The organism is Paenarthrobacter sp. PAE-2 (assembly GCF_026013155.1).
In the GTDB taxonomy this organism is placed as follows: Bacteria; Actinomycetota; Actinomycetes; order Actinomycetales; family Micrococcaceae; genus Arthrobacter; species Arthrobacter ureafaciens.
The window spans coordinates 1-184,516 of the sequence record NZ_JAPDNV010000005.1 but is presented as its reverse complement, the minus strand read 5'-3'; the positions used below and the strand labels follow the sequence as shown (position 1 = coordinate 184,516).

167 protein-coding genes, 4 tRNA genes and 3 pseudogenes are annotated in these 184,516 nt (G+C 63.3%); 85 read left to right on the top strand and 89 right to left on the bottom strand.

The window, feature by feature from the left end; all coding sequences use genetic code 11:
• Position 1: 1 nt before the first annotated feature.
• Positions 2 to 84 (bottom strand) — tRNA-Leu (locus OCL88_RS04895).
• A gap of 137 nt (positions 85 to 221) precedes the next feature.
• Between OCL88_RS04895 and OCL88_RS04890 the strand changes: the two genes are divergently transcribed.
• Positions 222 to 575, top strand: coding sequence for a cupin domain-containing protein (locus tag OCL88_RS04890; protein ID WP_264961794.1), 354 nt, complete (start codon positions 222 to 224; stop codon positions 573 to 575).
• Positions 576 to 663: 88 nt separating this feature from the next.
• On the opposite strand, the gene OCL88_RS04885 is transcribed toward OCL88_RS04890, so the two are convergent.
• Genes OCL88_RS04885 through OCL88_RS04865 form a run of 5 tightly spaced genes read right to left on the bottom strand, consistent with a single transcriptional unit; the run spans position 664 to position 8,715 of the window.
• Positions 664 to 1,902 carry an MFS transporter gene (locus OCL88_RS04885; RefSeq protein ID WP_264961793.1) on the bottom strand — a complete coding sequence of 413 codons (1,239 nt, stop codon included), beginning with the start codon at positions 1,900 to 1,902 and terminating at the stop codon, positions 664 to 666.
• Positions 1,903 to 1,918: 16 nt separating this feature from the next.
• Positions 1,919 to 2,683 (bottom strand): respiratory nitrate reductase subunit gamma, encoded by a 765-nt coding sequence (gene narI, locus OCL88_RS04880; RefSeq protein WP_264961792.1) that lies wholly within the window; start codon positions 2,681 to 2,683, stop codon positions 1,919 to 1,921.
• A gap of 1 nt (position 2,684) precedes the next feature.
• Positions 2,685 to 3,305 carry a nitrate reductase molybdenum cofactor assembly chaperone gene (gene narJ / locus OCL88_RS04875; RefSeq protein ID WP_264961791.1) on the bottom strand — a complete coding sequence of 207 codons (621 nt, stop codon included), beginning with the start codon at positions 3,303 to 3,305 and terminating at the stop codon, positions 2,685 to 2,687.
• Positions 3,302 to 5,005: a nitrate reductase subunit beta gene (narH, locus tag OCL88_RS04870; RefSeq protein ID WP_264961790.1), complete on the bottom strand. Its 1,704-nt coding sequence runs from the start codon at positions 5,003 to 5,005 to the stop codon at positions 3,302 to 3,304. Before narH ends, narJ begins: the two co-directional genes overlap by 4 nt.
• Entirely contained in the window at positions 5,005 to 8,715 is a 3,711-nt protein-coding gene (locus OCL88_RS04865; RefSeq protein WP_264961789.1) for a nitrate reductase subunit alpha, read from the bottom strand. The genes narH and OCL88_RS04865 overlap by 1 nt, the downstream gene beginning before the upstream one ends.
• 133 nt (positions 8,716 to 8,848) lie before the next feature.
• Between OCL88_RS04865 and OCL88_RS04860 the strand changes: the two genes are divergently transcribed.
• On the top strand, positions 8,849 to 9,901 hold the full coding sequence (locus OCL88_RS04860; RefSeq protein ID WP_264961788.1) for a tellurite resistance/C4-dicarboxylate transporter family protein: 1,053 nt from the start codon (positions 8,849 to 8,851) through the stop codon (positions 9,899 to 9,901).
• Positions 9,902 to 9,935: 34 nt separating this feature from the next.
• Here the strand turns inward: OCL88_RS04860 and OCL88_RS04855 are convergent, their stop codons facing one another.
• The 9 genes from OCL88_RS04855 to OCL88_RS04815 form a co-directional block, all read right to left on the bottom strand.
• Entirely contained in the window at positions 9,936 to 10,298 is a 363-nt protein-coding gene (locus tag OCL88_RS04855; protein WP_264961787.1) for an ArsR/SmtB family transcription factor, read from the bottom strand.
• 60 nt (positions 10,299 to 10,358) lie between these two features.
• Positions 10,359 to 11,339 (bottom strand): DMT family transporter, encoded by a 981-nt coding sequence (locus tag OCL88_RS04850; protein WP_264961786.1) that lies wholly within the window; start codon positions 11,337 to 11,339, stop codon positions 10,359 to 10,361.
• A 191-nt stretch (positions 11,340 to 11,530) separates the two neighbouring features.
• Positions 11,531 to 12,943, bottom strand: coding sequence for an amino acid permease (locus tag OCL88_RS04845; protein ID WP_166186226.1), 1,413 nt, complete (start codon positions 12,941 to 12,943; stop codon positions 11,531 to 11,533).
• Positions 12,944 to 13,179: 236 nt separating this feature from the next.
• Positions 13,180 to 14,481: a M18 family aminopeptidase gene (locus tag OCL88_RS04840; protein WP_264961785.1), complete on the bottom strand. Its 1,302-nt coding sequence runs from the start codon at positions 14,479 to 14,481 to the stop codon at positions 13,180 to 13,182.
• 19 nt (positions 14,482 to 14,500) lie between these two features.
• Positions 14,501 to 15,208, bottom strand: coding sequence for a response regulator (locus tag OCL88_RS04835; protein WP_193592432.1), 708 nt, complete (start codon positions 15,206 to 15,208; stop codon positions 14,501 to 14,503).
• A complete protein-coding gene (locus tag OCL88_RS04830) occupies positions 15,208 to 16,488 on the bottom strand; it encodes a sensor histidine kinase (protein ID WP_264961784.1) in 1,281 nt (426 codons plus the stop codon). The genes OCL88_RS04835 and OCL88_RS04830 overlap by 1 nt, the downstream gene beginning before the upstream one ends.
• A gap of 18 nt (positions 16,489 to 16,506) precedes the next feature.
• Entirely contained in the window at positions 16,507 to 17,358 is an 852-nt protein-coding gene (locus tag OCL88_RS04825; RefSeq protein WP_264961783.1) for an ABC transporter permease, read from the bottom strand.
• Complete coding sequence (locus OCL88_RS04820) at positions 17,358 to 18,305, bottom strand: ABC transporter ATP-binding protein (RefSeq protein ID WP_062098882.1); 948 nt, start codon at positions 18,303 to 18,305, stop codon at positions 17,358 to 17,360. Before OCL88_RS04820 ends, OCL88_RS04825 begins: the two co-directional genes overlap by 1 nt.
• Positions 18,306 to 18,460: 155 nt before the next feature.
• Positions 18,461 to 19,966: a bifunctional phosphatase PAP2/diacylglycerol kinase family protein gene (locus OCL88_RS04815; protein ID WP_264961782.1), complete on the bottom strand. Its 1,506-nt coding sequence runs from the start codon at positions 19,964 to 19,966 to the stop codon at positions 18,461 to 18,463.
• Between the two features lie 80 nt (positions 19,967 to 20,046).
• Here OCL88_RS04815 and OCL88_RS04810 point away from each other — a divergent pair, with 80 nt between their 5' ends.
• Positions 20,047 to 20,751 (top strand): phosphatase PAP2 family protein, encoded by a 705-nt coding sequence (locus tag OCL88_RS04810; protein WP_264961781.1) that lies wholly within the window; start codon positions 20,047 to 20,049, stop codon positions 20,749 to 20,751.
• On the opposite strand, the gene OCL88_RS04805 is transcribed toward OCL88_RS04810, so the two are convergent.
• The 7 genes from OCL88_RS04805 to OCL88_RS04775 form a co-directional block, all read right to left on the bottom strand.
• Positions 20,687 to 21,886: an MFS transporter gene (locus OCL88_RS04805; protein WP_264961780.1), complete on the bottom strand. Its 1,200-nt coding sequence runs from the start codon at positions 21,884 to 21,886 to the stop codon at positions 20,687 to 20,689. The genes OCL88_RS04810 and OCL88_RS04805 overlap by 65 nt on opposite strands.
• A complete protein-coding gene (locus OCL88_RS04800) occupies positions 21,883 to 22,638 on the bottom strand; it encodes a DeoR/GlpR family DNA-binding transcription regulator (RefSeq protein WP_264961779.1) in 756 nt (251 codons plus the stop codon). Before OCL88_RS04800 ends, OCL88_RS04805 begins: the two co-directional genes overlap by 4 nt.
• 187 nt (positions 22,639 to 22,825) lie before the next feature.
• Positions 22,826 to 24,508 carry an ABC-F family ATP-binding cassette domain-containing protein gene (locus OCL88_RS04795; protein WP_021473140.1) on the bottom strand — a complete coding sequence of 561 codons (1,683 nt, stop codon included), beginning with the start codon at positions 24,506 to 24,508 and terminating at the stop codon, positions 22,826 to 22,828.
• Positions 24,509 to 24,605: 97 nt separating this feature from the next.
• Complete coding sequence (locus OCL88_RS04790) at positions 24,606 to 25,865, bottom strand: FAD-dependent oxidoreductase (RefSeq protein ID WP_264961778.1); 1,260 nt, start codon at positions 25,863 to 25,865, stop codon at positions 24,606 to 24,608.
• 12 nt (positions 25,866 to 25,877) lie between these two features.
• Entirely contained in the window at positions 25,878 to 27,866 is a 1,989-nt protein-coding gene (locus tag OCL88_RS04785) for a penicillin-binding transpeptidase domain-containing protein (protein WP_166186236.1), read from the bottom strand.
• Between the two features lie 68 nt (positions 27,867 to 27,934).
• Positions 27,935 to 28,591 (bottom strand): response regulator, encoded by a 657-nt coding sequence (locus OCL88_RS04780; RefSeq protein ID WP_021473143.1) that lies wholly within the window; start codon positions 28,589 to 28,591, stop codon positions 27,935 to 27,937.
• The gene (locus OCL88_RS04775) at positions 28,588 to 29,874 is read right to left on the bottom strand and encodes a sensor histidine kinase (protein ID WP_264961777.1); all 1,287 of its coding nucleotides are present in this window, start codon (positions 29,872 to 29,874) and stop codon (positions 28,588 to 28,590) included. The genes OCL88_RS04780 and OCL88_RS04775 overlap by 4 nt, the downstream gene beginning before the upstream one ends.
• Positions 29,875 to 30,068: 194 nt before the next feature.
• On the opposite strand from OCL88_RS04775, the gene OCL88_RS04770 reads away from it, so the two are divergent.
• Together OCL88_RS04770 and OCL88_RS04765 are read left to right on the top strand one after the other, a co-directional pair.
• Positions 30,069 to 31,142 carry an ABC transporter permease gene (locus OCL88_RS04770; protein ID WP_264961776.1) on the top strand — a complete coding sequence of 358 codons (1,074 nt, stop codon included), beginning with the start codon at positions 30,069 to 30,071 and terminating at the stop codon, positions 31,140 to 31,142.
• A gap of 26 nt (positions 31,143 to 31,168) precedes the next feature.
• Positions 31,169 to 31,867, top strand: a complete 699-nt coding sequence (locus OCL88_RS04765) for an ABC transporter ATP-binding protein (protein WP_264961775.1) — start codon at positions 31,169 to 31,171, stop codon at positions 31,865 to 31,867.
• Here the strand turns inward: OCL88_RS04765 and OCL88_RS04760 are convergent.
• Positions 31,864 to 32,265, bottom strand: a complete 402-nt coding sequence (locus OCL88_RS04760) for a winged helix-turn-helix transcriptional regulator (protein WP_264961774.1) — start codon at positions 32,263 to 32,265, stop codon at positions 31,864 to 31,866. The genes OCL88_RS04765 and OCL88_RS04760 overlap by 4 nt on opposite strands.
• An 81-nt stretch (positions 32,266 to 32,346) precedes the next feature.
• Here OCL88_RS04760 and OCL88_RS04755 point away from each other — a divergent pair, with 81 nt between their 5' ends.
• A complete protein-coding gene (locus OCL88_RS04755; protein WP_264961773.1) occupies positions 32,347 to 32,952 on the top strand; it encodes an NAD(P)-dependent oxidoreductase in 606 nt (201 codons plus the stop codon).
• A gap of 3 nt (positions 32,953 to 32,955) precedes the next feature.
• On the opposite strand, the gene OCL88_RS04750 is transcribed toward OCL88_RS04755, so the two are convergent.
• From OCL88_RS04750 to OCL88_RS04730, 5 genes are all read right to left on the bottom strand, one after another.
• Positions 32,956 to 34,401: a phytoene desaturase family protein gene (locus tag OCL88_RS04750; RefSeq protein WP_264961772.1), complete on the bottom strand. Its 1,446-nt coding sequence runs from the start codon at positions 34,399 to 34,401 to the stop codon at positions 32,956 to 32,958.
• Positions 34,394 to 35,884, bottom strand: a complete 1,491-nt coding sequence (locus tag OCL88_RS04745) for a glycosyltransferase family 87 protein (protein WP_264961771.1) — start codon at positions 35,882 to 35,884, stop codon at positions 34,394 to 34,396. The genes OCL88_RS04750 and OCL88_RS04745 overlap by 8 nt, the downstream gene beginning before the upstream one ends.
• Before the next feature lie 214 nt (positions 35,885 to 36,098).
• On the bottom strand, positions 36,099 to 36,239 hold the full coding sequence (locus OCL88_RS04740; protein ID WP_264961770.1) for a hypothetical protein: 141 nt from the start codon (positions 36,237 to 36,239) through the stop codon (positions 36,099 to 36,101).
• 588 nt (positions 36,240 to 36,827) lie between these two features.
• Positions 36,828 to 37,406: a histidine phosphatase family protein gene (locus tag OCL88_RS04735; protein ID WP_021473152.1), complete on the bottom strand. Its 579-nt coding sequence runs from the start codon at positions 37,404 to 37,406 to the stop codon at positions 36,828 to 36,830.
• Positions 37,407 to 38,873, bottom strand: a complete 1,467-nt coding sequence (locus tag OCL88_RS04730; protein ID WP_021473153.1) for a CCA tRNA nucleotidyltransferase — start codon at positions 38,871 to 38,873, stop codon at positions 37,407 to 37,409.
• A gap of 184 nt (positions 38,874 to 39,057) precedes the next feature.
• On the opposite strand from OCL88_RS04730, the gene OCL88_RS04725 reads away from it, so the two are divergent.
• The 5 genes from OCL88_RS04725 to trxA all read left to right on the top strand — a co-directional run bounded on the left by OCL88_RS04725 (position 39,058) and on the right by trxA (position 44,895).
• Complete coding sequence (locus tag OCL88_RS04725) at positions 39,058 to 39,561, top strand: NUDIX hydrolase (RefSeq protein ID WP_021473154.1); 504 nt, start codon at positions 39,058 to 39,060, stop codon at positions 39,559 to 39,561.
• A gap of 27 nt (positions 39,562 to 39,588) precedes the next feature.
• The gene (gene murJ, locus OCL88_RS04720) at positions 39,589 to 41,607 is read left to right on the top strand and encodes a murein biosynthesis integral membrane protein MurJ (protein WP_264961769.1); all 2,019 of its coding nucleotides are present in this window, start codon (positions 39,589 to 39,591) and stop codon (positions 41,605 to 41,607) included.
• A 141-nt stretch (positions 41,608 to 41,748) separates the two neighbouring features.
• Positions 41,749 to 43,341: an ABC transporter substrate-binding protein gene (locus OCL88_RS04715; RefSeq protein WP_264961768.1), complete on the top strand. Its 1,593-nt coding sequence runs from the start codon at positions 41,749 to 41,751 to the stop codon at positions 43,339 to 43,341.
• Between the two features lie 239 nt (positions 43,342 to 43,580).
• Positions 43,581 to 44,537, top strand: coding sequence for a thioredoxin-disulfide reductase (gene trxB, locus OCL88_RS04710; protein ID WP_264961767.1), 957 nt, complete (start codon positions 43,581 to 43,583; stop codon positions 44,535 to 44,537).
• 31 nt (positions 44,538 to 44,568) lie between these two features.
• Complete coding sequence (trxA, locus tag OCL88_RS04705) at positions 44,569 to 44,895, top strand: thioredoxin (RefSeq protein WP_021473158.1); 327 nt, start codon at positions 44,569 to 44,571, stop codon at positions 44,893 to 44,895.
• Between the two features lie 6,176 nt (positions 44,896 to 51,071).
• Here trxA and OCL88_RS04700 read toward each other — a convergent pair.
• The 8 genes from OCL88_RS04700 to rpmH form a co-directional block, all read right to left on the bottom strand.
• The gene (locus tag OCL88_RS04700) at positions 51,072 to 52,316 is read right to left on the bottom strand and encodes a ParB/RepB/Spo0J family partition protein (protein WP_264961766.1); all 1,245 of its coding nucleotides are present in this window, start codon (positions 52,314 to 52,316) and stop codon (positions 51,072 to 51,074) included.
• Positions 52,317 to 52,383: 67 nt separating this feature from the next.
• Positions 52,384 to 53,436: a ParA family protein gene (locus OCL88_RS04695; RefSeq protein WP_308292727.1), complete on the bottom strand. Its 1,053-nt coding sequence runs from the start codon at positions 53,434 to 53,436 to the stop codon at positions 52,384 to 52,386.
• A gap of 87 nt (positions 53,437 to 53,523) precedes the next feature.
• Positions 53,524 to 54,174, bottom strand: a complete 651-nt coding sequence (gene rsmG, locus OCL88_RS04690; protein WP_264961765.1) for a 16S rRNA (guanine(527)-N(7))-methyltransferase RsmG — start codon at positions 54,172 to 54,174, stop codon at positions 53,524 to 53,526.
• 6 nt (positions 54,175 to 54,180) lie between these two features.
• The gene (locus OCL88_RS04685) at positions 54,181 to 54,732 is read right to left on the bottom strand and encodes a protein jag (RefSeq protein ID WP_021473162.1); all 552 of its coding nucleotides are present in this window, start codon (positions 54,730 to 54,732) and stop codon (positions 54,181 to 54,183) included.
• Positions 54,732 to 55,703: a membrane protein insertase YidC gene (gene yidC / locus OCL88_RS04680; protein WP_021473163.1), complete on the bottom strand. Its 972-nt coding sequence runs from the start codon at positions 55,701 to 55,703 to the stop codon at positions 54,732 to 54,734. The genes OCL88_RS04685 and yidC overlap by 1 nt, the downstream gene beginning before the upstream one ends.
• A gap of 16 nt (positions 55,704 to 55,719) precedes the next feature.
• Complete coding sequence (gene yidD, locus OCL88_RS04675) at positions 55,720 to 56,070, bottom strand: membrane protein insertion efficiency factor YidD (RefSeq protein WP_264961797.1); 351 nt, start codon at positions 56,068 to 56,070, stop codon at positions 55,720 to 55,722.
• A gap of 64 nt (positions 56,071 to 56,134) precedes the next feature.
• Positions 56,135 to 56,545, bottom strand: coding sequence for a ribonuclease P protein component (rnpA, locus tag OCL88_RS04670; protein ID WP_166186250.1), 411 nt, complete (start codon positions 56,543 to 56,545; stop codon positions 56,135 to 56,137).
• Positions 56,546 to 56,586: 41 nt separating this feature from the next.
• Positions 56,587 to 56,724: a 50S ribosomal protein L34 gene (gene rpmH / locus OCL88_RS04665; protein ID WP_011776797.1), complete on the bottom strand. Its 138-nt coding sequence runs from the start codon at positions 56,722 to 56,724 to the stop codon at positions 56,587 to 56,589.
• A gap of 465 nt (positions 56,725 to 57,189) precedes the next feature.
• Here rpmH and dnaA point away from each other — a divergent pair, with 465 nt between their 5' ends.
• From dnaA to OCL88_RS04610, 11 genes and pseudogenes are all read left to right on the top strand, one after another.
• Positions 57,190 to 58,611, top strand: coding sequence for a chromosomal replication initiator protein DnaA (gene dnaA / locus OCL88_RS04660; protein ID WP_021473165.1), 1,422 nt, complete (start codon positions 57,190 to 57,192; stop codon positions 58,609 to 58,611).
• A 574-nt stretch (positions 58,612 to 59,185) separates the two neighbouring features.
• Entirely contained in the window at positions 59,186 to 60,310 is a 1,125-nt protein-coding gene (gene dnaN, locus OCL88_RS04655) for a DNA polymerase III subunit beta (RefSeq protein WP_021473166.1), read from the top strand.
• Positions 60,311 to 60,313: 3 nt separating this feature from the next.
• A pseudogene (gene gnd, locus OCL88_RS04650) lies at positions 60,314 to 61,231 on the top strand (phosphogluconate dehydrogenase (NAD(+)-dependent, decarboxylating)); the annotation flags it as partial.
• A 22-nt stretch (positions 61,232 to 61,253) separates the two neighbouring features.
• Positions 61,254 to 62,447 carry a DNA replication/repair protein RecF gene (recF, locus tag OCL88_RS04645; protein ID WP_264961764.1) on the top strand — a complete coding sequence of 398 codons (1,194 nt, stop codon included), beginning with the start codon at positions 61,254 to 61,256 and terminating at the stop codon, positions 62,445 to 62,447.
• Entirely contained in the window at positions 62,434 to 62,988 is a 555-nt protein-coding gene (locus tag OCL88_RS04640; RefSeq protein WP_264961763.1) for a DUF721 domain-containing protein, read from the top strand. The genes recF and OCL88_RS04640 overlap by 14 nt, the downstream gene beginning before the upstream one ends.
• A 338-nt stretch (positions 62,989 to 63,326) precedes the next feature.
• Complete coding sequence (gyrB, locus tag OCL88_RS04635; protein WP_166184568.1) at positions 63,327 to 65,402, top strand: DNA topoisomerase (ATP-hydrolyzing) subunit B; 2,076 nt, start codon at positions 63,327 to 63,329, stop codon at positions 65,400 to 65,402.
• Positions 65,403 to 65,465: 63 nt separating this feature from the next.
• The gene (gene gyrA / locus OCL88_RS04630; protein WP_264961762.1) at positions 65,466 to 68,138 is read left to right on the top strand and encodes a DNA gyrase subunit A; all 2,673 of its coding nucleotides are present in this window, start codon (positions 65,466 to 65,468) and stop codon (positions 68,136 to 68,138) included.
• Positions 68,135 to 68,848 carry a DUF3566 domain-containing protein gene (locus tag OCL88_RS04625; RefSeq protein ID WP_264961761.1) on the top strand — a complete coding sequence of 238 codons (714 nt, stop codon included), beginning with the start codon at positions 68,135 to 68,137 and terminating at the stop codon, positions 68,846 to 68,848. The genes gyrA and OCL88_RS04625 overlap by 4 nt, the downstream gene beginning before the upstream one ends.
• 113 nt (positions 68,849 to 68,961) lie before the next feature.
• Positions 68,962 to 69,035 (top strand) — tRNA-Ile (locus tag OCL88_RS04620).
• A gap of 41 nt (positions 69,036 to 69,076) precedes the next feature.
• Entirely contained in the window at positions 69,077 to 69,196 is a 120-nt protein-coding gene (locus OCL88_RS04615) for a DLW-39 family protein (RefSeq protein WP_217376508.1), read from the top strand.
• 70 nt (positions 69,197 to 69,266) lie between these two features.
• A tRNA-Ala gene (locus OCL88_RS04610) sits at positions 69,267 to 69,342 on the top strand.
• Positions 69,343 to 69,454: 112 nt separating this feature from the next.
• Here the strand turns inward: OCL88_RS04610 and OCL88_RS04605 are convergent.
• Entirely contained in the window at positions 69,455 to 71,449 is a 1,995-nt protein-coding gene (locus tag OCL88_RS04605; RefSeq protein WP_264961760.1) for a beta-N-acetylhexosaminidase family protein, read from the bottom strand.
• Between the two features lie 117 nt (positions 71,450 to 71,566).
• On the opposite strand from OCL88_RS04605, the gene OCL88_RS04600 reads away from it, so the two are divergent.
• Complete coding sequence (locus tag OCL88_RS04600; RefSeq protein ID WP_264961759.1) at positions 71,567 to 72,475, top strand: DMT family transporter; 909 nt, start codon at positions 71,567 to 71,569, stop codon at positions 72,473 to 72,475.
• Positions 72,476 to 72,503: 28 nt separating this feature from the next.
• Here the strand turns inward: OCL88_RS04600 and OCL88_RS04595 are convergent, their stop codons facing one another.
• Both OCL88_RS04595 and OCL88_RS04590 read right to left on the bottom strand, forming a co-directional pair.
• A complete protein-coding gene (locus OCL88_RS04595) occupies positions 72,504 to 73,382 on the bottom strand; it encodes a glycosyltransferase (protein ID WP_062094359.1) in 879 nt (292 codons plus the stop codon).
• A gap of 220 nt (positions 73,383 to 73,602) precedes the next feature.
• Positions 73,603 to 74,556, bottom strand: a complete 954-nt coding sequence (locus tag OCL88_RS04590) for a hypothetical protein (protein WP_264961758.1) — start codon at positions 74,554 to 74,556, stop codon at positions 73,603 to 73,605.
• A 155-nt stretch (positions 74,557 to 74,711) separates the two neighbouring features.
• Here OCL88_RS04590 and OCL88_RS04585 point away from each other — a divergent pair, with 155 nt between their 5' ends.
• Positions 74,712 to 75,254 carry a peptidylprolyl isomerase gene (locus OCL88_RS04585; RefSeq protein WP_062094361.1) on the top strand — a complete coding sequence of 181 codons (543 nt, stop codon included), beginning with the start codon at positions 74,712 to 74,714 and terminating at the stop codon, positions 75,252 to 75,254.
• Between the two features lie 6 nt (positions 75,255 to 75,260).
• The gene (locus tag OCL88_RS04580; protein ID WP_166184581.1) at positions 75,261 to 76,115 is read left to right on the top strand and encodes a rhomboid family intramembrane serine protease; all 855 of its coding nucleotides are present in this window, start codon (positions 75,261 to 75,263) and stop codon (positions 76,113 to 76,115) included.
• 81 nt (positions 76,116 to 76,196) lie between these two features.
• Here OCL88_RS04580 and OCL88_RS04575 read toward each other — a convergent pair whose 3' ends face one another.
• The 7 genes from OCL88_RS04575 to OCL88_RS04545 form a co-directional block, all read right to left on the bottom strand.
• Entirely contained in the window at positions 76,197 to 76,829 is a 633-nt protein-coding gene (locus OCL88_RS04575; RefSeq protein ID WP_264961757.1) for a GyrI-like domain-containing protein, read from the bottom strand.
• A gap of 743 nt (positions 76,830 to 77,572) precedes the next feature.
• Positions 77,573 to 78,175: a DNA-3-methyladenine glycosylase I gene (locus OCL88_RS04570; RefSeq protein ID WP_264961756.1), complete on the bottom strand. Its 603-nt coding sequence runs from the start codon at positions 78,173 to 78,175 to the stop codon at positions 77,573 to 77,575.
• Between the two features lie 73 nt (positions 78,176 to 78,248).
• Positions 78,249 to 78,965 carry an alpha-ketoglutarate-dependent dioxygenase AlkB family protein gene (locus tag OCL88_RS04565; RefSeq protein WP_264961755.1) on the bottom strand — a complete coding sequence of 239 codons (717 nt, stop codon included), beginning with the start codon at positions 78,963 to 78,965 and terminating at the stop codon, positions 78,249 to 78,251.
• A complete protein-coding gene (locus tag OCL88_RS04560) occupies positions 78,962 to 79,585 on the bottom strand; it encodes a methylated-DNA--[protein]-cysteine S-methyltransferase (protein ID WP_264961754.1) in 624 nt (207 codons plus the stop codon). The genes OCL88_RS04565 and OCL88_RS04560 overlap by 4 nt, the downstream gene beginning before the upstream one ends.
• Positions 79,582 to 80,121 (bottom strand): RNA polymerase sigma factor, encoded by a 540-nt coding sequence (locus tag OCL88_RS04555; protein WP_264961753.1) that lies wholly within the window; start codon positions 80,119 to 80,121, stop codon positions 79,582 to 79,584. The genes OCL88_RS04560 and OCL88_RS04555 overlap by 4 nt, the downstream gene beginning before the upstream one ends.
• Complete coding sequence (locus OCL88_RS04550; RefSeq protein WP_264961752.1) at positions 80,121 to 80,630, bottom strand: methylated-DNA--[protein]-cysteine S-methyltransferase; 510 nt, start codon at positions 80,628 to 80,630, stop codon at positions 80,121 to 80,123. The genes OCL88_RS04555 and OCL88_RS04550 overlap by 1 nt, the downstream gene beginning before the upstream one ends.
• A gap of 54 nt (positions 80,631 to 80,684) precedes the next feature.
• Positions 80,685 to 80,939 (bottom strand): cell division protein CrgA, encoded by a 255-nt coding sequence (locus OCL88_RS04545; RefSeq protein WP_021473186.1) that lies wholly within the window; start codon positions 80,937 to 80,939, stop codon positions 80,685 to 80,687.
• 263 nt (positions 80,940 to 81,202) lie between these two features.
• On the opposite strand from OCL88_RS04545, the gene OCL88_RS04540 reads away from it, so the two are divergent.
• From OCL88_RS04540 to OCL88_RS04530, 3 genes are read left to right on the top strand one after another with little or no spacing between them, the layout of a single operon-like run.
• A complete protein-coding gene (locus OCL88_RS04540) occupies positions 81,203 to 81,922 on the top strand; it encodes a class E sortase (protein ID WP_264961796.1) in 720 nt (239 codons plus the stop codon).
• A gap of 3 nt (positions 81,923 to 81,925) precedes the next feature.
• Positions 81,926 to 82,096: a hypothetical protein gene (locus tag OCL88_RS04535; protein ID WP_021473188.1), complete on the top strand. Its 171-nt coding sequence runs from the start codon at positions 81,926 to 81,928 to the stop codon at positions 82,094 to 82,096.
• A complete protein-coding gene (locus OCL88_RS04530) occupies positions 82,093 to 82,734 on the top strand; it encodes an aminodeoxychorismate/anthranilate synthase component II (RefSeq protein ID WP_264961751.1) in 642 nt (213 codons plus the stop codon). The genes OCL88_RS04535 and OCL88_RS04530 overlap by 4 nt, the downstream gene beginning before the upstream one ends.
• Positions 82,735 to 82,836: 102 nt before the next feature.
• Here OCL88_RS04530 and pknB read toward each other — a convergent pair whose 3' ends face one another.
• Genes pknB through OCL88_RS04495 form a run of 7 tightly spaced genes read right to left on the bottom strand, consistent with a single transcriptional unit; the run spans position 82,837 to position 92,445 of the window.
• A complete protein-coding gene (pknB, locus tag OCL88_RS04525; protein ID WP_031216761.1) occupies positions 82,837 to 84,768 on the bottom strand; it encodes a Stk1 family PASTA domain-containing Ser/Thr kinase in 1,932 nt (643 codons plus the stop codon).
• Positions 84,769 to 84,778: 10 nt separating this feature from the next.
• Positions 84,779 to 86,626 (bottom strand): protein kinase domain-containing protein, encoded by a 1,848-nt coding sequence (locus OCL88_RS04520; RefSeq protein ID WP_264961750.1) that lies wholly within the window; start codon positions 86,624 to 86,626, stop codon positions 84,779 to 84,781.
• The gene (locus OCL88_RS04515; RefSeq protein WP_031216762.1) at positions 86,623 to 88,080 is read right to left on the bottom strand and encodes a penicillin-binding transpeptidase domain-containing protein; all 1,458 of its coding nucleotides are present in this window, start codon (positions 88,078 to 88,080) and stop codon (positions 86,623 to 86,625) included. Before OCL88_RS04515 ends, OCL88_RS04520 begins: the two co-directional genes overlap by 4 nt.
• Positions 88,077 to 89,507 carry an FtsW/RodA/SpoVE family cell cycle protein gene (locus tag OCL88_RS04510; RefSeq protein WP_264961749.1) on the bottom strand — a complete coding sequence of 477 codons (1,431 nt, stop codon included), beginning with the start codon at positions 89,505 to 89,507 and terminating at the stop codon, positions 88,077 to 88,079. Before OCL88_RS04510 ends, OCL88_RS04515 begins: the two co-directional genes overlap by 4 nt.
• Positions 89,504 to 91,219: a PP2C family protein-serine/threonine phosphatase gene (locus OCL88_RS04505; RefSeq protein ID WP_264961748.1), complete on the bottom strand. Its 1,716-nt coding sequence runs from the start codon at positions 91,217 to 91,219 to the stop codon at positions 89,504 to 89,506. Before OCL88_RS04505 ends, OCL88_RS04510 begins: the two co-directional genes overlap by 4 nt.
• Before the next feature lie 3 nt (positions 91,220 to 91,222).
• Positions 91,223 to 91,702 (bottom strand): FHA domain-containing protein, encoded by a 480-nt coding sequence (locus tag OCL88_RS04500; protein ID WP_031216763.1) that lies wholly within the window; start codon positions 91,700 to 91,702, stop codon positions 91,223 to 91,225.
• 5 nt (positions 91,703 to 91,707) lie between these two features.
• The gene (locus tag OCL88_RS04495; RefSeq protein ID WP_021473196.1) at positions 91,708 to 92,445 is read right to left on the bottom strand and encodes an FhaA domain-containing protein; all 738 of its coding nucleotides are present in this window, start codon (positions 92,443 to 92,445) and stop codon (positions 91,708 to 91,710) included.
• A 384-nt stretch (positions 92,446 to 92,829) separates the two neighbouring features.
• Between OCL88_RS04495 and OCL88_RS04490 the strand changes: the two genes are divergently transcribed.
• Positions 92,830 to 92,912: transfer RNA gene (locus OCL88_RS04490), tRNA-Leu, on the top strand.
• Between the two features lie 149 nt (positions 92,913 to 93,061).
• Here the strand turns inward: OCL88_RS04490 and OCL88_RS04485 are convergent.
• From OCL88_RS04485 to OCL88_RS04460, 6 genes are all read right to left on the bottom strand, one after another.
• Positions 93,062 to 93,760: a FadR/GntR family transcriptional regulator gene (locus OCL88_RS04485; protein ID WP_021473197.1), complete on the bottom strand. Its 699-nt coding sequence runs from the start codon at positions 93,758 to 93,760 to the stop codon at positions 93,062 to 93,064.
• 10 nt (positions 93,761 to 93,770) lie between these two features.
• Positions 93,771 to 94,898 carry an L-talarate/galactarate dehydratase gene (locus OCL88_RS04480; protein WP_264961747.1) on the bottom strand — a complete coding sequence of 376 codons (1,128 nt, stop codon included), beginning with the start codon at positions 94,896 to 94,898 and terminating at the stop codon, positions 93,771 to 93,773.
• A gap of 23 nt (positions 94,899 to 94,921) precedes the next feature.
• Entirely contained in the window at positions 94,922 to 95,851 is a 930-nt protein-coding gene (locus OCL88_RS04475; RefSeq protein ID WP_021473199.1) for a class C sortase, read from the bottom strand.
• Between the two features lie 98 nt (positions 95,852 to 95,949).
• On the bottom strand, positions 95,950 to 97,431 hold the full coding sequence (locus OCL88_RS04470) for a SpaH/EbpB family LPXTG-anchored major pilin (RefSeq protein ID WP_031216764.1): 1,482 nt from the start codon (positions 97,429 to 97,431) through the stop codon (positions 95,950 to 95,952).
• 92 nt (positions 97,432 to 97,523) lie between these two features.
• Positions 97,524 to 100,130 (bottom strand): GEVED domain-containing protein, encoded by a 2,607-nt coding sequence (locus OCL88_RS04465; protein WP_264961746.1) that lies wholly within the window; start codon positions 100,128 to 100,130, stop codon positions 97,524 to 97,526.
• 271 nt (positions 100,131 to 100,401) lie between these two features.
• A complete protein-coding gene (locus OCL88_RS04460; protein ID WP_031216766.1) occupies positions 100,402 to 101,133 on the bottom strand; it encodes a TetR/AcrR family transcriptional regulator in 732 nt (243 codons plus the stop codon).
• A gap of 109 nt (positions 101,134 to 101,242) precedes the next feature.
• Between OCL88_RS04460 and OCL88_RS04455 the strand changes: the two genes are divergently transcribed.
• On the top strand, positions 101,243 to 102,616 hold the full coding sequence (locus tag OCL88_RS04455) for a flavin monoamine oxidase family protein (RefSeq protein WP_021473203.1): 1,374 nt from the start codon (positions 101,243 to 101,245) through the stop codon (positions 102,614 to 102,616).
• Between the two features lie 16 nt (positions 102,617 to 102,632).
• Here the strand turns inward: OCL88_RS04455 and OCL88_RS04450 are convergent, their stop codons facing one another.
• Complete coding sequence (locus tag OCL88_RS04450) at positions 102,633 to 103,193, bottom strand: hypothetical protein (RefSeq protein WP_166184608.1); 561 nt, start codon at positions 103,191 to 103,193, stop codon at positions 102,633 to 102,635.
• A 137-nt stretch (positions 103,194 to 103,330) separates the two neighbouring features.
• Between OCL88_RS04450 and OCL88_RS04445 the strand changes: the two genes are divergently transcribed.
• On the top strand, positions 103,331 to 103,711 hold the full coding sequence (locus tag OCL88_RS04445; RefSeq protein ID WP_031216767.1) for a VOC family protein: 381 nt from the start codon (positions 103,331 to 103,333) through the stop codon (positions 103,709 to 103,711).
• A gap of 48 nt (positions 103,712 to 103,759) precedes the next feature.
• Here OCL88_RS04445 and OCL88_RS04440 read toward each other — a convergent pair whose 3' ends face one another.
• Positions 103,760 to 104,206: a DUF5997 family protein gene (locus OCL88_RS04440; protein ID WP_021473206.1), complete on the bottom strand. Its 447-nt coding sequence runs from the start codon at positions 104,204 to 104,206 to the stop codon at positions 103,760 to 103,762.
• A 33-nt stretch (positions 104,207 to 104,239) separates the two neighbouring features.
• On the opposite strand from OCL88_RS04440, the gene OCL88_RS04435 reads away from it, so the two are divergent.
• Positions 104,240 to 104,959, top strand: coding sequence for a LysR family transcriptional regulator substrate-binding protein (locus tag OCL88_RS04435; protein WP_166184611.1), 720 nt, complete (start codon positions 104,240 to 104,242; stop codon positions 104,957 to 104,959).
• A gap of 1 nt (position 104,960) precedes the next feature.
• Here the strand turns inward: OCL88_RS04435 and OCL88_RS04430 are convergent, their stop codons facing one another.
• A complete protein-coding gene (locus tag OCL88_RS04430) occupies positions 104,961 to 105,659 on the bottom strand; it encodes a GntR family transcriptional regulator (RefSeq protein ID WP_021473208.1) in 699 nt (232 codons plus the stop codon).
• A gap of 108 nt (positions 105,660 to 105,767) precedes the next feature.
• Between OCL88_RS04430 and OCL88_RS04425 the strand changes: the two genes are divergently transcribed.
• From OCL88_RS04425 to OCL88_RS04410, 4 genes are read left to right on the top strand one after another with little or no spacing between them, the layout of a single operon-like run.
• Positions 105,768 to 106,526 (top strand): LamB/YcsF family protein, encoded by a 759-nt coding sequence (locus tag OCL88_RS04425; RefSeq protein ID WP_082694602.1) that lies wholly within the window; start codon positions 105,768 to 105,770, stop codon positions 106,524 to 106,526.
• Positions 106,527 to 106,561: 35 nt separating this feature from the next.
• Positions 106,562 to 107,899 (top strand): MFS transporter, encoded by a 1,338-nt coding sequence (locus OCL88_RS04420; protein WP_021473210.1) that lies wholly within the window; start codon positions 106,562 to 106,564, stop codon positions 107,897 to 107,899.
• An 18-nt stretch (positions 107,900 to 107,917) separates the two neighbouring features.
• A complete protein-coding gene (locus OCL88_RS04415; RefSeq protein WP_264961745.1) occupies positions 107,918 to 109,567 on the top strand; it encodes a 5-oxoprolinase/urea amidolyase family protein in 1,650 nt (549 codons plus the stop codon).
• 7 nt (positions 109,568 to 109,574) lie between these two features.
• Positions 109,575 to 111,332, top strand: coding sequence for an acetyl/propionyl/methylcrotonyl-CoA carboxylase subunit alpha (locus OCL88_RS04410; RefSeq protein WP_264961744.1), 1,758 nt, complete (start codon positions 109,575 to 109,577; stop codon positions 111,330 to 111,332).
• Positions 111,333 to 111,349: 17 nt separating this feature from the next.
• On the opposite strand, the gene OCL88_RS04405 is transcribed toward OCL88_RS04410, so the two are convergent.
• The 3 genes from OCL88_RS04405 to OCL88_RS04395 all read right to left on the bottom strand — a co-directional run bounded on the left by OCL88_RS04405 (position 111,350) and on the right by OCL88_RS04395 (position 115,387).
• The gene (locus OCL88_RS04405; protein WP_264961743.1) at positions 111,350 to 112,603 is read right to left on the bottom strand and encodes a D-arabinono-1,4-lactone oxidase; all 1,254 of its coding nucleotides are present in this window, start codon (positions 112,601 to 112,603) and stop codon (positions 111,350 to 111,352) included.
• A 174-nt stretch (positions 112,604 to 112,777) separates the two neighbouring features.
• Positions 112,778 to 114,274 (bottom strand): SulP family inorganic anion transporter, encoded by a 1,497-nt coding sequence (locus OCL88_RS04400; RefSeq protein WP_031216769.1) that lies wholly within the window; start codon positions 114,272 to 114,274, stop codon positions 112,778 to 112,780.
• A gap of 6 nt (positions 114,275 to 114,280) precedes the next feature.
• The gene (locus OCL88_RS04395; protein WP_021473215.1) at positions 114,281 to 115,387 is read right to left on the bottom strand and encodes a GTP pyrophosphokinase family protein; all 1,107 of its coding nucleotides are present in this window, start codon (positions 115,385 to 115,387) and stop codon (positions 114,281 to 114,283) included.
• 111 nt (positions 115,388 to 115,498) lie between these two features.
• On the opposite strand from OCL88_RS04395, the gene OCL88_RS04390 reads away from it, so the two are divergent.
• A complete protein-coding gene (locus OCL88_RS04390) occupies positions 115,499 to 116,320 on the top strand; it encodes an alpha/beta hydrolase (RefSeq protein ID WP_021473216.1) in 822 nt (273 codons plus the stop codon).
• 39 nt (positions 116,321 to 116,359) lie between these two features.
• Complete coding sequence (locus tag OCL88_RS04385) at positions 116,360 to 117,289, top strand: carbohydrate kinase family protein (protein WP_021473217.1); 930 nt, start codon at positions 116,360 to 116,362, stop codon at positions 117,287 to 117,289.
• A 3-nt stretch (positions 117,290 to 117,292) separates the two neighbouring features.
• On the opposite strand, the gene OCL88_RS04380 is transcribed toward OCL88_RS04385, so the two are convergent.
• Positions 117,293 to 118,348 (bottom strand): glutathione S-transferase family protein, encoded by a 1,056-nt coding sequence (locus tag OCL88_RS04380; protein WP_021473218.1) that lies wholly within the window; start codon positions 118,346 to 118,348, stop codon positions 117,293 to 117,295.
• Positions 118,349 to 118,426: 78 nt separating this feature from the next.
• Between OCL88_RS04380 and OCL88_RS04375 the strand changes: the two genes are divergently transcribed.
• On the top strand, positions 118,427 to 119,236 hold the full coding sequence (locus OCL88_RS04375; protein WP_179013137.1) for an HAD family hydrolase: 810 nt from the start codon (positions 118,427 to 118,429) through the stop codon (positions 119,234 to 119,236).
• Positions 119,237 to 119,240: 4 nt separating this feature from the next.
• On the opposite strand, the gene OCL88_RS04370 is transcribed toward OCL88_RS04375, so the two are convergent.
• The gene (locus tag OCL88_RS04370; RefSeq protein WP_264961742.1) at positions 119,241 to 120,092 is read right to left on the bottom strand and encodes an SDR family oxidoreductase; all 852 of its coding nucleotides are present in this window, start codon (positions 120,090 to 120,092) and stop codon (positions 119,241 to 119,243) included.
• A 58-nt stretch (positions 120,093 to 120,150) separates the two neighbouring features.
• Here OCL88_RS04370 and OCL88_RS04365 point away from each other — a divergent pair, with 58 nt between their 5' ends.
• Positions 120,151 to 120,930, top strand: coding sequence for a glycerophosphodiester phosphodiesterase (locus OCL88_RS04365; RefSeq protein ID WP_264961741.1), 780 nt, complete (start codon positions 120,151 to 120,153; stop codon positions 120,928 to 120,930).
• 25 nt (positions 120,931 to 120,955) lie between these two features.
• Here the strand turns inward: OCL88_RS04365 and OCL88_RS04360 are convergent, their stop codons facing one another.
• Positions 120,956 to 122,794 (bottom strand): glycoside hydrolase family 2 protein, encoded by a 1,839-nt coding sequence (locus OCL88_RS04360; protein ID WP_264961740.1) that lies wholly within the window; start codon positions 122,792 to 122,794, stop codon positions 120,956 to 120,958.
• Positions 122,795 to 122,945: 151 nt separating this feature from the next.
• Between OCL88_RS04360 and OCL88_RS04355 the strand changes: the two genes are divergently transcribed.
• Both OCL88_RS04355 and OCL88_RS04350 read left to right on the top strand, forming a co-directional pair.
• Positions 122,946 to 123,908: a D-2-hydroxyacid dehydrogenase family protein gene (locus OCL88_RS04355; protein WP_021473223.1), complete on the top strand. Its 963-nt coding sequence runs from the start codon at positions 122,946 to 122,948 to the stop codon at positions 123,906 to 123,908.
• A 219-nt stretch (positions 123,909 to 124,127) separates the two neighbouring features.
• Positions 124,128 to 125,270 (top strand): glycerate kinase, encoded by a 1,143-nt coding sequence (locus OCL88_RS04350; protein ID WP_062094453.1) that lies wholly within the window; start codon positions 124,128 to 124,130, stop codon positions 125,268 to 125,270.
• A gap of 3 nt (positions 125,271 to 125,273) precedes the next feature.
• On the opposite strand, the gene OCL88_RS04345 is transcribed toward OCL88_RS04350, so the two are convergent.
• Complete coding sequence (locus OCL88_RS04345) at positions 125,274 to 125,510, bottom strand: DUF2630 family protein (protein WP_264961738.1); 237 nt, start codon at positions 125,508 to 125,510, stop codon at positions 125,274 to 125,276.
• A 38-nt stretch (positions 125,511 to 125,548) separates the two neighbouring features.
• The gene (locus tag OCL88_RS04340) at positions 125,549 to 126,292 is read right to left on the bottom strand and encodes an MBL fold metallo-hydrolase (protein ID WP_021473226.1); all 744 of its coding nucleotides are present in this window, start codon (positions 126,290 to 126,292) and stop codon (positions 125,549 to 125,551) included.
• A gap of 214 nt (positions 126,293 to 126,506) precedes the next feature.
• Here OCL88_RS04340 and OCL88_RS04335 point away from each other — a divergent pair, with 214 nt between their 5' ends.
• On the top strand, positions 126,507 to 126,641 hold the full coding sequence (locus OCL88_RS04335; RefSeq protein WP_021473227.1) for a hypothetical protein: 135 nt from the start codon (positions 126,507 to 126,509) through the stop codon (positions 126,639 to 126,641).
• 819 nt (positions 126,642 to 127,460) lie between these two features.
• Here OCL88_RS04335 and OCL88_RS04330 read toward each other — a convergent pair.
• Positions 127,461 to 128,012, bottom strand: a complete 552-nt coding sequence (locus tag OCL88_RS04330; RefSeq protein WP_264961737.1) for a dihydrofolate reductase family protein — start codon at positions 128,010 to 128,012, stop codon at positions 127,461 to 127,463.
• A gap of 114 nt (positions 128,013 to 128,126) precedes the next feature.
• Between OCL88_RS04330 and OCL88_RS04325 the strand changes: the two genes are divergently transcribed.
• A complete protein-coding gene (locus tag OCL88_RS04325; protein ID WP_264961736.1) occupies positions 128,127 to 128,315 on the top strand; it encodes an antitoxin MazE family protein in 189 nt (62 codons plus the stop codon).
• Complete coding sequence (locus tag OCL88_RS04320; protein ID WP_166184646.1) at positions 128,312 to 128,632, top strand: type II toxin-antitoxin system PemK/MazF family toxin; 321 nt, start codon at positions 128,312 to 128,314, stop codon at positions 128,630 to 128,632. The genes OCL88_RS04325 and OCL88_RS04320 overlap by 4 nt, the downstream gene beginning before the upstream one ends.
• A 42-nt stretch (positions 128,633 to 128,674) precedes the next feature.
• Here the strand turns inward: OCL88_RS04320 and OCL88_RS04315 are convergent, their stop codons facing one another.
• Positions 128,675 to 129,001 carry a hypothetical protein gene (locus OCL88_RS04315; protein ID WP_264961735.1) on the bottom strand — a complete coding sequence of 109 codons (327 nt, stop codon included), beginning with the start codon at positions 128,999 to 129,001 and terminating at the stop codon, positions 128,675 to 128,677.
• 194 nt (positions 129,002 to 129,195) lie between these two features.
• Positions 129,196 to 129,761 (bottom strand): annotated as a pseudogene (locus tag OCL88_RS04310) (type 1 glutamine amidotransferase domain-containing protein).
• 225 nt (positions 129,762 to 129,986) lie between these two features.
• Between OCL88_RS04310 and OCL88_RS04305 the strand changes: the two are divergent.
• From OCL88_RS04305 to OCL88_RS04295, 3 genes are all read left to right on the top strand, one after another.
• Positions 129,987 to 130,478: a DUF2975 domain-containing protein gene (locus OCL88_RS04305; RefSeq protein WP_021473231.1), complete on the top strand. Its 492-nt coding sequence runs from the start codon at positions 129,987 to 129,989 to the stop codon at positions 130,476 to 130,478.
• Positions 130,478 to 130,699, top strand: coding sequence for a helix-turn-helix domain-containing protein (locus OCL88_RS04300; RefSeq protein ID WP_021473232.1), 222 nt, complete (start codon positions 130,478 to 130,480; stop codon positions 130,697 to 130,699). Before OCL88_RS04305 ends, OCL88_RS04300 begins: the two co-directional genes overlap by 1 nt.
• 335 nt (positions 130,700 to 131,034) lie before the next feature.
• Positions 131,035 to 131,364: a hypothetical protein gene (locus OCL88_RS04295; RefSeq protein WP_139770606.1), complete on the top strand. Its 330-nt coding sequence runs from the start codon at positions 131,035 to 131,037 to the stop codon at positions 131,362 to 131,364.
• Positions 131,365 to 131,432: 68 nt separating this feature from the next.
• Here the strand turns inward: OCL88_RS04295 and OCL88_RS04290 are convergent, their stop codons facing one another.
• A complete protein-coding gene (locus OCL88_RS04290; protein ID WP_264961734.1) occupies positions 131,433 to 132,788 on the bottom strand; it encodes a uracil-xanthine permease family protein in 1,356 nt (451 codons plus the stop codon).
• Between the two features lie 257 nt (positions 132,789 to 133,045).
• Here OCL88_RS04290 and OCL88_RS04285 point away from each other — a divergent pair, with 257 nt between their 5' ends.
• Complete coding sequence (locus OCL88_RS04285) at positions 133,046 to 133,651, top strand: malonic semialdehyde reductase (protein WP_031217109.1); 606 nt, start codon at positions 133,046 to 133,048, stop codon at positions 133,649 to 133,651.
• A 159-nt stretch (positions 133,652 to 133,810) separates the two neighbouring features.
• Here OCL88_RS04285 and pgm read toward each other — a convergent pair whose 3' ends face one another.
• Positions 133,811 to 135,472, bottom strand: a complete 1,662-nt coding sequence (pgm, locus tag OCL88_RS04280) for a phosphoglucomutase (alpha-D-glucose-1,6-bisphosphate-dependent) (RefSeq protein WP_071416670.1) — start codon at positions 135,470 to 135,472, stop codon at positions 133,811 to 133,813.
• A 166-nt stretch (positions 135,473 to 135,638) separates the two neighbouring features.
• Between pgm and OCL88_RS04275 the strand changes: the two genes are divergently transcribed.
• Positions 135,639 to 136,265, top strand: a complete 627-nt coding sequence (locus tag OCL88_RS04275; RefSeq protein WP_021474196.1) for a DUF4190 domain-containing protein — start codon at positions 135,639 to 135,641, stop codon at positions 136,263 to 136,265.
• 96 nt (positions 136,266 to 136,361) lie between these two features.
• Here the strand turns inward: OCL88_RS04275 and OCL88_RS04270 are convergent.
• The 3 genes and pseudogenes from OCL88_RS04270 to OCL88_RS04260 form a co-directional block, all read right to left on the bottom strand.
• Positions 136,362 to 137,860 (bottom strand): annotated as a pseudogene (locus OCL88_RS04270) (peptide MFS transporter).
• 54 nt (positions 137,861 to 137,914) lie between these two features.
• Complete coding sequence (locus OCL88_RS04265) at positions 137,915 to 139,348, bottom strand: amidase (protein WP_021474198.1); 1,434 nt, start codon at positions 139,346 to 139,348, stop codon at positions 137,915 to 137,917.
• On the bottom strand, positions 139,341 to 140,084 hold the full coding sequence (locus OCL88_RS04260; RefSeq protein ID WP_021474199.1) for a peptidase E: 744 nt from the start codon (positions 140,082 to 140,084) through the stop codon (positions 139,341 to 139,343). Before OCL88_RS04260 ends, OCL88_RS04265 begins: the two co-directional genes overlap by 8 nt.
• 194 nt (positions 140,085 to 140,278) lie before the next feature.
• On the opposite strand from OCL88_RS04260, the gene OCL88_RS04255 reads away from it, so the two are divergent.
• The 3 genes from OCL88_RS04255 (at position 140,279) to OCL88_RS04245 (ending at position 141,927) form a co-directional block, all read left to right on the top strand.
• Positions 140,279 to 140,605, top strand: coding sequence for a rhodanese-like domain-containing protein (locus OCL88_RS04255; protein WP_021474200.1), 327 nt, complete (start codon positions 140,279 to 140,281; stop codon positions 140,603 to 140,605).
• Positions 140,606 to 140,631: 26 nt separating this feature from the next.
• On the top strand, positions 140,632 to 141,564 hold the full coding sequence (gene pheA / locus OCL88_RS04250; protein ID WP_021474201.1) for a prephenate dehydratase: 933 nt from the start codon (positions 140,632 to 140,634) through the stop codon (positions 141,562 to 141,564).
• 132 nt (positions 141,565 to 141,696) lie between these two features.
• A complete protein-coding gene (locus tag OCL88_RS04245; protein ID WP_021474202.1) occupies positions 141,697 to 141,927 on the top strand; it encodes a hypothetical protein in 231 nt (76 codons plus the stop codon).
• On the opposite strand, the gene OCL88_RS04240 is transcribed toward OCL88_RS04245, so the two are convergent.
• Positions 141,924 to 142,982 (bottom strand): diacylglycerol/lipid kinase family protein, encoded by a 1,059-nt coding sequence (locus OCL88_RS04240; RefSeq protein WP_021474203.1) that lies wholly within the window; start codon positions 142,980 to 142,982, stop codon positions 141,924 to 141,926. The genes OCL88_RS04245 and OCL88_RS04240 overlap by 4 nt on opposite strands.
• 55 nt (positions 142,983 to 143,037) lie before the next feature.
• Here OCL88_RS04240 and serS point away from each other — a divergent pair, with 55 nt between their 5' ends.
• The 4 genes from serS (at position 143,038) to OCL88_RS04220 (ending at position 146,660) form a co-directional block, all read left to right on the top strand.
• Positions 143,038 to 144,318 carry a serine--tRNA ligase gene (gene serS / locus OCL88_RS04235; protein ID WP_021474204.1) on the top strand — a complete coding sequence of 427 codons (1,281 nt, stop codon included), beginning with the start codon at positions 143,038 to 143,040 and terminating at the stop codon, positions 144,316 to 144,318.
• Positions 144,319 to 144,417: 99 nt separating this feature from the next.
• Positions 144,418 to 145,263, top strand: a complete 846-nt coding sequence (locus tag OCL88_RS04230; RefSeq protein ID WP_021474205.1) for a Cof-type HAD-IIB family hydrolase — start codon at positions 144,418 to 144,420, stop codon at positions 145,261 to 145,263.
• A gap of 48 nt (positions 145,264 to 145,311) precedes the next feature.
• A complete protein-coding gene (locus OCL88_RS04225) occupies positions 145,312 to 146,151 on the top strand; it encodes a helix-turn-helix domain-containing protein (protein ID WP_264961733.1) in 840 nt (279 codons plus the stop codon).
• 113 nt (positions 146,152 to 146,264) lie between these two features.
• Entirely contained in the window at positions 146,265 to 146,660 is a 396-nt protein-coding gene (locus OCL88_RS04220) for a DUF1761 domain-containing protein (RefSeq protein WP_021474207.1), read from the top strand.
• Between the two features lie 22 nt (positions 146,661 to 146,682).
• On the opposite strand, the gene OCL88_RS04215 is transcribed toward OCL88_RS04220, so the two are convergent.
• A complete protein-coding gene (locus tag OCL88_RS04215) occupies positions 146,683 to 147,423 on the bottom strand; it encodes a GAF and ANTAR domain-containing protein (protein ID WP_021474208.1) in 741 nt (246 codons plus the stop codon).
• 165 nt (positions 147,424 to 147,588) lie between these two features.
• On the opposite strand from OCL88_RS04215, the gene OCL88_RS04210 reads away from it, so the two are divergent.
• Entirely contained in the window at positions 147,589 to 148,359 is a 771-nt protein-coding gene (locus tag OCL88_RS04210; protein WP_264961732.1) for a sigma-70 family RNA polymerase sigma factor, read from the top strand.
• Between the two features lie 79 nt (positions 148,360 to 148,438).
• Here the strand turns inward: OCL88_RS04210 and OCL88_RS04205 are convergent, their stop codons facing one another.
• Complete coding sequence (locus tag OCL88_RS04205) at positions 148,439 to 149,389, bottom strand: glycosyltransferase family 9 protein (RefSeq protein ID WP_021474210.1); 951 nt, start codon at positions 149,387 to 149,389, stop codon at positions 148,439 to 148,441.
• Positions 149,390 to 149,477: 88 nt separating this feature from the next.
• Here OCL88_RS04205 and OCL88_RS04200 point away from each other — a divergent pair, with 88 nt between their 5' ends.
• From OCL88_RS04200 to OCL88_RS04170, 7 genes are all read left to right on the top strand, one after another.
• A complete protein-coding gene (locus OCL88_RS04200; RefSeq protein WP_264961731.1) occupies positions 149,478 to 150,077 on the top strand; it encodes a D-glycero-alpha-D-manno-heptose-1,7-bisphosphate 7-phosphatase in 600 nt (199 codons plus the stop codon).
• Positions 150,074 to 151,159: a glycosyltransferase family 9 protein gene (locus tag OCL88_RS04195; protein ID WP_021474212.1), complete on the top strand. Its 1,086-nt coding sequence runs from the start codon at positions 150,074 to 150,076 to the stop codon at positions 151,157 to 151,159. Before OCL88_RS04200 ends, OCL88_RS04195 begins: the two co-directional genes overlap by 4 nt.
• Positions 151,156 to 152,220 (top strand): glycosyltransferase, encoded by a 1,065-nt coding sequence (locus OCL88_RS04190; protein WP_021474213.1) that lies wholly within the window; start codon positions 151,156 to 151,158, stop codon positions 152,218 to 152,220. The genes OCL88_RS04195 and OCL88_RS04190 overlap by 4 nt, the downstream gene beginning before the upstream one ends.
• Positions 152,217 to 153,485, top strand: coding sequence for a glycosyltransferase (locus OCL88_RS04185; RefSeq protein ID WP_021474214.1), 1,269 nt, complete (start codon positions 152,217 to 152,219; stop codon positions 153,483 to 153,485). The genes OCL88_RS04190 and OCL88_RS04185 overlap by 4 nt, the downstream gene beginning before the upstream one ends.
• A 68-nt stretch (positions 153,486 to 153,553) precedes the next feature.
• Positions 153,554 to 154,180: an SIS domain-containing protein gene (locus tag OCL88_RS04180; protein ID WP_043427495.1), complete on the top strand. Its 627-nt coding sequence runs from the start codon at positions 153,554 to 153,556 to the stop codon at positions 154,178 to 154,180.
• Positions 154,177 to 155,613 carry a D-glycero-beta-D-manno-heptose 1-phosphate adenylyltransferase gene (gene rfaE2 / locus OCL88_RS04175; RefSeq protein WP_021474216.1) on the top strand — a complete coding sequence of 479 codons (1,437 nt, stop codon included), beginning with the start codon at positions 154,177 to 154,179 and terminating at the stop codon, positions 155,611 to 155,613. The genes OCL88_RS04180 and rfaE2 (OCL88_RS04175) overlap by 4 nt, the downstream gene beginning before the upstream one ends.
• 33 nt (positions 155,614 to 155,646) lie before the next feature.
• Positions 155,647 to 156,342, top strand: a complete 696-nt coding sequence (locus OCL88_RS04170) for an SDR family oxidoreductase (protein ID WP_166184706.1) — start codon at positions 155,647 to 155,649, stop codon at positions 156,340 to 156,342.
• Here OCL88_RS04170 and OCL88_RS04165 read toward each other — a convergent pair.
• On the bottom strand, positions 156,311 to 157,462 hold the full coding sequence (locus OCL88_RS04165; protein WP_264961730.1) for a glycosyltransferase family 9 protein: 1,152 nt from the start codon (positions 157,460 to 157,462) through the stop codon (positions 156,311 to 156,313). The two genes, OCL88_RS04170 and OCL88_RS04165, sit on opposite strands and share 32 nt — an antisense overlap.
• 167 nt (positions 157,463 to 157,629) lie before the next feature.
• Here OCL88_RS04165 and rfaE2 (OCL88_RS04160) point away from each other — a divergent pair, with 167 nt between their 5' ends.
• Together rfaE2 (OCL88_RS04160) and OCL88_RS04155 are read left to right on the top strand one after the other, a co-directional pair.
• A complete protein-coding gene (gene rfaE2, locus OCL88_RS04160) occupies positions 157,630 to 159,168 on the top strand; it encodes a D-glycero-beta-D-manno-heptose 1-phosphate adenylyltransferase (protein WP_264961729.1) in 1,539 nt (512 codons plus the stop codon).
• Positions 159,169 to 159,182: 14 nt separating this feature from the next.
• Positions 159,183 to 160,217 (top strand): NAD-dependent epimerase/dehydratase family protein, encoded by a 1,035-nt coding sequence (locus tag OCL88_RS04155; protein WP_264961728.1) that lies wholly within the window; start codon positions 159,183 to 159,185, stop codon positions 160,215 to 160,217.
• Between the two features lie 44 nt (positions 160,218 to 160,261).
• Here OCL88_RS04155 and OCL88_RS04150 read toward each other — a convergent pair whose 3' ends face one another.
• Positions 160,262 to 161,341 carry an FUSC family protein gene (locus OCL88_RS04150; RefSeq protein WP_264961727.1) on the bottom strand — a complete coding sequence of 360 codons (1,080 nt, stop codon included), beginning with the start codon at positions 161,339 to 161,341 and terminating at the stop codon, positions 160,262 to 160,264.
• Between the two features lie 176 nt (positions 161,342 to 161,517).
• Between OCL88_RS04150 and OCL88_RS04145 the strand changes: the two genes are divergently transcribed.
• Genes OCL88_RS04145 through OCL88_RS04135 form a run of 3 tightly spaced genes read left to right on the top strand, consistent with a single transcriptional unit; the run spans position 161,518 to position 163,519 of the window.
• Positions 161,518 to 162,519, top strand: a complete 1,002-nt coding sequence (locus OCL88_RS04145; protein WP_264961726.1) for a hypothetical protein — start codon at positions 161,518 to 161,520, stop codon at positions 162,517 to 162,519.
• Positions 162,516 to 162,947 carry a phage holin family protein gene (locus OCL88_RS04140; RefSeq protein ID WP_021474223.1) on the top strand — a complete coding sequence of 144 codons (432 nt, stop codon included), beginning with the start codon at positions 162,516 to 162,518 and terminating at the stop codon, positions 162,945 to 162,947. Before OCL88_RS04145 ends, OCL88_RS04140 begins: the two co-directional genes overlap by 4 nt.
• Positions 162,944 to 163,519, top strand: a complete 576-nt coding sequence (locus tag OCL88_RS04135) for a DUF3618 domain-containing protein (protein WP_062094523.1) — start codon at positions 162,944 to 162,946, stop codon at positions 163,517 to 163,519. The genes OCL88_RS04140 and OCL88_RS04135 overlap by 4 nt, the downstream gene beginning before the upstream one ends.
• An 87-nt stretch (positions 163,520 to 163,606) precedes the next feature.
• Here OCL88_RS04135 and OCL88_RS04130 read toward each other — a convergent pair whose 3' ends face one another.
• From OCL88_RS04130 to OCL88_RS04110, 5 genes are all read right to left on the bottom strand, one after another.
• Positions 163,607 to 164,206 (bottom strand): MarR family transcriptional regulator, encoded by a 600-nt coding sequence (locus tag OCL88_RS04130; protein WP_062094525.1) that lies wholly within the window; start codon positions 164,204 to 164,206, stop codon positions 163,607 to 163,609.
• Positions 164,207 to 164,315: 109 nt separating this feature from the next.
• Entirely contained in the window at positions 164,316 to 164,897 is a 582-nt protein-coding gene (locus tag OCL88_RS04125; protein ID WP_062094533.1) for an RDD family protein, read from the bottom strand.
• Positions 164,894 to 165,664, bottom strand: coding sequence for a hypothetical protein (locus OCL88_RS04120; RefSeq protein ID WP_264961725.1), 771 nt, complete (start codon positions 165,662 to 165,664; stop codon positions 164,894 to 164,896). The genes OCL88_RS04125 and OCL88_RS04120 overlap by 4 nt, the downstream gene beginning before the upstream one ends.
• The gene (locus tag OCL88_RS04115) at positions 165,661 to 166,641 is read right to left on the bottom strand and encodes a hypothetical protein (RefSeq protein WP_062094537.1); all 981 of its coding nucleotides are present in this window, start codon (positions 166,639 to 166,641) and stop codon (positions 165,661 to 165,663) included. The genes OCL88_RS04120 and OCL88_RS04115 overlap by 4 nt, the downstream gene beginning before the upstream one ends.
• Before the next feature lie 246 nt (positions 166,642 to 166,887).
• Positions 166,888 to 167,376, bottom strand: coding sequence for an inorganic diphosphatase (locus OCL88_RS04110; RefSeq protein WP_021474229.1), 489 nt, complete (start codon positions 167,374 to 167,376; stop codon positions 166,888 to 166,890).
• Positions 167,377 to 167,588: 212 nt separating this feature from the next.
• Here OCL88_RS04110 and dacB point away from each other — a divergent pair, with 212 nt between their 5' ends.
• From dacB to hpt, 4 genes are all read left to right on the top strand, one after another.
• Positions 167,589 to 169,034 carry a D-alanyl-D-alanine carboxypeptidase/D-alanyl-D-alanine-endopeptidase gene (gene dacB / locus OCL88_RS04105; RefSeq protein WP_062094541.1) on the top strand — a complete coding sequence of 482 codons (1,446 nt, stop codon included), beginning with the start codon at positions 167,589 to 167,591 and terminating at the stop codon, positions 169,032 to 169,034.
• A 97-nt stretch (positions 169,035 to 169,131) separates the two neighbouring features.
• Positions 169,132 to 170,253, top strand: coding sequence for a zinc-dependent metalloprotease (locus OCL88_RS04100; protein WP_062094544.1), 1,122 nt, complete (start codon positions 169,132 to 169,134; stop codon positions 170,251 to 170,253).
• An 80-nt stretch (positions 170,254 to 170,333) separates the two neighbouring features.
• Positions 170,334 to 171,392: a tRNA lysidine(34) synthetase TilS gene (gene tilS / locus OCL88_RS04095; RefSeq protein ID WP_264961795.1), complete on the top strand. Its 1,059-nt coding sequence runs from the start codon at positions 170,334 to 170,336 to the stop codon at positions 171,390 to 171,392.
• A gap of 29 nt (positions 171,393 to 171,421) precedes the next feature.
• Positions 171,422 to 171,973 (top strand): hypoxanthine phosphoribosyltransferase, encoded by a 552-nt coding sequence (gene hpt, locus OCL88_RS04090; RefSeq protein WP_021474233.1) that lies wholly within the window; start codon positions 171,422 to 171,424, stop codon positions 171,971 to 171,973.
• A 191-nt stretch (positions 171,974 to 172,164) separates the two neighbouring features.
• Here the strand turns inward: hpt and OCL88_RS04085 are convergent, their stop codons facing one another.
• Entirely contained in the window at positions 172,165 to 173,178 is a 1,014-nt protein-coding gene (locus tag OCL88_RS04085) for a type IV toxin-antitoxin system AbiEi family antitoxin domain-containing protein (protein ID WP_264961724.1), read from the bottom strand.
• A gap of 436 nt (positions 173,179 to 173,614) precedes the next feature.
• Between OCL88_RS04085 and ftsH the strand changes: the two genes are divergently transcribed.
• From ftsH to OCL88_RS04030, 11 genes are all read left to right on the top strand, one after another.
• The gene (ftsH, locus tag OCL88_RS04080) at positions 173,615 to 175,684 is read left to right on the top strand and encodes an ATP-dependent zinc metalloprotease FtsH (RefSeq protein WP_021474235.1); all 2,070 of its coding nucleotides are present in this window, start codon (positions 173,615 to 173,617) and stop codon (positions 175,682 to 175,684) included.
• Positions 175,685 to 175,694: 10 nt separating this feature from the next.
• Positions 175,695 to 176,327, top strand: coding sequence for a GTP cyclohydrolase I FolE (folE, locus tag OCL88_RS04075; RefSeq protein WP_264961723.1), 633 nt, complete (start codon positions 175,695 to 175,697; stop codon positions 176,325 to 176,327).
• 7 nt (positions 176,328 to 176,334) lie between these two features.
• On the top strand, positions 176,335 to 177,240 hold the full coding sequence (gene folP / locus OCL88_RS04070) for a dihydropteroate synthase (RefSeq protein WP_264961722.1): 906 nt from the start codon (positions 176,335 to 176,337) through the stop codon (positions 177,238 to 177,240).
• 11 nt (positions 177,241 to 177,251) lie between these two features.
• Positions 177,252 to 177,611 carry a dihydroneopterin aldolase gene (gene folB, locus OCL88_RS04065; protein WP_264961721.1) on the top strand — a complete coding sequence of 120 codons (360 nt, stop codon included), beginning with the start codon at positions 177,252 to 177,254 and terminating at the stop codon, positions 177,609 to 177,611.
• Positions 177,608 to 178,147 (top strand): 2-amino-4-hydroxy-6-hydroxymethyldihydropteridine diphosphokinase, encoded by a 540-nt coding sequence (gene folK, locus OCL88_RS04060; protein ID WP_264961720.1) that lies wholly within the window; start codon positions 177,608 to 177,610, stop codon positions 178,145 to 178,147. Before folB ends, folK begins: the two co-directional genes overlap by 4 nt.
• A gap of 3 nt (positions 178,148 to 178,150) precedes the next feature.
• On the top strand, positions 178,151 to 178,675 hold the full coding sequence (locus OCL88_RS04055) for a DUF3180 domain-containing protein (protein WP_264961719.1): 525 nt from the start codon (positions 178,151 to 178,153) through the stop codon (positions 178,673 to 178,675).
• Positions 178,656 to 179,168: a PH domain-containing protein gene (locus tag OCL88_RS04050; protein WP_264961718.1), complete on the top strand. Its 513-nt coding sequence runs from the start codon at positions 178,656 to 178,658 to the stop codon at positions 179,166 to 179,168. The genes OCL88_RS04055 and OCL88_RS04050 overlap by 20 nt, the downstream gene beginning before the upstream one ends.
• Positions 179,165 to 180,706 (top strand): PH domain-containing protein, encoded by a 1,542-nt coding sequence (locus OCL88_RS04045; protein ID WP_264961717.1) that lies wholly within the window; start codon positions 179,165 to 179,167, stop codon positions 180,704 to 180,706. Before OCL88_RS04050 ends, OCL88_RS04045 begins: the two co-directional genes overlap by 4 nt.
• Positions 180,699 to 181,625 (top strand): Rossmann-like and DUF2520 domain-containing protein, encoded by a 927-nt coding sequence (locus OCL88_RS04040; RefSeq protein ID WP_264961716.1) that lies wholly within the window; start codon positions 180,699 to 180,701, stop codon positions 181,623 to 181,625. The genes OCL88_RS04045 and OCL88_RS04040 overlap by 8 nt, the downstream gene beginning before the upstream one ends.
• 5 nt (positions 181,626 to 181,630) lie before the next feature.
• Positions 181,631 to 182,533 carry a pantoate--beta-alanine ligase gene (panC, locus tag OCL88_RS04035; RefSeq protein ID WP_264961715.1) on the top strand — a complete coding sequence of 301 codons (903 nt, stop codon included), beginning with the start codon at positions 181,631 to 181,633 and terminating at the stop codon, positions 182,531 to 182,533.
• Between the two features lie 102 nt (positions 182,534 to 182,635).
• Entirely contained in the window at positions 182,636 to 184,114 is a 1,479-nt protein-coding gene (locus OCL88_RS04030; RefSeq protein ID WP_264961714.1) for a DHA2 family efflux MFS transporter permease subunit, read from the top strand.
• Positions 184,115 to 184,516: the final 402 nt, after the last annotated feature.

Below are 184,516 nucleotides of genomic sequence, written 5' to 3'. Positions count from 1 at the left end.
GTGCGCGGAGGGGGACTTGAACCCCCACCCCCTTTCGAGGACTAGCACCTCAAGCTAGCGCGTCTGCCATTCCGCCACCCGCGCAGGGTGATTCGGAGAACCAGTTTCCTTTTTCTCCTCAACAGCGTCAAAAACACTAACACGTCATTGGCCATTCTGTTGATTCGGGACTTACTGCAACACCCCTCGGCAGAACAAGGAAACGTGGGTACGGTGACCTCATGCAGAAAATATCGATAGAGGCCCTCGCCCGCCAGCAAATCGAAGCCGCAGTTGCCGCACCCAGCGGACGCGCTGCAGACACAGCATTCGGCGGGCATGAGAAGACCCTCCGTCAAACAGTCATGGCCTTCCGCGCGGGCACGCGGCTCAGCGAACATCAGAACCCCGGCGAGGCTACCGTCTTCGTGCTGAAGGGAAATGTCTGGCTCAGAGCGGGCGAAGACTCGTGGCAGGGGAAAACGGGAGACCTGTTGATCGTGCCGGACGGCCTCCACAGCCTCGAAGCGGAAGAGGACTCAGCGGTGCTCTTCACCGTGGTCAAGACCGACCGTCAGGCGCAGCCGCCGGCGTAAAGCGGAGAACGACGGCGGCACGTCGCCCACCAACGACGGCGGCACCTCGCCCGCGCACAACGGCGGCACCTCACCCGCGCACGCCTGGTTACGGGCGCGGACCGGCGAGTCCGGGCGGAACGACGCGCGGTTTTGTCCGGCCCTGTACAGCCACGATTGTGAACACCAGCGCCACCAGGGCCGTCGCTACCAACAAGAGCAGACCAATGGAGTAACTGCGCGTCGCGGCGTCGTAGGTGGCTCCCATGACCAGCGGCGGGAAGTATCCACCCAAGCCTCCGGCCGCGCTGACCACTCCGCTGATGCTGCCGACTTTGCCCTGCGGCGCCAGCACGCCCACCCAGGCGAAGACGCCACCCGATCCCAGTCCCAGTGCCGCGGCCATGGCCACGAACGTCAGTCCGGCCTGGACTTCGCCCTCGGGGTACAGGTTCACCACCCAACCGAGCACGGCGACACCGCTGAGCGCGGCGATCACCACCGGCTTGGGGCCCACCTTGTCGGCAAGCACCCCGCCCAGCGGCCTCGCAAGAACGGCGGCGAGGGCAAAACCAGCCGTGCGGGCACCGGCCCCGGCCGGATCAAAGCTGTAGACGTCCCGCAGGTAGGTGGGTAGGTAGGTGGCGAAGGAGACGAAGCCACCAAAGACGACGGCGTACAGGAAGCACATCTTCCAGGTGACGGCGGTGCGGGCGGCGTCGGCGAGTTTGGGCAGCAACGGTGCGTTGCTCGCCGTCCACCCGGGGGCTTCCTTCATCAGGAACCAGACCAGGACGGCCGTGACGGCGAGGAGCCCGGCGATCAGCAGGTGCGTGGGAAAGTAGCCGATCCAGGCCACAAGGCGGGGGTTGAGGAAAGCGGCCAGCGCTGTCCCGCCCATGCCCGCACCGAAAACGCCGGTAGCGAAGCCCCGCCGTGCGGGTTCGTACCAGGCGCTGACAAAGGGAATCCCGACGGCGAAGACCGTTCCGGCCACCCCCAGCAGCAGCCCTGCGCCCAACACGACCGCGAAGGAGTCAATGGTGCCGCCGAACGCCACGAGCAGGACGGGCGGGATGGCGGCGAGCAGCACGAGGGTGAACAGGGCGCGGCCGCCATACCTGTCCGTGAGGGCACCGATGACGATCCGTCCCAGTGATCCCACAAAGACGGGCATGGCCACCAGCACGCCTGTGGCCGCCGGGCTCAGCTGCAGTTGTTGTGTGTAGAAGGACCCCAATGTGGCCACGGAGTTCCAAGCCCAGAAACCCACCACCGAGGCCACGGTGGCGAGCACCAGGTTCAGTGTACGGCCGGCGGGAAGGGGCTGGGACTCTGTTCCGGCCACGGTTTTCTCCTTCAACTCAGCGGTTCTTCGTGTCCCGGTCCCGGGTACCGACGGCGGACCATCCGCGCCGTACCGGCACGACGGAGCTGTCTTTGTCCCGTGACCGGTACACGATGTAAGGACGGAAGAGGTAGTGCAGCGGGGCTGTGAAGGCATGCACCAACCGGGTGAACGGCCAGATCACAAAGAGCGCCATACCCACCAGGGTGTGCAGGTGGAACGAGAAGGGGGCCTGGGCCATCGCGGTAATGTCCGGCTGAAAAATGAAGAGGGACCTGAACCAGGGGGCAACGGTTTCGCGGTAGTTGTGCCCGTGTTCACCCTCGGCCACGCTGGCCAGCGTGGTCCACAGTCCGAAGACGATTGCTGCGGTGAGCACCACGTACATGGTTTTGTCGTTCCTGGTGGTGGCCATGAACACCGGGCCGGTCCTGCGGCGGCGGTAGATGAGCAGGACGATCCCGCCCAAGGTTCCAACACCGGCAATGCCACCGACCAGCAGGGCGTTGAAGTGGTAGAACTCCTGGCTCATCCCCACGGCCTGAGTCCAGGCCATCGGAATGACCAGGCCGAAGAAATGCCCCGCGATCACGGCAAGCAGGCCGAAGTGGAACAGCGGGGAGGCTATCCGCAGAATCCTGGACTCGTAGAGCTGGGAGGATCTGGTGGTCCAGCCGAACTGGTCGTATTTGTAGCGCCAGATGAGCCCTCCCACCAGGACCACCACCATGACGTAGGGCAGGACGCCCCAGAGAAGGATGTCCACGGCAGTACTGTCCATTTCATGCCTCCTTCACAGGCAGCAGGCGCGGATCGTAGGGGTCCAGGCCCACGGCCTCGGTGGGCGGACCGTAGCCGGCCATCCGCATGACTGCCTGTTCGTCGGCCGGAGATTTGCCGGGCAGGGTGGCGCAGATGGCTTGCAGGATCCGTGCGTGGGGAAGGTTGTCGCGGAGCAGGCCGAAGCGGAGCATCTCCAGGCTGGCACGGTAGCGGGTGAGCAGGTCCCGGCCGGCTGCCAGGTCCACCACGGCGGCGTATTCCAGGACCATCGGCAGGTAGTCCGGAAGCTCGCCGCGCGTGTCCACCAGGATCTCGCTTTGCCGGTAAGCCTTCTTGAAACTGCCCAGGACCTCACCGCGGCGCCGGGTATCTCCGTCCGTCCAGTAGGACAGGTGGAGCGCATGCCGCCTGCCAAGGTCGAACTCCTGCACGTATGAGGCTTGGACCTCCATCAGAGGTTCGGACTCCAAGTGCGTCAAGACGTCGTCAAAATCCAGTACGGCTCCTGGAAATTCGGCCAGGGCGGCACGCATGAGGGGAAGGCGGCCGATCAGTTCCTCGTCCGGGTAGGACAGGCACCAGGCTGCGGCGAGGTAGATGATCCGTTGGCGCGTCGTCACAGTTCCTCCCCGCCTGCGGCCCGGCTGTCCGATGCGGCGGCAGGATCCGGTTTCGGGGGGAAGAGCCCGGGTGGGGCTCCGGTGCCGTCCCAGTTCAGCAAGTTCACCCGGCCTCGCAGGGTCGGTTCGCCGGGCGCGGTGTCTGAAGTCTGGCGGTCCCGGAGGGCGTTGAAGGTTTCCAGCGCCACCGGGACGGGCCTGCCGCTGGCCTCGCCGAACGGGGAGGAGTCCTGCATGCCGGGGCCGCCGTCGAAATCCAGCGAACAACCCATTTCCTCCAGGTCGTGGGCTTGTTCCACGTGGGCCTTCGGGATGACGTAGCGCTCGTCGTACTTTGCCAGGGCCATGAGCCGGTACATCTCGTACATGCTGTGGCCGTCCATGCCAACGGACTCGGGGATGGACTCGTCGGGGTCGTTGCCCAGGCTGATGCCCCGCATGAAAGAACGCATGGCCGCGAGCTTGCGCAGCACCGCGGTGACCCTGCCGGTGTCGCCCGCGGTGAAGAGTTCGGCAAGGTACTCAACCGGGATGCGCAGTGCGTCGATGGCGCCGAAGAGGTTCCCGTGGTCCTCGCCGTCGTGGCCCTGGTCCCGCAACAGGTCGACTACGGGAGAGAGCGGCGGCACGTACCAGACCATCGGCATGGTCCGGTATTCGGGGTGCAGGGGAAGCGCCACCTTGTACACCTTGGCCAGGGCGTACACCGGAGAGCGCCGGGCGGCGTCAATCCAGTCTTCGGGGATGCCCTGCGCCCGGGCTTCGGCCTGCACATGGGGGTCATCCGGATCCAGCAGCACATCCATTTGGGACTCGTAGAGATCCCGGGGGTCGGTCACCGACGCTGCTGCGGTGACGGCATCGGCGTCGTACAGAAACAAGCCCAAGTACCTCAGCCGGCCAACGCAGGTCTCCGAGCAGACCGTCGGCAAACCGACTTCAACCCTCGGATAGCAAAAAGTGCACTTCTCTGCCTTGCCGGTTTTGTGGTTGAAGTAAACCTTCTTGTACGGACAGCCCGTCACGCACTGCCGCCAGCCGCGGCACCTGTCCTGGTCCACGAGCACGATCCCATCCTCCACCCGCTTGTAGATGGCGCCCGAGGGACAGGATGCCATGCACGACGGGTTCAGGCAGTGCTCGCAGATCCGTGGAAGGTAAAACATGAAGGTCTGTTCATAGGCGAACTTGATCTTGTCCTCGGATTCCCGCCGGACCTTTTCCACGATCGGGTCCAGATGTCCGTTTTCGGCGGACCCGCCCAGGTCATCGTCCCAGTTGGCGGACCAGGTAATGCTGGTGTCTTTGCCGGTAATGAGGGATTTGGGCCGGGCCACCGGGAAATCGTCGCCCAAGGGCGCATCCACGAGGGTCTTGTAATCATAGGTCCAGGGCTCGTAGTAGTCCTTGAGCTCAGGCTGGACCGGGCTGGCAAAAATTCCCAAAAGCTTCTTCACTCGGCCGCCAGCTTTGAGGACCAGCCTTCCGCGCTTGTTCAGCGACCAGCCGCCGCGCCAGCGCTCCTGGTCCTCATACCGGCGTGGGTAGCCCTGACCGGGCCGGGTTTCGACGTTGTTGAACCAGACGTATTCAGTGCCGGCGCGGTTGGTCCACGCCTGCTTGCAGGTCACCGAGCAGGTATGGCAGCCGATACATTTGTCCAGGTTCATGACCATGCCCATTTGAGCCATGACACGCATCAGTACTGCACCTCCTGCGAACGACGGCGGACGGTGGCCACCATGTCCCTCTGGTTTCCGGTGGGGCCAAGATAGTTGAACGCGTAGGCCAGCTGGGCGTAGCCGCCGATCAGGTGCGACGGCTTGACCAGCAGCCGGGTCACGGAGTTGTGGATGCCGCCGCGTCGGCCCGTCGCCTCGGACTTCGGGACATCGATGGTCCGTTCCTGGGCGTGGTGCACATAGACCACGCCCGCCGGCATCCGGTGGCTGACGATGGCCCGGGCAACCAGCACGCCGTTGATGTTCAGGCACTCCACCCAGTCGTTGTCCTTGACGTGAATTGCTTCTGCGTCAGCCGGACTCATCCAGACAGTGGGGCCGCCCCGGGAGAGGGAGAGCATGAGCAGGTTGTCCTGGTATTCGGAGTGGATGGACCATTTGGAGTGCGGGGTCAGGTAGCGGACCACTACCTCCATTGACCCGTCCTGACCGAGCCTGGGTTCGTTGAAGAGCCGGTGCATGTCCAGCGGTGGCCGGTAGATCGGCAGGGCTTCACCGATGTCGATCATCCAGTCATGGTCGAGGAAGAAGTGCATGCGTCCGGTCAGGGTGTGCCAGGGTTTGAGGCGCTCCACGTTGATGGTGAACGGGGCGTAGCGGCGCCCTCCGGTCTCGGAACCGGACCATTCGGGCGAGGTGATCACCGGCACCGGGCCGGCCTGGGTCTGCGCGAAGGTGATGAACTTTTCGTCGGACCCTTCTGCGAGGTCTGCCAGTTTCCGCCCGGTGCGGACTTCGAGGTCCCTGAAGCCCTGGACGGACAGCGCACCGTTGGTGGTGCCGGAGAAGGCGAGGATGGCTTCGGCCATCTTGGCGTCGGTGTCGATCGCGGGCCTGCCGTCCGCTGCACCCCCGAGCATCACTCCGTTGGAGTGGCTGAGCCGGTCCAACGGACCTTTGAGGCGGTAGGTGATGTTCTTGACCGTGAAGCCGAGCCTGTCGGCCAAAGGCCCGACGGCGGCCAACTTGTCGGCGATGGCCGTGTAGTCGCGCTCCACCACCGAGAAAACGGGCATGTTCTGTCCCGGGACAGCGGGGACTTCAGGATCCCGCCAGTCCCGGACGATGCCGCCGGGCTGCGCGAGTTGGCCCGGGGTGTCGTGCTGCAGCGGCACACTGACCAGGTCCCGGCGGACGCCGAGGTGCGTCTTGGCCAGCCGGGAAAACTCACGTGCGAGCAGGTGGAAGGTATCGAAATCGGTCTTCGTCTCCCACGGCGGATCGATCGCGGGGCTGAAAGCATGCACGAACGGGTGCATATCGGTGGAGGACAGATCGTGTTTCTCGTACCAGGTGGCTGCCGGGAACACGACGTCGGACAGCAGCGTGGTGGAGGTCATGCGGAAGTCCGCGGAGACCAGCAGGTCCAGTTTCCCTTCAGGCGCCTGCTCGTGCCATTTCACGTCCTTGGGTTTGAGCCCTTCAGCGTGGTCCTTGCCGAGGACGTTGTTGTGGGTTCCCAGCAGGTTGCGCAGGAAATACTCGTTGCCTTTGGCGGAGGACCCGAACAGGTTCGAACGCCACAGCACGAGGGTCCTGGGCCAGTTTTGGGGGGCGTCCACGTCCTCGATGGCCGGGTTAAGGGCGCGGCTCTTCAGTGCGTCCGCGATGTAGGCAGGTGCGTCCGTGGCGGTTCCGGCGGCGACGGCGGCCTCGGCTTCATCGGCGACGTCCAGGGGATTGCGGTCAAATTGCGGGTAGAACGGCATCCAGCCGAGCCGGGCGGACTGGGCCAGCGCATCGGCGGTGTGCATGCCGTCCAGGTTTCCGGTGGAGAGCGGGGACTTCAGTGCGTCCGCTGAATAGCCGTCCTGGCGCCATTGGTCCGTGTGCATGTACCAATAGCCTGTGCCGACCATGGTCCGCGGCGGCCGGGACCAGTCCAGCGCATTCGCCAAGGACACCCAGCCGGTGGCCGGTCGGGTCTTTTCCTGCCCCACGTAGTGCGCCCAGCCGCCGCCGTTGCGGCCCATGCACCCCGTCAGCATGACCAGGGCCAACACCGCCCGGTAGGTGGCGTCGCCGTGGAACCACTGGCAGATCCCGGCACCCATGATGATCATCGAGCGGCCTTTGGACTGCTCGGCGTTGCGTGCAAACTCCCGCGCAACCCGAATGCAGGCCTGTGCCGGGACGGACGTGATTTCCTCCTGCCACGCCGGGGTGTAGGGCGTGCGCGCGTCGTCGTAGCCTGCTGCCCATTCACCGGGAAGCCCTTCCCGGCCTACGCCGTACTGGGCCAGCATCAAGTCGAACACTGTGGTGACCAGTTGCCCTTCGACCTCCAGGACGGGGACGCCCCGCCTCAGGATGCTTCCTGTGCCGCCGGCGTCCTCGAAACAGGGCAGCAGGACTTCGGCGCTTTCCCCGGAAACTTCACGCAACGACAGAGCGGGCTCGATCCCCTCAAGGTCCAGGTTCCACTTGCCCTCCCCGCTGCCGGAATAGCGGAAACCCATGGAGCCGTTCGGGACCGCGATCCGGCCGGTTTTCTTGTCAAACAAGACTGTGCGGAATGCCGCGTCTTCGGCAGCCGCTTCGGCGGGGACGTCACGGGCGGTGAGGAATTTCGACGACGTCAGCCCGCCGTCGTCGCGCTTTTCCAGCCGGACCAGGAACGGCAAATCCGTGTACTGCTTCACGTAGTCCGCGAAGAAGGGAACCTCCCGGTCAATGAAGAACTCCTTGAGCATGACGTGCCCCATTGCCATGGCCAGCGCCGCGTCCGTTCCGGCCTGGGCAGGAAGCCATTCGTCGGCGAACTTCGTATTGTCCGCGTAATCAGGGCTGACGGTCACCACTTTGGTGCCGCGGTACCGCACCTCGGCCATCCAGTGGGCATCAGGGGTCCTCGTGACGGGAACATTGGAACCCCACATCATCAGGTAGCCCGCGTCCCACCAGTCTCCGGATTCGGGGACATCGGTCTGGTCCCCGAAAACCTGGGGGCTGGCCACCGGCAGGTCGGCATACCAGTCGTAGAAGGATGTCATCACCCCGCCGATCAGCTGGATGAAACGGGTCCCCACTGCGTGCGAGACCATGGACATTGCGGGAATCGGCGAAAACCCTGCGCAGCGATCCGGACCGTAGGTCTTGATGGTGTTCACGTGAGCGGCGGCAGCGATTTCGATCGCCTCCTGCCAGGACACGCGCACAAGCCCGCCCTTGCCCCGGGCCTGCTGGTAGCGGCGGCGTCGTTCCGGGTCCCCCGCTACCTCCGCGAATGCCAGTACGGGGTCCCCCAGACGCGCCTTGGCCTCACGGTACATCTCCACCAGGACTCCCCGGGCATACGGGAAACGCACTCGCGTGGGTGAGTACGTGTACCAGGAAAAGGCCGCGCCGCGCGGGCAACCCCGGGGTTCGTATTCCGGCCTGTCCGGCCCAACGGAAGGGTAATCCGTTTGCTGCGACTCCCAGGTGATGATGCCGTCCTTGACGTACACCTTCCATGAACAGGATCCAGTGCAGTTCACCCCGTGCGTGGAGCGGACCACCTTGTCGTGGCTCCACCGGTCCCGGTAGAAGATGTCGCCCCTGCGTCCGCCTTCACGAAACACCGCCCGGCCGTCGTCGTTCTGGTCCCACTTCGTGAAGAAACGCGCAAGCTTCAACATTGCATCCGAGGCGGGCCCGTCCAACCCCGCCGGGTCTTTGGCACTCATGGCCTCATCCTAGGGTCCGGTCTCGGGCCAAGATATGGGTCTTAAGACCCTCGCCGGGAACGTGCCCGGGTGTTTCAGATGTTTTCCCTGTGACCCATGGTGCCGGTTGTTCCGGCCCGTTTAGGATGGCAGCGTGTATCCCGGTCATGCGACGTTCCCGGCCCGGATTTCCGGTGCTGTCTCCACCCTTGCCCCGGGGTACTTTGCACTCGTCATGGCCAGTGGCATCATCTCGGTCGGCTTCGAGCTTGAGGGCTTCTCTGCGGTATCCGGCGTCTTTCTCGCCATCTGCATAGGCGCCTACGCGGTACTGGTTGTTGTGAACGTCGTCCGCATCATCGGATTTCGCGGTGAAATCGTCGCTGACTTCATGAACCCGGCGCGTGCGTTCGGTTTCTACACTTTCGTCGCGGGCACCAACGTCCTGGGCGTGCGCCTGGCCATGGCCGAGGCGCCCATGGCGACGGCGACCCTCCTGGTTGTTTCGGGGTCTGCGTGGCTCATACTCGGCTACGTCATTCCCTGGACCGCCGTTCTCGGGCGGACGGAACGCCCTGTGATTAAGGACGCCAACGGGACGTGGTTCATCTGGTGCGTCGCAAGCCAGTCCGTGGCCACAGCCTGCGCCACGCTGGAGCCTCTCGCCGGCACATGGAAGACGGGCCTGGCGCTGCTCGCTGTCCTCTCATGGTCCGTTGGGATCGTCCTCTACGCGGCCGTGGGAATCTTCGTTTCCCTGCGCCTCATGGTCTATCGGATTCAGCCTCAGGACCTGGGTCCGGGATACTTCGTGTCGATGGGCGCCATGGCCATTACCGTCCTTGCAGGTGCGCGCATCCTTGAGATGGCCGATGCCCCCGTAACCAGAGCCGTTCACGGACTCGTCGCTGGCGCCTCCGTAGTCTTCTGGGCCTTCGCCACCTGGCTGCTGCCGGTGCTCATTGCCGCAGGATGCTGGCGGCACCTCATCAACCGTGTTCCGCTCTCCTACGAGTCCGGGCTGTGGAGCATCATCTTCCCCCTCGGCATGTACTCTGTGGCCGGGATCTACCTCGGACGCACGGACCAGCTTCCCGTGGTGTTGGCCATCGGTCAGGCCGAGCTGTGGCTCGCCGCTGCTGCGTACGTGGCGACTTTTGCAGGCATGCTCCACCACCTCTGGCGCACACTCGTTGCCAAGCTTTAACGCCAGCGGGGCAGCCGCCGTCGCACGCTCAGGACTACCCCTCCCGCTGCTGTGTTTCGCGTTTGTGCTCTGCCCGGGCAAGCTGGGCCAGTTGTTCCACAAATCCCGGGAAGTGCGCTTCAAGCTCCTCAGTACGCAGGCCTGTCCACCGCGTGGTCCCTTCCTTGCGGGACAACGTAACACCGGCCTCACGCAGGGTCTTGAGGTGGTGACTCATGGTGGGGAGCGGAATCTGGACTTCTTCGGCGAGCCAGGAGCAGGTCCGTTCCGGTCCGTCCCTGAGGAGCTCCACCACGCGGAGCCTTACCGGGTCAGCTACTGCTCGGAGCATGCCTACGACGCTGATACCGTTCAGGTCCGGGTGATGGAGCTGGGTGGCCATGATTTTCTCTTCCATGAAATGGCTTATACACTGCTATTTTCATAATTATGGAAGATTGATCCTAGCATGCTCGGATTAGTGTGCGCGTACCTCCTCTGATTCACCGCCTGCCTCAACACTGGCCGGCATCTGCTGCGCCGGGATGCCGCGTGCAGGCTGCCTGGAGAAGTAGTTGTTCGTGAGCAGCGCTGCAATAACCAGACCAGCCCCGACAAGAGCAGTCACAGTGGGTTGATATCCGCGGATCATCGCAATGGCGAAGGTAACGACGGGGACGAGGTTCATGAACAGAGTTCCATTGAGCGGTCCCAGCAGACCGATGCCTTTGTTCCATGAGAGAACAGCAACCACTGCAGCGAAGATTATGAGGTAGGCAAGGTGTAACCAGCCGCCCAAAATAGCTCCAAGATCAGGTGCAGTGACGTAGCCAACCCCTGTAGCGATGAGGACTGCAACCAGAATGCTGATGCAGCCGAGCACCGTGGTAACCGTGGTGTACCGCAGGGCGGACCACCCTTTGAACCCGATGGCACCCCGGGTGTACGTCACCCAGCAGACGGCTCCCAAGAGGGCGAGCAGTTCACCCAGTCCGAGTTGGCCACTGAACAGACGGCCATAGTCGCCGTCGGTGATGACAAGCGAAACTCCGGCAAACGCCACCAGGATTGATGCGACAGTGTAGCCGGCAGGCAGTTTCCTCGTAGCCATCGCCCCTACAACCGCCCCAATGGCGGGCATCATCGCCATAATGAGGCTGACGTTGGGCGGGCTCGTATATCGCAAAGCCGTAAAAGCCAGCAGGCCAAATCCAGCGAACCCGGCGCTGCCCAGCAGGAACAACCTGCCCAAGCGACCATCGACGCGGAGCGCACGAAGACCCTCGGCCCGCCAGAGCATCAAAACGAGGAGGGCTGCAGCAATGACATACCTGATCAAAGTCATGTGAAAAGCGTTGACGGTCGAAGCAAGATCGTTGGCGATCGGGAACATGCCACCCCAGATCAGAGGCGGGATGAGGCAGAGGATGAGGCCGCGGGTCGCGGTTGATAACTGCATGCCAGGCCGGCGCATGGTGAAACCCCCCAGTTTCGTAGTAGCAAAATTATGTAATTTTACAAACATGAAAATATTCTAACTGGGAGTCCAATGTCAACTACTTTTTCTTGGGCTGTGAGGAGCCAAGCTTTAACGCCAGCGGGGCAGCCGCCGTCGTAATTGACGGCAACTGCCCCGCAGCAAACAGACGCTTACGACGCCGGGCCGGAACCAACCTCGGACGGCTCGGCTTCAGCGGTGGTCTCGGCGCTGGCCGGGCCGGCCTTCCGGTACCTCCACACGCCGATGGCCACAACGACCGCTGCAAGTGCCAGGGACAGGAAGAGGGATTCGCGGGTGGATTCCAGGATGACCATGCCAATGATGAGTGCCACGATGCTCGCAATGGCAATCCACGTGAGGTACGGGAAGAACCACATCTTGAGCTGGAGGTCCTTCGCGGCAGCGCCCATGCGGCGGCGGAGAACCAGCTGGGAGGCGGCAATGACCAACCACACGAACAGTGCGATGGCACCGGAGGTGTTGACGAGGAACAGGAACACCGTGTCCGGGGCGATGTAATTCAGTCCCACAGTGATGAATCCGACCACTGTGGAGGCCAGGACGGCCGCCGCAGGCACACCGCGCTTGGAAATACGCGTCCAGGACTTCGGAGCATCTCCGCGGCGGGACAGCGAGAACAGCATGCGGCTGGCCGTGTAGAGGCCCGAGTTGAGGCAGGAAAGCACCGAAGTAAGGACAACAATGTCCATGATGGTGCCGGCACCCGGGATGCCATAGAGCTCGATCACTGCAACGTACGGGCTCTTGGCAACGGAAGCGCTGTTCCACGGGAGCAAGGTGACCACAATGGCGATGGAGCCGATGTAGAAGATCAGGATGCGCCACACGGTGGACTTCACGGCCTTCTTGACGGCGTCCACCGGATTCTCGGATTCCCCGGCAGCAATGGTTGCGATCTCCGCGCCAAAGAAGGAGAAGACCACCACGAGGATGCCGGCGAGGACCGCGCCCGGACCACTCGGCATGAAGCCGCCCTGGTCCAGGAGGTTGGTCACTCCCGGTGCAGGAACGCCCGGCATGAAACCGAGAATGGCGACGATTCCTGCAAGCAGGAAGATGACGATTGCCGCGACTTTGATGGACGCGAACCAGAACTCGAACTCACCGTAGGACTTCACTGAACCGAGGTTGGTGAGGGTGAGGAGCACCATGAGTATCAGGGCCCAGATCCACTGATCGACGCCGGGCACCCAGCGGTGCATGATGGCGGCACCGGCAGTGGCTTCGATGCCCAGCACGATGATCCAGAACCAGGCGTAGAGCCAGCCGATGCTGAACCCGGCCCATCGGCCAAGCGCTTTGTCGGCATAGGTGGAGAACGAGCCGGTCTCCGGATTGGCTGCAGCCATTTCGCCCAGCATGCGCATCACCAGGATGACTACCAGGCCCGCGGCGAGGTAGGCCACCAGGATTCCCGGTCCCGCCTGTTGGATAGCTGCGCCCGAGCCCACGAAGAGGCCTGCACCGATGACGCCCGCAATGGCGATCATGGACAGGTGCCGGGGCTTTAGCGATTTGGAAAGTTGTTGGTCAGCGTGCATGGAACGTCGCCGTCCTTTGAGTACTTGGAAGGCCCACGGAGATGTGCAGTGGGCCACTTGGCTTTCCCACACTAGCCACCCCATACCGGGGCTGATGCTGTGCAGACAAACATTTTGACGTCAGCCAAACCGGGAGTATGCACAAAATGTATCGCTTAAAGCATCAAATGTTTCTTATTGAGAACTTTTGAAACCGTCCTGAAACGACCCCTTGAGGCTTTGGGCCGTGGCGGGGGTCACATGGCCGTGGCGAAGAACAGTTCCGTCACCCGGGCCAAGGAGTAGGGATCCTCCACGCCACACAGCTCACGCGCGGAGTGCATCGAAAGCAGCGGAACTCCCACATCAACCGTGCGGATGCCGAGGCGCGTGGCCGTCAACGGACCAATGGTGGAACCGCAGGGGATGTCGTTGTTGGAAACAAACTCCTGGTACGGAACACCCGACTCTGCGCACAACCGGGCCCAAAAAGCTGCGCCGGTGGCATCTGTTGCGTAGCGCTGGTTGGCATTGATCTTCAGCAACGGGCCCCGGTTGAGCAGCGGACGGTTGGCGGGGTCATGGCGCTCGGCGTAGTTCGGGTGGACAGCGTGGCCGGCATCGGCAGAAACACAGAACGACGCCGACAACGCCTGCCGCCGCTGGCTCACCGAAGCCCCGAAACCGTCTGAGATCCGGGTGAGGATGTCCTCCAGGATCGGTCCGCAAGCACCGGAGCGGGAGTTGGAGCCGATTTCCTCATGGTCGAAGGCGGCAAGGACTGCGATGGGTCCGTCGGCAGGCGCCGACCCCGCGTGGGCGATGAGCGCCACCAAACCCGCATGGGTCGACGACAGGTTGTCCAAGCGTCCGGAGGCGAAGAACTCACTATTGACCCCTAAAACCGCAGACGCTTGCGTGTCTGCCACGACGACGTCGTACCCGCCGATCTCCGCAGCATCCACCGAGGCGTCCTTCACGCGCGAGGCGAGCAGGCCCAAAAGATCCTCCCCTGCGGGATCCCCCAGCCCGAAAATCGGGTTCATATGCTGCTGTTTGGACAACGTCAGGCCTTCGTTGACTGCCCGGTCCAGATGGATGGCGAGCTGCGGGAACCGCAGGAGGGGGCCAGTGGCCGTCAGGTGCTGGGTACCGTCACGCATTACCAGGCGGCCGGCAAGCTGCAGCTCCCGGTCCAGCCAGGAATTGAGCAGCGGGCCGCCGTAGACCTCCACGCCCGCCTGCAGCCAACCGAACTTGCCCGTTGTGGGCTTCGGCTTGAGCTTGAAGGATGGGGAATCGGTGTGGGCGCCAAGGATGTTGAACCCCGTGGTGGGACCTGCGTTCTCCGGCGTCACCCAGGCAATCAGGGCGCCGTCCCGGATGACGTAATAGCCGCCCGCGCCCCCGGACCACGGCTCCAGCTCATTCAGCCGCGTAAAGCCGGCTGCGTCCAGGCGGCGGGCCGCTTCATCGACGGCATGGAAGCTCGACGGCGACGCCGAAACGTACTCGCCAAGGTCCTTGATGTGCTCTGCTGCGGAGGCGTTCGTAGGCATGCTCCCGAGTCTATCCGGATCAGTAGTCCGGGTTGCTGGGCACCACGAGCCCGGTTTCGTAGGCGTAGACCACCACCTGCACGCGGTCCCGCAACTGCAGCTTGCTCAGGATACGGCGCACGTGGGTCTTCACTGTTGCCTCGGACAAGAAGAATTTGTGGGCAATCTCGGCGTTGGACAGGCCTTCGGCGATGGTGGTGAGGATCTCCGTTTCGCGCGGAGTCAGCTCATCCAGCAGGGGGTCACGGTGAGCCGGCGTGATCCCTGGCGCGTGTCCCCCGCGGACGTAGGTCTCCAGCAGCCGTTGGGTGATCCTCGGTGCCACCACTGCGTCCCCGCTGGCCACCACCCGAACCGCGTGGACCAGCTCAGCGGGAGCCACGTCCTTCAGGAGGAACGCGGACGCCCCGGCCTGCAGGCCGGAGAAAGCATATTCATCTAGGTCGAAGGTGGTAAGAATGATGACCCTCGCATCAGCACCCGCGGCCGATATGCGCCGGGTGGCTTCGATGCCGTCCATGGCGGGCATACGAACGTCCATGAGAACGACGTCCGGCTGCAGCTCCGCCACCAAGCGGACGGCCTCTGCGCCATCCGATGCCTCGCCCACCACCGTCAGGTCATCTTCGCCCTCAAGGATCAGCCGAAAGCCCATCCTCAGAAGTGGTTGGTCATCCACCAACAGGATCTTGATGGTCCCTTGGCCTGTCAGTTCGTAGTCCCGCATTACTCCCCCTTGTCGCCGTTCCAGTTCAGCTCGGCATGTACCGCCCAGCCGCCGTTCTTGCCAGGTCCGGCCCCGATTTTTCCGGCGTAGATTCCGGCCCGCTCCCGCATGCCTGCAATTCCTTGGCCGGTGCCCAGGCTTCCCTTCGCGTTGCCGTCCCTGGTTCCGCGGCCGTCGTCGAGCACGTCGATGGTGACCAGGTCGCCGTCGCGCGCCACCTGCACGTCCACCCGGCTCAACGACCTTCCGTACCTCAGGACGTTGGTCAGCGATTCCTGGACAATCCGATAGACCGTCAGTTCGAACGCGGGGTCGGCCGGGAGCGCGGGTCCCGTATGAGCATAGTGAAGCGGAAGTCCTGCCGTCCGGAATCCATCCAGCAGCTTGGCAAGGTTGTGTCCCGATTCCAGCGGTGTGAGCGGTGCAGGACGACCGGAATCGTCACGAAGGACGCCCAATACCCTACGCATATCAGCCAAGGCGTTCCGCCCCGTCCTGGATAGTTCGCCAAGCACCTCGCCGGCGCGTTCGGGATCCTTCTTCACCACCACTGCCGCACCGTCGGAAAGGCTCACCATGACCGTGAGCGAGTGTGCCACGACGTCGTGCATCTCGCGGGCGATCCTGTTGCGCTCGGTGACCTTGCCCAGCTGGGTCGTGCGAGCCACCCAGGCGGCGATCTCCGCCTCATGCTCCCGGCGCTCCCGGACCGAAATGCCGATTCCCGTGGCCAGGAGGTTGGACAGCATGATGGTCACGGCCGTGGCGATGTTGTTGATGAGGTGGAAGTTCTCCGGAACCTCCCGGAGCGTGTCCATGTTGCTGGGGCTCGTCCACATGAAGAGGTAGAGCAAGCTCAGGGGAAGGCTGGCCGCGCCCAGCACCACGAAGGCCACGGGACGCTTTCTGGCGGATGCTACGGCGTATAGGGCAAACCAAAGACCCGCCGAGACGTTAGATCCCCAAGGGTTGAGGATGGTAGCCGCGACTTCCAGGAGGGCAACGGCGGCCGCCACATGAATCGGGCTCTGCCGCCGGAACCACAGGGCCAGCGCGATGAGCAGAAGAAACGAGGTGACCAGCCATTTTCCCTCTATTACAGAGGAAATGAGGGTGGGCAGCGCCAAGAGTACGTAGCAGGAGACCACCACGGCATCCATGGCCAGCGGGTGCTCGTAGAAGTAGCGCCGCACCCGTCCGCGGCGGCGCTGGGTGATTTCCGCGAAGGACGCGTCAGCCGTACTGGCCGACGCGTCCTTCCTTTGTGGGACTTCGATCATGAAGAGAGCCTAAACGCCCTAGACGTCCCGCTTCTTGAGCAGAACCATGGCAATTGCCACCGGCACAACAACCCAGGCGGCCAGCACCAGCGCGGCCTGCCACGCTTCCAGCGTGTCCGGGACGTGCTCGACGGCGGTCATCGGGTTGATGGTGCTGGTGGGGAGGTACTTGTTGGCTTCCTTGAAGAAATCGCCGGGGATGAGCTGGAATGCGATGGGAGCCACGAACAACAGGCCGACGAGGCTCATGATGCCACCGGCCGAGTTCCGGACGATCGTTCCCAGGGCCATGCCGATCGCAGCCACGGCGGCCACATAGATGCTGGTCACCAGCAGGAGCTTGACGGACTGAGAGCTGCCAAGGTCCAGCTTGAGGTTGTAGTTATCCACGATTGGCAAGGAAACGAGCCCTGCTACGTACGTGGCAACAGCGGTCAGGAGGAACGCGCTCACCACCACCACAATGAGCTTTGCAAGGAACGGGGAGAGGCGCTTGGGCACGGCCGCGAAGGTGGAACGTGCCATGCCGGTGGTGAATTCCGAGCTCATGAGCAGCACGCCCAGGGAGCCAAGAATGAGCTGGGCGAACGAGACTCCGGACGTCGGAATGCTGACGGCCAGGTCTCCGCCCTGGGCTGCCATCGCGGCGGCCGCTTCAGGATCGCGGGCTGCCTGGTCGGCGAACTGCCCCGTTCCCCAAGCAGCCAAGGCCGCGAAACCGACCATGACCACAGCCGTGGAGGCCAGGAGGACGAGGGTCGAAAGGAGAGTGCGGAACTTGATGAATTCGGAGTTCAGAACCCGGTGGAAAGCCGGTCCTGGACCCACCGGGGTGCGTGTGGGTTTGCTGTCCGTGATTGCGGTGCTCACTAGTTCTTCCCTCCGGCCGAAGCGGGAACCGACGTCCCGGTGTTGATGTGCGAGTGGTACTCCACCTCGTCCTTGGTCAGCTCCATGTAGGCCTCCTCGAGGCTCGCTTGGAGAGGCGTGAGTTCGTAGACCATGACCTGGTTGTCCAACGCGGTGCGTGCGATGGCGCGTGGATCAAGTCCACTGACCTCCAGAAGCTCGCGTTCGTGGACTTCCACCGAAACGCCTTGTCCAGCCAATAGCTGCATGAGGTGCTCAGGCTGATCGGTGCGGACGCGGGTGCGGGCCTGGCCCTTGCCCGTGATGATGTCAGCGATGGGTGCGTCGGCGATGATCTTGCCGCGGCCGATCACTATCAGGTGGTCTGCCGTGAGCGCCATTTCGCTCATGAGGTGGCTGGACAGGAAGACCGTGCGGCCCTCGGACGCCAGGTACTTGACCAGGTTCCTGACCCACACGACGCCTTCGGGGTCCAAGCCGTTCACCGGCTCGTCCAGAATGATCGTCTGGGGATCACCCAACAGCGCGGCGGCGATGCCCAAGCGTTGCCCCATGCCGAGCGAGAAGCCCTTGACCTTCTTCTTGGCAACATCGCCCAGGCCGGTCATCTCAATCACTTCACGCACACGGCTCTTGGGGATGCTGTGGGTTGCTGCCATGGCGAGCAGGTGGTTGTAAGCCGTGCGGCTGGTGTGGACCGCCTTGGCATCCAGCAAGGCGCCAATCTCACGCAGGGGAGCCACATGCTTTTCGAATGGCACGCCGTTCACGGTCACGGAGCCGGACGTGGGCGTGTCCAGTCCCATGATCATGCGCATTGTGGTGGACTTGCCGGCACCGTTCGGGCCGAGGAAGCCCGTTACCCGGCCGGCCTGGACCGTAAAACTGACGCCACCTACGGCTGTTTTTTCGCCGTAGACCTTCGTCAGGCCTTTTGCTTCGATCATGGAAGCGTTCCCTCCCTAGACACGTGTCCGTGCAGATGAGTTGTGAATGTACTTAAACGCTAGTCAGGGAAGAGAAGGAAATCGCCTGTCCCAGGGATGATTCAGGGTCCGGTCAGGGTAGTCCTACCGGATGACCCACCCGGATATCCGGCCGGCTATCCGACCGGGGGAAGCGGCGAGTACACGCGCAGTCCGCTTGTCCGGATCGAGAATTCGGCACTCCGGACGTTGGCCTTCGCCTCACCGTCGACTGCCAGGGCCAGGGGCTGGTCCGCGGCCTCAATCGTGATGCTGCCGGCCTCGGACAGGTGTGTCACCTTGGAGGAGGCCACAGTGCCGGTCACCACTGCCCACAGCAACCGGGCACGGGCGAACGGTTCGTCCGCCGAAATCATCCGCAAGTCCAGGATGCCGTCGTCCAGCACCGGGCGGCGAATGGGCGCATGGTCGGCGGGATAGTAGCGTCCACGGCCCATGTACATGATCCACAGCTTGTGCCTGACGCCGTCCACTCTGAGCGTGGTGGGGGAGTTCACCGCGAAGGTCCGCAGCGATGCCACCAGGCTTGCCAGCGGCTTACCGAGTGCCGGCTGCAACCGTTCACGCCGTCTCACCAGGTTGGGGTAGACACCCACGCTGGCCGTATTGAGCATGGCCAGCTCGATGGTTTCCGGCATCTCCGGCAGACCGCGCTGCACCACCACCCAGCCCAGGTCCACGGAGGCGCCCCAGCCCTTGGTGAGCGCTTCCACGGCATCGTCCATGGAGTTGCTGCCCAGGTCGCGGGCAAAATGGTTGAGTGTTCCGCCCGGCAGGACCAGCAGTGGAAGGGAATGTTCGACGGCGGCAGCCGCCGCAGTGCCTACCGTTCCGTCACCGCCCCATACCCCCAGGGCGACGGCTTCGGGTCTTGACGCCACAGTGCGGACAGCTGCCTCGACGTCTTCTCCCTCAGCGATCTCGTGTATATGCGCCTTGGGGAATAGTTTCTTGAGCAGTTCGCCGGTCTCCGGCGTATAGGACCCTCCCATGGCGTTGACGGCGATCACCAACCCGTCGCCGTCGGCGATTGCCGGAACGTCCGCTGGAGTCCGCCGGGGCGTGGGTTCCGGCGGACGGGCCGGCCACCATTTGCGCGTCAATAAGGCGGCTCCGGCGCCGAGGGCCGAGCCGAAGACAACATCCGAGGGCCAATGGGCGCCGGTGTGGACCCTCGAGTAGGCCACACCGGCAGCCACCGGAGCCAAAGCGAGGCCGATTGCCGGTGAAACGATCCCGGCTCCCACCGCGAAGGCCACTGCCGAGGCGGAATGTCCCGACGGCATCGATGAGCTGGTGGGCTGAGGATTCACGAACCTGAAAACAGGAAGGTGATCGGGTGAGGGCCTGGTGCGCGGCAGGGCGGTCTTGAAAACCAGGTTCGTGACGGCGGACGCGACGCCCAAGGCGAGCAAACCGTGCAGCGCGGCACGGCGCGGCCTGCCGGGAACGGTAGCCATGACTCCGGCAATACCGAACCACAGTTTGCCCTTGGTGGCTGCAGCGGACAGGTAACGGAAGAAGTCATCGTGGTTTCCTTGCCGCTGGCGGGATACGGCCCGCACCAGGAAGTGATCGAATTTCGTCACGTTGTGGGGACCTATGCCCGGAAAGCCTCGCATCAACCCACAGTATCGCCCCGCTCCGGAGTTCGGCGGAGGTTCCCCCCGAATGCCCGGGAAGCTCTGGCTACCATGAAGGCATGCCACGCATATTGGAACCCCGCCACCGGCCAAGCTCGCTGCTCGTTGCACCTGCCGCGCTGTTGTTGACGGCATTCCTGGTGCCTGGACTGTTGATCCTCGCCGGGCAGGGCGAACCGGCGTTCAACGGGGTAGACACCCAGTGGCAGGCCTTGATCTTCACGCTTCATTCGCCGTTCTGGGACCAGGTCAATGCCTTCCTGAACTGGCTCGGTTATGTGGGCGTGCTCATTCTGGAAGTCCTCTTGGTGGCGGTGTTGCTCCTCTGGCGCAGGCCGAAGATGGCCCTCTTCTCCGCCCTCGCGGCGTTGATTGCGTTGGGAGTGACCCAGCTCGCCAAAGCAGTCGTTGGGCGCGATCGCCCTGAAGGCGCAAAGGTCCTGACCGATACTGGTTCATACCCTTCAGGGCATGTATCCGCAACGGCCGTCTTTCTCATGACCCTCGTATTGCTCACAGGCAAGCTGTGGTTCAAGCTTCTGGCCATCGCGGGAATCTTCGTCATGATGGCCAGCCGAACCTATCTCTCCGCCCACTGGCTCAGCGATGTCCTTGGTGGTGCATGCGTGGGCGTGGGCGTGACGCTGCTGCTATGGGTCCCCTTCATGAAGATATGCATCCAGGAGAATCTATCTGCGGTTACTTCTCCTGTTTGGCAGGCAAGGGCTTCGCGACGCCAGCCAGCAGAAGGGCAACCAGAATAGGTGCTCCAATGGCCAGGAGCGCATTGTGGATACCTGTGTGGTCGCCCAGGTAACCCAGCAGGGGAGGACCCGCAAGGAAAGCTACGTAGCCGATAGTCGACACGACGGAAACCCTGGCTGCAGCATGTTTGGGGTCGTCGGCGGCAGCGGACATCCCCATGGGGAAGGCCAGGGCGGCTCCGACGCCCCAAAGGGTTGCGCCGGCTCCAGCCAGAACCACATTGTCCGCCAGGACGAACAGGACCAAGCCGACCGCAGCGGCAGCCATGCTTGCCCGGAGAACGGCCACCCGACCGAACTTGTCGATCACCTTGCCGCCGAGGAAACGCATGAGGGTCATGCCGGCAACGAACAGGGCAAAGAGCAGCGCGCCTCCCCCTTCCGACGTTCCCAGGCCATCGACCGCTGCCTTGGCAATCCAGTCGTTGCCCGCGCCTTCCGTCAGGGTCGCCCCCAGGACCACGACGCCGATGAGCAGCGTCCTGCCGTCCCGCCAGGCTGAAGGTCCGCGCTTGCCGTCAGTGCCGCCGTCGGACGCTCCAACAACTGGCGCGTGCGGCAGGAAGTAGCGCGGCGCCGTCAGCGCCAGTACCAATGCGATGCCTGCAATGACCAGCAGATGCTCAGGCAGGCCCACGCCAAGGTGTGAAAGGCCCGCACCGATGAGCGCGCCAACGAACGCGCCGCCGCTGAAGGCGGCATGGAACTGCGGCATGATGGTGCGCCTGAGCCGGTGTTCGACGTCGGCGCCTTCGATGTTTTGGGCGACGTCCCACAGGCCGATGCCAATGCCGAAGAAGAACAGCGAGACGGCCATCACCGGAACAGAGGCCGCCATGAGGGCAGCGGCAATCCCTACCCCGGCTGCCGCGGCCACCACGCCGGCCATCCGGACCGTGTTGGCTGTCCCGATCCGTCCCACAACCCAGCCCGCCGTTGGCAGCGCCAGGAGGGAACCCACCGCGGTGCAGAGCAGGAGGCTGCCCATCTGTCCGGACGTGAGGCTGAGCGCTTCGGTGACGGCCGGAATGCGGGCAGCCCAACTGGCAAAGACCAGCCCGTTCATGCCGAAGACGAAGAACGTGGCTATTGCGGCCGCGTTCACGTTGGGGACGGTTCGGATGCTGGTGGTCATGCAATCACAACTTCCACAGAGAGTTCGTTGAGCAAGGAATGATCTTCGGGGGCCGGTTCCACGTCGGTAACCAGTACGTCGGCTGAGTCCATCGCAGCCACCAAGGCAAGGGCGCTGGCCCTCCATTTGCTGCCGGAGCCTGCCACTATCACCCTCGACGCTGATTCCAGGCCGGCCCGCTTCACCGCCGCATCATCGAGGTCGTGGGCAAGGAGTCCGTCTTTGAGGTTGAACGCGCACGGCGTGATGACGGCCGTATCAAAACGCAGTGACCGCACGTTGGCTTCAGCCATGGGTCCGCGGAAGGAGAGCTCGCCGGGGACCAGCCGTCCTCCGGGCAGGATCAGCTCAGGACGTCCCCCGGCCAAAGCATCCACACTGTGCAGGGACATGGGCATGACAGTCAGTTGGCGCTTTCCGATGCTGCGGGCAATTTCCGTTGCCGTCGAACCGCTGTCCAACCAGACGTGTTCGCGGTCCTGGAGCAGGGCGTCCACGGCTGCCGCGATCCTGATTTTGCCCTGGTGGTCTTCCAACTCCCGCTGGCCGTAGCCGGGGTTATCGCCCTTGAAGAGGAGGCTACGCGCGCCTCCGTGGACGCGCTTAAGCACTCCGTTGGCGGCGAGGATCTCCAAGTCGCGCCGGATCGTTGCACCGGAAGCACCGCATTCGGCCATCAGTTCATCGACTGTCACAGCCTCGCGGGTTCTTAGCAATTCACCGATCAGGCGGTGGCGGTCGGCTGTTCCCATTTCTTCAGGCTATCAGCTCAGTGAGCAAATGATCACCTAGTGTGATCATTTGCTCATCGATGCTCTATCACATCCCGACACGTCCCCACGATCCTTCTCTCACATCCCGCCCCTTAACCGCCGATGCTCTTGCAGTATCTGCAAGAGCATCGGTCAAAAGGGGGTGGGATGTGGGAGAGGAACCGGACTAGCGGGCGCGGTCCACGCGCTTCTCGTCCCAGACCGGTTCCTCGGATTCGTACACCTTGCCATCGGACCCGAACACCAGGAAGCGGTCGAACGACTTCGCGAACCACCGGTCGTGGGTCACGGCCAGGACAGTCCCCTCGAAAGCGTCAATAGCCCGCTCGAGGGCCTCGCCCGAGTGCAGGTCCAAGTTGTCGGTCGGCTCATCGAGGAGCAGCAGGGTAGCCCCGGAGAGTTGCAGCAGCAGGATCTGGAACCGCGCCTGCTGGCCTCCGGAGAGCGACTCATACTTTTGTTCGGACTGGCCGGCCAAGCCGTAGGAATCCAGCGCACCGGCGGCGGCTTCGCGGGGCAGTCCCGAACGGTGTTCGTCGCCACGGTGCAGGATCTCCAGCAGGGTGCGGCCAAGGAGGTCCGGCCGGACATGCGTTTGTGCGAAGAACCCGGGGCGGATGCGGGCACCCAGCTTCACGGTCCCCTCGTGCGGGACTTCGGCGATGACGACGTCGGACACCGGCAGATGCTCGCGCTCCGGGTCGGTGCCGCCGGTGGCAAGCAAACGAAGGAAGTGGCTCTTGCCTGATCCGTTGGAGCCAAGCACGCCTACACGGTCGCCAAACCAGATCTCCGTGGAGAACGGCTTCATAAGGCCGGTCAGCTCCAGGTTCTCCGCAACCACTGCACGCTTGGCGGTTCGCCCACCTTTCAGCCGCATCCGCACATTCTGCTCAATAGGCAACGCTTCCGGTGGCCCGGCCTCAAGGAACTTGGCCAGGCGCGTCTGCGCAGCCTGGTAGCGATTGGCCATATCCGAGCGGAAGGCGGCCTTGTTCTTGTACATGTTGACGAGTTCCTTGAGCTTGACGTGCTCCTCGTCCCACCGCTTGCGCAGTTCCTCGAACCGTGCGTTCCGGTCTGCCCTGGCTTCCACGTAGGAGGCGAAACCACCGCCGTGGATCCACGCGCTGGCACCGTTGATGCCTGGTTCCAGCGTCACAATGCGTCCTGCAGCGTTGTTGAGCAGCTCGCGGTCGTGGCTGATGAAGAGCACAGTCTTCTTGGATTCGTTGAGCTTGGACTCAAGCCAGCGCTTCCCCGGAACGTCCAGGTAGTTGTCCGGTTCGTCAAGCAGCAGGAGTTCATCCGGCCCGGCGAACAACGCCTCCAGCACCAGCCGCTTCTGCTCGCCGCCGGACAGGGTTGAGGCGCGGCGGAACTGGGCTTTGTCGAAGGAGATCCCCAAAGCAGCCATGCAAACTTCGTCCCACACGGTCTCGACGTCGTAACCACCGGCGTCGCCCCAATCCACAATGGCCTGCGCGTACTTCATCTGGGTGGGCTCGTCGTCCCGCTCCATCATCGCCAGTTCGGCTTCCTCCACCGCTTTGGCAGCTGCGGCGAGGTTGGGTTGGGCCGTGGAGACAAGGAGGTCGCGGACGGTGGACTCGTCGCGCACCTGTCCCACGAACTGGCGCATGATGCCCATATTTCCGGAGCGTCCCACCACGCCCTCGTCGGGAGTGAGATCGCCGGAGATGATCTTGAAGAGCGTCGTTTTGCCGGTTCCGTTGGGACCGATCAGGGCCGTTTTGGTGCCATCAGGGACCTTGAAGGTCACGCCGTTCAGGAGCTGGGTGCCGTCGGAGAGGAAGTAGTCGATGCCGGAAACGTCAATATGGGCCACCGCCCAATCTTCCCACGGCACGGGTTAATGCTCGACGGCGGTGCCTGGCTACGCGCCGCACCGCACCGTCGGCGCAGCGAACCCTGCGGACGGCTGGCTACGCGGCGGGCTTCCGTCGAGCAAAGCCGGGTGCGTGTTCGGGCAGCGGACCAAAGGCCAACATCCGCGCAGGGATCTTACGGAAGAGCGGAAACTTGCGGCTCAGGAAGACCAGCACTCTGGGTGGTTTCGGCTGCTTGCCCGCCATGACCTGGTTGAAGATGGCCCGGTGCATGAGTCGCTGGAACGTTTGCACGATCTCTGTGGGCAGCCAGCGCCTCTTCTGGACCGCTGCGAGGGTGTGGTCATCCAAACTGCCATCCAACAGCGCCGGCGCAAGGATCCTGGCGGCAGCCACCGCATCCTGGACTGCCAGGTTGATTCCCACCCCGCCCGCGGGGGACATTGCATGGGCTGCGTCGCCGATCAGGAGGAGACCGGATTTGTGCCAGGCGGCAAGCCGGTTGAGTTTCACGTCCAGCAGGTGAAGATCGTCCATGGACAGGATCTCGCCCACACGGTCGGAGAGGTCCGGGCGCAACCGCGCGATCCGGCTTCGGAAGGCGTCCACTCCTTCGGCCCGCAACTCCGGGTCCGAGCCCTTGGCTGCCAGATAGGCGATCTGGTGGTAATCCCTGCGGGTCAGGCTGAGCAGGACATCCGAGTCGCCAAAGCGCGGGGAAATGGAGGCCATCCGTTCTATTTCGTCAGGGTCGCGGGAGAGCCTGAACCACCACACATCGAAGGGGACCGGGAACTCCTTGGGGGTCAGGCCCGACTTTGCTCGCAGCACCGATCCCCGGCCGTCGCAGGCAACCGTCAGGGGAGCCTGCAGGTCATGGGTCTCCAAAGTTCCACCGGTGATTGGATCCTTGATGCGGTAGCGCACCCCGGTGACCGCCCCGGAGCCATCCGTCAGCAAGTCCGTCGCCTCGGCATTCATGATGAGCGTGAAGCAGGGTTCCTGCCGGGCGGCATCCACCAGGAAGTTCAAAAGGTCCCATTGCGGCACCATGGCCACGTAGTTGTACGGCTCCTTCAGCAGCCCGAAATCCGCCAACACGAACTCCCCGGAGCCGGCTGGGAGCCGGAAGTTGTCCATCCTGCTTTGCGGGAGTTGCCGGAACCCGTCACCCAGCCCCAACTCATCGAGCAAGCGAAGGGTGGAGGCGTGCACCGTGTCACCGCGGAAGTCCCGGAGGAAATCGGCGTGTTTCTCCAACACGGTGACGTGGACTCCGGCCCTTGCAAGGAGCAAACCCAACACGATGCCGGCCGGACCTCCGCCGACCACAGCGCACTGAGTGGGTTTCTCCATGCCAGCCTCCCGTTAGCCTGCCGCAGTCAGGAATGACTTCAGCAAGGGTCCGCTGGTGGTCGCGCCCAAGCCGCCGTCCTCGACAAATACTGCCACCGCAAGATCTCCGTGAACAGCAACAATCCATGCATGGGTTTTCGGCGGAGCCTCGTTGCCGAACTCAGCCGTTCCGGTCTTCGCGCCCACAGGCGCGCCCGGAACCTGGGCCAGGAACCCGGCGTGCCCGGATGTCACCACGGCCCGCATCATGTCCGAGAGCCCAGCGGCTTCTTCCTTGGTGATCGGGTTGGTGGACGCCGGGGACGGCGCTGTGGTTGCCGTAGCGGAAGCCGACGACGGCGACGCGGTGCCGCCTTCCGCTGGCGCAGCACCGGCGTCGGGGTTCCGGGTTTCCGCATCAGCGGCGTCTGCATTCAACACCAACTGGGGCGAGACCGGGGCTCCGTTGCCCACGGATGCGGCCATCACCGCTGCCGCCAAGGGTGAGAACAGGACCTTGCCCTGGCCGATCATGGACGCCGCGTGTTCGGTGCCTTCAGCTTCGCCGGGCACGGACCCAAGGAATGCGTCCGCACCCAGCTTGGGGGCCTCAACCGCCACACCAAGTGCGGTTGCCGCCGACTCCAGCTGGGCTTGGGTGACGGTATCCCGGGCGTTGATGAATGCCGTGTTGCAGGAGTGTGCAAAGGCATCCCGGAGGGCGACCGAGCCCAAGGAACTTTCCGGGTAACCCTCTGCATTCTTGAAGGTGCGGCCGTCCACGGTGACTGTCGGCGGGCAGTCCACCTTGGAATCCGGCGTAGCACCATTGCGGAACATGGCCAGCGAGTCCACGATCTTAAAGGTTGAACCCGGCGCGTACTGGCCTAGGAAAGCCGTGTTGTAACCGTTGCTGCCGGGACCCGACGCTGCCGCGAGCACAGCCCCGGTGGAAGGCCTGAGGGCAACGATCGCGGACGCCGGTTCAATATTGGCGAGGGTTTCTTCAGCCAGCTGTTGGAGTTTCAGGTCCAGCGTGGTCTTGAGGGTGGTGCCGGCTTCAGCCGGGGTCGAGAAGAGCACTTTGGTGTCCGGGGTCCCGCCTTCCGCTGCGGGTTTGGCGGCAGCAACCACTTCCACGCCGTCCTTGCCGCGCAAAAGGGAGTCGTACTTCTGCTGCAGGCCACCGGTCCCGGTGCTGTCGCCTGCCCGCAAAGCACCGTTCGACTTCTCGATCTGTTCGGCACTGGCCTGTCCCACGGAGCCCAGCAGGGCCCGCGCGAAGGTACGCGTCGGTGCCAGCGCCATGGAATCGGCGATGCTCGCGCCGCCGGGGATTGCCTTGATCTTCGCCTCGGTGATGTCTGCCGTGTAGGCCCGGAGCACGATTCCTTCAACGAACGCCTGCGGTCCGGAAGCGGCAACCTGCTTCGCATATTCTTCAACGTCCAAGCCGAGCAAGGCAGCCATGGCGCGGGCCGAGGCATCGGATTGGTCCTCGGAAACCTTGGTTTTGTCGATCCCTACACGGAAAACCGGCCGGTCCTCAACGATCGGCGTGTCACCGGCACCCAGAATCCCGCCGCGTTGGGCCGGAACCGTCTTGGCGGACAACGTCTCTCCGTCTGTCAGTTCAGGCGCCAGGAGCCCGGGGTTCCACTGAACGGCCCACTTGTCCCCGTCCTTCTTAAGGGAGGCCTCCAGGCTGTACTCCCATTGAGCGGACCCGATGTTCCAGCTGTAATTCAAAGGGACGGTTGCGGTGTCTCCGTCGAGCTTCACCTCGCCGGACTGGACCGAAGGTTTCGCACCGAGGCCCTGGAACACCGCCTTAAGTTCGTCATTCGCCGCCGCGGCGTCCTTGCCCTGAACGGCGAGCTGACCGACGTCGAGCGCTTCCAGCGACGAAGCCAGCTGCTTGGCGGCGTTCTCGGCACCCTCACGGCCATCGCCGCAGGCTGTCAAAGAGCCGGCCATCATCAGCGCAGCGAGTCCCAAGACCAGATTCCTAAGTTTCCCCATTTGCGTCATTATGCCGGGTTCCACTGACAGTTTCCCGTCCCGACCACACATCGGACGGTCGCACGTGCCTACTGGCCCCTGATGATCCTTTGCTTGGTTGCGGCGGCGATTGCGGCTGTCCGGTTGTCCACTCCGAGCTTGGCGTAGATGTGCACCAAGTGGGTTTTTACCGTGGCCTCGGAGATGAACAGTTGCTTCGCCAGGGCACGGTTGCTCATACCTGTGGCCAGCAGTTCAAGCAGTTCGACTTCCCTGCCGCTCAGCGCCGGCGAAGGATTCCGGATGCGGCCCATGAGCCGGGCGGCAACCTCCGGGGCCAAGGCGGTTTCGCCCGACGCGGCAGCCAGCACGGCTTGCCGGATCTGTTCGGGTGGCGCGTCCTTCAGCATGTAGCCGCTTGCGCCCGCCTCCACTGCGGCGAGGATGTCCGCATCGGTGTCGTAGGTGGTGAGGATGAGGACAGGCGGCGGCGGACTTCCGCCTTCGCCGGCCCTGATTTTTCCCGTTGCAGTGACGCCGTCCATTCCCGAACCCATTTGCAGGTCCATGAGCACCAGCTGCACGGGTTCGCCCAGGGTGTTCAATCTGGTCAACTCAGCCAGCGCGGCGGCGCCATCAGCCGCTTCGGCCACCACGGCTACCCCGGGGAAGTCGGCCAGCATGGCGCGCAATCCTGCCCTGACAACCGGGTGGTCATCCACCAACAAGACCCTTATGTCCTTCATGCCGGATCCTTCCCTCGAAGTGGCAGCCGGATGGCCACCACCGTCCCTTCTCCCGGCGACGACTCAACGTCCAAGCTGCCGTTGAGTGCGGTTACCCGCTCCCGCAGGCCGGAAAGCCCGACGCCGGTTCCGTCACCGCGCGCCGTACCGGCCGCCGTCGTGGGGTCGAAACCTACGCCATCGTCGAAAACGTCCAGTGTCACCTCCGTGCCCGGATCCGCGTCGAGGAAAGACAAGGTGACGACGGCGGAGCGGGCGTGGGCGTGTGCCCACACGTTTGCGAGGGAAGCCTGGGCGGCCCGGAGCAGGGTGGTCTGATAGGCGTTGGGCAGTTCTGCCGGCGTACCCACCAACTCGAACCGGCACCGAAGATCCGCTCCGCGGGCAGCGGCTTCAGTCTCCGTCTTCATGCAAAGTCGCCGGAGAGTGTCCACCAACCCCGACTCCGCGAGGTCCGGGGAGCGAAGGCCCCGCACGAAGTTGCGGGCTTCGGCCAGGTTGGTGGAAGCCGTCTCTTGAACCGTCCTGAGCCGCTCCCGGGCAACGTCTACATTGCCCTCGGTCAAGGCCTTCTCTGCTGATCGGCCCATGAGGACAATGCTGGAGAAGCCCTGCGCCAAAGTGTCGTGAATTTCGCGCGCCAGCCGTTCCCTCTCACCAACCATGCCGGCCTCGTGCTGGGTCCGGGCGAGTTCGGCGCGGGTCCGCCTAAGTTCTTCCGCCACACGCCGTTGGCTTTCTGCCTCGTGGAACAGGGCCCGATACGCCATCCCGGTGACCACGGCGAAGCCGGCCCCGAACACCGGCCCCAGAACCATGGCCGGCTGCAGCCCGCCGTCGGCAGTCCCCTGGCCGTGGAACCAGAGGGCACCCACCAACAGCGCGGTAGTAGCCGCAATTGACAGCAGCGCGGCGGAACGAGGCAGGAGGTGCAACTGCAGGAAGAACAGCGGGAAGGCAACCCAGGCGAAGTCGCCGCTCACCAGCAGGAGCAGGAGCCACAGAAGCATGACGGCGCCAAGCCACCACCCTGCGTAGGGCGAGGGATCAAAAGCTTCGGCTGAGTTGGCGTGGCGCTTTTCGAGGACCGTCCCGGTCAAGTAGACGACTACAAGCACAGTGGAAAGTGCCAAGCCGGCTGTGAGGGCGAGCTGCGGTACGCCGGGTCCTGCCAGCAGCCGGACCAAGGCGACCAGCAGCAGAACCGCGAAGCCCACGTGAAGGCTCACCCGAAGCACGCGGAGAATCGCCGTAGTCGGGGTATCGCGTTCCTGGAGCTGCACGTCTTCCAGCGTATCTTCGGGCCGTGGCGGGAACGGGGGAATGTGGCGGATTCGCACCCGAATCAACCTTTCGGTTGATTCGCCCTTCAACCCAACGATTCCCGTCGTTCAACCCTGTTCCCGATGGAATGGCGGGCGTGAAACGGAAAAGTTGGGAGTGCCGGGACAGGCCCGGACCAATACGAAGGAATCACATGTTTCTTGCCATCCGCGACATCCGTTTCGCGAAAGGCCGCTTCGCTCTCATGGGCGGCGTGGTGGCCCTCATAACGCTCCTGCTCGTCATGTTGTCCGGGTTGACTGCCGGCCTGGGCAACCAATCCACATCGGCCATTGCCGCGTTGCCTGTGCAACAGATCGTGTTCGGCGCGCCCGCAGGCAGCCAACCCACGTTGTCCTATACGGAATCCGAAGTGTCCAGTGACCAGCTCCAGTCGTGGCGCGGAAGGCCGGGCGTCTCCTCGGTCCACGAACTCGGCATCAGCCAAACCCGCTTCCAGTCGGTCAACGGAAACGGGGAGCCGAGTGGCACTGCCAACGTGGCAGTTTTCGGCGGAGACCTGGTGGATGTGGATGACGGGACAGCGGTTGTCAGCGAGAGTGTGGCCAAGGAACTGAACGTACAGCCGGGGAGCCGCGTTCGCCTCGCCGGCAACACGCTCGTGGTATCAGACGTTGTGGAGGACCAGTGGTACTCACACACTCCGGTCGTCTGGACCACGCTGTCCGACTGGCGCACCATTTCGCACTCCGCACCTGATACGGCAACCGTCCTGGGTGTGAAGTCCGACGCCGGAACCTCCTTGGACATCCAAGGCGCCAACGCGGCGGCCGGGACGGTCAGCAGCGACGTCCAGGGATCTTTGCAGGCCCTGGGTTCCTACAAGAGCGAAAACGGCTCACTCATGCTGATGCAGGCATTTCTTTACGGCATCTCGGCATTGGTGATCATGGCTTTCCTGACCGTGTGGACCGTACAGCGGACCCGGGACATCGCCGTTCTCCGGGCTCTTGGAGGATCAACCGGTTACGTCCTGCGTGATGCGTTGGCCCAGGCCGCAATTGTGCTGTGTGCCGGGGCTGGTGCGGGCGGATTGCTGGGGTTGATCGGCGGTACGGCTGCCGCACAAGCTGCGCCCTTCCTGATTACCCCGTTGACCACTCTGCTTCCCGTGACGGGCATCGTCGTCCTGGGATTGGCCGGAGCGGTCCTGGCCGTTGGACGCGTCACCAAGGTCGATCCATTGCTTGCCCTCGGCGGCAACTAATTCATTCCACGAAAGGTATATGTCCAATGTCAGCCCTTGGCCTTGTCAACGTCTCGCTGGAGTACGCGGACGGTTCTTCCACCCTTAGAGCACTCGACCACGTGGACCTCACTGTTGCCCAGGGGGAGTTCCTCTCCGTGGTTGGACCTTCCGGCTCTGGGAAGTCATCGCTGCTTGCCGTCGCTTCCACGCTCATCGTGCCGACGCATGGCGTCGTCATCATCGACGGCGAAGATGTCACCGCAATCACGCCGGCGCAACGCACCGTGCTGCGGCGTGAAAAGGTTGGCATCGTCTTCCAGCAACCCAACCTCCTGCCGTCGCTGACCGCCGTCGAGCAGTTGCTGATGCGCGAGCATCTGCGGGGAAAGGCCGGCGCAGGAGAACAGCGCAAAGCGCGGGAGCTCCTGGACACGGTTGGCCTCGGTTCAGTCCTGGACAAGCGTCCCCATCAGCTCTCCGGCGGGCAGCGTCAACGGGTCAACATTGCCCGGGCGCTCATGCGGAACCCCTCCGTCCTCCTTGTCGACGAACCCACCGCCGCGCTGGACCACCAGCGGAGTGAGTCGATCGTCCGGTTGCTCAGAAGAATTACGGACGAGTTCGCAACAGCGACCGTGATGGTCACCCACGACACCGAGTTCCTTCCGCTGACCGATGCGGTGGCCGTGATGCGGGACGGGCGCCTCAGCCGCGAACGCATCCCTTCCACGCAGTTGAGTTAGCCTCCTGCCGAGCCCAGCACCGCTTTGTCCTGCTCCTCGTCATAGGCATCGCGTGCTTCGAGGATGGCCGGAACGTGACTCTCGGCCCACTCCCGCAGCATCCTCAGCGGTTCAAGGAGGGAGGCGCCCATCTCGGTGAGTTCGTAATCCACGCGTGGTGGCACTTGGGCGTGGATGGTCCGGGTGATCAGCCCGTCCCTCTCCAAAGTCCGAAGTGTCTGGGTCAGCACCTTGGGCGTCACCACGTTGACTATCTTCCGCAACTCGGAGAAACGGACCGGGCCGTCGCCCAGGACCTGGATGACCAACGAAGCCCACTTGTCCCCGATCCGTTGGAGGATCACCCGGGACGGGCAGTTGGGATCGAAGACGTTTGCCGGCAGTTTGGAGGTATCCACGAGGTAACTAGGTTCCTTTGAAGCTATCAGTATCAGAAAGATACTTTTGGTTCATAACCAGCTTAGCAACCGAGGAGAGCTATGAAAATCGCAGTATATGGCGCAAGCGGAATGGTCGGCAGCGAAATCGTCAAGGAGTCCCTCAGCCGTGGCCATGACGTCACGGCCATCTCGCGCAGTGGCACTGAAGTCCCAGGAGCCACATCCAAGGCCGCCGACCAAGCTGACAGCCAGACATTTTCCACAGTAGCCAAAGACCACGACGTCGTTGTGCTGGCGACGGGCCCCAGCCGCACCGGCGGTGACCACGCCGAGTGGCTCAAGGCCATGTCCACCGCCTACAGCAACGCCGAGGGCACCCGCCTGATGATCGTGGGCGGTGCCGGCACGCTAGAGGTGAACGGAGTCCGCCTGCTCGACTCTCCTGAGTTCCCCGAAGCCTACAAAGCCGAGGCCACTACCGCAGCGAAAGCACTGGAGGTAGTCCGTGAGGCACCGGAAGAGCTCGACTGGACCGTCCTTGCTCCCGCCCCGGTGATCCAGCCGGGAGAACGCACGGGCGAATACAAGGTGGCCAAGGATACACCGGCCGGAGCGTCCATCTCCTCGCAGGATTACGCAGTAGCGATGCTGGACGAGATCGAGTCGCCGCGCCACCGCCGCACCCGGTTCACCGCAGCAAACTAACCGTCAGGACACCAGGCCAAGCCCGGGTACGCGTTTCTTAAATATGTCTTTAAGGGCATATTTTGCTGCGTTGTATCCGGGCATGCCGGTGACGCCCGGCCCCGGGGACGTGGAGGAGGAACACAGGTACACCCCGGGAAGGGGAGTGCGCCACGGGACGGGGGAGACTACGGGCCGCCGAAGGAGTCCCGGCAGGTCCATCTGCCCCGCACTGAAGTCCCCACCCACGTAGTTACGGTTGTAGTCGGCCAGTTCCGCCGCCGTCGTGGTCTTTGATGCCACCACCACATCCCGGAAGCCGGGGGCGTAGCGTTCGATGCGGGAGATGACGGCCTGACCCATGTCCACGGTGGAACCCTTGGGTACGTGGCAGTAGGTCCACAGGATGTGCTTTCCCCGGGGTGCCCGCGATGAATCGAACAGCGAAGGCTGGGACGCCAGGACGTAGGGTTCGCTCGGATGCTTCCCCATGGCCACGAGGTTCTCGGATTCAGCCATTGCGGTCCTGGATCCGCCCACGTGGACCGTCCCTGCCTTCGCCAAGGCAGCATCGCGCCAAGGAACGGGTGCGGAAAGAATGAAGTCCACTTTGCAGGCGGCATTCCCGAAACGGAATGCCTCCAAGGCACGCCGGTACCTGTCCGGCACCTCGGATCCACCCAGGCGAAGCAGCGCAGGCGCCGCCACATCAAGAAGGATGGCCTGGGCCGGACGCACCTGCTCCAGCGACTCCACAGCCTGTCCCGTATGGATGGTTCCGCCGTGCGCCAGCACGTCATCGGCCATGGCCTGTGCGATGGAAGCCGACCCTCCCGTCGGAATGACCCAGCCACCCGCGTGGGCCAACACAGCCAGCATCAGGCCTGCACCGGTAGCGGTCAGGGCGGGCAATGCCGAGACTGCATGCGCCATGACGCCCGTCAGCAGTGCCGGTGCAGCGTCCTCGCGGAAGCGCCGGTTCCAGAGCGGCGATCCCTGATCCAAGGTTGCGAGTCCCAACTGCACAGCTGCCAGGGGATCGCGCGGCACACGCAGCAACTGGTAGGACGTAAAGTCCACTATTCCTTCCACGCGGTTCAGCAGCGGCTCAAGCAGGCGCCGGTAGGCCGCACCGTCGTTGCCGAGTTCCAACGCAGTACGCTCCAGCGATTGGTACGCCACCGCGGCACCTCCTGAATCCAGCGGCGTACCATGCTGCACTTCAGGGACCACAAGCTCAACGCGTTTGGCAAGCTCGAAGTCCTTGAAGAACGGCGATGCAACAGCCATCGGATGCACCGCCGAGCAGACATCATGGAAATGCCCCGGCTCGATCAGCTCGGAGGTCCGTGTGCCACCCCCGATCGTGGCACCCGCTTCGTAGACGTGCACGTCCAAACCGGCCCGGGCCATCACCACAGCAGCGGCAAGACCGTTGGGACCGGAACCTACGACGGCGACATCAACCATCGCTGCCCACCTCCACTGATCGGGGTTCTTTGCGGGACCACGGGAGCACCGATTGCGACGGATGCCGAAGGTTGACCCGCAACCAGTCCTTGGCGCCGTCGAACGGACCACCGTGGGGATCGTCGTCTCCGCGGGTCCGCAGGGGATCCTGCGACGGGTCCAGGACGTCCATGACGACCCGTGCCATCAAGTACGCAGTCACGGCCATGTGCAGGATGACGGCAAGGACGTAAGCGGACATATCGATATTGTGCTGGGCTGCGCCCCCACTGGTTGCCTGCCCGAGGTACATCCAGATGGCCCCCCAGTGCAGGGCTTCTGCTGCCTGCCAGATCAGGAAGTCACGCCAGCGGGGCCTGGCCAGTGCCAAGAGGGGAATAAGCCAGATGACGAACTGCGGGGAGTAGACCTTGTTCGTCAGGATGAAGGCACCCACGATCAGGAAGGCCAGTTGGGCGAGCCTTGGCCGCCGGGTGGCTGTCAACGCCAGCACGCCGATCAGGACACACGCAACAATGAACAGGTTCAACGCCAGGGAATTAATGGTGGCGGCGGTGAGCTGGGTCCATTGCAGCCTCTCCGCCGCCAGGTTGTAGGCGAACCAGGGAGAGCTATAGCCGGCCGGCCGGTCCTGCGTGAATTCAAAGAAGTACTGCCACCCGGACGGGTTCATCGCGGCAATGGGAAGGTTGACCGCAAGCCAGGCGGCCAGCGCCGCACCCGCGGTGGTGAAGAATGTCCGCAGCTTCCCGCTCCGGATGGCGAGCACCAAAACCGCCCCGAGAATCAGGACCGGATAGAGCTTGGTGGCGGTCCCCACGCCGATGCAGATGCCCGCCAGGACGGGTTTGTCCCGAGAGAACAGGAACATGGCCAAGGCAAGTAGTCCGACCGCCCACATATCCCAGTTAATGAACCCGGCCAGGATGATGCCGGGCGCCACGGCCACCATGGCGGCGTCCCAAGGCCGCCGTTTGTTCATGCGCGCTGTCAGCAACACAGTGACGATCCAGATGGCTACGATCAGCGTTGCGTTGGCATCGAAGTACCCCAGGATGCGCTCCGGCCCTGGACCATTGCCCGGAACCACCAGGGCAGTGAGCCCCGCGATGATTCCCATCAGGACCGGATACTCAAACAAGCTTCCTTGGGTAAAGAAGGGAAAAACGCCATCCCCGAGGCCGCGGTTCTTGAACAGTTCAGGGAAGTCGGAGTAGCAGGTGGCGTAGAACTGCGAAGGTGTTTCCCAGCCGTTGACGCGGCAATAGTCTTTGGCCACCACAGCGATCAAGGCGGCGACCACGGTCAGGATGACAAGGACCCGCTCAACGGTGAACGGCCCAGGGGAGACCTCGCCGGGGGCGGAGTGGCGGCCCATGGGTCCACCAACTACTTCGGTGAAGTTGCGGAGCAGGGAATCATTGCGGCTGGGAACCACAAAGCGGGCACGTTTTCGCTGCTGGTGCGGCTTCGTCTCCTGCATGAGTCGAGCTTACAGTCCGGCCGGGCGGGGGCGTCACCGCGGGGACCACGCTTCGATCGGTCGACGCCGGTCCGTCAGTCACTTCCCCGCGCCCGGCAGGCACTTCCTGGACAGGCTTCCTTAAAAGGGGGAAGCCCACGCGTAGCCGCGTGGGCTTCCTTGGGTTCGGCATGAGCGTGCGCCATGGGAGCTCCTTTGCAGTGGCTGAACGGTGTCAGCGGATGAGTCCCAGCTGGTGCAGGACCACGTAAACGTCTTCGCGGTGTTGATCCAGCAACTGGCCGTTGAACAGGGTGCGGTTCTTGGGAGCATCGCTGCTCTCGTGAACTCGCAGGTCTTCGGGGCGTTTTGCCATCAGATTCACCTCCTTTCATTGTTTTGTTCAGTATTTGGGCACGCCAATTAGAGCCTATGAATTCACAAAAGAATCCGGCGTCATTGGGCAGTAAATATCCCAAATGGTTTTAAGGGGAGAGCGGACTAATTCAGGAGCCGGAGGAATTGCATGCAAAGGCCGGCAATCACCCAACAAGAAGCTGGTTCTGAACTATGGGAAAACTGCGTACCCGGCTTCCGGGCTCCGCTCATGGAACAACGCACTGCCGTCCGCCGGGATGCAGGGACAGGATCCAATCTCCGCCGGCGTCAACGCCGGTCCGGTAGATCTTTAGTGCCGGTGATTCCGAAGACGGCGCGCGACAACAGCAGAGGCCGGGGCAGCAATGAAAGTCATCTTCCATCCGCTAGTCAAAGTAATCATTTTCCCAACCTCCTTTTCTGGCCGTTGCCGACCTGCCATGGCCTTCAACCGGACTGACTAACCCGGGAAAGCACGCCGCGTTCCCGGCAAGACGCTCTGGGAACAAGATTCAAGGTACAGCAGCACCGACATAAATGCCAGCAGGAATTGGGAAATTCCCAAAATTATTTGGAAATTCTTTCCTCAGAGGCCCCAGCGGATAATCGCCGGTGTCCGCTTGTCCCACCCAAGAGTGCATACCTTCGCGGTTCCCAACAGGAAATGCCGCCCTTCTTTGGCGTCCATTTCCAGCCAACGGGCGGTCAGGATACGGGAGAAGTGGCCGTGCGCAACCACCAGGACATTGTCCATTCCGGATTCAAGGACCCTGCCGATGATTTTGTCGGCCCGGGCAGCCACCTCGTCCAGTGTTTCCCCGTTGGGCACGCCGTCGGTCCAGATGAGGTAGTCCGGGTTGTCCTTGCGGATGAGGTCGGAGCTGATGCCCTCGTAATCCCCATAATTCCACTCCACGGCCAGGGGCTCGTGAACTGCGTCCGGAAAGCCGGCCAACTCCGCGGTACGCCGGGCGCGGCGCAACGGTGACGTGAGCACCAGGTCGAAGTCGATGCCTTCCAACACCTTGCGCGCCTCGACGGCCTGCTGCTCGCCCTCCACCGTCAGGGGAAGGTCCGTCAACCCGGTGTATTGGCCGCTCTTGGACCATTCAGTCTCGCCATGGCGAAGGATCCAAAGTTGCGGGCGCGGGGAGATCGCGTTCAATTAGGACTCCTCTGTTTCGGTTGAAGGTTCGACGACGGCGGACTCCGGCTGTTCCTGCCACCATGCCAGAAGCTTGGATTCGGCTTCCTCGGGAGCGAGTGGCCCGTGCTCCATGCGTTCCTCAAGAAGGAACTTGTAAGCCCGCCCAACCACGGGTCCGGGCTTGAGTCCCAGGAGCGCCATGATTTGTGCACCGTCAAGATCGGGACGGATGGCAGCCAGGGATTCCTGTTCCAAGAGGGCGGCTATCCGCTGCTCGAGGTCGTCGTACGCGAAGGCCAGACGGTCGGCCTTGCGCTGGTTGCGCGTGGTGACATCGGATCGGGTCAGGCGGTGGAGCCGTTCCAAATGGGGTCCGGCGTCGGTCACGTAGCGGCGGACGGCGGAATCGGTCCATCCGGCGTCGCCGTATCCGTAGAAGCGCATATGGAGTTCAACCAGGCGTGCCACCGCTTTAATGGTGTCGTTGTCGAACCGCAGGGCCTTCATCCGCTTGGCCGTCAGCTTGGCACCTACTACGTCGTGATGGCGGAAGCTCACCGCGCCGCCGGGTTCGAAGCGGCGCGTAGCCGGCTTGCCGACGTCGTGCATCAAGGCCGCAAACCGCAGCACGAAGTCGGGACCGGGCACGGCTCCGTCCCGGTCCGTTTCCAGGGCCGCTGCTTGCTCCAGGACTTGCAGCGAGTGCTGATAGACGTCCTTGTGGCGGTGGTGCTCATCGGATTCAAGCCGCAAGGCGGAAACCTCGGGGAGCACGAACTCGGCCAGTCCCGTGTCTACCAACAAGTCCACGCCAACCCGCGGATGGGCGCCGTTGATGAGCTTGACCAGTTCATCGCGAACCCGTTCTGCGGAAATGATCTTGATCCGTTCAGCCATGTGGGTCATGGCGTGCCGGACGTCATCGTGGACGGATACCCCCAGCTGGGATGCAAAGCGGGCAGCGCGCATCATCCTCAGCGGATCATCCGAGAAGGAGGCCTCCGGCGCGCCGGGGGTGGAGAGTTCGGAGGCGTGCAGGTCGCGTACGCCGCCAAAGGGATCCACGAGTTCCAGGCTCGGGAGCCGCAGGGCCATGGCGTTGATAGTGAAGTCCCGGCGCAGGAGGTCATCGGTCAGCGAGTTGCCGAACGCCACCACGGGCTTGCGGGAGTCGGGATCGTAGGCCTCGGCGCGGTAGGTGGTGACCTCGATCTGGAAGCCGTCCTTCCTCATCCCGATCGTGCCGAACGCCCGTCCGATCTCCCAGAAGTTATCTGCCCACTTCTTGATGACCGAGATGGTCTGGTCCGGCGTTGCATCGGTAGTGAAGTCGAGATCGGGGGAGGTCCGGCCGAGGAACAGGTCACGCACAGGCCCACCGACCAAGGACAGCTCGAATCCGGCATCGACAAAGCGCTGCCCGAGGTCGAGCACCACCGGATCGATGGTGAAGTTAACAGAAGAGCTGTCCAATACGTGCGCCATAGTCCCTTAAGCTTGGCAGATTTTTGGGCCGCATTGGGCCAGACCAGGCGTCAAATGCAACCGCCGTCGTTTCCAGTCCATCTTGCGGCCATGTCCCGGTCATCACTCCCGGGCAAGAGTCGTTAGAGTGGACTTCATGGCCAACCCGATCCCGAGCGCTCCCGGCAGGAGGACGAACGCACCGTTGCCGTCGGCAATCGGAGCGCACGTCGCGCCCGCCCCGCAGCACCCGGTCCAGGCCTCGCTTCCCACCGTTGAGGAAATTTCGGCCGGTGGCGTCGTAGTAGATACGTCCGACGGCGAACTGAGGGTTGCGATTATCGCCCGCCTTAATAGGGGCGGCCGGCTTGAATGGTGCCTGCCGAAGGGACACCCTGAGGGCCGGGAGAACAATGAGGAAGCCGCTGTCCGCGAGATCGCGGAGGAGACCGGCATCGAGGGCAGCATCCTGGCCCCGTTGGGAAGCATCGATTATTGGTTCACCGTGAGTGGCCACCGCGTCCACAAGACCGTCCATCACTTCCTCCTGCGGGCAACGGGCGGGGAACTGACCATTGAGAACGATCCGGACCAGGAAGCGGTGGACGCAGCATGGGTTCCCATCCAGGAACTGGCACGCAAACTGTCGTTCCCCAATGAGCGACGCATTGCCGATCTGGCACGGGAAGTGCTGCCGGAACACCTCTGAGCCCCTCGACGTGGGACGATAAAGGCGATGTCTGAAGCCAAAACCACCCAGTCCGTTCAATCCGGTGAAGCCCGTTCCAGCGCCATCATGGCGGCTGGAACCTTGGTCTCCCGGGTCCTTGGCTTCGCCAAAACCTGGATGCTGGCCGCCGCCCTGGGCCTCGGATCCACGGTCACTGACACGTTCATCAACGCGAACAACCTGCCCAACCTGATCTTCCTCCTGGTAGCCGGCGGTGTCTTCAACGCCGTCCTGGTTCCCCAGATCATCAAGGCCAGCAAGGCCCCCGACCGCGGAGCGGACTACCTCAGCCGGCTCCTGACCCTCGCGGTTCTGCTCCTGCTCGCCCTCACAGCGCTCGTCACATTGGCTGCGCCGCTGGTCATCGAGCTCACCACCCAGGGCTACTCGGAACAACAAAAGGCACTGGCTGTCACTTTTGCGTTCTGGTGCCTGCCGCAGATCTTCTTCTACGGCCTGTACGCACTCCTGACGCAGGTACTGAATGCGCACGGCGCCTTCGGACCTGCCATGTGGGCGCCGATCCTCAACAACCTCGTAGCCATCGCCGGCTTGGGGATGTTCATCTGGCTCCTCGGCGCCAACGCCACCAATCCGCACACCCTGGACAACTGGGGCCCCACGCAGACTTTCCTCGTGGCAGGCTTCTCCACCATCGGCGTCGTGGCCCAAACAGCCATCCTGATGATCCCTGTCCTTCGCTTGAAGCTTGGCCTCAGGCCCCGCTTCGGTTGGCGTGGCGTGGGACTTGGCCAGGCCGCCAAGTTGAGCGTCTGGACGCTGCTGACCGCCGCCGTCGGGCAGTTGGCCTTCCTGTACGTCATGAAGGTGGCCACCATCCCCGGCGCCGAGCGTTTGCGCCTTGCCAATGCGGGGGAGACCACTGCGGCCTCCACGCTTCCTGGTAACGCCATCCTTGAAGTCGCCAGCCAGCTGTACCTGCTGCCGCACTCCATCATCGCGCTGTCACTGGCTACTGTCCTCTTTAACCGCATGACCCGGGCGTCCCAGGACGGGAACAAGGACGAACTGCGTGACGCCCTTTCCCACGGTCTTCGGACCATGGCAGTCGCTACGGTCTTCGGGGCGCTGGCGCTGTTCGCGCTTGCCGGACCGCTGGGCATGTTCTTCTCCGGCGGTGAACCCCAGGACGGCGTCATGCTGGCGCAGACCCTGACTATCCTGGCGCTCAGCACGCCGTTCATGAGCGCGAACTTCATGATGTCGCGCGTCTTCTATGCCAACGAGGACGCCCGCACGCCCCTCTACGTCCAGTTGTTGCTGGCCGTGGTCTACGTGGTGGGGGCCTTCGTCATCCAGTTCCTGCCCGTCGGCCAGATCATCTACGCGATCGCCGTCCTATATACCTTGGGCAACATACTTTCCGTCGTGATCAGCGTCGTCTTCCTCCGGCGCATGCTGGGTCACCTCGACGGTCCGCGCATTGCCAATTCCTACATCCGCATGGGTTACGCGGGATTGGGATCGGCCCTGGCAGGCGCTTTGGCCCTGTGGCTCCTGGGCAGCTACCGTGCCGACGGTTTTGCGTGGAGCAGCCGCCCCGCCGCAGTGGTGACGGTGGTCGTCGTCGGGCCTGTCATGTTGGTTGCCTACCTCTTGCTGTTGAAGGCCTTCCGGGTCACCGAACTGCGCGACCTCATGCGGCCGCTCCTGGGACGCTTCGGCCGCGGCGTGCCCGTCAGTGCTGGTGGACGGGACCAGGAACAAGAAAGCACGACGCCGGCACGCGCCACGGTTTCCGACGATACCGGCCTGATTCCACGCATCTCGGGCGAGTTCGACGCCGCATCCTTCCGCGCCGGGCCGGCTGTGGAACCGCAACAGTCGGCTGAGCAGCACCCTGAAGTGCCGGGGGCCTCCGAGTATCTTCCGGACGAGGACGTGCCCAGCACCGCAAAGGGCGGACGGTTCCGTCCGCAGGTGCCGCTCCCGGGCCGCAGGACCTACCAAGGGGTGGCCGGGCAGAATCCCTACTTCCCGTCCGAGGACCAAGGAAGCAAGTAAACCGGCGCCGTCGACACGGGCGCCGGGTGGCTATCGGCTAGGCTAGAAACGAATATTGGTAGTTGCAAAAGCGGTTCGGCCCGGCTCAGTGGGCGTGCCGCCTGCAGGACCCGCAGCTCCCGGACAGCCTAGGAGGAACACGTGTCCCACCCGATCGACGTCGGATCAGTGCTTGGCGGCCGCTATAAAGTCACAGCCACCGTATTGACCTCGCATGACCAAGATCTGGTGCTCGACGGCGTCGACCAGGTTCTCAACCGTCCCGTGAGCATTCTTGTTGCCGGGCCGGGAAACGCAGAGCAGGTAGCCCAGAGCGCACGGGAAGTGGCTACGGGGGAGCGCCCGGGGCACGTTCAGATCCTGGACCTCGGCGTCAGTGACAACACCACCTATCTGATCACCAACCACAGCACGGCGCCGGATCTCCTGGACCTGGTGGTCGCCACCAACCCGCCGTACGTTGAACCGTTCTTTACCGAGACGCTCGGCAGCGAGATCTTCGGCCAGTCCCGTACCTACGAGCCCGAAACCTATGACGGCCTCTACGAGGACGACGAGCACGAGGCCGAATACATCCAATATGACCGCGATGGCTACCCCATCCACCGGGAGGGTGACGCAGAAGCTCCTGTCGCGCCCGCAGTTCCGCCGAGGCCTGAGGCCAGCCCGGGTTCCGCAAAGGGTTTTGGGGCCAAGATCGCTGCCGCGGCTGCCGGAGCGGGAGCAGCAGGAGCCGCTGCGGCTGCCCTGAAGCAGGCAGGTACCAAGAACCACGACACCGGTACGGCAGCTGGCGCTGCGGGGAACGGAGCCGCGGGTAACGACGCGGAGCCGCCGACCCAGGCGGTTTCTTCGCCGCCTCCTGCGCCTGTGAGCAAGCCACAGTCCGCACCCCAGCCTCCCCGCGAACCGGCTGCTGAACCGAAGGTGTCACTGTGGTCCGAGGAAGACTATGGCGCTGCCGGGGGTACTGCGGGTTCAAACACCACCGACCCCGGATATGACCGTGCGGCAAGTAGCTTCCCCGCTTCCGCCGCCGTGGTGGACGAAGGCTACGATGACGAGGTTTACGAGGACGAAGCGCCCGCCAAGGAGCCGCGGTCGCTGCGCTGGCTGGTAGGTGGGCTCCTGGCTGCCGTGCTCATTGTTGGTCTGGTCCTGGCTGTCACGAATCTGGGCAGTCTCCTGCCGAGCTCCCAGCCTACGGCTGCCCAAACCACCACCGAGCCGCCGGCTACGGGCACCCAGTCCCAGGAACCGACACCGACCGAGAGCTCAGCTCCTTCGGCGCCGCCGGCCGTTGACTCGATCACCCGCCTCGGTACTTTCGACTTCGCAGCGACGTTCGACAAGGATCTGCCCAAGGCCTTCGATGGCAACGCTGCCAGCTACTGGTCTGACATGGAATTTGCCACCCCGGACTGGGGCGGACTCTCGGGGGAGATGCCGCTCGTCATCAAGCTCAAGGAACCGGCAGAGGTTAAGTCGGTTGTCCTTAACCAGCTCGGCGGATCCGGCGGCAGCATCAGCGTCTTCACCAACGACCGTCCCGCGATGGATGGCGCCAAGCTGGTGGGCACCAACAGCTTCACGTCGCCTGAGCTGACCATGCCACTGGCGGCGCCGACACAGACCCAGTACGTCATTGTGGTCATCAAGTCGTTGCCCAAGCTGGCTGCCCCCAAGACCCGCTTCGGCTACGGATTGCGGTTGGCTGAGGTCACCGTCCAGTAGCTCCGCCCAACTAAGTCGCAGTAGGGGCCGTTTTGATTCGTCAGAACGGCCCCTACTGCTACCTACATTGCCGTCACCGCTTCGATTCAGCGCCCCTTCAACCGGTACCCTGAATGATGGTGGCTTTTGGGGTCCCTTCGCGTCCCCTGAAGCAACGGAATATTTGAACAGTTGCCGGGGTTGAGTCAGGTGGCTGCCCCGAAAGCCGCAGCATCGATCAGGAAAGAGGTTCACGCCCCGTGAGCATTGCAGAAAACAACGCATCGCAGGTGCGTGACGTCATCATCGTAGGCTCAGGCCCGGCCGGCTACACAGCTGCCGTATACACCGCTCGCGCCAACATGAAGCCTCTGCTCATTGCCGGTTCCGTCACCGCCGGTGGCGAACTCATGAACACCACTGACGTTGAGAACTACCCTGGGTTCCCCGAGGGCATCATGGGCCCGGATCTCATGGAAAACTTCGAGAAGCAGGCCGCACGTTTCGGTACCGAGATCCTCTTCGAGGACGTCACCGCGCTGGATCTCGACGGCGACATCAAGAAGGTCACGATCGGGACGGGGGAGACCTTCCAGGCCAAAGCCATTATCCTGTCCACCGGTTCTGCCTACCGCGAGCTGGGCTTGGAGAACGAAAAGCGCCTCTCCGGCCACGGTGTCAGCTGGTGTGCAACCTGTGATGGTTTCTTCTTCAAGGACCAGGACATCGCTGTTATTGGTGGTGGCGACTCCGCTATGGAAGAAGCATTGTTCCTGACCAAGTTCGCCAAGTCCGTCACGGTGGTGCACCGTCGCGACACCCTCAAGGCTTCCAAGATCATGGCCGACCGTGCTCTTGCCCACGAGAAGATCAACTTCCTGTGGAACACCGCAGTCGAGGATGTTCTCGGCGGCGAAAAGGTCACCGGGCTAAAGCTGAGGAACGTGGTTAACGGTACTGAGTCCGAACTCGCTGTCACCGGTGTCTTCGTGGCTATCGGCAACGATCCCCGCACCGACCTGGTGAGGGGGAAGGTGGAACTGACTCCTGAGGGCACGATCGCAGTTGAGGGCCGTAGTTCACGCACCAGCATCAAGGGTGTCTTCGCCGCCGGCGACGTCATCGACCCCACGTACCGCCAGGCAATCACCGCATCCGGCTCCGGTTGTGTAGCTGCCTTGGATGTAGAGCATTTCCTGGCCGACCTGAACTCCTAAGCTTCATCGCAACCAAAAGAAGGGAAGAGTTATGAGCAACGCTAAAGACGTTACCGACGCAAGCTTCAGCACCGATGTCCTGGCTTCCGAGAAGCCTGTCATCGTCGACTTCTGGGCAGAGTGGTGCGGTCCCTGCCGCAAGCTCGGCCCGATCCTCGATGAGATCTCTGTCGAGTACGGCGACAAGGTGGACGTCGTGAAACTGAACGTAGACGACAACCCCGCCATTGCCGCCGAGTACGGCATCACTTCCATTCCCGCTGTCTACCTGTTCAGCGGAGGCGAAGTGAAGAGCACCGTCATCGGCGCCAAGCCCAAGCAGTTCTTTGAAAAGGAATTCGCGGACGTGCTGTCCTAGTCTTCCGGGCTCAGAAGGCCGGCGGTTCCGCTCCTACGGGAGTGGAGCCGTCGGCCTTTCTTGTTCTTTTTTGAAAATAAACCCGGTCTGGGTTACTTTGCGTGTTCTATGCCGTGGTCGAGCTTCTCCTGACTGGTCTGGTGTTCGGGTGGATATGAGGCACCCGCATGGCGGCGAAACGCTTAGGGCAGAATGCATCTCAGCCGTGGCGCTGCTGAATCGTGCTGGGTGGTTTCACGTGAAACTGTCCAGTCGGACGTCGTGGGCTTCTTAGTCTCTTGCTGGGCTCATGAGAGAAGCATCGTTCAGAGTTCCTGGGCCAGCCGCGGGTTCGCAAAGGCAGACGACAGGGATAGTCGCGAGTGACGATGTTTCGCAGGAACCCTGCGGAACATTTCGACGACACATATCGCCTCCCGGGGTCCGAGAACCTTCTTATGTGATTCAATGCCAACCGCTCTTCAGGGCCTGCGGACACTCATGACTTGTCGACTTCCGTCAAGATCGACGCCGACGCGTCCTCGTGGCTCAACTCGCACCATGCAAAGCGCTTTGCTTGGCTCGGCTCCAGGGAGATCTCCTGGCTCGATCGTCGGATGCGCCCTGTGCATCTGGCCACTAGCAGAGGTGCTCCGCGCTTGAGTCTTCTAATGTTAGGCGTCTTCCCAGATACGCTCCAGGAATTGCTACGGCATTCCTGCGACCACTTCACCGCCTTACTCGCGGGCATCCCTCAACCAACGAGAAGCGTGTTATCACGATAGGAACTAGTCAGTCAGTACCCAGCCAGCTATGTGTTGCGATATCCGGTTTCACGTGAAACATGCGCCTGTCTGCCGTCAGCGTTGCTTTAAGTCGCAGCATAGACGGCATCCCGTGATGCACTCGAGACCGATTGACTGCTCGTGATTCCATTCCGTTCTCCCGGAAATGGGCATCAACAGCTTGAAAATCCTCCAAAGTGGTAGTCGAAGGCGACTCGTTTCACGTGAAACATTGCGCCAACTACCCGTGTAAGCTCAAGCGCACGCTTCTCAGCCGAGTAATGGGCCCTGATAGCAGCTCGATTTGCCTCCAGCACCGTAAGAGCCTTGAGTCGGCCGCACTTCGTCGGAACGCAGCGAACTGACCTTCACGGGCCGCCGATGACCCTAAACCGGTGCCGAACGCGAGAAGAATCGGACCACGCCTGACTGAAGATACACAAATCAGCGCATGCATCCCCATGGCCGCGCCCGCCATAGCCCCGCTAACCGGAACGACAACGCAAAGACAAATCAAGTCTCTGTTCAAGTACTTCGCAGAACCTCTAGCTGGCCGATTATCTGAGCCCGGCTCGTAAGGTGTCTGGTGCACAAATGCAACGCATAGATAGGCGACCCACCACATGACTACGTGCGCAGCAGGCTACGAGAGCGGAGGTCATCACGTCGTAGCGCTGCGTCAACCAGGTCTCCGGGTTCGTCCAAGCGCCCAAAGAGTTGGCTCCTCCGTACATGGGACCATCAACTGCAGCCTTTTGTGTTGAACTAAACACAACCTACTTCGGCTCTGAGCCTCAACTAGCCATGCCGATGCCACTACTACGAGTTTGCAGCCGGCTCGCAGTGGATCACGACAGCTCTACTGAGCGGCTGGCGTCAGACAAGCGGAAATCGACCAGTCCGAGGGTCCGCGGTCCTCCAAATCGACCACTCCTTCCCACACTCGACCTTGAGGGATGCTCGAGCGGGCGTAAGGGCTGACATGTGCCGTCGGCGATTCATCCCAGGGTCTACCCAGTGTAGGTTCCCAGATCCGCGACTGGACACCTTACCTTGCCCGCACGTGCAAAGAGACCCGCACTTCGTTCAGCCCCGCCGCCTGAACCCGCTGTTTCACGTGAAACATAGGTATGCAGACTGTCGAGAGTAAAGGGATTGCGCCGCTCGGACCCCGGCGTCCCCTTCCGGATCAAACCCTGAAGTGGGGGACCCCGCGCTGCGACGTTCCAGCTAAACTCGAGCCTTAGAGTAGACCGGCGTCTCGACCTTCCTATTCTGGCGTTCTACACCGGAGATGGAGAATCAGGGGGCTGCATCCCTGCCGCCCTAGGCAAGGTGGAGACATCCGCCAGCTCTTACAACGACCAACTGGACGCGAGCCCTTCGTCAACACCTATAAGCCAGCCCATCACGGAGCGGGCACAGGTCAGAGGTGCCTTCACCTATCTCAAGGCAAGGTAAACGACTGGCTCCCCAGCCAAAACAGCGAACAACTCGACAGCCTCGTTCCTGGTGCTGCTGCTTGAATGGCTACATCCCCTGAACTCCCATCGCCAGCTATGCCCGGGCCTGATGGTGGAGTGTCACGTGTGGCGTGGCATGTCGCCCGCGGCTACACACTACGTGGCCATCACCCGGAGCCAACAGCCAGCGTGTTGGAGTCGCGTCGAGATGTGCGCCGGGATCCGCAGCCTGCTCCATTGGTCACTTGAGATCCGAATCGAGTAGCTGTGCCTGCCACCCTTGTTTCACGTGAAACATCGAGGGTGCGCGGAGGGCGGCCACCCTTAGGAGCGGACCGTACCTTCATTGGAGTCCTAGTTCCGGTCTTGAAGAGGTCACGTAACCGCCGGATCGTCGAGGCTGTTTCCTCCAGACCGAGACGTGTAATGACCTGATTGGACAAGCACAGGGGAGGCCGCTATGAGACATCCGATGATTGCGATGGGGGACAACAACTATCCCTGCTCATTCCTGGTACCACGGGTTCGGGCCACCTAGGCTGTTGTGCCCTCGTGCATTCCGCACCCGCTCCTGCTTCACCTCCACCCGTTAGCCGGGGGAAGTCTTCCCGGTCCCGAGGTGAGCTCCACTTGGCTGTGGACGTCGCTGCAGGCATTCAAGTAGACCGGATCGCTCCAAGCCTACCCAGCCCTTGAGGCCCAGGTGACCGCAACCACCGTATGAGTATCCACACATCGGACCCGAGTTATTCACAACGTTATCCACAGGCTTATCCACGAGGTCTTGACGATCCGACACATCCACCTACCCACATGTCAGCACCGCCCTCGGTCCGATATATATCCGCATCGAGCTGGCCTCAGGCTCTCGGACGCGGGGCTCGCCCTCAGGGGCCACAATTTCCTCAGAATGCAGCTGATTTCGCCTTAATAGACGGCGTAATTCGGTGCGATCTAACCTTGCAGCCGTGGGCAAACGTGGACATCGGCGCAGGGGAGTTCGATGAGCCAGTCCCGTCATAGCACCCTAGGGAAGACGTGCCCGCTAACCTTACATGGACTCATGCTTATCCCCACGGTTATCCACAGGCTTATCCACTGCCGTTGGGGATGAGCTGGTTGCTTTCCCCATGCAGTCCCGCGAGGCTCAATGGTAGGAGTCAGTCTCTACTCTTCTTCGACAGATGCTGTTTCACGTGAAACATCGGAAGCCGGGCCGCGGGCTGCGGTACAGGCGGAACTTACCGCCCCGTCCCGAACGCAAGCTAGGCCACGTCTACGGTCGTTTGTAGGTACGCCAAGACGCTCGCATCATCTTTACCTCATCACTGAGACCTACCTCACGACATCAGATCTTTCACGGACCCCGCGTCACGCCATCAGGAATGTCGCCGCCGGCAAGGAAGGGTGGTAGGAGCTCTGGGACCAAGCCACAGAAGTGGGCACAATGCCGCAGCTCCCTGCTGCGGAGAACGTCAGACGGATGCGCAGGAGATACCGCCAGGGTCCACCAGCCCGCCCACCGCCACCGTCTGGGCACACGTAAGACAACCCAGACACACGTAGGGCGTCTGGTCAAACAGGCGGGCAGTCAGTCGTCAGGCAAGCGGGCTTTCCCTAACTCCCAGACTTATCGCCCAGTCATCCGAGTACCTACGCAGCCATCCTCCGGGGGGAGCGTCCGCCCGAGGCTGGGCACGGTCTATGCAATATCGCATCAGACGTAGAGGCACCCAGTATCGCGCAGCATACCCTCACTGTCCCGCGCGTTGAGAGGCGTAAGGAAGCCCGATGATTCTGGGGTGGACTCACCAAAACCCCAAACATCTCTAGCCTCCAGAGAAACTCGAAGCTGCGGTTCCTCATATAGCAATGACAGCTAGTCGCTAGTAGCGCTGCTGAGGATGGTTCAGGATTTGCGCTCTCCAGGCTTTGTCCCTGCCGGCTCAACAGGGAGTCGACATCGCAGCCGCCAATCCTGAGTATTTCGCATCAGCCGCGCCACCCTTGGGTGCATGCCAGCAGGGGCGCCTTATGAAAGGACCAGTCACTCCCGGGGGAGCCGTGTCCTGTGACGAGGCCCAGCTACACCCGCGGGTCGTGCCTTGCGACTCTGAGCGGCCTTTGCAGGTCGGCTCGTACTGCACGGCCTTCTTCCGACCTCGTCGGCCCTTCCACAAAGGAGCACTCCTGCGTTCCAAGGCCTGAGGGCTGGCTCAGTCGGAGCATCGACCCCAAAGGCTACAGCCCGAGGATTTCACCAGCGAACTATGGTGCTTCTTACCGCCGAATCCCTGCCTCGCCCACGGCATCTGGAATCCTCACCCAGTCCTCTGGCGCAGTGAACCGCCTAGCCGCGGCTCCTCAGAAGCGGTCGACCGGCCTCTACTAATGAGCGAACATCCTGCTTCCTTCAAGCCTCTGATCGAAGATCTTAATCTCGAGCTCAAGAATCACTGTCTCCGGCTACGTTTCACGTGAAACATAGGCAGGGCTGCGCTGTACGGGCATTGCGGCCAACCATCACGGAGGGGCTGCAGTATGTTGGAGGCAAGTTGTAGGCGTGGTCATGCACTCATCCACTAAGCTCTGGTACTCCTCGAACGAACGTTTCACGTGAAACGGCGTCGAGGAACCCCTACTGGTACAAGCATCCTGCACTGGCGCGTCGGGCCCTAAAATCAGCGTATCGAGTGGTTCTTGCCTAAGGCCGTCTAACAGGTGTGCGGCCTAGGCCGCAGGGAGGTTGATCCGGAACGTCTGCAGGCGTCTGGGGCACGTTTCTGGGCAGACCCCAGCGATGGCTCGGACGACGTAGCTTGTTAGCTTGCAGCATGACGTACGCCGACTTCCGAGAAGCCCGGCTCCATGCCCTACGTGCACTTCCCTGAACTTGCCCGCCACCGACATCGATGTGATCATCACGGAGGAAAGATCCATGTTTCACGTGGAACGTAAATCTGCAGAGTTGGTACCAAAGGATACTCAGGGCGCTCTCTCAGCAGCTCGGCTCCATCTCGAACCGCCCGTGACAGTAAGGATGAGCACAGCAGGGCGAAAAGACTTCCCAAAGGCGACATGCAGACTGCAGGACAGGTTTGCGCAGTATTGTGAGCGGATGATTGTGCTCCAATGGGCATACCAATGACCTCATCTCGTACGACGGACAAACTTTTCACGCACGACAGGCTGAACCAGGCTGCCACAAAAGGCGGTGACGGACCGCACGTCAGACGCGGCCGAATCAGCGCGAACAACGCAAACCGGCCGACGTAGGCGAGCGGACCATCCAGCCCAGCCAAGAAAGCCGTCCTAGCCAATAAGTAACGTCCTTGGTTCACGTGATCAACCGCCGAGGCGTCTTTGGTTTCACGTGTAACGCACGGGCCCCGGCTAGGTCCCCTTCCGGGATGGACGACTCATCACTGAAGTATTCGAGCACAAACTGCACGAGCCGCCGCAGGAGGGTCGAGAGCCCACACCTCAGGGCACTGGATCAGCCATCCGCAGGAGTGAGGCATCAGCCATACTAAAGCTCGTGGAGCTCATACTTGGAACCGCCGGGGGCGCGACCTGGATGAAGGTTCAAGAGTGGGTGGACAACTCACCCGCGCCATCGAACGACGCTCCCAGCAGCCCAGAGAGAGGCTCATACGGCTTCAGCCAAGTTCCGACAGTCCGATGGACCCGAGAGGCGGTTTAGGGACCTCCATGGACGCACACAACCTGTCTCCTCGGAACCTTCCGTGACGAACGCGGAGAACGGCCCTGACGTTAGAACCAACAGCGCCTTGGATTCAACCAACGGCGCCGACATATACCCGTTACTCCACATCACTCAAAAGCGACCCCAGGCCTGAACACACTAGGCCCCTCGTGCAAGGATGCTCGGAAACGGCAAAAGGGCCCACTCCAATGAAGTGAACCCTTTTCCGATGATAAGGAGCCTCTAGCTTTCTGCCCCAGGACTCAACACATCCATAATCCGGTTGAGATCTTCCACGCTGGCGAACTCAATGCTCACCCGGCCCTTGCGGGCGCCAAGTGTGATCTTCACATTTGTATCCAGGCGATCAGACAAGGACGAGGCCAAGTAGTCCAACCGTTCGTGCCGTGCGTTGGGCTTGGGAATTGAATTCTTGGTGGGCGCAGCAGGCTCTTGGTAAAGCGCCACTGCTTCCTCTGTGGCCCTCACGGACATGCCCTCAGCCACAATCTTCTGGGCGAGCCTTTCCATCGCGGCCGCGTCCGGCAGGGACAACAATGCACGGGCATGCCCGGCGGACAAAACATTAGCTGCAACCCGGCGCTGCACCAGGGGCGGGAGCTTCAGCAGGCGAAGAGTATTGGAGACCTGCGGGCGGGACCGGCCGATGCGGTCAGCCAATTGTTCGTGCGTCGTTCCAAAGTCCTCAAGGAGCTGCTGGTAAGCGGCGGCTTCTTCCAAAGGATTCAGCTGGCTCCGGTGGAGGTTCTCCAGAAGTGCATCCCGGAGGAGGTCATCATCGGTGGTGTCACGAACGATCGCAGGGATGGTGTCCAAACCCGCGGCCTGCACAGCACGCCAACGACGCTCACCCATGACCAACTCATACGGTTCTCCACCCTTTTCGGTTGAAGTGCGTACAACAATTGGCTGGAGGACACCGATTTCCTTGACCGAGTGCACAAGCTCTGCCATGTCGTCTTCATCGAAGACGGAACGGGGCTGCTTTCGGTTCGGGTGAATGTCCGTGACGGGGATTTCCGCGAAACGTGCTCCTGGAACCTCCACCAGGTCGGTCTGTGGTTCAGTGTGTGCCGGTGAAGCGCTTGCTTCGGGGAGTGCGGTCGTCGGGCTTTCGTCTGAAGCTTCCGGAGCAGAAGCCGACGCTGCCTGCTTGGAAGAGACCGCCGAAGATGAGCCTTTCGCAGCAGCCGTCTTCTTGGTCGGAGCCTTGGCATCCGACTTGGCGCTCGACCTGGACGACCCAGCCTTCGAATCTGCTGCTCGTGTGGCCGAAGCGTCAGAAGCATCGTCGTCTGGTTCGGCCGGCGCGGAAACAGATTCGGGCTCCGGGGCTTTCCGGGCATCAGGGAAGAACAGATCCACAGGACGAGACGGCGAAGCGCCAGCTCCTTGGACCCCGGCGGAGGCCGAGCTGGGAATGAGAGCCCCAAGACCCCTGCCAAGGCCTCTTCGCTTTTCGCTCATTAGTTCTTCCCTCCGATGGAATAGCCGAGCGTGGAGTAGCCCAGGCTCTTGCAGTGTTTCAAGAATTCTAGCGTTCTGCGATTTCAGCAGCGGCTTCCATGTAGGAGAGAGCGCCGCTGGACGAGGGATCGTATGTCATCACTGTTTGCTGGTAGCTCGGCGCTTCGGAGATACGCACAGACCGAGGAACTACGGCGCTAAGAACCTGCTGGGGGAAGTGCTGGCGCACTTCGGAGGCGACCTGTGCCGCCAGGTTCGTCCGGCCGTCATACATGGTCAGCAGGATGGTGGAAACCACCAGATCAGCGTTGAGGTGCTTCTGAATCATTTCGATGTTCTTCAGCAGTTGACTCAGACCTTCCAGGGCGTAGTACTCACACTGGATGGGAATCAGTACTTCGCTGGCTGCACAGAATGCGTTCACTGTCAGCAGGCCCAGACTGGGAGGGCAATCAATAAAGATGTAGTCGAGGCGGCCTTCGCCGTTCTTTTCGCGTTCTTTCGCGTAGACGTCGATCGCCCGGCGCAGGCGCTGTTCGCGGGCCACGAGGGACACAAGCTCGATCTCCGCGCCGGCCAGGTGGATAGTGGCCGGAGCGCAGAACAGGTTGGGGATGTCCGGGCAAGGTGCCACTACGTCCTTCAGGGGAAGGTCGTTGATGAGGACGTCATAAATGCTGTCTACATCAGCGTGGTGCTCGATGCCGAGGGCGGTGGAGGCGTTGCCCTGGGGATCGATGTCGATGACCAGAACGTTCAGGCCGGCAGACGCGAGGGCCGCTGCGATATTGACCGTGGTGGTGGTCTTGCCGACGCCACCCTTTTGATTGGATACCGTGAAGATCCTGGTTCGCTCAGGTTTGGGCAACTGCCGACCGATCAAACGTTCCCGCCGCCGGGTCTCGTTTGCCAATTGGCGTGCGATGGGGCTTGAATCGTCGATCGAGTCCATAACGTTGGGGCCATCATCGGCCACAGTTTCACGTGAAACTGTTCTATCAACCGAATTCGTGCGAACGGAAGCAGGCTGCAGCGTGCTCGGCGGTGTGGCAATAGACCGCGCGGACCCCAACGACATAAATGGGGGGATCCGCTGCGTGGAGGTTTCGCTACTGCCCACTGGTCACACTCTCACTCTCATTCGGCGCTTGCTGCCGTTCTCTAGCCTAACTGCTCAGCCGCCGACACGCGGGAAACCAAGCGGTGGCTAAGCTGTCTTTCCGGGCTTGTTGACGATGATCCTCACCACGGTGGTGGGTTCCTCCAAAAGCTCCTGTCCGCACACCACAACCGACGTTTCTACGCCGCCAAGCTTACGAATAACCTTCTTGGCCTTCTCGATCTCCTCGGCTGCGCTGCGCCCCTTGATAGCCACGACCTCGCCCTTCCCGTTGAGCAACGGAATGGTAAGGCCAGCCAAATTGCTCAGGGCAGAGACGGCGCGGGCAGTCACAACATCAGCGTCAACCAGACCCACTGCAAGCTCGGCACGGGTACGCATCACGGTAACGTTGTCGAGTCCAAGATCGTCAACAACTTCCTGGAGCCAAATCACGCGCCGTTCCAGCGGCTCAATCAGGGTGAGCTCAAGATCAGGACGTGCAATGGCCAAGCACAGGCCCGGAAGCCCGGCCCCGGAACCAACGTCGGCCACGTGACTGTCTTTTGCGATCGCAGACTCGATGACGGCACAGTTCAACACATGCCGACCCCACAGACGCGGAACTTCCCGGGGACCAATGAGGCCGCGTTCAATGCCGGAGGTGGCCAAATGTTCAACGTAGCGCTTGGCAAGATCCAGGCGCTCCCCGAAGATCTTCTCGGCCGCCTGTAGTTCTGTTGCGGAGATGTCTACCATGGGCCGTTAGTCAGCCGAAACCACGATGTGACGTCCGGCGCCTTCGCCTTCAGATTCGGAAACGAATCCGAGGTCGGCGACGGCGTCGTGGACAATTTTGCGCTCGTACGCGCTCATCGGTTCCAGCGCAACGGTTCCACCGTTCTCTTTCACCTTGGCAACTGCGTCCTCTGCGATCTGCTGAAGGACCCCGGCGCGGTCCTTGCGGTATCCGTTGATGTCCAGCACCAACCGGGAGCGGCTATCGGTAGCGGAAAGCACGGAGAGGCGGGCCAGCTCCTGCAGTGCCTCAAGTACTTCACCGTCACGGCCTACAAGGCTTTCCAGCGCGGGTGATTCCTCTTCGGCAGCAATGGAGATGTAGGTCCGGCCATTGCGGACCTCGATGTCGATGTCACCGTCGATGTCTGCGATGTCAAGGAGTTCCTCGAGGTAGTCGGCGGCAATATCGCCTTCCTCTTCCAAACGGCTGGCCGTCTTGGACAGGGTCTCTTCCTGGGCGTCGTCCTGGGCCTCAGTCACGGCGTCGGTTACTTCCTCAGTGCTCTCAGCAGACATTACTTCTTCTTCCTGTTCTTACGTTGCGGCTGGACGCGCTGCGCCCGTGCCTCGGCGGCAGCAGCGGCGGCGGCAGCCTCGGCGTCGTCGTTCTTCTTGCCCGCCAGCGGCGGCAGGCCCTTGGCAGCACGGCGTTCCTCCAGCGCCTTGGCGGCGGGGGAACCCGGGGTGGGCATACGGCGGATGACGAAGAACTGCTGGCCCATGGTCCAGAGGTTGGTGGTGGTCCAGTAAATGAGGACACCGATCGGGAAGTTGATGCCACCGATGCCGAAGACCAGAGGCAGGATGTAGAGCATCATCTTCTGCTGGCGCATGAACGGGCTGGCGAGTGCTTCCTCGGACATGTTCTTGGCCATGATCTGCTTCTGCGTGATGAACTGCGATGCAGTCATGGCAAGGATCATGATGATGGACAGCACCCACACAGCAACTGCGCTGCCGCTGCCGCTGGGGTCGCCGTGCAGCAGGGAAGCGGACAGCGGGGCACCAAAGATGCTCGACTGGTCGAACTGCACTACCTGCTCGTGGCTCATGGCGCCAATGCCCTGGCCGGCCTTGGCGTTGGTGGAGATCCCGGACAGCACCTGGAACAGGGCGAAGAAGAACGGCATCTGGATCAGCATCGGCAAGCACGCGGAGAACGGGTTTGTGCCGTGCTTCTTGTACAGGGCCATCTGCTCCTGCGCCATCGCCTGGCGGCTGAGCTGGTCTGTTTTGCCCTTGTATTTGGTCTGCAGTTTCTTCAAGTCGGGCTGCAGGAGCTGCATGCCGCGCTGGGCTTTGATCTGCTTGACGAAAACAGGGATCAGGGCGGCACGGATAACCAGCACCAGGCCAATGATGGACAGGGTCCAGGTCCAGCCGTTCGCTGCGGGCATTCCAAGGAAGCTCAGTCCCTCGTGGAAGCCAACCATGATGATTGACACCAGCCACTTGAACGGAAACATGATTGTTTCAAAGAAGTCCATACGATATCCCTATTCGTCAGGCCGCCGGGCGGCCTTCTTCATCAGCCTGAGCAGCCAGGAACTGGTCCGGGTTGTTCAGTACAACAATTGTGGGCGTCCGGCCTTCCGGCCAATGACGATGGCCGGCGGGGACATGGTCCACTCCACCGGCATTCCAAGGGTGGCATTTGGCGAGCCTTTTGGCTGCGAGCCAGCTGCCCTTCACGGCGCCGTGCACCGTGACCGCCTCCAGCGCATAGGCCGAACACGACGGGAAGAAACGGCATACCTGGCCGTACAGGGGCGAGACCACCTTGCGGTAGGCCTTCAGCAGGAGAATGAGGACGTTCCGTGGCAGGTCCCAAACAAACCGGCCGACTATGGCCAGCCAGGTTGGAGCGGGAACCTCATTCCCGGGGTCGCCGGAGGAAGGAACGACGGCGGCACTATGGTTATGCACGCGGTGTCCCTTCCGTAGTGGTGCCGTTGCGGTCCTGCGAAGCGTTGCGTGGAGCTGAGCCACCCAATCGCTTCGTCGTCACTGCCAATGCGGCGTTGTAGTCATTCAGCAACTGCTCCCAGCTGGCGGTTGCAGCTGCCGGCAGTGCACGGACTACGACCGCCAGGCCCGTTCCATGCGTTTGCAAGGACAGCGCGCCTGCTTCTCTCAGTCTCCTCTTAACGAGGTTCCTGGTCACGGCGTTCCCGACGGCTTTGGAGACAATGAAGCCGATACGACTCGGCTCCCCGGCCCCGATAGGAGCCGTATATAACACTAAGTTCCGGCGTCCATTACGGACGCCGGAACGTACAGTTGTTGAAAAGTCGGTAGACGTCCGAAGGCGGTTTGGGGTGGCTAGCACCGTCGAACCCCCGAGAGGACCCTGGCCGACAAGTCAGTTATTTAAGCCGACAGCTCGACGCGGCCCTTGCCGCGACGGGCAGCCAGGATGGCGCGGCCGGCACGGGTGCGCATACGAAGGCGGAAGCCGTGCTTCTTGGCCCGACGGCGGTTATTCGGCTGAAAAGTCCGCTTGCTCACGTTAGTTACTCCAGTGGATCAAAGGTGCGCCCACCCGATCAAAAGGGGAAGAACTGGCCGACGCTAAGTTTTGTATGTGGCCGCCGCCGCTGCCTCTCGCACGGTAAACGCACGGAGATGCAACTGATCTCAAAAGCGGACACAAAGGACTTCACAACGTTAGGGCAAAAATGGACCCCCAGTCAAACCGGAGGGCGGCCCCGAAGCTGTCCACAACTGTGGCAAACGACCTGCATCAGCCTGTGGATGAACTGGCTCACAGCCACCGATCGGGAACAACAACGGTGTAATTATCCACAAGCAACTTCCCAGCTATCTTCTAGAGAAATCATCCCCTAGAGTGGCTCAGTAGCCCATTGTCCACCCGCTGTGCATAACTCTGTGGATTAATCCATGGAACACGTACCAGCCGGATGCCCTTCGGCTGCCAGCAACGCAGGCAAGCAAGTATTTAGGAACACATTGATGACAGTAGACGAAGCCAACCACGCCAATACTGTCGGAAGTTCCTGGCGCCGGGTGCTGAGCCTGCTGGAGCAAGATGACCGGGTATCTCCCCGGCAGCGCGGTTTCGTCATCCTCGCCCAGGCCCAGGGCCTGATCGGTTCCACCCTGTTGGTGGCCGTTCCCAACGAGCTCACCCGCGAAGTCCTCCAGACGCAGGTCAAGGACGCTCTGGATGATGCCCTGCGCAATGTCTTCTCCGATGACATCCGCTGCGCGATCGACGTTGATACCGATCTGGTGCCGGTCCACGAGGAGCCTGAACCCGCCGTCGAGCTTTCCCCGGTCCCGGACCTGGCCGCGGAGCCGAAGCCGCAGCCGACTCCTCCCAGCACCTCCCATGAATTCGGACGCCTGAACCCGAAGTACATTTTCGATACTTTCGTGATCGGTTCATCCAACCGCTTTGCCCATGCGGCAGCCGTAGCCGTGGCCGAAGCGCCTGCGAAGGCCTATAACCCGCTCTTCATCTATGGAGACTCGGGCCTGGGCAAGACCCACCTGCTCCACGCCATCGGCCACTACGCCCGGCGCCTTTACAGCGGCATCCGCGTCCGCTACGTCAACTCCGAAGAGTTCACCAACGACTTCATCAACTCCATCCGTGATGATGAAGGCACCAGCTTCAAGACCACATACCGGAACGTTGATGTGCTGCTGATCGATGACATCCAGTTCCTGGCCGGCAAGGACCGTACGCAGGAAGAGTTCTTCCACACGTTCAACGCCCTGCACAACGCCAACAAGCAGGTGGTCATCACCTCGGACCAGCCGCCCAAGATGCTGGCAGGGTTCGAAGACCGGATGACTTCACGGTTTGAATGGGGTCTCCTCACGGACATCCAGCCGCCTGAACTCGAAACGCGCATCGCCATCCTCCGCAAGAAGGGCCTGAGCGAGGGTCTTTCAGCGCCGGACGATGCCTTGGAGTACATCGCTTCCAAGATTTCCAGCAACATCCGTGAGCTCGAAGGTGCGCTCATCCGCGTTACCGCCTTCGCCAGCCTGAACCGGCAGCCGGTGGATGTGGCATTGGCCGAGATGGTGCTCAAGGACCTGATCACCGACGACGGCGCCCAGGAGATCACTGCGAAGCAGATCCTCGACCAGACAGCTGACTACTTCAAACTCAGCATGGAAGAGCTCTGCAGCAAGTCCCGGACCCGGACGCTGGTGACGGCCCGGCAGATCGCCATGTACCTCTGCCGTGAGCTGACAGACATGTCCCTGCCCAAGATCGGGCAGGAACTGGGTGGACGCGACCACACCACCGTCATCCACGCCGATCGCAAGATTCGCGAACTGATGGCCGAGCGCCGTGTGATTTACAACCAGGTCACCGAGCTGACCAACCGCATCAAGCAGCAGCAACGCGACTCCTGAATCCACAGACGTTCCGCGCACTACATACCTTATTAACAGGCGCATGTGGATAACCCTGTGGATTGTTAAGGGGACAAGCGCGCTTAATGGGCTTAAAACCCTTAAGGCATCTGTGGATCGTTAAAAACGGGCTTCCGGGTTGTCCCCATCCACACCCTGTTTAAAACCCAGTTAACGCACAGTCCGTGAACAGGGCTTAACCGCGGAACCGCGCGGCGAAAGCCACTTATCCACAGTTTCCACAGCAGTTATTAACACTACGAATCCCAAAAAATTGAAATCCCTCAAATAACAATCTCGTTCCTCCACGCCCCGAGGCACCACTGATGTAGAACTCCAACCGGCCACAGGCCGGCCGGGGACTGTCCACATAGGCGGGGTCCCGCCGGCCGGGGATGGGTTAATCCCCGATCTTGCGGCTAAGCTGTCACCAGCGCTCCCATCCCTGGGTTGGTTTTGTAGTTCGTTGTGTGCGGACCATGCACCTGTGGACGCTGGAACGCGGAATTTTGGCGGCTTCCATGGCTGGAATCCGCAGCTATTATTTGGCAGCAATGAAAGGCGGCACCCCTCCGTGAAGTTCAGAGTCGACCGCGACGTCCTGGCAGAAGCCGTTACGTGGACCGCGCGGTCGTTGTCTCCGCGGCCGCCGGTGCCTGTCCTCTCCGGCCTCCTCCTCAAAGCCGAGGCAGGAACCGTCAGCCTGTCCAGCTTTGACTACGAAACCTCGGCCCGCCTCGAGATTCCGGCTGACATCACCACAGAGGGCACCATCCTGGTGTCCGGTCGACTCCTGGCAGATATTTGCCGAAGCCTCCCCTCAGCTCCGGTGGAAGTGGAAACCGACGGCAGCAAAGTCACCCTCACCTGCCGTCGAAGCAGCTTCCACCTGGCAACGATGCCCGAGTCCGAGTACCCGGCGTTGCCTGCACTCCCTGCGATCAGCGGCACCTTGCCGGGTGATTCGTTCGCGCAGGCCGTCTCCCAGGTGATCATCGCTGCCAGCAAGGACGACACCCTGCCCATCCTCACCGGTGTCCGCATGGAGATCGAGGATGACATGATCACCCTTCTTGCCACAGACCGCTACAGGCTCGCCATGCGCGAAGTGCCCTGGAAACCCGTAACTCCGGGCATCTCCACCAGCGCCCTGGTCAAGTCCAAGACCCTGAACGAGGTAGCAAAGACCCTTGGCGGAAGCGGTGACATCAACGTTGCCCTGGCCGATGACGACAGCCGCCTCATTGGCTTCGAGAGCGGCGGCCGCACCACCACGTCGTTGTTGGTTGACGGTGATTACCCCAAGATCCGCTCGCTCTTCCCGGATTCAACACCGATCCATGCCACGGTCCAGACCCAGGAACTCGTGGAAGCCGTACGCCGCGTGTCCTTGGTTGCCGAACGCAACACACCGGTGCGCCTTGCCTTCACCCAGGGCCTGCTGAACCTGGATGCCGGCACCGGCGAAGACGCCCAGGCCTCCGAAGAACTCGAGGCACAACTTTCAGGCGACGACATCACGGTAGCCTTCAACCCGCACTACCTGGTTGAAGGCCTCAGCGTCATCGAAACGAAATACGTGCGCTTCTCCTTCACGTCAGCTCCCAAGCCCGCCATGATCACGGCGCAGGCCGAGGCCGACGGCGAAGACCAGGACGACTACCGCTACCTCGTGATGCCTGTCCGCCTTCCCAACTAGCCACTACCGCCACCTACGCAGAAAAGAGTTCACAGCGTGCACATCGGACTGATTGGCCTTGGAAAAATGGGGTTCAACATGCGGGAACGCATGAGGAACGGTGGCATTGAGGTAACAGGCTTTGACCGCAATCCGGACGTCACGGACGTTGCTTCGGTGGATGAACTGATCGCCGCGCTGCCTACGCCAAGGTTGGTCTGGGTGATGGTTCCTTCCGGCGAAATCACTGACGCGGTTGTGAACGAGCTGCGCGGGAAATTGAGCGAGGGCGACCTCGTCATCGATGGCGGCAACTCCCGCTTCACCGAAGACCAAAAGCACGCCGCCGCGTTGGCCGAAAAGGGAATCCGTTTCGCTGACTGCGGTGTTTCCGGCGGAGTTTGGGGACTTCAGAACGGGTACGGCCTGATGGCCGGCGGTTCCGATGAAGACATCGCACTTGCCATGCCGGTCTTTGATGCCCTCCGTCCCGAGGGCGAAAGAGCTGACAGCTTTGTGCACGTAGGCGGTGTAGGCGCGGGCCACTACGCAAAGATGGTGCATAACGGCATCGAATACGGCCTGATGCAGGCCTATGCCGAAGGCTACGAATTGCTGGCGGCCAAGGACATCGTGAAGGACCTTCCCGGTACGTTCCGGGCGTGGCAGAAGGGCACCGTTGTCCGCTCCTGGTTGCTTGACTTGATGGTCAAGGCACTGGACGAAGACCCGGGCCTCGCCTCCATCGATGACTACGTCGAGGATTCCGGCGAAGGGCGCTGGACAGTGGAAGAAGCGATCGCAAACGCGGTCCCGGCTCCGGCAATCACGGCGGCGCTTTTTGCCCGGTTCGCTTCCCGCGAGGACACTTCACCCGCCATGAAGATGGTCTCGGCGCTGCGCCACCAGTTCGGCGGCCACGCCACCCGTCCGGCCAACTAGCCGCAGGAGCCACTCGAACAGCGTGTATCTGGAACATCTCTCGCTCACGGATTTCCGCAGCTATGCACAGGTAGACCTCAAGCTCGGTCCAGGTGTCACCGTCCTGGTGGGGTCCAACGGCATCGGCAAGACCAACCTCATGGAAGCCATCGGGTACTTGGCTACCCTCAGCTCCCACCGTGTGAGCAGCGACGCCCCGCTGCTGAGGTTCGGCACCGAGCGTGCCATGATCCGCGCCCGCCTGGTCCGCGGCGAACAGTCGAGCATCATCGAAGTCGAGATCAATGCCGGCAGGGCCAACCGCGGACGCATCAACCGCGGAAATCCGGTACGGGCGAGGGATATCCTCGGCATATGCCAAACGGTGCTCTTTGCCCCGGAAGACCTGGCTCTCGTCAAGGGAGACCCCTCCAACCGGCGGCGTTTCCTGGATGAGCTCCTGGTCAGCCTGGTCCCGCGGCATGCTGCCACGCGCAGTGACTACGACCGCGTCCTGAAGCAGCGTAACGCCCTCCTGAAATCTGCCCGAACCGGAAAATTCACCGCGGGCCATGAGACCACCCTTGACGTCTGGGACCAACATATGGCCCGTGCCGGTGCACAGCTTCTGCACGCAAGGCTCGAGTTGGTGGAACGCCTCCGCCCGCATCTGAACAGCGCTTACGCGCAACTCACCGACGGTTCAAAGATCGCCGGCGCGGTTTACCGCTCAACCATCCAGGGCGTACTCGACGACGACGGCGGTCCGGCCGAACAGCCCACGCAAGGCCCGCCGTCGGGCGAGGAACTCCGGCTGTTGTCCGTTGACGAACTCACCGAACGCTATATCCAGGCGTTTGCCGTAGCCCGCAAGAAGGAACTCGAACGCGGGATCTCGCTGGTTGGCCCGCATCGGGACGAGCTCGAGCTGATGCTCGGCCAAGCACCGGCCAAGGGGTACGCCTCGCACGGTGAGACGTGGTCCATGTGTTTGTCCCTGCGCTTGGCTTCCTACTACTTCATGCTCGATGACGCACGCACCGGCGGGACCGCGCCCATTCTCATTCTTGACGATGTCTTCGCCGAGTTGGACGTCCAGCGACGGCGTAAACTGGCAGCAATCGTGGCCGGCGCCGAGCAGGTGCTCGTGACGGCCGCGGTCGACGCCGATATTCCGGAGGAGCTGGCCGGACGGCGCGTAACCGTTGTTCCGGGAGGCATCGATGGTGAAGGGTGACGCTGACGGACTCCAACCCGACCGGGTTCCCGACCAGATCGACGCTGCCCAGGCGGCCCTGAACAGGATGCGCGAGGCGGCCGCGGCGCGAGGCGAAGTGCGGCAGCGGGCACCCCGGCCGGGGACGACTCAAAAACGAACCGGGCTCCGGGGAACCAAAGGCTTCTCGCAATTCCATGGAAGCGGCCGCGACCCGTTGGGATTGGGAAAAGTGGTTGGGCGCCTGGTGGCCGAACGTGGCTGGACGTCACCCGTTGCCGTGGGCTCCGTCATGGCTGAATGGGCCACCCTGGTGGGGCCGGACATCTCGGCGCACTGCACGCCTGAGAGCTTCACGGACACAACCCTCCAAGTGCGCTGCGATTCAACCGCGTGGGCAACGCAGCTGCGCCTGCTGAGTTCGAGCCTGCTTGAGCTGTTCCGGAAGGAACTCGGTGAGGGCGTGGTCACCAGCATCCAGGTCCTCGGACCCTCGGCACCGAGCTGGCGGAAAGGCGGCCGCAGTGTCAACGGTCGCGGCCCCCGGGACACATACGGCTGAGCGCCGTGCAGGGCGTTTCAAGGACCCCGGGGCGTATAGGCACCCACCTCCACCTCCGCAGGGCCGTCCACGATAGGGCCAACGGCCTCTCATCGGCATATTCAGCTGTGAGCCGCCCTCTTATTTGCAGGGATTAGCGTTTTTCCACGATAGAATTGGCACAGATCACTGAGCGCCGATGAAACGTCGTCAGGGCTTTGGAATCCGCCAGTCGGGAACCAGGACCCCTCACGCCGGAGTAATCGGCGCAATCAGTCACGTGCCCTTGACGGCTTGCGGTCATCCGTGAGCCGTCAAGGGAACGGCCGTCATCGAACACAGAGGAGTCGAAAGCGCCTGTGGCTAACGACAATGCAGAGACCTTGGCAGTAGAGCCCGCAGAGGAGGCTGCTCCCACGCAGAGTGAGGCGCAAGCGCCAAGGGAATACGGTGCCAGCGACATCACCGTGCTGGAGGGCCTCGAAGCCGTACGCAAACGCCCCGGCATGTACATCGGTTCCACCGGTCCGCGCGGTTTGCATCACTTGGTCTATGAAGTGGTGGACAACTCTGTAGATGAAGCTTTGGCCGGTTACTGCAGCCACATTGAGGTGACGCTCCAGGCTGACGGCGGGGTGAAAGTGGTTGACGACGGCCGCGGTATCCCCGTTGACATCCACCCCTCCGAAGGCAAGCCCACGGTTGAAGTGGTCATGACCATCCTGCACGCCGGAGGCAAGTTCGGCGGCGGCGGTTACGCCGTTTCCGGCGGCCTTCACGGCGTGGGTATTTCCGTTGTCAATGCGCTGTCCCGTCGTGTCGAGACCGAAGTCCGGAGGCAGGGCCACGTCTGGCGCATGTCTTTCGCCGACGGCGGCAAGCCGCAGGGCGAACTCGTCAAGGGCGAGGCCACGGAAGAGACAGGGACGTCCCAGACGTTCTACCCGGACGGCACCATCTTTGAAAGCACGGAGTTCGATTTCGAGACCCTGCGTGCCCGCTTCCAGCAGATGGCGTTCCTCAACAAGGGCCTGAAAATCACCCTGACGGACGAGCGCCCGGCTGCCCGGGCCGGTGACGACGAGCTCGACCTCGACGCCGTTGCCACCGAAGGTGAGGTAGCAGCCGAACACCGCACTGTTGTCTATGAATACCCGGACGGCTTGCTGGACTACGTCAAGCACCTGAACTCCAACAAGAAGGTGGAAATCGTCCACGAGGACGTCATCGCCTTCGAAACCGAGGACACCGAACGGCACATCTCGGTGGAAGTCGCCATGCAGTGGACCACCGCGTATTCCGAGAGCGTCCACACGTACGCGAACACCATCAACACCCATGAGGGCGGTACGCACGAAGAGGGCTTCCGCGCTGCGATGACGTCGCTCATCAACCGCTACGCACGCGAGAAAAACATCATCAAGGAGAAGGAAGACAACCTGACGGGTGATGACATCCGTGAGGGCCTGACCGCCGTCATCTCGGTGAAGCTTTCCGAGCCCCAGTTCGAAGGCCAGACCAAGACCAAACTGGGCAACTCCGAGGTCAAGGGCTTCGTCCAGCGCGTTGTGACCGATCAGCTCGGTGACTGGTTGGAGCGCAACCCCGGTCCCGCCCGCGATGTCATCCGGAAAGCCATCCAGGCTGCGCAGGCACGCATGGCCGCGCGCAAAGCCCGCGACAATGCGCGGCGGAAGAGCCCGCTTGAGTCCTTCGGCATGCCCGGCAAGCTCTCCGATTGCTCGTCGAAGGATCCTTCGCGTTGCGAGGTCTACCTGGTGGAGGGTGACTCCGCAGGCGGTTCGGCCAAGCGCGGCCGCAACCCGGAGACACAGGCCATCCTTCCGCTGCGAGGCAAGATCCTCAACGTTGAGCGTGCCCGCCTGGACAAAGCCCTGGGCAACGCCGAAGTGCAGTCCATGATTACGGCGTTCGGCACGGGTATTGGCGAGGACTTCGACATTTCGAAGCTCCGGTACCACAAGATCGTCCTCATGGCAGATGCCGACGTTGACGGCCAGCACATCACCACGCTCTTGATGACGCTGCTGTTCCGCTACATGCGTCCCCTCATCGAAAACGGTTACGTGTATTTGGCCCAGCCGCCGCTGTACCGGATCAAGTGGTCCAACGCCGCGCATGACTACGTGTTCAGTGACCGCGAACGGGATGAAACCATCCGCAAGGGTGCTGCGATGAACAAGCGGCTCCCCAAGGAGAACGGCATCCAGCGCTACAAGGGCCTTGGCGAAATGGACTACACGGAACTGTGGGATACCACCATGGATCCCGATCGCCGGACCCTCCTCCAGGTCACCATGGATGACGCACTTGCAGCCGATCAGACCTTCTCCGTCCTTATGGGCGAGGACGTTGAATCACGCAGGAACTTTATCCAGCAGAACGCCAAGGACGTCAGGTTTCTGGATATTTAGCAGCCATCATCCTGGCCTGAATATTCTTGAATCGACATATACCTGAAACGGAAATCTTAGATTATGAGTGACGAAACTCCTGAAGTCCCGGCGGAAAACCCCGAGGGTACGGATGCCGTACTTGAAGGCGACGTGCTGACGGACCGCGTTGAGCAGGTGGACCTGCAGACCGAAATGCAACGGTCGTACCTCGACTACGCAATGGCCGTCATCGTTGGCCGCGCGCTGCCCGACGTACGTGACGGCCTGAAGCCCGTCCACCGCCGCGTGCTTTACGCGATGTTCGACGGCGGCTACCGCCCTGACCGCGCGTTCAACAAGTGTGCCCGTGTTGTGGGCGACGTCATGGGTACCTACCACCCGCACGGCGACATGGCGATCTACGATGCGTTGGTTCGATTGATCCAGGACTGGACCATGCGCTACCCCTTGGCACTCGGCCAAGGAAACTTCGGTTCTCCCGGCAACGACGGAGCTGCTGCCCCGCGTTACACGGAAACCAAGATGGCCCAGTTGGCCATGGAAATGGTCCGCGACATCGACGAAGAGACTGTCGACTTCCAGGACAACTACGACGGCAAGAACCAGGAACCCACTATCCTGCCGGCGCGTTTCCCGAACCTGCTGGTGAACGGTTCTTCCGGCATCGCCGTCGGCATGGCCACCAACATCCCGCCGCACAACCTGCGCGAAGTCGCCGACGGCGTGCAGTGGGCTCTCGAAAACCCTGGCGCCTCCCGTGAAGAGTTGCTGGAAGCCCTGATGAAGCGGATCAAGGGACCGGACTTCCCCACAGGGGCCACCATTCTCGGCCATAAGGGCATCGAAGAGGCGTACCGCACCGGCCGTGGTTCCATCACCATGCGGGCCGTGGTCAACGTCGAAGAGCTCCAGGGCCGTACCTGCCTTGTAGTCACGGAATTGCCTTACCAGGCGAACCCGGACAACCTTGCGATCAAGATTGCAGAGCTGGTCAAGGACGGCAAGATCCAAGGCATCGCCGATCTGCGCGACGAGACCTCCGGCCGTACGGGCCAGCGTTTGGTGATCGTGCTGAAGCGTGATGCGGTGGCCAAGGTGGTGCTGAACAACCTTTACAAGCACACGCAACTGCAGGACAACTTCTCCGCCAACATGCTGGCGATCGTGGACGGCGTTCCGCGCACCCTCAGCCTGGATGCCTTCATCCGGCACTGGGTGGCGCACCAGATGGACGTCATTGCACGCCGTACGCGTTACCGCCTCCGCAAGGCCGAGGAAGAAGCGCACATTCTGCGTGCCCTCCTGAAGGCACTGGACATGCTCGATGAGGTCATTGCCCTTATTCGTGCGTCCAGCACCACGGAGGCTGCCCGTGAAGGCCTCATGGAGCTCCTGGAAATCGACGAGCTCCAGGCCCGGGCCATCCTTGATATGCAGTTGCGCCGCCTGGCAGCCCTGGAACGCCAGAAGATCCAGGACCGCCATGCCGAACTCGAAGCCATGATCGAGGAGTACAACGCGATCCTCGCTTCCGAGGAACGCCAGCGCCGGATCATCAGCGAAGAACTCGCCGAAATCGTTGCCAAGCATGGCGACGACCGCCGGACGCAGATCCTCATGGGGTTCGACGGCGACATGTCGGTGGAAGACCTCATTCCCGAAGAGGAAATGGTGGTCACCATTACCCGCGGTGGCTACGTCAAGCGGACCCGCAGTGACAATTACCGTTCGCAGCAGCGTGGCGGCAAGGGCATCAAGGGCGCGCAGTTGCGCGGTGACGACGTCGTTGAACACTTCTTCGTGACCACCACCCACCACTGGCTGCTGTTCTTCACGAACCTTGGCCGCGTCTACCGCGCAAAGGCATACGAACTCGCCGAAGCCGGAAGGGACGCGAAGGGCCAGCACGTCGCGAACCTGCTTGCTTTCCAGCCGGACGAGCACATTGCGCAGGTCCTTGATCTCCGCGACTACCAGCAGGCGCCCTACTTGGTGTTGGCCACCAAGAACGGCCTGGTGAAGAAGACCCGGCTGGAGGACTACGACACCAACCGGTCCGCGGGCGTCATTGCGATCAACCTGCGCGATGGCGATGAACTTGTCTCCGCCCAGCTGGTCAGCGAATCGGATGATCTCCTCCTGGTATCCCGGAAGGGCCAGTCCATCCGCTTCACGGCAACGGACGACGCCCTGCGCCCCATGGGTCGTGCAACGTCCGGCGTTACGGGCATGAAGTTCCGTGAAGATGACGAATTGTTGGCAGCGGATGTTGTCAAGGACGATTCGTTCGTCTTTGTGGTCACCGAGGGAGGCTATGCAAAGCGGACCGCTGCCGAGGAATACAGGCTGCAGGGTCGCGGTGGCTTGGGCATCAAGGTGGCCAAGCTTGCAGAGGACCGCGGGGACCTGGTGGGTGCCCTGATCGTGCAGGAAGACGACGAAGTCCTGGTGGTCATGGAGGGCGGCAAGGTTGTCCGCTCGGCCGTCAGCGGCGTGCCTGCGAAGGGCCGTGACACCATGGGCGTCATCTTCGCCAAGCCCGACAAGAACGACCGCATCATCGAGGTTGCCCGGAACTCGGAACGCGGATTGGAAGGCGAAGAGTCCGAGGACGGGCAGGACGATGACGTAACGTTGGCTGCAGAAGACGGCGCTGCCGAGGCGCTCGTCGAGTCAGAAACGCAAACCGACGCAGATCCGGATACCGAAGCCGGCGCGGCGCTGAATGAAGACAACACCGGAGGTAACGAGTGAGTAATTCCGACTCATATCCCAAGCCGAGCACAGGTGTCCCCGGCGGACTCCGGCAGCCATCAGGCAACGCCCCATCAGGAACGCCTGCCCGGCCCCAGCAGCGGCCGGGTGGAGCTCCCCCCGCTTCAGAGGCGCGTCCGGCTTCCTCCGGCGCTCCGCAGCGCCCTGCTGGAGCCCCTGGCCAGCGTCCCGCCTCGAGTGGCCAGCGACCGGCCGGAGCCCCGGGTCAACGCCCTGCCTCGAGTGGGCAGCGCCCCGCCGGAGCCCCGGGCCAGCGCCCTGCCTCGAGTGGGCAGCGCCCCGCCCAAGGCGGACCCGGATTGGTGAAGCCCGCCCCCAAGGCCAAGGTACGCCGTGCACGGCTGCTGGTCAGCAAGGTGGATCCATGGTCGGTGCTCAAGATGGCGTTCCTCCTGTCCGTTGCCCTTGGCATCGTCACCGTGGTGGCCGCCATCGTGCTGTGGACTGTTCTGGATCTCACCGGCATCTTCAATCAGGTGGATAGCCTGCTGGGGACGCTTGCAGGTTCCGAGGGCAGCGGTTTTGAGCTGAAGAAGATTGCATCCCTGGGTCAGGTGGCATCCTTTGCCACGATCATTGCCGTAGTCAACGTAGTTTTGTTGACTGCCCTTTCCATGCTCTCAGCCGTCTTGTATAACATTTCGGCAACGCTGGTTGGCGGCATCGGAGTGACCTTGACGGACGACTAGTGAAACTTCCCGGATTTACGCGGAAAAACGGCGTAAAGAAGGGGATCCGGGCCTCGATTTGAGATCGGGCCGGGATGTGCTGTACAGTCATATCTCGGCCCGATGAGGCATCGGGGCGTATAGCTCAGGCGGTTAGAGCGCTTCGCTGATAACGAAGAGGTCCCAGGTTCAAGTCCTGGTACGCCCACGGAACCCAGGTTCAGGAAACTGAACCGGAATGAGGTACTTGTGAAGAAGTTGCTGGTTGTAGTTGCAGCGGCGATCGCAGGTGTCCTGGTCTTCAAAAAGGCCCAGGAATCCGAAGCCCGGAAGGATGTCTGGAGCAAGTCAACCGACAAGGTCGACTAGCCGAAGAGCCCGGCGGGACCCGGTAAAAACGGGTCTGAACGTAGGGTATGATAGACGGGTTGCTTCTTATGGGGGCATGGCGCAATTGGTAGCGCACCTGCTTTGCAAGCAGGGGGTTAGGGGTTCGAGTCCCCTTGCCTCCACCATAAGGAAAGTCCCGGTCAGAAATGACCGGGACTTTTGCTTTTAACCAGCGGACTGCTTTTGGGTTATCGGTCATAGGACAAAACGTGTGTAAACCCCGGGCGCGTCATGGGGTCAGGAACCCGGCGCCCGCCGTAGGGCATCCTCCAAAAACGTCTTCAACTCGCCGTCGCCAAAGACGGGGGTCACCACGCCGAGTGCCAGCGTCGGCTGGGTTCTCGCCCCTGCTGCAGTAAGTGCACTGTTCACGTTGCGCCGGCTTTCGGCCACGCTCTCCGAGTCGCCCCGCCGTGCGGCTTCCAGCATGGCAATGGCCTCCTCCACCCCGCGCCCATATTCCGCAGCGGCAGCAGCCCAGTGCTCAGCGTCGGCAGCGAAGCCTGGCTCTGCCATCCGCGGCAGGAGTTCAGGCAGTTTCTGCAGCAGCTCAGCGCGACGGAGCAAATCTCCCGAAGGTGCCTTTCCGGCGTCGTAGTCCGACCAGAACTGCCGGATGTCCCGGCGGAGGGCGGGAGCCGAAGGCGTGAGTTCGTCGTCCTGCCAGTCTTGGTTCAGGTCCACGAATGCTCTCACGGCAGCTTGAACCTGCTGGTCCGGTCCGGCGAGCTGGGTGAGGGCGGCGTCCATGGATTCCTGCGGACGGTACGCCGGACCATTCCATGAGAAGTCCGCGTAGTTGAAGATGGCGGGCAGCGAAAGGTAGGGCTGGATCATGGGGTTGGTGACGATGCCTTGTACGGACTGGTAAAGATCGGCGTCCCTGCCGATCAGTGGCGCCATGAACAAGTGGTCCTGTGAAAAGTCGTTCACGGGGTAGTTGTCCCAAATGACGATCGGCCGGCCTGCGTCCTCACGGCCGTAGCTCCGCCGCGCACTCTGTGCCGAGTCCCGCGTGATCCTGTGCGAGACCACGTCTTCACCCGTCCACTGCACCACGATGGCGGGATCGAGCAGCCGCCCCAGCTGCTTCTTGTAAGGGTTGCTGCCGGAACCCGTGTAGAAGGTGGGCACTGTTTCCAGCGGCTGGAGGTCTTGCTTCCCCGCGGTGAAGCGCTCCTGCAAGGAATTCAGGAAGCCGGCCTGCGCCTTGGCAAGATTGGATGGACCCGAGCCGAACTCCTCCAGGTCCTCCGGGCATTGGACCTTGGTAGCAATGTCATCCAGCGGAATGACGAAGGACCGGACGCCAAGGCCGTACAGCGATTCGAGTTTGGTGATGGCGTCCTCGAGGTCCGCGTTCCGGGAGTAGCAAACATCGATGCCCGGTGAGAGCGCGTACGTAAACCTGAGATGGTTGGCCTCTGCTGCCTCTATGAGCTCCTGTAGTTCCGTGAGTTCCTGAGCTGAATAGAGATCCCGCCACTTCTCCCGGAGCAGGGGGTCGTCTTTCGGCGAATAGATATAGGTGTTCATTTTCTGCCGCCCTGCGAAGCTGATGACGTCCAGGCGGGCTTGGTGCGACCACGGCGTGCCGTAGAACCCCTCGATCACACCCCGGGTTTCCATCAGGGGCCAGTCGCTGACATGCAGCGCGGGGACCGATCCGGCCTTGAGCATCTGCCTCAGCGTTTGCACGCTGTGGAAGACGCCGTCGCCATCGTGGCCGACCAGGACCGCCGTCGGAATCCCCTCCAACTTCCCAGTGGCGACGACGTACCCTTCCGCCCGCTCCAGGGCCTCCCCGTCCTCGGGCCTCTCCGTTCCCAAGGCCCTCAGGGCGGAACGTGCCGGAGATGCCTCCCCGCCGAGTCCGAGATAGACGGCTGAGGAACCTTCCGACGGCTTGTCGAGGGCTGCGACCACCTCCGCGGTGCCACCGGCAGCGGCTATCACGTCCAGTAGCGCGTCCAGGGCCGGCTGGTCGGTTCCGGGGGCAGCGACCACGTGGACCCGTCCGGTGAGGGGTACTGATTCGCCGGACTGCGACACTGCGTGCTGCGGTACGGGATGAACCGCGGGCAAATCACCCCGGGAACGGTCCTCGCCGCCGGGCACCTCCCGCGCGGTGATGAACCAGCCGGCGATGACCGCAGCAACCAGCAAACCGGCGACGGAAAGCAGCAGGAAGCGGCGCCGCCGGGAGCCTGCGCGAGCGGATGTTGCATTCAATCGGTAGCCCTTTGGATTCGCCGTCTCCGGCCGACTGGAATGATGTGTCAAGACAATCACACTGTTTCCTCCACAGATAGGGGTAATGCGCCGTCCCCGCCGAACTAAGGTTGATCCGTGAATCTCCTCATTTCGGCCCTGGGTGTACTGGGCGTAGCCTCATCCGGACCGCTCATCGCCGGAACGCTCGGTGCTACCTCGGTAACTGCCTTGGCGATCGCGTTCTGGCGGAACGCCATAGCTGCCGTCGTGATGGCCGTTCCCGTGGCGGTCCGCGAACCGAGGCAATTCACAGGAATCACCCGCCGGGAGTTCGGCTGGTCCGCCGTGGCTGCCGTGGCATTGGCTTTCCACTTTGCCTGTTTCATCACGGCGTTGCAGCTGACGTCCGTCGCCGCCGCTACGGCGTTGGTTTGCCTGCAGTCCGCGTGGATCGCTGTTTTCCAGCTGTTCAGGGGAACCCGCCACCGCTGGCCCGTCCTGCTGGGCCTGGGCATCGCATTCGGCGGCGTCGTTGCCATCACGGGATTCGACATGGGCTCGTCCCCGGATGCGCTTATTGGTGACGTCCTCGCCCTGGCCGGCGGCGCCCTGGCAGGGCTCTACACCCTCGCGGGCGGCAAAGCGCGCCAGTCGATGGGAACCGGAACTTACACCACGCTTTGCTACGGGATGTGCGCGGCTTTGGTGGCTGTCATGGCGTTGTTCAGCGGGCAGCCGCTGGCAGGGTTCGACGCCGGAGGGTGGCTTGGGATTCTTGCCATCACCGTGTGTGCGCAGCTGGTAGGCCACACCGCCTTCAACCATCTCCTGGCGACCATGAGTCCGCTGGTGGTCTCCATGATCATCCTGCTGGAGATTCCGGGAGCAGCCATCCTCGCGGCAATCTTCCTCAATGAAACCCTGCCCGGCGGGACCTACGCCGGCCTGGCTTTGATCCTGGTGGGACTCGCCGTGGTGGTATCCGGGCAGCGGAGGGGGCGTGCGCGGGCAGACCGGCGCGAAGCTGAGCTGGGAACGGACTGAACCAGCCGCCGTCGTACTTTACGCGGTGTCAGAGACCGCCGCGGCGAACGCCGCCGGAAACTGCGTTGGCAGCGTGGATTGCCCGGAGTAGCTTAGCCGGGAAGTACACGGAGAAGAACACCACCATCGGTGCCTTCAGTGCCATCTTCTTGACGTTGTGGGCCTTGTAGGTGCGGTCAAAGCGCGTCACGTAGTAGCGATAATCCCGGGGCGAGTCCTCAAGCCGGCGGGCTGACATTCCGGACACCATCTGGGGCCAGTACTGGATCCGGAGGTCATGTTCGGCGAGGTGCAGTGAGAGATCGATGTCCTCATGCATTTCGTCCTTCTCATCCAGGCAGGCTTCATCCCTGATGGTTTCCCACGCCGAACGGCGAAGCGCCATGTTGGAGCCGAACAGGAAGTGGTACTGGTGCTTCGCCAGGCGCAGCATGAGCTGGCGCATCTTGTCGTCTGCCTTGAGGCCGAAACGGCGCATAGGCATGTCGTAGTACACCACCGGGCCCGTTGCTGCCTGAACGGTGGGATCGGCGAAGGCCTTCTGGACCTGCTCCACCCAGTCAGGTTCCAGGACCGAGTCGGCATCGATCCTGCCGATGATGTCGCCGGTGGCGCTATTGAGGCCGTAGTTCCGTGTGGGAATGAGGCCTTGGACGTCCGCTTGCTTCAGCAGGATGATCGGGCTCTCCGGATATTCCTGCTGCATCCGGCGAACAATCTTCGCCGTGCGGTCCTTGGACAAGTTGTCCACCACGATGATTTCCTTCGCAGGAACAGACTGATAAATGGCCGCGATGAGGCACTGGCGTATGACGCTTTCCTCGTTGTACGCCGGGATGACAATCGAAACGCCCGGAGGTTCCGCGCGCTCCTTGAGTTCACCCTCAAAGGGTCTATCAGCTGACATCATTTCAAATCTAGCACCCGGTCCCGGAGCCCCGGCGGACTGTTCGGCGTGGGAAGGCCGCTTGGCGGGAATGCAGGGCCGGGAACTTGCCTGGCTGGGAACTTGCCTGGCCGGGACCTTGCCTGGCCGGGACCTTGCCTGGCCTGGAAAACAATGAAGGGACCCCGGCTAACCGGGGTCCCTTCATGGTTTGCTGATCGAACGCGGCCGATGGCTTGAACTAGAGAGCGGAATCCTTGGAGTCCGTGCCCTTGTCCTCATCCTTGTGGGTGGCGGCAGCAATGTTCTTCACTGCCGTCTTTGCGTCCGTGGCGACGTTGGAGGCGTTGTCCTCGGTCTTCGCGAACGCGTCCTTGGTGGCCTGCTCTACTTCTGCCTTGGCTTCTTCCGGGGTGAGGTCGGAAGTTTTGGACTCAGCCGGGGCCGCAGCTGCTGCAGTTGCGGAGGCTGCTGCGTCCGCAGGAACCGGAGCGGGGGTCGGCGTTACCGGGGAAGGTGTCTTCCACGGGTCCTCCACCGGCTTGGCGGCCTTCCACGCAGCGACGCCGGCGGCAACCGCGGCGGCAATGACCGTGACAACCAGCCAGCCGCGCTTCTTGGGTTTCTGCTGGGTAGCCAGCTGCTTGCTGACTGCCTTGCTGGTCTGTTCCGCCACAGCCTTGATCTGCTTGCTGGTGGCCTGCGCCTGTTCCTGGACGCCATGGACGACGCCGGACTCAACCAGGCGCTGCGCAACTGCATCGACCTGTGCCGGTGCATTCTCCAGAACATGGTGGACCGCAACCGATGCGTGGCCCAGCTGTTCGGAAAGCTTGGGCAAGTACTCTTCCACTACCTTGTCCCGGGCAACGCCGATGGCAGGCGTGGCGCGGTTGAGCGTCTCCTGGATCTTGGGCGTTGCATCCTCAACAGCGTCGTGGATCTTGGGAGCCAGCTGGGCCAGCCCGTCCTGGATCCGCGGCGTGACCTTCTCCACGCCGTCGGCGAGGTTGTGTGCGGCCGACTTCAGTCCCTCTTGGATCTTGGGGGAAGCGGTGTCAATGCCGTGCTGGATTCGCGGAACAGCCAAGTTGACAGCTGCCTCTACACGTGGCGCTGCCCAGTCGCGGGCGTTATCCACGCTGGCCACAACTGTGTGCTCAAGGTCGCGGGCAATACGGTCTGATTTCTTCACAACTACCTCCCGATACACATGCTCGTTTGTTGCTAGCCTACGTGCCCCAAACTTCGTGGGCTATTCATCGTCAAGATTCTTGCCCGATTTCACCGAGCGCGGAACCGGCTTCACGGCCAGTGGCGGCGTTGACCCTGCATGAAAGAATGGGACGCATGACCATTGCAACAGCAAAAGCCACAATTCACACGAGCCTGGGCGACATCAAGGTTGACCTTTTCGGCAACCACGCCCCCAAGACCGTTGCCAACTTCATTGGCCTGGCCACTGGCGAAAAGTCCTGGACCCACCCGGAGACCGGCGAGGACAAGACCGGCACACCGCTTTACAACGGCACCATCTTCCACCGGATCATCAAGGACTTCATGATCCAGGGCGGCGATCCCCTCGGTCGCGGCGTCGGCGGACCGGGCTACAAGTTTGACGACGAAATCCACCCCGAGCTGACCTTCAACGCTCCGTACAAGCTGGCCATGGCCAACGCGGGCGTCCAGATGGGCAAGGGCACCAACGGTTCGCAGTTCTTCATCACCACGGTGAACACTGACTGGTTGTTCGGCAAGCACAGCATCTTCGGCGAGGTCACCGATGAGGAGTCCCGCAAGGTTGTCGACGCGATCGAGGGCGTCCGCACCGGCATGGGCGACCGTCCTGTTGAAGACGTCGTCATCAACAGCATCGACATCGAACAGCTCTAGTCCTTCATGAGCTACGGAATTCCGTCGGCCGAGCCGTCCGCTGACATCCCGGTGTGCCCCAGGCACCCGGACCGGCCTTCATACGTACGGTGCCAGCGTTGCGGGCGCCCTGCGTGTCCGGAGTGCCAGCGGGCGGCCGCCGTCGGGTTCCAATGCGTTGACTGCGTCAACGAACAAAAGCGTACGACGCCGGCCTACCGGGCCCCTTATGGCGGCGCGTTGGCCGTCGGCAAGCCCTTGGTGACGTACGCGATCATCGCACTATGCGTACTGGTTTACGTTCTGCAGTGGCTGCTGCCCGGCGAGGCTGTCTACCAGCAGTTCGCTTTTGCCAACGTTTTTGCTGACCGTGAGCCATGGAGGATGCTGACGGCGGCGTTCCTCCACTCCCAAAGTTTCCTTCTCCACATCGTGTTGAACATGTACACCCTGTGGATCTTCGGACAAGCCCTTGAGCCGTTGCTCGGGCGGGTCCGGTTCCTGGCCGTTTATTTGCTGTCCGCCGTGGGCGGTTCCATTGGATTCCTGCTCCTCACCCCGGACCGCCCCGTCATAGGGGTGGTGGGTGCCTCGGGGGCGATCTTCGGTCTCTTCGGGGCAATGTTGGTGGTCCAAAGGCACCGCGGTGGGGAAACCCGCCAGCTGTGGGTCTTGATAGCCATCAATGGAGCAATCGGTTTCTTCGTCCAGGGCATTGCCTGGCAGGCGCACCTCGGCGGATTGATCACGGGCGGCCTTGCGGCCGCTGCCATCGCTTATGCCCCCCGCGGTAAGAACCAAGGGCTGCTCCAAGCGGGAGGCTTGGTCCTGGTGGGGGCACTGCTGGCAATCGTCACCTGGTTCCGCGTTTCTGCAGGCTAGCTGCTGTGCTGCCCAAGTGGGTCGCATTTGTGCACGTTTTGAGGGGGCAAAACGCGCACAAATGCGATCTAGTTGGGAGGGTTAGTTGCGGGCTACGGGCTGCCGCAGGATTGTCTTGAGCTTCTCCGGAGCAGTCCGCCGCGCGTCGGACAGATAGATCTCGTGATGTTTCCCTGTGGGCCGAAGACGGTGCGAGGGCATGAAGTCCTTGTGCATTTCTTCCAGAACCGGGCCCTCGGCATCGTATGGGCCTGTGTGCAGGGTCTGGACGCATAGTCCCTCATTCATCGAGGCCAGCCGCAGCGACTCCAATGCCGGCGCTCCACCCTTGGTACGTACGGCCTCCACTGCAGCGTCGACGTGCCCGGGGGTGATCCAGTCAGGCGTCATGATCATCATGGTCCAGTCCCAACGGGACTTATCCCGTTCCGTGGTGAAGCTGGCCATGTCCTCGGACCACCACAGACCTTCCAGCGGCATCACGCCGTAGTCCCGGCCGAGTTCCTGCTTGCTGAAGAACTTCAGCTTGTACGCGACCGGATACAGCGTCTCCAAGGCATCCCCGTAAGCCTGGGCGGTGTTGGGATCGCCGTGGCCGTCGATCATGAGGAATTGCAGCTCCGGTACCTTGACCAGTGCGAACGTTCCAGCGGTGGCCTTGTAGCTTGTGATCTCCTTCTTGAAGTCGACCTTGGTGTTGGACTGTGTGCCCACCGCTCCTCCTCGATGCAGGTCATCCCCCGCTTCGGCGTTATCCACAGATGTTATCCACATTGTGAGTAACTTACATACGTGTAGTTAGCACCGCAAAGGCCAGCCGACGGGTGAAATAGGGCAGATATCCCCCGTTTGGCATGTGTTGATCCACATCTGTGGATAACTTTGTCCCCTGTGGGAGGCTATTTGTGGACAAGAGAGGCCCTGAGGGCAGGGGTGTGGAAAAAGATGTTAATCCGCCTGTTAATAAGCGCCTATCAACAGAGTTATCAACACTGTTAATAACTTACAGTCGTGTAGTTTCGGACCTTCTGCGGGCAGTGAAGCCTGCCATGACAAGGGTTTCCGCCGCTATACCCACAACTTTTCCCCATCTGTGGATAACTTGTGAGCGACTCGTTGTTGTTAAGTGGGTAACTGTGTCAGGACGTCTTCCAGGTGCTTGTTCGAACGCCGGCGAACAAGCACAAGCTCGGGTGGATGAACTTTGCCCGAATGAACCTGCAATATCCACAGCCTCGTACACAGTGGGTAAAACCCGGTTACTACTGCCGGGTAGCCCGGAGAACGCGCCAGTCCGGGGCTTTTTGCGCCAGTTCCGTGGATGTCCACAGAAGTTATCCACGGCTGTGGATAAAGTTACTCACTTTCTGTGGAAGGTAAGGACGCTGTCGGGCACCCGCTGGGCCTTGGCGGAGTTCTCCAAAGCCCGCGGAGCTGGTTCGAAGCCTGCGGAGCGCTCAGTTCCAGACGCCCGAGGAGCCGCGTCGATGGCTGTCCACCAAGTGGGTGTCGATGATTCCCACAGCTTCCATGAGGGCGTACATGGTGGTGGGGCCGACGAAAGCGAAGCCTTTCTTCCGGAGCGCTTTGGACAACGCTATGGACTCGGGCGACGTCGTGGGAATGTCCGCGAGGGTTTTGGGAGCGGGCGTGTCGTCGGGCTGAAATGACCAGACAAAGTCAACCAGCCCACCTTCCTCCCGGAGGGCAATGGTGGCTTTGGCGTTGGTGATCGTCGCACGTATCTTGAGGCGGTTCCGAACGATGCCCGCATTCAGCATCAACCGCTCCACATCAGCCTCGGTAAAGGTGGCCACGCTCTCCGGATGGAAATCAAGGAAGGCCTCCCTGAACGCTTCCCTCTTCCGGAGGATGGTGGCCCAGGACAGACCGGCTTGGAAGCCTTCCAGGCTGATGCGTTCATATAGCCCCTGCTCGTCCCGGACAGGCATTCCCCACTCATGGTCGTAGTAAGCCTGCATCAAGGGATCCGAAGCTGCCCACACAGGCCGGGCCAGGCCGTCCCCGCCAATGACCGTGCCGTTGTCCGCGGGATTCATTCGTAGCTCCTTTTGGCTAAGTGTGGAAAACCCGGCATTGAATTTTTCCCGTTGGGGATATTGTGCCCGCGGGCTACGACATCCCGGTGACGCGCATGGTGATGTTGATGCGGCCGTGGGAAAGACCGCAATCCGAGGGAGCCGTGCCGGAGTGGACCTTGGGGATGCCGTGGTAGGCAAATCGCGATGGCCCGCCGAACACAAACAGGTCGCCTGACCGCAACTGCACGTCTTCATAGGGTTTGGTACGGGTCCGGGTGTTTCCGAACCGAAATACGCAGGAGTCGCCAATGCTGATGGACACCACAGGCGCATTGGACCGTTCGTCCTTATCCTGATGCATCCCCATTGCCGCGCCATCGCCGTAGAAGTTCACCAGTGCAGCGTCCGGTGCGTAGCCCTCGGCCAGGCCGCTCAGGGAGGCGTCATGGACCAACTCCGGTGCATATGCCTCTGAGACTGCCTTCTTGCCCAATCGAACCATCCAGTCGGGGAAATCGAGGACAGGGCGGCCGTTGACGTTTGTTGCTTCCCGCGTGTACTTGTACGGCTGCCAGTGCCAGCCCAGGCATACGGTCTTGACGGACATCTGGTGGCCGCCCGGCAACGTGGCCGCACGCAGCGGCACCGGACCCTGTGTCCACTCCCCAAACCGGGCCACGATCCAGCGCTGTTGCTCATCGGTGAGCCAACCGGGAACGTGCACTGCGCCGGGTGCGACCAGACGCGGGCCGGAGTGGCTCCCCTGCGGCTGGACGAGCTCGACCGGGAACAGGGCGTCCTCGGTCATGCCGCGGCCTCCAAGGTCAGGAGAGTTCGTTTCGCTTCCGCGCCGCCGAGGTACCCTCCGTAGGTTCCATCGGTACGGACCACCCGGTGACATGGCACGATGACCGGCAGAGGGTTGGTGGCGCAGGCTGTGCCGACCGCCCGGACTGCGTTGGGGCTGCCCGCTGCCCTGGCCACCTGCGAGTAGCTCTCCGTGGTTCCATAGGCAATGTGCGGCAGATGATGGAGGACGTCCAGGCGGAAGCCGCGCGAGAGGCTGAAATCCAACGGGAGGTTGAACGTCCGGCGCTGGCCGCTGAAGTATTCATCGAGTTGGCGGGCGGCTTCGTCCAGCAACCCGGGAGCCTCAAGGATGCGTGGGCTGACTGTGTTGGAAAGCTGTTGAAGTACCGACGCGTGGTCTTCGAGTTGGAAAGCTACCCGGAGCATGCCCCGTGCAGTAGCGGCCAAGAGGAGCCTTCCGACCGGTGACTCCACCACCCGGTAGGCGATATCCAGGGAGTGGTCTTCCCACGCCGCACGGGCCAAGCGGGCACGAAGGGCTACCAGTGAAGCTTCCAGCCCGGAGTCCAAGGGCTTCAACATGGTGCCCACATCGGGTTCCTGTTCCACGGAGGTCATCCGGGTACTCCTCTCAAAGCAGTCGGCAATAGAACGGTGGGTGAAGGCCGGCCGAGGGTAGCCCGGAGAGCTTTGATGCCGTCCGCTGCTGCCCGGCGGGCAGCGTCCGGAGTTACGCCCACAAGGGCCGCAACGTCCTTGTAAGGAAGCCCGACAAGATAGTGGTAGGCGATCGCCTGACGTTGCTTCGGCGGCAGCTGACCGACGGCGTCCAGTAGTTCCGCCTGCCTCTCATCCGGCACACCCAGGCTTGAGGGCACATCGGGCGTTTGCTGTACCGGCACCGGTCTCCGAACCGACGCGCGGAGGATGTCGATGCATTTCCGATGGGCAATGGTCACAAGCCATGCCTCCGTATTGGCATCTGCGGGTAGGTTTCCATAGGCCTTCAGCGCTGACAGGAAAGTCTCGGACCAAGCATCCTCGCCGTCGTGAATGCCAACAATGGCCCGGCACACTCGCAGGACCGTGGCGCCGTGTTCTTGGACGACGGTTTCGAACGGCTTCTTTGGGGGTGCCGGGGGAATTGGCCCCATCAGAAGAGCTTGCTCTCTTTGACAGCCGCAGGCTCTTCCAATTCCAAAAGGAATCTCTTATTGTCCAAGCCGCCCGCGTAACCAGTGAGGCGGCCCGTGCTTCCCACCACGCGGTGGCACGGAACAATGATGCTGAGCGGATTGCGTCCCACTGCGGAGCCCACCGCCTGGGCAAGGTGGGGATCGCCGAGTTCGGTTGCCAGTTGCCCGTAGGTGACCGTTTCCCCGTAAGGGATCAACTGCAGGCGATGCCAGACTTTTTCCTGGAGCTGGTTTCCCCGCACTTTGAAGGGCACCTCGAAGTGTGTTCGGTTCCCGTCCAAGTACTCGGCCAATTCGGCTTCCGCCCGTGAGAAAACGGGATCCCCGCCAGCGACCAATGAGCCAAAGTAATCCGCAGGCGGCAGGTGCCAATGGCCCTCGTAGAAAATGCCCGTGAGGAACTGCCCGCTGGCAGTCAGCGTCAACTGCCCCAACGGGGAATCCATGGTGGTGTGCCTGGTGCTCATACCCTGTAGACGTTCACGGGCAGGAAAAGGTGAGGTGGGACTTTCCCGGCGGCGTCAGGACCGCCAGCGCGTGGTCATCAGGAAGCCCACGATTGCGATGCCGAAGCCGGCCACGATGTTCCACGAAGCCCAGTCCCGTACCGGGAACTGACCTTCGGTGATGTAAAACGTGATGATCCACAGCAGGCCGAGGATCATCAGGCCGAACATCACCGGCTTGAACCACACGGGGTTCGGCTTGTACTGCTGCGCTGCGGAAGTCTGCTGCTCCTGACGGGCAGGCCGCTTGCGGGGCTTGGACTCGGGCACGGATCCTCCTTGGCTGATGCAACTAAACCCGTAACGGCATGCCTTGGTATCCTGCAGGAAGGAAAATTCCAGCGGTCAACGGCCACGCGGCATTCCGGGGTGGTACTAGCTGTCAAGTCTAGCCGCAACCAAGGGGCCGCCCGCGCCGCCCGCGCCCCCTGAAACGAGGAGATCCCGTGGCGCACCAGCAGTCGTCAACCACTGCTGTGGCGCCCCCTGCCCAGAACCTGCGAAAGAGACCACCGCGCAGGAAGACCGGACCGATGGACGTTATCCGCAAGATCATCCAAATTCTGGGCGAGCTCCTGATCACCGCAGGAATCGTCCTGCTTCTCTTCGTTGCCTGGGAGCTGTGGTGGACCAACGTCGAGGCAGACGCCAAGCAGTCGGAGGCGGTAAGGAGTTTCGCGCAGGAACTCTCCGGTCCCGTGGAGCCGGCGCCCGCCCCTGCTGACTACGGTCCTCCGGTGGTTTCAGCAGCCCCGGGGTACGGTCAAACAATCGGCATCATGTACATCCCGCGCTTCGGTCCGGGTTACACGCGCCCCATCATCGAGGGAACCGGTTCCGATGTGTTGGACACGCTGGGCTTGGGCCACTACGGAAGCACCAGCATGCCCGGCGCTGTGGGGAACTTTGCGGTGGCAGGCCACCGCCAGACCCACGGAGCCGTCCTCGACAGCATCCACACCCTGGTGCCCGGGGACAAGGTCTACGTCCAGACCAAGGACGGCTACTACACCTACGTGTTCCGCAACAACCAGATCGTCCTCCCGAGCCAAACCGACGTGCTGCTGCCCGTGCCCACCCAGCCGGAGGCCACTCCCACGGAAAGCTTCCTGACCATGACCAGCTGCAATCCCCGCTTCGGGTCCCAGGAACGGATCATTGCCTACTCCATCCTGGACAGTTGGCAGCCTTCCTCAGCCGGCCCGCCGTCGGAAATTGCCGCCCAAGTAGCCCAGGCCCAAGGAAAGGGGTAACCGGTGTACGCATGGATATTCCGCAATCTTCCGGGCCCTTTGTGGGTCCGGATCCTGACATCAGTGGTACTCGTGGCGGTAGCCGTGATCCTGATGATCGAGTTCCTGTTCCCTTGGGTTTCCCAGTTCACCACCTTGACCGACTCAACGATTGGTTCAGTGCAGCAGCCATGAGCACAGCAAAAATCCTGGTCGTGGATAACTACGACAGCTTCGTTTACACCCTTGTTGGATACCTTCAGGAGCTCGGGGCCGAGACAACGGTCGTCCGGAACGACGACGTAACCCTTGCCGAAGCGAAGGAGCTCGCCGCAGCGCGCGACGGGGTCCTGATCTCACCGGGCCCGGGCACGCCGGCGGAAGCCGGCGTCTGCATCGACCTCATCAAGTGGTGCGGCGAGAATGGCAAGCCCATGTTCGGCGTGTGCCTCGGCCATCAGGCACTTGCGGAAGCATACGGCGGAGTCGTCACGCACGCCCCGGAGCTTATGCACGGCAAGACGTCACCGGTCCGGCACGACGGCAAGAGCGTCTTCGCGGGCCTGCCCTCCCCCGTCACCGCAACGCGCTACCATTCGCTTGCCGCGGTGCGTGATTCCATTCCCGACGTCCTGGAGGTCACGGCCGAGACCACCAACGGTGTAGTGATGGGCCTGCAGCACAAGACGGCACCTCTGTGCGGAGTCCAGTTCCACCCGGAATCCGTGCTCACCGAGGGCGGCTACCAGATGCTCGGCAACTGGCTCGAGTCCCTGGGAATGCACGGCGCAGCCGAACGCGCTGCCAAACTGAGCCCGCTGATCCAGCACTAGCAAAGCCGGCACTGACTGTCGCGGGCCGGCAGCCGGAAGCGTGCGTCAAAGCGACGAAGGAGCAGCACGCGGAGGCTGGCGGGCGCGACCGTCAGGGCGTCCCTAGTCCTTCTTGGTGGGCGTCGGCTTCGGCTTGTCCGTCTCCGTTGGTTTGGAAGTTGGTGTTGGTTCCGGGGCGGGCGCCTTGGCCAGCGTTACCGTGATGGTCTTCCCCTGCTCCACTTCGGTGTTGGCGGCATCGCTCTGGGCCGTTACCTTGCCCGGTTCAACCTGTGTATTCTCCTGTTCGACGACGGCCATCAGCAGGCCGTTTTCCTTCAGGAGAGCCTCCGCCTCGGCTTGGGTGAGGCCGGCGAGCTGGGGCATCAGGACGCGTCCGGAAGACACCTGCAGCTCAACGTTGGAGCCGGCTGCAATGGGTGCGCCCGGGGCCGGTCCGGTGGTGATCACCAAGCCGAAGGGCACCGTGGGGCTGTGCGTCCGGACGGTTGAAATGGCGCCGGTAATGCCAAGACGCTTCAGGTAGTCGCGGGCATCGGATTCCGTCCGCCCTGCTATGTCCTTGGGGATGGTGACCGAGCTGGGACCGCTGGAGATGTTGAGCACCACTTCGGCGTTCTGTTCCAGCATTGCTCCCGCATCCGGGGACGTGCCTATGGCCATGTCTTTCGCCACGGTGTCGCTCGCTACCCGCGTGGTCTTGGGAACCAGCTTGGCACCATAGAGCTCTTGGAGAGCCTGTGATTCGGACATATTGGCCACCGCAGGTACGGCAACTTTGGCGGGTGCCGGCGGCGCCGCGTTCACCACGCTGTAGATCCAGAACCCGGCCCCGGCAAGGACCAGGATGGTGAAGATTGCCAGGGTTGCCGCCCAAGCACGACGGCGGGACTTCTGCCGCGCTGTACGCTCGCGTTCCGGCGGGAGGCCGAGCGGAAGATCGTCATCCGCCTGCCTGAGGGCATAACCCTGTGGTTCTGCGTAGTCGGCGTGCTCGGGATCGTCATTGATCTGGTCGACGTTGAGGAATCCGACGGCGGTGGCGCTGAGCAGCTGTGTGGAGGGATTGTCGTCGTCCACGAGGTCGTTGGGGTCCGTGGGTGCCTCGCTGGCCGGAACGGCAGGTACAGGGACGCCGTTGCTGGCCGCCCTCAAGGCGCGGCGGAATGCAGCGGCATCCTGGAACCGGTCGTCGCGGTTTTTTTGCAGGGCCTTGGCCAGGACGGAGTCCAATGCCTTGGACACCTCGGGGTTGTGGATGCTGGCCTTGTCCGGGGTTTCCCGAACATGCTGGTATGCGACGGAGACGGGACTGTCACCAACGAACGGCGGCCTGCCGGTCAACAATTCGTAGAGCAAACAGCCAGCCGAGTAGAGGTCGCTCCGCGCATCGACTGTTTCGCCGCGGGCCTGCTCCGGGGAAAGGTACTGGGCAGTGCCCACAACGGCCTGGGTTTGGGTCATGGTCGCGGAAGAGTCAGCCATTGCCCTGGCGATGCCGAAGTCCATGACCTTGACCTCGCCCGTATCGGCGCAGACCATCACGTTGGCAGGCTTGATGTCGCGGTGGACGATCCCCGCCCTGTGGCTGTATTCCAAGGCCGACAGGACTCCCAGGGTGTAGCCGATGGAGCCCTCGACCGTCAGTTCCTTGGCCTTGATCATGTCCCGCAGGGTGCGTCCTGCCACGAATTCCATGACGATGTAGGGAACTCGCACGTCCTCGCCGGGTCCGCCCGGGATGGAGTATTCGCCTGTATCGAAGATGGCCACAATGGAGGCATGGTTCAGGGCAGCGACTGCCTGGGCTTCGCGCTTGAACCGGGCCTGGAACTGGGGGTCCCGGGCGAGGTCGGCGCGCAGTACCTTCACCGCTATGGTCCGTCCCAGCAGGGTGTCCGTCCCGCGGTAGACATCAGCCATCCCGCCACGACCGATCAGCTCACCCAGCTCATAGCGGCCGTTGAGGATGCGTTGCTCAGACACAGGTGTGCCCTCCTCCCGGTGTGCAGGACCCTGCCGTGACGATGTCATAACTGACTACTTAGTTGCTCGGGCGGCCGCTGGGGCTGCCGCTGGAGGTTGACGGACTGGTGGGCACAAGGGACCGGGAGAGGAAGTACGTGACGGTAGAGCCTTCCTCAACTTCGGTTCCGACGGCAGGAGATGACCTGACGAAGGTGTTCGGTGCCTGGCCGACGGCACCGTTGACGGGATCTCCCGGAATCCAGCGGAGGCCGGCGCCTTCGAGGGTGGCCCGCACCTGCGCCTCGCTGGCACCCGGAGCGATGTTCGGAACCTGGACGGTGGCGGGCTTCTCGGGTCCCTTGGAGTACTTGACGGTGATGGTGGTGCCGGGGTCGACAGGACCGCTCGGGTTCACGTCCGTAACAATCCCGACGGCGGCGGTGTCACTAAAGACCTCTTGGCCGTTGACGCCAAGGCCGAGGCTCCGAAGAGCCGCGCTTGCCGTTTCAAACGGCTGGCCCAGGTACTCTTCCGGAATGACATTGACCTTCTGAGGTGTGGTCTGGGTTGGCGAGGGCGACTGGGAGGTTTGCGTGGGTGTGGGCGTTGCCGAAGTTGACGACGGCGTCGATGTCCGGCTGGGGCTGGACGATGTGGATTCACTCGGAGAAGGGCTCGGTGAGAAGAACCCGGACTGCGAAATCAGGAATCCAACCAGGGCGAAGAGAACCAGCAGGATCAAAGCCACCAGAGGCCAGGTCCAAGGACTGCGCTTCTTGCGGTCGGGCTCAGCGTCGTCGTAATTGTCGTCGTCGCTGTAGACCACTTCTTCGTCATTGAGCTGACGCTCGGCCTCCAACGCGTTGGCCCGGGCCAACGGGTTGTCCGATGACGCCGCGGAAGCAGCCGCGGCGCCTGCAGCGGCCCCGGCGGCAGCTGCGCCGACCACCGGAAGTGCGGAAGTCGCCGTCGTCGATTGCTCTTTTCCGAAAGGTGAGGCAACGACGCCGGTGGGTGCCGTGGCAGTGTTGACGGGTGCAGTGATGGGACCGGTTGAGTCCTCGAAGAGGAGCATTCCGGGCACGGCGGCGTGGGCGGTGGCGATGTCTCCGTTACGGATCGCTTCCGCGGCCTCGGCCAGTTTGATGGCGTTGGCGGGACGGTTCTTGGGGTCCTTGGCCAGCATGGACATCAAGAGTGCGCGCACAGGCGTCGGCAGCGTCTCCGGAAGCGGCGGTGGAGCGTCGTTGACCTGTGCAAGGGCGATCGCGATCTGGGATTCGCCGGAGAACGGACGGTGCCCTGTGAGGCACTCGTAACCGATGACGCCCAGGGAGTAAATATCCGAGGAGCCCGTGGCGGTCTGCCCGGTGGCCTGCTCCGGAGCCAGATACTGGGCGGTGCCCATGACCTGTCCGGTCTGCGTCAGCGGCACTTGGTCGGCCAAGCGTGCGATGCCGAAGTCCGTGACCTTGACCCGGTTGTCCGGGGTGATCAGGAGGTTGCCCGGCTTGATGTCGCGGTGCACCAGGCCCTGTGCGTGTGCCACCGCCAAGGCGCGTGCCGTCTGGGAAATGATGGAAAGCGTCATGTCCGGAGACAGCACCTGCTCGCGCTCCAGGATGGCGCTCAGCGGGTGGCCGGGGACGAGTTCCATGACCAGGTACGCCGAACCGGCCTCCTCGCCGTAATCGAAGACGTTGGCGATGCCGATGTGGTTGAGGAGGGCGGTGTGCCGTGCTTCAGCGCGGAAACGCTGGAGGAACCCGGGGTCGCCCGTGTATTCCTCCTTGAGCACCTTAATGGCAACGATCCGGCCCAGAATCTGGTCCTTGGCCTTCCAGACCTCGCCCATGCCGCCAATCGCAATGCGACTGGTCAGCTGGAACCTGCCGCCGAGTGTGATTCCCGAAGTAGGCCTCACTTATTCAACACCGCCTCAAAAATCTTCTTTGCGTTCGGACTGGTTAGCTTTGAGCCGCTGAGCACATCCACACCTTCCATGACGATGGTGACGGCCACTTGCGGGTCGTTCGCCGGGGCAAACCCGGTGAACCATGAATTGTTCAGGCCTGAATCACCGAGTTCGGCGGTGCCGGTCTTGCCGGCCACCTTGACTCCCGGGACGGACGCGCCGTTGGCGATCCCGTTGTCCACGGCGCTGGTCATCCATTCGGTGATCTGGCTGGCGATGGGTTCAGTGGTGCTCTTGCGGAGGGTTTCGGGCTTGGTTTCACTGATGACGCGAAGGTCCGGCGCCCTGACGGTCTTCACCAGGCTGGGCTTCATCTGCGTTCCGCCGTTGGCGATGGCCGCAGTCATGAGGTTGATCTGCAACGGCGTAGCCTTCACGTCGCGCTGTCCCACCGAGGACTGGGCAAGTTGTGCCTGGTCAAGGTCCTTGGGGAAGACGCTCTGGGCCATCTGGAGCTTGAGCTGATCGCCGAAGTTGTCACCAAATCCGAACTTCTCAGCCTGCTCCCTGATGGCATCCTGGCCGAGGTCCAGGGCGATGCTGGCAAAAGGCGTGTTGCAGGACTGCTCAAGGGCGAAAGAGAACGACGCCGTCTCCCGGACGTTGCAGTTGCCGCCGGCATAGTTGGGGAGACTTGCGCTGGACCCCGGAAGCGGAAGGCTGGCCGGATTCGGCAGCTCGCTGTCTTTGTTGTACTTGCCCGAGTTCAGCGCCGCTGCGGTGTCGACGAGCTTGAAGACCGATCCCGGCGACAGCAGGTTGCCCGTGGGGCCGCTGACGTTCTGGTTCAGGTTGATGCCGGGAATCTGGTTCAGCTCGGTGTAGTTCGCCTGCGCAGCCTTGGTGTCGTGGGTGGCGATGAGGTTGGGATCGTAGGAGGGCTTGGACACCATCGCCAGGATCGCTCCGGTCTTGGGGTTCGTCACCACAATGGACCCGCGCTGGCCGTCAGGAATCAAGTCATAGGCGAGCTTTTGGATTTCCGGATCAAGGGTCAACTCAACGGACGCGCCCTTGGGCTCGTTGCCAAGGAACATTTGGCTGACGCGGTCCAGGAAGAGCTGGTCCGAGTTGCCGGCCAGGGTGTCGCCCATCGACTGTTCCAGGCCGGTGGAGCCAAATCCCTTGGAGAAGTAACCGGTGATACCGGCATAGAGTTCCGGCTCCGTGTACTTCCGCTGGAAAGCACAGGATTCCGTCCCTGTCACCGACTCGGCAATGGGCTTCCCGTCCACGATGATGGCGCCGCGGTCGTTGCAGAAGGACGCCAGGATGGCCCGCTGGTTCCACGGGTTGGCGTTGAGCTCGTCAGCGCCGATGACCTGCACGTAGCTGATGGCACCGAAGATCAGCGCGAACATGGCGACGGCAGCCATCCATGAACTCCTAATAGCCTGGTTCATTGCTGCTTCACCGCCTCTGTTGGTGCGCTGGGTGTCTGTCCGGTGGCCGGCTTGCGTGCGGCCGGAGTGCTGCTGGTTGCTGGAGGTTTAGTGACCATGGGGGTGGTATCCACAGGGCCACGCGCCGTGTTGGAGATCATCAGCAGCAGGCCGACGATGATCCAGTTGGCCAGCAGCGAGGAGCCGCCGGCGGCAAGGAACGGCGTGGTGAGGCCCGTGAGCGGAATGAGCCGGGTAACGCCGCCGATCACCACGAAGCACTGCAGGGCGATGGCGAACGACAGCCCGCAGGCCAGCAGTTTTCCAAAGGCATCCCTGGTGCCGAGGGCAGCGCGGAAACCGCGCGTGAACAGCAGGAGATAAAGCATCACCACGGCAAACAAGCCGATGAGTCCCAGTTCTTCGCCAATCAGCGCAACGATCATGTCGCTGTTGGCAAAAGGAACCAGGTCCGGCCTGCCTTGGCCGAGGCCGGTGCCCACCAGGCCGCCGTCGGCCATGCCGAACAGGCCTTGTACGATCTGGCCACTGCCGCCGGGAGAACGTCCGAAGACTTCCGGGGTGAAGGCATTGATCCAGCTGTCGATGCGGAAAGCTACGTGGGAGAAGATCCGCGAGGCGATGAAACCGCCGCCGAGTATGAGGGTGACACCAATGACCACCCATGAGATCCGGCTCGTGGCCACGTAGATCATCACGATGAACAAGCCGAAGAAGAGGATGGAGGAGCCAAGGTCGCGCTGGAAGACCAGGACGCCGATGCTGACCAGCCACGCGGTGATCATGGGGCCAAGATCCTTGAAACGCGGGAACTGCATGGGGCCGATCTTCCGGCCGGCCAACAGGATGAGGTCGCGGTTGGAGGATAGATACCCTGCAAAGAATATGGCCAGCGTGATCTTTGCGATTTCGCCCGGCTGGAAGGTCATGGGCCCTACCCGGATCCACACCCTTGCACCAAGGATTTCCCCGGCGGAGATGCCGGGAATCAGTGGAAGGAGCAGCAGGAACGCGCTCACTGCCAATGAAATATAGGTGAAGCGACGCAGGATCCGGTGGTCTTTGAGGAACCAGATCACCGCGATAGCTACCGCCATGGCGATGAGGGTCCACCGGAGCTGGTTGTTTCCCGTGTCGTCGCCGGGGGCATCCATGCGGTGGATGAGGGCCAGGCCCAAGCCGTTGAGTGCAACGACAATTGGAAGTATTACTGGGTCGGCATATTTAGCCCGGAGCCTCAGGACCACATGGAACGCGAAGGCAGCTACAGCCAGCAGACTCGACTGGAACCAGAAGTCATTGTCCAGGCCCGACTCGGAGTTGATGCTGACCAGGGCGCTGGCGCCGATACCCACCGCCAAAGCCAGGACGATGAGAACCAGCTCAACGTTCCGGCGGGGCTTGGGGGTGATGTCTGTTTGGCTCATTTTGCCGCCTCACATGGAGTCGGGACGGGCGAGGGCGTTGGGGTGGCAATCGCTGCCGTGCTGGGGACAGGGACGCTTGCAGTTGGCGAAGGCGTGGCCGTGGCAGAAGGAGAAGGACTGGGGCAGTTGGCCGAGGCGCTGCCGAAGTTCTTCAGGTTCTCCACGATGCGTTGGGCATCGTCCAGATCGCCCGCAGGCACGGTTTGGCGCACGCTCTGCTGGCCGTATTCGGGCAGCGAGTCAACGCGCAGGTCCGTGACGGCTTCAAGGCGGGAGAGCTGGATGGGTCCCAAACGCTGGGAAATGCCATTGAAGATGGCTACGCGCTGGTCGAACTCGCCCACGTAGTAACGGGTCTGGGTCCAGGCGTATCCCAGCCAAAGACCCACCACAACGCCCAGGACAACCACCGCAGCGACGGCCGGCATGAGCCAGCGGAAGCGGCGGCGGGGCGGTTCCGGCAGTTCCAGACGGTCCTGCTCCGCTTTGTGGGTCAGGACGGTTGCTGCCCGGCGGGCTACCGTACGGCCCGCGACAGTTGGAATGGAGCCTTTCTCGGCCGCAGTAGCAGCGGCGCCCACGAGCAGGTGCGGGCGGCTGGCCAGTTCCTCCCGAAGGACCTCGGCCGAAAGGTGCTCGCCGAGATTGGGGTCGGTGGTGGCAGGAGGTTCCTTAGAGTCCTCTGTAGCTTCCGCAGCATCGGGCTTCGTTGACGGGCTGGTCCGGTCAGGTTGCTCTTGTGCCGACCCCGGAGTCCCTGAACTGAAGGAGGACCCGGCACCGGCGTCCTTCGCGACGGAAAGCTCTTTCTCTCGCTTCTTGGAAGCCGCGGAATCCTCGGCGTCCTCCGCCGATTTGCTGGCGGTAACAGCGTCCGGTTCGTCCCGCGGGGTGGCCCCGGCGGACGGGACGATGTCCACGGCGGCAGTTGCGACGTCGTCGTCCGTTTCTTCCGCGATCTCGAGCATCACCACGGTGACGTTGTCCGGTGCGCCGGCCTCGAGAGTGAGGTCAACGAGGGTTTCCACGCATTCGCGGAGGTCCTTGATCTCCCGGACCATCCGCTCGACGACGTGGCCGGCCACGTAGTTCAGGCCGTCGGAGCAGAGCAGCCAGCGCTCACCGGGCTCGACGTCGAGGACATCAAGGTCCAGTTCGGGGCTGGCATCGACGTCGCCGAGGACGCGCATGAGCACGTTCTTGTGCGGGTGTGTTTCCGCTTCTTCCGGCCGCAGCCTGCCTTCGTCAATGAGGCGCTGAACGAACGTGTGGTCGATGCTGATTTGCTCGAACTTCTTGTTGCGGAGCCGGTAGGCGCGGGAGTCGCCGATGTGCGCAAAGTGCAGCTTGCGTCCCTCGAGGAGGAGTGCAGTGACCGTGGTGCCCATGCCTGACAGTTTGGGATTCTGGTGCACCAGCTCGGACAACAGCGAGTTGGCGGTCTGGATCTCGTCCGCGAGGACGGTATCGGCGCCGTCCGGGTAATCGTCGTGGTCCAGGTGGATCATGTCCAGCACCGTGGACGCAGAGGCGACGTCGCCTCCCGCGTGACCGCCCATGCCATCGGCAACCACGGCAAGATGACGCCCCACGTAGGCGGAGTCGTCATTCTTGGAGCGGATCCGTCCGACGTCGGAACGCGCGGCGTAACGCATGATGAGGGGGCGCTCCGCCGGTGTTTCGTTGCCTTCGGTGGTCTCGGTAGAGGCCATGGACTACGGCCTCAATTCAATGACCGTCTTGCCGATTCGCACGGGGACGCCAAGCTCCACCGGCAATGCGCGGGTGAGCTGCTGATCGGCCAGGTATGTGCCATTGGTGGAGCCGAGGTCCTCAATGAACCAGCGGCTGCCCTGCGGGAACAAGCGCGCGTGGCGGCCTGAGGCGTAATCGTCTTCGAGGACCAGGGTGGCTTCCTGGGCGCGGCCAAGCAGGATGGGGCTGGCAGCGAGCGGGACCGTGGTGCCCTTCAACGGGCCCTCGGTGACTACGAGGTTGCGGGCGTGCTGGATGGCCGGCGGCGGTGAAGCTGCCAGTTCGGGGTGCTTACGGACCTCGCGGGCTGTAGGAGCGCCGGTCACGGCTTTGCGGCCGATCTGGAAGTCCCGCCGCATGGTGGACACAATGCTGAAGATCAGGACCCAGAGCAGCAGGAGGAAACCGAAGCGAAGAGCCGTGATTGTCAGTTCGCTGATGTCGTTCACGCGTTGCCACCCGGGTTCTGGGGGAGAAGGCGGAAAATAATCTTGGTACGTCCCATCGTGATGGTTGAGCCGTCAGTGAGTTCCACGCTGCCGTCCACTTTGTGCCCGTTGACATAGCTGCCGTTGGTGGACCCAAGGTCGACGGCCCACGTGGTGCCGTTTTGGGTGCGGACCTCAAGGTGCTTCCGGGAAACACCGGTGTCGTCCACCAGGATGTCCGCTTCAGAAGAGCGGCCCAGTACTACGGACTGGGCGTTGAGGGAATAACGCTGGCCACCGATGTCCAGCACAGGCTGGAGGCGGGTTGGCTGACGCACGGGAGCGGCGGGGACATTCGGCCGGGGTGCCTGCTGGGCGCCTCCGGATTTTTCTGTCCTCGAGGCGATTTCAAAATGGCCCGCACGTTCTTCTTCATTGCGGCGGAAGGAGATCCTTACCGGCCCCTGAAGCGTGTAGCCCTGGCTGCGGACGTGCTGGATGACTACATCGCACAGTTCCTCGGCAAGGGGAGTGCCCCACTCCTGCGCCCGGGCGAAGTCGTCATTGCTGAGGAGGACGTCGAAGACGTTGGGGGCGAGTGTCCTGCCGGCGGCAATGGTGATGGACTGGTTGTCCAGCTCCCGCCGCAATTTGCTGGCGATCTCCACCGGCTCAACACGCGCCCGCGATCCCGTGGAGAAGACGTTGCGGACAGCCTTTTCAATGCCCCGCTCGACTTTGTCCAGCAAGCCCATGGTCCTTCTCCTTTCCTGATCGCGGCACCCGTTGTGCCTGGTTTGCAGACTGTAGGCGCACACAGCAAAGTGAGCGCCAAACGGCCCTTCTCTTTCCCGATACTACTTGGAGTGACTGGGAATGGCCTTAATCCACAACGCCGTGCGGCCCGGAAAAGTTCACTCCTTGCCTGTGCTGGCGGGGGAGGAAGGGATCTGATTTTTCTCTCTGTTAAAGCCGTTGAAGCCCGTGTTTGGTGGCTGAACCCGGGGTGCTGATCGTCCGTCCGGGTTGCCCGCGATGGCCGATTGGTGTTTTTCCCACGGTGTCCGTTATGCTTGATCTCGCTGCTTTTGAAGGAAGCGAAGCCGGAATGCCGGTGAGCTTGTGGAAAAAGAAGTTGCGCGCGAGTGGCGGAACGGCAGACGCGCTGGCTTCAGGTGCCAGTATCCGAAAGGGTGTGGGGGTTCAAATCCCCCCTCGCGCACGCAATCAGAAAGAGCCCCGGTCTTAGGACCGGGGCTCTTTTGTTGTGCGCGCACCTTTGTCGTGTGAGCACCCAACTGTGTAGCAGTTAAGCGCGTTTAGGACGCTCTAAACGCGCTTAAATGCGACCTGGTTGGGTGGGGCGGGAGGTTAGCCGCGCGCCGAAGTCCTGAGCCGGCGTCGTGAGTTGCTCAGGTGCATGCGCATGGCTGCCGCGGCAGCGGCCGGGTCCGACTCTGCGATGGCCGCATAGATGGAGGCGTGCTCGTGCACCACGTGGGCGAAGTGTTCGGGGGAGTCAGGTTCGTCGCTTGAGACCAGGCGGGGGCGCGGCATGGTGATCATGGTCTGCCCCAGCGCGTCGATGCAGTCCATATAGAAGGGATTGCCGGACGCCGCCGCGACCGCACGATGGAACTCGTAATCGGCCTTCATCGCGTGGGCCGGATGGCCGGAACCGGCAGTGAACTGCTCGAGCGCCCCGTGTACGGCCTTGAGTTGGCGGTCCGTGCGGTGTTGCGCAGCGAGGGCGGCGGCTTCAGTTTCGACGCCGATGCGGAAGTCGAGCATCTGGAGCCGGTCTTCGAGGCTGGACACGGCACGGGCGCCCGGGGCCTGGGCGGGCGCGTCGGCAGGCGGGGTCAGCGCGAAGCTGCCCCGCCCCCGTTCGGTTTCCACAAGTCCCTCGGCCTGCAATCGCGTCAAGGCCGAGCGGACGACGGTCCTGCTCACCCCGAATTCGCTGATGAGCGTATTTTCGCTGGGAAGCTTCTCACCTGGCTGGATGACGCCGTCGACGATGCGGTTGCGAAGGTCGGCGGCGAGGTCCGCGGTCAGGTTCCGGCTCATGGCTTCAAGATTACGCGCCGAACTCCACGGACTCGGTGGTCCAGGCCCGTGCCTGCCCGCTGAGTGTCACGCCCAGGCCGGGGCGATCCGGGACGATCATGCGGCCGTCCTTCGTCTCCAGCCGTTCCTCGAAGAGCGGATCGAGCCAGTCGAAGTGCTCCACCCACGGCTCGGTGGGATAGGCGGCTGCGAGGTGGAGGTGGATTTCCATTGCGAAGTGCGGCGCCAGGCCCAGGCCGCGCTCATCCGCGAGGGCTGCCAGGCGCAGGAACTGCGTGATGCCGCCGACGCGCGGTGCGTCCGGTTGGATGATGTCGCAGCCGTTGGCGTTGATGAGGCCCTTGTGCTCGGCCACCGAGGCAAGCATCTCGCCGGTGGCGATGGGCGTGTCCAGGACCTGGGCAAGATGGGCATGGCCCTCGAAGTCGTACGCGTCCAGGGGCTCTTCGATCCAAATGAGGTTGAATTCCTCCAGTTGGCGGCCCATGCGCAGGGCTGTGGCCCTGTCCCACTGTTGGTTGGCATCCACCATGAGTGGAACCTCTTGGCCGATGTGTTCGCGGACGCCGGCCACCCTGCGGAGGTCCTCCTTGGAGTCCGGCAGGCCGACCTTGATCTTGATGCCGCCGATGCCTTCCTCGATGGACTGGGTGGCGCGGGCTTTGACCTCGTCCAACGTGGCGTTCAGGAAGCCGCCTGAGGTGTTGTAGGTCCGGACAGAATCGCGGTAGGAGCCGAGGAGCTTGGCCAGGGGGAGGCCGGCACGTTTGGCTTTGAGGTCGTACAGCGCAATATCGATGGCGGCAAGCGCTTGGGTGGCGACGCCGGAACGGCCCACCGATGCGCCGGCCCAGAGGAGCTTGGCGTAGATTTTGCCGATGTCGTTCGGGTCCTCGCCTACCAGGCCCTGGGCAACTTCCTTGGCGTGGGCGTACTGCGCGGGGCCGCCGGCCCGCTTCGAATAGCTGAAGCCAAGGCCACTATGGCCCTGCTCCGTGGTGATCTCAGCGAAGAGGAAGACCACCTCAGTCATGGGCTTTTGCCGGCCTGTAAAGACCTTGGCGTCACTGATGGGCACCGTGAGGGGTAGCCGTGCAGTGGATAGTTTGACGTGGCGGACAAGGTCGACGGGGCTCATGGGGTCTCCTAAGTGACAAGTTGTTACTTAGGATACAAGTCGCTTACTTGTGTTACAAGAGTACGACGACGTTTGGCTGCGCTCCGAGGTTTGGTCGCCACCACAGCGCCTACGGAAGTCAGAACCAACAACACCGCCCACCAAGGGAAACCAGGATCGATCGACTGGCTTGGCAGGGCTGTCCCGCCTCCGGCCGCCGGCCCGTCGACGCGCTCACCACGCACAAGGAGCCTGTGGCTGTTGACTCCCGTGGGAGTGCAGGTCACTAAAGTCACGTAGTCCTTGCCATCGACCTTTCGGAGGTCGTCCGTCTTCTCCGGCAACACTGTGAGGATTTGGTCCACCTTGTAATACAGGGTTTCGCCCAGGACGCTGAGGGTGAAGGTATCGCCCACGGCCACCCTGTCCAGGTCATCGAAGAGCTTGGCGCTGACAAAACCTGAATGCGCCGTAATCACGCTGTGGCTGCCGGTGCCCCCCACAGGCAGGCTGGAACCGACAAGGTGGCCTGCTCCCTTGGCAAGGGTGGCTTCGTCCGTGTCATGGAAGATGGGGAGGTCAGTGTGGATGGACGGAATGCTGATACGCGCCATCATGCCGCCCGGTCCCACGTCGAGCAGCTTGCGGTACGTCTCCGAATCTGCGCTGACGGGCGACCGTCCGCCGTCTTCGTTCAAGGTGTAGGGGTCACGCAGCGGGCCCGAGGGAAGCTCCGCATTGAACTGCCGTGCTGCCTTCAACAGATTCTCCTGGGCTGCCGGTGAAAGGTTCTCAACCGTCTCCACATAGCCGCTGATTTCCGTTGCGTGGACGCGATCCGAAAACCACGCTGCCGCGGTGGGGTACAGGAGCACGCCGACGCCGATGATGGCGAACAACACCACAAGGACCCGCTGCCAGCTCCAGCGTCGGCGGCCGTGTTGGTGCGGGGGAGGCGATTCGGGCTGGGTCATGTTTCTCCTGGGATGTACTGACTACAGCAAAGTGGGGAAGGACGGCGCTGGCCGTTCTTCCCCACTTTGTTCTGGATGGAGACGGGCTCCTGGGACTGCTAGTTGTTGCTTGCCTTGCGGGAGCGGGCGAACAACAGGACAGCACCGCCAAGGATCAGGGCGCCGGCAATGTAGAGGACGCTCGTTCCGGGGCCACCGGTGAACGGCAACTCAAAGCCCGAGTTGGACGGGACGTTCTTGACCTGCAGGTCAATTCCCACGGGCGTCGTGGTGGCATTGATCAGGAAGGAGATCGGTTCTGCGAGCAACTCGTACCCGGCAGGTGCCTGGGTTTCAACCAGGTAGTAGGTACGGAAGTCGGCATCGCCCGGTGCAACGGCGACGCCATTGGCCCAATCGGAGTAACGCAGACCGGATACGGTCAGCGTTCCATCGGCAGCAACGGTGAACTCGGTCTCGCCGTTCAGGCTGATCGGGTTGGTGCCGGCCTCGGCGTCCGCCTGGTTGGTGTAGATGGAGAAGGAGGCTCCAGCCAGGGCTGCGCCGTTCTCATCAACCTTCTCAAGGGTGATGTCACCCCACTTGGTGACAACCGGAGGCGTGACGATCGGGCCGCCGGGCTGGCCCGGGGCGATGGTGAAGCTGGCAGCGTTCGGGTAAACCAAAGCCTCGTTCTCGATCTCACCAATGGTGTTGACCGTGGTGCCAACAACCATCTTCACGCGGCTGTCCGTGTGGGCCTCCAGCACGGCCAGGCCGGCCGGGGTGAATTCAACGGAGACGGTGTTGGACGCGGCATCGAAGGTCACCGTGTAGTCGACACCTTCGGTGAGGACCGTGCCGTCAACCAGGCTGAGCGTGGTGCTGACGTACGTCAGCTTGTCGTCGAGCTGGTCAACGATCTTGTAACCGTCGATGACTTCCTCATTGGGGATGTCGCCGGTGATGGTGAAGTCGATCTGGTCGCCCAGTTTGACGTCGGAGGCATCGGTGACGGTCTTTTCTGCCCCGCTGACCGAGTTCTTCGGGTAAACGTGGACGTCATAGAGCCAGTTGTCCTGGTTGTCCGGGTCCGTCAACGGAATGGACACCAGGAACGGTGCCGACGGCGTCACACCGGCGGGGTAGTTGGTCTCAGTGACGAGGTACAGGCCCACGGGCAGGTTTGCGAAAGCCGCAGTACCCTGGCCGTCGGTGGTCTGTACCTGACCCGCGCCGAGGCTGTAGCCGGCGCCGGTGATGGACCCTGTGGGGTTCGAGGGGGAGAAGACGCTGCTCAGGTTATGTGCGGCATCCCATCCGGCGTTGGAGGCGAGGTCGATGGTGTTGACCTGCTGGACCGTGAACTCAATGCCACTCAGCGGCGTCAGGCCCGTGGTATCCACGGAAGTGCCGTTGTTGGGCAGGCCCGTGGGAGTGGTGGGGCGTTCGAACTTGTGGACAGTGATGGAACCGGTCTGGTCCGGGTCAACCAAGGGGGCGGCAGTGGCCGGCGCGACCGAGAAGGTCATCGCCAGCACCGCCCCGGTAAGCGTTGCGGCGGCGGTCTTCAATAACCGCCGGGAGCTTGGGTTACTCACTCTTTTTCCTCTTTCTGTTTATTGATGGTGCAGATGCTCGGAAGTGAACATTCAGGGCCGGGCGGCCCAAGGGAACGGACCGCCCGGTGGTCTTAGGTGATGGGTTGCTGCTTGCGCTTGCCCCGGACGCCCGGCGTTGCCAGGACGAAGGCAAACAGGAGGAGCGCTGAACCGGCAATGGTGAAGGGCCACCAGCCGATTCCGCCCGATTCCGGGAGCTTCAGCGCGGGAACGTCCTTGACCGTGAGCAGGAAGATGCCGTCTCCATTGGCATCGGTGGCCGTGACAACGCCACCACCGCTGCCTTGGCCAAGGGTCACGGAGCCGTCGGCGGCAATGGTGAACTGCACGGGTTCCGCGAGCAGGTTGAAGCCGACCGGGGCAGCGGTTTCTTCCAGCCAGTACACGCCCGGCTGGATGCCTTCGAGCTGGAATTGTCCGGTCTGGCCTGCGATTGCCGCGACGGTGTAAGACGTGTTGACCGCTCCGGGACTTCCGCTGGCATCGTCGTGGATGGCCCAGCTGGACCCATCCATGGGAACCCAGGTGGACGCGGATGATTCGCCGATCTTCTCGATCAGGATCTTGGCCGGCGTCCGGTGGGTCGTGGTGCAATCGGCTGTGGGCGTTCCCGATCCGGTGGCGCACTGCTGGGGCGGTATCGCACCGCTGCCGGTGACCGTGTTGACCAGCGTGGAGTTCCACGCACCCTGGTTGACCGTGACGCTGTATTGCAGGGTGGCGGTCTGCCCGGCGGGAAGCGTGAAGGGTGCAGTGGTGAGCGTGGTGGACGGTGAGGCCGGGTCAGCCACAGGAGTCGGAGCGCCAGGCCCAATGGTCAGGAGTGCCGAGCCGTTCACGAAGGTGGCCTTATTGAGGACTCCGGAGAGGTTGTCCGTGAGCACAATTCCGCTGATTTGACCCACCACGCTCGTTGCGGTGACGGTGTAGGTGATGGTGTCGCCCGGGTTCACGAACTGCCCGACGGCGGTCCCGCTGCCGTTGACGGTGGCCGTCTTCTTGATGGTCCAAGCGGGATCGGCGGGGACTTCGGCATCATCGTTGTCCGTCACCGGATTGCCGAGGGGTGGGTTGCCGGTCACCGTGGCGGTGTTCGTCAGCAGGCCGCTGGTGACATCCATGGCACTGATGACGTACGTGGCAGTGGCGGTCACGGTTTGGCCCGGGAGCAATATGCCAGGGAGACCTGGCCAGGTGTAGGAGAGGGCGCTCATGTTGCCGGTGCCGGAGAACTGGGTCTCGTTGATGACCACTCCGGTCAGCGTGACGTTTCCCGTGTTCTGGGCGGTGAAGGAGTAGGTGGCTGTTTCGCCTGCAACCATGGTGGTCTTGTCGACTGACTTCACCAGCGAAATGGATGGGGCGGGCACGATTGCCGGGGAAATGGTGAAGGTATAGTCCTCAACTTCGCCGGAATCGGAAGCCCCGATGGGAACCTGCGTTTGGGTGCTGTTGTACCCCACACGGAAGCGCGCGTAGGTATCTCCGGCCGTTACGCCTGAGAGCCCGGTCCAGTTGAGCGTTGCCTGCGTTGCCCCTGCTGCGAAGGTTGCGCAGGCCCGCTCGGCAGGGTTGTCAAAGCGGGTGTCTTTGTCGAAGTCGATCCATCCGCAGACCGTGCCGGCTTTGCTAGCGCCGTTGATGGCAACCGTGGTGGAGTAACTGCTTGTTCCGGCCGCGAACGGTGCAAGGGTCACGCCGTCGTCGTTTTGGTCCAGGGTGGCCGAGGCGCTGACGTTGGGTGAGGAAGTGCCGTTGGCCACAAGCGCGTTGTCCTCGGTGACGTTCGGTCCCAGTGTGACGTCGGAAAGGATGGCCCGCGCAGCGTTGTTTTGGTCGTAGGAGGCCGGTGCGTCACCGAAGTCCTGCGGCACTGTCATGGAGATGACGTAGTTGTCCCTGTTGTGCAGCGGCTCCGAGAGGTCGTTCTCGGTGTAGCCCGGCAGGGTTGCGCTCACGGGAACGAAGACACCGGTGACGTTGAAGGTCACGCTGGTCACGATGCCGTTGATGCGGACGGAACCACACCCCGCCGAAGCCTGCGCATCCACTGGATCCGGGTTGCCGCCCTGGACGCCGGAAACGCAGGAGGTTCCAGAGTTGGGGTTGATGTTGGTGATCGAGTTTCCCGAGACGGCGAGGTTGCCGCCGGAAAGTTTGGTCAGGCTCAGGCCGGGAGTTCCAAGATTGAGGACGGCGTGGTACTGCGATTGCGCCTCGATGGTGTCGTCGCCGTTTTCATCGAAATAGACGTAGCCGCCCAAGCCGGCGATATTGAGGACAGGGTTCCGCACGGGCTGGTTGAAGGTCATGGTGAGTGATCCCAAACCGCTGCACGTTCCGGACGCCGGGCAGTTGTTGGTGAGCTCGGTGACGATTTCCACGCCGGGCGTGTTGTTCGCCATCCCCTGTTGGTAGTCGGAGGCAACGTAGCCGCGGCTGTCCATCCTGGCCCCGCCTACCACTCCGGTCAGCCCGCCAATGGTGTAGGTGGTGGTCAAATTGGATCCGGGCATGGACAAGATCGCCTGCCCCGGCGAAATGGCGGCGTTGTTAATGGCTACTTGATAAGCCTGCGCAGGTGTCACGGCGCCCGGGATCGCACTGGCGAGTATCCCCAGGAGGACCACCAACGTGGCGATAAAGGCTCTCGCCTTCCTTGATGTTGACTTAAACAACGTCTTCCCTTCAGCGTCTTTCCGGAATTGGCGCGGCCGCTTGATGTGGACGCAGGCCAGGGGCCATGAGGCTGTCCGATGCGATCGGACCGGATATCGCTGTTAAAGGCGGCTGAAAGGGCGAATTGTGTTGCCGAAACGAATGTGACCTTAGTCACGAGTGTTCAAGGGGTGCAGCTAGCAGCCCGAGCCTGCGGGGAGGCCATGCATTAAGGCTCCGGGACGCGACAATATGGCCGCGCTCATGAGGGCGGCTTTTGAAGGGGTCCGGCTATTGCCGCAGGGCTCCAAGCCCGGCAATGAGTGCTTCCAGTCCAAGGCTGAAGGCGACGTTCGTGGGCATTGCGTGGCCCTCGGCGGCAAGCCGGTCCACTGCGGCGGTGAAGTTGGGTACCCGATCCGCCAGGTTGCCGGCGTCGAAGATGTCCTCCGGCGCGTTGACGTCGTAGGCCGCCCCAAAAACGAAGGCCTCCAAGGCGACGATCGCAGAGATGATCCGCTCCTCGGGGAACCCGGCTTCGCGGAATCCTGCCGTGACGGCCTCATACATGGCCAGCGTTTTGGGGGCGTTGGCAACGGGTAGGACGGCGATGACCGGAATGAGGGGCGTGTGCTTGGAAAAGACGTCCCGGTACGACCATGCCCATTTGCGGACGGCGACGTCCCAGGGTTCGGTGCCAAACGCCGATACATCCACCATGGCAGCCAGATGATCCTCGAGAAGCAGCAGTACGTCGTCCTTGGAGGAAACGTGGTTATAGAGGGCGGAGGGCGCTACCCCCAGCGATTTGGCGAGGGCCGCCATGGTGAGTCCGTTGTAGCCCTTGGCGCCGATCAACTCGAGTGCCGCCGTCGTGATGCCGCTCTGGTCCAAAACCCGCGCTACGGGACGACCGGCGCGTCGCCGGGCTTTGCCGGCGGGAGCGGCGCCGACAGTTGAAGGCGCGGCGTCGGGGGTGGGTGCGGGCATCGGAAGCCTTTCTGCTGCCATTGTCCCCAGCATTATTCCATTGCAGGTCTTCCCAGCAGCTGAAGCCGGCGCTACTATGAATATAAATGAATGGCATTCATTTATTGGCCAGCCACCACCCGGCGGCCACGGAAAGGACATCATGCAGAATCTTGATCGCGACGTTGTGATCGTCGGTGCCGGTCCGTCAGGGTTGACGGCCGCGCGTGAACTGAAGAAGGCAGGACTTAGCGTTGCGGTACTCGAAGCCCGCGACCGCGTAGGTGGCCGCACATGGACCGACACGGTCGACGGAGCCATGTTGGAAATCGGCGGCCAGTGGGTTTCCCCGGACCAGACCGCGCTCATGGCACTGCTCGAAGAGCTCGGTTTGGAGATGTACCCGCGCTACCGTGACGGAGAATCCGTCTACATCGGAGCGGACGGCAAGCGGGTCCAGTACACCGGCGACACTTTCCCGGTCAGCGAGACCACCAAAGCCGAGATGGACAATCTGGTAAGGATTCTGGACGAACTCGCCGCGGAAATCGGCCCGACCGAACCCTGGGCCCATCCGAAGGCCCGTGAGCTGGACACCATCTCCTTCCACCACTGGCTCCGCCGGAACTCCCACGATGAGGAAGCCTGCAACAACATTGGCCTCTTCATTGCCGGTGGCATGCTCACCAAGCCCGCACATGCTTTCTCCGCCCTGCAGGCGGTGCTCATGGCCGCATCCGCCGGATCCTTCACCCACCTGACGGATGAGGACTTCATCCTGGACAAGCGGGTAGTCGGCGGCATGCAGCAGGTCTCCCTGTTGCAGGCGGCGGAACTGGGCGCCGACGTCGTTCTTAGCAGCCCGGTGCGCACCATCAATTGGGAAGAAAACCGTGTGACGGTCGAATCGGATCGGGCAACCGTCAACGCGCGCTACGTGATCATGGCCGTTCCGCCGAACCTGTACTCCCGGGTTTCGTTCAACCCGCCGCTGCCGCGCCGCCAGCACCAGATGCACCAGCACCAGTCGCTGGGCCTGGTCATTAAGGTGCACGCTGTGTACAAGACGCCGTTCTGGCGGGAAGAAGGATTGTCGGGGACGTGCTTCAGCGCCGGTGCCCTGGTTCAGGAGGTTTACGACAACACCAACCACGGCGACACCCGCGGCACCTTGGTGGGCTTTGTCTCTGACGAAAAGGCCGACGCAGTCTTCGAACTCAGCGCTGAAGACCGGAAGAAGGCCATCCTGGAGTCGATCGCCGGGTTCCTGGGAGAGAAGGCCCTGACCCCGGAGGTCTACTACGAGTCCGACTGGGGGTCGGAAGAATGGACCCGCGGGGCGTACGCATCCAGCTACGATCTGGGCGGCCTGCACCGCTACGGCAAGGACCAGCACGCCAACGTGGGTCCGATCTACTGGTCTTCATCCGACCTAGCGGCCGAGGGCTACCAGCACGTGGACGGCGCCGTACGCATGGGCCAGGCAACCGCCGCGCGCATCGTGGAAGCGGACAAACTGGCGTCTGTCTTGGCCTAACCGGGGCTGATCCGGCCTAACCGACGCTGGGGGTGCCCGCCGTGCCGGCGGGTACCCCCGCCGCGCGTTCAGCGGCGGCAAGGGCATGGGCAAGGCGTTCGACGGCGGCGCGGTAGTCGGTTCCGGCCGTCACCTTGCAGTGCTCGGCCTCCCGCATGGCTTGGGTAAGCGCGGCGGTTTCGGGCACCCGAACGTCGGACATTGCCGGGAAGTCAATGGCGAAGGCAGGATCCAACTCGTAGGTGCGCCACTTGGTGAGGAGGGCCTGGTGCCAGGTGGCATCGTCTGCGAAACCCGTACGACGGCGGGGCTCGGCAGCGCGGATACGCTCGACTTTGCGGATGGCCGCCAACGTGGCCGCCGTCGTCGCCGCCGTGAGGGCAAGCATCACCAACCCGGCCGGTGCCCACTGCACGGCCGGAACCACAATTGCCGGTACCACCACGACGAGTCCGGCGAACGCATCCCAAAAGATGGTGTCCGGCTCCGGCCCGCGGCCACGGGTCAGTTTTCGTTGCAGGACAATTGTGGTCGCCACGGTTGCAAGGACCAAAGCCAAGCCCCACATGACCATCATCGGAGCACCTCCCGGACGCAAAAGGCTGTGTTTTCAGTATGCGGTGCGCCGTGGAATTTGGGTACGGGTGCGGGGGCAATGGCCCGAGTCCAGGGGCCGCCGTTCCTAGTGTCAGACCTGGCGCGTAGCCTTGCCCCATGAGACTGAAAATGTGCAGCATCCACGTCAAAGATCCCGCCACCGCCCACGCGTTCTACACCGGGACACTTGGTTTCGACACCCTCATGGCGATGCCCGAATACAATCTGTTCATCATCAAGAACCCCGGCGCTGACGACACCGCAACGGGCCTCCTGCTGGAACCCAGCGATAACCCGATCGGTGCCAACTACATGAATGCCGTGTACGACGCCGGGATGCCGGCTGTGGTGCTGGGCGTGCCCGACGTCCGGGCCGAGTACGAGCGTCTGTTGGCAGCCGGGGTGGTGTTCAAGGGCGAGCCGGCCGAGGACCCGTCCGGTATCAGCGCGGTTTTCGATGACGGCTGCGGAAACTTCGTGCAGCTGCACCAGGACTAGCTGCACGGCAATGGCCGGGACGCTGGAGTCCCGGCCATTCGCTTGGTGCTAAGAGTTGCGCTTGGTTCCCTTGGGAGCTTCGCGCTTGGCGGCTGCATTCTCCCTGGCTTCCTTGGTGGCCGCTTTCTTTCGCTTCTCTTCCTTGACGCGCAACGCTTCGGCGCGCACAGCGGCGTGGGTTGCACGCTCGACCACCAGCCACTGAGGCGGGGACTGGAGCAGCTCGGCGATTTCCGCCGTCGTCAGCGGTTCGGTGATGCCGCCGCGGGTGAGGCCGCTGATGGAGACGTTGAGTTTCTGCGCAACAACCGGCCGCGGGTGCGGTCCGTTGCGGCGAAGTTCGGCGAGCCACTCGGGCGGGTTGGCCTGGAGTTCGGCGTAAGCCTCGCGGGTGACGGGCGAGTCCTGGAACTCCTGGGGTGCAGCGGGCAGGTAGATGCCGAGTTTCTTGGCAGCTGTTTCCGGCTTCATGGTCTGGGAGTTCTTGGGAGTCATGCTTCAAGGGTATCTGGCCGGTACTGTGAGTGTGTGCCAGCCCCTGAAGAAGAGTCCCCCGAAACCAAAGAGCTCCGCTTCGCCTATGTGGCGGGAGTGACACCGGGCAAGTGGATCCGGCGGTGGGAAGAGCGGATGCCGCACGTCCCGCTGCACTCGTTCATGTCCGACGACGACACCCAGCTTTCGGTGCTGCGTGACGGTTCAGCGGATCTGAGTTTTGTTCGCCTGCCCGTGGATCGGGAAGGCCTGAACCTCATTCCCCTGTATGAGGAGCAGCAAGCGGTGGTGGCGCCGAAAGGCCACGAAATCTCGGTGTTCGAGGAGGTCGCGCTGGAGGACCTTTCAGAGGAGAACTTCCTTGACATCGCGGAGATGGGCGGGCCGGAGATGGCCCTCCAGGTGGTGGCGTCGGGGGCTGGTTTGGTGATTCTTCCCATGCCCGTGGCCAGGTACCTGAACAACAAGCAAACGGTGAGTCGCCGGGTCTCCGGAGCTCCGGGCACGCAGATCGGTCTCGCCTGGCTTGCGGGTACTGACAGTGAAGAGGTCGAGGAATTCATCGGCATCGTGAGGGGCCGGACGGCGCAAAGCTCGCGGCAGCCGTCGGCGCAGAAGGAAAAACCCAAGAAAGCTCCCAAGCCCGATCGACGCGGGTCTTCGGCCGGGAAGAAACCGGGCGTTGCGCAGCGCTACGCACCCAATCCGGATAAGGGCCGGGGCAGGGGTTCACGGAAGAAGGGGAAGCGCTGATCTACTGGCCGTGGACGGATGCCTGCTGCTGTTCCGAGCGGTTGAGGTAGGCAAGCAGGAGATCGCCGGCTTTTTCCAGCTCGCCGTGCTCCAGGGCTGAACAGATTTTCTCGTTTTCCTCGAGCCAGTCGCTGTAGAAATTCGCGTCGACTGTTGCCTTGTGGAAGTACAGCCGCATCTCAGCGAGCACCTGCTTCATGATCGCGTTCAGGCGGGCGCTTTCGGCCAGGGCCACGATCGCTCCGTGGAAATGCTGGTTGGCGCTCCCCAGGCCGTCGTTGTCATTCTCGGCGGCCGCACGCTTTCCCTCTTCGACGGCCGCCCTGACGGCAGCTATGCGCTCGGGTGAACCGCCCGCGCGGATCGAGCTGACTTCGATCGCGCGGCGGACTGTGTAAACGTCGTGGATGTCCCCAGGCTCCAGCGTCGCCACATAAACGCCGCGGTTGGGTTGCCGGATGAGCAGGCGTTCACTGGCCAGTTCGGCGAAGGCCTCCCGGACCGTGTTGCGGGAGACGCCGAGGTCTTCGGCAACGGTTGCCTCGGTCAGTTTCGCTCCCGGAACCAGGAAGCCCTCAGCCAATTGGTAACGGAGTTCCTCGGCCACGCGCTCCGCGACGGACGGTACCCGCATCCGGACCCGTGCGCGGGCACTGTCCAGGCCGGGGTGCTCATTCGTTTGCTGCTCTGCTCCGGCCATAGACCAAAATTACACGATTGCCGAAAATTAGGATCGCTGGATTGTTGAACAATCCGGCGATCTGGTGCATTCTTGATGTAACGCACATCACGAGGCAGGGATCACAGCATGGCAATCATTGACCTGAACAGCGACGTCGGAGAAGCCTTCGGACGCTGGACGCTTGGAGACGATGAAGCCATCTTCCGGTCCGTCTCCAGTGCCAACGTTGCGTGTGGATTCCACGCCGGTGACCCCGGCGTCATTCGCGCCACGTGCGAGAAGGCGGTGGAGGCCGGCGTCGTCATTGGCGCCCACGTGGGCTACCGCGACCTTGCAGGTTTCGGCCGCCGCTTCCTGGACATCGACCCCAAGGAACTCGCGGACGACGTCGTGTACCAGATCGGTGCGCTGCAGGCACTGGCCGCTGTCTCAGGCGGTCGCGTTGAATACGTGAAGCCGCACGGCGGGCTTTACAACACGATCGTGAAGCACACGGCGCAGGCCCGCGCAGTAGTGGAGGCCGTCAAGTCGGTGGACCCCAACCTGCCGATACTCGGCCTGCCGGGATCAGAGGTCCTGCGCCTGGCCGAGGAAGCCGGACTGCGCGCCGTCTCCGAAGCTTTCGCCGACCGCGCTTACAACCCGGACGGCACGCTGGTTTCCCGCTCGCAACCCGGCGCCGTGCTGCATGATCCCGTAGAGGTGGCCGAACACGTCCTGCGTATGGCCACCGAACAATCCGTACGGACCATTGATGGTTCCGTCCTCACCATCCGCGCAGAGAGCATCTGCGTCCATGGAGACTCACCCGGGGCCGTTGCCATGGCCACTGAAGTGAAGTCCGCACTGATCGACGCCGGTGTCAGCATCGGCTCGTTCCTCTAGCCATCAGGCCCCCTTCATCCCCTCCGGAGGAAACCATGACCAGCACCAACAAGGCAACCAAGGCCGTGACAAGGAAGCCACCGGCCGGCGCCCTTAAGGCGTACGTCGCCAGCCTCACCGGCACGTCGCTCGAGTACTACGACTTTGCGATCTACTCGGTAGCGTCGGCACTCGTGTTCCCCAAGATCTTCTTCCCGGCAGGGGATGAGTTCGTTGCACTGCTCCTGTCCTTCTCGGCCTTTGCGGTGGGCTACCTGGCACGCCCCATCGGCGGCGTCGTCTTCGGGCGCCTGGGGGACAAGGTCGGGCGTAAATACGTCCTGGTCTTCACCCTGGTGCTGATCGGCATCGCGACTGTCCTGATCGGCGCCCTGCCGGATTACTCCGTGATCGGCGTGGCCGCACCGACTATTCTGGTGCTCCTGCGCCTGGCCCAGGGCATCGGCGTCGGTGGCGAGTGGGGCGGCGCCGTGCTGCTTTCCAGCGAGTTCGGTGACCCGAACAAGCGCGGATTCTGGTCCTCCGCTGCCCAGATCGGTCCGCCGGCCGGTAACCTCCTGGCCAACGGCGTGCTTGCCGTCCTGGCCGCAACGTTGAGCAACGAGGCATTCCTGTCCTGGGGCTGGCGCGTAGCCTTCCTGGCGTCGGCGCTTCTGGTGGCCTTCGGCCTGATTATCCGCCTCAAGCTGGAAGAAACCCCTGTCTTCAAGGCAATCCAGGCCCACGGTGAGCGTCCCAAGGCTCCCATCAAGGAAGTCTTCACCACCGAGCCCAAGGCCTTGGTCTCCGCAGCGCTTTCCCGCGTATGCCCGGACGTTCTGTATGCGCTCTTCACCGTCTTCGTGGCTGTTTACGCAACCAAGGAGCTGGGCATGACCACCGGCAACGTCCTCGCCGCCATTCTCATCGGTTCTGCATTCCAGTTGTTCCTCATCCCGCTAGCCGGGGCAGTGACCGACCGCATCAACCGTCGATTGGTCTACGGCGTGACGGCCGCAGCTACCGCCGTTTTCATTCCGCTGTTCTTCCTGATGATCCAAGGCAAGTCGGTAGTGATGCTGACCATCGGCGTCGTGATCGGCCTGGCACTCCACGCCTTCATGTACGGTCCTCAGGCCGCCTTCATCACCGAACAGTTCCCCGCCCGCCTGCGCTATGCCGGCAGCTCCCTGGCCTACACGCTGGCCGGGGTCGTCGGTGGAGCTGTCGCACCGCTCATCTTCACGGCCCTGTACGGGGCAGCGTCCGGCGGCTGGTGGCTGATTGCCGGTTACCTCCTGCTGACAGCCATCGTCACGATCGTCGGCATGCTCCTGGGCCGTGATCCCAAGCCTGAAGAGGAAGCCCGCCTCCTGGAGGGATCGCACGCCTGATCGGCTGCGAAGCACATGATGGATACCGTGATGGAAACCGTAACCAGCAAGAAGGTCCGCTCCGTGAGGCCGGTAGGCACGCGCGCCGTGCTCGCGGAGTTGGACGGCCTTGCCGAGGTACTGGCCTTGCAGGACCTGCTCAACAGGAAGCCGCTTCCCGGCCAAGTGGACGTGCTGGCAGCCGCGGAAACGGTCATGGTGGTTGGCGAGTCAGCCTCCGCGACCCGGGCCATCGGCGCCCGGCTCCTGCAGCTTGAACTGACAGCTCCGGACGTTACCGACTCCGGGTTGGTGGTGATCGAGACGGTGTACGACGGCGAAGACCTGGCTGACGTCGCTGAACTCACCGGCCTGAGCGTGGACGGTGTGGTGGCTGCGCACACAGGCCAGACCTGGACGGTCGCCTTCGCCGGGTTCGCGCCCGGGTTCGGCTACATGGTGGGCGAGAACAATGCCTTGACGGTTCCCCGACGGGCCACCCCCCGGACGGCTGTTCCGGCCGGATCAGTGGCCCTCGGCGGGGAGTACTCCGCTGTCTACCCCCGCCGTTCCCCGGGCGGGTGGCAACTGATCGGCCGCACGGGAGCCCGCATGTGGGATCTGGAACGGCCCAAGCCCGCCTTGGTGCGCCCGGGCGACCGTGTGCAGTACCGGGCTGTCCGGGAAGTAGTTACCGCCTCGGCCCATGAGCCGGAATCCGATTCGGAGCACCACACTGAATCCGGTCTGCGCATTGTCAGCCCGGGAGTCCAAAGCCTCATCGAGGACCTGGGGCGCAGAGGTCATGGCCCTCTGGGAGTTTCGGCTGCGGGAGCCCTGGACCACGCTTCCATCCGTCGCGCCAATCGCCTGGTAGGCAACGCGTCGACGGCAGCCGCCATTGAGTCAGTGGGCGGTGGACTTTCCATCGAGGCTATCGGCGATCAGGTGATTGCCGTGACCGGTGCGCCAACGACGCTCACCGTCCAGTCGCCGTCGTGGGTTGACTCAGTGAATCACGACGGCGGTCCACAGCCAGGCGCGACGCGGACCGTCGGCATGGCCGCACCGTTCGCACTGCTCGATGGTGAAGTCCTCAGCCTTGGAGTGCCCGAATCCGGATTCCGGAACTACGTGGCGATCCGTGGCGGCATAGATGTTCCGGCGGTCCTGGGCAGCCGCTCTGCTGACACGATGTCCGGAATCGGGCCGGCGCCGTTGACGGTCGGCAAGGAACTGCGGGCCGGCAGTGACACTGTTTCCACCGCGGTGGGCAGTCCCGAGCTCCAGCCTGACTTTCCAGGTGCGGAGACCGTGACCGTGCTGGATGTGGTGCCTGGACCCCGCGCGGATTGGTTCGACCAGTCGGCCCTGGACTCGCTGGCAAGCCAGGATTGGGTGGTCACGCCGCAGTCCAACCGTGTGGGAATGCGCTTGGACGGGCAGCCCCTGGTGCGAACCCGTGACGGCGAACTCCCCAGCGAAGGGACCATGGCCGGAGCGCTCCAAATACCTCCCGCAGGCCTGCCTGTGCTGTTCCTCGCGGATCATCCCATTACGGGCGGCTACCCGGTGATCGGCGTAGTGCGCGACGAGCACCTTGACCGCGCCGCCCAAGTCCCGGTCGGCGGGAAAATCCGTTTCCGGCTGGTCCCGGATTCACCAGACTTCCAAACCCCGGAGAAGTGAGTTTTTAATGCGTAAGGTCCTGATTGCCAACCGCGGCGAGATCGCCGTCCGCGTGGCGCGAGCCTGTGACGATGCAGGCATCTCTTCCGTCGCCGTCTATGCGGACATTGACGCCGACGCAATGCACGTCGCCCTTGCTGGTGAGGCATACAGCTTGGGCGGGAACAGCCCGGCCGACACCTACCTCAACATCGGCAAACTGCTGGATGTGGCCGCCAAGTCGGGAGCGGACGCCGTCCATCCCGGCTACGGCTTTCTGTCCGAGAATGCCGACTTCGCGCAGGCGGTCATCGATGCGGGACTTGAATGGGTGGGACCCTCGCCGGAGTCCATCCGCCAGCTTGGCAACAAGATCACGGCGCGGGAGATCGCCGTCCGGGCCGGTGCGCCCTTGGTTGCGGGAAGCGATGGCCCGGTGGCTTCAGCTGCCGAGGCCCGTGCCTTCGCCGAAGCGCATGGCCTGCCGATCGCCATTAAGGCTGCTTTTGGTGGTGGCGGTCGCGGACTGAAGGTGGTCCGTGAGCTGGCCGAGGTCGAGGAAGCGTTCGACTCTGCCGTCCGTGAAGCCGTGGTGGCGTTCGGTCGCGGCGAATGCTTTGTGGAGCAGTATCTCGACCGGCCGCGGCACGTGGAGGCGCAGATCGTCGCCGACAAGCACGGGAACGTGGTTGTGGCGGGAACCCGGGATTGTTCGTTGCAGCGCCGGCACCAGAAGCTGGTGGAAGAGGCACCTGCTCCGTACCTGAGCAGAGAACAGCGACACCAGATCTACGAGGCCTCAAAGGCGATCGTCCGTGAGGCCGGGTACTTCGGCGCCGGAACCGTGGAGTTCCTGGTGTCCGCAGGAGGCGCTGTGGCCTTCCTCGAAGTAAACACCCGGCTGCAAGTGGAGCACCCTGTCACCGAGGAAACCGCCGGTGTGGACCTCGTCCAGGAACAGTTCCGTATTGCCTCAGGCTTGCCGCTAAGCATCACTGAGGATCCTTCCGCCCGCAGCCATTCCTTCGAGTTCCGCATCAACGCCGAAGACGTGGGCCGGGGATTCCTCCCGTCGCCGGGTACCGTCGCGTCCCTTGAAGTTCCGGCCGGGCCGGGCATCCGGTGGGACTCGGGCGTGCGGGCAGGGTCAGTTGTGGCTCCGCAGTTCGATTCCCTCCTCGCGAAGTTGATCGTCACGGGTGCTGACCGCCAGCAAGCGCTGCGTCGGGCTCGCCGTGCCCTCGCGGAGCTGAAGATCGTGGGTCTCCCTACCGTTGTGCCGTTCCACCGGGCAGTCCTTGAAGCCGAAGACTTTGTTGCAGCGGATGCCCTGCGCGTCCACACCCGTTGGATTGAGACCGACTTCGCGGACCGGATTCCCAACGATCCGGATTACTCCGTGGCTGCCTTCAATGGTGAGCGTCGGACCATCACCGTGGATGTTGACGGAAAGCGACTCGCTGTAGGCCTCCCGGCAGACCTTCTTGAGGGCTGGGCCCGTTCCGGACAGGGTCTGCCTCCGGTATCGGGATTGGCCGATACGCCGGGTTTTGCCACCGGGGAAGCACCCGCCGGGTCTGCACTGGTAGCTGCGATGTCCGGCACGGTGGTCAAGTGGCTCGCCGAACCCGGTGACGAAGTAACCGAGGGCGATCCCCTGGTGGTGCTGGAAGCCATGAAGATGGAGACCCAGGTCCCCGCACACCGGGCAGGCACACTCACCGAAGTCCTCTCGGCTCCGGGGCGAGTAGTCGCCACGGGTGCGGTCCTGGCTCACATCGAGTAGTTCGTTCCCGCGGTTGGCTACTTGCCTGCGGGAGCGGCCACGCCCAGCACGCTGTCCAAGAGGCCATTCCGGAACTTGCCCTGAGGGTCATTGGCCTCCACCAGGGCACGGAAGTCCTCGAACCTCGGGTACAGCGCAGCGAAGTCGTAAAGCGACGGCGTGAAGAGCTTGCCCCAGTGGGGGCGGGAACCGAACGGCTGCAGGCTGCGTTCGAGCTCGGGAAGGAAAGCTTCAACTTCGGTCTGGAGCGGCTTCCACGTGAAGTGCAGGGCAACGCTTTGCTGTTGGTAGAAGGGGCTGAGCCAGAACTCGTCCGCCGCAATGGTACGTATTTCGGAAACAAAGAGGAGCGGAGCAAGCTTGTCCGCCAAGGCACGAACGGCCTGGAGGGCCGCAGGGGCATCCGTCAACGGGAGGATGAACTCGCTTTGCAGTTCTTCCCCGTTGCTTGGCGTGAACTCGTGGCGGAAGTGGGGCAAGCGGTCCAGCCATTTGCCGGGCTCGTCCAGCTGGATGGTGCAGTTCTCCGCGGACATTCCCGGCAGCGGATGAAGCGCGGCCGGGGCAGCTGTGGCGCCAAAAAGATCAGGCAGCGCAGCTTCGGTGCCCAGCGCCTTCAGCCAAACCTGCGGGATCGAGTCTCCGGTGTAGTCGGTGAAGAAGCTGACGCTGTAGGCGCTTGATGCGATGGTTTCGAAATCCGTCAGCGCCCGGTCCCAAGGGAGCCCCGTGAGCACGCGCTGCCGCATCCCGAAGCTCGGGCGGACTGCCAACTCAAGGCCCGTGACGATTCCCATCGCCCCCAGCCCGACTACTGTTGCAGCGAATTCAGGGTCATCCCGGGTGAGCGTCACCAGTTCGCCGGAAGCTCGGACCACGTCCAAACTCACCACCGCTTCAGCCAAGGACGGGTTTTGGACGCCGCTGCCGTGGGTGCCGGTCTGGATGGCTCCGGCTACTGAGATGTGGGGCAGGGAGGCAAGGTTGTGGATGGCATAGCCCTGCTCTTCAATCGCCCGGCACAGGGCGCCGTAGCTGATGCCGCCGCTCACCTTGACCGTCTTCCGGTCTTCGGAAAGGGTGATCTCCTGGGGGAGCGCATCCAGCAGAATATGCGTGCCGCTGGTATCGGCCACCGTGTTGAACGAATGCCGGGACCCAAGTGCCTTGACCCGCGGGGCATTGGCCACGAGCTCTTGGACCTCGCTTACCGAAGAGGGGCGGTGCACGGCTGCGGACGAGTACTGGAGGTTTCCGGCCCAGTTCTTCATGGTTTGATCTTCCTCTGCTTTGGCGAACTCACTCCGTCGATTGTTTGCGCTCACAAAGACGCCGTCAAGGGGAGTCCATTCCGCTGGGACGGCCCCTCGCTTCCCAAGTGGGTCGCATTTGTGCGCGTTTTACCGGGGTTAGAACGCGCACAGCTGCGACTTAGTTGGGCGGGATTAGCCGTTGAGCTTGCCGGCCAGACGCTCGCGCATCCGGATGCTCGCCTCGTTGAGGCCGATGAACTCCACCTCGCGACCATGGTTCCGGTACTTTTCGGTGACGGAATCCAGCACGGCAATGGTGGACGCGTCCCACAAATGCGAGTTGTGCAGATCGATCACCACGCGATCTATGCCTTCTGCGGAATCTCTTGCGTAGTCAAACTGGGTGTACAGGTCATTGGATGAGGCGAAGAAGAGTTCACCGTCCACTGTGTAGGTCGCAACGGTCTCGCCGTTGAGCTCCAGTTCCGTCCGCTCCACCGTGGCGAAGTGGGCCACCCGCCGGGCGAACAGCACCATGGCGGTCAAGACGCCGACGCCGACACCCACTGCCAGGTTATGGGTGGCCACAACGGCAGCAACAGTGAGGAGCATGACGGCGGTCTCAGACTTGGGCAGGCGCCTCAAGGTGGATGGGCGGATGGAGTGCCAGTCGAAGGTAATCAGCGAAACGAAGATCATCACGGCCACGAGCGCCGCCATGGGAATCATCCCCACGACGTCGCCAAGGACCACCACCAGGACCAGCAGGAAGACGCCGGCCAGGAACGTAGACAGCCGTGTCCTGGCGCCGGATCCCTTCACGTTGATCATGGTCTGCCCAATGACGGCGCAACCACCCAGGCCGCCCAGGAAGCCCGTTACGATGTTCGCTGCTCCCTGCCCCCAGGAGACCCGGGTCTTGTTGGACCGCGTATCAGTGATGTCATCAACCAGCTTGGCCGTCATGAGCGACTCAAGCAGGCCGACCAGCGCCATGGACAAGGAGAACGGCGCGATGATTTGGAAGGTCTCCATGGTCAAGGGCACGTTGGGCAGGAAGAACCCAGGCAGGCTGTCCGGCAACTCTCCTTTGTCGCTGACAGTGGGAACATCGATGTGTCCGAGGGCCGTGACCAGCGTAATGAGGACAATGGCCACCAAGGGTGCGGGCACTGCCGTTGTCAGCCGTGGCAGGCCGAACACGATCACCAACCCGACGGCAACGATCGGATAGACCATCCAAGGCACCCCGAAGAGTTCGGGCATCTGGGACATGAACACCAGGATGGCCAAGGCATTGACGAAGCCGATCATCACGGACCGCGGGATGAACCGCATGAGCCGCGTGACGCCCAGGGCAGCGAGGATGATCTGGAAGACTCCCGCCAGGATGATGGTGGCAATCAGGTAGTCAAGGCCGTGTTCCTTCATGACCGGTGCAATGACCAGCGCAACGGCGCCGGTCGCAGCCGAGATCATGGCCGGGCGTCCGCCGACGATTGCCGTGACCACACCCATGGTGAAGGACGCGAACAAACCAATTCGAGGGTCCACCCCGGCGATCACCGAGAACGCAATTGCCTCCGGAATGAGCGCCAATGCCACGACCAAGCCGGCCAAGGATTCGGTCAGGAGGCGGCGGGGCGAGCGGAAAGTCGCCCGCAGGGACATGAGTTGCTCCGGAGTCATGGGTCCTTAAAGTGCAGTCTGGCGGTAGCGCTCAATCTGCTTAAGACGCCGCAGGAGGCTGTCGCGCCGCGGGTGCGGAACGACGTCGGGCGCCTCAGCGGTGAGATCAATGTGTTCGGTCCCGTACTGCCACAGCAGAAGGTCGTCCAAGAGGCGGTCCGGGCCGGGGGAGTAGCGGTGGTCCAAGGCCTTGCGGACCTCGGTAATCCGGTTGGCGCTGAGCAACCCGGCGAGTTCCACGGTCTTGGTGAGTCCGTGGGCTGCAAGGAGTTCGGCGGCCCATCCCCAGTCGTCATCTACTTTACGGTCTACGTGCGGCAGCAGGGTACGCCAGACGTCACGTACACGGTTGGGAGTGAGCGGCGAGGCGCCCTCGCCTTCGAGGTCCCAGTAGCCACGAACTTCCTCATACCGCTCGTGGAGATCGGCGAACGCGGTCTCCACGGTTTCCAGCATGGCGGCCGTGGCGGTGAATTGACGGTCGAAGTGCGGGGTCCAGGCCCGGGGGTCCTCCGCCTTGAAGCGGATGTCGTGTTCGATCTCGCTCCACGCGTGGGCGAACACCGTGCGGATCTGGCATTCGAAGAAGTAGCTGCCGTTGGCGGGCAGATCCGGATTGAAGACCTGCTGGTACTCCTTCACGGTCTCGTTCTGGATGGTCCGCAAAATGAGGTGCCGGCTGGAATAGCCGTACGTTCCGGACTCGATGGAGCCGATGTCCTTTTCCCGGTCCCCGCGGCAATCGAAGAGCTGGCGCTGGCGCTTGATGATGTTGGCTACCGCGGCGTTCTCCGCGGGCAGCTTGGTGATGACCCGGATGCCGACCATGTCATTCAGCGTCCGGAACGGGTCCGGAAACTTGAGCATGCGAGGGCCACCCGGTTCCAGGGGTTCCTCCGTCCGGGAGATCTTTTCGCGGAACGAATCGACGGTCTTGGTGCGGCCGGTAACGAACAACGGCGTCACCTCGGCGTCGTTGAGCAAGTCCCGAAGGGTCAGCAAAACATCACGGGTAACACGCTTAAGTGCAGGACGCACCCGCTCGTAAAGTTGGACGTTGGCCTCCACCGCTTTGCGCTGATCGAGGTCCAAGCTGTCCCAGTTGCTCGCCATGGATCCAGCTTACGGTGCGGCCCTGACAGCGAAGCCGGACGCCCCGCCGTCGAACTGCTGCTAGCCAAACCGGCGGCCGCTCGCGATAGGCTCGATACAAAGGAGGGCGCAATGTTGCGGCACAAGTACAGCTACGGCGAACACCCCAGTCAGTGGGGCGAACTCTTCATACCTGAACCACACAACGGAAACCACCGGGGCCCGGCGGCCGTGACGGGAGGTGTCGCCGTCGTGATCCATGGCGGTTATTGGCGCTCCCAGTACGGCGCAGAGCTGGGTGAACCCCTTGCCCGCGACCTCGCGGCCCATGGCATCACCGCCTGGAACCTTGAATACCGGAGGGCCGGGAACGGCGGCGGCTGGCCGCATACCTTCGAAGACATCCTTGCCGGCATCGACTATCTGGCACAGATCGCCGGCAACCATGACCTCCAGCTCGGCAAGGTGGTGGCACTGGGCCACTCCGCCGGTGGGCACCTTGCGGTATGGGCCGCCGGCCGTGGCCGGTTGTCCTCCATCGGAACGCCCGACGCCGATCGGCAGCTGGAGCGCGGACCGGAAGACGAAGCCGTGCACCTGACCGGCGTCGTGAGCCAGTCCGGACTCCTGAACCTCGCAGCGGCCGAACGCCTGAACCTCAGCAACGGCGCGGTCTGCAACCTGATGGGCGGAGATTCGGCAAGATACCCCAAACGGCATAAATACGCAGACCCCATGACGTCCCTCCCGATCGACGTTCCTGTATATGCCGTTCACGCCATGAATGATGAGGATGTTCCGGCGAGCCAGTCCGAGGCCTACGTCGCAGCAAGCAACGCATCCGGCGGCTCGGCACAACTCCTGAGGGTTCCGGGGGACCACTTCGACCTCATCGACCCGAAGGCCGTGGCCTACAAGAAGTGCCGCGAACTGGTCCAGCGCCTGCTCTCCTGACCGCTGGTTCAGCCCAACGTCCTCTGGCAGAGTTGTCCCATGCTGACTGTTATTGGCGAGGCGCTTGTTGACGTCGTCCAGCGTTCCAGCGGGATAGAGGCCCACGTTGGCGGCAGCCCGCTCAACGTCGCCGTGGGCCTGGCCCGGCTGGATCATCCCGTCCAATTCCTGGGCCGGTACGGAAAGGACGCTTACGGGGACTCCGTGGGCGCCCACCTGCGGTCCAGTTCAGTCATGGTTCCGCTTCCGCCCGACGACAAGCCCACCAGCGTGGCCACCGCCCTGGTGGACGACGACGGCGCCGCCACCTACACGTTCGATCTCGCCTGGGACGTCCCCGGACTCATCGGGCGGCTGCCCCTCATGCTGCAAGGTGCCACTCTGCTGCACACGGGATCCATCGCCGCTTTCCTGGAACCCGGGGCCGCGGAAGTGCTCGCCGCCGTCGAGTTCGCCCACCCGCGATGCACCGTCAGCTTCGACCCCAATTGCCGCCCCAGCATCATCACAGACAGGGAATATGCCCGTAAGCAGGCCGAACGTTTCGTGAGCCTCGCGGACGTGGTCAAGGCATCGGACGAAGACCTTGAATGGCTCTACCCGGGCGAAGATGTCTTGGACTCGGCCCGTCGCTGGATGGCACTGGGCGGCCATGAGGGGCCCGCCATGGTGGTGGTGACGCGCGGAGCACGGGGCCCCTGGGGGATCACGCGTGCAGGCGAAACCCAGGTTCCGGCACCGCTGGTAGATGTGGTGGACACGGTGGGTGCCGGTGACTCGTTCATGGCCGGTCTCTTGTCAGCCATTGTGGACCGCGGGTTGGACGGCGCCCAGAACCGCGATGAACTCCGTGCCATGCCGGATGAAACCCTCGCCGCCATCATGGACCACGCGGCGAGGGCTGCGGCCGTCACCGTTTCACGCGCCGGAGCCAATCCGCCGTCGAGGGCTGAACTGAACCACGCCTAGAACTCAGGCGGCGCCGTGTCCTTCAGCGACTTCTTCTCCCGCCTTGACCGGTCCCGGGGGTGTGCCGTCACCGAAGGGACGCCCGCCGAGGGACTCCCGGCCGTGCGGAGTCAACCATCCGGACAAGTCCGGCCCCGCCGGGACGATCTGCGTCGGGTTAATGTCCTCGTGGACGATGTAATAGTGCTGCTTGATCTGCACGAAGTCGATGGTGTCCCCGAACCCGGGCGTCTGGAACAGGTCCCGTGCGTAGGCCCACAATGCCGGCATCTCGGTGAGCTTGTTCCGGTTGCACTTGAAGTGGCCATGGTAGACAGCGTCGAACCTTGCCAGGGTGGTGAAGAGGCGGACGTCGGCCTCCGTGATGGTGTCTCCCACAAGGTAGCGCTGCTGGGAAAGGCGTTGTTCCAACCAGTCCATCGCCGTCCATAGCCGCTGGTAGGCGGCTTCATATGCTTCCTGGGACCCCGCGAAACCACAGCGGTAGACGCCGTTGTTGATTTCGGTAAAGACCCGCTTGTTGACCTCGTCGATTTCCTGCCGCAAGTGCTCGGGGTACAGCTTGGGAGCTCCGGGGCGGTGGAATTCCGTCCACTCGGTGGAGAAGTCCAGGGTGATCTGCGGAAAGTTGTTGGTAACTACGGCGCCGCTGGGGATGTCCACAATCGCGGGGACCGTTATGCCCCGCGGGTAGTCCGGGAAACGACGGAAGAAAGCCTCCTGCAAACGTTCGATTCCCAGCACCGGGTCCTTGCCGTCGGGGTCGAGATCGAACGTCCAGGAACGGGCGTCATGAGTAGGCCCGGGCTGGCCGAGGCTGATGGCATCCTCAAGGCCCAGGAGCCTGCGCACTATGACCGTGCGGTTGGCCCACGGGCACGCCCTGGCAGCGATGAGGCGGTACCGGCCGGCTTCCACGGGCCAGCCGGGTTCGCCGTTTGGTCCCTGCGTGCCGTCCCGGGTGATGCGGTCCTCAATGTAATTGGTGTCCCGGTTGAACTCGCCGCCGGTGACGTATGCGCCTTTTGTGCTGTACTCCTGGGTCGTTTTCTCACTCATGGACCCACACTATGTTGTGCTTCTTACCGCAGGCGAGGGCCGGGGGAAACGCCGGGGCTACCCACGTAGACTGGCATGATGCGGCTCGTAGCAAGTGATATTGACGGCACCATCCTCGGTCACGACGGAAAAATCAGCGCCAGGACCATCAGGGCGTTCCAAGCCTGCCGCGACGCCGGAGTGGAACTCGTCTTTGTCACCGGCCGCCCGCCGCGCTGGCTGTACCCGCTGGAGGAGCAGCTCGGGCACAGCGGAATCGTCATTTGTTCCAACGGCGCCGTTGTTTGGGACCCTGCTGCCGGGAAGCCCATCTCGTCGACGGCGCTGGACATCACGGCGGTCTTTGAAGCGCGGCGAATCATCAAGTCGATCAGGCCTGACGCTTTGTTCGGGGCGGAGACCCTCCACGGCTTCCACCTTGAACCCGGTTTTATCGAAAACGAAACCAGCGAGCTGCTCGGGGAATTCACTCCCGCCCCCTTGGACCGGACACTGACGGCCGCTGACGCAGTGGTGAAGTTCCTGGCCATCACCCGGGAAGGCACCCCGGACGAGTTCCTCGCGGAAGTGGGACCCGCCGTCGCGCACCTGGTGGCTACAACGCACTCTGCGCCCCGGACCGCTTTGCTGGAGATGTCCGTGCCGGGCATCAATAAAGCCGTGACGCTCGCAAAGTATGCCGAGTCGCTGGGCATTGAAGCGGCTGACGTCGTGGCCTTCGGAGATATGCCCAACGACATCGAGATGCTGCGTTGGGCCGGCCACGGCTACGCCATGGCCAGCGGACATCCGGAAGCGATCCTCGCTGCCGGCCGGCAGGCTCCGCATTTCGATGACGACGGTGTGGCCCAGATCCTCGAAGCGAAGTTGGCCGGGGAGAAGGTCTAAGCCTTCAAGGGTGCCGCACGCCCTCACCGGCGAGGATTGCCCGGTAGCCCTCCTTGTAGCTCGGGTAGGTGAAGGTAAAGCCGGTGGACCGGAGCCGCTGGTTCGAACAGCGTTTGTCTCCTGGGCCGCCGTCGGACGCAGGCCCTGCCGGAGGTTCCGGAAGCTGTAGTTCCTTGGCGAGGAAGCGCAAAACGTCGCCCAGTTCAGCCGATTCGTTGTCCACGCCCACGTAGACCGCATCCGGCTCCTGTTCCATGGTGGCTAAATGGACGATCATGGCAGCGGCGTCGTCGCGGTGGATGCGGTTGGTGTGCTTCGGTTGGGCCGGGATGACGGCCGTGCCGGAGCGGACCTGGTCAATGAGCCGGGTCCTTCCAGGGCCATAGATCCCTCCAAGGCGCAGGACCACGGCTTGGGATTCGCCGGCGCACGAGAAGAGCAGCTCCTCCGCTTCCAGGAGAATTTTTCCGCTGAAACGGGTTGGTTCGGTGGGGGTCGATTCGTCCACCACGGCTCCACCTGCGTCCGGGTAGACGGCCGTCGAAGAGATGAACAGGATGCGCCGGGGCGGAACAGCCTGGCGGTCCACGGCATCCAGGACGTGGGAAAGCCCGTCCACGTATGCTGCCCGGTAGGCCTCCTCGGTGGAAGCATCAGCGGCCAGGGCAATCACTACGGTTCCGGCATCTGCCGGCAGCGCTGGAACCTCTTGCGACAGATCGGCGCGGACACCGCGTATTTCCCGCGGCAGCTTCTCCGGGGAACGCCGGAGGCCGATCACTTCATGTCCCGCCGCCGCGAACCGCAGGCCTGCTTCAGTTCCGAGGTCGCCGCAACCGGCAATCAACACAGTCATCCCAATAGTCTGCCAGCCACCACCGCGGGCGGCCGGATCCCTCAGTTACGCTACCCGTGTGACGCTGCCCTATTTTCTTCGCAAGGACGGTTCTTCCGGTCCTCTGGCACTGGCCCATCGAGGGTTCTCCCTGGATGGGTTGGAGAACTCGATGGCAGCCTTCCACGCAGCTGTTGAGCTGGGGACCGTCCACGTTGAGACCGATGTGCACACGACCGCGGACCGGCTTTTGGTCGTTTTCCATGACGCGTCTTTGGACCGGGTGACGAATGCTGCAGGGCGGATCGCCGAGCTGACCGGTGACGAGGTTACCCAAGCCCGCATCGGCGGCGTCGAACCTGTACCGACTTTCGACCAACTCGTCACAGCCCTTCCCGGCGCGAAACTCAACCTGGACGTCAAGGACTGGAACTCGGTGGGTCCCATGGCGGAAGCCATCGAACGGCACGGCATCCACAGCCAGGTCCTCGTCACCAGCTTCTCGGACCGCCGCAGACGGGCCGTCCTGAAGCGCTTGGACAAACGGGTTGCGTCCTCGGCGGGCTCTACCCTCACGGCCCTGTTTGTCTTCCTGGGCCCAATACTTCCGGCTGCGTTGGCGCGTAAGCTGCTTGCCGACGTCGACGTCTTCCAAGTGCCCGTCCGTTACGGCCGCTTTCGCGTAGTAAGCGAAGGCTTCATTCGCCGCGCACATCGCATCGACCGCCTCGTCCACGTATGGACCATCAACGAGCGGGAGGAGATGGAGCGGCTGTTGGACCTGGGTGTGGATGGAATTGTGTCCGACCGGCTGGACCTGCTCAAACAAGTGCTGATTGAGCGGGACGACTGGGTATGAGGACCTTGGCCACTCGTTAGTCGAGTCAGAGATCCTGTTCGCCCTCGATGGCCGCGGGGCGCAGCTGTGCCGCCCGGATGCGTTCAAGGTCGAACTTGGGGCCGCGATCGAACGTGAAGATACCGTTCTTCTCCTGGAAGACGTCGGTCAACTGGGTGTAGCAGTACCCGAACATCTCCGCGTTCTCCAGGAGGACGCGGCACAGGCCTTCGAACCGTTCATGGAATTCCTCTTCGCTGGCCACGCGCTGACCGTAGCCCCAGGAACTCGCCACATCATTGCCGGCCTCAGCGGCCTGCCTGGCCTCTTCCTCGTTCCACCAGATACCCCCGAACTCGGAGACGAAGTAGGGCTGGCCGGCGTAGGGGACCGAGTAATCCCCGCCGTCGGGGGTGCGGTTGAGGAAAGGCTTGCCGGCGGCGAGGCCCTCCTGCTGGAGGCGGAACTTGTCCGGATCCTGCTCGTAGGAGTGGGAATCGTAGATGTCCGTCTCCCGGACGCGGTGGGAGTAGCCCGAGGCATCGATCACCGGGCGCGTGGGATCGGCCAGTTTGGTGGCAAGGAACATGGCCTGCGTGACGTCGTCCAGCACAGTGATGCGGTCATGGAGGAGCTGGTGTGTTTCATTGAGCGGGCACCAGCCGATGATGGACGGATGGTTGAAGTCGCGCTGCAGCACCTCCAACCACTGGGCAACGAAACTCGCCGTCGGTTTCTGGTTGTGGCCGACCGTACCCCCGCCGGACACGCCCCAGTCCCCGAACTCGCCCCAGACGAGGTAGCCCAAGCGATCCGCGTGGTAAAGGAAACGCTCCTCGAAGACCTTCTGGTGAAGCCGGGCACCGTTGAAACCTGCGGCCATGGAGAGTTCGATGTCCTTGACCAGCGCTGCATCGTCCGGCGACGTCATGAGTGAGTCCGGCCAGTAGCCCTGGTCCAGAACGAGCCGCTGGAATACGGGCTTGCCGTTGATGCGCACCACCTTGCCGTCCAGTGCCACGGACCTGACGGCGGCGTAGCTGGCCACCTGGTCCACCGGCGAACCAGTGGCGTCCTCGATGGCCACCTCAAGGTCATACAGGAAGGGATCCTCGGGTGACCACGGCCGGAGTTCATCCTGCGGTATGCCGAGCCGGAGCGATGGCGATAGGTCCAGGTCCGCCCGCACCGACGCTTCCGCTACGGTGGTGCCGGCGTTCCTGAGGATGGCCTTGATGGTGTGGCCTGCGCGGTTCTGCGAGAGGGGAACCTCTAGAGCCAGACTGGAATCGGCAAGGTTGGGAGTGATCCGGAGGTGCTTGATGTGGACCTCGGGAACGGCTTCAAGCCACACCGTCTGCCAGATCCCCGTGGTGCGCGTGTACTGGCAATGGGTGTTGTTGTACCAAGTGGCTTGCTTGCCGCGTGCCTGCATCTCATGCCGGGAGTCCCTGGCCCGCACCACCAGCACTGCGTCCTCGCCGGGTTCGGCCAGTCCGCTGAGATCTGCCGTGAAGGGCGTGAAGCCGCCGCGATGCCGGGCCACCTCCACTCCGTTGACCCATACCGTGGCGTCGTGATCCACGGCGCCGAAATGGAGCAGGACCTTCTTGCCGGCCCACTCCCCGGGAACGGTGATGGTGCGCCGGTACCAAACGGCCTCCATGAAATCCACGTGCTCTACGCCGGACAGGGCCGACTCGGGAGCGAAGGGAACCAGGATCTCCCCGGTGAGCTCCCGTGTGGAGAGGCCGCGCTCCCATCCTGAGTCACCGGCGTCGATCTCGAATCCCCACCTGCCGTTGAGGTTCAGCCAGGTGTCCCGGACCAGTTGCGGCCGCGGGTGCTCAGGTTTGGGAAGGGCGTGGTTGCTGGCGACTGTCAAGGCAGCTCCTTAGAAGGCGGGCTCGTTTTTACAACGTTAGAATCTTTCGCGTCCGGATGCGAGGGTTTGGGCGGCTATGTGGATTATCCGCGAGGAAAGTCGTGGCATGAGAGTCTGGTTAATACAGTCCAGCCGCCGCAAGGAGATTGACGTGACCCAGTACCGCTTGGCCATCCTTGACGACTACCAGCAGGTCTCCAGCGATTACGCGCCGTGGGATTCACTGCTCGACGACGGCGTGAAGGTCACGGTCTTCAGCGCACCTTTCGTGTCGGAGGAGCAGGCGGTGGCGGCATTGGCGCCGTTCGACATCATCGTTGCCATGCGCGAACGCACCCGATTCCCGCGTCATGTCCTCGAAGAGCTGGGCAACCTGCAACTCCTGGTCACCACGGGGATGGCCAACGCGGCGATCGACATGGATGCCGCATCTGAGCGTGGCATCGTGGTGTGCGGTACGGCCGGGTCCCCGGCAGCAGCTCCGGAGATGACCTGGGCCCTCTTATTGGCATTCGCCCGCAACCTTGTGGCGGAGGAGAACTCGCTCCGGGCAGGCGGGTGGCAGTCCGCCGTCGGGTTTGAACTCGAAGGAAAGACGCTCGGAATTGTTGGCCTGGGCAAGATCGGCTCCCGGATCGCCCGGTACGCGCAGGCGTTCGGCATGGACGTCCTGGCCTGGAGCCAGAACCTCACGTCTGAAACCGCGAAGGCTGCCGGTGCCCGAAAGGTCACTAAGGAGGAGCTGTTCCGCGAGTCCGACGTCGTCACGCTCCACCTGCGGCTTTCGGAACGTACCAGGGGGATTGTGGGAGCCAACGAGTTGCGCCTCCTTGGTCCCGAAGGTTTGCTGGTCAACACCGCCCGCGGACCTTTGGTGGACGAGGCTGCGCTGATCCGGGCGCTGGAGGAAGGGTGGATCCGCGGGGCTGCGCTGGACGTTTTCGACGATGAGCCGCTCCCGGCAGGGCACGCGCTGCTGCATTCCCCACGGACAGTCCTCTCGCCGCACATTGGCTATGTGACGCACGAAAGCTACCGCCAGTTCTACGGAGGGGCGTTCGAGGACGTCAAGGGCTGGCTGGCGGACACCCCTGTCCGGGTGTTGAACGGCTGAGCCAGGGCGCTGTGGCGCACCCGTTAGCGCTGATCGCACCCGTTACGACGCGACGGCGCACCCCTTCGCGCTTGCCGCTCCCGTTGCTACGGTAGCGGTTGGCGGAAAAGGATGCGACCCCCTCGCCGCCAACTAACCCGGCGCCGAAACACGTCTCATTATGCGACTCATTACGCGATCGGCAAGCGCTTTCCCACCAAGGACTGGCAAGATAGATCCATGCGTATCCTCATCGCCCCTGACAAGTTCAAGGGATCACTGACCGCCGCCGAAGCCGCGTCAGCCATGGCAGAAGGTGCCCTCCGCGTCTACCCGGACGCCGTCACTACCCAATTCCCCGTAGCCGATGGCGGCGAAGGCACCCTCGACGCCGCCATCGCCGCTGGTTACGAAGAGCGGAACAACGCCGTTGTTGGCCCGATCCTCAAACCCGTCGGCGCCTCGTGGGCCATTCAAAAGAACTCCTTCGGTGGAGCGACAGCGGTCATCGAGACTGCCCAGGCCTCCGGCCTTGCACACATGGAACCCACCCCGGAGAACTCCCTGCGCGCCCATAGCTACGGTTGCGGCCAGCTCATCGCCGCCGCCCTCGACGCCGGTGCCACCGAGATAGTGCTGGGCTTGGGCGGCTCGGCAATGTCCGACGGCGGCAGCGGAGCCTTGCGTGCCCTGGGGCTCAAGCCCGTGGACTCGGCAGGCAACGTAGTGCCGCTTGGCGGAGGTTCCTTGGTCGACGTCGTCGCCTTGGACGTATCCGGGCTCGACCCGAGGCTGTCCAGCGTCAAGTTCCGGATCGCCGTCGACGTCCAAAACCCGCTGTACGGCACCGAAGGCGCCGCCCATGTTTTCGGCCCCCAGAAGGGTGCCGATGAAGAGGCTGTCGAAAAGCTCGACGCCGGACTCCGCAACTGGGCATCGCTCCTGCGGGAATCCACGGGCCGCGACGTGAACGTTCCGGGTGCGGGGGCGGCAGGTGGCTTCCCGGCGTCGTTCCTTGCCTTCACCGATTCCGCGCTGGAAGGCGGGTTCGCCCTCGTGGCGGGCCTGACGGGCTTGGCGAAGCACTTGGCTGAGGCCGACCTGGTGATCACCGGTGAAGGGTCCATGGATGAGCAATCGCTCACGGGCAAGGCCCCGATTGCGCTGGCCGACGCTGCCAGCGTGCATGGCATCCCGGTGGTGGCTGTTGCCGGCCGCATCACGGTCACGCCGGAGGACTTGGCAAAGCACGGCATCGTGGCTGCCGCCCAGCTGCTGGACGTAGCCCAGCGCAAGGACGGACTTCCCGATGTTGCGGATGCGGTGGCCAACGCCGGAAAGTACGTTGCGTGGGCCACGAGCCAGGTGCTTGAGGGCGCTTAGGAGCTACTGGCGGTAGCCCTCCACTTCGCTGATGGGGCGGGCTTCGGCTTCGTCCGGGTCCTCACCGGCATCCAGCTTCGCGCGGCGCTGGCGGAGGAGGTCCCAGCATTGGTCCAGCTGGGTCTCTACCTGGGCAAGCCGTGCCCGGTTGTCATCGCCGTCGTCCACTGCTTCGTCGCGAAGTCGGTGTTCTTCTTCCACCAGTGACTGAATGCGTTCCAGAATGTCTTGGTTGTCCATGACTGTCTCCTCTGTTGCTTGCTTTCTTCGGTTAGTGCTCAGGCGGGGCCGTTGGCGCGGGCTATGGACACTGCTGCTTCCACTCCGCCGGTCCACGGTTCGCCATGGCCCGGGAGTACGAGCTCGGCCTTGGTGGCGGCCAGCTGTTTGAGCGACGCCAGGTTCAACGCGCTGTCCGCGGTCGCCGCTCCTGCCACAATGCGGGGTCCCTTGTTTTGGGTATAAGGGTCCAGGGTGACCAGCGCATCTCCGCTGAATAGGATGCCGCGCTCCCTCAGGAACAAGGCGCAGTGTCCGCTGGTGTGCCCGGGTGAGAACACGATCTCCGGGCTGCCAGGAACCGGAAGTGCGCCAGTACCCGGAAAATGCCGAACATCATCGATGCCCGGAACCTTCAAGGCGCCGGCCCTGGCCATGCTTGCCATTACCGGCAGGCCCCTCGGGTGCGTCAGTGAAAAGACAAAGCGTGAGCGTTCGTGGCGGTAGCGGTAGGGGTGTTTGGCGATGAAGGCGTCCTCTGCATGCACCCAAACGGGGATCTTGAGCTCCAGATGCAGCCGTTTGGCAAGGCCAAGGTGGTCGAAGTGCGCGTGAGTCAATACCAGCGCGCGGATATCTTGGAGCGAGAAGCCCTGCCCTTGCAGGGCACGTTCCAACGGCGTCCACATTGCCGGCAGGCCGGAATCCACCAGGGTGAGTCCTTCCCGGCCCTCAACAACGTAGAAGTTGACGTAGGCATCCGAGAAGCGGTGCACGCCGTCGGCGACCTCGGTCATGGTCATGATGGTCCTCCTGGGTGCTCCACACGAACGGCGGGTCCTTCCCACCATAAGCATCCTTAGTATTTGGGGGCAAGGGTGTGCCTGAGGTAGGCGCTTGGATGGTGGGCGGGGCGACTTTTTGTGCGCAGGAATTTCCTGCGAAAAAAGCGGACTGGATAAAAAAATAAAATTAGGTATGGTGAAGTTACTGCGAGTTTGAAAGGAGTAATTATCCATGGCCAGAAAAACGCCTGGCGGCGGTGCTGCCAAGAAGGCTGGAAAGACCATCCTGGAAAAGCGCGCCGAAAAAAGGGCAAAGGCTGAGAGCAGCGGCAACATCTTCACCAAGCCGCGCAAGAACCAGCGCTAGCAAGAGCTGGCCCCGTCCGGACTCCTAGCCGCGACGGGGCCCTCCTTGCGGCTCACTGCAAATGCAGAATTTCTAATGTGGTTAGCAAAACCTGCTTGCATAATTCAGGCGAGCGGCTTAATGTGCCGCACAAAAACTTCGAGGATCCGTCCTCTTGAAGTGCGCGTCGGCATATTTTGAGTTCCAGTGAATTTCTTGGTCCCTTTCGGCGCCGATCCTCGATATCCGACGACGGCGGGCCCTGGGTACTCTGCTTCCAGTCGTGCGGCGCATTGGCTTACGAGCCCACCGCCCCCGCGGGTGTGTAAAGCGGCCGGCTCTTAACACCGGGGGTTTCATGCGCTAGGTTTATCCAACCTGCGTCGGGCTGGCTGGGGAGCGCACGCCACGTCTAACGAAGCGAGGTAATGCAATGCGAATCAGAATTCTCTCTGCTGCACTGTGCGTCGGCGCGCTGACGGCGCTGTCGGCCACACCGGCTTTCGCCGCCGGGAAAGTGGAACAGGGTCCGCAGAACTCGAACTCCATTTGTTCTTTTTCGGGACTGAATGATGACCCGGATGCGGCATACCCGGAGGGTGGTCGGGTCCAGTCATATGGTCAAGGCGTCAGGCAGGGGCTCAAGGATGAGCTGGCGTCAATGGGCGAGTCACCTGCGCTGCTATGTAACGCCAAGAACCTTCCTTGGCAGACGGTGACCGGTAGCCACTAGGCATTCGAAACGGCGCGTCCTGGCCGCGTTCCGGCAGGGCGCGCTGCTTTCTGTGGTCGCGCGCGCCGGTGAGCCAAGGCGCAGTGCGGGGGGCCGGCGTCGGGCTTTTAGTCCTTGCGCAGACTGTAAGTGGTGATGACGTTGCCCTTTGAGGTGGCGTACTGGTCCTTGAGTAGCAGCCGACTGAGGGGGGCGCCCTCCTCGAAGAGGCGGCGGCCGCTCCCGGCAATCACGGGATGGGTCATGAGGGTCAATTCGTCCAGGACGCCGGCGAAGAAGAGCTGCCGGACTAGGGATATGCTTCCGCAGACTGCGATTTCCCCGCCGTCACGGGACTTGAGTTCCGTGACGAAATCCTCGACGTCGCCGTCGATCAGGTGCGAGTTCTGCCATTCCAGCGGCTCGGTCAACGTCCGCGATGCGACGTACTTCTCGACAGGGTTGATGAAGTTCGCGAAGTCGTCATCCTGTGACGCGTTGGGCCAGTACTGGGCCCATTCCTGGTAGCTCACCCGCCCCAACACCACGGTGTCTACTGTGGTGATCATCTTGCCGAGACCCTGACCGAGCTCCGCATCGAAGCTGTCGAACTGAAACTTGAAAGGGTCCTGAATCGCGCCGTCCACGGAGTGGAAGAGCCCAGCGGTGACTTTGCGCATGAATGCCTCCAGATCGAACGTCAGGCCCACTGTAGTTATTGTCGGTCAGCGAAGGAAGTCTATTGCCTATTCGCTGTTACATGTAACGTTAACCGCATGAGTGTAAGAGAGCGAGTGAGTGAGCATCGCCGGCGCATGCGTGAGGCGGGCTTCCGGTCCATACAGGTCTGGGTTCCCGATACGCGTGCCAAGAACTTCGCTGCGGAGGCACATCGGCAGTCGGCTATGGCGGCGGACGCTGCCAAGCACTCCGACGACCAAGAGTGGATCGAGGCCGTGTCCGTTTCCTGGGATGACGAGTGAGGGGTGAGATCTGGACTGTTGCGGGAGGTGTTTTTGCCTCGAAGCCACGTCCCGCCCTGGTTATTCAGGATGATCGCTTCGACGCCAACGACTCTCTGACTGTCCTGCCGTTGACGTCGACACTTGTGGACATTCCATTATTGAGAATCCCTGTCCAGCCCTCTGAACTTTCAGGCCTTGTGCGCGAGAGTCACATTATGATCGACAAGCTGACCACCGTCCGCCGCGCCAGCGTGCAGACGCGCGTTGGGCGTCTTGCGCCAGTTCAGATGGTGGAGGTTGAAAGGGCGCTGCTGGTCTTCCTTGGCATTGCTTAGCAAGGGCTGAGTGGAAGGTGTCTGGCAATCCGCGCCTTCCCGCTAGGCGGCGGCAGTCGTCAGTCGCGGTGTGCGGGAGGGGAGTGCTGTTACGTTGCTCTTCTCCGGGCTGAGCAAAACGGGAATCTCGCAAAGGCCCGCGTAAAGCTGTAGTTCGTCCAGTGCATCGGCATCAACTGTGGCTTCCGAAAGATCCATCCGAACGTCCAGGCCGCCGCCCAGGCTCTTGGTGCGCTGAACCACGGGGTAGAGGCCCTGAAGGCTGGTGAGGGTAACGCGACCGGTCGCTGCGATCTGGATCTGTTCGCCGTCAACGTCGACGCGAACAACTACGGAGAGCTTCTCGCTGGTCAATGTGTTGCCTTTCATTGGGTAGCTGCCACGCTGCAGCCTCCCCAGCCTAAGCATCGAATGTGATCTACGCAACATTGCGACGAGAAGCTGGTCCTGCATTTGCTGTTTGATGCGGTGGTGCGGTGCGTGGGGGAGGCAAGTGCCGCCGTCGTAAGTCTTGTGAACTACGACGGCGGCACTTGCCGTGTGTGGGTCGTGCGCGGGTAGCGCTACGCTGTCTGGCCAGCGTGCTGGCCCTCGGAGATTTCCTCGACGAGCTTGCTGTTGAAGGCCGGGAGGTCGTCAGGGTTGCGGCTGGTGACCAGGCCCTGATCGACGACGACTTCCTCGTCGCTCCAGTTGGCGCCGGCGTTGCGGAGATCCGTCTGGAGCGTGTGGTACGACGTGACGTTGCGTCCCTTGATGACGCCGGCTTCAATGAGGATCCACGGGCCGTGGCAAATTGATGCCACCGGCTTGTGCTGCTCGAAGAAAGCGCGGGTGAAGTTCTGCGCGTCCTTGTCGACGCGGAGGTGGTCGGCGTTCACCACGCCGCCCGGGAGGACCAGGGCGTCAAAGTCTGATGCGTCTGCGTCCGCTACGGCGAGGTCGACATCGAAGGTGTCCCCTTATCCACGCCGTTGAAGCCTTGGAGCTTGCCCTTTTCGAGGGCGACGAGGGTGGGTTCGCCTCCGGCGTCCTTAACGGCCTGCCATGGGCTGGTGAGCTCCACCTGCTCCACGCCGTCCGTCAACAGGAAGGCGACCTTCTTGCCTGCAATGTTGTGTTCTGACATTCTTCCTCCTCCTGTTTGCTGCTAGGTCTCGGACGCTTCTGGCGTCCGAAACCCCGGCTGGCACAAGGTGCTGCCGTTGCTCTGAGAGTTGTTTGCCTGACCTGATCCAGCCTAAGAAAACCGAAAGTAATAAGCAAGCTGACTATTAAGTTCTATGGCAGGGCTACTTACCTTACTTATCGTTTAACGATAACCTTTGATTGTTGTTCGATAGAAAGGGTAGGTATGGGAAGGCTGGCAGTGCTGGCGCTCCGGTTGGTGATCGGCGTTGTGTTGGCGGGGTCGCTGTTTGTTCAGGTGTGGATGGTCCCATTACTTTCGGCAGATCTGGAGCAGGCCGGCGCGCCGGAGGCGGCACGGATAGCCTTCCTGGTGATCGTTGTCCTGGGCATCCTGTGCGTGCAGGTAGTGGCCGTATGTGTTTGGAAGCTACTCACGATGGTGCGCCGCGGCACGGTCTTCTCGAACGGGGCCTTCAAATTCGTGGACATCATCTTTTGGGCTGTTTCAGCAGCGGCGGTGTTGGTGTTTTCCATTGCCGTTCTGCTGGCCCCGGGTGACGTAGCCCCGGGGGTCGTGTTGTTGATCTGCGGTGCAGCGCTCATGGTTGGCGGTGTCGCCTTGGTGATTCTGGTGCTGCGGACCCTGCTGGCCCAGGCTGTAGCGCGAGACGTTGAGGCTGCCGGTCTCCGCGCTGAACTCGACGAGGTGATCTGATGCCGATCGTCGTGGACATTGACGTGATGCTGGCCAAGCGGAAGATGCCTGCCGGCGTCTTGGCGGAACGGGTTGGAATTACTCCTGCCAACCTTGCCGTGTTGAAGAACGGGCGCGCGAAGGCTGTACGGTTCACCACCCTCGAAGCACTGTGCGAGGTGTTGGAGTGCCAGCCGGGGGACTTGTTGCGATGGGAGGCTGAGGTCCCGGCTAACCGCTGACGCCGTGGCCTTCGGCCTCGCGGCTGACTGCAAGGGGTGGGAACCGCACCAAGTTCGCACTGAACCCACGCCATATGTTGGCGGACTTGGTGATCCAAGCGGCAAAGGGGACCGATCTTTTCATCGAGTTCCTTTCACAGAGGATAGGTCTGTGGCCTTTGAGTCCTCTGCAGGTCAGAAGTACACGTTGCGCCAATCTTTGATTCCATCACAAGCGAAGGAATTCATGTCTATGGCGACGAAGGTTGGCTCAGGCGACGGCTTGCCGGTAAGGCGGCGGCCTAGCGAGTGCACTTACTGATGCTCAGACGCGCTTGGAGGGCGCGCGGGTCTTCTTGGAAGCGGCGGAAACTATAGGCACCCTGAATGCCGAAGAAGCTTATGCGGACGTCATCGCAACACTGGCTGTGCATGCAGGAATCGCCGCCTCGGATGCATTCTGCATTCTCAAGCTCGGTAGGCACTCCAAGAGTGAGAACCATGCAGACGCCGTGAAAACTCCCAAGGAGGCCGTGGGCGAGAACGCCGCATTGGCCCGTCTCCTAGGTGAGAAAACAAAGGCTGGGTATAACGTCTCAAGTCTTACGCGGGCTAAGTCATCCAAGTGCGTCGAGTGGGCGCACAAGCTGTTAGTAGCTGCTGAACTGAAGTTCGCCGCATCATGAGATGCGAGTGGTCGCCGGAAGCGAGGACAGGGTCGCGGTAAGGAGGCCACGAAAGTGGTCCCAGCCTCCTATTTCCCCTTCTTCCCGCTGCGCTTCGCTGCGGCGTTCATCGCCGACTTCACTGCCGGCGGCAGCCCCTCGGTCTCGGTTTCGGGTTCGGCCACGGTCCCGCGCCAACGGGCCAGGCCCTTCATGCCGTGGTAGATCACCAAGGCAGCAGCAGAGCCAAGGGCAATGCCCGTGAACTTCAGTTCGCCGATAGTCCATGTGTAGTCCGCGATACCGATGATCAAGGCCACTGCAGCCGTGGTGAGGTTGATCGGGTTGGAGAAGTTGACTTTGTTCTGGACCCAGATCTTCACGCCGAGGATGCCGATCATGCCGTACAGCATGGTGGCGGCACCGCCCAGGACGCCGGCGGGGACGGTCGCGATCAGCTCACCGAACTTCGGCGAGAAGCTCAGCAGGATCGCGAAGATACCGGCCACCCAGTAGGCCGCCGTCGAATAGACCTTGGTAGCGGCCATAACGCCGATGTTTTCCGCGTACGTCGTGGTGCCGGAGCCGCCGCCGAATCCAGCAAGTACCGTCGCGGCGCCGTCGGCCATCAACGCGCGTCCGGAGACGCCGTCGAGGTTTTGCCCCGTCATCGCAGCTACAGACTTCACGTGCCCGACGTTCTCAGCCACCAGCACGAGGACGACGGGTACGAACAGGCCCACCACGCCGAGGTGGAACTCGGGCGTCTGGAACGTTGGGAGGCCGATCCACGCGGCGGCGTCCATCTTCTCGTAGCTGACTTCGCCGCGCATCATCGCCACGAGATAGCCCACCACGACGCCCACCAGAATGCTAAGCCGGCCCAGGATCCCGCGGAACAGCACGCTGACCAGGATGATCGTCACCAGGGTGATCAGCGCCGTCACCGGGGCGAGGTCGAAGTTGTTCTTGGCTGCAGGCGCGAGGTTCAAGCCGATCAGCGCCACGATTGCACCGGTGACGATCGGCGGCATCAGCCGGTTGATCCATTCGGCACCGAATTTCTGCACCACGGCGCCAATAAGAGCCAGTACGACGCCGGCAAGCACCACGCCGCCCAAGGCGCCGGCAACGCCGTACTGCTGCTGGGACGCCATGATGGGTGCGATGAATGCGAAGCTCGACCCCAGATAGCTGGGCACCCGACCCTTGGTGATCACCAGGAACAACAGTGTGCCGACGCCGGAGAAGAACAGCGTGGTGGCCGGGGGCATGCCGGTGATGATCGGTACGAGGAAGGTTGCTCCGAACATCGCTACGACGTGCTGCATGCCGACGCCGATGGTAAGGGGCCACGCGAGCCGCTCGTCGGGGGACACCACGTGGCCTGGCCGGATGGTCTTGCCGTCGCCGTGGAGCTTCCATTTGATGCCGAGCATGCTCATGGCAGGCCTTCCTCAGAAGAATGTTTTGGGTTCGGTGCAACATTACCGCCGTTGCGTGGCTTGCCCTAGGCGCCGTATCTGCGGTTGGGGCCGGAAAGTCGTCCTGTCCAGCTACGGCACGACACACGGAGTCGCCAACTGTGCCCAACGTCACGGGCCGTCATGGGAAGAGGACAGCCGAGGCCCCCGTTGCAACCATGGAAAGCAGAAGCGTCCGGGCCGCACCGCAAGGCAAGGACACAGCGAAAGGTTCATCCATGACGATTGCACACGAAGAAGCAGTCATTGACGCCGCAGCAGTCGACGCCATTTTTGCCGAAGCCCGTACCGCCAATACTTTCTCCGGTGAGGTCACGGACGAGCAGGCCCGCGCCATCTACGAGCTCACCAAATATGGTCCCACCGCCTTCAACTCCCAGCCGCTCCGCGTGACCTACGTCCGCTCGGACGAGGCACGCGCCAAGTTGGTGGACCACCTTTCCCGCGGCAACCAGGCCAAGACCGCTTCCGCTCCGCTGGTGGCCATTCTGTCCTACGACACCGATTGGCACGGTCAGTGGGACAAGTTCCTCCCCGCCTACGGCGCGCCCAAGGCAATGTACGACGGCGACGCCGAACTCGCCGCCGCCACCGGCAACAACAATGCACACCTGCAGGCCGGCTACTTCATCCTGGCTGTCCGCTCGCTCGGTTTCGCCGCCGGCCCGATGACCGGGGCGGACTTCGCTGCGATCGACGCCGAATTCTTCCCCGCCGGCGACCAGAAGAGCTTCCTGATCGTGAACATCGGTCAGCCCGGACCGGACGCTTGGGGCGAAGCCAAGCCGAAGTTCGCCTACGACGAGGTTGTCCGTACGGTCTAGTCTGATCCCCTTAAACGCCGATGCTCCTGCACCCGAAAGTGCAGGAGCATCGGCGTTTAAGGGCCGGGATGTGATAGAGCGATGGGGGAAAGGTGCCGGGATGTGATAGAGGAACCGGACTGGAGGATCGCTCTATCACATCCCGTCCACCAACCACAGCTAGGCGATGACTGCGTCCACCAGGGCCTTGGCTTCTTCCTGGACCTGCTTCAGATGGTCGGCGCCCTTGAAGGACTCGGCGTAGATCTTGTACACGTCCTCGGTGCCGGACGGGCGGGCTGCGAACCATGCGTTCTCGGTGACCACCTTGAGGCCACCAATCGGGGCGCCGTTGCCGGGGGCTTCCGTGAGCTTGGCAGTGATCTCCTCGCCGGCCAGTGTGGTGGCGGTGACGTCTGCCGCGGAGAGCTTGCCGAGCTTGGTCTTCTGCTCGCGGGTGGCGACGGCATCAATGCGGGCGTAGACGGGGGCGCCGAACTGGTCGGTCAGTCCCTTGTACAGCTGGGACGGCGAAGAACCGGTGACCGCAGTGATTTCCGAGGCCAGCAGCGCCAGCAGGATGCCGTCCTTGTCCGTGGTCCAAACGCTGCCGTCGCGCTTGTTGAAGGAAGCTCCCGCGGATTCCTCGCCGCCGAACGCGCCTTCACCGGACAGAAGGCCCGGCACAAACCACTTGAAGCCCACCGGAACCTCCACCAGCTTGCGGCCAAGCCCGGCAGCAACCCGGTCAATGATGGATGAAGAAACCAGCGTCTTGCCCACCACGGAATCCGGGTTCCAGCCGCTGCGGTTCCGGTAAAGGTAGTCGATGGCGACGGCGAGGTAATGGTTCGGGTTCATCAGGCCACCATCAGGTGTGACGATGCCATGGCGGTCGGCGTCGGCGTCGTTACCGGTTGCGACGTCGTAGGCAGCCTTGCCGTCAGCACCCAGGGACATCCGCTGAATCAGGGAGGCCATGGCGGACGGCGACGAGCAGTCCATACGGATCTTCTCGTCCCAGTCGAGGGTCATGAAGGCCCACTGGGGATCCACCGTGGGGTTCACTACCGTCAGGTTCAGCTGGTGGCGCTCGCCGATCTCGCCCCAGTAGTCCACGGAGGCTCCGCCCATGGGGTCCGCGCCGATCCGGACACCTGCGTTGCGGATGGCGTCCAGGTCCAGCACGGAAGGGAGATCGTCAACGTAGCTGCTGAGGAAGTCGAACTTGCCCGTGGTGTCAGCAGCCAGGGCATCGTTCAGGGGAATGCGCTTGACCCCGCGGAGGCCGTTTTCCAGAAGCTGGTTGGCACGCTCGGCGATCCATCCGGTGGCATCGGTGTCGGCAGGGCCACCGTGCGGCGGGTTGTATTTGAAGCCGCCGTCGGCGGGCGGGTTGTGGCTGGGGGTGACTACGATGCCGTCTGCCTGCGGGGTGCCCGGCGCTGCTTCACGGTTGTACTTAAGGATTGCGTGGCTCAATGCGGGCGTGGGCGTGTAGCCGTGGCGGGCATCAACCAGGACGGTGACGCCATTGGCGGCCAGCACCTCCAGCGCGGAGTTCTGCGCGGGCTCACTCAGGGCGTGGGTGTCGCGGCCAATGAACAACGGCCCGGTGATGCCCTGGCGGCCCCGGTATTCAACGATCGCCTGCGTGATGGCAAGAATGTGGGCTTCGTTGAAGGAAGCCTTCAGGCTGGAACCACGGTGGCCCGACGTTCCGAATGCCACGCGCTGTGATGGGTCGCCCGGATCCGGGGTGACGTCGAAGTACGCGTCCAGCAGGGCAGTAATGTCAACAAGGTCCTGGGGAAGGGCAACTGTGCCCGCTCGGCTAGCCATTGGACCAGCATGCCAGACCCCCGCCCGCCCGTGGGGGAAATGTCCGTGATGCGGGCGCTGTGACTCCGAATGGCGGACAAGCGCCCATGCCACGCAACAGCCTCCTTATGCGCTGCACCCCACGGCGGTAGTGTGGGATTCAAAGACCATTCACAGGGGGAAACCTATGTCAGAGCAACCAAACAAGGGCAACGAAGACAAGCCCGCAGGCTACGAACCGCCGCAATACGTGCCGCCCGCAGAATTCACGTCGCCCGGTCAGAGCGGCAGCCAGGGCGGCGGCCAGAGCGGTTCCGTACCGCCACCGCCGTCGTACGATTCTTCATCCCAGGGCGCCACGCAACCGCTCCCGCCGTACGACCAAAGCGCCTACACCCAGAACGCGCAGGGCCAGAACGACTTCCAGTCCAGCTACACGCCGGGAGACTACAGCCAGCAGCCGCCGTCTCCTTACGGCCAGCAGAGCCAGCCGCCGAGCCCGTACCAGCAGCCATATGGCCAGCCGAGCCCGTACGGACAGCCCGCGTACTACGCCATGCCCTCCCAACCCAAGGGCCTGAGCATTGCGAGCATGTGCTGCGGCATCGCGATCTTTGTTGGCTTCGGGTTCTTCATCCTGCCCCAGATCGCAGCCGTCATCCTGGGCCACCTCGCCCTGAACCGCGAGCCCGCAGGCCGCGGCATGGCGATCGCCGGCCTGGTGATGGGCTACATCGGCATCGCGCTGACCATCATCTTCGCCATCTTCTTCTTCGCAGCGATCGGTGCTTCAACCAGCAGCTACCGCTACTAAAAGCGAACGACGGCTAAAAGCGAACGACGGCGGCCCTCGCCCCGGGTGAAAAATCCACCGGAGGCGAGGGCCGCCGTCGTCGTTTAAGGAGTGGTTTTACCGCACCCCTGCCATCAGCTTCTTGATCGCGGGAGTCGCGGCGGCGAGGGCCACCGCGAGCACCACGGCCACGCCGCCGATGCCCAGGAAGTAGGGGAGCTCATCCTCGGGGTTGTAGAGCCCCGCGAGGATGCCGGCCAAGGTGGTGCCGAGCGAAACCGACAGGAAGAACAAAGCAACCATCTGCGTGTGGAAGGCCTTGGGCGCGAGCTTGGTGCTCACGGACAGGCCGATGGGGGAGAGGAACAGTTCCGCGAGGGTAAAGAGGAACAGAATCCCGACCAGGGCAAGCAAGGGGTTTTGCCTTCGCCGGCCAACGGAATGAACGCAAGGAACGCCAGGCCCATGATGAGCAGGCCTGCGGAGAACTTCAGCGGCGAACTCGGCTGCTTGGAACCAAGCTTGGTCCACAGGGCGGCCATGACGCCGGCGAAGATGATGATGAACACCGGGTTGATGGACTGGACCCAGGCGGCGGGCATTTCCCAGCCGAAGAGGTTCCGGTCCAGCTTTTCCTCGGAGTACACGGCGATAAAAGTGAACTGCTGCTGGAACAGCGCCCAGAAACCCGCAGAAGCGATGAAGAGCGGGATGAAAGCGAGGACGCGCTTACGCTCCACGCCGGACACCAGCGGGCTGCGGAAGATCAGGAAGAGGTAGATCACCGCGGCGCCGATTGCTGCGTAAGCCATGCTGCTGGCCAGGTTGTTGGCGTTGACGATGCCCGTAGCAAGCAGCACGCCGATGACGATCAGGATGCCCAGGAAGATCAGGCCGTACTTGGTCCGGTCCGATGCCGGGAGCGGGTTGGGGACGCGGTGCGCCTCCTCCGGAAGCCGCTTGCGGCCGAGGGCGTAGATCACCAGGCCGATGGCCATGCCGACTGCCGCTGCGCCGAAGCCGAAGTGGAAACCGCGGCTCTCCTGCAACCACCCGGTCACCAGGGGGCCGATGAGGCCGCCGATGTTGATGCCCATGTAGAAGATGGAGAAGCCGGCATCGCGCCGCTCGTCCTTTTCGCCGTACAGGGTGCCCACCAAGGCCGTGGCATTCGCCTTGAGACCTCCGGAGCCGATGCCCACAAGCACCAAACCGGCGATCAGGCCCGGGATTCCGGGAATCAGCGCGAGTGCGATGTGGCCGGTCATGATCATGATGGCCGAGCCGAACAGGACCTTTTCGGAACCGAAGACGCGGTCGGCGAGCCAGGCGCCAAGGATGGTGGACAGGTAGACGCCGCCGCCGTAGGCACCCACGAGGCCTGCAGCGAGGCCCTTGTCGATGGAAAGACCGCCCTGATCGGCAGTGAAGTACATGTAGTAAAGCAGGATGCCCTGCATGCCGTAGAAGGAGAATCGCTCCCACATTTCCACGGAGAAAAGGCTGGCCAACATCTTTGGGTGGCCGAAGAATGACGTATCGCCCGGAGTTTTGGCGGGCGGAGCCGTGGTTTGAGGTGTGCTCATTTCTTCAATGCTGGCACTGACTGCGGGCATTGTCACATCGGGCAATGCCCATGGCAACCGCATTCCATATGTTAGACACCCGGCTTAAACGGCCTCCAAAGCCGCCGCGAGCTGGAGGAGTTGCAGTTCAGATCCCATGCGGCCGATCAGTTGGATTCCCATCGGCAATCCGCCTTCCGTGGTGTGTACGGGGATGCTGATGGCAGGCAGCCCGCACACGTTCACCATGGAACTCCACGGCGCGTACTCGCACTGCCGCTTGTAATCCTCATCGGCATCGCCGGTCCACTCGCTCGGCCACTGCCCGCTGCTGTGGCCACCGCCGGTGAACCAGCCGATGGGACGGGGCGTCTGCGCAAGGGTCGGCATGAGAATGAGGTCCCACTGCGAATACTGCGCAACGGTGTCGTGCTCGAACCCGCGCAGGAATCGAAGGGCCTCATTGACCTTCGCTGCACTCCGCTGTTGGGCCCGACGCCGGAAAGTGCGGGTCAACGGGGTCAGCAGGGCTTCGCGCTGGGGTGCTATCCGGGCACTCCCGACGCCGGCGGTCCAGGCAGCGGTAAAGGCTTCCGGATAGCGATTGTCGTAACGGACGTCGGCCTCGTGGACGCTGTGGCCGGCCTTTTCCAGCAGGCTTCGTCCCAGCTCCAAGGCATCCATCGCTTCCGGTTCGATGTGGAACGGATAGATGCGCGACCACGGACTGTCCAACGACATCCCGATGCGCAGCGGCTCCGGCGCCCGGTCAACGTCGGCGAGGTAGCCGCCGTCGGGCCTGTCCTGCTCCGGAACCAACGCGTCAAGCAGCAACGCGGCATCCGCTGCAGTGCGGGCCAGCGGCCCGGCAACCACCAACTTCGCCGCATCCCCGGCGCTCGCCGCCGACGGCACGAGGCCGCGGCCGGGCTTCAAACCGACCAAGCCGCAGGCGCCCGCCGGGATGCGGATGGAACCGCCCCCGTCCGTCCCGGGAGCAAACGGCACCATGCCCGCCGCCACTGCAGCAGCGCTTCCGCCCGAGGACCCGCCGGAACTGCGCGCGAGGGAATGCGGATTGCGCGACGGCGGCGCAACGCGGTTCTCGCTGTAAGCGGTGAGCCCGAACTCCGGCACTTGGGTCTTGCCCAACGAAATCACGCCTTGGGCCCTCAGCGTTGCCGCGAGTGCGCCATCCTCCGGGGCGGGTTTGTGCTCCAGGGCCGCGCTTCCGTGGGTCGTGGGCACACCTGCCACATCGGTCAGGTCCTTGAAGGCCACAGGCATTCCGTGGAGCAGGGGGAGGTCTTCCCGCCTGCCGTGGGCATACTTGTGGTCCGCGGCCCGTGCGTCCTCAAGTGCCTGGTCGGCGGTCACCGTGATGAAGGCGCCCAAATGCTTGTTGTGCGCCTCGATGACGGACAGGAAATGCTCCGTGGCCTCGACCGCCGAGAGCTCGCCGCCGGCCAGCGCGTCCCGAAGCCCGACGGCGGTCAGGGCGGCGATGGAGTCGGTGGAAGTGTCGGTGGAATCAGCCAAGGAAGCGTGACTCCAGTCGTTCCTCCACTGCGATCGCGTCAACGCTCTCTCCGGCGCCCGCGATGACCCGGAAGCCCGCCTTGTTTTTGACGGAGGAGACCACCTCCGTCAGTTCGGTGCCGTGATAAACCAGCCCAACGCCGTCGTCCGTGCAGTGCGTCTCTCCGAGCGTTCCGTTGGCTACCAGCTTGTGGACCAAGGGCCGGCGGCGCAGCTCCGAATCGAAGTGCACGCCGTTGTGGAAGGGCAGGAAGCCGAGCGAGTTGGTCACCGGTTTGAGTTCCGGACCGAAGGAATCGGTCACTCCTCCCTTGAACCAGCAGATGGACCCGGCCGATACGCCCGCAAGGACCACTCCGTTCTCCCAGGCTTTCCGGAGGTGCCGGTCCAGCCCGTGCGCCCGCCACACCGCGAGGAGGTTCACCACGGAGCCGCCGTTGACCCACACCACGTCCTGTTCAAGAAGGTGGGCTTCCGGGTCCTCGACGTTGGGCATGGTGAACAGGTTCAGGTGGCTGAAATCGAAACCCGCAATGCGCGCGGCCTGGTCCATCTCGGCGGCCCACCATCGCTGATCGCCGGAAGCGGTCCCGATGTGCGTTACGCGCGGTGCACGGCCGGTGACACCCGCTAGTTCCACCGCGTAGTGCATCACGGAGTCGAACTCGATCCGGGTGCGGCTTCCGGGCTTATATCCGCCCGAGGTTGCAAGGATGGTGGGCTGGCCTGCAGCCATGGCGCTTCTCCTTACCGGTGTGTGGTCCGGTTACTGTGTGGTCCGGTTTGCTTTGGCACCCAGTCTTCGCGGCGGGACCTCAGCATGCAAGCAATGTCCACGGGCGGGTCAGCCGCCGGCTCTCCGCAGGCCATGGCTGTCGGCCCAGGGGACTAGGCTTGATGGAGACTCCTGAACCGATGGAAGGGACCGCTATGAGCGACTTCGAAACTGTGACTGTGGGGGATATCCCTGAGGGTGCCAGCATCCTCGACGTTCGCGAAGACTACGAGTGGGTAGCCGGCCATGCCGAGGGCGCGCGCCACATCCCCATGGACCAGTTGCCGGCCCGTGTGGACGAGCTGGACCCCGACGATGACCTGTTCGTCATTTGCCGTACGGGCGGGCGCTCATTCCGCGCTGTGCAGTGGCTGGTTGGTCAGGGCTATTCCGCCGTGAATGTTGCCGGCGGCATGGACATGTGGTTCGAGGCAGGGAAGCCGATGGTTTCGGACAACGGCCTCAAACCCGTCGTCCTGTAGTCACATACCTCATAAGGAATATATAGATGTCCGCAGTCCCCACGTTCACGTTCCTCGGGCCCGAGGGCACCTTCACCGAGGCTGCCCTGATGCAGGTACCCGGTGCTGCCGATGCAACCCGGATTCCGTGCACCAACGTGAACACGGCATTGGACCGCGTCCGCGCCGGCGCCGCGGACGCCGCCATGGTGCCCATCGAGAACTCCGTGGAAGGCGGCGTCACGGCCACCCTCGATGCCATCGCCACCGGTACGGAACTCCGCATCATTCGCGAGGCGCTGGTTCCCATCGTCTTCGTGATCGTGGCGAGGCCCGGCGTCGAAATTTCGGACATCAAGCGCATTTCAACGCACGGGCACGCGTGGGCGCAGTGCCGCTTGTGGGTGGAGGCGAATATTCCGAACGCAGACTACGTTCCGGGCTCGTCCACAGCCGCGGCCGCCATGGGCCTGCTGGAGGACAACGCCCATTACGACGCCGCCATCTGCGCGCCGTTGGTGGCAGCGGAACAACCGGGCTTGAACGTACTGGCCAGCAACATCGGCGACAACCCGGACGCCGTCACCCGATTCATCCTGGTAAGCAGGCCCGGGCCCTTGCCGGAACGGACCGGCGCGGACAAGACCACGGTGGTGGTTCCGCTCCCGGAGGACCATCCCGGCGCCCTGATGGACATCCTGGACCAGTTCGCTTCGCGGGGTGTGAACCTGAGCCGCATCGAGTCGCGACCCACCGGCCAATACCTCGGCCAGTACTTTTTCAGCATCGACGCCGACGGTCATATCTCAGATGCGAGGGTGGCGGATGCCCTCGCCGGACTCCACCGGATCAGCCCCGCAACCCGCTTCCTGGGTTCCTACGCCCGCGCCGACAAGCAGGCCGCCGTGGTGGCTCCGCACACCTCGGATGCCTCTTTTGCCGCAGCCCATGCGTGGGTTGAAGCCATCCTGAAGGGCTGACCAGCTTCCTCGCGACCAGGACAACCAGGGGAAATTGATTGACGCTTCAAGCCCCTTTCGCGCGAACCTAAGTATGCGTATGCTTGCCTGATCCATAGACGATGGACAAATGCCCAAACGAAGGGAACGGTCATGACTGCACATCGCGACGATCAGGACGGCCAGGGCATGATTGTGAATCCGAAGCCCTCCGGAGACAACAAAGACGACTGGGACGGTGACGATGCCGACCGCGCCGATCGCCTCCGCTTTGAAGAAGAACAAGCGATGATCCGCGAACAGGCAGAGGCCCACGCCGCGGCCAAGGCTGCCATGGAAGAGGCGGAAGACAATGCCGCCGAACCAGACAAGGGCGCTATCTAAGCGACGGCCTTGGGCACCCGGACCAGCAGCGACCCCGGTTCCACCTGCACGGTGACCTTGGTCGCTGCGCCCATGGGGTCGCCGTCGATCTGGGTTGCCATCGGTTCCTGACTCCGGATGGTTACCTTCCGCGAGCGGTAGAAGTTCATGACCGGCAGGTTCCGTTTGTGCTTGAACAGCACCTTGGCGTACATGGCGAGCCAGCCAACAGCGCTCCGGGGGCTCATCACAACGATGTCCAGCATGCCGTCGTCAAGCATTGCCTGTGGGATGAAGTCGATGCCGCCGGGGATCAGCCCGCAGTTAGCGAACAGGACGCTCCGGATCTTGCGGGCCTGTTCGGGTTCGTCATCCATGGTGATCGATACGCGTTTCCGACGGCCGGGCAAGTGCCGCACTCCGGCCTCCGTGTAGGCGAGCCAGCCCACGGATTTCTTGAGGTCTTCCTTGGTGTCGCCCACTACCTCGGCATCGAGTCCCATGCCGGCGATCACCAGGAACGTGTGCCTCGATGCTTCTCCGGTGAGGCTGTTGTCGATGCCCATGGTGGCCGTGTCGATGTAGCGCTGGTGGCCGAACAGGGCCACCTGGATGCAATCGGCAATGTCATAGACGTCCAGCTCGATGTTCCGGGCCAGCAGGTTGCCCGTGCCCAACGGAATCAAGCCCATGGCTACGCGCTGGTGCGTCAGTGACTCGGCTACCGCGCGGACGGTACCGTCGCCGCCGCAGGCAAGAACGACGTCGGCTCCGGACTGCAGCGCTTGGCGCGACTGGCCGTAGCCCGGGTCCTCGGGAGTCGTCTCGTAAAATGTTGGGGCATCCCAGCCCGCCAGGTCGCAGGCTTCGGTGATCGCAGCGCGGGTCTCGGCGGACTTGTTTTTGACCGGATTGAGGACCACGGCCACCTTTTGGTAGCCAGGGTCCGGCTTGTGCGGATCGGCCGCGACGGCGCTCCGTATATGCCTGGCTTTGAGTCGGCGCACGCCCCACCAACTGGAGACGGCAAACACCACGCATCCAGCCAGAATCACCCACAGGATCCAGTCGCTCATTGTGCTCCAACCCTATCGTCATGGGGGCACACGTCCGATTCGATACTCTTGTGTGGTGATCGACGTAAAAGACCTCAGCGAAAACCCGGACAAGTTCCGTGCCAGCCAGCGCGCCCGTGGCGCCGACGAGTCCGTTGTGGACGCGATCATCTCCGCAGACTCCGACCGCCGCGCAGCGCTGATCCGCTACGAAACCCTCCGTGCCGAGCAGAATGCCTTCGGCAAGAAGGTGGCACAGGCCAAGGGCGAGGAGAAGCAGGCCCTGCTGGCAGAGGTCAAGGAGCTGGCGAATTCGGTGAAGGCCGCTTCCGCCGAGGCTGACGCCGCGCAGGCCAAGCAGGAGGAGCTCCTCCGCATCATCCCGAACCTTGTTGTTGACGGTGTGCCCGAGGGCGGCGAGGACGACTACGTGGTGGTCAAGACCGTTGGCTCACCGCGGGAGTTCCCGGACTTCGAACCCAAGGACCACCTGGAGATCGGCGAGCTGATCGGCGCAATCGACATGGAGCGTGGCGCCAAGGTTTCCGGCGCCCGGTTCTACTTCCTTAAGGGTGTTGGAGCCCGCTTGGAGATGGCGCTCCTGCAGATGGCCATGGACCAGGCCATCGAGGCTGGTTTCGTCCCCATGATCACCCCTACTTTGGTGCGTCCGGAAACCATGCAGGGCACCGGCTTCGATGTAAAGCACGACGCCGAGATTTACCGTCTCGCCGAAGACGACCTTTACCTTGTGGGCACCTCGGAGGTGGCCCTCGCCGGCTACCACGCAGACGAGATCCTGGATCTCTCCGCCGGCCCCATCCGTTACGCCGGCCAGAGTTCCTGCTACCGCCGCGAGGCGGGTTCGCACGGTAAGGACACCCGCGGCATTATCCGCGTGCACCAGTTCAACAAGGTGGAGATGTTCATCTACACCACGGTTGAGGAAGCAGCGGCCGAGCACGAGCGCCTGCTCGCCTGGGAAGAGGAGATGCTGGCCAAGTGCGAGCTTCCTTACCGCGTGATCGACACCGCTGCCGGAGACCTGGGCATGTCCGCGGCCCGCAAGTTTGACTGCGAAGCCTGGGTTCCCACGCAAAACGCGTACCGTGAGCTCACGTCCACGTCCAACTGCACCACGTTCCAAGCCCGCCGCCTCAACATCCGCGAACGCGTGGTCAACGAGGAAGGCGTTGCCAAGGGCACCCGTGCCGTGGCCACCTTGAACGGCACGCTGGCCACCACGCGCTGGATCGTTGCGCTCCTTGAGCACCACCAGAATGCAGACGGTTCCGTGAATGTTCCCAAGGCGCTGCAGAAGTACCTGGGCGGCCTCGAGGTCTTGCCGGTCCTGTAGCCCTGGTAGCTGGCATTAGTGGTTGTTCTGAGCTCTCAGAGCAACCACTATTGGCAGTCAGTTGGGAAAGAGTTCATCTGAGTCTGTTCTACTGGAACCATGACTATTTTGACTGATACTGCAGTTGCTGGCATCGATGACCAGCTCGATCCCACTAACAAACTCATGATCGCCCTGGATGTTGACGGCACCCTTGTTGACCATGACGGCCATATGTCCCCAGCGGTGAGGGAAACCGCCCAGAGTGTCGTAGCCAAGGGCCATGACGTCATCATCGCTACCGGCCGCTCGCTGAATGCTGCGTTGCCCATTGTTGAGCTGATCGGCTTGGAGCGCGGCTATGTGGTGTGCTGCAACGGTGGCGTCACCTTGCGGCTCGACCCTTCGTTGGAGGACGGCTATGAGATCGTCCACAAAGCCACGTTCGATCCAGCTCCCGCACTGGAAGCACTCCGCGAGCGGCTGCCCGGCGCCAAGTACGCACTGGAAGACGAAGCCGGCAACTTCCTGTCCACCGAGCGTTTCCACGATGTCAGTTTTGGGGTCGAATCGATCCCCGTCGACTTCCGGACGTTGCTGGATTCCACCGCAGTGCGCGTCGTGGTCTTCAGCACTGAGAACACCTCGGAGGAGTTCAACACCGCAATCGGGCACATCGGCTTGTCCGGGGTGACGTACTCGGTGGGATGGACGGCGTGGCTGGACATTGCCGCCGAAGGTGTCACGAAGGCCAGCGCTTTGGAAGCCCTGCGCCTTCAACTCGACATCGATCCGGAGAACACGCTCGCGATCGGTGATGGCCGCAACGACATCGAAATGCTCACGTGGGCGGGCCGCGGCGTAGCCATGGGTCAAGCCCCTGACGAGGTGCTCGCCGTGGCGGACGAGGTCACTGAGTCAGTGCTCGACGACGGCGCCGCCTTGGTGTTGCGCAGCGTGCTGTAGCTGCCGCCGGCAACTGCGACGGGCGCCCGGCGCTTCTAGACTGGCTGCGTGGAGTATGCAGAAGTTCCTGCCCCGGCGGCGTTGAGTCCTTTCGTGGAAGGCTTTTGGTTCCTGCGGGCCGAGCCCAAGGCCAGGTATGAGAAGATCCTGCCCGGCCCGTCGGCGCACCTGATCCTGAACTTGTCAGAGCCTTACCGGCTGATCAGGCCACGGGAAGCAACCGGTATGGATCGGGAGCCGGCGGAGGTGGCCGTCGGGTTTTACGCCGGCGTCCAGTCCAGTTACCTGATCAGCGAAAATCCGGAGCGCCTGCACAACGTGGGGGTGCGCCTGGCGCCCTTCGCCCTCGCAGCCTTCACATCTCAGCTGCCATCGGAGTTTCAGGGCAACGTGGTGGATGCGCAGTACGTCTTCCCGGGTTTCGCGGACCTTCGGAGCCAGTTGCTCGATGCGGAGCCGGAGCAGGCCTTCGATGCCTTGGAATCGTTCCTGCGGGGGCATTTGACCCCCGGATACCAGGCCGATCCCAGGACCATGGAAGCCGTGGAAACCCTTGCTGGGGAGGACGTGGAGATCGGAATTCTGGCCGGCCGGTTGGGCATCAGCTCCTCGACCCTGGAACGGATCATGATGAGGGATTGCGGTTTGCGGGCCAAGGTGTATTCCGATGTGTGCCGTTTCTTCAGGTTCGTCAACCAAGCCGCCCTCATGCCGGCGGGTTCGGCGCCCGGCCGTGAACTCTTGGGCCTGGCGGACTACTATGACCAGCCGCACCTGATCCGTGCGTTCCGACGGTTCAGCGGTTTTACGCCCACCGAATACCTGCGCGTGATCCAAATGCACGGTCCCGAATACGCCACGTTCGTGCCCGTGAAGGAACTTGCCTAGACGAACCGCAGTCCGGCCAACTCTCAACGGCAGCAGGTTGCGGGTTTTTTACAAGACCGCCCCACGTCCCGCCGCCTACCCTCTCCTCAGAGAACCACCAGGAAGGGAAAGCCGTGGAAATCCAAATCAATTGGCTCGCAGTGCTGTTGGCAGCGTTGGCCACGTTCGTCGTAGGCGGGCTGTGGTACTCCGTGCTCTTCGCCAAGCCCTGGCAAAAGGCAGCAGGCGTGAGTGACCAGCAGCTGAAGTCCGGAACGGCGAGGGTCTTTGCCGGGTCCTTCGTACTTGCCGCGATCATGGCCGTCTTCCTGGCCGCGTTCATCGGCCGTGGCGGCTTTGTTTTCGGCATCGTGGCCGGGCTGGCCGCAGGCATTGGCTGGGTGGCAACGGCTTTGGGCGTCAACTACTTGTTCGAACGCCGCAGCCCGGTGCTTTTCGCGATCAACGCCAGCTACAACGTGGTGACGTTCGCAGTGATGGGGGCCATCGTGGGAGCCCTGCAGGCCTGAGTTGTCTTCACTTGTGGGAGACCTACTTGAAGTGGGTCTCCACGTTTCCGCCGCCCGCGGCCTTGACGATCGCCTCGGCAACCTCCCGCAGCTTGACGTTCCGGTTGCTGGAGGCCCTCTTGATGAGCTCCACGGCTTCGGCCTGGGTGCACCGGTTCTGGGCGATGATGATGCCGGTGGCTACGTCGATGACGGTGCGTGAAGCCATGGCGGCGCGCAGGTTGGCCGCAGTCTGGCTGTGTTGGGCAATCATGACGGCCAGGCTCAGCCCCTTCGCAGCCTGCTGCACGTAGTCCGTGGCCCGCTGCACCGTTGCCTGGTCGAATCCGGCTGTACGTTCGGAGTAGAGGTTCATGCTGGCTTTGGCGCTGTCGTCCGGAAGCGGAATCGGCAGGGCAAGGATCGAGCGTATGCCTTGAGCCAAGGCCACCGCTTGGTAATCGGGCCACGTGTCGTCGGCTGCAAGGTCAGGGATGTGTACCTGGACCCCTTCTTTCGCTGACAGCAGGCACGGACCCTCGGCGAACTGGTACTGCAGCTCATCGAGCCGGAGGGCGCGCTCTCCGCTGCTGGCAACGGTCGCAGCCGAGCGGTGGCGAAGTAGGGTGACGCCGCAAAAAACCTCGGCGTCGGCGGTGCTGAACATGGCCGCGGAGTGGCGTGTGAGTTCGGTGAGGAACGCCTCGACGTCAGGATTATCCAGGAGCAGGTCTTGGATTTCGCCCGCCACCAGGTGGGGCGCGGCTTGTTGTTGGTCTTCCATTGGGACCTCCGAACCTTGGACAGAAGCTCTTCTTTGAGGGTAGCTCCGAAGTTCCACCGAAGCTAATAATAAGGATGCTTCTCTTTTTATGATAAGTATGCTTCTCTTTTTAAGAGTCTTGCAGCGGGCTCATCCCCCAATAAGCAGGTCTAAGGATTGAAGCCGATGCGGCAAGCTCGACCATTCCAAAACCCCTATCACGCGAATGCGCCGGAAAGCAGCCTCCGGCAAAGTTTTCAGGACGGCTTGGTCCTGGACCATTTGAACCTGGCGAAGTCCATTGCCGCCCGGTACTCAGCCCACACCCATGATCTGGACGACGTCCGTCAGGTCGCGTTCATGGGCCTCATCAAGGCCGCCCGTGGCTACGACGAGGCCAAGGGCGTCAGCTTCCCGGCCTACGCAGCCCCCACCATTGCCGGTGAGGTGAAGAGGTACCTGCGGGACCATTGCTGGGTGGTGCGTCCCCCGCGTCCTATCCAGGACATGCGCCGCCAGGTCCTCGCCAGGACAGAAGAAATGACCCAGGCCCTGCAACGCACGCCTTCCCCGGAAGAGGTCGCAGAGGACCTCAGCCTGGAGCCGTGCCAAGTACGTGAAGCCCTGATGGCGGGAACCAGCAAGCGCCCCGATTCCCTGGATGCTCCGGCCGTGGCCGGCGGCGACGGCCTCCAAGGGTCCCTCTCCAGTGCCGGCTGCCCCACGGACAAACTGGAAGACGTCCTCGCCCTGCGGAACGCCATCAGAACCCTCAGCCCCGAGGACCGCCATCTTCTGTACCGGCGCTACTACCGCGAGGAAACCCAGTCGACCATCGCCGAGGCACTCGGAATGTCGCAAATGCAGGTATCGCGTAAATTGTCCAAGATCCTGGTGTCGTTGCAGGCGCAGTTGTTCGAGGGCCAGGCCGAACTACGGGACGGCACGGCACTCTAGGTAACACTGCCCTCCAAGGAACACTGCTCTTTAGTCCGCCGGGGTACCAGAGAGCGCCCTGGGCCACGCCGGGGCCAACTCAGCAGCGGAGTCCGTCCACTGCATCCAGCACGTCGCGCACCGTGACTGCCAGGAGTGCGGGGTCAGGATCAGCGGCGAAGACGTCGCCGCGGCGGAGTTCGACGGCGGTGAGGACCACGTGCGGCCCGGGCGGCGGTCCCCATTCCTCAACGGGCGCGGGACCGAACAGGACAACTGACGGGCGTTCATAGGCGGATGCCAGGTGCGCGGCACCCGTGTCGGCGGAAACAACCAGCCGCGACTCGGCGATTGTCGCGGCGAACTCGGCGAGCCCTTGACGTCCGGCGAGCACACCGGCGTCGAGGTTTGCTCCTTGGCGCTTGGCCAAAGCGGCCGTCTCTTCGGCCCGTTCGCGCTCGGACGTGCCACCGGTGAAGACGACGTCGTGTCCCGCCTTGGTGAGTTCCACGGCCACTTCCGCGAACCGCTCCACCGGCCACAACCTGCTCCCGTACGCGGCTCCGACATGAATGACGGTTGCACCGGGGCGGGGGGAAGCCGCCCGGGGCTTGTTGAGCCGGTAATCCAGGGGATCGGCGTCGATGCCGTGCCACGTGAGCAGCCTGGTCCAGCGCTCGCGTTCGGGAAGTCCCGTGGTCCATTCGGGTCCGTCCATGCCGGGAGACCGGTGCGCCACTACCCGCTTGGCCTGCAGCTCCTCGATGCGCTGCCGGCTCTCGGCTCCGTTGCCATGGAGGTTCACGGCAACGTCCACCACGCCCGGGGCGATGGTCAGTGGATCGTCCAGCCCGGCGGTGGGCAGGTGGTCGATGCCACCTACGAGCTCCAGAGCCTCCGCCACCCACGTGGGTGCGGCGTAGAGGATGCGGTGTTCCGGAAACGCCCGGCGCAGGCCGCGCAAGGCAGGAACCGCAACCAGCAGGTCCCCCAGTTTCAGTGCACGCAGGGCGAGCAGTATGGGTTGTCCATCGGTTTCAACATTGTTCAAGGTGGCCTCCCGCTTAGGAGTCTAGCGGCAGGAAACTTCTCCTCGTCGCGCTGTTTAGGGCAAGGAGAACTGGGGAACTTTTGCCGGTATGGGAGGAACCGGAACGTTGAAGGCGGTCCTGTTTGACCGCGATGGAACGCTCGTCGTAGACGTGCCATATAACGGCGACCCGCGACTGGTGCGGCCCATGGAGAGTGCCCGTTCGGCAGTTGCGAGGGTGCGCGAGGCCGGACTGGCCACAGGTGTGGTCAGCAACCAGTCGGGTGTTGCCCGGGGGCTGATAACTCCGGCCCAGGTGGAAGCCGTGAACCAGCGCGTCGATGAGCTGCTGGGGCCGTTCGACGTGTGGGAATTCTGTCCTCACGGAACGGAGGATGGCTGTCCATGCCGCAAGCCCGCGCCGGGCCTCATCCACAGGGCCTGTGAGGCGTTAGGGGTGGAACCGTCGGAGGTGGCAGTAATAGGTGACATCGGGGCGGACCTTGGGGCCGCAAAGGCTGCTGGTGCCCGGGCTGTCCTGGTCCCCACTCCGGTGACCCGCGAGGAAGAGATCGTTGCAGCGGACCTGGTGGCGAACGATCTGTGGCATGCCGTGGAGTTGCTGCTGGCGCCGCCCGAAGATGCGGCTCTTTCCGCCGGGCCGGCAGCCCGGACCGACAGCAACCCGACCCAAGGTGCACCTGCATGAGCCGCGTCCTGGTAGCCCGCTTGGACAGCATGGGCGACGTCCTCGTTTCAGGGCCGGCAATACGTGCCGTGGCCAACGGCAGCAGGCCCGACGGCAGCCGGCCCAACGACGTCGTACTGCTGTGCGGTCCGGAGGGGACCGGTGCGGCGGAAATGCTTCCCGGCGTCACTGAAGTCCACACCTGGCAGTGTCCTTGGATCGTCAATCCGGCCCCGCCCGTTACCGAAGACTCCACCCGCGGCTTGGTGGACTTTGTCCGCAGTTCCCGGATTGAGGAAGCCGTGATCCTGACGTCCTTCCACCAATCCCCGCTGCCCTTGGCAATGCTGTTGCGCCTGGCCGGGGTAAAGAGGATTACAGGCGCCTCCACCGACTACGCGGGTTCGTTGCTGGATGTCCGGCTCAGGCCGGGCGAGGATTTCCCCGAGGACCAGCCGGAAGCAGTGCGTGCCCTTGGTATCGCCCATGCGGGGGGCTTTGTCCTTCCGCAGGGCGACGACGGCAAACTGCGCGTGAACACCGCTGCAGATGACGAATTCGCCACCAAGCTCGCTGACGAGGGCCCCTACATTGTGGTGCATCCAGGCGCCGCAGCCCCCGCCCGGGAATGGCCCGCACTGCACCACGCCGCCACCGTGGAGCTCCTGGAGGCCTATGGACACCGCGTCGTAGTGACCGGAGGGCCTTCCGAGGCTTCGCTCACCGCAACGGTTGCCGGTCCTTCCGCGCAGAACCTCGGCGGCAAGACCAACCTCCGTACGCTGGCAGCGGTTCTTGAGCGGGCCGCCGTCGTCATCACTGCCAATACGGGACCCGCGCACCTGGCCGCAGCCGTGGGCGTGCCGGTGGTTTGCCTGTTCGCCCCCGTGGTCCCTGCCATCCGTTGGGCACCGTACGGGGTGCCGCTGGAACTTCTGGGCGACCAGGAAGCGGCGTGCAAGAACACCCGTGCCCGGAACTGTCCCGTCCCCGGCCATCCCTGCCTGAGTTCCGTCACGCCCGAACAGGTCCTCGAAGCCGTAGAACGCCTGCTGGGTGGCGTGGCTTCACTGGTTACCCGACGAAAGGTGTGGAAACCATGAGAATTCTGGTGTGGCACGTCCACGGAGGATGGATGGAGGCATTCGTCCGCGGACGCCATGAATACCTGCTTCCGGTAGAACCCGATGGCGGTCCCTGGGGCTTGGGGCGCGGTGGCCGCAACTGGCCGGACAACGCCGTGGAAGTGGACCTGGCCACACTGGACCCGGACAGCGTGGACGCAGTAGTCCTGCAACGGCCGGAGGAGATCGCCGCAGTGGCCCGTTCCTTGGGACGGAAGCCCGGCGTGGATCTGCCTGCCGTCTACCTCGAGCACAATACGCCCAAGGGAGACGTGCCGTTCACTGTGCACCCGATGGCTGACCAGCGCACTATCCCCGTAGTGCACGTGACCCACTTCAACCAGCTCTTCTGGGACACCGGTTCGGCCGCCACGGTAGTGATCGAACACGGCATCCCGGATCCCGGCCGCCTCTATACCGGTGAGCGGGAAGAAATGGGCATCGTGGTCAACGAGCCGGTGCGGCGCGGGCGTGTCACCGGCACCGACCTCCTGCCGGGCTTCGCCGGAGTGGGTCCGCTGCGGGTCTTCGGGATGGGAACGGAGCATTTGCCTGGAGCGCTGAACCTGAAGGGGCTGGGTCTTGGCGAGGAACGGCTGAGGATTGCCGGGGACGTTCCGGCGTCGCAGCTCCACGCCGAGCTGGCCCGTTGCCGGCTCTACCTGCATCCGCTCCGTTGGACGTCACTGGGCCTTGCGCTGCTGGAAGCGATGCACCTGGGCATGCCCGTGCTGGCGCTCGGGACCACGGAAGCTTACCGCGCCGTTCCCCGCGGCGCAGGGCTCGTCTCTACCGACGTCGATGAACTCCAGAGATTCGCCCGCCGACTGCTCAATGACCCGGACGACGCTTACGCCATGGGCCTCCGGGCCCGCGAAGCTGCCTTGGAACGCTACGGGCTGGACGCATTCCTCCGGGCCTGGGATGAGCTCCTCGGGGACTTGAGAACACGGGGGAGCGCCGCACCAACAGCAACAGCGGCCGGTGAAGGGCCCCGATCGGCACCGCCAAGCCATGATGCAGAGAGGACACACCCATGAAGATCTCCATGGTTTCCGAACACGCCAGTCCGCTGGCGGCTTTGGGAGGAGTGGACGCCGGGGGACAGAACGTCCACGTCGCCGCACTTTCCTCAAGCTTGGCCAAGCGTGGCCACCAAGTCACTGTGTACACACGCCGTGACGATCCGGAGCTGCCTGCAAAGGTGCAGGTGGCACCGGGACTCACCGTGGTCCACGTGGACGCCGGTCCCGCCCGGCACATCCCCAAGGACGAACTCCTGCCGTTCATGGGTGCCTTGGCGGACGGTATCTGCGAGGACTGGGCCGGCGATCTTCCGGACGTCGTTCACGCGCACTTCTGGATGTCCGGCTTGGCCGCGATCCAGGCGTCCCGGCGGGCCGGCGCGGCCGATCCCGTCCCCGTGGTGCAGACCTTCCATGCCCTGGGCTCCGTCAAGCGGCGCCATCAGGGCAGCGCGGACACCAGCCCTGCCGCACGCGCCTGGCTGGAACCCTGGGTTGGCCGGACGGCCGACTGGGTCATCGCCACGTGCCCGGACGAGGTCTTTGAACTGAAGGCCCTCGGCATCAGCAAATCCAAGGTCTCAATCGCTCCTTGCGGCGTGGACCTCACACTCTTTGACGGCACGGCCCAACCCGAACCGAAGCCGCGCACCCACCGCATCCTCAGCGTCGGGCGGCTGGTTCCCCGGAAGGGAGTCGACCTCATCATCCAGGCCCTGCCGCATCTGGAACAGGCAGGCTTCGACGACGTCGAACTCCTGGTCGTTGGCGGTTCCGGCGATGCCCTGACCCTCGAGGAAGACCCCGAAGCCCAGAGGCTCCGCGCGCTCACCAAGGAACTGGGCGTAGAAGACAAGGTCACCATGCGCGGCCAGGTGCCGCGCGACGCAATGCCGGGCATCCTCCGCAGCGCTGACGCGGTCATCTGCACCCCTTGGTACGAGCCCTTCGGCATTGTGCCGCTGGAAGCGATGGCAAGTGGCGTGCCCGTGGTGGCCGCCGCCGTCGGGGGTTTGCGCGAAACAGTGGTTGACCACAAGACCGGCCTGCAGGTCCCGCCGCGGGACCCGGAGGCAATCGCCGACGCCGTCGGTCAGCTCCTGGGCGACCCCGCCCTGCGTGCCGACATGGGCAAGGCCGGCCTGCGCCGCGCCCGCTCGCGCTACTCGTGGGACCGCATTGCCGCTGACACCGAAAAGGCGTACCGATCCGTCCTCGCCGCCGGGCTTTCCCGCCAGGCCGGGGAAGCTCTTGAACCCCTGGAAGGAACGGCACTGTGACCATCAACAGCCACACCGCGAACACCACCGTCAAGAGTCCGGCGAAACTCAAGTCAGTCCCGGACACCATCCCCGCGGGGTGGACCGGCTCCAGCGCTACGGACACCGAGGTCACCAAGCATCTGGACAACGTTCTTCCTGCCCTCGAATCGCTGCGCTCGCAGGCAGGCCGGCTCTCCGAATGGGGTACCGAGCTTGCCAACCGCTTGCTGGCCGGCCAAAGGTTGCTTGCAGCCGGCAACGGCGGATCCGCCGCTGAAGCCCAGCACCTGACCGCCGAACTCGTGGGGCGCTTCGACTCGGAGCGGGCTCCGTTCTCAGCCATCTCCCTGCATGCAGAATCCTCGGCAGTCACGGCGCTGGCCAACGATTACGGGTACGACGAAGTCTTCGCCAGGCAGGTCAGGGCGCACGGCCGCGCCGGCGACGTCCTGGTCCTCCTGTCCACCAGCGGACGCAGCCCCAACCTCCTCAAGGCGGTCCGGGCAGCCAATGAACGCGGGATTGCAACGTGGGCCCTCACGGGACCGGGCCCCAACCCGTTGTCCACGGCGTGCGACGAGGCCGTCACGGTGGAAGCCATTGCGGCCAACGCGCAGGAGGGCCATTTGATCGCCGTCCACGCGGTCTGCAGGGCCTTCGACGCGGAGGTTGCCCGGCGGACTGGAACCTCGGGCAGGGGAGTCCAGCCATGAAAGTGACCGTGGTGGGCGATCTCCTCCTGGACGTCGACATCAACGGAACCGCCACCCGGCTGAGCCCGGACGCGCCGGTTCCCGTGGTTGACGTGGGAGGCGTCCGGCGTCGGGCAGGCGGTGCCGGGCTGGTAGCTACCCTCCTCATGCGCGACGGCCATGACGTCACTTTGGTCACCGCAGTGTCCGACGACGACGGCGCCGCCCACCTCAGGCGCGCACTGTCCGGCGTGGAGCTGCTCACCGGAGCCCCGCTTGCCCCTACCCCCACCAAGACGCGGGTCCGGATCGGTTCGCATCCCGTAGTCCGGTTCGACGAAGGCTGTGCCCCTGCGCCAACCCCGGACTGTACCGGGGAAATGCGGGCGGCCATCGACTCAGCAGAGGCGATCGTAGTGGCTGACTATGGCAGGGGGATCACCCTCAACGAGGACATCCGCGACGCCCTCACCACGGCAGCGCACCGGATTCCCGTGGTGTGGGATCCGCATCCTTCCGGTTCGCAGCCCGTTTCCGGGGTGTCGGTGGTGACCCCCAACCTTGCCGAAGCGAAAGCCCTCGCGAAAGCGGCCGGGGTGGAACCGGGGGTGGACCCCGGCGCCGGAACCGCCCAAGCCGGGACACGACTGCTGGAACACTGGAACAGCCGCGCCGTCCTGGTGACCAAGGGCGAAGCAGGGGCGGTCCTGGTCGAAGCAACGGGACCCGCTACCGACATTCCCGCGCCCAGGACCAGCGTTGCTGATCCCTGTGGCGCCGGAGACCGACTGGCAGGGAGCCTGGCTGCCTACCTCGGCCTTGGCGTCGCATTGCCCGAAGCGGCCAGCCGGGCCGTCGCCGACGCATCAGCGTTCCTCGCCGAGGGTGGGGCCGCGTCGCTCGCGGTGGACGCCGGTGCGGTTGAACCCGGCCCCGCGGCGGCTGGACCGCGCGCAGGCGCCGGAGCCGTCGTCGAACTTTTCGGCAACCAGCCAAGCCGTCCCGACGGCGTCCAACTCGCCGCAGAAGTGCGGGCGCAGGGCGGCACCGTCGTCGCAACGGGAGGCTGCTTCGATCTTCTCCACGCGGGGCACGCGCGGACGCTCGCCGCTGCCCGCGCCATGGGGGATTGCCTGATCGTGTGCCTCAATTCGGACCAGTCCGTCCGCCGCCTCAAGGGCCCGCACCGGCCGATCGTCAGCATGGAAGACCGGGCAGAGCTGCTGCTCGCGCTCTCATGCGTGGACGCCGTGGTGGTCTTCGACGAGGACACGCCGGAGGACTGCCTCGAGTTCATCCGGCCCGATATCTGGGTCAAGGGCGGCGACTACCAACCCGATGAACTGCCGGAAGCCCGGCTGCTGGCCACGTGGGGAGGGCAATGCGTCACCGTGCCTTTCCACCCGGCCAGATCGACCAGCGGCCTGGCGGAAGCGCTCGCCAAGGTCGGCTGAACCTGTACAGAACCGCCTAACGAAAGGAACCGCATGAACACGCAAACACCTGGCCGCGTCATCGTTACTGGAGGCGGCTCCGGCCTGGGGGCCGCGATCGTGGAAGCGATCAGCAACGCCGGCGGCACGCCGGTCGTCTTCGACCGGGACGTCAGCAACGTCTCCGGCGTGAAGGCCCTGGAAGTGGACGTCTCCAACCGGGAAGCCGTGGAAGCCGCGGTGAAGGAAACCGCGGAAAGCCTCGGCGGCCTGGACGGCGTCGTAACCGCTGCCGGCATTGACCGCTGCGGAAAGCTGGGCGACGTAGCTGCCGAAGAATGGGAAAAGGTCATCGGGGTGAACCTCCTGGGCACCGTTTCCACCGTCCGGGCCGCTCTGCCGTACCTGAAGGAATCCAAGGGCCGGGCCATCACCATCGCCTCCACCCTGGGCCTGCGTGCCCTCCCGGACGCGACCGCCTATTGCGCCTCCAAGTTCGGCGTGATCGGCTTCAGCCGCGCGCTCGCCGCCGAAACCGGCGGGGTTATCGGCGTCACCACCATCATTCCGGGTGGCATGAAGACCCACTTCTTCGACGACCGCGACGAGCAGTACAAGCCGCAGGACGACTCAAAGCTCAACGATCCCGCGAATGTGGCACAGGCTGTGGTGTTCGCGCTCTCGCAACCGTTCGGCTGCGAGGTCCGCGAACTCCTCATTACCCCCGCAGAAGAAGGCTCGTGGCCGTAAGGTCCCGCACGTCCTGAACAACGTCGGCCACGGCGATGCCTTCAATGAGGGTGTCGTCGTGGCCGCAGTGCGGAGCGGTCCAACCAACCTGGGTGACGTCCGCGCCGCAGCGGGGGCACGTGGTCACCCACGACATGTGGATCCGATGCATGCTCCGGCCCCGCGCCCCCGCATTGAAGGCGTTGCCCACCCAGAAAATGCCCACGGTCGGAGTTCCCAAGGCCTGGGCAAGATGCCGCGGCCCGCTGTCGCTCGCGAGCATCACCGTGGCCTCGTCCAACAGGGCTGCCAACTGCCCGAGGTCCAGTTCGCCGGCCACCGAACGCACCGCCTCACGGTCCCGTTCCGGAATCTTTGACTGCGCGAGTCCGACTACTTCCTGGGCCAGTGCCTTCTCCGATGCGTCGCCCACAACCAGTACCTGCGCACCTTCTGCTGCGAGGCTCGCGGCCGCGTCAGCAAAGCACGACGTCGGCCAGCGCCTTCGGGGATCGGTGGCACCGGGGTGGATGATCACCAGGGAGGAACGGGCCTGGTCCTTCAACCCTGCTACGTCCTGCCGGTACTCCGGTTTTGGCCGCAGCAGGGGCGCAATGATGGTGGGCGCGCCCGCAAGTCCTACCGTCTCAAGCCAGCGGTCAGGCTCGTTCTGGTAGTAGATGTAGTCCAGGTTCCGCTCCAGCCGTTCGGCATCCGGAGTCCGCGTCCCCACGGTGTGCCTCGCCCCCAGCTTCAGCAGGAACGGGTTGGAGAAGCGGCCCCCGCCGTGCATCTGGAGAGCCAGATCGAACTTCCGGTTTTGCATGTCTTGGAGGAACTGTTCAAGCGCTTCCGGATCTTCGTCGCCGTCGCGGACGCCCTTTGCGGACGGAAGGACCTCGACGTCGTCCACGGGGCCTTCCGTTGCGGCCACCAACGCCGCATGGATGGGTGTTCCCAGCAGGGTCACGCGGGCTTCCGGGTAGGCGCGCCTAAGGGCAAACAATGCCGGGTAGGTATAGATGAGGTCGCCCAGCCCGCCGCCGCGCAATACTGCGATCCGCTGCACATCCTGGAACTTCGCCAGTACGGGGCCAACACCTGATTCGAGCGAGATGGCAGAAGCCGGAGAAGTGTCCATGTGGTACATCCCTTCGGGAGGAAATCGGGGGTCCCGCAGCGCTTGCCGGCTCTTGCGGCACCGGCCGCGGACCCGGTGCGGAAAACTGCTGTGCAGGTGTGTGAAGGGCGGGCCGTTGGGTACCTGAGGGAGAGCAGGAACTTGCCGCCTCAACCGGAAGGTACCCCATGGCACGCCTCTCCAATCAAGAAGGTCTGGCCGAATGGTTGCCAGGCCGCCTGGCCGAAGAAGAACCCGTTATCACCGTCATCGGCGACGCCATCCTGGATGGCTGGTGGGACGGGCTGATTGAGCGTTTTTGCCGGGAAGCGCCCGCTCCCGTGGTGCAGGTAAAGCGCCGTGACTACGCTCCAGGCGGCGCAGCGAACACGGCCATGAACCTGGCTGCCTTGGGTGCCCGTGTTCGATTTGTTTCCATGGTCGGCGAGGACACAGCCGGCCGGCAGCTCCGGCAACGGCTCGCAGCCGCCGGGATCGATGTGGACGGCGTCCTGTCGCACCCGGGCATGACCACCACCACCAAGAACCGCGTCAGCAGCGGCGGCCAGGTCATGCTTCGGCTGGACGATGAATCGGCGTCAGTGCCTGAGGACGGATTGCTGGAGCTGGCGGCCCTCATCCCAGGAGCATTGGCGGGTTCGGACGCGGTGATCCTCTGCGACTACGGCGCAGGCGCACTGGTTGGTCCGGTCCGCGAAGCGCTGCAGCGGGAACTGGATCCCGGATCACCGGGAAGGCAGAAACCCGCAGGGAGCGGCAGTCCTTTGGTGGTGGTGGATGCCCACCACCCCGAACAGTGGGCGGAGCTGGCACCGGACCTGGCCACCCCGAACGCCCAGGAAGCTGCCCTGCTGCTCGGCGTTGAGCTGCCCGGTGGTGCTGCGCGGTGCCCCTTCGTGGAGGGCCACGCTGCCCAGCTCATGGCCGCCTCCGGTGCGGCCGCCGTCGTCGTAACCCTGGACCGGGACGGCACGCTGACCGTGCGCCACGACAGCAACGGAGAGGTGGCAATCCACCGCACGTGGGCGCGGCCGGAAGCGGAGAAGCAGGCCTCCGGCGCCGGGGACACCTTTGTTGCCGCGCTGAGCCTGGCGCGGGCAGCCGGGCTGCCCCTGACCACCAGCGTTGACCTTGCCCAAGCAGCCGCCGACGTTGTGGTCCACCGGCCCGGCACATCCGTGTGCAGCACCGAAGAACTGGCCCACCATCTCCGGGAGTTCGCGGACACCGCGCTGACTGCAACCGAGTTGGCCAAGCAGGTGGAGGCGCACCGGCAGGAAGGGCGGCGGATCGTCCTCACCAATGGTTGCTTCGATGTCCTGCACCGTGGCCATACCCGCTACCTCAACCAAGCCAAGCAACTCGGTGACGTGCTGGTGGTGGCCCTCAACAGCGACTCCTCGGTCCGGCAATTGAAAGGACCGGACCGTCCCGTCAACCACGAGGCCGACCGTGCCGCCGTCATCGCTGCGCTGAGCTGCGTGGACCACGTCACCGTGTTCGACACCCCCACGCCCATCCCGCTGATCGAACTCCTGAAACCGGACGTCTACGCCAAAGGCGGCGACTACACGCCGGAAATGCTCGCCGAAACAGCTGCTGTGGAAAGCTACGGAGGAACGGTGACTATTCTGGATTACGTGCCGGAACACTCCACAACGGCCGTCCTGCAACGCATCCGCTCCACAGGCGAAACCACCAGCTGACGGAAAGAGGGTCCATGCGAATCGTCATCACCGGAGCTACGGGAAACGCGGGCACCGCCCTGCTGAAGCGGCTCCAGAAGGCCCGGTCCCAGGAGGGTGCCGACCTCCAGCTGGTAGGCATTGCCCGGCGGCAACCCGATCTGGAAGCCGCGCCCTTTAAGGGAGTCGAGTGGCACAGTTTGGACATCGGACACCACCGCGACCGTGAGGCATTGGACAAGGTCATGGCCGGGGCGGACGCCGTGGTGCACCTGGCTTGGGCGATCCAGCCAAACCATAACCGCAAGCTTCTGCGACGCACCAACGTGGCGGGTACTGCCCACGTCCTGGGTGCTGCCCGCAAGGCAGGGGTGGGGCACGTCGTGTGCGCCTCCTCCGTGGGGGCCTACTCACCGGCGCCGAAGGACCAGAGAACCAAAGAAGGCTGGCCTGCCGGGGGAATCAAGGGCTCCCACTACAGTGTGGACAAAGCCGCGCAGGAGAGGCTCCTGAACAACTTCGCCAAGGCAAACCCGGATGTGGTGGTTGCTCGGCTGCGGCCGGGGTTGATCTTCACCTCGGAAGCCGGCAGCGAAATAGGACGCTATTTCCTGGGCAGGGTCCTCCCGCGGCTGATTCCCCGCCGGCCCTGGCTCCCCGTCCTTCCCGTCCCCAAGGACCTGATCTTCCAGGCCGTGCACGCAGATGATGTGGCCGACGCTTATTGGCGGGTCCTCAGGGAACGTGCCGAAGGGGCCTTCAACATCGCAGCCGAACCCGTGCTGGATCCCAATGCGCTCGCATGGATCCTCCATGCCCGGCGCCACCTGCCCATCCCGGTGTCGTTGCTGCGCGCCATCGTCAGCGCTACATGGCGGCTGCGGATGCAGGTGACCGACCCCGGGTGGGTGGACATGGCGGCGGGCGCGCCGATCATGGACACAAGCCGTGCGCGGACCCTTTTGGGGTGGATGCCCCACAAATCGTCGTTGGAGGCATTGACCGAGATCGTCGACGGACTGGGCGCGGGGAAAGGCCGGAAAGCTTCTCCGCCGTTGACGCCCCGTTAACCCGTATTGCTGCCGGTGGCGTTCGGGAGCGACTTGTTCGGGCGCTACCTGGATGACAGCACGGTGATCATGCGCCGGAGGCTCATGGCCACCGATGCTGCCGCGTTCACGGATGCCTGACCCGCTGCTGCCTCGTTGATGGCATCGCCCAGCGCGGCCACGCAGTCCCGCGCTTCGGCCAAAGCGGGTTCGAGTTCGAGCTCTTCGTCACTGCGCCACCGGTCGATCACGTCAGCTACTGATTCGAGCGCTTCGGAGAGGTTGCTGAGTACGCTGTCCGGGATGACGGTCCCGGCGCCTTCTTCCCAGATCACGCTTTGCAGCACGTCGGTGATGTCCTGTACGTGGAAGGTCAGCCTCTCCACGGTCCGCAAGCCGGCAAGGTCCTGGGGGAGGCGGGTGGCACGACGGCGGGACCTGGGATTCGCTTTCGCGCTCAGTTCCGCTTGGTACACCGCAGTCCGCACTCCCGCTGCAGTTGTGTCCAGCAGGTCGCTGCGGCTGGCCCAGGCCTCATGGTTAGGCGGCCACGATTCCTGCATCGCCTGTGCCATGTCCCTCAGCTGGCGGGACAGTGCGTTCCGGTGCCCTTCCAAGGCAGGGTCTACCTGTTCCAGGTGCAACGGGGGGATGATCAGCCAGTTCACTGTCAATCCGACCGCTACGCCCAGGGCCATCTGGAGGACGTATCCGAAGGAGAAACTCTCCGCGTTGGAATCACCCAGTAACAGCACAAAGAGCGCGGCCATGGGAATCCACTCGGAAGCCGTGCCCAGCCGGGGGAGGCCGCCAATGAGCACGCCGAGGCCGATCACCAGTGCCACGGAGAAACTGGAGGGGTCGGCGAAGGTGGTCACCGCAAACGCCATGCCGATGCCCAGGGACAGTCCCAGCAAACTCTGGAACCCGTGCTTGGCGGAGTCGGCCACCGTCGGGTGCATGCTCACCAAGGCACCCAGCGGTGCGTAGTAAGGGTAGGCGGCAGCCGGTCCGGGCATGAAGGGGGCCAGGTACCACGCCAGTCCTGCAGCGAGGGCGGTTTTGGCGGCAAACAGCAATCTGTGGCGGGTAAAAGTCCTTCGGAGCGCGGAGATCAGCCGTCGCCTGTTGGGGATAAGGCGCATCTTCCCAAGATTCGCAGGTCTTGCATGGTGTGTCGAACCGGCGCTAAAGGAGAGCAAATGTTTTTTGATTGGTGCGATTGAATCCCCGGACAGCGGGTACACACCCCATTGATAGTAACGATACTTACTATCCCGGCTGCTGTCCGCAGCCTGCCAACTGTGGAAAGAGAGCGACAATGACTGAGAGCCAATCGCCGCAGGACGGAAGCTTCGCGGCGCCTCGAAACGGGGTCCCCGCCGGGACCGAACCTTACTCCGGAAGCTACCTGGACTCGCCAGTTGAAACCGAGGCCGACACCGCCACCACCAGGACGGCCGGATACCAGGGCGGCGCGTCGGGATCCGGCACTGTTGATAACTCGGGGTCCGGCACTGTTGATGCCGCCAAGCAGGAAGCTGCAGGTGTGGCCAGTACAGCCAAGGACGCCGCCGGTGGCGTGGTTGATACCGCCAAGGGCGAGGCCGCGAACGTGGCCCAGGAAGTCAAACTCAACGCCCGCCAACTGCTGACGCAGACCAAGGGCGAGTTGACCGACCAAGCCGCTACGCAGCAGCAGCGCGTCGCCGAAGGGCTGCGGTCCATCTCCGATGAACTGTCCACCATGGCAGGTGCGTCGAACAACGGCGGTGTGGCCGCGGACCTCGTCCAGCAAGCCGCCGACCGTTCATCATCGGTTGCCCAGTGGCTGGAGAACCGCGATCCCGGATCCTTGCTGAACGAAGTCAAGAGCTTCGCCCGCCGCCGGCCGGGTGCCTTCCTCCTGCTCGCAGCCGGAGCCGGTGTCCTTGCCGGCCGTCTGGGACGGGGCATGGCAGACAACGCCTCCGCTGAAAGCACCGGGGCCACTGCCACTTCCGCACCCAGGGCCGAGTACTACCCGAGCTCCGGCGGCGCAGTGCCGCCACCCGCCGTCGACCTCCCGGGTCCGGATGCCACCACGGCAAGCTACGGCACCACGCCCACCACGGGCTACGGCACCACCGCCGGAGTTACGGCTGCCGGCGGAGCTGCAGGAGCAGCCGGCTACGGAGCCGGTGGTTACGACGCCGGAACTACCGGTGGGCTGGAGGGCTCCACGGCCGCCTACCCGGAAACCGATGGTGGAACCAAGGCGCAGGGTGACCCGCTGGCCGGACCGCTGGATCCCGATGACCCCTCCTATGGAGGTTCCCGATGACCAGTCCCGCTGACCTGCCTCCCACGGAAGCCCACCTCAAAGCGGAAACCGTACCCCTCGGGGAATTGCTGGGCGACCTGACGCGCGACGTCTCCACGTTGATGCGCCAGGAAGTCGAACTCGCCAAGGCCGAGCTCAAAGAGTCGGCCACCAAGGCAGGGAAGGGCGCCGGCATGCTGGCCGGAGCCGCATGGGCCGGGCACCTCGCCGTCGTGTTCCTTTCCCTCGCCTTGTGGTGGGCCCTGGGCCAGCTTGTTGGCCTGGGATGGTCGGCCGTGATCGTTGCCGTTATTTGGGGCATCGTCGCGGCAGTGCTGGCCAGCATCGGCCGGAAGGAACTGAAGACCATCAACGGCATGCCGCGTACCGCTGAGACAGTCAAGGAAATACCTCCAACCTTCAAACCGAACACTGAGGAGACACGATGACGCAGAATCCCGACGCCCTGCGCGCCGACATCGAACAAACCCGCAGGCGGCTCAGCACCAACGTTGACGCCGTGGCGGATAAGGTCACTCCCTCGCACATCGTCAACCGGCGTGTTGACCGGATCAAGACGGCCGTGTTCGGCGCCCGCGACGATGTCCAGGATGCTGCGGGCAATGCCGCGCACCAGGCTCACGACGCCGTTTCCGGTGTGGTTTCCGATATCGGTGACGCGCCGCAGGCCATCACGCGGAAAGCCCAGGGCAGCCCTGTGGCAGCCGGCTTGATCGCCTTCGGTGCGGGTCTCCTCGTTTCGGCTCTGTTCCCGCCGTCGGAGAAGGAGAAGGAAGCCGCCCAGGCTGTGAAGGAAGCCGCGCAGCCCTTGACCGACGAGCTGAGCCACGCCGCCCAGGAAGTCGCCGAACACCTCAAGGAACCGGCTACCGAGGCTGTGCAGAACGTCAAGGAAACCGCCGCCGAGGCTGCCGGTCACGTCAGGGACGAAGGCCAGGCTGCGGCCGCCGATGTCCAGGACCGTGCCACTACCGCGAAGGACAACCTGGGCAACCAGTAACTGCCCGCCTCACCCAACTGAGTCGCAGCTCCGCGCGTTTAGAACGTCCATAACGCGCAGAGCTGCGACTCAGTTTGGGTTTAAACCTCAGCGCACCTCGAGAATCAGCTGCAGTAACCGGGCCGCGGCCGGGCGGGCTGCATGCTCCTCGGCCCACTGCGCCCGCGCCACGGCCCTGCTCACGGCCTGCGTGCTGATGCCCAGTTCCTGAGCCACGGCCTTCTGCTGCCCCCGAACGCCCGGCGTCAACAGGTCCAGCACCCGCCACTCCGCCACGCTGCGTTCCTGCACTATATGTCCGAGCAGCCGGAGCACAGCCTCGGCTTCCGCGGCTTGGTCCGCATACGGTCCGTCGACCGCTACCGGCACGCGCTCTTTTCCATACCGGAGGCGTTCAACAGCCCGCCGGGCGTACACCAGGCCGTGGCCGGAGGCATCCTTCACCAGGTTCGGCAGGGGTTCATTGATGGGTCCAACGCCGATTCCCACGTACCACTGCCCGCTGCGCAGGGCTATCAGGGCCGATTCAACGGCTTGGTGGCTCGAGTCGACGATGCCTTGCACTTCATCCTCAACCGAACGGTCAAAGTCGATGAGCGCCGGTATGTGCCGCAGGTCCTTCAGGAGCTTCGGCACCAGATCGCCGTCGCGTCGACTGTCGCGTTGGTTGATGGTCAGCGTGAACATAGTGGATCACATGCTACCGGCTGGTAGCTGCTCCGCAAGGCTGCGGATTCAGTGTTACCCGGTCCGGTGCGGTTTGGCTGAAAAGTACGACGGCGGGCGGACGTTCCGGTTATTGCCCGGCTTGGTTGGCTGGTGCCGCCTTTGGATCGGCGATCGGCTGCTGTCCCTGTGCCAGGCCCGAGCGGCGGTCGATTGCCACGAATTTCGGATCCCAAGTGTCGCCGGAACCGCCGCTCAGCGCAGAAGCGATCATCATGAACAAGTAGAACGGGAAGAAGGACCAGCAAACCGCGCGCCAACCGCCCAACCAGGCTCCCGCCGTCGTGCCGTTCTTGATGCGCACCGAACGCATACCCGCTGCGGCGTCCCCGACGCTGCCCGACGTTCCCCAGATCATGCCGTAAACGAACAGCCCGACGAACCACAGGACGACGTAGAGCGCGAGCCAGAAACCGTCGTTGAAGGCAAGCAGTGAGCCGCTGTTCATCATGGCATTCCTGGCGACCGCCACCATCACGGCGATGACGCAGTAGCCCGCCACGAACACCAACGCGTCCAGCACCCGGCCCCAGAAATGGGCGGCACCGGAGGCTTTGACGTACAAGGCGCCGGACTCGGTGTGGCGGCGGACCTGCCGGCCGTTGGCCGCGTCCACGAGTCCGGTGGCGGTCTGCGACGTCGAATTGCTCATGCGGCGAGGCCGCCCAGGATGCCGGCCAGGCCGGCCGCCGACGTTTCCTTGATTTCGAGCGAGACTGCGTCGCCCTCCACCTGTGGAGTCAGGACGTGGACACCGGACGGACCCGTGTACACGGTGATGGTGGGGAAGTCGTTGGACCCGGTATTGAAGGCCACAATGTTGCTGGCTGCCTCGGTGTCAGCGAGGGCGGTTGCAGCGTACTCCTCGAACTTTGCCTCCGTGTAGACGGTGGCTTCAGTGTCCTGCCGGGCTGCGTTCTTGGGGTCGACGAACTCCGCGAGGCGGGGTACCAGCTGATCACGGGTGACAACCGTGAAGCCGTGCAGCCCGCCCTCGTCCACTTCCTCGATAAGGACGCCGTCGTCGTGCACGTAGCCATACAGCCAGCGCTTTCCGGTGGAAACGGTGCGCTCCACGGAGACCACGCTGTTACCGCTGCGGCGCAGGGTGAGGGCGCCTGTGATGTCCTCAGTGGCGTGCAGGCGCGAAGGTTCGGTCTCGCCTTCGAAGACCACCGGGTACACCAGTTCCTTGGCGAGCAGCCCGCGCAAGGCCACCGCGCACATGAGATCCTTGCTGGCGTCCTGCGAGCTCAGCCAAGGGAGCGCCACAATCTGCTCGTGCTGCACCCCATCGAGGGCCACTACTTCCTCGTCCGTCAGCGTGGGCAGGGCAGCTCCCTCCGAGGTGGCCGAGGCAAGGACTTTCGCTGCCGCTTCGATGTCCCTGGCGGTCCATTTCATGGTGGTGCTTGTCATCCGAATATCCCTCCAACAAACTTTCCGACTGACTTGGCGGCATCACTAACCCCGTCTGCCACCTTACTGCCTACGTCCTTGGCGAAATTGCCCACTTCCCTGGCGCCGTCGGCAAGGTAGCTGCCCGGATTGCGGGCGAAATTGGTGATGGAGGACCAGTTGTCGGCCACCAGGTTGCCCAGTGCCCAGGCCCCGGCAACGACGCCCGCCCCGATCACGATCGGGGCGCCCACCGGTCCCAGCAAGGCCGCGCCACCCGCGGTCATCAGCATGACGCTGCCGACGCCGCCCACCACGGAGAGACCGCCGGCAACACGGTCGCCTGTGCCGCGCCAGCCGTTGTGCTCGGGACTGATCATGTCGCTGATGCCGCCAACAATATTGAGCGGGGCCGCGAGGGCGCCTGCCACCCGGAGGCCCTTCGAGAGGCGGCTGGCATCCTGGAAAGCCTGGCTGAAGGGAATGTTGGCTTTGAGGTCCGTGATGACGTCGGTGACCTTTTCCCCGTTGCGCAGTGCGGTCAACGCGTCCTTGATGACGGTGCCCCCGGCACGCCAGTTGGTGAGCACCTCGCGGGTCTTGACCCATTCGGCGTGGCCCAGGTTTCCGTATTTGTAGGCAGTCCAGAGCTGGGCCGCGAGGTCCTTGACGCCCATCCCGGTGCCGTAGACGTCACTGAGGACACCCACGGAACTCCGGGATCCGTCGTTGTTGCTGGCGAATTCCTGCTGGTTGGCGTTCTTCTTCAGCAGGCTCGCGTTGTCCCGGAGCATGGTGGCGGCCTTGACCAGGCTCTGCCGGTGCTGGCTGTTCCAGTCGTTCTTGAACATGGTGGCGTCACGGCCCTGCCAGGCCGTGGCCGAGTTGATGGCGTTGGACAGCTGGGCGCTTTGCATGGTGATCGTGTCCGCCGCTTTACCCATCACGCCGGCCAGACTGCGAAGCTGCGCAATGTCGGCGCCATAGAACCCGGCCATGTGGAACCCCTTTTTGTTGCATGAGTCGATGAGAGTCTCGTCCCACCCTAGGCGGGGCGGGCAAGCGCTGCGATGGGGAGCGGTGCCCATCGCGGCAGCGCTTAAAGGGCAGCGCTTAAAGTACGACGGCGGGTGGTGGGGTCCCCTTCAGAACCGCACCGCCCGCCGTCGCAACCCAACTGAGTCGCAGCTGTGCGCGTTTAGAAGCCTCAAAACGTGCACTGCTGCGACCTACATGGGGAAGGACTAGTGGCCTTCTGCTGCGAAACGCTTGATGGAAGCCTCAAGCTCGGCTTCGGCGGCGGCACGGTCGCCCCAACCCTCGGCCTTGACCCACTTGCCCGGCTCGAGGTCCTTGTAGCGGGTGAAGAAGTGCTCGATTTCCTTGATCAGGAATTCGTTGACGTCGCTGACTTCCTGGATGTGGTCGAAGCGTGCGTCCGCGGGAACGCAGAGAACCTTGGCGTCTCCGCCGCCGTCGTCCGTCATGTTGAAGACGCCGATCGGGCGGGATTCAACGATGACGCCCGGGTGGAGGTCGAAGTCCTGCAGGAGCACCAGTGCGTCCAGCGGGTCGCCGTCTTCGCCCAGCGTGTTCTCGAAGAAGCCGTAGTGCGTGGGGTACTGCATGGAGGTGAACAGCACGCGGTCCAGGCGGACACGGCCGGTTTCGTGGTCGACTTCGTACTTGACGCGCGATCCCTTGGGGATCTCGATGGTCACGTCGTGCTTCATGGAATGCTCCTTGACGGGTGTGGGTGGGGCTGGCTTCGCCTGTAACGGAGACCGCCGAAAACCGGCAGCCCCCAGGCAGTCTGCTCAGTCCAGGGCTGGCGGCAGGCAAAAGTACAGCCGACGCCGCCGACTACTATTGAGGATATAGGGAGACACCCGGGTTTCTTGAACCGGCGGGGGACATTTCAAGACTGACAGGACCAAGCAACTGCATGAAGGGCGTTGAAAACGGGGCTGCCCGCAGGGGACTGTCCGCGGCGTGGGGGCGCCTTAAATGGCCCATGCTGTTGGCCGTCGTCCTGTTGTGTGCCGCAGTGCTGATCGGGTCCGGACTCGCACCCGGGCTCTGGAATGCGCCCAAACCGCCGCCCCCTGTTCCCGCGTGGCAACAGCAACCCACCAGCCTGGCCACCACAAAAGCTGTTCTCCCCTTGGACAAGGACGCCCCCAAACCCACCAGGGCTGAGCTCACACGTCTCCTGGAGGCCACGCTGAAGCCCGACGGCGAGGGATCCATGACGGGCGTAGTGCTCGATGCCGCCACCGGCGAGGTCCTTTTTGACCGGCAGGCGGACGCCAACCGGATCCCGGCGTCGAACATGAAGTTGTTGACCGCCGTCGCTGCTTTGAAAGCCTTGGGCCCGGACACCCGACTGACCACCCGCGTAGTGGGTGCCGGCGATCCCGCCACCGTGGTGCTCACCGGTGGCGGGGATGTCCTGCTGGGTGCCGGCGAATCTGATCCCTCCGCCGTCATGGGACGGGCGGGGCTGGCGTCGCTGGCCGCGGATACCGCCTCGGCCTTGGCAGCTTCCAAGGTGACGGGACCCGTGACCGTGAAGGTGGACGACTCCCTGTTTTCCGGTCCCGCGTTGAACCCCGCATGGAGCCTGGACGACGTCGCCGCGGGTGAAACGGCGCCCCTCTATCCGCTGGCGCTCAACTCCGGACGGTATTCACCCACCGTCACCACCGGGCCGCGGCCGCAGGACTCCGCCGCCACCACAGCCCAGGCGTTTGCCGAGCAACTGGCGGCTGCGGGCGTCAAGGTGGCGCCCGGCGTCGAACGCGGAAAAGGGGTTCCCGGAAAAGTGCTGGCCAGCGCGGAATCAGCCACGGTCAGCGAGCAAGTGGACCTGATGCTGGAAGTCTCGGACAACTTCCTCGCCGAAGCGTTGGGCCGCCTGACTGCCGCCGCCTCCCGGCAGGAACCAACGTACGACGGCGCCACCGCGGCCGTGCGGCAACGGCTGGGGGAGTTGGGAATCACCACGGATTCGATGGAGTTGGCCGATGTGTCCGGCCTTGCCTTGGAGAACAAGGTCAGCGCACGGCAGTTTGCCGAGGTGGTCCGGGCCATCACCAGCGGTTCCGAGCTTTCGTTGCGGGCGGCCCTTGACGGCTTTCCCGTCGCGGGGCTGACGGGCACGCTGGATGACAGGTACATCGACGCGGGCACGGCCGAAGGTGCCGGGCTGGTCAGGGCCAAGACGGGCACCCTCAATACGGTGATCGCCCTCAGCGGCTACGTGGTGGACGCCGACGGCCGGCTCCTGGTCTTCTCCTTCATTGGCAATGGGCTGGAGCCGGGGGCTGCAGGGAACAAGGTGGCTATGGACCGTTCGGCGTCGGTGTTGGCTTCGTGCGGTTGCCGCTGAGGGGTTTGCTCTTGCTGGGCCTTTGGTGGGGGCTTGAAGCTCCGCGTGGAGCGAACTTAAGCGCTGGCTGTCAGCCAGGTGTGGTGTGATGGACCCTATGGTGACTTCCGCCCGTGATTCGTCAGCAGGGACACCTTCCCTGATCAATTGGGACCTGGCTGCCTCCACGGCCGCCCGGCTGGCCCCTCCAGGCCCGGCGCTCAGTGCCGGGGAGATCGGCAAAGCCGTGGAGAACCTCCGGTTCAACGCCGATGTCTCCGTGCCGCATGTCCATGACATCACGGGTCTCGACGCGGCGCGGGACCTCCGCGACTCCCATGTTTTGGTGGTGGACCGGGCGTCTTGGTCGAAGGCGAACACCCAAAGTTTCTCCGTCATGCTGCAGCCGGCCCTGCAGAAGATGCTGGAACACCGGCACGGGTCGTCCATGAGCCCCGCGGCGGCCAACGCCAGCGGCGCCATCACGGGAAGCCAACTCGGTGCCATCCTCGCCTTCCTGTCCAGCAAGGTCCTTGGCCAGTACGATCCCTTTGCCGCCATGGCGCCCGGTTCCAACGTGCCGCCGGGTGGACGCCTCCTCCTTGTGGCGCCGAACATCATCTCCGTGGAACGCGAACTGAATGTCCACCCTGACGACTTCCGCCTGTGGGTCTGCCTGCATGAGCAGACACACCGCGTGCAGTTCGCCGCGGCGCCGTGGCTGCGTCATCACATGCTGGAGGAGATCGAGAAGCTCAGCACGCACCTGCTGGGGAACATGGATTCCTTGGTGGAACGGGCCAGTGCAGTGGCCAAGTCGCTCAAGGACCGCACGGCTTCGGGCAACGTTCCCGGCCGCGGTGCCATCCTGGACCTGCTCCAGGACCCCGAGGAAAAAGCAGCGATCTCGCACATCACGGCCGTCATGAGTCTGCTCGAGGGCCACGCGAACGTGGTCATGGACGCCGTCGATTCCAGCATCGTTCCGTCCGTGAAGACCATTCGCCAGCGGTTCAACGATCGCGGCAAGGACCGCGGGATCATCGAGAAGTTCATCCGCAACATCCTTGGCCTCGATGCCAAGATGCGCCAGTACACCGACGGCGCCAAGTTTGTCCGCGGCGTGGTGGATGTGGCCGGAATGGACGGCTTCAACAAGGTCTGGGAACACGCCGGGAACCTGCCCACGGAAGAAGAAATCCATGACTCCAAGCTCTGGCTTGAGCGGATGGGGCTTTGAGTTCACCTGCTGTCCTGCCGGGTAAAGGACGACGCCGGCCCGGCCGTTTGGCTCCGGTCGTCGGCAAAGCGCGCAGGTTGTTGCAGGACGCCTTGGCCGACGCCGGATACCCGTCGCGGTTACTCGTGGCCTGCAGTGGTGGGCCGGATTCCATGGCGTTGGCCGCTGTGGCCGCCTACTTTGCACGCCGCGGCCACGTTGACGGGCACCCGGTGTCCGTGGCCGGCGTCGTTGTTGACCATCAACTGCAACCTGGGTCTGCGGAGGTTGCCGCGAAGGCGGCGGCGGCATTGCGCGAACTGGGTCTTTCTTCCGTTGAAGTGCGGACAGTGCAGGTGGCGTCCACCGGCTTCGGACCGGAAGCGGCGGCCCGCGACGCCCGGCATGCTGCGCTCAACGCTGCAGCAGATGACCTTGGCTGTGAAGCGATCCTGCTGGGCCACACCCTGGACGACCAGGCCGAACAGGTGCTCCTCGGGCTCGCCCGTGGTTCCGGCACGCGGTCGTTGGCCGGCATGCGCCCGGCGCGCGGCCGTTTGCTGCGCCCCTTTCTGGGCCTTCGACGGGCCGAGACCTTGGAAATCTGCGCGGTCGAGGAACTCGAACCCTGGCATGATCCCACCAACTCTGATCCGTCGTTCGCCAGGTCCCGGACCCGTGTGGAAGTCATGCCGGTTCTTGAGGAGAAACTGGGACCCGGCGTCGCCGAATCCCTGGCCCGTACCGCGGCAATCCTGCAGCAGGACGCCGATTTCCTTGAGGAACTTGCCAGCGAGACGTATCTCTCGCTCGTGCAAAAGACTTCCGACGGTGCCTGGCTGCCTGAAGATGCCGTCCGGGACCTGCCTCCCGCGCTCCGGTTCCGCGTTATCGCGAAGGCAGCGGCCGACGTCGGAGGCCAACAACCCGGCTACGGGCGCCTTCAAGCCGCGGAAGCGCTGCTCCGCAGGAAGGGTTCGGCAGGGCCCGTTGAACTTCCCGGCCACGTGAGCGTGTACCGGCTTTCCCTCAGCGATCTGGAGCAGGAACGGGCCACTGCGGATGCTTCTGCAGGCGCCGGAACCCCCGACGGCGTTCCCCGGGAAGCCACGCGCTGTGGGAAGCTAGTATTCCGGCATCACAAATCGTCCCAACAGTAGCCGCACCGAGCATTTAACAGGAGCCATTGGTGGATTCAAACGACGTCCAGGCAGATCTCAAGCACGTTCTTTACACCAAAGAGCAGATCCAATCCCGCATCGCTGAGCTGGCGGCCCAGATCGACAAGGACTACGAGGGCCGCGACATCCTGATGGTCGGGGTCCTCAAGGGTGCCGTCATGGTGATGGCCGACCTCGCCCGGGCCCTGCACAGCCACGTCAGCATGGACTGGATGGCAGTGTCTTCCTATGGTTCGGGTACCCAGTCTTCCGGTGTTGTCCGTATCCTCAAGGACCTCGACACCGACCTCATGGGCAAGGACGTCCTGATTGTCGAGGACATCATCGACTCCGGTCTGACCCTTTCCTGGTTGAAGTCCAACCTCGAATCCCGCGGCACGGCCAGCGTCGAGATCTGCACGGCGTTCCGCAAGCCGGCCGCCGCCAAGGTGGAGATCGATGTCAAGTACGTCGGGTACGACATCCCCAACGAATTCGTGGTCGGCTACGGTCTCGACTACGCCGAGAAGTACCGCAACCTGGACTTCGTGGGCACGCTGGCTCCGCACGTTTACGAGTAAGCCGCTTCCCGCTTACGGTCACCGGTCACCGCCGCACCCGTTCCCGCCACGCGCACCCGTTTCCGCCACGCGCACCCGTTTCCGCGGCACGCACCCGTTTCCGCGGGCGTGCTTTCACCGCCGCACCCCTTTCCGCGGCACGCACCCGTAACACCGGGCGCATGCGGCGCGAAGGGGTGCGGTGTGTGTGCTCAAGGGGTGCGGCTTGACCACAATCCGCCGTCTGTGAGGATGTTGGCGAATGCCCTCGGGTTCATCATCTCTCCCCAATCCCAGCGGATGACGGTCAAACCGAGTGCACGCAATGCGTTTTCGCGGGCCTTTTCATCCATGACTACCTGCTGGATCGTCTTGCCGCCGCGCAGTTCGCTCCGCAAGTACTTCCCTTGGCCATCAAATTCTCCAACCAAATCCAACTCGGGCCACCAGAAGTCGGTCCGCGCGGTCCTTCCATTCTTCAAAGTGAAGGTGGCCTGAAGCCGGGGCATCGGAAAACCCTGAAGAATCATGTTTGCCCGACTGATGGACTCACCGGGGGACTCTGAGTCGGCGGCCGAGAACTCGATGATCTTTGAAGCACGTCGCCGCCGGGATGCGGTTGCAATATTCGACACCGCGTCCTCAAGGGCTTCGAGTTGGAGTGCCGCACCCCAAGGGCTTTCCTTGTCCCAGTCCGCAGCGTCAGCCGGGGATGGAGCAGTCAGCCCGGACCAAGGATATTGACCCGTCCGAACTGATAAATCCCGGCGGCTCGAGTCGACCACGGCCAAAGCCTCACCAAAATTCAGTTTGCCTGCTAGTTCAACTGTTGTGCGGACCTTATCCGTGACCTGGAATCCGCCGAGTTGGCAGACACCCTGATCGAGGGACCCCAGTGTCCGGTGGACTCCGTTCTTGGATCGTCCCCCGCGAGGATCATCGGTAAGCGTCTGTAGTTGCCGTGGAACCCCAACTACACCCAGTCCCCACAGAAGTCCTGCCGTTTTCATAGTGAACACCGGAGATTTGAGGGTGGTGTGGACCAAAGCCGCGGCTAACACTCCGTGCCGTTGGCGCTCGTTAAGGGCAGACCAGATCCCTGCCGGAACATAGGCTCCTCTTCGCACACGTATGAGCTCACCCCGCTGCGCCCGCTTGGCAAGAAGACGCGGGTCTTGCCCGATCCGGGTGGCGTCAGAGCTGAAGATCAGTTTTGAGGAAGGCATGCGGTTAACGGTGCTGGCCGGTCCGGGCCCATAGACAGGCCTGATGACCTGTATGTGGACAATTCACTCGATCGGGGTCGCCAAATGCGTATCGCCCGAAACCGGAGTCCGTACTAAATCAAGGGAACGCCGCATCCGCTTCCGCCCCGCGCACCCTTTCGGCGTGGTCATCGCATCCGTTTCCACCTCGCGCACCCGCAACACCGGGGGCATTTGGCGCGTAGGGGCGCGGTGGCCCGTGAACGGTGGCGCGAGCCGGCCGCGGCTCCAACGGCGGAAACCAGGCGCGCGGCTGTACGCCCAGAGGGAACTTTTGTGCTTTCCAGTGCGTGAATTACGGGGAACGGTGTATAGCTAGAAACTGAAGCAGCACCATTGCGCGCAGAGGTTGCGCGTTGCAGCACTACCAGGAGGGACGGGGCACAACCCCGATCAGATGAAAGCTAAGAATTTCTTCAAGGGCCCGGGCATCTGGATTGTTGTCGTCGTTGGCTTGCTCCTGGTGGCATTCGCAACTTTGGCTCCCGGCGGCTCTACGAGGATTGACACCAAGGACGGTCTTGAACTCCTCGCCCAGGGCGGCAAGGTGGAGCAGGCCAAAATCTTCGACGCCGAGAACCGCGTCGACCTGGTGCTCAAGGACAACCTGAACATCGACGGCCAGGACAAGGGCAAGAACGTCCAGTTCTTCTACGTCACGGACCGTGGTCCGGATGTCGTCAAGGCCGTCACCAACGCCAACCCGGACAAGGGCTTCACGGACCAGCCAGTCGAGAACAATTGGTTCTCCGGCCTGTTCTCCCTCCTTATCCCGGTGCTGCTGCTGGGTGTCCTGTTCTGGTTCCTGCTCTCCCGCATGCAGGGCGGCGGATCCAAGGTGATGCAGTTCGGCAAGTCCAAGGCCAAGCTGGTCAACAAGGACATGCCGCAGGTGACGTTTGCCGACGTTGCCGGTGCCGACGAGGCCGTGGAAGAACTCCAGGAAATCAAGGAATTCCTCCAAGAGCCCGCCAAGTTCCAGGCCGTTGGCGCCAAGATCCCCAAGGGTGTGCTGCTGTACGGCCCTCCTGGTACTGGTAAGACCCTGCTGGCCCGTGCTGTCGCCGGCGAGGCAGGCGTTCCGTTCTTCTCCATCTCCGGTTCGGACTTCGTCGAGATGTTCGTAGGCGTCGGCGCGTCCCGTGTCCGCGACCTTTTCGAGCAGGCGAAGGCCAGCTCGCCGGCCATCATCTTCGTGGATGAGATCGACGCCGTTGGACGTCACCGTGGTGCCGGCATCGGCGGCGGTAATGACGAACGCGAGCAGACTTTGAACCAGTTGCTGGTTGAAATGGACGGCTTCGACGTCAAGACGAACGTCATCCTGATCGCAGCCACCAACCGCCCGGACGTGCTGGACCCCGCGCTGCTGCGCCCGGGCCGCTTTGACCGCCAGATCACAGTCGAAGCCCCGGACCTCGTGGGCCGCGAGCAGATCCTGAATGTGCACGCCAAAGGCAAGCCCATGGCCCAGGGCATCGACCTGCGGGCCGTTGCGAAGAAAACCCCGGGCTACACCGGCGCAGACCTCGCCAACGTCCTCAACGAGGCCGCCCTGCTGACTGCCCGCTCCAACGCCAACCTTATTGATGATCGCGCACTTGATGAGGCAATCGACCGTGTCATGGCCGGCCCGCAGAAGCGCAGCCGCGTCATGAAGGAACTTGAGCGCAAGATCACCGCTTATCACGAGGGTGGCCACGCGTTGGTGGCTGCTGCCCTGCGGAACTCGGCTCCGGTCACGAAGATCACCATCCTTCCGCGCGGCCGTGCCCTTGGCTACACCATGGTGGTCCCCGATGACGACAAGTACTCGGTGACCCGTAACGAACTGCTGGACCAGATGGCCTATGCCATGGGTGGCCGCGTGGCCGAAGAGATCGTGTTCCATGATCCTTCCACCGGCGCTTCCAATGACATCGAGAAGGCAACGTCCACGGCCCGCAAGATGGTCACCCAGTACGGCATGAGCGAGCGTGTTGGTGCCGTGAAGCTGGGCCAGGGCGGCGGCGAGCCTTTCCTCGGTCGCGATGCCGCGCAGGAACGTAACTTCTCAGACCAGATTGCCTATGTGGTGGACGAGGAAGTGCGCCGCCTCATCGACCAGGCGCACGACGAGGCTTACGCCATCCTCACTGAAAACCGCGACATCCTGGACCGTCTCGCCCTCGAATTGCTTGAGCGAGAAACCCTGAACCAAGCAGAGATTGCCGACATCTTCCGTGACGTGCGCAAGCGCGATTTCCGCGAGATCTGGCTGTCCAAGGAGTCCCGCCCCGTCCAGACAATCCCGCCGGTGGAAACCCGCGCGGAGCGGGCCGAGCGGGAGGCCCAGGAGGAAGCGAAGAAGGCTCGCCTGGATGAGCCGCTGGACACCGTTGCTCCGCACGCCCAGGGTGTCAGCAGCCAGGAAACCTTCCATGCACCGGGACCCGACGGCGGCAACGACTCTCCGCTTCACGGCTAAGCTTTCTGACGTGACTCATTTCGACGACGAAGACTTCGCCGCCGCCCACGGCCCAGCCGGCGACTCCAAGGGGGGCCACAAAGTGGACCGCCCCCGCATTGAAGCAGCGGTTCGTGAGATCCTGCTTGCCATTGGCGAAGACCCCGATCGCGGGGGCCTCAAGGACACGCCGAAGCGCGTGGCCAAGGCCTACGCCGAGGTCTTCGCGGGCCTTCACCATGACCCCGTGGATGTCCTGTCCACAACGTTCGATCTCGACCATGAAGAGCTTGTCCTCGTCAAGGACATCCCCTTCTACTCGACGTGCGAGCACCACCTCGTTCCGTTCCATGGCGTGGCCCACGTCGGTTACATTCCGTCCCATGACGGTAAGGTGACCGGCCTCAGCAAGCTCGCCCGGCTCGTGGATATCTACGCCCGCCGCCCGCAGGTGCAGGAGCGCCTCACCACGCAGATCGTTGAGGCGCTGGTTGAGCACCTCAACCCGCGCGGGGCGATCGTCGTCGTCGAATGTGAACACATGTGCATGTCCATGCGCGGCATTCGCAAGCCCGGCGCAAAGACCGTCACCAGTGCGGTGCGCGGTCAGCTCCATGACCCGGCCACCCGCGCCGAGGCCATGAGCCTCATACTCGGAAGGTAAGCAATATATGGATTCCCTCGCAGCAGCACCCGGAACCGGCCCGGCCACAAGCCCGTTGCCGATTCTCCGCAAGCCGCGGCCGGCGGCCAGGTTCGCTGATCTCCCGACGGACCGGACCTTGGTCATGGGAATTCTGAATGTGACCCCGGATTCGTTCAGCGACGGCGGCAAGCACCCCACGGCCGATTCCGCGATCGCCCTGGGCCTCCGGATGTTCTACGCCGGGGCTGACATCATCGACGTCGGCGGGGAGTCGACGCGTTCCGGCGCCGAACCCGTTGACCCGGCGGCGGAGCAGCGCCGCGTCATTCCCGTAGTGGAAGCACTGGTCAAGGCCGGTGCCTTGGTCAGCATTGACACGATGCACACGTCCACGGCCGCTGCCGCCATCGAAGCCGGGGCGGCGATCATCAATGACGTTTCCGGCCTCACCATCGAAGAGGGCATGCCCGAGCTGGTGGCCCGTACCAAGGTTCCCTACATCCTCACGCACCGCCGCGGGGACGCCCGCACCATGGACAGCCTCACGGACTACAACGACGTGACGGAAGAGGTCATTGCCGAACTGAAGGGTGTCCGGGACAAGCTGTATGCGGCTGGAGTGTCGCCGGAGCAGGTGATCGTGGATCCGGGCATCGGCTTCTCCAAGAACGAGGCCCAGAACTGGGAGCTCCTGAAGAACGTGGACAGGCTGTTCGAGCTGGGCCACAAAGTCATGGTGGCTGCTTCCCGCAAGCGCTTCCTCGGTTCGCTGCTGACAGTCGCCGGCAAGGCCGCAGCCCCGCACGAGCGGGACGCCGCAACGGCCGCCATTACTGCCTTGAGCGCCGCCAAGGGCGCTTGGGCGGTGCGGGTGCACGACGTCGGACCAAGCCTTGATGCGGTCAAGGTCGCCGCGCGCATCGCGCGCTGATCGGAGACGCTGTGGACAGGATCACGCTGACCGGTGTCACCGCCGTCGGCCACCATGGAGTGTTCGACTTCGAACGCCGTGAGGGCCAGCCGTTCGTTGTGGATGCGGTGCTTTACACGGACTTCACCAAGGCCGCCGAGACGGATGATCTGCAGTTCACAGCGCATTACGGCGAGGTGGCCGGGCTCATCACCAGGCACATCGAGGGTGAGCCGTTGAACCTGATTGAGGGCCTCGCCGTGCGGATCGCGGAGGACATCCTGGCCAACTACGGTGTGTCCGCCGTCGACGTGACGGTTCATAAGCCGAAGGCGCCCATTGAGGTGCCGTTCGGGGACGTCGCTGTCAGCGTGCATCGGGAGCGGACATGACCGCCGGCTACACCAAAGTGATCCTGGCGCTGGGCAGCAACCTGGGGGAGCGCAACGACACCCTCACCACCGCCGTCGCGGATCTGGTGGACCCTCCGGAGGTGCGCTTGCTTGGCGTCTCCCCGGTTGTGCAGACCAAGCCTGTTGGCGGCCCTGAGGGGCAGCCCGATTTCCTCAACATGGTCATGGCGGTCGAGACCACGCTGGGACCTGTGGAGTTGCTGGAACACTGCCACCAGGTGGAGCAGAAACATCACAGGACGAGGGAAGTCCGCTGGGGTCCCCGGACTTTGGACGTGGACATCATTGCCTACGGAGACCTGATCAGTGACGACCCCGTCCTCACGCTGCCCCATCCCCGGGCTGCGGAGCGTGCCTTCGTCCTTTACCCATGGTCTTTGCTGGATCCGAACGCCAAACTGAACGGTCGCAGCGTTGCCGAACTGGCCGCCGTCGCGCATGACATGCCGGACATCCGCGGTTTTGACGGCTTCGGCGATACTGCCGGCGTTCCCGCCAAGGGGGCTGTTGAGTAGCCTATGAAAGCCATGCGCCCGTTGATCCTGGTGGTCATCGCCGTCGCCGCCGCCCTGGTGGGCTGGCTGGCAACGTCGGCGACCAACCGCTTCAGCATGCCTACGCCGGTGCTGCCGGAGTCCGCGCTGGTAACCATGGGCGTGATTGCGTTGCTGACGCTGGTCATGGGTATTCGCGTGCTGCGGTGGAGGAACGGCAAGAAAAAAGCCATGCTGGACCCCATCATGGCCGCACGGACCCTCATCCTTGCCCAGGCCTGTGCTTATGCAGGCACGCTTTTGCTGGGCTGGCATGCCGGAATCGCCTTGGACCTGCTGCGGATCGGAACCCTGCGGACTGGCGAGGGCATTCTCTGGAACGCCTTGCTGATGGGCGGCGGCGGCGTGGTGATGGTCGTTGTCGGGCTCGTGGTGGAGAGGTTCTGCCGCATACCGCCCGAGGATCTTGAAGGTGGAGCGCCCGGCGGGCAGGAAAAGCGCCGGGGCGAGACCAAGGGGGAGGGTGAGTATGCCTACCGAGCCGATTGATCCTCCCGGTATTGAGTGGTTGCGGGTCTCGCCGAAGTACGTGACCGTCCGTTTGGTGGAGTGGGCGCTGGGGAACGTCATCATGATCGGCCTTCTGAGCTTGCCGCTGGTCTTTGTGCGGCTGGGTTGGTGGCGATGGCCTCCGGTCTGGCTTGCCATCGCCGTTCCGGCGGCGATGTTGGTTCTGGCTCTGTGGCGCTTGGTGCTGATTCCGCGCCAGGTCAGGGCCATCGGCTACGCCGAGCGGGATGACGACCTCCTCATCCGCCGGGGCATTTTCTTCCAGCGCACCATGGTTGTCCCGTACGGCCGGATGCAATATGTGGACGTTGCGGTAGGCCCGGTGGAGCGGAGCCTCGGGCTGTGCACGCTGAAACTCCACACGGCCTCGCCGGGAACCAACGCGTACCTGCCCGGACTGCCCGCCGCCGAGGGCGCGCGGCTGCGGGAGCAACTCTCTGCCCGCGGAGAAGCCAGGCTGGCCGGGCTGTGAGCCCGGACGTGGCCCTTCCCGGCAAAGCCGTCGACGGCGACTGGCGGCGGGTCCATCCTGCGTCACCGTTCGTACGTGGCTGGGTTGCGTTGGCGGCCGTCCTCTACTTCTTCGGAAGGGACGCCTTCGAGCGTGTGCTGCAGGGCCGGGACATTGTGGACCCCCTCAACGGCAGGGTGCTGTGGTTGTTGGCCGGCGGTGGCATCGTCCTCCTGCTGGCTGTGGGCGGGTTCATTCTGAGTTGGTACTTCACCCGCTACCAGGTTGCCGAAGGGTATGTTCGCGTCAATACCGGCTTCCTTTTCAAGCAGCAACGCCAGGCACGGTTGGACCGCGTCCAGGCGATCGACATTGTGCAGCCGCTGTTGGCCCGCATTTTTGGCCTCGCTGAACTCAAGTTCGAGGTGGCCGACGCCGGGGAGTCGGCAGTCCGGCTGGCTTACCTTCCGCTCGCCCAGGCCAAGCAACTGCGGGCGGCCATCCTGGCGCGCGCCGCGGGCGTCGTAACCGGCCCGGAGACCGTGGAGGAAATACCCGAAGCACCTGAGCAACATGTGTTGTCGCTCCCCCCGGGGAGGCTCATTGGAGCCCTGCTGTTCAGTGAGCAGACCGTGGGCATCATCCTTGCAGCGGCCGCGTCGATCACAGTGTCGGTCCTGACGGAGAACAGCACTATTTTCCTCGCCCTGATCCCTGCGATCGTGGGTATCGCGGCCACGTATTGGAGTTCCTTCAACAAGGGTTACAACTTCACGGCCGCGATCTCTCCGGACGGCATCCGGCTCCGGTACGGACTCCTCGACACCCAGGCGCAGACCGTGCCGCCGGGGCGGATCCAGGCCCTGAAGATCACCCAGCCGCCGTTGTGGCGCCTTTTCGGGTGGTATCGCATGCACGTCAACGTTGCCGGTTATGGCGGAACCCCGGGTAACGAGAACGCGGCCCGGACCACGCTCCTTCCTGTTGGCATGAAGGCCGACGTCATGATGATGCTCTCGCTGGTCCTCCCGGACCCCGGCGTCGATGACCCCCAACGTGTTTTCACGGCCGGCTTGGAAGGCCTTTCACCACTTTCGGGCAGTTCTGACGGCTTTGTCACCACACCCAGACGGGCCCGCCTGCTGGCACCCCTCGGTTGGCGCCGCAACGGATACCTGGCCACCCGAACAGCCCTCCTGCTCCGCTCCGGTCGCTGGTGGCGTGCATTGGTCCTGGTACCGCACCAACGCACGCAGTCGATGGCCCTGCAGCAGGGGCCGCTGGCGCGATGGTTCGGCGTCACTGATCTTGTCCTGCACACCACTGCCGGCCCGGTCGCCCCGCGGCTGTACCAAGCGGGGGTCCGGGAAGCAGTGGAACTGTTCGACGAACAAGCCGCACGTGCCCGCGAGGCCAGGAAACGCCAGACCAGCGAGCAATGGCTGGCCGAGTTGGCCTTGCAGCGCGGACCTGCCACGCCCCCGCCAGTGCCCACTCTGGAAGAACATCCGGAATCTACTCCCACCACCGCAAACCAGGAGGACCGCCACTATGGCTAGGCCAGGACGACTCGGCGTCGGGATCATAGGCGCCGGCAAGGTGGGTGCCGTCCTGGGCGCCGCTTTGCGCGCTGCCGAGCACGCCGTCGTCGGGGTTTCCGCTGTGTCGGAGGCGAGCCGGGAGCGGGCCGAAACCCTGCTGCCGGGCGTCCCGGTCCTCGAGATCCAGGACATCGTGGAGCGGGCAGAACTCGTCGTGCTGGCTGTTCCGGACGACGCGCTCGGCGAGTTGGTGGAGGGCCTGGCGAAGCTGGGAGCCTGGCAACCGGGCCAACTGGTGGCGCACACCTCCGGCCGGTACGGCGTCGGGATCCTCCAAGCAGTGCGCGCCGCAGGTGCGATTCCGCTGGCACTGCATCCGGCCATGACGTTCACCGGCATGAGCCTGGACCTGACGCGGCTCTTGGACTGCACCTTCGGCGTTACCGCCGATGCGGCCATGCTCCCGATCGCGCAGGCCCTGGTGGTGGAGATGGGCGCAGAGCCTGTTGCCATTGCGGAGGCGGATCGCACCATTTACCACGCGGCGTTGGCGCACGCGTCGAACCACATGGTCACCTTGGTGGCGCAGGCATCGCAGCTCCTGCGGGAGATCGGCGTCGAATCGCCCGAATCCATGCTCGGTCCGCTGCTTCGGGCGACCCTTGAGAACGCACTGGCGTCAGGGGAGTCCGCCCTGACCGGGCCGGTGGCCCGTGGGGACGTGGGCACCGTTTCGGCGCACGCGCACGCGCTGAGGGAGTACGACGCCGGTGCCGGCGGCGACGTCCTCGAGGCCTACCAGGCGATGGCCAAGGCCACTGCGCGCCGTGCCGGAAACCGTGGACTCCTGCGGCAGGATCAACTGAACGACATCAACGAGGCGTTGGAAAGCGGGTCCCAACCGCACAACGGGCTTTCGTCTTCGGAAGGAAACTGAACACCATGGCCATCAAGCTCGTCACCACTGTGGCTGAACTCCGCAAAGAGAGCGCGCGTCTCCTGGCGGAGAAGGGGGGCAACTCGCAAGGCCTGGTGCCCACCATGGGGGCGCTGCATTCGGGCCACGCGTCCTTGGCGAGGACCGCTGTTGCCGAAAACGACGTCGTGGTGGCCACTATTTTCGTCAATCCCCTGCAGTTCGGCGACGCCGTAGACCTCGACCGCTACCCGCGGACGCTCGAGGCGGACATGGCGCTGCTGGATGCAGAAGGCGTGGACCTCGTGTTCGCGCCGGACGTGGACGAGGTCTACCCCGGCGGCCAGCCGCTGGTGCGGGTAACCTCGGGGCCACTGGGCGAAAAGTGGGAGGGCGCTTCGCGTCCAGGCCACTTTGACGGCGCCCTGACGGTGGTCGCCAAGTTGCTGCATTACGGCCTGCCCGGCGGCCCGGCAGCAGACGGTACGACGGCGGCCTACCGCGCCTACTTCGGGCAAAAGGACGCGCAGCAGTTGGCTTTGGTGAAGCGGATGGTGGCCGACCTCAACTTCCCCGTGGAGATTGTGCCCGTTCCGATAGTCCGCAGCGAAGACGGCCTCGCCCTGTCCAGCCGCAATCGTTTCCTTTCGGACCAGGAACGCGAAGCTGCGCTCGTCCTGTCCAGGGCCCTGCGCCTCATCGAGTCCCGCGCCAACGCGCACCAACCGCTGGACCTGGATTCCGCCGTCGCGCTTGTTGATTCCCAGCCGCTGGTGGAACTGGACTACTTCGACGTGGTCGATCCCACCACGCTCGAACCGCTGGCGGAGAACTGCAAAGAGACGCCGTTCCGCGGCGAAGGGCTTGCCATCATCGCGGCGAAGGTAGGCCCTGTTCGCCTGATCGACAACATCCCGCTGGACTCCTGAGGCATTAATTTTCGGCTGACGGGAATGCCGGAGGAGTTTAGACTGTTGCTGTCTTCACCGGCAACGATCGCCGGAATCCACATTCCTACCTGAGGGATCCTCATGTCTACCGACGTCACGCCCGGCGCCTCCGGCGAATCTGTTTCCGGCGCTCTCGCTTCCAAGGAGCCGGTGAGCCCGCAGGCGCCGGTGTCCGGCAAGATGTCCCGCGAGTCGGTCACCGTCATTGTCACTTTGCTGGTTGCCACCTTCGTGGTGATCCTCAACGAGACCATCATGAATGTTGCCCTGCAGCGGCTCATGATCGACCTCAACGTCAATGCACCCACCGTTCAGTGGCTGGCCACCGGCTTCATGCTGACAATGGCCGTGGTGATCCCGACCACCGGGTTCATCCTGCAGAAGTTGAGCACCCGCGCTTCCTTCATGCTCGCAATGGGCCTGTTCAGCGGCGGGACGCTTTTGGCCGCGCTGGCTCCCGGGTTCACGGTGCTGTTGCTGGCGCGCATTGTCCAGGCAGGCGGTACGGCCATCATGCTGCCGCTGCTGATGACCACCATCCTCACGCTCGTACCGATGTCCCGTCGCGGTGCCGTGATGGGCAACGTCAGCATCGCCATCTCCGTGGCCCCGGCCATGGGCCCCACGGTTTCCGGCATCATCCTTGACCACTTCTCGTGGCGCTTCATGTTCGTGTTCGTGTTGCCTGTCGCGTTGGCTGCCCTCGCGATCGGCGCCAAGTTCCTCACCAACGTGGGGGAGCGGGGCAAGACCACCCTGGATGTCGCATCGGTGATCCTGACAGTGCCTGCCTTCGGTGGCCTGGTTTACGGACTGAGCCAGATCGGTGGCGCCGAGGCAGGCATCGTCCCTGTGATCGCCTTGGTTGTGGGCGTCCTCGCCCTGGCACTGTTCGTGTTCCGCCAACTGCGGCTCCAGCGCTCCGATTCACCGCTGCTGGACCTCCGTGCCTTCAACTTCCGGATGTTCACGGTGTCCACGCTGCTCATGGTCGTGGCGATGATGGCACTGTTCGGCGGCGTGATCCTGCTGCCGCTCTACCTGCAGAACACCCTGCACCTGGAACCGATGCAAACCGGTTTGGCCCTGCTTCCGGGCGGTCTGGCCATGGGCTTGCTGGGCCCCGTCATCGGCCGGATCTTCGACAAAGTCGGTCCGCTGCCGCTCACGCTGTCCGGCTCCGTCCTTATGGTCCTGACACTGTGGCAGTTCTCCCGCCTGGACGAGGCAAGTGCGCTCGGTTGGGTCATCGCATTGCATGTGCTGCTCAGCCTTGGCCTCGCGCTGCTCTTCACCCCGGCGTTCACAACGGGCCTGAACCCGCTGCCGCCGCACCTGTACTCCCACGGTTCGGCCATCATGAGCACGGCACAGCAGGTATCAGGTGCTGCGGGAACCGCGCTGCTGGTGTCCGTCTTTGCCGTGGTTTCGGCATCATCGGGACTGGTTGCCGGCATGCAGTCGGCATTCCTGGTAGCCACCGTCATCGCCCTGGCCGCAGTTGTGCTGGGTGCCATGATGCGACGGACCGAGGGCTCGGCACCCCACGGAGGCCACTGACCAACCCCGGACCCTCTCTCACATCCCGTCGGTTTTCCGGCGTTGCTCTATCACATCCCGCGGGACGTGGTCCGCGAAGGCCGACAACCGACCAGGTTGCCGGCCTTCCGCATACCCCTCCCGTTCCTCTATCACTTCCCGCCCCCTTTCCGGCGTTGCTCTATCACTTCCCGTTGGTTTCCCGGCGTTGCTCTATCACGTCCCGGCGACTCTTGCCGGCATGCGAAAGTTTGGAATTCCTGCTGGGACTCCCACGTGCAGTTCCCGGTTTTTCCAATTGCGGTCCAAGGGGCATTGATTTCACAATTCGAGGGACTTTCGTGTGTGACTGGCTTCACGGCTCTTGAATTTGTTTCGGGGGTTGGGGGTGTGTAAAGTTATTCGAGTTGCCGCCGCTGATGC

What these genes read in the sequence shown, in the direction of transcription:
- OCL88_RS04190 (WP_021474213.1), top strand. Translation starts at nt 151,156, where the DNA reads ATGAGAATTCTGGTGTGGCACGTCCACGGAGGATGGATGGAGGCATTC.
- OCL88_RS04215 (WP_021474208.1), bottom strand. Translation starts at nt 147,423, where the DNA reads ATGGAAGACCAACAACAAGCCGCGCCCCACCTGGTGGCGGGCGAAATC.
- pknB (WP_031216761.1), bottom strand. Translation starts at nt 84,768, where the DNA reads ATGACATCGTCACGGCAGGGTCCTGCACACCGGGAGGAGGGCACACCT.
- OCL88_RS04410 (WP_264961744.1), top strand. Translation starts at nt 109,575, where the DNA reads ATGCGTAAGGTCCTGATTGCCAACCGCGGCGAGATCGCCGTCCGCGTG.
- OCL88_RS04245 (WP_021474202.1), top strand. Translation starts at nt 141,697, where the DNA reads ATGACTGCACATCGCGACGATCAGGACGGCCAGGGCATGATTGTGAAT.
- OCL88_RS04700 (WP_264961766.1), bottom strand. Translation starts at nt 52,316, where the DNA reads ATGAGCGAAAAGCGAAGAGGCCTTGGCAGGGGTCTTGGGGCTCTCATT.
- OCL88_RS04800 (WP_264961779.1), bottom strand. Translation starts at nt 22,638, where the DNA reads ATGGGAACAGCCGACCGCCACCGCCTGATCGGTGAATTGCTAAGAACC.
- OCL88_RS04100 (WP_062094544.1), top strand. Translation starts at nt 169,132, where the DNA reads ATGGTGACTTCCGCCCGTGATTCGTCAGCAGGGACACCTTCCCTGATC.
- OCL88_RS04140 (WP_021474223.1), top strand. Translation starts at nt 162,516, where the DNA reads ATGACCAGTCCCGCTGACCTGCCTCCCACGGAAGCCCACCTCAAAGCG.
- OCL88_RS04450 (WP_166184608.1), bottom strand. Translation starts at nt 103,193, where the DNA reads ATGATGGTCATGTGGGGCTTGGCTTTGGTCCTTGCAACCGTGGCGACC.
- panC (WP_264961715.1), top strand. Translation starts at nt 181,631, where the DNA reads ATGGCCATCAAGCTCGTCACCACTGTGGCTGAACTCCGCAAAGAGAGC.
- pheA (WP_021474201.1), top strand. Translation starts at nt 140,632, where the DNA reads ATGTCCGCAGTCCCCACGTTCACGTTCCTCGGGCCCGAGGGCACCTTC.
- OCL88_RS04770 (WP_264961776.1), top strand. Translation starts at nt 30,069, where the DNA reads ATGTTTCTTGCCATCCGCGACATCCGTTTCGCGAAAGGCCGCTTCGCT.
- OCL88_RS04850 (WP_264961786.1), bottom strand. Translation starts at nt 11,339, where the DNA reads ATGCAGTTATCAACCGCGACCCGCGGCCTCATCCTCTGCCTCATCCCG.
- OCL88_RS04750 (WP_264961772.1), bottom strand. Translation starts at nt 34,401, where the DNA reads ATGGTTGATGTCGCCGTCGTAGGTTCCGGTCCCAACGGTCTTGCCGCT.
- OCL88_RS04485 (WP_021473197.1), bottom strand. Translation starts at nt 93,760, where the DNA reads ATGAGCCGGAACCTGACCGCGGACCTCGCCGCCGACCTTCGCAACCGC.
- OCL88_RS04155 (WP_264961728.1), top strand. Translation starts at nt 159,183, where the DNA reads ATGCGAATCGTCATCACCGGAGCTACGGGAAACGCGGGCACCGCCCTG.
- OCL88_RS04210 (WP_264961732.1), top strand. Translation starts at nt 147,589, where the DNA reads ATGCGGCAAGCTCGACCATTCCAAAACCCCTATCACGCGAATGCGCCG.
- rsmG (WP_264961765.1), bottom strand. Translation starts at nt 54,174, where the DNA reads ATGGTAGACATCTCCGCAACAGAACTACAGGCGGCCGAGAAGATCTTC.
- OCL88_RS04585 (WP_062094361.1), top strand. Translation starts at nt 74,712, where the DNA reads ATGACCATTGCAACAGCAAAAGCCACAATTCACACGAGCCTGGGCGAC.
- rfaE2 (WP_264961729.1), top strand. Translation starts at nt 157,630, where the DNA reads ATGGCACGCCTCTCCAATCAAGAAGGTCTGGCCGAATGGTTGCCAGGC.
- OCL88_RS04165 (WP_264961730.1), bottom strand. Translation starts at nt 157,462, where the DNA reads ATGGACACTTCTCCGGCTTCTGCCATCTCGCTCGAATCAGGTGTTGGC.
- OCL88_RS04255 (WP_021474200.1), top strand. Translation starts at nt 140,279, where the DNA reads ATGAGCGACTTCGAAACTGTGACTGTGGGGGATATCCCTGAGGGTGCC.
- OCL88_RS04115 (WP_062094537.1), bottom strand. Translation starts at nt 166,641, where the DNA reads ATGGCCGGGTTCTATGGCGCCGACATTGCGCAGCTTCGCAGTCTGGCC.
- OCL88_RS04505 (WP_264961748.1), bottom strand. Translation starts at nt 91,219, where the DNA reads ATGGCCTCTACCGAGACCACCGAAGGCAACGAAACACCGGCGGAGCGC.
- pgm (WP_071416670.1), bottom strand. Translation starts at nt 135,472, where the DNA reads ATGGCTAGCCGAGCGGGCACAGTTGCCCTTCCCCAGGACCTTGTTGAC.
- gyrA (WP_264961762.1), top strand. Translation starts at nt 65,466, where the DNA reads ATGAGTGACGAAACTCCTGAAGTCCCGGCGGAAAACCCCGAGGGTACG.
- OCL88_RS04275 (WP_021474196.1), top strand. Translation starts at nt 135,639, where the DNA reads ATGTCAGAGCAACCAAACAAGGGCAACGAAGACAAGCCCGCAGGCTAC.
- trxA (WP_021473158.1), top strand. Translation starts at nt 44,569, where the DNA reads ATGAGCAACGCTAAAGACGTTACCGACGCAAGCTTCAGCACCGATGTC.
- ftsH (WP_021474235.1), top strand. Translation starts at nt 173,615, where the DNA reads ATGAAAGCTAAGAATTTCTTCAAGGGCCCGGGCATCTGGATTGTTGTC.
- OCL88_RS04495 (WP_021473196.1), bottom strand. Translation starts at nt 92,445, where the DNA reads ATGGGCTTGCTGGACAAAGTCGAGCGGGGCATTGAAAAGGCTGTCCGC.
- OCL88_RS04865 (WP_264961789.1), bottom strand. Translation starts at nt 8,715, where the DNA reads ATGAGTGCCAAAGACCCGGCGGGGTTGGACGGGCCCGCCTCGGATGCA.
- OCL88_RS04475 (WP_021473199.1), bottom strand. Translation starts at nt 95,851, where the DNA reads ATGACCCAGCCCGAATCGCCTCCCCCGCACCAACACGGCCGCCGACGC.
- OCL88_RS04565 (WP_264961755.1), bottom strand. Translation starts at nt 78,965, where the DNA reads ATGACCGAGGACGCCCTGTTCCCGGTCGAGCTCGTCCAGCCGCAGGGG.
- OCL88_RS04385 (WP_021473217.1), top strand. Translation starts at nt 116,360, where the DNA reads ATGCTGACTGTTATTGGCGAGGCGCTTGTTGACGTCGTCCAGCGTTCC.
- OCL88_RS04755 (WP_264961773.1), top strand. Translation starts at nt 32,347, where the DNA reads ATGAAAATCGCAGTATATGGCGCAAGCGGAATGGTCGGCAGCGAAATC.
- OCL88_RS04425 (WP_082694602.1), top strand. Translation starts at nt 105,768, where the DNA reads ATGGCAATCATTGACCTGAACAGCGACGTCGGAGAAGCCTTCGGACGC.
- OCL88_RS04555 (WP_264961753.1), bottom strand. Translation starts at nt 80,121, where the DNA reads ATGGGGCCAATTCCCCCGGCACCCCCAAAGAAGCCGTTCGAAACCGTC.
- OCL88_RS04340 (WP_021473226.1), bottom strand. Translation starts at nt 126,292, where the DNA reads ATGACCATGACCGAGGTCGCCGACGGCGTGCACCGCTTCTCGGATGCC.
- narH (WP_264961790.1), bottom strand. Translation starts at nt 5,005, where the DNA reads ATGCGTGTCATGGCTCAAATGGGCATGGTCATGAACCTGGACAAATGT.
- OCL88_RS04745 (WP_264961771.1), bottom strand. Translation starts at nt 35,884, where the DNA reads ATGCAGGAGACGAAGCCGCACCAGCAGCGAAAACGTGCCCGCTTTGTG.
- OCL88_RS04350 (WP_062094453.1), top strand. Translation starts at nt 124,128, where the DNA reads ATGCGTATCCTCATCGCCCCTGACAAGTTCAAGGGATCACTGACCGCC.
- folK (WP_264961720.1), top strand. Translation starts at nt 177,608, where the DNA reads ATGACCGCCGGCTACACCAAAGTGATCCTGGCGCTGGGCAGCAACCTG.
- OCL88_RS04685 (WP_021473162.1), bottom strand. Translation starts at nt 54,732, where the DNA reads ATGTCTGCTGAGAGCACTGAGGAAGTAACCGACGCCGTGACTGAGGCC.
- OCL88_RS04445 (WP_031216767.1), top strand. Translation starts at nt 103,331, where the DNA reads ATGAGACTGAAAATGTGCAGCATCCACGTCAAAGATCCCGCCACCGCC.
- OCL88_RS04030 (WP_264961714.1), top strand. Translation starts at nt 182,636, where the DNA reads ATGTCTACCGACGTCACGCCCGGCGCCTCCGGCGAATCTGTTTCCGGC.
- OCL88_RS04790 (WP_264961778.1), bottom strand. Translation starts at nt 25,865, where the DNA reads ATGGAGAAACCCACTCAGTGCGCTGTGGTCGGCGGAGGTCCGGCCGGC.
- OCL88_RS04570 (WP_264961756.1), bottom strand. Translation starts at nt 78,175, where the DNA reads ATGAATCCCGCGGACAACGGCACGGTCATTGGCGGGGACGGCCTGGCC.
- OCL88_RS04130 (WP_062094525.1), bottom strand. Translation starts at nt 164,206, where the DNA reads ATGTTCACGCTGACCATCAACCAACGCGACAGTCGACGCGACGGCGAT.
- OCL88_RS04400 (WP_031216769.1), bottom strand. Translation starts at nt 114,274, where the DNA reads ATGACTCCGGAGCAACTCATGTCCCTGCGGGCGACTTTCCGCTCGCCC.
- OCL88_RS04345 (WP_264961738.1), bottom strand. Translation starts at nt 125,510, where the DNA reads ATGGACAACCAAGACATTCTGGAACGCATTCAGTCACTGGTGGAAGAA.
- OCL88_RS04730 (WP_021473153.1), bottom strand. Translation starts at nt 38,873, where the DNA reads ATGGCGCACGTATTGGACAGCTCTTCTGTTAACTTCACCATCGATCCG.
- OCL88_RS04830 (WP_264961784.1), bottom strand. Translation starts at nt 16,488, where the DNA reads ATGATCGAAGTCCCACAAAGGAAGGACGCGTCGGCCAGTACGGCTGAC.
- OCL88_RS04370 (WP_264961742.1), bottom strand. Translation starts at nt 120,092, where the DNA reads ATGACTGTGTTGATTGCCGGTTGCGGCGACCTCGGAACTGAAGCAGGC.
- OCL88_RS04200 (WP_264961731.1), top strand. Translation starts at nt 149,478, where the DNA reads ATGGGAGGAACCGGAACGTTGAAGGCGGTCCTGTTTGACCGCGATGGA.
- rfaE2 (WP_021474216.1), top strand. Translation starts at nt 154,177, where the DNA reads ATGAAAGTGACCGTGGTGGGCGATCTCCTCCTGGACGTCGACATCAAC.
- OCL88_RS04430 (WP_021473208.1), bottom strand. Translation starts at nt 105,659, where the DNA reads ATGGCCGGAGCAGAGCAGCAAACGAATGAGCACCCCGGCCTGGACAGT.
- OCL88_RS04580 (WP_166184581.1), top strand. Translation starts at nt 75,261, where the DNA reads ATGAGCTACGGAATTCCGTCGGCCGAGCCGTCCGCTGACATCCCGGTG.
- OCL88_RS04405 (WP_264961743.1), bottom strand. Translation starts at nt 112,603, where the DNA reads ATGAAGAACTGGGCCGGAAACCTCCAGTACTCGTCCGCAGCCGTGCAC.
- OCL88_RS04455 (WP_021473203.1), top strand. Translation starts at nt 101,243, where the DNA reads ATGCAGAATCTTGATCGCGACGTTGTGATCGTCGGTGCCGGTCCGTCA.
- OCL88_RS04055 (WP_264961719.1), top strand. Translation starts at nt 178,151, where the DNA reads ATGAAAGCCATGCGCCCGTTGATCCTGGTGGTCATCGCCGTCGCCGCC.
- OCL88_RS04415 (WP_264961745.1), top strand. Translation starts at nt 107,918, where the DNA reads ATGGATACCGTGATGGAAACCGTAACCAGCAAGAAGGTCCGCTCCGTG.
- OCL88_RS04835 (WP_193592432.1), bottom strand. Translation starts at nt 15,208, where the DNA reads ATGCGGGACTACGAACTGACAGGCCAAGGGACCATCAAGATCCTGTTG.
- OCL88_RS04510 (WP_264961749.1), bottom strand. Translation starts at nt 89,507, where the DNA reads ATGAGCCAAACAGACATCACCCCCAAGCCCCGCCGGAACGTTGAGCTG.
- OCL88_RS04390 (WP_021473216.1), top strand. Translation starts at nt 115,499, where the DNA reads ATGTTGCGGCACAAGTACAGCTACGGCGAACACCCCAGTCAGTGGGGC.
- OCL88_RS04040 (WP_264961716.1), top strand. Translation starts at nt 180,699, where the DNA reads ATGGCTAGGCCAGGACGACTCGGCGTCGGGATCATAGGCGCCGGCAAG.
- OCL88_RS04780 (WP_021473143.1), bottom strand. Translation starts at nt 28,591, where the DNA reads ATGAAGGACATAAGGGTCTTGTTGGTGGATGACCACCCGGTTGTCAGG.
- OCL88_RS04480 (WP_264961747.1), bottom strand. Translation starts at nt 94,898, where the DNA reads ATGAGCCCCGTCGACCTTGTCCGCCACGTCAAACTATCCACTGCACGG.
- OCL88_RS04240 (WP_021474203.1), bottom strand. Translation starts at nt 142,982, where the DNA reads ATGAGCGACTGGATCCTGTGGGTGATTCTGGCTGGATGCGTGGTGTTT.
- OCL88_RS04815 (WP_264961782.1), bottom strand. Translation starts at nt 19,966, where the DNA reads ATGCGAGGCTTTCCGGGCATAGGTCCCCACAACGTGACGAAATTCGAT.
- folP (WP_264961722.1), top strand. Translation starts at nt 176,335, where the DNA reads ATGGATTCCCTCGCAGCAGCACCCGGAACCGGCCCGGCCACAAGCCCG.
- OCL88_RS04420 (WP_021473210.1), top strand. Translation starts at nt 106,562, where the DNA reads ATGACCAGCACCAACAAGGCAACCAAGGCCGTGACAAGGAAGCCACCG.
- OCL88_RS04285 (WP_031217109.1), top strand. Translation starts at nt 133,046, where the DNA reads ATGACGATTGCACACGAAGAAGCAGTCATTGACGCCGCAGCAGTCGAC.
- OCL88_RS04540 (WP_264961796.1), top strand. Translation starts at nt 81,203, where the DNA reads ATGGACGTTATCCGCAAGATCATCCAAATTCTGGGCGAGCTCCTGATC.
- OCL88_RS04375 (WP_179013137.1), top strand. Translation starts at nt 118,427, where the DNA reads ATGCGGCTCGTAGCAAGTGATATTGACGGCACCATCCTCGGTCACGAC.
- OCL88_RS04560 (WP_264961754.1), bottom strand. Translation starts at nt 79,585, where the DNA reads ATGACCTCCGTGGAACAGGAACCCGATGTGGGCACCATGTTGAAGCCC.
- OCL88_RS04195 (WP_021474212.1), top strand. Translation starts at nt 150,074, where the DNA reads ATGAGCCGCGTCCTGGTAGCCCGCTTGGACAGCATGGGCGACGTCCTC.
- OCL88_RS04515 (WP_031216762.1), bottom strand. Translation starts at nt 88,080, where the DNA reads ATGAACCAGGCTATTAGGAGTTCATGGATGGCTGCCGTCGCCATGTTC.
- OCL88_RS04640 (WP_264961763.1), top strand. Translation starts at nt 62,434, where the DNA reads ATGGTGAAGGGTGACGCTGACGGACTCCAACCCGACCGGGTTCCCGAC.
- OCL88_RS04145 (WP_264961726.1), top strand. Translation starts at nt 161,518, where the DNA reads ATGACTGAGAGCCAATCGCCGCAGGACGGAAGCTTCGCGGCGCCTCGA.
- dnaA (WP_021473165.1), top strand. Translation starts at nt 57,190, where the DNA reads ATGACAGTAGACGAAGCCAACCACGCCAATACTGTCGGAAGTTCCTGG.
- OCL88_RS04550 (WP_264961752.1), bottom strand. Translation starts at nt 80,630, where the DNA reads ATGAGCACCAGGCACACCACCATGGATTCCCCGTTGGGGCAGTTGACG.
- OCL88_RS04530 (WP_264961751.1), top strand. Translation starts at nt 82,093, where the DNA reads ATGAGCACAGCAAAAATCCTGGTCGTGGATAACTACGACAGCTTCGTT.
- OCL88_RS04440 (WP_021473206.1), bottom strand. Translation starts at nt 104,206, where the DNA reads ATGACTCCCAAGAACTCCCAGACCATGAAGCCGGAAACAGCTGCCAAG.
- OCL88_RS04305 (WP_021473231.1), top strand. Translation starts at nt 129,987, where the DNA reads ATGGGAAGGCTGGCAGTGCTGGCGCTCCGGTTGGTGATCGGCGTTGTG.
- OCL88_RS04330 (WP_264961737.1), bottom strand. Translation starts at nt 128,012, where the DNA reads ATGCGCAAAGTCACCGCTGGGCTCTTCCACTCCGTGGACGGCGCGATT.
- OCL88_RS04135 (WP_062094523.1), top strand. Translation starts at nt 162,944, where the DNA reads ATGACGCAGAATCCCGACGCCCTGCGCGCCGACATCGAACAAACCCGC.
- OCL88_RS04185 (WP_021474214.1), top strand. Translation starts at nt 152,217, where the DNA reads ATGAAGATCTCCATGGTTTCCGAACACGCCAGTCCGCTGGCGGCTTTG.
- OCL88_RS04150 (WP_264961727.1), bottom strand. Translation starts at nt 161,341, where the DNA reads ATGCGCCTTATCCCCAACAGGCGACGGCTGATCTCCGCGCTCCGAAGG.
- OCL88_RS04840 (WP_264961785.1), bottom strand. Translation starts at nt 14,481, where the DNA reads ATGCCTACGAACGCCTCCGCAGCAGAGCACATCAAGGACCTTGGCGAG.
- OCL88_RS04050 (WP_264961718.1), top strand. Translation starts at nt 178,656, where the DNA reads ATGCCTACCGAGCCGATTGATCCTCCCGGTATTGAGTGGTTGCGGGTC.
- OCL88_RS04460 (WP_031216766.1), bottom strand. Translation starts at nt 101,133, where the DNA reads ATGCTGGGGACAATGGCAGCAGAAAGGCTTCCGATGCCCGCACCCACC.
- OCL88_RS04120 (WP_264961725.1), bottom strand. Translation starts at nt 165,664, where the DNA reads ATGACAAGCACCACCATGAAATGGACCGCCAGGGACATCGAAGCGGCA.
- dacB (WP_062094541.1), top strand. Translation starts at nt 167,589, where the DNA reads ATGAAGGGCGTTGAAAACGGGGCTGCCCGCAGGGGACTGTCCGCGGCG.
- OCL88_RS04855 (WP_264961787.1), bottom strand. Translation starts at nt 10,298, where the DNA reads ATGGAAGAGAAAATCATGGCCACCCAGCTCCATCACCCGGACCTGAAC.
- OCL88_RS04110 (WP_021474229.1), bottom strand. Translation starts at nt 167,376, where the DNA reads ATGAAGCACGACGTGACCATCGAGATCCCCAAGGGATCGCGCGTCAAG.
- OCL88_RS04335 (WP_021473227.1), top strand. Translation starts at nt 126,507, where the DNA reads ATGGCCAGAAAAACGCCTGGCGGCGGTGCTGCCAAGAAGGCTGGAAAG.
- OCL88_RS04765 (WP_264961775.1), top strand. Translation starts at nt 31,169, where the DNA reads ATGTCAGCCCTTGGCCTTGTCAACGTCTCGCTGGAGTACGCGGACGGT.
- OCL88_RS04085 (WP_264961724.1), bottom strand. Translation starts at nt 173,178, where the DNA reads ATGCCTTCCTCAAAACTGATCTTCAGCTCTGACGCCACCCGGATCGGG.
- OCL88_RS04890 (WP_264961794.1), top strand. Translation starts at nt 222, where the DNA reads ATGCAGAAAATATCGATAGAGGCCCTCGCCCGCCAGCAAATCGAAGCC.
- OCL88_RS04260 (WP_021474199.1), bottom strand. Translation starts at nt 140,084, where the DNA reads ATGGCTGCAGGCCAGCCCACCATCCTTGCAACCTCGGGCGGATATAAG.
- OCL88_RS04230 (WP_021474205.1), top strand. Translation starts at nt 144,418, where the DNA reads ATGACTATTTTGACTGATACTGCAGTTGCTGGCATCGATGACCAGCTC.
- murJ (WP_264961769.1), top strand. Translation starts at nt 39,589, where the DNA reads ATGTCTGAAGCCAAAACCACCCAGTCCGTTCAATCCGGTGAAGCCCGT.
- OCL88_RS04740 (WP_264961770.1), bottom strand. Translation starts at nt 36,239, where the DNA reads ATGGCAAAACGCCCCGAAGACCTGCGAGTTCACGAGAGCAGCGATGCT.
- OCL88_RS04395 (WP_021473215.1), bottom strand. Translation starts at nt 115,387, where the DNA reads ATGGCGAGCAACTGGGACAGCTTGGACCTCGATCAGCGCAAAGCGGTG.
- OCL88_RS04380 (WP_021473218.1), bottom strand. Translation starts at nt 118,348, where the DNA reads ATGAGTGAGAAAACGACCCAGGAGTACAGCACAAAAGGCGCATACGTC.
- OCL88_RS04805 (WP_264961780.1), bottom strand. Translation starts at nt 21,886, where the DNA reads ATGACCACCAGCATCCGAACCGTCCCCAACGTGAACGCGGCCGCAATA.
- OCL88_RS04290 (WP_264961734.1), bottom strand. Translation starts at nt 132,788, where the DNA reads ATGAGCATGCTCGGCATCAAATGGAAGCTCCACGGCGACGGCAAGACC.
- narI (WP_264961792.1), bottom strand. Translation starts at nt 2,683, where the DNA reads ATGGACAGTACTGCCGTGGACATCCTTCTCTGGGGCGTCCTGCCCTAC.
- OCL88_RS04125 (WP_062094533.1), bottom strand. Translation starts at nt 164,897, where the DNA reads ATGAGCAATTCGACGTCGCAGACCGCCACCGGACTCGTGGACGCGGCC.
- OCL88_RS04810 (WP_264961781.1), top strand. Translation starts at nt 20,047, where the DNA reads ATGCCACGCATATTGGAACCCCGCCACCGGCCAAGCTCGCTGCTCGTT.
- OCL88_RS04170 (WP_166184706.1), top strand. Translation starts at nt 155,647, where the DNA reads ATGAACACGCAAACACCTGGCCGCGTCATCGTTACTGGAGGCGGCTCC.
- OCL88_RS04315 (WP_264961735.1), bottom strand. Translation starts at nt 129,001, where the DNA reads ATGAAAGGCAACACATTGACCAGCGAGAAGCTCTCCGTAGTTGTTCGC.
- OCL88_RS04300 (WP_021473232.1), top strand. Translation starts at nt 130,478, where the DNA reads ATGCCGATCGTCGTGGACATTGACGTGATGCTGGCCAAGCGGAAGATG.
- OCL88_RS04820 (WP_062098882.1), bottom strand. Translation starts at nt 18,305, where the DNA reads ATGATCGAAGCAAAAGGCCTGACGAAGGTCTACGGCGAAAAAACAGCC.
- OCL88_RS04785 (WP_166186236.1), bottom strand. Translation starts at nt 27,866, where the DNA reads ATGGGGAAACTTAGGAATCTGGTCTTGGGACTCGCTGCGCTGATGATG.
- yidC (WP_021473163.1), bottom strand. Translation starts at nt 55,703, where the DNA reads ATGGACTTCTTTGAAACAATCATGTTTCCGTTCAAGTGGCTGGTGTCA.
- OCL88_RS04595 (WP_062094359.1), bottom strand. Translation starts at nt 73,382, where the DNA reads ATGTCAGCTGATAGACCCTTTGAGGGTGAACTCAAGGAGCGCGCGGAA.
- OCL88_RS04845 (WP_166186226.1), bottom strand. Translation starts at nt 12,943, where the DNA reads ATGCACGCTGACCAACAACTTTCCAAATCGCTAAAGCCCCGGCACCTG.